Source organism: Kitasatospora sp. NBC_00039 (genome assembly GCF_045160625.1).
Classification (GTDB): Bacteria; Actinomycetota; Actinomycetes; order Streptomycetales; family Streptomycetaceae; genus Kitasatospora.
In genome coordinates this window covers 4395808-4623764 of the sequence record NZ_CP108289.1, presented here as the reverse complement: position 1 = coordinate 4623764, position 227957 = coordinate 4395808, and the positions used below count along the sequence as shown (strand labels likewise).

General features: G+C 72.5%; 213 protein-coding genes, 3 tRNA genes, 1 pseudogene and 1 riboswitch (2 of these 218 only partly in view). Of the genes and pseudogenes, 107 read left to right on the top strand and 110 right to left on the bottom strand.

Translation table 11 applies throughout. The annotated features are described in order from the left end of the window. The 5 genes from OG286_RS20415 to OG286_RS20395 form a co-directional block, all read right to left on the bottom strand. Positions 1-943, bottom strand: partial view of a serine hydrolase domain-containing protein gene (locus tag OG286_RS20415; RefSeq protein ID WP_405360570.1) — the 5' portion only. Its footprint begins 227 nt before the window's first position; 943 of the gene's 1170 nt are visible here — the first part of the coding sequence; the start codon lies at positions 941-943; its stop codon lies beyond the left edge, outside the window. Between the two features lie 343 nt (positions 944-1286). Continuing rightward, entirely contained in the window at positions 1287-1757 is a 471-nt protein-coding gene (locus tag OG286_RS20410; protein WP_405360572.1) for a hypothetical protein, read from the bottom strand. A gap of 143 nt (positions 1758-1900) precedes the next feature. Further along, the gene (locus OG286_RS20405) at positions 1901-2680 is read right to left on the bottom strand and encodes an SDR family NAD(P)-dependent oxidoreductase (RefSeq protein ID WP_405365647.1); all 780 of its coding nucleotides are present in this window, start codon (positions 2678-2680) and stop codon (positions 1901-1903) included. 12 nt (positions 2681-2692) lie between these two features. Beyond that, complete coding sequence (locus OG286_RS20400; protein ID WP_396324329.1) at positions 2693-3265, bottom strand: SgcJ/EcaC family oxidoreductase; 573 nt, start codon at positions 3263-3265, stop codon at positions 2693-2695. Further along, positions 3262-4008 (bottom strand): SgcJ/EcaC family oxidoreductase, encoded by a 747-nt coding sequence (locus tag OG286_RS20395; protein WP_405360575.1) that lies wholly within the window; start codon positions 4006-4008, stop codon positions 3262-3264. The genes OG286_RS20400 and OG286_RS20395 overlap by 4 nt, the downstream gene beginning before the upstream one ends. Positions 4009-4095: 87 nt before the next feature. Between OG286_RS20395 and OG286_RS20390 the strand changes: the two genes are divergently transcribed. Then, on the top strand, positions 4096-4542 hold the full coding sequence (locus OG286_RS20390; protein ID WP_405366070.1) for a MarR family winged helix-turn-helix transcriptional regulator: 447 nt from the start codon (positions 4096-4098) through the stop codon (positions 4540-4542). A 627-nt stretch (positions 4543-5169) separates the two neighbouring features. Here the strand turns inward: OG286_RS20390 and OG286_RS20385 are convergent. The 3 genes from OG286_RS20385 to dnaB form a co-directional block, all read right to left on the bottom strand. Beyond that, entirely contained in the window at positions 5170-6030 is an 861-nt protein-coding gene (locus OG286_RS20385) for an oxidoreductase (protein WP_396324331.1), read from the bottom strand. Then, positions 6017-6874 carry a helix-turn-helix domain-containing protein gene (locus OG286_RS20380; protein ID WP_396324332.1) on the bottom strand — a complete coding sequence of 286 codons (858 nt, stop codon included), beginning with the start codon at positions 6872-6874 and terminating at the stop codon, positions 6017-6019. Before OG286_RS20380 ends, OG286_RS20385 begins: the two co-directional genes overlap by 14 nt. A gap of 399 nt (positions 6875-7273) precedes the next feature. Then, positions 7274-8764, bottom strand: a complete 1491-nt coding sequence (gene dnaB / locus OG286_RS20375; protein WP_396324354.1) for a replicative DNA helicase — start codon at positions 8762-8764, stop codon at positions 7274-7276. A 597-nt stretch (positions 8765-9361) separates the two neighbouring features. Here dnaB and OG286_RS20370 point away from each other — a divergent pair. Continuing rightward, entirely contained in the window at positions 9362-10690 is a 1329-nt protein-coding gene (locus OG286_RS20370) for an MATE family efflux transporter (protein WP_396324333.1), read from the top strand. Positions 10691-10822: 132 nt separating this feature from the next. On the opposite strand, the gene rplI is transcribed toward OG286_RS20370, so the two are convergent. The 4 genes from rplI to rpsF form a co-directional block, all read right to left on the bottom strand. Then, positions 10823-11269, bottom strand: coding sequence for a 50S ribosomal protein L9 (gene rplI, locus OG286_RS20365; protein WP_396324334.1), 447 nt, complete (start codon positions 11267-11269; stop codon positions 10823-10825). A gap of 17 nt (positions 11270-11286) precedes the next feature. Further along, entirely contained in the window at positions 11287-11523 is a 237-nt protein-coding gene (gene rpsR, locus OG286_RS20360) for a 30S ribosomal protein S18 (RefSeq protein ID WP_030304537.1), read from the bottom strand. Between the two features lie 79 nt (positions 11524-11602). After that, positions 11603-12208, bottom strand: a complete 606-nt coding sequence (gene ssb, locus OG286_RS20355) for a single-stranded DNA-binding protein (protein WP_396324335.1) — start codon at positions 12206-12208, stop codon at positions 11603-11605. 96 nt (positions 12209-12304) lie between these two features. Continuing rightward, positions 12305-12595: a 30S ribosomal protein S6 gene (gene rpsF, locus OG286_RS20350; protein WP_148643846.1), complete on the bottom strand. Its 291-nt coding sequence runs from the start codon at positions 12593-12595 to the stop codon at positions 12305-12307. 299 nt (positions 12596-12894) lie between these two features. Between rpsF and OG286_RS20345 the strand changes: the two genes are divergently transcribed. The 3 genes from OG286_RS20345 to OG286_RS20335 all read left to right on the top strand — a co-directional run bounded on the left by OG286_RS20345 (position 12895) and on the right by OG286_RS20335 (position 15608). Next, positions 12895-13191 carry a hypothetical protein gene (locus OG286_RS20345; RefSeq protein ID WP_396324336.1) on the top strand — a complete coding sequence of 99 codons (297 nt, stop codon included), beginning with the start codon at positions 12895-12897 and terminating at the stop codon, positions 13189-13191. A gap of 217 nt (positions 13192-13408) precedes the next feature. Continuing rightward, positions 13409-14527, top strand: coding sequence for a lipid II:glycine glycyltransferase FemX (locus OG286_RS20340; RefSeq protein ID WP_396324337.1), 1119 nt, complete (start codon positions 13409-13411; stop codon positions 14525-14527). 46 nt (positions 14528-14573) lie between these two features. Then, complete coding sequence (locus tag OG286_RS20335) at positions 14574-15608, top strand: alanine racemase (RefSeq protein ID WP_396324338.1); 1035 nt, start codon at positions 14574-14576, stop codon at positions 15606-15608. Positions 15609-15622: 14 nt separating this feature from the next. On the opposite strand, the gene OG286_RS20330 is transcribed toward OG286_RS20335, so the two are convergent. Further along, positions 15623-17218, bottom strand: a complete 1596-nt coding sequence (locus OG286_RS20330) for a glycosyltransferase family 87 protein (RefSeq protein ID WP_396324339.1) — start codon at positions 17216-17218, stop codon at positions 15623-15625. A 176-nt stretch (positions 17219-17394) separates the two neighbouring features. Continuing rightward, positions 17395-20040, bottom strand: a complete 2646-nt coding sequence (locus tag OG286_RS20325; protein WP_396324340.1) for a transglycosylase domain-containing protein — start codon at positions 20038-20040, stop codon at positions 17395-17397. Between the two features lie 352 nt (positions 20041-20392). On the opposite strand from OG286_RS20325, the gene OG286_RS20320 reads away from it, so the two are divergent. From OG286_RS20320 to OG286_RS20300, 5 genes are all read left to right on the top strand, one after another. Next, the gene (locus tag OG286_RS20320; RefSeq protein ID WP_396324341.1) at positions 20393-21091 is read left to right on the top strand and encodes a PadR family transcriptional regulator; all 699 of its coding nucleotides are present in this window, start codon (positions 20393-20395) and stop codon (positions 21089-21091) included. A gap of 128 nt (positions 21092-21219) precedes the next feature. Beyond that, positions 21220-22302, top strand: coding sequence for an inositol-3-phosphate synthase (locus OG286_RS20315; RefSeq protein WP_396324342.1), 1083 nt, complete (start codon positions 21220-21222; stop codon positions 22300-22302). Between the two features lie 420 nt (positions 22303-22722). Beyond that, positions 22723-24060, top strand: coding sequence for an MFS transporter (locus OG286_RS20310; protein WP_396324343.1), 1338 nt, complete (start codon positions 22723-22725; stop codon positions 24058-24060). Between the two features lie 96 nt (positions 24061-24156). Beyond that, complete coding sequence (locus tag OG286_RS20305; RefSeq protein WP_405365646.1) at positions 24157-24834, top strand: hypothetical protein; 678 nt, start codon at positions 24157-24159, stop codon at positions 24832-24834. Between the two features lie 52 nt (positions 24835-24886). Beyond that, positions 24887-25921, top strand: coding sequence for a hypothetical protein (locus OG286_RS20300; RefSeq protein WP_396324345.1), 1035 nt, complete (start codon positions 24887-24889; stop codon positions 25919-25921). Positions 25922-26020: 99 nt separating this feature from the next. On the opposite strand, the gene OG286_RS20295 is transcribed toward OG286_RS20300, so the two are convergent. After that, a complete protein-coding gene (locus OG286_RS20295) occupies positions 26021-27445 on the bottom strand; it encodes a CCA tRNA nucleotidyltransferase (RefSeq protein ID WP_396324355.1) in 1425 nt (474 codons plus the stop codon). A gap of 605 nt (positions 27446-28050) precedes the next feature. Here OG286_RS20295 and OG286_RS20290 point away from each other — a divergent pair. The 7 genes from OG286_RS20290 (at position 28051) to trxA (ending at position 38906) form a co-directional block, all read left to right on the top strand. Further along, entirely contained in the window at positions 28051-30519 is a 2469-nt protein-coding gene (locus OG286_RS20290) for a DUF6049 family protein (protein ID WP_405360589.1), read from the top strand. 58 nt (positions 30520-30577) lie between these two features. Next, a complete protein-coding gene (gene murJ, locus OG286_RS20285) occupies positions 30578-33172 on the top strand; it encodes a murein biosynthesis integral membrane protein MurJ (RefSeq protein ID WP_396324347.1) in 2595 nt (864 codons plus the stop codon). Between the two features lie 307 nt (positions 33173-33479). Beyond that, entirely contained in the window at positions 33480-35474 is a 1995-nt protein-coding gene (locus OG286_RS20280) for a protein kinase family protein (protein ID WP_396324348.1), read from the top strand. Between the two features lie 46 nt (positions 35475-35520). Then, positions 35521-36297: an RNA polymerase sigma factor SigM gene (gene sigM, locus OG286_RS20275; protein ID WP_396324349.1), complete on the top strand. Its 777-nt coding sequence runs from the start codon at positions 35521-35523 to the stop codon at positions 36295-36297. Next, positions 36294-37304 carry a hypothetical protein gene (locus tag OG286_RS20270; protein ID WP_405365645.1) on the top strand — a complete coding sequence of 337 codons (1011 nt, stop codon included), beginning with the start codon at positions 36294-36296 and terminating at the stop codon, positions 37302-37304. The genes sigM and OG286_RS20270 overlap by 4 nt, the downstream gene beginning before the upstream one ends. A gap of 173 nt (positions 37305-37477) precedes the next feature. Then, entirely contained in the window at positions 37478-38443 is a 966-nt protein-coding gene (trxB, locus tag OG286_RS20265) for a thioredoxin-disulfide reductase (RefSeq protein ID WP_405360592.1), read from the top strand. A 136-nt stretch (positions 38444-38579) separates the two neighbouring features. Next, entirely contained in the window at positions 38580-38906 is a 327-nt protein-coding gene (gene trxA / locus OG286_RS20260) for a thioredoxin (protein WP_396322993.1), read from the top strand. Between the two features lie 75 nt (positions 38907-38981). Here trxA and OG286_RS20255 read toward each other — a convergent pair whose 3' ends face one another. From OG286_RS20255 to rpmH, 9 genes are all read right to left on the bottom strand, one after another. Further along, positions 38982-39599 carry a GNAT family N-acetyltransferase gene (locus tag OG286_RS20255; RefSeq protein ID WP_396322992.1) on the bottom strand — a complete coding sequence of 206 codons (618 nt, stop codon included), beginning with the start codon at positions 39597-39599 and terminating at the stop codon, positions 38982-38984. Between the two features lie 122 nt (positions 39600-39721). After that, positions 39722-40834, bottom strand: coding sequence for a ParB/RepB/Spo0J family partition protein (locus OG286_RS20250; protein WP_396322991.1), 1113 nt, complete (start codon positions 40832-40834; stop codon positions 39722-39724). Continuing rightward, on the bottom strand, positions 40831-41784 hold the full coding sequence (locus tag OG286_RS20245) for a ParA family protein (RefSeq protein ID WP_396323004.1): 954 nt from the start codon (positions 41782-41784) through the stop codon (positions 40831-40833). The genes OG286_RS20250 and OG286_RS20245 overlap by 4 nt, the downstream gene beginning before the upstream one ends. Before the next feature lie 361 nt (positions 41785-42145). Beyond that, positions 42146-42997 carry a 16S rRNA (guanine(527)-N(7))-methyltransferase RsmG gene (rsmG, locus tag OG286_RS20240; RefSeq protein ID WP_396322990.1) on the bottom strand — a complete coding sequence of 284 codons (852 nt, stop codon included), beginning with the start codon at positions 42995-42997 and terminating at the stop codon, positions 42146-42148. Between the two features lie 180 nt (positions 42998-43177). Then, positions 43178-43708: a protein jag gene (locus OG286_RS20235; protein ID WP_396322989.1), complete on the bottom strand. Its 531-nt coding sequence runs from the start codon at positions 43706-43708 to the stop codon at positions 43178-43180. Positions 43709-43790: 82 nt separating this feature from the next. Continuing rightward, complete coding sequence (gene yidC, locus OG286_RS20230; RefSeq protein WP_405365644.1) at positions 43791-44963, bottom strand: membrane protein insertase YidC; 1173 nt, start codon at positions 44961-44963, stop codon at positions 43791-43793. After that, positions 44960-45331, bottom strand: a complete 372-nt coding sequence (gene yidD, locus OG286_RS20225) for a membrane protein insertion efficiency factor YidD (protein WP_396322987.1) — start codon at positions 45329-45331, stop codon at positions 44960-44962. Before yidD ends, yidC begins: the two co-directional genes overlap by 4 nt. Then, on the bottom strand, positions 45328-45756 hold the full coding sequence (rnpA, locus tag OG286_RS20220) for a ribonuclease P protein component (protein ID WP_396322986.1): 429 nt from the start codon (positions 45754-45756) through the stop codon (positions 45328-45330). The genes yidD and rnpA overlap by 4 nt, the downstream gene beginning before the upstream one ends. A gap of 19 nt (positions 45757-45775) precedes the next feature. Further along, a complete protein-coding gene (gene rpmH / locus OG286_RS20215; protein ID WP_148643823.1) occupies positions 45776-45913 on the bottom strand; it encodes a 50S ribosomal protein L34 in 138 nt (45 codons plus the stop codon). Between the two features lie 464 nt (positions 45914-46377). Between rpmH and dnaA the strand changes: the two genes are divergently transcribed. The 13 genes from dnaA to OG286_RS20150 all read left to right on the top strand — a co-directional run bounded on the left by dnaA (position 46378) and on the right by OG286_RS20150 (position 62017). Continuing rightward, positions 46378-48264 (top strand): chromosomal replication initiator protein DnaA, encoded by a 1887-nt coding sequence (gene dnaA / locus OG286_RS20210; protein ID WP_396322985.1) that lies wholly within the window; start codon positions 46378-46380, stop codon positions 48262-48264. 930 nt (positions 48265-49194) lie between these two features. Beyond that, positions 49195-50325: a DNA polymerase III subunit beta gene (gene dnaN / locus OG286_RS20205; protein ID WP_396322984.1), complete on the top strand. Its 1131-nt coding sequence runs from the start codon at positions 49195-49197 to the stop codon at positions 50323-50325. A 157-nt stretch (positions 50326-50482) separates the two neighbouring features. Beyond that, positions 50483-51358 carry a phosphogluconate dehydrogenase (NAD(+)-dependent, decarboxylating) gene (gnd, locus tag OG286_RS20200; RefSeq protein ID WP_396322983.1) on the top strand — a complete coding sequence of 292 codons (876 nt, stop codon included), beginning with the start codon at positions 50483-50485 and terminating at the stop codon, positions 51356-51358. A 48-nt stretch (positions 51359-51406) separates the two neighbouring features. Continuing rightward, positions 51407-52540: a DNA replication/repair protein RecF gene (gene recF / locus OG286_RS20195; RefSeq protein WP_396322982.1), complete on the top strand. Its 1134-nt coding sequence runs from the start codon at positions 51407-51409 to the stop codon at positions 52538-52540. A 259-nt stretch (positions 52541-52799) separates the two neighbouring features. After that, positions 52800-53294 (top strand): DUF721 domain-containing protein, encoded by a 495-nt coding sequence (locus OG286_RS20190; protein WP_396323003.1) that lies wholly within the window; start codon positions 52800-52802, stop codon positions 53292-53294. A gap of 257 nt (positions 53295-53551) precedes the next feature. Then, positions 53552-55567: a DNA topoisomerase (ATP-hydrolyzing) subunit B gene (gyrB, locus tag OG286_RS20185; protein WP_396322981.1), complete on the top strand. Its 2016-nt coding sequence runs from the start codon at positions 53552-53554 to the stop codon at positions 55565-55567. A 107-nt stretch (positions 55568-55674) separates the two neighbouring features. Further along, positions 55675-58227, top strand: coding sequence for a DNA gyrase subunit A (gene gyrA, locus OG286_RS20180; protein WP_396323002.1), 2553 nt, complete (start codon positions 55675-55677; stop codon positions 58225-58227). Between the two features lie 151 nt (positions 58228-58378). After that, entirely contained in the window at positions 58379-59131 is a 753-nt protein-coding gene (locus OG286_RS20175) for a DUF3566 domain-containing protein (RefSeq protein WP_396322980.1), read from the top strand. Between the two features lie 241 nt (positions 59132-59372). Beyond that, positions 59373-60758 carry a class I SAM-dependent methyltransferase gene (locus OG286_RS20170; RefSeq protein WP_396322979.1) on the top strand — a complete coding sequence of 462 codons (1386 nt, stop codon included), beginning with the start codon at positions 59373-59375 and terminating at the stop codon, positions 60756-60758. A gap of 16 nt (positions 60759-60774) precedes the next feature. Next, positions 60775-60851 (top strand) — tRNA-Ile (locus OG286_RS20165). A gap of 120 nt (positions 60852-60971) precedes the next feature. Beyond that, entirely contained in the window at positions 60972-61286 is a 315-nt protein-coding gene (locus tag OG286_RS20160) for a DUF6191 domain-containing protein (RefSeq protein WP_396322978.1), read from the top strand. Between the two features lie 338 nt (positions 61287-61624). Continuing rightward, positions 61625-61753, top strand: a complete 129-nt coding sequence (locus OG286_RS20155) for a DLW-39 family protein (protein WP_014137031.1) — start codon at positions 61625-61627, stop codon at positions 61751-61753. Between the two features lie 191 nt (positions 61754-61944). Then, positions 61945-62017: transfer RNA gene (locus OG286_RS20150), tRNA-Ala, on the top strand. Positions 62018-62102: 85 nt separating this feature from the next. Here the strand turns inward: OG286_RS20150 and OG286_RS20145 are convergent. After that, positions 62103-62972 carry a DUF5324 family protein gene (locus tag OG286_RS20145; RefSeq protein ID WP_396322977.1) on the bottom strand — a complete coding sequence of 290 codons (870 nt, stop codon included), beginning with the start codon at positions 62970-62972 and terminating at the stop codon, positions 62103-62105. A 353-nt stretch (positions 62973-63325) separates the two neighbouring features. Between OG286_RS20145 and OG286_RS20140 the strand changes: the two genes are divergently transcribed. Further along, positions 63326-64231 (top strand): rhomboid family intramembrane serine protease, encoded by a 906-nt coding sequence (locus tag OG286_RS20140; protein WP_396322976.1) that lies wholly within the window; start codon positions 63326-63328, stop codon positions 64229-64231. 337 nt (positions 64232-64568) lie between these two features. Here the strand turns inward: OG286_RS20140 and crgA are convergent, their stop codons facing one another. Next, on the bottom strand, positions 64569-64820 hold the full coding sequence (gene crgA / locus OG286_RS20135; protein WP_209415492.1) for a cell division protein CrgA: 252 nt from the start codon (positions 64818-64820) through the stop codon (positions 64569-64571). A 175-nt stretch (positions 64821-64995) separates the two neighbouring features. Here crgA and OG286_RS20130 point away from each other — a divergent pair, with 175 nt between their 5' ends. The 5 genes from OG286_RS20130 (at position 64996) to OG286_RS20110 (ending at position 69014) form a co-directional block, all read left to right on the top strand. Next, complete coding sequence (locus tag OG286_RS20130) at positions 64996-65757, top strand: DUF881 domain-containing protein (RefSeq protein WP_396322975.1); 762 nt, start codon at positions 64996-64998, stop codon at positions 65755-65757. A gap of 186 nt (positions 65758-65943) precedes the next feature. After that, on the top strand, positions 65944-66120 hold the full coding sequence (locus OG286_RS20125) for a hypothetical protein (protein ID WP_396322974.1): 177 nt from the start codon (positions 65944-65946) through the stop codon (positions 66118-66120). Positions 66121-66174: 54 nt separating this feature from the next. Next, positions 66175-66837, top strand: a complete 663-nt coding sequence (locus OG286_RS20120) for an aminodeoxychorismate/anthranilate synthase component II (protein WP_396322973.1) — start codon at positions 66175-66177, stop codon at positions 66835-66837. A gap of 5 nt (positions 66838-66842) precedes the next feature. After that, entirely contained in the window at positions 66843-68120 is a 1278-nt protein-coding gene (locus OG286_RS20115) for a class E sortase (RefSeq protein ID WP_405365643.1), read from the top strand. A 66-nt stretch (positions 68121-68186) separates the two neighbouring features. Continuing rightward, positions 68187-69014 carry a class E sortase gene (locus OG286_RS20110; protein ID WP_396322971.1) on the top strand — a complete coding sequence of 276 codons (828 nt, stop codon included), beginning with the start codon at positions 68187-68189 and terminating at the stop codon, positions 69012-69014. Positions 69015-69108: 94 nt separating this feature from the next. Here OG286_RS20110 and pknB read toward each other — a convergent pair whose 3' ends face one another. From pknB to OG286_RS20080, 6 genes are all read right to left on the bottom strand, one after another. Next, on the bottom strand, positions 69109-71241 hold the full coding sequence (gene pknB / locus OG286_RS20105; protein WP_396322970.1) for a Stk1 family PASTA domain-containing Ser/Thr kinase: 2133 nt from the start codon (positions 71239-71241) through the stop codon (positions 69109-69111). A 261-nt stretch (positions 71242-71502) separates the two neighbouring features. Next, entirely contained in the window at positions 71503-72957 is a 1455-nt protein-coding gene (locus OG286_RS20100; RefSeq protein ID WP_396322969.1) for a peptidoglycan D,D-transpeptidase FtsI family protein, read from the bottom strand. Then, positions 72954-74423 carry an FtsW/RodA/SpoVE family cell cycle protein gene (locus OG286_RS20095; protein ID WP_396322968.1) on the bottom strand — a complete coding sequence of 490 codons (1470 nt, stop codon included), beginning with the start codon at positions 74421-74423 and terminating at the stop codon, positions 72954-72956. Before OG286_RS20095 ends, OG286_RS20100 begins: the two co-directional genes overlap by 4 nt. Before the next feature lie 141 nt (positions 74424-74564). After that, positions 74565-76214 carry a PP2C family protein-serine/threonine phosphatase gene (locus OG286_RS20090; RefSeq protein ID WP_396322967.1) on the bottom strand — a complete coding sequence of 550 codons (1650 nt, stop codon included), beginning with the start codon at positions 76212-76214 and terminating at the stop codon, positions 74565-74567. A gap of 53 nt (positions 76215-76267) precedes the next feature. After that, a complete protein-coding gene (locus OG286_RS20085) occupies positions 76268-76807 on the bottom strand; it encodes an FHA domain-containing protein (RefSeq protein WP_396322966.1) in 540 nt (179 codons plus the stop codon). 46 nt (positions 76808-76853) lie between these two features. Then, positions 76854-77720, bottom strand: a complete 867-nt coding sequence (locus OG286_RS20080; protein ID WP_396322965.1) for an FhaA domain-containing protein — start codon at positions 77718-77720, stop codon at positions 76854-76856. Between the two features lie 419 nt (positions 77721-78139). On the opposite strand from OG286_RS20080, the gene OG286_RS20075 reads away from it, so the two are divergent. Next, positions 78140-78223: transfer RNA gene (locus OG286_RS20075), tRNA-Leu, on the top strand. A gap of 113 nt (positions 78224-78336) precedes the next feature. Here OG286_RS20075 and OG286_RS20070 read toward each other — a convergent pair. Continuing rightward, the gene (locus OG286_RS20070; RefSeq protein ID WP_396322964.1) at positions 78337-79479 is read right to left on the bottom strand and encodes a sensor histidine kinase; all 1143 of its coding nucleotides are present in this window, start codon (positions 79477-79479) and stop codon (positions 78337-78339) included. Further along, positions 79476-80126: a response regulator gene (locus OG286_RS20065; protein WP_396323001.1), complete on the bottom strand. Its 651-nt coding sequence runs from the start codon at positions 80124-80126 to the stop codon at positions 79476-79478. Before OG286_RS20065 ends, OG286_RS20070 begins: the two co-directional genes overlap by 4 nt. Before the next feature lie 338 nt (positions 80127-80464). Here OG286_RS20065 and OG286_RS20060 point away from each other — a divergent pair, with 338 nt between their 5' ends. After that, positions 80465-82285 (top strand): phosphatidylglycerol lysyltransferase domain-containing protein, encoded by a 1821-nt coding sequence (locus tag OG286_RS20060; RefSeq protein WP_396322963.1) that lies wholly within the window; start codon positions 80465-80467, stop codon positions 82283-82285. Positions 82286-82583: 298 nt separating this feature from the next. Further along, positions 82584-83276 carry a hypothetical protein gene (locus OG286_RS20055; RefSeq protein ID WP_396322962.1) on the top strand — a complete coding sequence of 231 codons (693 nt, stop codon included), beginning with the start codon at positions 82584-82586 and terminating at the stop codon, positions 83274-83276. 144 nt (positions 83277-83420) lie between these two features. Here the strand turns inward: OG286_RS20055 and OG286_RS20050 are convergent, their stop codons facing one another. Further along, positions 83421-86198: a SpoIIE family protein phosphatase gene (locus tag OG286_RS20050; RefSeq protein ID WP_405365642.1), complete on the bottom strand. Its 2778-nt coding sequence runs from the start codon at positions 86196-86198 to the stop codon at positions 83421-83423. Positions 86199-86528: 330 nt separating this feature from the next. Between OG286_RS20050 and OG286_RS20045 the strand changes: the two genes are divergently transcribed. The 6 genes from OG286_RS20045 (at position 86529) to OG286_RS20020 (ending at position 93084) form a co-directional block, all read left to right on the top strand. Beyond that, a complete protein-coding gene (locus OG286_RS20045; RefSeq protein WP_396322960.1) occupies positions 86529-87689 on the top strand; it encodes a rhodanese-like domain-containing protein in 1161 nt (386 codons plus the stop codon). A 35-nt stretch (positions 87690-87724) separates the two neighbouring features. Next, a complete protein-coding gene (locus OG286_RS20040) occupies positions 87725-88003 on the top strand; it encodes a hypothetical protein (RefSeq protein WP_405360612.1) in 279 nt (92 codons plus the stop codon). A 102-nt stretch (positions 88004-88105) separates the two neighbouring features. Continuing rightward, positions 88106-88765, top strand: coding sequence for a DUF5819 family protein (locus tag OG286_RS20035; protein WP_396322958.1), 660 nt, complete (start codon positions 88106-88108; stop codon positions 88763-88765). After that, a complete protein-coding gene (locus OG286_RS20030; RefSeq protein WP_396322957.1) occupies positions 88762-90003 on the top strand; it encodes an HTTM domain-containing protein in 1242 nt (413 codons plus the stop codon). Before OG286_RS20035 ends, OG286_RS20030 begins: the two co-directional genes overlap by 4 nt. A 10-nt stretch (positions 90004-90013) precedes the next feature. Next, positions 90014-92185 carry an FUSC family protein gene (locus OG286_RS20025; protein WP_396322956.1) on the top strand — a complete coding sequence of 724 codons (2172 nt, stop codon included), beginning with the start codon at positions 90014-90016 and terminating at the stop codon, positions 92183-92185. Between the two features lie 116 nt (positions 92186-92301). Next, positions 92302-93084 (top strand): TrmH family RNA methyltransferase, encoded by a 783-nt coding sequence (locus OG286_RS20020; protein ID WP_396322955.1) that lies wholly within the window; start codon positions 92302-92304, stop codon positions 93082-93084. Positions 93085-93174: 90 nt separating this feature from the next. On the opposite strand, the gene OG286_RS20015 is transcribed toward OG286_RS20020, so the two are convergent. The 5 genes from OG286_RS20015 to OG286_RS19995 form a co-directional block, all read right to left on the bottom strand. After that, the gene (locus tag OG286_RS20015) at positions 93175-94506 is read right to left on the bottom strand and encodes a peptidoglycan-binding protein (RefSeq protein WP_405360615.1); all 1332 of its coding nucleotides are present in this window, start codon (positions 94504-94506) and stop codon (positions 93175-93177) included. A gap of 229 nt (positions 94507-94735) precedes the next feature. Continuing rightward, complete coding sequence (locus tag OG286_RS20010) at positions 94736-95653, bottom strand: pyridoxamine 5'-phosphate oxidase family protein (RefSeq protein WP_405360617.1); 918 nt, start codon at positions 95651-95653, stop codon at positions 94736-94738. Between the two features lie 125 nt (positions 95654-95778). Beyond that, the gene (locus OG286_RS20005) at positions 95779-96252 is read right to left on the bottom strand and encodes a VOC family protein (protein ID WP_396322952.1); all 474 of its coding nucleotides are present in this window, start codon (positions 96250-96252) and stop codon (positions 95779-95781) included. Positions 96253-96443: 191 nt separating this feature from the next. Beyond that, positions 96444-97505 carry an XRE family transcriptional regulator gene (locus OG286_RS20000; RefSeq protein ID WP_396322951.1) on the bottom strand — a complete coding sequence of 354 codons (1062 nt, stop codon included), beginning with the start codon at positions 97503-97505 and terminating at the stop codon, positions 96444-96446. Between the two features lie 241 nt (positions 97506-97746). Beyond that, entirely contained in the window at positions 97747-99906 is a 2160-nt protein-coding gene (locus OG286_RS19995; protein WP_396322950.1) for a protease pro-enzyme activation domain-containing protein, read from the bottom strand. A gap of 302 nt (positions 99907-100208) precedes the next feature. Between OG286_RS19995 and OG286_RS19990 the strand changes: the two genes are divergently transcribed. Beyond that, entirely contained in the window at positions 100209-100775 is a 567-nt protein-coding gene (locus OG286_RS19990; protein WP_405360620.1) for a CGNR zinc finger domain-containing protein, read from the top strand. Positions 100776-100847: 72 nt separating this feature from the next. Here OG286_RS19990 and OG286_RS19985 read toward each other — a convergent pair whose 3' ends face one another. The 3 genes from OG286_RS19985 to OG286_RS19975 all read right to left on the bottom strand — a co-directional run bounded on the left by OG286_RS19985 (position 100848) and on the right by OG286_RS19975 (position 105667). Beyond that, positions 100848-102377 (bottom strand): FAD-dependent monooxygenase, encoded by a 1530-nt coding sequence (locus tag OG286_RS19985; RefSeq protein ID WP_405365641.1) that lies wholly within the window; start codon positions 102375-102377, stop codon positions 100848-100850. Positions 102378-102511: 134 nt separating this feature from the next. After that, complete coding sequence (paaN, locus tag OG286_RS19980) at positions 102512-104212, bottom strand: phenylacetic acid degradation protein PaaN (protein WP_405365640.1); 1701 nt, start codon at positions 104210-104212, stop codon at positions 102512-102514. Positions 104213-104398: 186 nt separating this feature from the next. Then, positions 104399-105667, bottom strand: a complete 1269-nt coding sequence (locus OG286_RS19975; protein ID WP_396322946.1) for a hypothetical protein — start codon at positions 105665-105667, stop codon at positions 104399-104401. Between the two features lie 406 nt (positions 105668-106073). Here OG286_RS19975 and OG286_RS19970 point away from each other — a divergent pair, with 406 nt between their 5' ends. Next, a complete protein-coding gene (locus tag OG286_RS19970; RefSeq protein WP_396322945.1) occupies positions 106074-106658 on the top strand; it encodes a TetR/AcrR family transcriptional regulator in 585 nt (194 codons plus the stop codon). A 6-nt stretch (positions 106659-106664) separates the two neighbouring features. Here OG286_RS19970 and OG286_RS19965 read toward each other — a convergent pair whose 3' ends face one another. Continuing rightward, positions 106665-107126: an Lrp/AsnC family transcriptional regulator gene (locus OG286_RS19965; RefSeq protein ID WP_396322944.1), complete on the bottom strand. Its 462-nt coding sequence runs from the start codon at positions 107124-107126 to the stop codon at positions 106665-106667. A 147-nt stretch (positions 107127-107273) separates the two neighbouring features. Between OG286_RS19965 and pdhA the strand changes: the two genes are divergently transcribed. From pdhA to OG286_RS19945, 4 genes are all read left to right on the top strand, one after another. Then, positions 107274-108416 (top strand): pyruvate dehydrogenase (acetyl-transferring) E1 component subunit alpha, encoded by a 1143-nt coding sequence (gene pdhA / locus OG286_RS19960; RefSeq protein WP_396322943.1) that lies wholly within the window; start codon positions 107274-107276, stop codon positions 108414-108416. An 83-nt stretch (positions 108417-108499) separates the two neighbouring features. Beyond that, complete coding sequence (locus OG286_RS19955; RefSeq protein WP_396323000.1) at positions 108500-109462, top strand: alpha-ketoacid dehydrogenase subunit beta; 963 nt, start codon at positions 108500-108502, stop codon at positions 109460-109462. Positions 109463-109467: 5 nt separating this feature from the next. Continuing rightward, positions 109468-110793, top strand: coding sequence for a dihydrolipoamide acetyltransferase family protein (locus OG286_RS19950; RefSeq protein ID WP_405366069.1), 1326 nt, complete (start codon positions 109468-109470; stop codon positions 110791-110793). A 288-nt stretch (positions 110794-111081) separates the two neighbouring features. Beyond that, complete coding sequence (locus tag OG286_RS19945; protein WP_405360626.1) at positions 111082-112725, top strand: globin domain-containing protein; 1644 nt, start codon at positions 111082-111084, stop codon at positions 112723-112725. Positions 112726-112784: 59 nt separating this feature from the next. On the opposite strand, the gene OG286_RS19940 is transcribed toward OG286_RS19945, so the two are convergent. Continuing rightward, a complete protein-coding gene (locus OG286_RS19940) occupies positions 112785-113339 on the bottom strand; it encodes an NUDIX domain-containing protein (protein WP_396322941.1) in 555 nt (184 codons plus the stop codon). 328 nt (positions 113340-113667) lie between these two features. Here OG286_RS19940 and OG286_RS19935 point away from each other — a divergent pair, with 328 nt between their 5' ends. Both OG286_RS19935 and OG286_RS19930 read left to right on the top strand, forming a co-directional pair. Beyond that, the gene (locus OG286_RS19935) at positions 113668-113820 is read left to right on the top strand and encodes a hypothetical protein (protein WP_396322940.1); all 153 of its coding nucleotides are present in this window, start codon (positions 113668-113670) and stop codon (positions 113818-113820) included. Positions 113821-114067: 247 nt separating this feature from the next. Next, the gene (locus tag OG286_RS19930) at positions 114068-114487 is read left to right on the top strand and encodes an SsgA family sporulation/cell division regulator (protein ID WP_396322939.1); all 420 of its coding nucleotides are present in this window, start codon (positions 114068-114070) and stop codon (positions 114485-114487) included. Between the two features lie 105 nt (positions 114488-114592). Here OG286_RS19930 and OG286_RS19925 read toward each other — a convergent pair whose 3' ends face one another. Continuing rightward, positions 114593-114970 (bottom strand): phage holin family protein, encoded by a 378-nt coding sequence (locus tag OG286_RS19925; RefSeq protein ID WP_396322938.1) that lies wholly within the window; start codon positions 114968-114970, stop codon positions 114593-114595. Between the two features lie 102 nt (positions 114971-115072). On the opposite strand from OG286_RS19925, the gene OG286_RS19920 reads away from it, so the two are divergent. Then, positions 115073-115390, top strand: a complete 318-nt coding sequence (locus OG286_RS19920; protein WP_396322937.1) for a cupin domain-containing protein — start codon at positions 115073-115075, stop codon at positions 115388-115390. 89 nt (positions 115391-115479) lie between these two features. Further along, a complete protein-coding gene (tenA, locus tag OG286_RS19915) occupies positions 115480-116148 on the top strand; it encodes a thiaminase II (protein WP_396322936.1) in 669 nt (222 codons plus the stop codon). A gap of 46 nt (positions 116149-116194) precedes the next feature. Here tenA and OG286_RS19910 read toward each other — a convergent pair whose 3' ends face one another. Beyond that, positions 116195-117454 carry a hypothetical protein gene (locus OG286_RS19910; protein WP_405365639.1) on the bottom strand — a complete coding sequence of 420 codons (1260 nt, stop codon included), beginning with the start codon at positions 117452-117454 and terminating at the stop codon, positions 116195-116197. A gap of 169 nt (positions 117455-117623) precedes the next feature. Beyond that, positions 117624-117806: an N-acetylmuramoyl-L-alanine amidase gene (locus tag OG286_RS19905; RefSeq protein WP_405360630.1), complete on the bottom strand. Its 183-nt coding sequence runs from the start codon at positions 117804-117806 to the stop codon at positions 117624-117626. A gap of 292 nt (positions 117807-118098) precedes the next feature. Here OG286_RS19905 and OG286_RS19900 point away from each other — a divergent pair, with 292 nt between their 5' ends. Further along, positions 118099-118299 carry a DUF5326 family protein gene (locus tag OG286_RS19900; protein ID WP_396322933.1) on the top strand — a complete coding sequence of 67 codons (201 nt, stop codon included), beginning with the start codon at positions 118099-118101 and terminating at the stop codon, positions 118297-118299. Positions 118300-118346: 47 nt separating this feature from the next. Here the strand turns inward: OG286_RS19900 and OG286_RS19895 are convergent, their stop codons facing one another. From OG286_RS19895 to OG286_RS19860, 8 genes are all read right to left on the bottom strand, one after another. Further along, complete coding sequence (locus OG286_RS19895) at positions 118347-119273, bottom strand: NAD-dependent epimerase/dehydratase family protein (RefSeq protein ID WP_405365638.1); 927 nt, start codon at positions 119271-119273, stop codon at positions 118347-118349. Then, positions 119264-120433: a cytochrome P450 gene (locus tag OG286_RS19890; protein WP_405365637.1), complete on the bottom strand. Its 1170-nt coding sequence runs from the start codon at positions 120431-120433 to the stop codon at positions 119264-119266. Before OG286_RS19890 ends, OG286_RS19895 begins: the two co-directional genes overlap by 10 nt. After that, positions 120430-121908 carry a class I adenylate-forming enzyme family protein gene (locus tag OG286_RS19885; RefSeq protein WP_405365636.1) on the bottom strand — a complete coding sequence of 493 codons (1479 nt, stop codon included), beginning with the start codon at positions 121906-121908 and terminating at the stop codon, positions 120430-120432. Before OG286_RS19885 ends, OG286_RS19890 begins: the two co-directional genes overlap by 4 nt. 92 nt (positions 121909-122000) lie before the next feature. Continuing rightward, entirely contained in the window at positions 122001-122741 is a 741-nt protein-coding gene (locus tag OG286_RS19880; protein WP_396322929.1) for a glycosyltransferase family 2 protein, read from the bottom strand. Then, positions 122738-123751: a 3-oxoacyl-ACP synthase III family protein gene (locus OG286_RS19875; RefSeq protein WP_405360639.1), complete on the bottom strand. Its 1014-nt coding sequence runs from the start codon at positions 123749-123751 to the stop codon at positions 122738-122740. Before OG286_RS19875 ends, OG286_RS19880 begins: the two co-directional genes overlap by 4 nt. 115 nt (positions 123752-123866) lie before the next feature. After that, a complete protein-coding gene (locus OG286_RS19870) occupies positions 123867-126647 on the bottom strand; it encodes a PKD domain-containing protein (protein ID WP_405360641.1) in 2781 nt (926 codons plus the stop codon). A gap of 210 nt (positions 126648-126857) precedes the next feature. After that, a complete protein-coding gene (locus OG286_RS19865; RefSeq protein WP_405360643.1) occupies positions 126858-128345 on the bottom strand; it encodes a flotillin family protein in 1488 nt (495 codons plus the stop codon). Positions 128346-128617: 272 nt separating this feature from the next. Then, on the bottom strand, positions 128618-128824 hold the full coding sequence (locus tag OG286_RS19860) for a hypothetical protein (protein ID WP_405360645.1): 207 nt from the start codon (positions 128822-128824) through the stop codon (positions 128618-128620). A gap of 96 nt (positions 128825-128920) precedes the next feature. Continuing rightward, positions 128921-129055, top strand: a riboswitch (TPP riboswitch). On the opposite strand from OG286_RS19860, the gene thiC reads away from it, so the two are divergent. From thiC to OG286_RS19835, 5 genes are all read left to right on the top strand, one after another. After that, a complete protein-coding gene (gene thiC / locus OG286_RS19855; protein ID WP_396322924.1) occupies positions 129051-130862 on the top strand; it encodes a phosphomethylpyrimidine synthase ThiC in 1812 nt (603 codons plus the stop codon). (Overlaps the previous riboswitch by 5 nt.) Before the next feature lie 152 nt (positions 130863-131014). Beyond that, complete coding sequence (locus tag OG286_RS19850) at positions 131015-131503, top strand: GNAT family N-acetyltransferase (RefSeq protein ID WP_405365635.1); 489 nt, start codon at positions 131015-131017, stop codon at positions 131501-131503. Beyond that, a complete protein-coding gene (locus OG286_RS19845; RefSeq protein ID WP_396322922.1) occupies positions 131500-132246 on the top strand; it encodes a hypothetical protein in 747 nt (248 codons plus the stop codon). Before OG286_RS19850 ends, OG286_RS19845 begins: the two co-directional genes overlap by 4 nt. Positions 132247-132284: 38 nt before the next feature. Further along, positions 132285-132437, top strand: a complete 153-nt coding sequence (locus OG286_RS19840) for a thiamine biosynthesis protein ThiC (protein ID WP_396322921.1) — start codon at positions 132285-132287, stop codon at positions 132435-132437. Between the two features lie 104 nt (positions 132438-132541). Continuing rightward, positions 132542-132973: a hypothetical protein gene (locus OG286_RS19835; protein ID WP_405365634.1), complete on the top strand. Its 432-nt coding sequence runs from the start codon at positions 132542-132544 to the stop codon at positions 132971-132973. Positions 132974-133020: 47 nt separating this feature from the next. On the opposite strand, the gene OG286_RS19830 is transcribed toward OG286_RS19835, so the two are convergent. Next, positions 133021-133314, bottom strand: coding sequence for a hypothetical protein (locus OG286_RS19830; protein WP_396322919.1), 294 nt, complete (start codon positions 133312-133314; stop codon positions 133021-133023). 240 nt (positions 133315-133554) lie between these two features. Here OG286_RS19830 and OG286_RS19825 point away from each other — a divergent pair, with 240 nt between their 5' ends. Beyond that, positions 133555-135231 (top strand): ice-binding family protein, encoded by a 1677-nt coding sequence (locus OG286_RS19825; protein ID WP_405365633.1) that lies wholly within the window; start codon positions 133555-133557, stop codon positions 135229-135231. A 134-nt stretch (positions 135232-135365) separates the two neighbouring features. Here the strand turns inward: OG286_RS19825 and OG286_RS19820 are convergent, their stop codons facing one another. Then, positions 135366-135797, bottom strand: a complete 432-nt coding sequence (locus tag OG286_RS19820; protein ID WP_405365632.1) for a CBS domain-containing protein — start codon at positions 135795-135797, stop codon at positions 135366-135368. 102 nt (positions 135798-135899) lie between these two features. On the opposite strand from OG286_RS19820, the gene OG286_RS19815 reads away from it, so the two are divergent. Next, entirely contained in the window at positions 135900-136505 is a 606-nt protein-coding gene (locus OG286_RS19815; protein ID WP_396322916.1) for a DUF5994 family protein, read from the top strand. Positions 136506-136585: 80 nt separating this feature from the next. On the opposite strand, the gene OG286_RS19810 is transcribed toward OG286_RS19815, so the two are convergent. Next, on the bottom strand, positions 136586-136981 hold the full coding sequence (locus OG286_RS19810; RefSeq protein ID WP_405365631.1) for a VOC family protein: 396 nt from the start codon (positions 136979-136981) through the stop codon (positions 136586-136588). Positions 136982-137107: 126 nt separating this feature from the next. On the opposite strand from OG286_RS19810, the gene OG286_RS19805 reads away from it, so the two are divergent. Further along, the gene (locus OG286_RS19805) at positions 137108-138064 is read left to right on the top strand and encodes a LysR family transcriptional regulator (RefSeq protein ID WP_405365630.1); all 957 of its coding nucleotides are present in this window, start codon (positions 137108-137110) and stop codon (positions 138062-138064) included. Between the two features lie 118 nt (positions 138065-138182). Here OG286_RS19805 and OG286_RS19800 read toward each other — a convergent pair whose 3' ends face one another. From OG286_RS19800 to OG286_RS19790, 3 genes are all read right to left on the bottom strand, one after another. Continuing rightward, positions 138183-139094: a hypothetical protein gene (locus OG286_RS19800; RefSeq protein WP_405365629.1), complete on the bottom strand. Its 912-nt coding sequence runs from the start codon at positions 139092-139094 to the stop codon at positions 138183-138185. Positions 139095-139362: 268 nt separating this feature from the next. After that, on the bottom strand, positions 139363-140643 hold the full coding sequence (locus OG286_RS19795; RefSeq protein ID WP_405360655.1) for a metallophosphoesterase: 1281 nt from the start codon (positions 140641-140643) through the stop codon (positions 139363-139365). Between the two features lie 167 nt (positions 140644-140810). Further along, entirely contained in the window at positions 140811-141968 is a 1158-nt protein-coding gene (locus OG286_RS19790; RefSeq protein WP_396322911.1) for a LacI family DNA-binding transcriptional regulator, read from the bottom strand. Between the two features lie 384 nt (positions 141969-142352). On the opposite strand from OG286_RS19790, the gene hisC reads away from it, so the two are divergent. Then, on the top strand, positions 142353-143429 hold the full coding sequence (gene hisC / locus OG286_RS19785) for a histidinol-phosphate transaminase (RefSeq protein WP_396322910.1): 1077 nt from the start codon (positions 142353-142355) through the stop codon (positions 143427-143429). Positions 143430-143514: 85 nt separating this feature from the next. Here hisC and OG286_RS19780 read toward each other — a convergent pair whose 3' ends face one another. Next, on the bottom strand, positions 143515-144939 hold the full coding sequence (locus OG286_RS19780) for an MFS transporter (protein ID WP_396322909.1): 1425 nt from the start codon (positions 144937-144939) through the stop codon (positions 143515-143517). Between the two features lie 141 nt (positions 144940-145080). Here OG286_RS19780 and OG286_RS19775 point away from each other — a divergent pair, with 141 nt between their 5' ends. Beyond that, positions 145081-146001 carry a helix-turn-helix domain-containing protein gene (locus tag OG286_RS19775; protein WP_396322908.1) on the top strand — a complete coding sequence of 307 codons (921 nt, stop codon included), beginning with the start codon at positions 145081-145083 and terminating at the stop codon, positions 145999-146001. On the opposite strand, the gene OG286_RS19770 is transcribed toward OG286_RS19775, so the two are convergent. The 10 genes from OG286_RS19770 to OG286_RS19725 all read right to left on the bottom strand — a co-directional run bounded on the left by OG286_RS19770 (position 145991) and on the right by OG286_RS19725 (position 151602). Then, the gene (locus OG286_RS19770) at positions 145991-146785 is read right to left on the bottom strand and encodes a DUF2785 domain-containing protein (protein ID WP_405365628.1); all 795 of its coding nucleotides are present in this window, start codon (positions 146783-146785) and stop codon (positions 145991-145993) included. The genes OG286_RS19775 and OG286_RS19770 overlap by 11 nt on opposite strands. 99 nt (positions 146786-146884) lie before the next feature. Next, a complete protein-coding gene (locus tag OG286_RS19765; protein ID WP_396322906.1) occupies positions 146885-147214 on the bottom strand; it encodes a hypothetical protein in 330 nt (109 codons plus the stop codon). Next, positions 147211-147708, bottom strand: a complete 498-nt coding sequence (locus OG286_RS19760; protein ID WP_396322905.1) for a hypothetical protein — start codon at positions 147706-147708, stop codon at positions 147211-147213. The genes OG286_RS19765 and OG286_RS19760 overlap by 4 nt, the downstream gene beginning before the upstream one ends. A gap of 83 nt (positions 147709-147791) precedes the next feature. Further along, complete coding sequence (locus OG286_RS19755) at positions 147792-148325, bottom strand: hypothetical protein (RefSeq protein ID WP_405365627.1); 534 nt, start codon at positions 148323-148325, stop codon at positions 147792-147794. Next, complete coding sequence (locus OG286_RS19750) at positions 148322-149818, bottom strand: hypothetical protein (protein WP_405365626.1); 1497 nt, start codon at positions 149816-149818, stop codon at positions 148322-148324. Before OG286_RS19750 ends, OG286_RS19755 begins: the two co-directional genes overlap by 4 nt. 42 nt (positions 149819-149860) lie before the next feature. Next, complete coding sequence (locus OG286_RS19745) at positions 149861-150190, bottom strand: WXG100 family type VII secretion target (protein WP_396322901.1); 330 nt, start codon at positions 150188-150190, stop codon at positions 149861-149863. A 281-nt stretch (positions 150191-150471) separates the two neighbouring features. Beyond that, positions 150472-150753 (bottom strand): hypothetical protein, encoded by a 282-nt coding sequence (locus OG286_RS19740; protein WP_405366096.1) that lies wholly within the window; start codon positions 150751-150753, stop codon positions 150472-150474. Then, positions 150750-150989 (bottom strand): hypothetical protein, encoded by a 240-nt coding sequence (locus OG286_RS19735; protein ID WP_405365625.1) that lies wholly within the window; start codon positions 150987-150989, stop codon positions 150750-150752. The genes OG286_RS19740 and OG286_RS19735 overlap by 4 nt, the downstream gene beginning before the upstream one ends. Beyond that, positions 150977-151234, bottom strand: a complete 258-nt coding sequence (locus OG286_RS19730; RefSeq protein WP_405360668.1) for a hypothetical protein — start codon at positions 151232-151234, stop codon at positions 150977-150979. The genes OG286_RS19735 and OG286_RS19730 overlap by 13 nt, the downstream gene beginning before the upstream one ends. After that, positions 151231-151602, bottom strand: coding sequence for an ATP-binding protein (locus OG286_RS19725; RefSeq protein ID WP_405365624.1), 372 nt, complete (start codon positions 151600-151602; stop codon positions 151231-151233). Before OG286_RS19725 ends, OG286_RS19730 begins: the two co-directional genes overlap by 4 nt. Positions 151603-151925: 323 nt before the next feature. Between OG286_RS19725 and OG286_RS19720 the strand changes: the two genes are divergently transcribed. Both OG286_RS19720 and OG286_RS19715 read left to right on the top strand, forming a co-directional pair. Further along, positions 151926-152789 carry a helix-turn-helix domain-containing protein gene (locus OG286_RS19720; RefSeq protein WP_396322897.1) on the top strand — a complete coding sequence of 288 codons (864 nt, stop codon included), beginning with the start codon at positions 151926-151928 and terminating at the stop codon, positions 152787-152789. After that, complete coding sequence (locus OG286_RS19715; RefSeq protein WP_396322896.1) at positions 152782-152985, top strand: DUF397 domain-containing protein; 204 nt, start codon at positions 152782-152784, stop codon at positions 152983-152985. The genes OG286_RS19720 and OG286_RS19715 overlap by 8 nt, the downstream gene beginning before the upstream one ends. 57 nt (positions 152986-153042) lie before the next feature. Here the strand turns inward: OG286_RS19715 and tgmC are convergent, their stop codons facing one another. The 8 genes from tgmC to OG286_RS19675 form a co-directional block, all read right to left on the bottom strand. Further along, positions 153043-154185 (bottom strand): ATP-grasp peptide maturase system methyltransferase, encoded by a 1143-nt coding sequence (tgmC, locus tag OG286_RS19710; RefSeq protein ID WP_396322895.1) that lies wholly within the window; start codon positions 154183-154185, stop codon positions 153043-153045. Beyond that, positions 154182-155117, bottom strand: a complete 936-nt coding sequence (gene tgmB / locus OG286_RS19705; RefSeq protein ID WP_405365623.1) for an ATP-grasp ribosomal peptide maturase — start codon at positions 155115-155117, stop codon at positions 154182-154184. Before tgmB ends, tgmC begins: the two co-directional genes overlap by 4 nt. 29 nt (positions 155118-155146) lie before the next feature. After that, positions 155147-155422, bottom strand: a complete 276-nt coding sequence (tgmA, locus tag OG286_RS19700) for a putative ATP-grasp-modified RiPP (RefSeq protein ID WP_405360684.1) — start codon at positions 155420-155422, stop codon at positions 155147-155149. A 136-nt stretch (positions 155423-155558) separates the two neighbouring features. Further along, positions 155559-156392, bottom strand: a complete 834-nt coding sequence (locus OG286_RS19695) for a helix-turn-helix domain-containing protein (protein WP_405360686.1) — start codon at positions 156390-156392, stop codon at positions 155559-155561. Beyond that, on the bottom strand, positions 156389-156904 hold the full coding sequence (locus tag OG286_RS19690; RefSeq protein ID WP_405360688.1) for a DUF6879 family protein: 516 nt from the start codon (positions 156902-156904) through the stop codon (positions 156389-156391). Before OG286_RS19690 ends, OG286_RS19695 begins: the two co-directional genes overlap by 4 nt. Next, positions 156888-157100 carry a hypothetical protein gene (locus OG286_RS19685; protein WP_405360690.1) on the bottom strand — a complete coding sequence of 71 codons (213 nt, stop codon included), beginning with the start codon at positions 157098-157100 and terminating at the stop codon, positions 156888-156890. Before OG286_RS19685 ends, OG286_RS19690 begins: the two co-directional genes overlap by 17 nt. A 465-nt stretch (positions 157101-157565) precedes the next feature. Next, entirely contained in the window at positions 157566-158459 is an 894-nt protein-coding gene (locus OG286_RS19680; RefSeq protein WP_405360692.1) for a DUF2268 domain-containing protein, read from the bottom strand. A gap of 187 nt (positions 158460-158646) precedes the next feature. Then, positions 158647-159009: a hypothetical protein gene (locus tag OG286_RS19675; RefSeq protein ID WP_405360694.1), complete on the bottom strand. Its 363-nt coding sequence runs from the start codon at positions 159007-159009 to the stop codon at positions 158647-158649. Positions 159010-159197: 188 nt separating this feature from the next. On the opposite strand from OG286_RS19675, the gene OG286_RS19670 reads away from it, so the two are divergent. Beyond that, positions 159198-160403, top strand: a complete 1206-nt coding sequence (locus OG286_RS19670; RefSeq protein ID WP_405365622.1) for an erythromycin esterase family protein — start codon at positions 159198-159200, stop codon at positions 160401-160403. Between the two features lie 72 nt (positions 160404-160475). Here OG286_RS19670 and OG286_RS19665 read toward each other — a convergent pair whose 3' ends face one another. Together OG286_RS19665 and OG286_RS19660 are read right to left on the bottom strand one after the other, a co-directional pair. Further along, a complete protein-coding gene (locus OG286_RS19665) occupies positions 160476-160904 on the bottom strand; it encodes a MarR family winged helix-turn-helix transcriptional regulator (protein WP_396322885.1) in 429 nt (142 codons plus the stop codon). Beyond that, entirely contained in the window at positions 160904-161320 is a 417-nt protein-coding gene (locus OG286_RS19660) for a polyketide cyclase (RefSeq protein ID WP_396322884.1), read from the bottom strand. Before OG286_RS19660 ends, OG286_RS19665 begins: the two co-directional genes overlap by 1 nt. Before the next feature lie 261 nt (positions 161321-161581). Between OG286_RS19660 and OG286_RS19655 the strand changes: the two genes are divergently transcribed. The 7 genes from OG286_RS19655 (at position 161582) to OG286_RS19625 (ending at position 169469) form a co-directional block, all read left to right on the top strand. Further along, on the top strand, positions 161582-162985 hold the full coding sequence (locus tag OG286_RS19655; protein ID WP_405360699.1) for an efflux RND transporter periplasmic adaptor subunit: 1404 nt from the start codon (positions 161582-161584) through the stop codon (positions 162983-162985). Continuing rightward, a complete protein-coding gene (locus OG286_RS19650; protein WP_396322882.1) occupies positions 162982-163800 on the top strand; it encodes an ABC transporter ATP-binding protein in 819 nt (272 codons plus the stop codon). The genes OG286_RS19655 and OG286_RS19650 overlap by 4 nt, the downstream gene beginning before the upstream one ends. Beyond that, positions 163797-165008, top strand: a complete 1212-nt coding sequence (locus OG286_RS19645) for an ABC transporter permease (RefSeq protein ID WP_396322881.1) — start codon at positions 163797-163799, stop codon at positions 165006-165008. Before OG286_RS19650 ends, OG286_RS19645 begins: the two co-directional genes overlap by 4 nt. A 21-nt stretch (positions 165009-165029) precedes the next feature. Then, on the top strand, positions 165030-165695 hold the full coding sequence (locus OG286_RS19640; protein WP_405365621.1) for a hypothetical protein: 666 nt from the start codon (positions 165030-165032) through the stop codon (positions 165693-165695). Between the two features lie 339 nt (positions 165696-166034). Then, positions 166035-166811 (top strand): response regulator transcription factor, encoded by a 777-nt coding sequence (locus OG286_RS19635; RefSeq protein WP_396322879.1) that lies wholly within the window; start codon positions 166035-166037, stop codon positions 166809-166811. A gap of 13 nt (positions 166812-166824) precedes the next feature. Next, entirely contained in the window at positions 166825-168324 is a 1500-nt protein-coding gene (locus OG286_RS19630) for a sensor histidine kinase (RefSeq protein ID WP_396322878.1), read from the top strand. 224 nt (positions 168325-168548) lie between these two features. Next, on the top strand, positions 168549-169469 hold the full coding sequence (locus OG286_RS19625; RefSeq protein ID WP_405365620.1) for an LAETG motif-containing sortase-dependent surface protein: 921 nt from the start codon (positions 168549-168551) through the stop codon (positions 169467-169469). Positions 169470-169767: 298 nt separating this feature from the next. Here the strand turns inward: OG286_RS19625 and OG286_RS19620 are convergent, their stop codons facing one another. Continuing rightward, positions 169768-170421 (bottom strand): DNA-binding response regulator, encoded by a 654-nt coding sequence (locus tag OG286_RS19620; protein WP_396322876.1) that lies wholly within the window; start codon positions 170419-170421, stop codon positions 169768-169770. Positions 170422-170478: 57 nt separating this feature from the next. On the opposite strand from OG286_RS19620, the gene OG286_RS19615 reads away from it, so the two are divergent. Continuing rightward, positions 170479-171357: an aldo/keto reductase gene (locus OG286_RS19615; protein ID WP_396322875.1), complete on the top strand. Its 879-nt coding sequence runs from the start codon at positions 170479-170481 to the stop codon at positions 171355-171357. Between the two features lie 106 nt (positions 171358-171463). Then, positions 171464-172840 (top strand): oxygenase MpaB family protein, encoded by a 1377-nt coding sequence (locus OG286_RS19610; protein WP_405365619.1) that lies wholly within the window; start codon positions 171464-171466, stop codon positions 172838-172840. 50 nt (positions 172841-172890) lie between these two features. On the opposite strand, the gene OG286_RS19605 is transcribed toward OG286_RS19610, so the two are convergent. Further along, a complete protein-coding gene (locus OG286_RS19605) occupies positions 172891-173715 on the bottom strand; it encodes a nucleotidyltransferase domain-containing protein (protein WP_405360707.1) in 825 nt (274 codons plus the stop codon). 147 nt (positions 173716-173862) lie between these two features. On the opposite strand from OG286_RS19605, the gene OG286_RS19600 reads away from it, so the two are divergent. The 6 genes from OG286_RS19600 (at position 173863) to OG286_RS19575 (ending at position 182953) form a co-directional block, all read left to right on the top strand. Then, positions 173863-174246 carry a VOC family protein gene (locus OG286_RS19600; RefSeq protein ID WP_396322872.1) on the top strand — a complete coding sequence of 128 codons (384 nt, stop codon included), beginning with the start codon at positions 173863-173865 and terminating at the stop codon, positions 174244-174246. A gap of 290 nt (positions 174247-174536) precedes the next feature. Next, on the top strand, positions 174537-176081 hold the full coding sequence (locus OG286_RS19595) for a cytochrome ubiquinol oxidase subunit I (RefSeq protein WP_405360710.1): 1545 nt from the start codon (positions 174537-174539) through the stop codon (positions 176079-176081). Positions 176082-176143: 62 nt separating this feature from the next. Next, complete coding sequence (gene cydB / locus OG286_RS19590; RefSeq protein ID WP_405365618.1) at positions 176144-177169, top strand: cytochrome d ubiquinol oxidase subunit II; 1026 nt, start codon at positions 176144-176146, stop codon at positions 177167-177169. A gap of 4 nt (positions 177170-177173) precedes the next feature. Beyond that, entirely contained in the window at positions 177174-180701 is a 3528-nt protein-coding gene (gene cydD, locus OG286_RS19585) for a thiol reductant ABC exporter subunit CydD (RefSeq protein WP_396322869.1), read from the top strand. A 58-nt stretch (positions 180702-180759) separates the two neighbouring features. Next, positions 180760-182571: a GAF domain-containing protein gene (locus tag OG286_RS19580; protein WP_396322998.1), complete on the top strand. Its 1812-nt coding sequence runs from the start codon at positions 180760-180762 to the stop codon at positions 182569-182571. A 121-nt stretch (positions 182572-182692) separates the two neighbouring features. Then, positions 182693-182953, top strand: a complete 261-nt coding sequence (locus tag OG286_RS19575; protein ID WP_396322868.1) for a hypothetical protein — start codon at positions 182693-182695, stop codon at positions 182951-182953. 5 nt (positions 182954-182958) lie between these two features. On the opposite strand, the gene OG286_RS19570 is transcribed toward OG286_RS19575, so the two are convergent. The 3 genes from OG286_RS19570 to OG286_RS19560 form a co-directional block, all read right to left on the bottom strand. Next, positions 182959-183783: an HAD family hydrolase gene (locus tag OG286_RS19570; RefSeq protein WP_405365617.1), complete on the bottom strand. Its 825-nt coding sequence runs from the start codon at positions 183781-183783 to the stop codon at positions 182959-182961. 68 nt (positions 183784-183851) lie between these two features. Continuing rightward, positions 183852-184811 (bottom strand): hypothetical protein, encoded by a 960-nt coding sequence (locus OG286_RS19565; RefSeq protein WP_405365616.1) that lies wholly within the window; start codon positions 184809-184811, stop codon positions 183852-183854. 82 nt (positions 184812-184893) lie between these two features. Next, entirely contained in the window at positions 184894-185328 is a 435-nt protein-coding gene (locus tag OG286_RS19560) for a hypothetical protein (RefSeq protein ID WP_396322865.1), read from the bottom strand. A 148-nt stretch (positions 185329-185476) separates the two neighbouring features. On the opposite strand from OG286_RS19560, the gene OG286_RS19555 reads away from it, so the two are divergent. Beyond that, positions 185477-185665 (top strand): hypothetical protein, encoded by a 189-nt coding sequence (locus OG286_RS19555; protein WP_396322864.1) that lies wholly within the window; start codon positions 185477-185479, stop codon positions 185663-185665. Between the two features lie 522 nt (positions 185666-186187). Here the strand turns inward: OG286_RS19555 and OG286_RS19550 are convergent. Beyond that, positions 186188-187075, bottom strand: a complete 888-nt coding sequence (locus OG286_RS19550; RefSeq protein ID WP_405360719.1) for an LLM class flavin-dependent oxidoreductase — start codon at positions 187073-187075, stop codon at positions 186188-186190. A gap of 80 nt (positions 187076-187155) precedes the next feature. Between OG286_RS19550 and OG286_RS19545 the strand changes: the two genes are divergently transcribed. The 4 genes from OG286_RS19545 (at position 187156) to OG286_RS19530 (ending at position 189926) form a co-directional block, all read left to right on the top strand. Next, positions 187156-187470 (top strand): hypothetical protein, encoded by a 315-nt coding sequence (locus tag OG286_RS19545; RefSeq protein WP_328955958.1) that lies wholly within the window; start codon positions 187156-187158, stop codon positions 187468-187470. Then, a complete protein-coding gene (locus OG286_RS19540) occupies positions 187467-188744 on the top strand; it encodes a hypothetical protein (RefSeq protein ID WP_405365615.1) in 1278 nt (425 codons plus the stop codon). Before OG286_RS19545 ends, OG286_RS19540 begins: the two co-directional genes overlap by 4 nt. 76 nt (positions 188745-188820) lie before the next feature. Next, complete coding sequence (locus OG286_RS19535) at positions 188821-189468, top strand: DUF433 domain-containing protein (RefSeq protein WP_035847110.1); 648 nt, start codon at positions 188821-188823, stop codon at positions 189466-189468. Then, entirely contained in the window at positions 189465-189926 is a 462-nt protein-coding gene (locus OG286_RS19530) for a DUF5615 family PIN-like protein (RefSeq protein WP_363581496.1), read from the top strand. Before OG286_RS19535 ends, OG286_RS19530 begins: the two co-directional genes overlap by 4 nt. 33 nt (positions 189927-189959) lie before the next feature. Here the strand turns inward: OG286_RS19530 and OG286_RS19525 are convergent, their stop codons facing one another. Then, entirely contained in the window at positions 189960-190205 is a 246-nt protein-coding gene (locus OG286_RS19525) for an LLM class flavin-dependent oxidoreductase (RefSeq protein ID WP_405360722.1), read from the bottom strand. 62 nt (positions 190206-190267) lie between these two features. On the opposite strand from OG286_RS19525, the gene OG286_RS19520 reads away from it, so the two are divergent. Both OG286_RS19520 and OG286_RS19515 read left to right on the top strand, forming a co-directional pair. Continuing rightward, on the top strand, positions 190268-190516 hold the full coding sequence (locus OG286_RS19520) for a hypothetical protein (protein ID WP_396322848.1): 249 nt from the start codon (positions 190268-190270) through the stop codon (positions 190514-190516). Then, positions 190513-190914: a DNA-binding protein gene (locus OG286_RS19515; RefSeq protein ID WP_405365614.1), complete on the top strand. Its 402-nt coding sequence runs from the start codon at positions 190513-190515 to the stop codon at positions 190912-190914. The genes OG286_RS19520 and OG286_RS19515 overlap by 4 nt, the downstream gene beginning before the upstream one ends. Before the next feature lie 52 nt (positions 190915-190966). Here the strand turns inward: OG286_RS19515 and OG286_RS19510 are convergent. Continuing rightward, positions 190967-191203 (bottom strand): annotated as a pseudogene (locus OG286_RS19510) (LLM class flavin-dependent oxidoreductase); the annotation flags it as partial. A 193-nt stretch (positions 191204-191396) separates the two neighbouring features. Continuing rightward, on the bottom strand, positions 191397-192308 hold the full coding sequence (locus tag OG286_RS19505) for a serine/threonine-protein kinase (RefSeq protein WP_396322846.1): 912 nt from the start codon (positions 192306-192308) through the stop codon (positions 191397-191399). 87 nt (positions 192309-192395) lie between these two features. Here OG286_RS19505 and OG286_RS19500 point away from each other — a divergent pair, with 87 nt between their 5' ends. The 8 genes from OG286_RS19500 to OG286_RS19465 all read left to right on the top strand — a co-directional run bounded on the left by OG286_RS19500 (position 192396) and on the right by OG286_RS19465 (position 199995). Next, entirely contained in the window at positions 192396-192941 is a 546-nt protein-coding gene (locus OG286_RS19500; protein WP_396322845.1) for an RNA polymerase sigma factor, read from the top strand. After that, positions 192938-193792, top strand: coding sequence for a hypothetical protein (locus OG286_RS19495; RefSeq protein ID WP_396322844.1), 855 nt, complete (start codon positions 192938-192940; stop codon positions 193790-193792). Before OG286_RS19500 ends, OG286_RS19495 begins: the two co-directional genes overlap by 4 nt. 94 nt (positions 193793-193886) lie before the next feature. Next, complete coding sequence (locus OG286_RS19490) at positions 193887-194582, top strand: hypothetical protein (protein WP_396322843.1); 696 nt, start codon at positions 193887-193889, stop codon at positions 194580-194582. A gap of 488 nt (positions 194583-195070) precedes the next feature. Next, entirely contained in the window at positions 195071-195703 is a 633-nt protein-coding gene (locus OG286_RS19485) for a hypothetical protein (protein WP_396322842.1), read from the top strand. A 414-nt stretch (positions 195704-196117) separates the two neighbouring features. Continuing rightward, positions 196118-196993, top strand: coding sequence for a hypothetical protein (locus tag OG286_RS19480; RefSeq protein ID WP_405365613.1), 876 nt, complete (start codon positions 196118-196120; stop codon positions 196991-196993). 52 nt (positions 196994-197045) lie between these two features. Beyond that, on the top strand, positions 197046-197918 hold the full coding sequence (locus OG286_RS19475; protein ID WP_405365612.1) for a hypothetical protein: 873 nt from the start codon (positions 197046-197048) through the stop codon (positions 197916-197918). Further along, positions 197915-198817, top strand: a complete 903-nt coding sequence (locus tag OG286_RS19470) for a hypothetical protein (RefSeq protein ID WP_405365611.1) — start codon at positions 197915-197917, stop codon at positions 198815-198817. Before OG286_RS19475 ends, OG286_RS19470 begins: the two co-directional genes overlap by 4 nt. Continuing rightward, positions 198814-199995, top strand: coding sequence for a hypothetical protein (locus OG286_RS19465; protein WP_405365610.1), 1182 nt, complete (start codon positions 198814-198816; stop codon positions 199993-199995). Before OG286_RS19470 ends, OG286_RS19465 begins: the two co-directional genes overlap by 4 nt. A 353-nt stretch (positions 199996-200348) precedes the next feature. On the opposite strand, the gene OG286_RS19460 is transcribed toward OG286_RS19465, so the two are convergent. From OG286_RS19460 to OG286_RS19440, 5 genes are read right to left on the bottom strand one after another with little or no spacing between them, the layout of a single operon-like run. Then, on the bottom strand, positions 200349-200981 hold the full coding sequence (locus OG286_RS19460; RefSeq protein ID WP_405360728.1) for a hypothetical protein: 633 nt from the start codon (positions 200979-200981) through the stop codon (positions 200349-200351). Continuing rightward, positions 200978-201568: a hypothetical protein gene (locus tag OG286_RS19455; RefSeq protein ID WP_405360730.1), complete on the bottom strand. Its 591-nt coding sequence runs from the start codon at positions 201566-201568 to the stop codon at positions 200978-200980. The genes OG286_RS19460 and OG286_RS19455 overlap by 4 nt, the downstream gene beginning before the upstream one ends. Beyond that, complete coding sequence (locus OG286_RS19450; protein WP_405360732.1) at positions 201565-202227, bottom strand: hypothetical protein; 663 nt, start codon at positions 202225-202227, stop codon at positions 201565-201567. Before OG286_RS19450 ends, OG286_RS19455 begins: the two co-directional genes overlap by 4 nt. Next, on the bottom strand, positions 202224-204509 hold the full coding sequence (locus tag OG286_RS19445; protein WP_396322834.1) for a hypothetical protein: 2286 nt from the start codon (positions 204507-204509) through the stop codon (positions 202224-202226). Before OG286_RS19445 ends, OG286_RS19450 begins: the two co-directional genes overlap by 4 nt. 13 nt (positions 204510-204522) lie before the next feature. Further along, a complete protein-coding gene (locus OG286_RS19440; protein ID WP_396322833.1) occupies positions 204523-204954 on the bottom strand; it encodes a WXG100 family type VII secretion target in 432 nt (143 codons plus the stop codon). Between the two features lie 188 nt (positions 204955-205142). Here OG286_RS19440 and OG286_RS19435 point away from each other — a divergent pair, with 188 nt between their 5' ends. The 4 genes from OG286_RS19435 to OG286_RS19420 all read left to right on the top strand — a co-directional run bounded on the left by OG286_RS19435 (position 205143) and on the right by OG286_RS19420 (position 208749). Then, a complete protein-coding gene (locus OG286_RS19435) occupies positions 205143-206114 on the top strand; it encodes an ABC transporter ATP-binding protein (RefSeq protein WP_396322832.1) in 972 nt (323 codons plus the stop codon). After that, the gene (locus tag OG286_RS19430; protein ID WP_396322831.1) at positions 206098-207000 is read left to right on the top strand and encodes an ABC transporter permease; all 903 of its coding nucleotides are present in this window, start codon (positions 206098-206100) and stop codon (positions 206998-207000) included. Before OG286_RS19435 ends, OG286_RS19430 begins: the two co-directional genes overlap by 17 nt. A 25-nt stretch (positions 207001-207025) precedes the next feature. Further along, complete coding sequence (locus OG286_RS19425) at positions 207026-207943, top strand: ABC transporter ATP-binding protein (RefSeq protein WP_396322830.1); 918 nt, start codon at positions 207026-207028, stop codon at positions 207941-207943. 89 nt (positions 207944-208032) lie between these two features. After that, a complete protein-coding gene (locus OG286_RS19420; RefSeq protein ID WP_405360736.1) occupies positions 208033-208749 on the top strand; it encodes an ABC transporter permease in 717 nt (238 codons plus the stop codon). A gap of 28 nt (positions 208750-208777) precedes the next feature. Here OG286_RS19420 and OG286_RS19415 read toward each other — a convergent pair whose 3' ends face one another. Together OG286_RS19415 and OG286_RS19410 are read right to left on the bottom strand one after the other, a co-directional pair. Then, positions 208778-210079, bottom strand: coding sequence for a CynX/NimT family MFS transporter (locus OG286_RS19415; RefSeq protein WP_396322828.1), 1302 nt, complete (start codon positions 210077-210079; stop codon positions 208778-208780). Between the two features lie 73 nt (positions 210080-210152). Beyond that, positions 210153-210893 carry a FadR/GntR family transcriptional regulator gene (locus OG286_RS19410; RefSeq protein ID WP_396322827.1) on the bottom strand — a complete coding sequence of 247 codons (741 nt, stop codon included), beginning with the start codon at positions 210891-210893 and terminating at the stop codon, positions 210153-210155. A gap of 155 nt (positions 210894-211048) precedes the next feature. Here OG286_RS19410 and OG286_RS19405 point away from each other — a divergent pair, with 155 nt between their 5' ends. Next, positions 211049-211816 carry a sporulation protein gene (locus OG286_RS19405; RefSeq protein WP_396322826.1) on the top strand — a complete coding sequence of 256 codons (768 nt, stop codon included), beginning with the start codon at positions 211049-211051 and terminating at the stop codon, positions 211814-211816. Between the two features lie 87 nt (positions 211817-211903). Here the strand turns inward: OG286_RS19405 and OG286_RS19400 are convergent, their stop codons facing one another. The 10 genes from OG286_RS19400 to OG286_RS19355 form a co-directional block, all read right to left on the bottom strand. Beyond that, positions 211904-213778 carry an LCP family protein gene (locus OG286_RS19400; protein WP_396322825.1) on the bottom strand — a complete coding sequence of 625 codons (1875 nt, stop codon included), beginning with the start codon at positions 213776-213778 and terminating at the stop codon, positions 211904-211906. 215 nt (positions 213779-213993) lie between these two features. Beyond that, complete coding sequence (locus OG286_RS19395) at positions 213994-214842, bottom strand: HAD family hydrolase (protein WP_396322824.1); 849 nt, start codon at positions 214840-214842, stop codon at positions 213994-213996. 80 nt (positions 214843-214922) lie between these two features. Continuing rightward, positions 214923-216197 (bottom strand): serine--tRNA ligase, encoded by a 1275-nt coding sequence (gene serS / locus OG286_RS19390; protein ID WP_396322823.1) that lies wholly within the window; start codon positions 216195-216197, stop codon positions 214923-214925. Between the two features lie 536 nt (positions 216198-216733). Next, entirely contained in the window at positions 216734-217669 is a 936-nt protein-coding gene (gene pheA / locus OG286_RS19385) for a prephenate dehydratase (protein WP_396322822.1), read from the bottom strand. A gap of 230 nt (positions 217670-217899) precedes the next feature. Beyond that, a complete protein-coding gene (gene efeB / locus OG286_RS19380; RefSeq protein WP_396322821.1) occupies positions 217900-219204 on the bottom strand; it encodes an iron uptake transporter deferrochelatase/peroxidase subunit in 1305 nt (434 codons plus the stop codon). 5 nt (positions 219205-219209) lie between these two features. Next, on the bottom strand, positions 219210-221225 hold the full coding sequence (locus OG286_RS19375) for a FixH family protein (protein ID WP_396322820.1): 2016 nt from the start codon (positions 221223-221225) through the stop codon (positions 219210-219212). A 13-nt stretch (positions 221226-221238) separates the two neighbouring features. After that, positions 221239-221745: a copper chaperone PCu(A)C gene (locus OG286_RS19370; protein ID WP_396322819.1), complete on the bottom strand. Its 507-nt coding sequence runs from the start codon at positions 221743-221745 to the stop codon at positions 221239-221241. Then, the gene (locus tag OG286_RS19365) at positions 221742-222413 is read right to left on the bottom strand and encodes an SCO family protein (RefSeq protein WP_396322818.1); all 672 of its coding nucleotides are present in this window, start codon (positions 222411-222413) and stop codon (positions 221742-221744) included. Before OG286_RS19365 ends, OG286_RS19370 begins: the two co-directional genes overlap by 4 nt. 88 nt (positions 222414-222501) lie before the next feature. Beyond that, positions 222502-223257: a YcnI family protein gene (locus OG286_RS19360; RefSeq protein ID WP_405365609.1), complete on the bottom strand. Its 756-nt coding sequence runs from the start codon at positions 223255-223257 to the stop codon at positions 222502-222504. Between the two features lie 188 nt (positions 223258-223445). Next, positions 223446-224285, bottom strand: a complete 840-nt coding sequence (locus OG286_RS19355) for a hypothetical protein (RefSeq protein ID WP_396322816.1) — start codon at positions 224283-224285, stop codon at positions 223446-223448. A gap of 230 nt (positions 224286-224515) precedes the next feature. On the opposite strand from OG286_RS19355, the gene OG286_RS19350 reads away from it, so the two are divergent. Next, positions 224516-225205, top strand: a complete 690-nt coding sequence (locus OG286_RS19350; RefSeq protein ID WP_396322815.1) for an ATP-binding protein — start codon at positions 224516-224518, stop codon at positions 225203-225205. A 64-nt stretch (positions 225206-225269) separates the two neighbouring features. On the opposite strand, the gene OG286_RS19345 is transcribed toward OG286_RS19350, so the two are convergent. After that, positions 225270-226259 carry an LAETG motif-containing sortase-dependent surface protein gene (locus OG286_RS19345; protein WP_396322814.1) on the bottom strand — a complete coding sequence of 330 codons (990 nt, stop codon included), beginning with the start codon at positions 226257-226259 and terminating at the stop codon, positions 225270-225272. Between the two features lie 144 nt (positions 226260-226403). Here OG286_RS19345 and OG286_RS19340 point away from each other — a divergent pair, with 144 nt between their 5' ends. Both OG286_RS19340 and alc read left to right on the top strand, forming a co-directional pair. Beyond that, the gene (locus OG286_RS19340) at positions 226404-227312 is read left to right on the top strand and encodes a LysR family transcriptional regulator (RefSeq protein ID WP_405366068.1); all 909 of its coding nucleotides are present in this window, start codon (positions 226404-226406) and stop codon (positions 227310-227312) included. A 59-nt stretch (positions 227313-227371) separates the two neighbouring features. Beyond that, positions 227372-227957, top strand: the 5' portion of a protein-coding gene (gene alc / locus OG286_RS19335; RefSeq protein ID WP_396322813.1) for an allantoicase. Its footprint extends 503 nt past the window's final position; the window shows 586 of its 1089 coding nt (coding positions 1-586); the start codon lies at positions 227372-227374; the stop codon falls past the right edge of the window.

The following is a 227957-nucleotide window of genomic DNA, read 5'->3' as shown; positions in this document are numbered from 1 at the left end:
CGGCGGGGACGGTGGTGCGCATCTGGGCGAGCTGGGCGTCCGCGAGCAGATCGCCGCCCAGGAGCGCGCCGAAGAACCGGTTGAGGTCGGAGTCGGTGGAGATCAGCTGACCTGCCGCCCAGCCCCAGGAGGGGTCCGTCTCCGTGACGTCGCGCAGGCGCGCGCCCGCTGATTCCCGGTCGTAGCCCTTGGGATGGGGTTCGCGGATCGTCGCGTCACCGGGCGCGGGGAAGTAGGTGTGGCGCAGCCCGAGGTGCCTGATGATGCGCCGGTCGATCTCCTCGGCGAGGGGTCGGCTGGTGACCTCCTGGACGATCAGGCCGGCCAGCACGTAGTTCGTGTTGCTGTACTTCCAGCCCTTCCCGGGATCGAAGTCGGCCTTGTGCCGGAGAGCGGTGCCGAGGAGCTCGCGGGGCTCGAAGTACCGGACCTCGTCGCCGAGGTAGTCGCTGTAGTTGGGGAGTCCGCTGGTGTGCTGGAGGAGCTGACGGACGGTGATGCGGCTCCCGTCGATCCCCTCCCCGCGGACGAGGCCGGGCAGATAGGTGTCGACGGTGGCATCGAGGCCGATCCTCCCCTCGCCGACCAGTTGCAGCACGACCACGGCGGTGAACGTCTTGGTGTTGCTCCCGATCCGCACCTGCCCGTCCGTGGGCACCTTCGAGCCGGTGGCCACGTCGCCCACCCCTGCGGTGTAGTTACGGGTACGGCCCTCACGGGTCCTGACGCTCGCCAGGGCGGCGGGCGGACCATCGGGCCGCACCAGCGCGCTCAGGCCCTGCTGGACGGTGTCCGGCCGGGCGGCGGCGGACGCCGCGGGCGGCATCAGGACACCTGTCGTCATGACGCCCACGGCCACCGCGGCCGCAGCCCGGACCGCTCTACGCCGGCCGCCCGGCTGCCGGCGGGCGGAACGAAGCCGTTGCCATGTCTGCTCACGCACGAGCCAACTCCTACGGAATGGTGGGGAAACCAGCGGTATGTGGCGTCCCCAGCATGTCCGGATGCACCGGCCCCGGACGATCCGGCTACCCCCCGGGCGCAGGTGGTGATCCCACCACCCACCCAGCTGTAGGCAGCGCCGGCTCCCCGGCCGCGGCGGCCTCGGCCGGCCCGTCGCCCCGGGCCCGTCGCCCCGGTCAGTCCCTCGGCCGGCCCGTCGCCCTGTAGGATCTCGCGGCTCGTGGCACACGTCACCGCTGTGACCTGGGGCTCCCGGATCTGTCTCACCACCTGTCGGGGTTGATCAGTCTCACCACGGTGGCGGATCCCCAGAGCTGGGCTCGTCACTCGTCTTCGTCATCGAAGTCGTAGGGCGGGATGGCCCATCGCAACACCATCCCGCCCGCCTCGTCGGCTTCGAGCGTGACCGGCTGGACCTGGCCGGAGTCCCGTTCACCGCGGTGTCTGATCGAGTGATCGCCTTGGTCCCATTCGATGCCGAGCACCTGGCAGCCGCCGACCTCGATCGCACCGACGTGGAGCGGATGGTGCCACCCGGCCCGCCGGAGGCGGTGGAAGTCGGTGTGCTTGTCGATCGAGACCATGAGGCCCTTGCCGTGGAGTCGGTCGCGCCAGGCGGTGAGTTCGGCCGCGCGTGCGGCTGCCTCGGCCGGCGGAAGGTCGAGGCAGCCGTGCGGTCCGTCGACGCCGTACTGCGCGATCCGCTTGCCACCGAACTGCGCATGCGCGTCGTCCTCGTACCGGCCGCCCCAGTATGTGACGTCGGCGAGATCGTCGGCCGGCTCGTCGTTCATCCCCGTCCATGCGTCCCTCGAGCAGCGGTAGGGGAGCGCCCCGAGATGGTGCCGTCGCCGCCGCGGCGGTCTGCCGGACTACCGCTCGGCCGGTGTCCTGGGCTGCTCGGAGATCCGGCCTGTTTCGTGTTTGTGCGGGTGGTTCAGGTGCGGGCGAGGGCGGTGAGGGTGCGGTGGCGGGGGAGGGTGCGGGCGGCGGCGAGGAGGAGGCGGTTGGCCGTGCCGGGCACGACCGTGGGGCGGCTGCGGCGGCGCAGGGCGCGTAGGGCGGTGTCGACGACCTGTTCGGGGGTCTGCACCAGGGCGGCCGGTGCGTCGTCGTGCGACTGCGACTCGGTGGCGGTCATGCCCGGGCAGAGCGCGAGGACGTGGATGCCGGATGCCCGGTGCTCGGACCAGAGTGCCTCGGAGAAGGCGGTGACGAACGCCTTGGTGGCGCTGTAGACGGCGAGGGCCGGCAGCGGGGTGTGGGCAAGGGTGGAGGAGACGTTCAGCAGGGCGTCGCCGGGGCGGGCCTGGGCGAGGAAGGCGTGGGAGAGGGTGACGAGGGCCTCGCAGTTGAGGCGCAGCATCTCGTGGGCGTGGGTGAGTGGGGTCGTGGCGAAGGGGCCGGTGGTGGCGGTTCCCACATTGTTGACCAGGAGGTGGACGCGTCGGTCGGCGAGGAGTTGGGCGGCCTTGTGGAGGCCGTCGGGGTCGCCGAGGTCGGCGGCCAGGTGATCGTGGCCGGGGCCGAGTTCGGCCATCAGGGCTTGGAGTCGCTCCTCGTTCCGGGCGACGGCGATCACCCGGTGGCCGCTCGCTGCCAGGCGGCGGGCGAAGGCGCGGCCGATGCCGGCGCTGGCTCCGGTGACCAGGGCGGTGGGGCGGTGGGCGGTGTCGGACGGCCGGGGTGTCGCGGCGGTCGGCTGGGTGGTGGTCATGATGGCTGCGTCTCAGTTCGCGGCGGGTCGGGTGGCCGGCTGGAAGCGGAAGGAGACGGCCTCCATCAGGGGCTTGCGCTGGGTCTTCTGGACGGCGGCGATCCGCCACCGGCCGTCGGCCTCGCGCACCACCGTGTACGTGGCGAGCTTGCCGACCTTGCCCTGCTTGCCGTCCTGCTCCGGGGTGCCGCCCTTGCGGACGTCGCCGCGGGTGACGACCACGGCCGTGTCGGTGCCGTAGAAGCGCAGGTCGGTGATGTCGAGGATCAGCCGGGTGCCCTTGAGGAAGCTGTCGAACAGGGCCTGGTGAGCGCGGCCGATCTCCTCGCCGCCGTGGTAGACGGTGCCGACGTAGGTGACGTCGGTGGCGTCCTCGGTGAAGCAGGCGCCGTACGCAGTGCCGTCGCCGTCAGCCCAGGCTGCGGCGCCGCGCTCCAGCAGGGCGCGGATCGCGGCGGCGTCGGTCGCGCGGGGGGCGGTGGTGCGGTGGTTGGCGGTCATGGTGTCGTCCTCCGGGTTGGGGTGTGCGGTGGTGGTGGCGTGCAGGCGCGGGGTGCCGGTGTGCGGGCGGAGCCGGTCGGTCACTTCTCGGCCTCGGGCACGGTCGCCGAGTCCCAGAGGAAGGAGAGCCGCTCCATCACGTTCTGGCGCTGGGTGTTGTGGAAGGCGGCGATGCGCCAGCTGTGGTCGCTCTGGCGGACCAGCGTGTAGGACTGCGTCTTGGTCAGCTCGGACGGCTTCTTGGGGGTACCGCCCTTGTAGGTGTCGCCGCGGCTGGTGACGACGGCGGTGTCCGGCCCGTAGAAGCGGATGCCGAGGAAGGAGTCGGCGAGCTTGGTGTCCTTGACGAATCCGTCGAACAGGGCGCGGTGGGCGTCGGCGATGTCGCGGCGGCCCTGGTAGTGGGTGCCGACGTAGGTGGTGTAGGTGGCGTCGACGGTGAACTGCTCGCCGTACGCGGTGGCGTCGCCCCGGCCCCAGGCGTCGGTGAGAGCGCGGATGGTGTCGCAGACGGCACGGTGATCGTCGGTGGTGGGCGTGCCGGCCGGGGTGGCGGTGACGGCGGGGGTGACGGCGGTGCAGTCGGTCTGGCCGAGGTTGCGGACGTCGGATGTGGCGTCCAGCCAGAAGTACCCGCCGGCCGCGGCGACGGCGAGGGTGAGGGTGAGGGTGAGGGCGGTGATGCCGAGGGCGCGCTTGACGGTGCGCCGACGGTTGGTGCGCCGGCCGTTCCCGGTCCTCGTCGGGGCGCTCTTCAGGCCGGTCGGCTCGCCCGTCGGGTCGGTCGCCTCGGTGGTGGTGACGGTGCTCATGGTCTCCCCTTCCATGATAACTTCTTTGAAGAAGTTGCTTCGTCGAAGATTTCTCTTCATTGAGGAAGAGATTAGGGAGTGGAGGAGCCTGTGTCAACGCCCGTGCCATCCGATGCGAGTGAGGTCTACCGCCGGTACCTGAGCGCCGTGATGCTGCACGGCCATGCCAGCGCCAAGGCCTGCGAGCTCGGCGCCACCGACCTCTACGCGCTGAACATCCTTCAACTGACCGGCCCGATGACCCCCGGCGAGCTCGGCACCCGCACCGGCCTCACCACCGGGCCGACCACCCGCCTCATCGACCGCCTCGAACAGGCCGGCTACGTGCGCCGGGCCCCGGACCCCGGAGACCGCCGCAAGGTGATCGTCGAACCGATCGGCAAGCCCGCCGACCTCGACCGGGTCATGGCCCCGGCCCGGCAGCGGATCGGCGAGCTCCTCAGGGGCTACTCGCCCGAGCAGCTCGAAGTCCTCTTCGACTACTTCGCCCGCGCCACCGACGCCTACCAGGAAGCCGCCGAGCAGCTGCGCAGCCACAACGCCGACTGAAGCGCCGACGCGGCGCCGTTGCGCTCTGCCAAGAGCGGCGGGCGAGACCGGGCGGTGTTGGTCAGTGGGCGTGACGGCGTGCGGCGTCTCCTTCGGAGGCGGCTCTCAGCCGACCCAGATGCCTCCGGGGCCGACTCGGCGGGCGAGGTGCTGGCCGGCGTCGGTGACGGGGGGGGGCGAGCAGGACCCGGGCGGGGACGCGGTCACCGACATCCGCGGCAGGGACCATCACCGCGAGCAGCAGCGACCTCACCGCCGCCGACCCGGCGTCCGACATGGGACGCCCACGGGATGCGCGAGCGCCGCTGTCCGAGGGACCAGGCAGTCACACATGTCCTGTCGCGTTGAGCGTGTCTGTGGATCTTGTGCTGAGCTGCGGGGCTGCCAGGTCGGGTGAGAACCCTCGGCGCGGGATTCTCGGTGCATCTGGCTTCCGCGGAATCCGGGGGTGGGCTGCGAACCGAGTCGTCGCAGGACCGTCAGGAGGAACCTGGCCCGCGCCGGGAGCAACGTTGAGGATCTGCGAAAGCGAACGGTCAAGGTTGTTCTCCCCCCAGATCGTTGTGAGTTCAACGGTGTGGCAGGGCGGAGAGCGGAGCCGGCACCTGGGATCGGTGATGCACGCCGTCAGCTTGCGGCCTGCTTCGAGGGGAAGTCGGTGCTGAGAGTGACCTCCCGCCAGCCGTCGAAGGTGGTCTTGAGAGAGTCGAGCTTGGCGGTGGCGATGTCGTATGCGGCCTTGCCCAGCAGCAGGCGCAGCGGCGGCTGTTCGGCCGTGATGGCGTCGATGATGGCCTGGGCGGCGCGTGCTGGGTCCCCGGGCTGGTGGCCGTAGGTGGCCAGGGTGCTGGCGCGCCGTGTGCCCGCGGTGGGGGCGTAGTCGGCGATGGTGGTGGCGGACTGGCGCATGGAGGGCCCGGGCCAGTTGGTGCGGAATGCGGCGGGTTCGACGATCGTCACCTTGATGCCCAGAGGGGCGACTTCGGCGGCGAGTGACTCGGAAAGGCCTTCCACGGCGAACTTGGTGGCGTGGTAGTAGCCGGTGGCGCCGAAGCCGAGCAGGCCGCCGAGTGAGGAGATGTTCACGATGTGGCCGGCTCGACGGGCGCGCATGCCCGGCAGGACGGCTTTGGTGGTGTTGGCCAAGCCGAAGACGTTGGTGTCGAACAGGGCGCGGATCTCGTCGTCCTCGCCCTCCTCGACGGCGGCGAGGTAGCCGTAGCCGGCATTGTTGACCAGGACGTCGATCTTTCCGAAGGCGAGCTGTGCCCCGGTGACCGCTGTCGCGATCTGCTGGGAGTCGGTGACATCCAGGGGTAGTGGGAGGGCGCGTTCGTCGTGCCCGCGGATCACGTCGGCGAGCTTTCGGGGGTCTCGGGCGGTGACCACTGCCCGCCATCCGCGCTCCAGCACGGCGGTGGCCAGTGCCCGGCCCAGGCCGGAGGAGCAGCCGGTGATGAACCAGACGGGCAAGTCAGGGGAGGTCATACGGGGTGTGCCCTTCGGTTGGAGTGTCGTGGGAATCGGTGGGGGTGAAGCTGCCGAGCAGAGCCAGTGACTGCTCGGCAGCGGTGCCGGGTTCGGCCCGGTAGACGACGAGGTGCTGGCCGGGGGCGCTGGTGACGGAGAAGGTCTCGAAGCCCAGGGTGAGGTCGCCGACCAGCCGGTGGTGGAAGCGTTTCGTCGAGGCCGTTTTGGCCCGTACCTCGTGGCGCGCCCACATGCGTGCGAAGTCGGGGCTGCGCACGGACAGTTCGCCGACCAGCTCCTGCAGCCGCTGATCGTCCGGAGTGGGATTGGCGGCTCGCAGCGCGGCCACGCACCCCTGTGCGATGACGGCCCAGTCGCGGTAGAAGTCCCGGGCGGTCGGGTTGAGGAACATCGCTGTGATCAGACTGGAATCGCTGCCGAGCCACGAGAAGAGGGCCTCGCCGAGGGAGTTGACGGCCAGCAGATCGAGGTACCGGCCGTAGACCAGAGCCGGTGTGTCCGCCCACATGTCCAGCAGGGCCACCAGTTGCGGGCCCGCGTACTCCCGGCCGGGCCCGGAGCGCCAGGGTTGGGGCGGATCGACCAGCGCGCGCAGGTAGGCGGCTTCCTCGTCCTTCAGGAGCAGGGCGGCCGCCAGGGCCCGCAGGACCTGGGGCGAGGGATTGTGTTCGCGTCCCTGTTCCAACCGCACGTAGTAGTCGGTGCTCACCCCGGCCAGGACCGCGATCTCCTCGCGTCGCAGACCGGGAGTACGGCGCGCCCCCGCAGGCATCTCGTGGTCCTCGGGACGGACCAGTGCGCGCCGGGCCCGCAGGAACTCACTCAGCCGGTTCGTGTGCATGGCCACCAACGTAGGGGTAAGCGGCACAAAGAAGGTGGCCCTGCCACACCCACCCGGTTGGCCCGATCAACAGCTGCCGGAGGCCAAACCAGGTACGACAGCATCGAGGCCCATCGGTACCTCGGATCCTCACGTACACGCCGAGAGTGACAGTGCCAGGTGCCAGGTGCCATGGCAACGAGGTCGACGAACTCGGATCACCCCCTGAACGAGGCAGTGCTCGCCCCCTCGGAGCGCGAAGCGGTGAGAATCCGACAGCTCGGATGAGATCGAGTGAGAATCCGCCGGCTGCGATGCGACAGGACAGTCGCTGACCTGGTCGTTCTCCCGGCCTGACATCCAGATGACACGGCGACTGAGAAAATGACACGGGATTTGAGAACCTACACGTCGCCCCGGTCAGTCCCTCGTCATGTCGACGAACCGCGAGTAGTGGCCCTGGAAGGCCACGGTGATCGTGGCCGTCGGACCGTTTCGGTGCTTGGCGACGATCAGGTCGGCCTCGCCCGCGCGCGGGGACTCCTTCTCGTAGGCGTCCTCACGGTGGAGCAGGATGACCATGTCGGCGTCCTGCTCGATCGAGCCGGACTCACGCAGGTCGGAGACCATCGGCCGCTTGTCGGTTCGCTGTTCGGGACCACGGTTCAGCTGGGAGAGCGCGATCACCGGCACCTCCAGCTCCTTGGCCAGCAGCTTCAGGTTTCGCGACATGTCGGAGACCTCCTGCTGACGGTTCTCGGCCCGGCGGGAGCCGCCGGACTGCATCAGCTGGAGGTAGTCGATGACGATCAGCTTGATGTCGCTGCGCTGCTTGAGGCGGCGGCACTTGGCGCGGATCTCCATCATCGACAGGTTCGGCGAGTCGTCGATGAACAGCGGCGCCTCGCTGACGTCCGGCATCCGGCGGGCGACCCGCGTCCAGTCGTCGTCCGTCATGTTCCCGGAGCGCATGTGGTGCAGCGCCACCCGGGCCTCGGCGGAGAGCAGACGCATGGCGATCTCGTTGCGCCCCATTTCGAGCGAGAAGATCACGCTCGGCAGCTTGTTGTGGATCGAGCAGGCGCGCGCGAAGTCCAGCGCCAGGGTGGACTTGCCCATGGCCGGTCGGGCGGCGATGACGATCATCTGGCCGGGGTGCAGGCCGTTGGTCAGCTGGTCGAAGTCGGCGAAGCCGGTCGGGACGCCGGACATCTGGCCGTTGCGGGAGCCGATCGCCTCGATCTCGTCGAGGGCCCCCTCCATGATGTCGGCGAGCGGTGCGTAGTCCTCGTTGGTGCGCTGCTCGGTGACGGCGTAGATCTCCGCCTGGGCCGCGTTGACGATCTCGTCGACGTCGCCCTCGGCCGCGTAGCCCATGCCGGCGATCCGGGTGCCGGCCTCGACCAGCCGGCGCAGCACCGCGCGCTCGTGGACGATCTCGGCGTAGTACTCGGCGTTGGCGGCGGTCGGGACGGAGTTGACCAGGGTGTGCAGGTAGCCGGGGCCGCCGACGCGGGTGAGCTCGCCGCGCTTGGTCAGCTCGCCGGCGACGGTGATCGGGTCGGCCGGCTCGCCGCGGGCGTACAGGTCGAGGATCGCGCCGTGGATCAGCTCGTGGGCGGGCCGGTAGTAGTCGGCCGGCTTGAGCACCTCGACGACGTCGGCGATGGCGTCCTTGGAGAGCAGCATGCCGCCGAGGACGGACTGCTCGGCGGCGAGGTCCTGCGGGGGGACCCGCTCGAAGCCGTCGACGCCCTCGGAGCGGTCGTCCTCGCCCTGGCGCCACTTGCCGTCGCGCTGGGAGCCTCCGGAGCCCTTGCCGCCTTTCTGGAAGCCCCCGCCCTGGCCGCCCTTCTGGAACCCGCCGCCCGAGCCCTGACCGTTGCCGCCGCGCCCGCGCGAGACCGGCAGCCGGTCGCCCGGGCCCTCCGGGAACGGCGCGTCGGCGAAGGCTCCGGCGGGAAAGGGGTCGTCGGCGGTGGGCCAGTCGTCCTCCGGCGGCGGGGCGTCGTGGTCGTCGTACTGGGGGCCGGTCACGCGTGTTCCCCGATCAGCGAGTGGTGCGAGTTGGAGCGGGCCTTGCCGGTGGCTGGGTGGAGCGGAGCCGCGCTCCTGGTACTGCGCCACCGCATTTCTACGCCACCGCACCGACAAATCGGACGCCGGTGGCGGGTGGGAGTGTCGGACGGAGAGCCCACGCTAAGGCGCCGGGAGGGCTTCAGCCAAGGCGGTTATCCACAGGGGGTGTGGACGAGCGGCCCGAGGCTGTGGAGAAGTGCCGCAAACCTGTGGACGCCCCTGTGGAAAGCCCTGTGGATAACCCGACCATCGATCCACCGTCAACCAGCTGACCTGCAACTACCTCTTCCCGGGGCTGTGCATGAGAAATACTTCACACACAGCCGCGTGGCCGTGGACACATCCCGCGCCGAAGTCGTCGCTCAGGATTTCGAGTAACACCTCAAACCGGCTGGTGCGCATTACCTGTGGATGAGTAGCCTTGACCGCATGACCGCCCCCACCACCGACCGCCGCCGGCATGACCGGGAGATCCTCGCCCTCGCCGTCCCGGCCTTCGGCGCCCTGGTCGCCGAGCCGCTGTTCCTGATGGCCGACTCGGCCATCGTGGGCCACCTCGGCACCTCGCAGCTGGCCGGTGTCGGCGTCGCCTCGGCCGCGCTCACCACCGCCACCGGGGTCTTCGTCTTCCTCGCCTACGCCACCACCGCCGCGGTCGCCCGCCGGATCGGGGCCGGCGACCGCCGGGCCGCCGTCCAGCAGGGCATCGACGGCATCTGGCTCGCCCTGGCGCTCTCGGCCGGCGTGGTCGTGCTCACCCTGCTACTGGCGCCCTGGGTGGCCGACGTCCTGGGCGCCTCGGCCACCGCCGCGCCGTACGCCGTGACGTATCTGCGGATCAGCGCGCTCGGCATCCCGGCGATCCTGATGGTGATGGCCGCCACCGGCGTGCTGCGCGGGCTCCAGGACACCCGGACGCCGCTCCTGGTAGCCATCGCGGGCTTCGCCGCCAACGTCGCCCTGAACGCCGGCCTGGTCTACGGCGCCGGGCTCGGCGTGGCCGGCTCGGCCTGGGGCACGGTGCTGGCCCAGACCGGGATGGCCGCCGCCTACCTCGTCGTGGTGGTGCGCGGGGCCCGCCTCGAGCGTGCCTCGCTGCGGCCGGACACGGCCGGCATCCGCGCCTGTGCCCGGGCCGGCGGGCCGCTGATGGTCCGCACGCTGAGCCTGCGCGCCATCCTGATGATCGCCACCGCGGTGGCCGCGGGCCTCGGTGACGACGAGATCGCGGCGCACCAGATCGCCATGACGGTGTTCCTCTTCATCGCCTTCGCACTGGACGCCATCGCCATCGCCGGCCAGGCCATCATCGGCCGGTACCTGGGCGCCGAGGACGCCCCCGGGGCCAAGGCGGCCACCCGTCGGATGATCGAGTGGGGCGTCGGCTCCGGCCTGGTGCTCGGCCTGCTGGTGGTGGCTGCCCGGCCGCTGTACGTCCCGCTGTTCACCCCGGACCCGGCGGTGCAGGCGCAGCTGAACACCGTCCTGCTGCTGCTCGCGCTCTGCCAGCCGGTCGCCGGCCTGGTCTTCGTGCTGGACGGGGTGCTGATGGGCGCCGGGGACGGCACCTATCTGGCCTGGGCGATGCTGGCCACGCTGGCCGTCTTCGCCCCGGTGGCCTTCGCCGTCCCGGCCAGCGGCGCGGGGCTGGCCGGGCTCTGGTGGGCGATGAACCTGTTCATGCTGGTCCGCGGCGGCTTCCTGGCCTGGCGGGCCCGCGGCGGCAAGTGGCTGGTCACCGGCGCGGTGCGGGCCTGACACCGGGAGCGGGCCCGAGCCCCGGGAGCTCGGGAGCTGGGGAGCGCCCGGAGCCCCGCCGCGCGGCGGGAACGACCGAGGGCCGGCCTCCCCCGGAAGGGGAGACCGGCCCTCAGACCACTGCTACGGAGCTCAGGCAGCGACGACGGCGACGTCGAGGTTGGCCTGAACGTCGGCGTGCAGCTTGACCGAGACCTTGTGGGTGCCCACGGTCTTGATCGGCGAGGCGATCGCGACGGCGCGCTTGTCCACAGCCGGACCGCCGGCGGCCTTGATGGCCTCGACGACGTCGGCCTGGGTGACCGAGCCGAACAGACGGCCGGCCTCACCCGAACGGACGGCCAGCTTGACCTGGACGCCCTCCAGCTTGCCCTTGACGTCGTTGGCGGCGTCGAGGGTCTGGATCTCGTGGATCTTGCGGGCGCGACGGATGGCGTCGACGTCCTTCTGGCCGCCCTTGGTCCAGCGGATGGCGAAGCCACGCGGGACCAGGAAGTTGCGGGCGTAGCCGTCCTTGACCTCGACGACCTCGCCGGCGGAGCCGAGACCCGGCACCTCGTGCGTGAGGATGATCTTCATTACTTGGTCACCCTCTCTTAGCGCGCGGTGCTGGTGTAGGGCAGCAGCGCCATCTCACGGCTGTTCTTCACGGCCGTGGCGACGTCACGCTGGTGCTGGGTGCAGTTGCCGGTGACCCGGCGGGCACGGATCTTGCCACGGTCGGAGATGAACTTCCGCAGCAGGTTCGTGTCCTTGTAGTCAACGTAGTTGACCTTGTCCTTGCAGAAGACGCAAACCTTCTTCTTCGGCTTGCGAGCAGGCGGCTTCGCCATTGTGTGCTCCATTTGGGGTTCACGGCCCGGCAGGCGTCTCACGACGCCGGCCGCCGGGCCGCACGAAATCTGTCAGCTCTTAGAACGGGGGCTCTTCCGAGAAGCCGCCACCGGACGGGGCACCCCAGCTGCCGCCACCCTGGTTGCCACCAGAGGGAGCGCTGGACGCCCACGGGTCGTCGGACGGGCCGGACTGGCCGCCGCCGGAGTTTCCACCCCAGCCGCCGCCCTGCTGGCCGCCACCGCCGCCCCAGTTACCGCCGCCCTGGCCGCCGCCCTGCTGGCCGCCGCCGAAGCCGCCGCCACCGGGAGCGCCGGACCGGTTGGCCCGGGTGACCTTCGCGGTCGCCGAACGCAGGCTCGGGCCCACCTCGTCGACCTCGACCTCGAAGACCGTCCGCTTCTCGCCTTCCTTGGTCTCGTAAGACCGCTGGCGCAGTCGGCCCTGCACGATGACGCGCATGCCGCGCTGCAGCGACTCGGCCACGTTCTCCGCCGGCTGCCGCCAGACGTTGCACGTGAGGAAGAGGCTCTCGCCGTCCTTCCACTCGTTCGTCTGACGGTCGAAGGTGCGGGGGGTGGACGCGATGCGGAACTTCGCGACCGCCGCACCCGACGGGGTGAAGCGCAGCTCGGGGTCGTCGACGAGATTGCCGACGAGGGTGATGACGGTCTCGCCTGCCATGGTGGTGATGACCTCTCCGGAAGAGTTCCGTTCACCGCTGTTTCACGTGAAACAGCGGACGCGAGCTACCCGAGGCCCGAGGGCCTCAGAGGTGGCTCAGTGGGTGTCCGGGCGCAGGACCTTGGTCCGCAGAACCGACTCGCTCAGGCCCAGCTGGCGGTCGAGCTCCTTGACGACCTCAGGCGTGGCCTTGAGGTCGATGACCGAGTAGATGCCCTCGGACTGCTTGTTGATCTCGTAAGCCAGACGGCGACGGCCCCAGGTGTCGACCTTCTCCACCTTGCCGCCGCCGTTGCGGACGACGGTGAGGAAGTTCTCGATCAGGGGGGCGACAGCGCGCTCCTCAACCGAGGGGTCGAGGATGACCATCAGCTCGTAGTGACGCATGAGTAACCCACCTCCTTTGGACTCAGCGGCCACGGTCTCTCCGTGGCAGGAGGGTTGTGCAGCGTCGGCACCGGAGTAGTGACGACACCGGCCACCGTAGCGGCCGGGTCCGACAGTCGAGCCCCGCCGACCCGGAAGAGGGCGCAAGGGGGCACAACTACACCAGTGCAGACGGCACAGCCTACCTGCACTCGGACGGACGAACAAAACGCATAGGGGTTGTGATCCCCACCCAACCGCCGCAATCTGGACGGAACGGGTTTCCTGCTCGTTCGTCTCCTCGCCAGGAGGTAGGACTCATGGCCCTGACCATCCACGGGCTCCCGCTCACCCTGAACACCGACGGCCACCGGCACCCCCGCGAGAACACCCTGGTCGGCATCACGGCCCTGCTGGGCGTGCTGGCCTTCACGACCTCGTTCTTCCACGGCCTCCACGCAGTGAGCTCGTGGACCGGGCTCTTCGGCGTCGTCACCGGCCTCTGGGGGCAGTTCGTCTCCGTCACCACGGCCGAGCGCTTCGTCCTCATGATCACCATCGTCGCCTCCGCGTGGGGCCTCTACCTGGGTATCGCCCGCGGCGGATTCCTGGGCTGACCCTCCCACCGGCCGGTTCCCCGGCCCGACCCGCCCGACAGAAACGGCCCCGTCCGCCCCACAAGGAACCCTCGGCGCCCCCGTCGCGTACCTACCTGATGGAGACAGGTACCCGACGGGGGCGCCGCCGCGCCCGCAGCCGAGCGGGCCCCGGGCGATAAAGTCACCCCGAGAACCTGGGGCCCCCACCGAGCCCGACCGACGAGGAGCACCGAGCATGAGCCTGCGCCTGAGGACGATCACCCGCGAGGAGCACCTCGCCTTCATCAGGAGCCGCGCCTCGGCGAGCCACATGCAGGTGCCGTCCTGGGGGGATGTGAAGGCCGAATGGCGCTCGGAGTCGATCGGCTGGATCGACGACTCCAACCAGATCGTCGGCGCCGGCCTGGTGCTCTACCGCCAGCTGCCGAAGGTCAAGCGCTACCTGGCGTACCTGCCCGAGGGACCAGTCATCGACTGGTTCGACCGCGACCTCGACCGCTGGCTCTCCCCGATGCTGGCGCACCTGAAGTCGCAGGGCGCGTTCTCCGTGAAGATGGGCCCGCCGGTGGTCATCCGCCGCTGGAACGCGCCGACCATCAAGGAGGCCATCGCTGGCAAGCAGGCCAAGCGCCTGCGCGACATCGAGGCCGACTGGTACGAGCCGCGCGCCTTCGAGGTGGCCGACCGGCTGCGCAAGGCCGGCTGGCTGCAGGGCGAGGACGGCGGCGCCGGCTTCGGCGACGTCCAGCCGCGCTACGTCTTCCAGGTGCCGCTGGCCAACCGCTCGCTGGACGACATCCAGAAGGGCTTCAACCAGCTCTGGCGCCGCAACATCAAGAAGGCCGAGAAGAGCGGCGTCGAGGTGGTCCAGGGCGGCTACGACGAGCTGCCGATCTTCCACCAGCTGTACCTGGTGACCGCCGAGCGCGACCGCTTCACCCCGCGTCCGCTGGCCTACTTCCAGCGGATGTGGAAGGCGCTCACCGCCGAGGACCCGAACCGCATGCGGCTCTACATCGCCTACCACGAGGGCGAGCCGCTGGCCGCGACCACGATGCTGGTGGTCGGCGAGCACGTCTGGTACTCCTACGGCGCCTCGGCCAACCACAAGCGCGAGGTCAAGCCCTCCAACGCGATCCAGTGGCGGATGATGCGCGACTCGTACGCGCTCGGCGGCGGTGTGTACGACCTGCGCGGCATCAGCGACACCCTGGACGAGGACGACCACCTGTTCGGCCTGATCCAGTTCAAGGTCGGCACCGGCGGCCAGGCCGCCGAGTACCTCGGCGAGTGGGACTTCCCGCTCAACAAGCTGCTGCACAAGGCGCTCGACCTCTACATGTCGCGACGCTGAGCAGCCTGCGCCCCGCCGTGCCCAACACCCCCTGGGAGATGACCCGATGACGCTGTCGCTCTACCTCGACACCGAACGCTGGCGCACCCACCAGCGCTCCGTCCTGGCCGAGTTCCCCGGCCTGGTGCCGGTGGCGAAGGGCAACGGCTACGGCCTGGGCAACCACCGGCTGGCCGAGGAGGCGACCCTCCTCGGCACCGGTGTGCTGGCCGTCGGCACCGCGTACGAGGCGGCCGACGCGGCCGACTGGTACGGCGGCGAGCTGCTGGTCCTCACCCCGTACCGGGTCGGCGAGGAGGTGCTGCCGCTGCCGCACGCCCGGGTGATCCGGACGGTGGCGAGCCTGGACGGGCTGCGTGCGCTGCGCGGCTCCCGGGTGGTGCTGGAGTGCATGACCACCATGCGCCGGCACGGCGTGAGCGCGGCCGACCTGCCGGCGGTCGCCGCCGAGCTGGACGGCGTCTCCTTCGAGGGCCTGGCGCTGCACCTGCCGATGGACCGGCCGGACGGCTCCTCCCCCGTGGACGAGGTCGCCTACTGGGTGGACACCGCCCGGGCCGCCGGGGTGCCGGTGCACACCGTCTTCGTCAGCCACCTCGGCGCGGCGGGAATTGAGGAGCTGGGCCGGCGCTACCCGGACACCGTCTTCCGGGCCCGGATCGGCACCCGGCTCTGGCTCGGCGACCACGGCGCGCTGGAGGTCCGGGCGACGGTGCTGGACGTCACCCCGGTGGCGAAGGGCGACCGCTACGGCTACCGCCAGCACCCGGCGCCGACCGACGGCCACCTGCTGGTGGTCGCCGGCGGCACCGCGCACGGCATCGGGCTGGAGGCGCCCAAGTACGTGCAGGGCATGTCCTCGCGGGCCAAGGGGATCGCCCGGGCCGGCCTGGCGACGGTCAACAAGACCAAATCGCCGTTCAACTGGGCCGGCAAGCAGCTCTGGTTCGCCGAGCCGCCGCACATGCAGGTCTCGCTGCTCCTGCTGGACAACGAGACCAAGCCGCCGGCGGTCGGCGACGAGCTGACCCTGCAGGTCCGGCACACCACCACGCACTTCGACCGCGTGGTGGACCGCTAGGACCCGCCCGGCCGCTACGGCCTGGTCTCGGCCGGCTCCGGGGTGTACGGCTCTTCGAGCCACTGCTCCGGGCCGGCCGGCGCGTATCCGGCGTAGCTCGCCTCCTCGTGGAGCTGCCGGGCGGTGCCGAGCACGAAGACGTCCGGGGCCTGGTCGAGCACCCCGCCGGACGGGTCGTCGCTGCCGTCCCAGCGCACCGGGTCGCGGTCCGGCAGCAGCACGTCGCGGATCACCATCCCGACCAGGTAGAGCGTGCCGACCAGGTGCAGCGCGATCGCGAAGTGGTACCAGGACTCGCCGATCCCGTGCTGCTTGGGCCCGGTGACGAAGCCCAGGTGGGACCAGATGCCCAGGGTGTAGAGCACCTCGCAGGCCTGCCAGATCAGGAAGTCCCGCCAGCGCGGCCGGGCCAGCACCGCGAGCGGGATCAGCCAGAGCACGTACTGCGGCGAGTACACCTTGTTGACCAGGACGAACGCGGCCACCACCAGGAAGGCCAGCTGTGCAACGCGCGGGCGGCGGGGCGCCGAGAGGGCGAGCCACCCTATCCCCAGGCAGCAGAGCACCATCAGCACCCCGATGTAGAGGTCGAGGTCCTCCAGCCCCACGCCCCGGCTCTGCATCAGGATCAGCCAGAAGGAGCCGTAGTCCTCCTTGCGGTGCTTGCTGAAGACGTAGAAGGTCGACCAGCCCTGCCAGTTGGCCAGCATGATCGGCAGGTTCACCAGCAGCCAGGCGCCGACCGCCCCGCCCAGCAGGGCCCGGAACTCGCGCCACTTCCCCGCCCGCCAGCAGAGCATCAGCAGCGGCCCGAGCAGCAGCAGCGGATAGAGCTTGGCCGCGGTGGCCAGGCCGATGAAGACCCCGGCCCAGACCGGGCGCGAGCCGGCCCACCAGGCCAGTGCGACGGCGGCCAGCGCGACCGCCAGGAGGTCCCAGTTGACGGTGGAGTTGAGCAGCAGGCCGGGCGCGAGCGCGAACAGCAGGGCGTCCCAGGGGCGGCGCCGGTGGGTCCGGGAGACGGCGACCACGGCGACCACCGCGCAGGCCATCAGCAGGCCCGCGTTGATCGCCCAGAACCACTGCTCCTGGGCCTGCTGGGTGCCGCCGCCGGGCGTCAGCCAGGCCGCGACCTGCATGAACAGACCGGTCAGCACCGGGTATTCGAGGAACTGCAGATCGCCGGAGGTGCCCGGGATCCGGTCCACGTACGGGTGCAGCCCGGCCGCGAAGCCGCGCCCGCCGAACAGGTGCGGGATGTCGCTGTAGCAGGCGTGGATGTACTGCGGCGACCCCGGCTGGAACCAGGCGCCGTTGTAACAGGGCAGCTTCTGCACCATGCCCAGCACCGAGACCACGATCACCACCAGCGCCAGGAAGCGCGCCGGGATCCACCAGGAGACGCCGAGCAGGGCGCGCCGGCCGGGCGGGCCGCCGATCACCTCGCTGCCGGCCGCGGCGACCGGATCCTCGTCCGCCGGGACGACCACGGTGTTGGCCGGGGGCGCGGCCGCGGCGGCGGAGACCGGGCCGGGCGCTGCCGGAGCCGCCCCGGCGGCCTCGATGGGCCCGATCTGGCCGACGGATTCGTCAGGATCGCTCGACGTCATGCCGGACATCCTGCCGCACCTCCCCCGGCTGGACGAGGAGGCCCCCTGAGCGGCTTCGGCCCGATCGGGCCAATCGTGACGAAACGGCGGTGGCGGCCCTCCGGAGAGGACCGCCACCGCCGTTCAGCGCTGCTCGGCGCCGTTCGGAACGTCCCGGCCGAGCACTTCCCGCCGCGTCAGGGCGCCGCCCCCTGCGGGCCACCGCCGGGCGGCGGGGTGGACGACTGGCTCGGCTTGTTCGTCTTGGAACTGGAGGGGCTGGCCGAGGACGAGGACGGTGCCGGCTGGCTCGAGCCGCACAGCCCCGGGATGAGGCAGGTGGGCGAAGAGCCGCCACCGCCGCCACCACCGCCACCACCGGGCGGGTTCGTCTTGGTCGCGGGCGGCGGCGTGGGCACCGTACCCGGGCAGTCGACGCCGGGAACGCAGGACGGGCCCTGGGTCATGGTCGGTACCGGCGGCTGCGGGGCACCCGTCTCCGGAGCGTTGGTCGCCATGGTCTCGGTCGCCGAGGGCGAGGTCGTCGGCGAGGCCGTGCTCGGGGCACCGGAGGAGTCGACCTGGCTGCCGACCGGCTGCGGCGCCGGGAAGTCCATCTTCTTCTCGTTGGCCAGCGCCACCTTCATGTACCGGGTGAAGATGTCGGTCGGGATGTCACCACCGTGGATGGACTCCTTGCCGCCGGTGCCGTTGAGCGAGAGCCGGTTGTGCGCCGACGGGTCCTCGCGCCACATCGCGACGCTGGTGGCCAGCTGCGGGGTGTAGCCGACCCACCAGGCCGACTTGTTCTCGTCGGTGGTACCGGTCTTGCCGGCCACCGGACGGCCCAGCGTGCTGGCCTTCTGACCGGTACCGTTCTTCGCCACGTTCACCAGCACGTCGGTGACGTTGTCCGCGACGACCGGCTCCAGCGCCTGCTTCGCCTCCGGCTTGTTGAAGCCGGGGCGGGCGGCGCCCTGCCACTCGACCTTGGTCACCGAGTAGGGGTCGGTCTGCTTGCCGCTGGCCGCGAGGGTGGCGTAGGCGTCGGCCATCCGGATCGGGCTGATGCCGGAGGTGCCGAGCGGGAAGGTCGCGGTCTTCGTGTCGACGAAGCTCTCCTTGCGCACGCCCATCGCCTCGGCGATGTTGGCCACGTTCGGGCCGCCGACGTCCTGGTTGAGCTGGACGAACGGCACGTTGTACGACCACTGCATGGCCTGTCGCAGCGAGACGTAGCCGGGCTTGCGCTTGTCCTCGTTCTTCTGCCGGTACGGCTTGCCGTCGTCGCCCATCACCAGCGAGCCGTCCGGCTTGCGGATCTCCGACAGGTCGTCGGCCAGGTAGCGGCTGTCGGCGTTGATCCGCTTCGGCTTGCCGTTCTCGGTCGCGGTCTGCACGCCGACCTGCATCGCCGCGGCCAGCACGAAGGGCTTGAAGGTCGAGCCGACCTGGACGCCCTGGGCGTCGGCGTTGTTGTCGAAGTGCTGGTTCTCCACGCCGTCGCCGCCGTAGATCGCGACGAGCGCGCCGTCACCGGGGCGGATGCTGGCCGCACCGAACTGGACGAAGTTGTCGTTGTCCGGGCGCTTCTGCACGTTGAGCGTCTCGCCCTTGACGTCGTCCACGGCCTTCTTGAGGGCGTCGACCTTGTCCTTCTCGAAGGTGGTGTAGATCTTGTAGCCGCCCTTTTCGAGCGCCTGCGCGTTGATGTTCGCGTCCTTCGACATGATGTACCGGTTGGCGACGTCGACCAGGTAGCTGATCTCGCCGTTCATGTTGGTCGGCGGGACCTTCTTGATCGGCTCGGGGAAGGTCGTGCACTTGGCACGCTCCTCGGGGGTGGTGTTCTTCGTCTCCACCATCCGCTTCAGGATCCAGTTCCACCGGTCCACCGCGCGGTCGTGGTTGCCCTTGATGCTCGGGTCGTACAGGTTGGCGCCCTTGAGCAGGCCGGCCAGCATCGCGCTCTGGCAGAGGTCCAGGTCCTTGGCGTTGACGCCGTAGTACGCCTGGGCGGCGGCCTGCGCGCCGGTTCCCCGGCCGAACCAGCTGGTGTTCAGGTACCCCTTCAGGATCTCCGGCTTCTCGTACTCCTGATTGACCTTCAGGGTGATGAAGAACTCCTTCACCTTGCGGTCGAGGGTCTGCTCCTGGCTGAGGTACGCGTTCTTCACGTACTGCTGGGTGATGGTCGAGGCGCCCTGCGTCTGGCCGCCCTTGGCCATGTTGTAGACCGCGCGCGCCATGCCCATCGGGTCGACGCCGCTGTCGGTCCGGAAGGTCGAGTTCTCCGCCGCGATGACAGCGTTCTGCAGGTTGGGGCTGATGTCGGCGAGTTCGACGATCTGACGGTTGGTCTCACCCTTGCGGGTCATCTCCGTGCCGTCGGCCCAGTAGTAGATGTTGTTCTGGTCCTTCACCAGATCCTTCAACGGCGGGATCGTCGTGCTCTGGTAGATGAAGAAGACCGTGCCGACGCAGGCCGCGAAGACGAGCAGGAACGCGGTGAGCCACTGCCGCCAGGACGGCAGCCAGCGACGGAAGCCCTGCTTGCCGAAGCGCGGGTAGTCGATGAACCGCTTCTTGCCGGGCTTGCCGCCCCGGTCACCGCCCGCACCGGCGCCCGCGCTCTCGGCGCCGCCGCGCTTGCCGCCCTTCTGGGCCGCCTTGCGCATCTCGGCGCGGGTCATCCGGGGCTGCTGAGCGGTCTCGCGGACGCCCGGGGGGCGCCGCCGGCCGAGACCTTCCGAGCCCAGCTCGTCCTGTCCGGCACCCATCGGCCGACCGCTGTCGCCCGGAGGCTGCCCGCCGTTGGGCGACCTGCGCCGTCGTTCGCTCATGTTCCAGCTACTCCTCGCCAGGCGGTCGAGCCTGAAGGCAGGGTTCACGTCCGATGCCCGTAACCGCCCTAACCCCGGAGGTGGTCCTCGTGCACACGCGACAGCGTACGCAGCCGAGAAATACAACTAATCGGGCATCAGGTGCCAATGCCCGCAAAACGGCAACAGATCATTACACGCCCGTTGCCAAGCACACCCGCGCGTCGCCTTGTGATCACATTCACGCGTGCCCCCCTTGCCCCGCCGGGGACCCAGGTTTACTGTTCTCGATATATCGAGCCGATACATCGGAGCGGCATACCGCCGGAGACGGCGGGTCACGGACCGGCCGAGGGGAAGGAGGACGACGGCATTGGGCAGGCGCTCAGGAGTGCTGGAGTTCGCCGTTCTCGGCCTGCTCCACGACGCCCCGATGCACGGATACGAGCTGCGCAAGCGGCTCAACGTCCTACTCGGAACGTTGCGCGCGTTCTCCTACGGAACGCTCTACCCCTGTCTGAAGAGCCTGGTGGCCCAGGGTTTCCTGGTCGAGGACAACCCGGACGTCGAGTACGTCCCGGCCACCGCGCTCAACGGCAAGCGGTCCAAGATCGTCTACCGGCTCTCACCCGAGGGCAAGCAGCGATTCGAGGAACTGCTCGCCGACTCCGGCCCCGACGCCTGGGAGGACGAGCACTTCGGCGTCCACTTCGCGTTCTTCGGCCAGACCGACCGGGCCGTGCGGATGCGCGTCCTGGAGGGGCGCCGCAGCCGGCTGGAGGAGCGACTGGAGCGGATGCGCAACTCGCTCGCCAGGGCGCGCGAGCGGTTCGACGACTACACCGTCGAACTGCAGCGGCACGGCCTGGAGTCGGTCGAGCGCGAGGTCCGGTGGCTCAACGAGCTGATCGAGACCGAGCGGGCCAACCGCACCGGCCGGACCGGACCGTCCACCGACGGGACCGGCCCCGCAGTACCCAAGACTTCGGACGGCCGTGGCCAGGAGGACGGATCCCCGGATCCGCCCGGGCCACCGTACGACCGCCCGGGGCGCTCCGCCCAGGAGCGCTGACACCGCGTCAGCCCTGTGCCACGCGGCAGGAGTGGGCGCCTCGCGCGCCCGTCAAAGAGTCATCGAAGAAGCAGGACGAGTGCCGCCGAGCCCCGGCGGCCCTCATGAGATCACAGGGAGCAACCGGAATGGGTTCGGTTCGCGTAGCCATCGTGGGCGTGGGCAACTGCGCCGCGTCGCTGGTGCAGGGTGTCGAGTACTACAAGGACGCCGACCCGGCCGGCAAGGTCCCCGGGCTGATGCACGTCCAGTTCGGTGACTACCACGTCCGTGACGTGGAGTTCGTCGCCGCCTTCGACGTCGATGCCAAGAAGGTCGGCTTCGACCTGGCCGACGCCATCGGCAGCAGCGAGAACAACACCATCAAGATCTGCGACGTGCCGCCGACCGGTGTGACCGTCCAGCGCGGCCACACCCTCGACGGCCTGGGCAAGTACTACCGGGAGACCATCGAGGAGTCCGACGAGGCCCCGGTCGACGTCGTCCAGATCCTCAAGGACAAGCAGGTCGACGTTCTGGTCTGCTACCTGCCCGTGGGTTCCGAGGCCGCGGCCAAGTTCTACGCCCAGTGCGCCATCGACGCCAAGGTCGCCTTCGTGAACGCCCTGCCGGTGTTCATCGCGGGCACCAAGGAGTGGGCGGACAAGTTCACCGAGGCCGGCGTGCCGATCGTCGGTGACGACATCAAGTCCCAGGTCGGCGCCACCATCACGCACCGCGTGATGGCCAAGCTGTTCGAGGACCGCGGTGTCATCCTCGAGCGCACCATGCAGCTGAACGTCGGCGGCAACATGGACTTCAAGAACATGCTCGAGCGCGAGCGCCTGGAGTCCAAGAAGATCTCCAAGACGCAGGCCGTCACCTCGCAGATCCGCGACCGCGAGCTGGGCGCCAACAACGTCCACATCGGTCCGTCGGACTACGTGGCGTGGCTGGACGACCGCAAGTGGGCGTACGTCCGCCTCGAGGGCCGCGCCTTCGGCAACGTCCCGCTGAACCTGGAGTACAAGCTCGAGGTCTGGGACTCCCCGAACTCGGCCGGTGTCATCATCGACGCCGTGCGCGCCGCGAAGATCGCCAAGGACCGCGGCATCGGCGGCCCGATCCTGTCGGCGTCCTCGTACTTCATGAAGTCCCCGCCGGTCCAGTACTTCGACGACGAGGCCAAGGAGAACGTCGAGAAGTTCATCCGCGGCGAGGTCGAGCGCTGAGCGCAGCGAAGTTCGCGATTGTCCGAGTCGAGCGCTGAGCGCAGCGAAGTTCGCGATTGTCCGAGCCGAGCGCTGAGCGCAGCGAAGTTCGCGATTGTCCGAGTCGAGCGCTGAGCGCAGCGAAGTTCGCGATTGTCCGAGCCGAGCGCTGAGCGCAGCGAAGTTCGCGATTGTCCGAGCCGAGCGCTGAGCGCAGCGAAGTTCGCGATTGTCCGAGCCGAGCGCTGAGCGCAGCGAAGTTCGCGATTGTCCGAGCCGAGCGCTGAGCGCAGCGAAGTTCGCGATTGTCCGAGCCGAGCGCTGAGCCTGCGGCTCCTAGGCGCCTGAACGGGCCCACGGTCACCGACCGTGGGCCCGTTCACCTTTTCACGGCGAATGTTTCACGTGAAACACAGGCCGGTTCCATGGCACTCTGGGCGGGTGGCGATCACGGAGAACGGCAACACCCACCAGACCGCGCACCGCGCCACGCTCCTCGACCTGCTCCGCGGACGCGACTTCCGCCGTCTGCTGACCGCCCGAGTGCTCTCCCAGCTCTCCGACGGCGTCTTCCAGGTCTCGCTCGCCGCCTACGTCGTCTTCTCCCCGGAGAAGCAGTCCTCCCCCGCCGACATCGCCTCGGTGCTGGCGGTGATGCTGCTGCCGTTCTCCGTGATCGGCCCGTTCGCCGGGGTGCTGCTGGACCGCTGGCGCCGCCGGCAGGTGCTGTTCTACGGCAACCTGGCCCGGTTCGGGCTCGGCCTGGTCACCGGGGCGCTGCTCCTCATCGAGGCCCCGACCTGGCTCTTCTTCGCCTCGGCGCTGCTGGTCACGGCGCTCAACCGGTTCATCCTGGCCGGTCTCTCCGCCGCCCTGCCACGGGTGGTGCAACAGCGGCAGCTGGTCACCGCCAACGCGCTCTCCCCCACCCTGGGGACGGTCGCGGCAGCCGTCGGCGGCGGCCTGGGCTTCCTGCTGCACCAGGTGATGGCGCCCGGGCCCAGGGCCGACGCGGCGCTGGTCACGGTCGCCGCCGTGCTCTACCTCACGGCGGCGCTGGCCGCCCTCCGGATGCACCGGGACCTCCTCGGCCCCGAGCACCACGCGGACCGCCCCGCGCTCGGCCAGGCACTGGCCCGGGCCGCCCGTGACCTGGGCGCGGCCGTCACCCACCTGGTGCGGGACTGCCGGCCCGCCGTCCACGCGCTGGCCGCCGTGACCGCCGCCCGGTTCTGCTACGGCGTGCTGATCGTCATGGTGGTGATGCTCGCCCGCTACACCTTCAACGACCCCGCCGACAGCGCGGCCGGGCTGGCCACGCTGGGCCAGGCGGTCGCCCTCTCCGCGGCCGGCTTCTTCGTCGCCGCGGTGATCAGCCCCTGGTGCACCCGCCGGCTCGGGCTGGCCGGCTGGATGACGCTCTGCCTGGCGGCGCCGGTCGTCTTCGTGCCCGCGCTCGGCCTGGGCTTCTCGCTGGTGCCGTGCCTGATCGCGGCCCTGCTGCTCGGTGTGGTTACCCAGGGCACCAAGATCTGCGCCGACACGGTGGTCCAGGAGTCGGTCGAGGACGACTACCGCGGGCGCGTCTTCGCCATCTACGACGTGCTGTTCAACGTCGCCTTCGTGGCCGCCGCCCTGGTGACGGCGCTGGTGCTGCCGCTCTCCGGCCGCTCCGTCGCGGTCGTCGCCGGCGTCGCCCTGGTGTACGCGCTGGCCGCCGTCCTCTATCTGCGGGCGGCCCGGCGGACCGGCCCGCTCCCCGGTGACCAGGCGGTCTGAGAGCCTGTACCCCCTCAAACCGGCGGCGTCGGCACGAGTCGCTAAGGTACGTCAGATCTGTCGGAGCGACAGCACACTGTCTCGGGGGACAACCTGATGAGCACACCGCCCGGTCCGTACGGGCCGCCACCCCAGTACGGTTACCCGCAGGCACCCCCGGGACACCCCGGCCCGCCGCCGGCCCCCCAGGCGTACGGTGCTCCACCTCCGCAGTACGGCCAGCCGCAGCCGGGCCCCACCGGCTACGGGCAGCCACCGGCGTACGGCCACCCGGCCGCGCCCCCGCCCGGCCAACCCGCGCCCTCGTACGGGCAGCAGCCCCCGTACGGTCCGCCGCCCGGGGGCCAGGCGCCGTACGGACAGCCGCCGTACGGCCAGCAGCCGCCGTACGGGCAGCAGCCGATGGCGCCGATGCCCGCGGCGAAGAAGACCAGCGCCAAGACCAAGCTGAAGCTCGTCGGCGGTGTGCTCGGCGCGATCGCCCTGGTCGTCGGCTACTTCGTCAGCGGCCCGAGCGTCAGCAGCGCCAAGGCGGGCGACTGCGTCAAGGCGAGCGGCTCGCGCGACGTCGAGATCGTCAAGTGCACCGATGCCAAGGCGAACTACAAGGTGCTGTCCACGTACTCCGGCACCACCGACACCAACCGCTGCAAGCAGACCGTCGGAACCACCAGCACGGTCTCGGGCAAGAGCGGCCGCCGCTGGAACAAGAAGCGCTACGTCCTCTGCCTCGGCCCGCTCTCGCCCGGCGTGCCGCCGGCCAAGAAGTCCTGACCCGTTCGCCCAACCTTCCCCGGGGGACCCTTTGTCCGTTCCACCGCCCCAGATGCCGTACGGCGCGCCACCGCCCGCCGACAACAACAACCCGTACGCCGGCGGTAGCCCGTACGGCGCCCAGCCGCCCGGCTACGGCTACCCCGCCGCCCCGCAGCAGGGCGCGCCCGGGTACGGCGTGCCGCCGCAGGCCCCGCCGCCGCAGGCCGCCCCACCCGGCTACGGCTACCCGGCCGCCCCGCAGCAGGCCGGTTACGCCCAGCAGAATCCGCCGGGCGGGCCGGTCTGCCGGTTCTGCGGCGGCTTCCCGGCCGTGAACACCACCGTTCGCGGGCACCAGGGAATCGTCATCATCATGCGGTTCCTGAAGCAGCCGGGGCCGTTCTGCCGCACCTGCGGGACGGCGGTCGTGCGCGACATGTCCGCCCGCACGATGGTGCAGGGCTGGTGGAGCTACCTGGGCTCGATCTTCACGGTGGCCACCCTGCTGCGGAACCTCGCGGCGCACAACAAGATCAAGGACCTGCCGCCGCCCGCCCCCGGCACCCACGGCCCGCAGCTCGACCCGGGCGTCCCGCTGACCAAGCGCCCGCACATGCTGATGCTGCTGCTGCCGGTCTTCTCGATCATCACGACGATCATCCTGATCGCGACCGGCGCTCTGCTCAACGACAACATCCGCAACGACAGGCCGTACCACCCGCTGGTGATGCCCTCGCCGACCGCGGTGAGCATCCCCCCGATGCCGTCGTTCTCGCTGCCGCCGATCCCGGAGATCACCACCCCGGCCGTGCCGAAGCCCTCGTCGGCCGCGGCGAGCACGGTGCCCGACGACATCGACCGCGCCAAGGCCGGCGACTGCCTGCGCAACGAGAACGGCACCAGCGCCACCCACGACCCCAACCCGCGGATCACCATGCTGCCCTGCAGCGACAAGCGCGCCCAGTACAAGGTGCTCCGCAAGATGCTCGCCACCAGCGACGACAAGGTCTGCGACAGCGTGCCGGACTCGGACAGCAGCTACACCCGGACGTCGTCCTCCGCCGCCCTGAGCTACGTGCTCTGCCTGCAGGGGATCAACGACTGACGGTCCGCCGCCGCGTACGCGAAAGGGGTGGTCCCGGGATTCCGGGGCCACCCCTTTCGGTGCTTTCGGTGCTTTCGGTGCCGTTGGCGCCGTTGGCGCTCAGCCCTGCTGGGCGGCCCACCAGGCACGGAGCGCGGTGACGGCCTCGTCGTGCTCCATCGGGCCGTGCTCCAGACGCAGCTCCAGCATGTGCTTGTACGCCTTGCCGACCTGCGGGCCCGGCTTGAGCTCCAGCAGCTCCATGATCTGGTTGCCGTCCAGCGCCGGACGGACGGCGTCCAGCTCCTCCCGCGCCTTCAGCTCGGTGATCCGCTCCTCCAGCCCGTCGTAGGTGCGGGAGAGCGCCGCGGCCTTCTTCCGGTTGCGGGTGGTGCAGTCGGAGCGGGTGAGCTTGTGCAGGCGCTCCAGCAGCGGCCCGGCGTCGGTGACGTAGCGGCGCACCGCCGAGTCGGTCCACTCGCCGCCGCCGTAACCGTGGAAGCGCAGGTGCAGCTCGACCAGGCGCGAGACGTCCTCGGTCAGCTCCTTCGAGTACTTCAGCTCGCGCATCCGCTTGCGGGTCATCTTGGCGCCGACCACCTCGTGGTGGTGGAAGGAGACCCGGCCGTCCGACTCGAAGCGGCGGGTGCGCGGCTTGCCGATGTCGTGCAGCAGCGCGGCCAGCCGCAGGGTGAGGTCCGGGCCGTCCTGCTCCAGGTCGATGGCCTGCTCCAGGACGGTCAGCGAGTGCTCGTAGACGTCCTTGTGCCGGTGGTGCTCGTCCCGCTCCAGCTGGAGCGCCGGCAGCTCGGGCAGCACGTGGCCGGCCAGCCCGGTGTCGACCAGCAGCCGCAGGCCCTTCACCGGGTGAGCGGCCAGCAGCAGCTTGTTCAGCTCGGCCTGGACCCGCTCGGCCGAGACGATGGTGATCCGCTCGGCCATCGCGGTCATCGCGGCGACGACCTCGGGGGCCGGGTCGAAGTCCAGCTGGGCGGCGAAGCGGGCGGCCCGCATCATCCGCAGCGGGTCGTCGGAGAAGGACTCCTCGGGGGTGGCGGGGGTGCGCAGCACCCGGGCCTCCAGGTCCTCCAGCCCGCGGTGCGGGTCGACGAAGCCACGGCCGGGCAGGTCGACGGCCATCGCGTTGACGGTGAAGTCGCGGCGGACGAGGTCCTGCTCGATGGTGTCGCCGTAGGTGACCTCGGGCTTGCGCGAGCTGCGGTCGTACGCCTCGGAGCGGTACGTGGTGATCTCGATCAGGAAGGACCCCTCGGGGGTGTCCTTGCGCGCGCCGACGGTGCCGAAGGCGATGCCGACGTCCCAGACGGCGTCCGCCCAGCCCTTGACCAGCTTCAGGATCTCCTGCGGGCGGGCGTCGGTGGTGAAGTCCAGGTCGTTGCCGAGGCGCCCCAGCAGCGCGTCCCGGACCGAGCCGCCGACCAGTGCGAGCCGGTGACCGGCCGCCTGGAAGCGGCGGGCGATCTCGTCGGCGACCGGGGACACCCGCAGCAGCTCCTGCAGACCGAGGGTCTGCACCTCGCTCAGGCCTGGGACGACCTGGGTGGCGGTGCTGGGATGATGGACGCCGGACTCGTGGGGCTCATTGGCAGTGGACACGGCTCACAAGGGTACGTGCCCCGGCGGCCCCGCCGCCCGCGCGTTTTCCGGTGCTCACCACAAGGCCCGCAACACTGCACCCCCGGCTGCATCGTTACCATGCCGGTGGAGCGAGTCGCGGCACCGACGAGGGGCCGCGGTGCCGCGTGCCAGTACGGCCGACCGGAGCATGCCCGGTCGCATTTCTTCACCGCTGATCCCACGGCCGGCCTCCCCGGCGGGCGGGGAACCGGCGGCATCACAGCATCAAGCAGCGAGCGATCGAGAACGGCGAGGGCGAAGCGCGTGAGCGAGGTGGGCGCATGAGCGAGCGAAGCGAGCGAGCCGACAACAGGTGCGCGTCTCGCGAAGCGACCGCCGAGGGCAGCGAGGTGGGCGCATGAGCGAGCGAAGCGAGCGAGCCGACAACAGGTGCGCGTCTCGCGAAGCGACCGCCGAGGGCAGCGAGGTGGGCGCATGAGCGAGCGAAGCGAGCGAGCCGACAACAGGTGCGCGTCTCGCGAAGCGACCGCCGAGGGCAGCGAGGTGGGCGCATGAGCGAGCCGGCACGGCACTCGGGCCTGGAGGCGTACGGACCGACCCACGAACGCGGCCCCGCGCGCCGCACGGCGCGGACCGTGCGGCGGTTCGCGGCCGTGCTGGGCGCCGTGCTGGCGCTGCTGCCGGCGCTGCCGGCCGCCGCGCTGCCCGCCGGGGGCCCGCGCCCCGCCGCCGATTCGGGCGTCTCCGCCGAGTACCCGGTGGTGATGACCATCGAGGCGGTGAACAAACCGGTGGCCGTCCAGAACGGCACCGTGACGATCTCCGGGCACATCACCAACGGCGGCAAGTCGGTGCTCAAGTCCGCCCACGCGGCGGTCCGCAAGCCGTGGCTGGGCAAGCCGCTGACCACCCGCAGCGAGCTGGCCTCGGTCACCACCCGGACCAGCCCGGCCGGCGCGGACGGCGTCGACCTGGAGAGCCCCCAGTACGCGCTCAACGAGCTGGGCCCGGGCCAGACCCAGCCCTACACGCTGAGCGTCGCGGTGAGCGACCTCGAGCTCTCCGGCGAGGGCGTCTACGAGCTGGCGGTGGACGTCTGGGGCTCGACCGCGGACAACCAGCACGACCGCCCGCTGGGCATCGCCCGGACCTTCCTGCCGTACGACCCGACGCCGACGGACGCGCAGCCGTCCAAGGTCGCCACCCTCTGGCCGCTGGTGCACGCGCCGGTGCTGGTCGCGCAGACCATGTCCGACAACGACCAGACCATCCCGGTGCTGCGCGACGACAGCCTGGCGGCCGACTTCGCGCCGGGCGGCCGGCTGTACGAGCTGGTCGAGACCGGCTCGTCGATGACCGGCCTGACCTGGGTGATCGACCCTGACCTGCTGGACACCGCGTTCGCGATGTCCAAGACGTACCGGGTGCAGAAGCCCGGCATCGAGAAGAGCGACAAGAAGGCGGCGAAGGAGGAGAACACCTTCGTGGGCACCGGCTCGGCCGCCGCGACGGCCTGGCTGGAGAAGCTGCGGGCCGCGGTGGCCAAGAACGGCAGCCAGGTGGTCGCGCTCCCCTACGCCGACCCGGACCTCGCCTCGATCGCCCACAACGCCGCCGAGCTCCAGGGCGTGGACACCGCGCTCGGCAAGGCGACCACGGCGGGCCGGCTGACCGTGGAGGGCCGGCTCGCGGTGGACACCCGCTCGGACGTGGCCTGGCCCTACCAGGGCTACCTGGACCAGCAGATCTCGGCCATGACGCAGCGCACCGGCAGCGGGCTGGTGCTGGTCAACGGCGCGAGCCTGCCCGAGCCCGACTCGCTGAAGTACACCCCGACCGCGGTCCGGCCGATCGGCAACGGACTGAACGCGGCGGTGGCCGACGAAACGGTCTCGGCCCTGTTCGAGACGGACCTCAACACCCCGCAGGCGCAGACCCTGGCGGTGCAGCGGTTCCTCGCCGAGACGTTCGTGATCTCCCGGCAGGAGCCGCAGAACCCGCGCGGCCTGCTGGTGATGCCGCCGCGCGAGCCGACCGCGGACACCGCCAAGGTGCTGGCCACCGCCGTGCAGGCGGCGCAGGCCGGCAAGTGGGTGGAGCCGGTCAAGCTGGACGTGATCGCGCAGGGCCCGGCCGATCCGAAGGCCAACACCAACGTCCCGCCCGCCACCGACTACCCGGCGCAGGCCCGGGCCTCGGAGCTGCCGTCCTCGGTGATGACGGACACCGTCGAGATCCAGAGCAAGCTGGATCTTCTGATGCGCGTCCTCACCCTGCCGCAGCGGGTCCGCGGTCCGTTCAGCGCAGCGATGGTGCGGTCGATGTCGACCGAGTGGCGCCACGAGGCCCCGGCCGGCTCCGTCTACCGCGACGGGGTGAAGCGCTACCTCAAAGAGCTGACCGACGCGGTGAACGTCCCGGAGAAGACCTCCATCACCTTCGCCGGGGACACCGGGGTGCTGCAGGTCAGCGTCCGCAACAACCTCACCCAGCCGGTCACCAACCTCAAGCTGGTGCTCCGTCCGACCCAGGCCAACCGGCTCAAGATCCACCCGGCCGAGGAGCTGGTGCTGCCCGCCTCGCAGGGCGTCACCCTGCGGTTCCCCGCCGAGGCGCAGAACAACGGCCCGGTGACCGTGACCGCCGAGCTCTGGACCACCGGCCCGAACCCGCAGCAGTACGGCGAGGCACGGCAGTTCACCGTGGAGGTCACCTCGGTGACCAACGGCGTGCTCTACGTCTTCGGCGGCGGCCTGGTGCTGCTCCTGCTGGCGGCACTGCGGTTCTTCCGCCAGCGCAAGCGTCGCGCGGAGAACGGCGACGAGGGTGACGAGCCGATCGGCGACGCGCCGCTCGTGGACGGCCCGGCGGCCGGCGAGGAGGCCGACACCCCGGAGGAGGACGACGAGGGAGCGGCCCCCGCCGGGGGTGCCGGACCCGGCGACGCCGGGCGGACACCGCGCGGCAGCAGCACAGATGGCCGGGATCGGGCCACCAGCAATGAGAAGGTTGGTCCTTGATACCGCCGACACCCGCCCGATGCCGGGTCGGCCTCCCCCACGACAGCGAAGAGGTGACATGACCGGGCGCAGCGAGGAGCGGCCGCCGGGCCGCGGTGAGAGCCGGCCGGGCGCCGAGTCGCCGTCCGGCGACTGGTACGTGGCCGACACCTACGCCCAGGACCCGTACGCGGCCGACGCGTACCAGGGCCCCGGGGACGGTCAGGATCCGTACGGCCTGCGGGCCACCCGGCCCGCGGCGCCGCAGCCGCCGGCCGCCGCGTACGACGTGCCGCCGCAGCTGCCGCCGCAGGGCGGCGGCTACCCGACGCCGGTGCCGCCGGCGTCGTTCGCCCCGCCCGTCCCGCCGGTGCAGCCCGGCTGGGACACCCCGCCGCAGCAGGCCGCGGCCCAGCAGCAGGTGGCAGCGCAGCAGCAGGCCCCGGCCCCGGCGCAGCAGCAGGAGCCGGCGGCGGACTGGCAGGAGCCCCGCACTCCGTGGGCGCGGCCGGCGCCGGTCGGCAGCCAGTGGGCCGGACCGCAGCAGGGACAGCCGGACCAGCAGTGGCAGCCGGGCCCGGCGCACTCCGCCTGGGACTCCGAGTCCACCGAGTACGTGGGCGTGGACGCGCTGTTCGGCGGCACCCAGGCCGCCCCCGGCGGCCCCGCCGCCCCGGCCGCCGAGGGCCGTCCGCCCGCCCAGCAGCCCCCGGTCCAGCCGGTCCAGCCGCTGCTCGCCCAGCAGCCCGTCGCGCCGGCGCCGTTCCCCTCGTCCGCGCCGTTCCCCCCGGCCGGCGCGTACCAGGGCGGACCGGGCCAGCACGGCCACCACGGCGGGCCGAACGGTCCGAACGGCCCGGACGGGCAGCGCCCGTTCGTGCCCCCGATCGAGTTCGACCCGCCGCTCTCCGAGGAGGAGGCCACCATGCAGGTGGCGGCGGTGCAGATTCCGCCCGCGGTGGAGCCCCTGGAGGAGCTGGCCGCCGAGGAGCACGCCCCCGCGGCACCCGCTCCGGCGGCCGGTGGCGGCGGCAAGGTCGCCAGCCTGCTCAACTCCAGCGCGATCATGGCGGCCGGCACCCTGGTCTCCCGCGGTACCGGGTTCCTGCGGACGATGGTGATCGCCGCGGCGATCGGCCTCGGCGTGATGGGCGACTCGTACAACGCCGCGAACACGCTGCCCACCCTGCTCTACATCCTGATCGGCGGCGGCGCCCTGAACGCCGTCTTCGTGCCGCAGCTGGTCCGCAGCATGAAGAACGACGCCGACGGCGGCACCGCCTACGCCAACCGGCTGCTCACCCTGGTGATGGTGGGTCTGGCCGGCGTGACCTTCGCGGCCGTGCTCGGCGCGCCCCTGCTGGTCCAGTTGATCGCGCACCCGCTGATGAGGAACCCCGCCAGCGCCGACACCACCGTGGCGCTGGCCCGGTACTGCCTGCCCACCATCTTCTTCATGGGCATCCACGTGGTGATGGGCCAGATCCTCAACGCCCGCGGCCGGTTCGGCGCGATGATGTGGACCCCGGTCCTCAACAACATCGTGGTGATCTTCACCTTCTCCGCGTACCTCTGGGTCTTCGGCAGCTTCGGCGGCACCAAGGTCACCCCGGAGACGATCTCCCCCGAGGGCGTGCGGCTGCTCGGCATCGGCACGCTGGTCGGCCTCGCCGTCCAGGCGCTGGCGATGGTGCCCTACCTGCGGGCGGCCGGCTTCCACTTCCGCCCGCGGTTCGACTGGCGCGGCCACGGCCTGGGCAAGGCGGCCCGGCTGGCCAAGTGGACGTTCTTCTTCGTCCTCGCCAACCAGGCCGGCTACCTGGTCATCACCCAGCTGGCCACCGCGGCCGGGAACGCCGCCGAGAAGGGCGGCCACGGCGGCGTCGGTCTCTCCGCGTTCTCCAACGCGTTGCTGATCTGGCAGCTGCCGCAGGCGGTGATCGTCGTCTCGATCATGAGTGCGGTCCTCCCCCGGCTCTCCCGGGCCGCCGCCGACGAGGACGCCGGCGCCGTCCGCGACGACCTCTCGTACGGGCTGCGCACCACCGCGGTGGCGGTCGTCCCGGGCGCGTTCCTGTTCCTCTCGCTGGGCCCGGCGATCGGCCGTGCGATCTACGCGGTGGGCGGCAACGACGTCGCCCTGGACAACGCCACCAACGTCGGTCTGATGCTCTCCGCGTTCGCGCTGGGCCTGATCCCGTACTCGGCGCAGTACGTGATGCTCCGCGGCTTCTACGCCTACGAGGACACCCGGACGCCGTTCTCCAACACCGTCTGGGTGGCGGCCTGCCAGGCCGCCTTCTCGCTGGCCTGCTGGTTCGTCCTGCCCGCCGAGTGGGTCGTCACGGGCATGGCGTTCGGGTACGGTCTCGCCTACGCCATCGGGGTGACGGTGGCGGTGCCCAAGCTGAAGAAGAAGATCGGCGGGCTGGACACCAAGCGGATCGGCAAGACCTACACCCGGCTGATCACCGCCTGCGTCCCGGCCGCGCTGGTCGGCGTGGGCGTCAGCCTGGCGGTCCAGCAGGTCATCGACGGCTGGCTGGGCAGCGTGCTCACCATCGTCGTGGCCGGCGGCCTCCAGCTCGCCGTCTTCGTGCTGATCGCGAAGAAGCTCCGGATCGAGGAGCTCAACGCCATGCTGGGGATGGTCCGCGGCCGACTGGGCCGCTGACCTCCGCACCAACCGGTCGTACCGGCCACCGCCCTGACCGGGCGTCAACCGGACGGCCGGGCTTCTCCGCCCCGATGGGGCGGGTACTGGGCCGCCCTCCGCGCCCGGGGTCCTCCCGGGCCCGGAATGGCGGCCCAGTGCCGGATCTGCACCACATCTCTCCACCATCGCGCAACCACGTGGACCTTTCAGCGGTCGTACCCGGTGGAGAAGAGTGGGCACAATTGACCTGGAGCACGGGGCCTCGGCCCGATCGGCTCCAGCGACTCTCTCAGGCCGGGGCGACACAAGGGGAGGCAGGACCACGGTGGCTGATGGCACCAAGGCGGTCGTCGACACGTCAGCAGCTGACGGGGCGGCGGACGAGGCCGCACTGGCCGCGGCGATCGACGAGCTCGCCGGCGAGACGGGCCGGGCCACCGCGGCCGGCAAGGCCACCGAAGCCGACCAGGCCGACGCGCCCGAAGCCGACGGCGAGGCCGGCACCGGGAGCGGTGACGACCGCGGCGGCGACGACGCGCCGTCCCCCACGGCCTCCGCCGGCGAGGAGACCTCCGAGATCACCGCGCCGCTCTCGACCGACGAGATCCGCGCCGAACTGGCCGCGGGCGACCGCGCCCGCCGGGCGGGCACCGCCGACGGCGCCACCGCACGCCCCGCCGGCCGCCCGCCGCAGGACCCGCAGCCCACCCACGACCCGCGCGAGACCGGCACCCTCCCGAAGACCCTGCCGGCCCCGCTGCGGCACAGCGGCGACAAGATCGGCAACCGGTACCGGCTGGAGGAGTGCATCTCCCACACCGAGACCTTCAGCAGCTGGCGTGCGGTCGACGAGAAGCTGCGCCGGGCCGTCGGCGTCCACCTGATGGCCTCGGGCCACCAGCGCGCCCGCAAGGTGCTGGCCGCCGCCAAGTCCGCCGCGCTGCTCGGCGACCCGCGCTTCGTCCAGGTGCTGGACGCCGTCCAGGAGGGCGAGCTGGTCTACGTCGTGCGGGAGTGGCTGCCGCACGCCTCCGACCTCGCCAAGCTGCTCGCCACCGGCCCGATGGAGCCGCACGAGGCGTACCAGATGGTCCGCCAGGTCACCGACGCGGTCGCCGCCGCCCACCGCCGCGGCCAGGCCCATCTGCGGCTCACCCCGCGCTGCGTGCTGCGCACCGACAGCGGCCAGTACCGGATCAACGGCATCGCGGTCGACGCCGCCCTGCGCGGCCTGCCCGACGAGGTCGCCGGCGAGGGCACCGACGACGCCGAGCGCACCGACACCCGTGCCATCGGCGCCCTGCTGTTCGCCGCGCTCACCCACCGCTGGCCGTTCCCCGAGGACCGCTACGACCTCAAGGGCCTCCCGAGGAACCTCCGCGACGTACCGCCGGACCAGGTCCGGGCCGGGGTCCACAAGGGCCTCTCCGAGCTGGCCGCTCGCGCCCTGCTGGACCAGCCGCCGCACCACGCCGAGCCGATCACCACCCCCGAGCAGCTGGCGAAGGCGGTCGCGCTGATGCCGCGCATCCGCCAGCCCGAGCCGGAGCTGCCCGCCTTCACCGCCCCGCCGCGGCACAACACCCACGCGCTGCCCACCGCGCCCAACCCGACCCGGGTGATCGCCGCCCCCAACACCGGTCCCGCCACGGCGTCCCTCGCCGCCCGGCAGGCCCCGGTCCGGCGCACCCGGCGGCGGCTGCGCCGGGTGGTCAAGGTGACGGCCTGGACGGTCGCCCTCGGTGCGATCGGCGTGGCCTCCTGGCAACTGGTCGACACCCTGCGCAACCCCGGGACGACCGTCGCGGCCTCGACGCCCACCCCGACCAGCTCCCCGACCGTGCACGCCGTGGCGCACACCCCGGTGCCGATCCCGGTGAAGGCCGCCCTGTCGTACAACCCGAAGGGCGACTCGCCGGAGTCCGCCCACATTCTCGACAAGGCCTTCGACGGCGATCCCACCTCGGCCTGGACGACCTTCGGCTACAACGAGCAGTTCGCCCCCGGCGGGTACAAGGAGGGCACCGGCCTGCTGATCGACCTCGGCTCCCCCCAGGCCGTCAACGCGGTGAACGTCCAGTTCATCGGCAGCACCATGGCGGAGCTGCGGGTGCCGAAGTCGCAGGCGCAGTCCGACCCGGCCGGCGCCCAGCCCGGTTCCTTCACGGTGGTCGGCAAGGGCAGCGGCACCTCGGTCGACTTCGCTCTGGACTCCCCGACCACCACCCGCTATCTCTTGATCTGGCTGACCAACATTCCGAAGGACAGCAAGGACGGCAAGTTCCGCGGCCAGATCGCCGAGGTCAAGGTCTTCGGCTGACCCATCGGTCGCGGGACGAACACGACAGGCACGACGAGGGGTGGCAGTGGCGGACGGCACCGACCCGGCGGACGACGACGCGGCGCTGCTCGCCCGGCACGTCGCCGGCGACCGGGACGCCTTCGGCCTGCTGGTCGACCGTCACCGCGACCGGCTCTGGGCGGTCGCCCTGCGCACGCTCGGCGACCGCGAGGAGGCCGCCGACGCCCTCCAGGACGCCCTGGTCTCCGCGTTCCGCTCCGCCCACACCTTCCAGGGCCGCTCGGCCGTCACCACCTGGCTGCACCGGATCGTGGTCAACGCCTGCCTGGACCGGGCCCGGCGCGCCGCCACCCGCCGCACCAAGGCGCTGGACGACGACCCGCAGCGGCTGGACGCGCTGGTCGGCTCCGCCGAACCGGCCGACTCCCCGGTGGTCCGGGCCGAGCTGCACCGGGAGCTGACGGCGGCGCTCGCCGAGCTGCCCCCCGAGCAGCGGGCCGCGCTGGTCCTGGTCGACATGCAGGGCTACCCCGTCGCCGAGGCGGCCGGGCTGCTCGGCGTCCCGGTCGGCACCGTGAAGAGCCGCTGCGCCCGCGGCCGCGCCCGGCTGCTGCCGCTGGTCCGCCACCTGCGCGAGGACGGCACCGCGCCGGCCGCGGGCACCGGGCCACGCGACGAGGGTGTTCCACGTGAGGCTGTTCCACGTGAAACGGAGAGACCGGCCCGCTCCCCGCGGGCCGCCGCCTCGCCGCCCGGGAACCCGTCCGGGGCGCGCACCGTCACAAGGACAGGCCCGGACACCGGCCGGCCGATTCTGGAAGGAGATGCGAGCACGCGATGACGGCCCCCCTCTCCTCCCCCGACCCCGGCGACCCCGTGGAACCGCACGCCGCCGGACCGCACCCCTCCGTCGACGAGCTGGCCGACCTCGCCGAGGGGCTCGTCGAGTCCGCCGACGAAGCCGCGGCGCTCCGGAGCCACCTGGCCGGCTGCGCCGACTGCCGCGAGACCGCCGAAGCGCTCACCCAAGTGCAGGCCCTGCTGGGCTCCGCCGAGCCGCCGGCCATGCCCTCCGACGTCGTCGCTCGGCTGGACGCCGCCCTGGCCGCCGCGGCCGCCGAGCACGACGCACCCGCCGAGGGCCCCGGAACCCCCCGGAAGGCCCCCGCGTCGCCCGGGCAGACCGCCGCCCCGGCCGGCGCGTCCCGGCCCTCCGCTACCCCCTCCCAGGCCCCCCTCGGGCCACCGGGAAGGCCCGCAGGCTCCGCGGCCACCGGACCGGGCCGCCCACGCTCCCGGCGCCGCCGGATCGGCCTGCTGCTCGGCGCGGCCGCCGTCCTGCTCGGGGCGGGCCTCGGTGGCTCCCTGCTGTTCTCCCCGGCCGACCGGACGGCCTCGGACACCACGGCCGCTTCCGCCGCCGGGGCCGTGCCCAGCGGCGCCCCCGACACCTCCGGGGCCGTGCCCGGCGGCGCCCCCGACACCCCCAGGACCGAGCACGGAGGCACCGTCTACCGGGACGACCAGCTGGCCGCCCAGGTCCGGCAGCTGCTCGCCCGGACGGGCGTCACCCCCGACGGCGCCGCCCAGTCGTCCCGGCCGTCCACGGGTACGTCCGACGTACCGCCCGCCGACGGGCAGCAGGGGATCGCCGGCGGGCACAGCGCCACGGCCTGCCCGGCGCCGGGCGCCGGGCGGCTGCTCGCCGCCGACTCCGGCAGCTACGACGGCGCCCCGGCCGAGGCCCTGGTGTACGCCGTCCCGGACCAGCCGGAGAAGCTGGACGTCTACCTCCGCGCCCCCGACTGCGGCCCCGTCCTGCTGCACCGCACCGTCCCGGCCCGCTGACCGGTGGTGCCCCCACGATCCACGCTCCGGGCCGTCCGGCGCTCCCACACTGCGGGCACCTGGTACGGATCCGCCTGGGAATGCGAGAGACTGGTCAGTCGTTGTCCCGGGCGGCGGAGCAGGACCGCCCTCCCCGCACCTAACGCGGGTCGCGATGCGAACCAGGAGATGCAGTGAGCGACGTCCGTAACGTGATCATCATCGGTTCCGGCCCGGCCGGCTACACGGCCGCGCTCTACACCGCCCGTGCCTCCCTCAAGCCGCTGGTCTTCGAGGGCGCCGTCACCGCCGGCGGCGCGCTGATGAACACCACCGAGGTGGAGAACTTCCCCGGCTTCCGGGACGGCATCATGGGCCCCGAGCTGATGGACAACATGCGGGCCCAGGCCGAGCGGTTCGGCGCCGAGCTGATCCCGGACGACATCGTCGCGGTCGACCTCACGGGTGACATCAAGACCGTCACCGACTCCGAGGGCAACGTCCACAAGGCCCGCGCCGTGATCGTCACCACCGGCTCGCAGCACCGCAAGCTCGGTCTGCCGAACGAGGACAAGCTCTCCGGGCGCGGCGTCTCCTGGTGCGCCACCTGCGACGGCTTCTTCTTCCGCGACCAGGACATCGCGGTGGTCGGCGGCGGTGACACCGCACTGGAGGAGGCGACCTTCCTCTCCCGCTTCGCCCGCAGCGTCACGATCATCCACCGCCGGGACACCCTGCGCGCCTCCAAGGCGATGCAGGAGCGCGCCTTCGCCGACGAGAAGATCCGCTTCGAGTGGGACAGCGCGGTGGAGGCGATCCACGGCGACCCGAAGCTGACCGGCGTCACCCTGCGCGACACCACCACCGGCGAGACCCGCGAGCTGGCCGTCACCGGCCTGTTCATCGCCATCGGCCACGACCCGCGCACCGAGCTGTTCAAGGGCCAGCTGGACCTCGACGCCGAGGGTTACCTGAAGGTCGAGGCCCCCTCGACCCGGACCAACGTCCCGGGCGTCTTCGGCGCCGGCGACGTCGTGGACCACACCTACCGCCAGGCCATCACCGCCGCCGGCACCGGTTGCTCCTCGGCGCTGGACGCCGAGCGCTACCTGGCCTCGCTGGCCGACCTGGAGGCCCAGGCCGCAACCGTCGCGGTCTGAGCCACCGCACGACCCGATCGACCCCGCGGGGGTGTTCCACGTGGAACACCCCCGTTCCGGCCAGGCAAGAAACAGAACGGGCCCGCCCGTTGTTCTCCTGGCAGCAGCCCTCTCCGTTTGACCCCGAGGAGTCCCCGTGGCCGGCGCCACCACCACCGTCACCGACGCGACGTTCAAGGCCGATGTCCTGGACAGCGAGAAGCCCGTTCTGGTCGACTTCTGGGCCACCTGGTGCGGCCCGTGCCGCCAGGTCGCCCCGATCCTGGACGAGATCGCGGCCGAGCACGCTGACAAGCTGACCATCGCCAAGCTCGACGTCGACGCCAACCAGCAGACCGCTGCGGCGTACAACGTGATCTCCATCCCGACCCTGATCGTCTACAAGGGCGGCGAGCCGGTGAAGTCGATCACCGGCGCCCGTCCGAAGGCCGCGCTGCTGCGCGAGCTGGCCGAGTTCATCTAGGTCCGGCCCACCGCGACGCCACGAGGGCGGGGCTCCCCACCGGGAGCCCCGCCCTCGTCGTCTCCGCCCCGCCCTCTAGAACGGCCGCAGCGCCGGCTCCTTGCGCGCCCCGCCCAGCAGCCGCTCCAGCGCCACCTCCACGTCCCCGCGCCAGGAGAGCGTGGTCCTGGCCTCCAACCGCAGCCGCGGGTAGCGCTGGTGCGGGCGGACGGTCTTGAAGCCGACCGCGAGCAGGTGGTCGGCCGGCAGGACGCAGCTGGGCGGCTGCCGCCCGACCGCGCCGAACGCCTCGATGGCCTTCACCCCGCGCCCCACCAGGTCCTTGGCCACCGTCTGCACCAGCACCCGGCCGAGCCCCTGCCGCTGGTAGCCCGGCAGCACCCGGCTGATCATCAGCTGAACCGCATCCGGCGAGACCGGGCTGGTCGGGAAGGACTGCGACCGCGGGACGTACGCGGGCGGGGCGTAGAGCACGAAGCCGGCGGGGTTGTCGTCCACATAGACGATCCGGCCGCAGGAGCCCCACTCCAGGAGCACCGCGGAGATCCACCCCTCCTTCTCCAGCTCCGGCTTCCCGGACTCCACCGCCGCGCGGCCGCTCACCGGGTCCAGCTCCCAGAAGACGCAGGAGCGGCAGGTGGTCGGCAGATCCGCGAGGTTGTCCAGTGTCAGCGGAGCGATCCGGCGTCCCATACCCCGCACCTCCTCGTCCACTCCACAGTCGAGCATTCCCCCCGAACGGCGATGGGTGCATGTTTCACGTGAAACGCCGCTCACGTGGAACATGCACCCATCGGGTCACGCCCTAAGCCCGCTCAGCCCTGCGACAGCCGGAGCCCGTCCTCGCCCGGGGCCAGGCTGTCCAGGATCCGGTTGAGGTCCTCCACCGAGCCGAACTCCAGCACGACCTTGCCCTTGCCCAGCTTGCCGCCGCGCTGCGAGACCTCGACCTTGACCCGGGTGTCGAAGCGGTCCGAGAGCCGGCTCGCCAGGTCGTTGAAGGCCGGGGAGAGCAGCTTGCCGGCCTGGGGCCCGGCCGGGCGCTTCGGCTTCTGCTCCGGGTCCATCAGCTTGACGATCTCCTCGGTGGTCCGCACCGAGAGGCCCTCCGCGATGATCCGCTTCGCCAGCTCCTCCTGACGCTCCGCGTCCGGCACACCGACCAGTGCCTTGGCGTGCCCCGCGGTCAGCGTGCCGGCGGCCACCCGGCGCTGCACGGAGGGCGAGAGCTTCAGCAGCCGCAGGGTGTTGGACACGTGCGGACGCGAGCGGCCGATCCGGTCCGCCAGCTCGTCGTGGGTGCAGGAGAAGTCCCGCAGCAGCTGGTCGTAGGCGGCGGCCTCCTCCAGCGCGTTCAGCTCCGCCCGGTGCAGGTTCTCCAGCAGGGCGTCCAGCAGCAGCTTGTCGTCCTCGGTGGCCCGGACGATCGCCGGGATCTGCTCCAGCCCGGCCTCCCGGGAGGCCCGCCAGCGGCGCTCGCCCATGATGAGCTCGAAGCGCTCGGGCGCGACCTGGCGCACCACGACCGGCTGGAGGAGGCCCACCTCCTTGATCGAGGCGACCAGCTCGGCCAGCTTGTCCTCGTCGAAGACCTCGCGCGGCTGGCGCGGGTTGGGCGTGATCGAGTCCAGCGGCAGCTCGGCGAAACGCGCGCCGGCCACCTGGGCGAGCTCCGGTCCGGTGGGCTCCGCCGTCGCCCGCTCCCGGTCGGCCTGCTCCCGCAGGCTCTCCGCGGCGGCCTTCGCCGCCACCGTGCCGCGGCCGGTCGGCAGCACCGGCACCGCGACCGGCGACACCGTCCCGGTGGAGACCACCGGAGCCGGTGCGGCCGTGGCCGCCGCGGGCTCCGCCGCTGCCCCGCCGACTGCCGGTGTGGCAGCCGGGATCAGCGCCCCGAGCCCTCGTCCCAGACCCCTGCGACCACTCACCGATTGCCCTCCGTCGTACCGTGCTGTGCCGTCGGGGCGCCCTGCCCCGCACCGCTGCCGTCCCGCTGCTGCCCCACCAACGAGCCGTTGCCGCCTGCGGGCACCGCCCGCATCGCCAGCTCCCGGGCGGCCTCCAGGTAGGAGAGCGCGCCGGTCGAGCCCGGGTCGTAGGTGAGCACCGTCTGACCGTAGCTGGGTGCCTCGGAGATCCGGACCGAGCGCGGGATCGCGGTGCTCAGCACCTCCTGCTGGAAGTGTGTCCGGACCTCCTCGGCGACCTGGGCGGCCAGCCTGGTCCGGGCGTCGTACATGGTGAGCAGGATGGTGGAGACGTGGAGCGTCGGGTTGAGGTGCGCCCGGACCAGCTCGACGTTGCGCAGCAGCTGGCCGAGGCCCTCCAGCGCGTAGTACTCGCACTGGATCGGGATCAGCACCTCCTGGCCGGCGACCAGCGCGTTGACGGTCAGCAGGCCGAGCGAGGGCGGGCAGTCGATCAGGATGTAGTCCAGCGGCTGCTCGTACGCGGCGATGGCGCGCTGGAGCCGGCTCTCCCGGGCGACCAGCGAGACCAGCTCGATCTCCGCTCCGGCCAGGTCGATGGTGGCGGGGACGCAGAACAGGCCCTCGACATCCACCACCGGCTGCACCACGTCGGCCAGCGGCTTGCCCTCCACCAGGACGTCGTAGATCGACGGCACCTCGGCGTGGTGGTCGATGCCGAGCGCGGTGGAGGCGTTGCCCTGCGGGTCGAGGTCGACCACCAGGACGCGCAGTCCGTGCATGGCGAGCGAGGCGGCCATGTTGACGGTGCTGGTGGTCTTGCCCACCCCGCCCTTCTGGTTGGCCACCACGATCACCCGGGTGTCGGCGGGCCGGGGCAGGCCTTCGCCCGCTCGGCCGATCGCCTGGACCGCAGCCTGGGCAGCACGCGCGATGGGCGTGTCATCGATCTGGTCGATGGTCTCCGAGTCCTGCATGGAGGTCAGTGTTTCACGTGGAACCGGAGCGGCAACAGTCGCCGCCCGGAAGAGGCCGAGCCCGCGGCGGAGCCGAAGATCGATACCGTCGGAGAGGAGAGAGCGACGTTTCACGTGAAACACCATGCCCGCTATGTCGGAAATCTGACGGTGCGACACTCCGATGGTTTCGCGTCACCCCTCCGTCCCCCCACCCGACACCGCCGCGCCACGCCTCACCGCGCCACTTCACCGCGACGCGGCCTCACCCCCATGCGAACGGGCGGGCAGTCCGAGGACCACCCGCCCGTGTCGAGCGTCGTGCACCGCCCGGGCCATCGCCCGGACCCGAACGTCAGCGGCTGCGCCGCCGCCCGGTCCGGCCGCGCTCGCCGCCGCGCACCGCACCGGCGGCACGTCCGGCCCGGGCCGCCTTGGCCCGCCGGGTGGCCGCCTTCACCCCGCCGGGGCTCTCCCCCGCCTTCACCTGGATCACCCGGGTCGACGTCTCCAGGGTGCCCTCGCCGACCGAGATCACCGTCCACTCGACGGCGCCCAGCTTGGCCAGCCCGGCCCGCGACTCCGCCAGCTCCTGCTCAGCGCTGTCGCCCTTGAGCGCCAGCATCTGGCCGTGCGGGCGGAGCAGCGGCAGGCCCCAGCCGGCCAGCCGGTCGAGCGGAGCGACCGCCCGAGCCGTCACCACGTCCACCGCGAGCTTGCCGACCATCTCCTCCGCCCGGCCGCGGAGCACGGTGACGTTCTCCAGCCCGAGCTCCCGGACCACCTCCTCCAGGAAGGTGGTCCGGCGCAGCAGCGGCTCCAGCAGCGTCACCGAGACGTCCGGGCGGGCCAGCGCGACCGGGATGCCGGGCAGGCCGGCCCCGGAGCCGACGTCGCACAGGGTGGAGCCGGGCGGCAGCAGCTCGGCCAGCACCGCGCAGTTCAGCACATGGCGGTCCCAGAGCCGCGGCACCTCGCGGGGGCCGATCAGCCCGCGCTGGACACCCGCGGTGGCCAGCAGCTCGGTGTACCGGACCGCGGCGTCGAAGCGCTCGCCGAAGACCTCCCGGGCCACGGCCGGGGCCTCGGCCAGCCCCTCGGCGGCCGGGTCGGCCGCGCCCTCGGTGACCGGCTCCGCCGGACCCTCGGCCTCGGAACCACCGGCACCCGCCACCGGCCCACCGGCAGCCGCGCTCTCCGTGTCCATCTCGACCTCTCTGCTCCCCGGATCCACCGACCCGTTCTCGCACCGTTTCACGTGAAACATCTCTCGCCGGGCAGCAACACCCTGCGAAGGGACAACGACCCCGCCCGCACGTGGCGGACGGGGTCGAGTCCTCTGACGGTCACCGGTCGCCGGAGCGGCCGGTCATCGACTTCCCCGGGCTCAGGCCGGCAGCACGACCACGCACCGCTGGGGCTCCTCGCCCTCCGACTCGCTGCGCAGCCCGGCCGCGGCCACCGCGTCGTGGACGACCTTGCGCTCGAACGGCGTCATCGGCCGCAGCTTGACCTGCTCCCCCGTGCTCTTCGCCTGGTCGGCGGCCTTGGCCCCGAGCGCGGCCAGCTCGGACCGCTTGCGGGCCCGGAAGCCGGCAATGTCCAGCATGAGACGGCTGCGCTCGCCGGTCTCCCGGTGGACAGCCAACCGGGTCAGCTCCTGCAGGGCCTCCAGCACCTCGCCGTCCTGGCCGACCAGGCGGTGCAGCGCGCGGTCGTTGCCGTCGCTGACGATGGACACCAGGGCTCGGTCGCCCTCCACGTCCATGTCGATGTCACCGTCGAGGTCGGCAATGTCGAGCAGACCCTCCAGGTAGTCCGCCGCGATGTCGCCCTCCTGCTCCAGACGGGAGATGAGGCTCTCGTCGGCGCTGGCAGCGTCCTCGACCTCGACGGCGGAGGTGGTGCCTTCCGTCACTGATGGACTCCTTCAGGGATGGGCCCGGGTGGTGGGCCGGGAACGAGGTTCGGGGGCCGCTGGGCGGGGCCGGCCGGTCGGGTCAGGACTTCTTCTTCGGCCGCTGGCCGCCCTGCCCGCCGCGCTTCGGCTGCTGCCGGCCGCCCGGCTGCCGGGCCGGGCCCGACTTGGCACCACCGGGCCGGCTCGCGGCCGGCTTGGCGCTGCCGGACTCGGCCGGGACGGCCTGCTCTGCCTTGGCGGGCTCCTCGGCCGGGGCCGTGTCGTCCTTGGTCAGGCTGGCGGTCTGGGCGCCACCGCCGTGCTGGCGCTGTGCCTTGGTCTGCTTGCGCGGCTGCTGGCGGCGCACCTGCACCGCGTCCTCGACCACGGCCTCGGCGGAGGTGGCGGCCGTCTTCTTCGGAGGCAGGAGGCCCCAGAGCGCGCCCTTGATGACCGAGCCGTCCGGGTTGAGCCGGCCCTGCTTCTTCAGGCGGTCCTGGCGCTCGTCCCAGGCCTTGCTGCCCGGAGTCGGGTTGTTGCGGATGACGATCAGCTGCTGGCCCATCGACCAGACGTTGGTGGTCAGCCAGTAGACCAGCACACCGACGGGGAAGTTGATGCCCATCACGGCGAACATGATCGGGAAGACGTACATCAGCATCTTCTGCTGCTGCATGAACGGCGTCTTGACCGTGAGGTCGACGTTCTTGGTCATCAGCTGGCGCTGCGTGATGAACTGCGACGCCGACATCATGATGATCATGATGGCGACGACGATCTTGACGCTGGTCTCGCTGCTGCCGACGAAGGTCGCCGAGAGCGGGGCACCGAAGATGTGCGCCTTGCCGGCGCTGGTCAGCAGGTCACCGTTGATGACGCCGATGGACTTGCCCTTGGCGACCGACGCCAGCACGCCGTAGAGGGCGGTGAAGAACGGCGCCTGCACGATGATGGGAAGGCAGCTGGAGAACGGGTTGGTACCCGCCTCCTTGTACAGCTTCATCATCTCTTCGGACTGGCGCTGCTTGTCGTTCTTGTAGCGCTCCTGGATGGCCTTCATCTTCGGCTGGATCGCCTGCATGGCCCGGGTCGCCTTGATCTGCTTCACGAAGAGCGGGATCAGGCAGATCCGGATCACGACCACCATGGAGGCGATGGCCAGACCCCAGGCCCAGCCACCGTCCGGGTCGAAGATGTGGCTGTACAGCGAGTGGAACTGGACGATGATCCAGGACACCGCTGTGTACAGGGGGTTCAGGAAGGAGAAGGTCACCGGTCAGGCTCCTTGGACATTGGGATCGGCCCCAAGGGACCAATGGTCGCCGGGCCCTCGGGGTCCGGACCGGCGGGGGGCGTGGTCACCGGCTGCTCTGCGGCGGACCGGCTGTTCAGCAGGTCGCGCAGTCGTCGGTGCCACACCGGGTGCTTACGCGGCGGGACATGATCGACCCCGCCCGGCGTCCACGGATTGCAGCGCAGAATGCGCCACACGGTCAGGCCACCGCCCTTGACCGCCCCGTGCACCTTCACGGCCTCGAAGCCGTAGTGCGAGCAGGAGGGGTAGTAACGGCAGACCGGACCGAGCAGTGGGCTGATGGTCCACTGGTAGACCCTGATCAGACCCATCAGCAGGTACTTCATCGCCCTGCTCCCGTCGGCGCCGTCGCGGCGGGCTCCACCTTCAGCAGCCGCTTGAGCGCCGCGTCCAGGTCGCGTTCGAGGTCCTGGTACGAGGCGGACGCGGCCTGGGGCAGCGCACGCACCACTATCAGGCTACCGGCGGGCAGCCTGGACAGACGATCACGGACGAGATGGCGAAGCCGGCGCTTGACCAGGTTGCGGACGACGGCCGGGCCGACGGCCTTGCTCACGACGAAACCCGCACGCGCCGAAGGAGTCCCCTCGGCGACGTGCGGGCGGGAGTCGCTGGTCCGGTCGGCCGGTCCCTTCGGGTCACCGTCTCTGCTGAGATGGACGACCAGTAGGGGCCGGCCGGCCCGGCGACCGCGTTTCACTGCGGTCGCGAAGTCCTGGCGCCGCCGCAGCCGGTTTTCGGAGGGCAGCACAACAGACTCTTGGCGCGGATCAGGCGGAGATGGCGCTGCGGCCCTTGCCACGGCGGGCGGCCAGGATGGCGCGGCCGGCGCGGGTACGCATACGCAGCCGGAAGCCGTGGGTCTTCGCGCGGCGACGGTTGTTCGGCTGGAAGGTGCGCTTGCTCACTCGGGGGCTCCTGAGGTGAATCGTAGGATGACGGGGTGTCGCTTGGCCGTCACCGTGCGTCCGCGTGATCTCCCCTGTACGGAAATCCGGCCCATCGCCCCAGTTCGGCTGGGGTTGAAGGCAATCCACGGCGCCCGTGCTGCGCGCCTTATGGAGCGGGTGGACCCGCGGACATGCGGCAGCGGCCATCGACAACTCGACCTGGTTACGGTACGCGGGACGGGGCACGAGGGTCAAACCAGCCGTTCGAGCCGGCCGGCCCGGAACCACCCGGGGGCCCGCTCGGCGTCCCACCCACCGACCCCGTCGCCCACAGCCTGTGGACAACGACTTGATCCGGCTCTGTTCGCTGACTACCGTTGCAGGACTTGTCTGGTTTGTTCTTCGTCAACGGACCGAAGATCCACAGTCTCTTGATCCACCACCCCTGCTGGAGCCGCGGGGAACCGAGAAAGCGTGCACCAGTGGCTGATGTCAACAGCGACCTCGTCCCGGTCTGGGCGAGAGTCGTCGAGCGGCTGGTCAGCGACCCGGATGTCGGGGAGATGGACAAGCAGTGGGTGCAGCGCACCCAGCCGATGTGGATGATGCACGACACCGCCCTGCTGGCGACCCCCAACGAGCGGGCCAAGCAGGTGCTGGAGGGCCGGCTGCTGCCGCAGCTGACCGAGGCCCTCAGCCGCGAGCTCAGCCGCCCGGTCCGGATCGCCGTGATGGTCGACGCGAACGCGGTGCCCACCGCCCCCGCGCCGGGCCCGGCCGAACCGCAGACCACCGAGCCGCAGGCCGCCGAGCCGTGGGAGCGCTCCGAGGGCGGTGGCGAGTACGGCCACCAGGCCCACGGTCCGCGCCAGCCCCACCCGGGCCACCAGCAGTACGAGCGGCCCTACGAGTCCGAGTACGAGCGCGACCAGTACGGGACGGGCGGCTACGAGGAGCACCAGGCCCCGGCGTACGGCGGCGGCCAGCCCTCGCCGTACGGCGGGCCGGCCCAGCAGCCGCCCTGGGAGAGCCACCAGGGCTACCCCGAGCAGTCCTCCGGCTACCCCGAGCCGGAGCCGCCGACCTCGCGCCCGGCTCCCCGGCCGCTCCCCGGACCGTCCGCGACCACCCAGGGCGACCTGTTCGGCGGCGCCTACGGCCCCGGTCCCGGCGAGCACCCCCGGACCGCCGCCGGCCGCCGCTCCCCCGCGGCCCGACCGGCCCCCGGCCGTCCCTCGGACAAGGGCCACGAGCGCGCCACCGACCGCCCGGCCGTGCCCGGCGTCCCCGCCCCGCCCGGCGCTCCCCCGGCCGGCGGCTCCCGCAAGGACGAGCCCGCCGCCCGGCTGAACCCCAAGTACCTGTTCGACACCTTCGTCATCGGCGCGAGCAACCGCTTCGCGCACGCGGCGGCGGTGGCGGTCGCCGAAGCCCCGGCCAAGGCGTACAACCCGCTCTTCATCTACGGCGAGTCCGGGCTGGGCAAGACCCACCTGCTGCACGCCATCGGGCACTACTCGCGCAGTCTCTTCCCGGGGACCAGGGTGCGCTACGTGTCCTCGGAGGAGTTCACCAACGAGTTCATCAACTCGATCCGGGACGGCAAGGCGGACGCGTTCCGCAAGCGCTACCGGGACATGGACATCCTGCTCGTGGACGACGTGCAGTTCCTGGCGAGCAAGGAGTCCACGCAGGAGGAGTTCTTCCACACCTTCAACACCCTGCACAACGCCAACAAGCAGATCGTCCTCTCCTCGGACCGGCCGCCCAAGCAGCTGATCACGCTGGAGGACCGGCTCCGCAACCGCTTCGAGTGGGGGCTGATCACCGACGTCACCCCGCCCGAGCTGGAGACCCGGATCGCGATCCTGCGCAAGAAGGCGATCCAGGAGCAACTGAACGCCCCGGCGGACGTGTTGGAGTTCATCGCCTCCCGGATCACCCGCAACATCCGGGAGTTGGAGGGCGCCCTGATCCGGGTCACCGCCTTCGCCAACCTCAACCGGGCGCCGGTGGACCTGGAGTTGGCCGGCATCGTCCTCAAGGACCTGATCCCGGGCGGGGACGAGGACGCCGGCCCGGAGATCACCGCGCAGGTCATCATGCAGCAGACCGCCGCGTACTTCGGGCTGGGTGTGGACGACCTCTGCGGCTCCTCGCGCAGCCGGGTGCTGGTGACGGCCCGCCAGATCGCCATGTACCTCTGCCGCGAGCTGACCGACCTCTCGCTGCCGAAGATCGGCGCCCAGTTCGGCGGCCGCGACCACACCACGGTGATGCACGCCGACCGCAAGATCCGGTCCCTGATGGCCGAGCGCCGCTCGATCTACAACCAGGTGACAGAGCTGACCAACCGCATCAAGAGCTAGGCCGTCCACGGCCGTTGAAGGGCGTCAGGAGCCATCCTGACGCCCTTTCGGCATATCCACAGGTGTGTGCCGCCGATCCGCTGGGCAGGGATACCGGTGATGGACGCTCCGCCGGCCCGCGGGCCGCACCCGAACATCTGACCGGGGATTCGAACCCGCCGGGCGCGCAAGGCCGTTGTCCACAGCCGGAGCCCCCTCTCCACCGTCCACAGGCCGGGGAGTCCCGAGTTATCCAGAATTCCTCCACAGGCCGGCCGCCGCTACGCTCTTCGGCGCAGGTCAGATGCCTGTGGACTTGTGCACAACGGTTATCCACAGGGTGTGGACAATTGGCGCGCCGTCAGAGGGCCGTCCGGGTTATCCACCGGTTGTCCCCAGGGCCGTCCGGGTTATCCCCAGGTTGTCCACAGCTGGGTCCACAGTTCGACAACCGTGAGGTAGCGTTCATGCCCTGGTGTGAAAGGCGTCACGTAATGTTGACCGGCGCCCGTGGATAACCGGGCCCGGATCTGGGGACAGCGCTGGGGATAACCTGTGGATACCGACCGTGGCCTGTGGGTAACGCTCCGCTGTCCACAGCGGCCCGTGTCCGTCCACAGCCGCCGTCCACACCTCCTGTGGACAAAAAACGTGGCTTGACCTGCGCAAACGGGGTTATCCACGGTTTCCACAGGCCCTACTACTACTGCTACACCTATAGACCAGTCGACTCGTTCAAAAGCGGGTGGGCCTGAAATCTGTGGACAACCGGACCCCGACATCTGTTCGGCTTGCTTCCGCCCGTCTGCCCCGTCTGTCGGTGGAGTACGTCAGACTGTCCTCGGCGACTGGAAGCGGAGTGGCAGAGCTCGGCGGACAGGCGCACCGAAGACCAAGATCAGAAGAACCAGACGTGCGAGCGGGAGCGCTCGATCCAGGAGGCGGTTACCGGTGAAGTTCCGGGTGGAGCGTGACGTCCTCGCGGAGGCGGTGGCCTGGGCTGCCCGCAGCCTCCCGGCACGGCCGCCGGTGCCGGTGCTGGCCGGCCTGCTGCTGACGGCACAGGACGGCAGCCTGGCGCTGTCCGGCTTCGACTACGAGGTTTCGGCCCGGGTCGAGCTGGAGGCCGACATCGAGGAGGCCGGCACCGTCCTGGTCTCCGGCCGGCTGCTGAACGACATCTCGCGCAACCTTCCCAACAGGCCTGTGGAGATCTCCACCGACGGCCAGCGGGTCAGCGTGGTCTGCGGCAGCTCCCGGTTCACCCTCCCCACCCTCCCCGTGGACGAGTACCCGGCCCTGCCCCAGATGCCGACCGCCACCGGCACCGTCCCCGGCGACGTCTTCGCCTCGGCCGTCAGCCAGGCCGCCGTGGCCGCCGGCCGCGACGACACCCTGCCGGTGCTCACCGGTGTCCGGGTCGAGATCGAGGGCGACCGGATCACCCTGGCCGCCACCGACCGCTACCGCTTCGCCGTCCGCGAGCTGCTCTGGAAGCCCGAGCAGCCGGACATCTCCGCGGTGGCCCTGGTGCCCGCCAAGACCCTTCAGGACATCGCCAAGTCCCTGGGCAGCGGCGACAACGTCTCGATCGCCCTCTCCTCGGGCGGCGCGGGCGAGGGCCTGATCGGCTTCGAGGGCGCCGGCCGCCGGACGACCACGCGGCTGCTGGAGGGCGAGTTCCCCAAGTTCCGCAGCCTCTTCCCGACCGAGTTCAACGCGATCGCGGCGATCCAGACGCAGCCCTTCCTGGAGGCGCTCAAGCGCGTCTCGCTGGTCGCCGAGCGCAACACCCCGGTCCGGCTGAACTTCGAGGAGGGCGTCTTGACGCTGGAGGCCGGCTCGGGCGACGACGCCCAGGCCACCGAGCGGATCGACGCCTCCCTGGAGGGCGACGCCATCTCGATCGCCTTCAACCCGGGCTACCTGGAGGAGGGCCTCAAGGCCATCGACTCCGCCTACGCCCAGCTGAGCTTCACCACGCCGACCAAGCCGGCCCTGCTCAGCGGCAAGGCCTCGGTCGACACCGAGGCGGACGAGGCCTACCAGTACCTGATCATGCCGGTGCGCCTCTCCGGCTGACCTCACCGCTGACATCCACAGGCTGTGCACAGCCGGTGGACGGCCTCCCCCGGTCGGGCCCCGACCGGGGGAGGCCCTGTCACTTCAGCGCGTAGGCTCAGGACAGCGCGGCAACGGCGCCGCCGGCAGGCATGTCACCACAGGTAAGGACTTGGTCATGGAGCTCGGCCTCATCGGTCTCGGCAAGATGGGCGGCAACATGCGCGAGCGGATCCGCCGCGCCGGCCACACCGTCATCGGCTACGACCGCAACCCGGACGTCTCGGACGTCGAGAGCCTCCAGGAGCTCGTCACCAAGCTCCAGGGCCCGCGCGTGGTCTGGGTCATGGTCCCGGCCGGCGCCGCCACCCAGGCGACCGTGGACGAGCTCGCCGAGCTGCTCTCCCCCGGCGACGTGGTGGTCGACGGCGGCAACTCCCGCTGGACGGACGACATCAAGCACGCCGAGGCGCTGGCCGCCAAGGGCATCGGCTTCGTCGACTGCGGCGTCTCCGGCGGTGTCTGGGGCCTGGAGAACGGCTACGCGCTGATGTACGGCGGCAACGCCGAGTACGTCGCCAAGGTCCAGCCGGTCTTCGACGCGCTCAAGCCCGAGGGCGACTTCGGCTCGGTGCACGCGGGCGCGGTCGGCGCCGGCCACTTCGCCAAGATGGTCCACAACGGCATCGAGTACGCGATGATGCAGGCCTTCGCCGAGGGCTGGGAGCTGCTGGAGGCCGCCCCCGAGGTCACCGACGTCCGCGAGGTCTTCCGCAGCTGGCAGGAGGGCACCGTCATCCGCTCCTGGCTGCTCGACCTGGCCGTCCGCGCCCTGGACGACGACGAGCACCTGGCCAAGCTCAAGGGCTGGGCCGCCGACTCCGGCGAGGGCCGCTGGACCGTCGAGGCCGCGATCGACCACGCCGTCCCGCTGCCGGCGATCACCGCCTCGCTCTTCGCCCGCTTCGCGTCCCGCCAGGAGGACTCGCCGCAGATGAAGATGATCGCCGCGCTGCGCAACCAGTTCGGCGGCCACGCGGTCGAGTCGAAGTAGTCCCGCACCCGCAGAGTCATCCCCAGAAGGCGAGCGCAGTCCACAGCCATGCACGTCGCGCATCTGTCGCTCGCCGACTTCCGGTCGTACGCCCGGGCCGAGGTGCCCCTCGACCCGGGCGTGACGGCCTTCGTCGGCCCGAACGGCCAGGGCAAGACCAACCTGGTCGAGGCGATCGGCTACGTCGCCACCCTGGGCAGCCACCGGGTCGCCACCGACGCGCCGCTGATCCGGCTGGGCGCCGAGCGGGCGGTGATCCGCACCTCCGTGGTGGACCGTGGCCGTTCCACCCTGGTGGAGCTGGAGATCGCCCCGGGCAAGGCCAACCGCGCCCGGATCAACCGCTCGGACAACGTCCGCCCGCGCGACGTGCTGGGCCTGCTGCGCACCGTGCTGTTCGCCCCCGAGGACCTCTCCCTGGTCAAGGGCGACCCGGGCGAGCGCCGACGCTTCCTGGACGAGCTGCTGACCGCCCGCGCCCCCCGGCTGGCCGGGGTCCGGCAGGACTACGAACGGGTGCTCAAGCAGCGCAACGCGCTGCTGAAGACCGCCGCGATGGCCCGCCGGGCCGGTGGCGGCAAGGGTGCCGACCTCTCCACCCTGGAGGTCTGGGACGGCCATCTGGCGCGCGCCGGAGCCGAGTTGACCGCGTTCCGGATCCAGCTGGTGGCCGCCCTGCAACCGCTGGTGGCGGCCGCGTACGGGCAGCTCGCGCCCGCCGGGGGCGAGACCGCGCTGGAGTACCGCAGCTCCTTCGAGGGTGAGCTGCCGTCCAGTCGCGAGCAGGCCGAGGAGCAGCTCCTCCAGGCTCTCCAGGCCGTCCGCAAGCAGGAGGTCGAGCGCGGGATCACCCTGGTCGGCCCGCACCGCGACGAGCTGGTGCTCAGACTCGGCCCGCTGCCCGCCAAGGGCTACGCCAGCCACGGCGAGTCCTGGTCGTTCGCGCTGGCCCTGCGGCTGGCCTCGTACGAGCTGCTGCGCGCCGACGGCGGGGAGCCGGTGCTGATCCTCGACGACGTCTTCGCCGAGCTGGACGCCACCCGCCGGGACCGGCTGGCCGAGCTGGTGGCCGGCGGCGAGCAGGTGCTGGTCACCGCGGCGGTCGCGGAGGACGTGCCGAAGGCCCTGGCCGGGGCCCGGTACGCGGTGGCCGACGGCGCTGTGCGCCGGGTCGACGCCTGAAGCCCGCCCCCGAAGCCCGCCCCTGCTGCCGGCCCGGGCATCCGCCCCGGCCGCCGCGGGTCTCCCCCGGCCTCCGCAACCGCGGCCCCGTCACATCGTCACGATTTCCGCCCGTGCACAGCCTGTGCACCCGCCGCCCGCCGGCTCCCGTACGCTGGACGGCTCACCGTTGTCCACAGCCTGGGGATAGGAGATCGCCGTGAGCGAGCCGGCCGAGAACCTCCCGCAGCCGGCCGGCGCCGATCCGGCCGCCGCCGGGCTGACCGGCGCCGACCTGGCCCGCTCGGCGCTGCGCGCGGCCCGGGCGCAGGCGCGCCAGCGCGGCGAGCAGGTCCGGGAGAAGCGCGAGGCCAAGCGGCACGGACTGCGCAGCGGCGCGCGCTCGGACGGGCGCGACCCGGTGCCGCTGGGTGCGGCGCTGAACCGGCTGCTGACCGAGCGGGGCTGGGAGTCCTCCGCCGCGGTCGGCGGGGTGATGGGCCGCTGGCCGCAGATCGTCGGCCCGGACATCGCCGCGCACTGCGCACCCACTTCCTACGACGACGAGGCCGCAGTGCTCACCGTGCAGTGCGACTCCACCGCCTGGGCCACCCAACTCCGCTGGCTGGCGCGGCAGTTGGTGGCCCGTCTGAATCACGAGCTGGGCCACGGCACGGTGAAGACCATCAAGGTGCTGGGCCCGGCCGCGCCGGTCCGCGGCTACGGCCGGCTGCGTGCGCCGGGCAGCAAGGGGCCGGGCGACACCTGGGGCTGACCGCGGCCGGCGCGGCGTCGAGCGGACCGGGATCTTCCGGAACCCCTGACGGCCCTTCCAGGCGCTCTGAGCCCCCGGGGCGAGTATCGGGACATGTGCAGAGGGGATTCAGGGCGGCGTATCTGCCCTCAGAGGCTGCCAAACGCCCATCTATGTCAGTCGTACCGGTAGACTGAGAGCCAAACACTGTTGCTAGTGGCAACCGAGTCGAAACGCCGTGGTCGCACGCCCGCCCACACGGGGCGGGGATGCGGCCCGTGCTGTGCCAGAGAGGGCGCTTCGTGGCCGATTCCGGCAACCCCAGCCAGACCCCAGACCAGACCGACCAGGCCTCCTACACCGGCAGCAACATCCAGGTGCTGGAAGGCCTCGACGCCGTCCGCAAGCGCCCCGGCATGTACATCGGCTCGACCGGTGAGCGTGGCCTGCACCACCTGGTGCAGGAGGTCGTGGACAACTCCGTCGACGAGGCGATGGCGGGGTACGCCGACACCATCGACGTCACGATCATGGCCGACGGCGCGATCCGCGTCGTGGACAACGGCCGCGGCATCCCGGTGGACATCGTCCCCGGCCAGGACAAGCCGGCCGTCGAGGTCGTGCTCACCGTCCTGCACGCCGGCGGCAAGTTCGGCGGCGGCGGCTACGCCGTTTCCGGCGGTCTGCACGGCGTCGGCGTGTCCGTGGTGAACGCGCTGTCCACCAGGCTCTCCGTGGAGATCCACAAGGACGGCAACATCTGGACCCAGGACTACAAGATGGGCGCCCCGGCCGCCCCCCTGGCCAAGGGCGAGGCGACGGACCGGACCGGCACCACGGTCACCTTCTGGGCCGACGGCGACATCTTCGAGACCACGGTCTACTCGTTCGAGACGCTCTCCCGGCGCTTCCAGGAGATGGCGTTCCTCAACAAGGGCCTGAGCATCTCGCTGACCGACGAGCGCCCCGAGCACCTGGACGAGGACGGCAATCCGCTCTCGGTCACGTACAAGTACGACGGCGGCATCGCGGACTTCGTCACCCACCTCAACTCCCGCAAGGGCGAGGTGATCCACCCCTCGGTGATCGACTTCGAGGCGGAGGACAAGGACAAGTCGATCTCGGTCGAGGTCGCGATGCAGTGGAACTCCTCCTACACCGAGGGTGTCTACTCCTTCGCCAACACCATCCACACGCACGGCGGCGGTACCCACGAAGAGGGCTTCCGCGCCGCGCTGACCGGCCTGGTGAACCGCTACGCGCGCGACAAGAAGCTGCTCCGCGAGAAGGACGACAACCTCTCCGGCGAGGACATCCGCGAGGGTCTGACCGCGATCATCTCGGTCAAGCTCGGCGAGCCGCAGTTCGAGGGCCAGACCAAGGACAAGCTGGGCAACACCGAGGCGAAGACCTTCGTCCAGCGGGTCGTCCACGAGCAGCTGAACGACTGGCTCGACCGCAACCCCAACGAAGCCGCGGACATCATCCGCAAGTCCATCCAGGCCGCCACCGCGCGCGTCGCCGCCCGCAAGGCGCGCGACCTGACCCGCCGCAAGGGCCTGCTGGAATCCGCCTCGCTGCCGGGCAAGCTGAGTGACTGCCAGTCCAAGGACCCGTCCGAGTGCGAGATCTTCATCGTCGAGGGTGACTCCGCCGGCGGCTCCGCCAAGCAGGGCCGTGACCCGCGTATCCAGGCCATCCTGCCGATCCGCGGCAAGATCCTGAACGTCGAGAAGGCCCGGATCGACAAGGTGCTGCAGAACACCGAGGTCCAGGCGCTGATCTCGGCCTTCGGCTGCGGCATCCAGGAGGACTACGACGAGTCCAAGCTCCGCTATCACAAGATCGTCCTGATGGCGGACGCCGACGTCGACGGGCAGCACATCCGCACCCTGCTGCTCACCCTGCTGTTCCGCTTCATGCGGCCGCTGGTGGAGTCCGGGTACGTGTACCTGGCGATGCCGCCGCTGTACAAGATCAAGTGGGGCAAGGACGACTTCGACTACGTCTACTCCGACCGCGAGCGCGACGCCACCATCGCCGCGGGCGTGGCGGCCGGGCGCCGGCTGCCCAAGGACGACGCGATCCAGCGGTTCAAGGGTCTCGGCGAGATGAACGCCGAGGAGCTGCGCGTCACCACCATGGACCAGGCCCACCGTCTGCTCATGCAGGTCACCCTGGAGGACGCGGCCCGCGCCGACGACCTCTTCTCCGTCCTGATGGGCGAGGACGTCGAGGCCCGCCGCTCCTTCATCCAGCGCAACGCCAAGGACGTCCGCTTCCTGGACGTGTGACGGGGCCCGCCCCTGCCAGCACAGTCCAGTCACGCGTGAAAGGAAACTGACCACCAGTGGTCGACGACAACCGTCCCGACGGCGAGCAGCCGGACGCCAGCACCGCCATCGACACCTTCGTGTCCCGGGTCGAGCCGATCGAGCTCGAGACCGAGATGCAGCGCTCCTACCTCGACTACGCGATGAGCGTGATCGTGAGCCGCGCGCTGCCCGAGGTCCGCGACGGCCTCAAGCCGGTGCACCGGCGCGTGCTCTACGCGATGTACGACGGCGGGTACCGCCCCGAGAAGGGCTACTACAAGTGCGCCCGCGTCGTCGGCGACGTCATGGGCAACTACCACCCGCACGGCGACACCTCGATCTACGACACCGTGGTCCGCCTGGCCCAGCCGTGGTCGCTGCGGATGCCGCTGGTGGACGGCAACGGCAACTTCGGCTCGCCGGGCAACGACCCGGCCGCGGCCATGCGCTACACCGAGTGCAAGATGATGCCGCTGGCCATGGAGATGATGCGCGACATCGACGAGGAGACCGTCGACTTCGCCGCCAACTACGACGGCCGCTCGCAGGAGCCCACCGTCCTGCCCGCGCGCATCCCCAACCTGCTGATCAACGGTGCCACCGGCATCGCCGTCGGCATGGCCACCAACATCCCGCCGCACAACCTCCGCGAGGTCGCCTCCGGCGCGCTCTGGGCGCTGGAGCACCCGGACGCCTCCAACGAGGAGCTGCTGGAGGCCCTGATCGAGCGGATCAAGGGCCCGGACTTCCCGACCGGCGCCCTGATCGTCGGCCGCCGCGGGATCGAGGAGGCGTACCGGACCGGGCGCGGCTCGATCACCATGCGTGCGGTGGTCGAGGTCGAGGAGATCCAGGGCCGCCAGTGCCTGGTGATCACCGAGCTGCCGTACCAGGTCAACCCGGACAACCTCGCACTGAAGATCGCCGACCTGGTCAAGGACGGCAAGGTCGCCGGCATCGCCGACGTCCGCGACGAGTCCTCCTCGCGCACCGGTCAGCGACTGGTGATCGTGCTCAAGCGCGACGCCGTCGCCAAGGTCGTGCTGAACAACCTCTACAAGCACACCGACCTGCAGACCAACTTCGGCGCCAACATGCTGGCCCTGGTCGACGGCGTGCCGCGCACGCTCTCGTTGGACGCCTTCATCCGGCACTGGGTCAACCACCAGGTCGACGTCATCGTCCGGCGCACCCGGTTCCGGCTGCGCAAGGCCGAGGAGCGCGCGCACATCCTGCGCGCCCTGCTCAAGGCGCTGGACATGATCGACGAGGTCATCGCGCTGATCCGGGCCTCCGAGTCGGCCGACGCGGCCCGCAGCGGCCTGATGAACCTGCTCACCATCGACGAGCTCCAGGCCAACGCGATCCTGGAGATGCAGCTGCGTCGGCTGGCCGCCCTGGAACGCCAGCGGATCATGGACGAGCACGACGAGCTGCAGCGCAAGATCGACGAGTACAACGCGATCCTGGCCTCCCCGGTCCGCCAGCGGGAGATCATCTCCGAGGAGCTCACCGCGATCGTCGAGAAGTACGGCGACGAGCGGCGCTCGACCCTCATCCCCTCGGACGGCGACCTCTCCATCGAGGACCTCATCGCCGAGGAGGACATCGTCGTCACGATCACCCGTGGCGGCTACGTCAAGCGGACCCGCTCCGACCTCTACCGTTCGCAGAAGCGCGGCGGCAAGGGCGTGCGCGGTGCCCAGCTGAAGCAGGACGACATCGTCGACCACTTCTTCGTGACGACGACGCACAACTGGATCCTGTTCTTCACCAACAAGGGCCGGGTCTACCGCGCCAAGGGCTACGAGCTGCCCGACGCCGGGCGCGACGCCCGCGGCCAGCACGTGGCCAACCTGCTGGCCTTCCAGCCGGAGGAGCACATCACCCAGGTGATGGCCGTGCGCACCTACGAGGACAAGCCCTACCTCGTCCTCGCCACCCGGGCCGGTCTGGTGAAGAAGTCCGCGCTGAAGGACTACGACTCCCCGCGCTCCGGCGGCCTGATCGCGATCAACCTGCGCCAGGACGAGCAGGGCCGGGACGACGAGCTGATCGGCGCCGAGCTGGTCTCCGCCGAGGACGACCTGCTGCTGGTCTCCAAGAAGGCCCAGTCGATCCGGTTCACCGCCACCGACGACGCCCTGCGGCCCACCGGCCGCGCCACCTCCGGCGTCAAGGGCATGGCCTTCCGCGAGGACGACGAGCTGCTCTCGATGAACGTCGTCCGCCCGGGCACGTACGTCTTCACCGCCACCGACGGCGGCTACGCCAAGCGCACCGGGGTGGACGAGTACCGTGTCCAGGGACGCGGTGGCTACGGCACCAAGGCGGCGAAGATCGTCGAGGGCCGGGGTTCGCTGGTCGGCGCCCTGGTGGTCGACGACACCGACGAGATCATGGCGATCACCCTGTCGGGTGGGGTGATCCGCACGAGGGTTTCCGAGGTTCGTGAAACCGGACGTGACACCATGGGCGTCCAACTGATCAACCTCGGAAAGCGCGATGCGGTCGTGGGCATGGCCCGCAACGCGGAGGCCGAGGACGAGGAGTCGATGGAGGACGAGGTCGAAGGCGCCGAGTCCCCCGAGGTGGCCGAGGGTACGGTGACGGCGGTCGGCGACGACGCCCAGGCCTGATCCGAACCGCAGGCCGGTGCCGCCGCGTCCAGATGAAGAGGGCGCGGCGGCATCGGCCGCCGACCAGTTCCGGGCAATCCCGCCGGGCGCTGGATGACGAGTGACGACGCAGGGCGGTGCCGCCGTCCTGGTGGGAAGTGCGGGAGGACCAGTGAGTGGAGCCACGGGTGCTGCGGGAGGAGCCACCGGCGGCCGTCCGGGCGCAGCACAGGGCGGCGGGGGCTACGGGGTGCCGCAGCCGCCGGCCGAGCACCCGGCCTCGTCCACCTCGCTGATGCCACCGGTCGGTGCGGCGGGCCAGGGCGGCGGGGCGACGTACGGCGGCCAGTCGGCCACGCCTCCGCCGCCGAGCGCCCCGGCGCCCGGTGGGGGCGGGTTCTCGCAGCCGACCACGTACGCCAAGGGGCAGCCGACGCCGCCCCGGGGCACCCGGGTGAGCGGTAACACCCCGCCCGGCGGCACGCCGGTCGCGGGCGGTGCACCGCGCCGTCCGGCCGCCGCGCCGGCCGCCGCAGGCTCCGGCCTGGGCCGGACCCGCAAGGCCCGGCTGCGGGTGACCAAGGCCGACCCGTGGTCGGTCATGAAGGTCAGCTTCCTGCTGTCGGTGGCGGTCGGGATCATCATCATCGTGGCGGCCGCCGTGCTGTGGATGACGCTGGACTCGCTCGGCGTCTTCGACTCGCTGACGAAGACCCTCAAGGAGGTCACCGCCGGCGAGGCCCCGAACAGCGGCATCAACCTGATGGACTACGTCGGGTTCGGCAAGGTGATGACCTTCACCTCGCTGATCGCGCTGGTCGACGTGGTGCTGCTGACCGCGCTCTCCACGCTGTCGGCGTTCATCTACAACGCCGCGGCCGGTTTCACCGGTGGCATCGAGCTGACCCTGGCCGAAGAGGACTGACTCTCGGTCAGAATTCCCTCCGCGGACGGAATGAGCGGGCCCCGCAGGCTGTTCCAGCCTGCGGGGCCCGTCGGCATTCGGGTGACAGCCGGCCCCCGCGGCGTGCCGCCCGGTTCGGCGCCCGCCGCGGTGGGATTAGCTGGGTGCGCTCGTTCCGAGCTTCCGAGTGCCGCTGGCCGCCCCCGGCCCGACCGGCCGGGGCTGGTACGGCTGTGCAGGTACGGCTGGACGGAGGCGCGCGATGGCTCAGCTCGCAAGGCAACTGGTCGAGGCCCTGGAGGGGCTCCTGGGGCTCCCGGTGCCGCTGCGGGTGCAGATCTGGGACGGCAGCACGGCCGGGCCGCCGGGGGCACCCACCGTCGTGCTGCGCAACCGGCGGGCACTGCGCCGCCTGCTCTGGCAGCCGGGCGAGCTGGGCCTGGCCCGGGCCTATGTCGCGGGGGACCTCGAAGTCGCCCCCGGTACCGACCTCTACGAGGTGCTGACGGCCGTCGCGCACTTCTCCGAGCGCCCCGAGATCCGGCGGCTGCGGCTGCGCCCGGACGACGTCCTCGGCCCCAAGGGCCGCCGGGCGCTGGGGGTCCTGCTGCGGGCCGGTGCGCTGGGCCCGCAGCCCGCACCGCCGCCGGAGGAGGCCAGGACGGTCCAGGGGCGGCTGCACAGCCGCAACCGGGACCGCGCGGCCATCAGCCACCACTACGACGTCGGCAACGACTTCTACGGCCTCGTGCTGGGCTCGTCGATGGTGTACTCCTGCGCCTACTGGGCGCCCGCCGCCAAGAGCCTGGAGGCGGCCCAGGAGGCCAAGCTCGACCTCATCTGCCGCAAGCTCGGCCTGCGGCCCGGGATGCGGCTGCTGGACGTCGGCTGCGGCTGGGGCTCGCTGGTGCTGCACGCGGCCCGGCACTACGGCGTCACGGCGGTCGGCGTCTCCATCTCCGCCGAGCAGGTCGCGCTGGCCCGCCACCGGGTCGAGGAGGCCGGCCTGGCAGGCCGGGTGGAGATCCGCCTGCAGGACTACCGCGAGATCCAGGACGACCCGTTCGACGCGATCTCCAGCGTCGGCATGGCCGAGCACGTCGGCGCCGCGCAGTACCGCGTCTACGCCGAGGGGCTCTACCGGCTCGTGGTGCCCGGCGGCCGGCTGCTCAACCACCAGATCGCCCGACGCCCGGACCACCCCGGCGAGCCGTACCGCCCCAGCCCGTTCATCGACCGCTACGTCTTCCCGGACGGCGAGCTCTCCCCCGTCGGTTCCACCGTGGCCCGGCTGGAGGAGGCCGGCTTCGAGGTGCGCGACGTCGAGTCACTGCGCGAGCACTACGGGCTGACCCTGCGCGAGTGGGTGGCCAACCTGGAGGCGCGCTGGACGGAGGCGGTCCGCCTGGCCGGCCGCGGGCGGGCCAGGGTCTGGCGGCTCTACATGGCGGCCTCGGCGCTCGCCTTCGAGGAGAACCGGATCGGTGTGAACCAGATCCTCGCCGTCCGCACCGGTCCAGAGGGCGCCGCCCACCTCCCGGCCACCCGCGAGGAGTGGCTGCTCCGCCCCGCTACCGCCCCCCACCAGCAGAGCCCTGCCGCAAGCCCTGCCGGACCGGATTTTGGAGATCGGCCGTCGGTCCGCTAATCTTTCAGTGCGGCAAGGGCCTATAGCTCAGACGGTTAGAGCGCTTCCCTGATAAGGAAGAGGCCACAGGTTCAAGTCCTGTTAGGCCCACCACCGCGAAGGGCCCGGAGCGATCTCGCTCCGGGCCCTTCGGCGTTCCCGCGGCCGTCTGCCGGAACCGCGTGCCCGGCCCGGGGGTTGTACGGGTAGGGCGGGTGTGGAGGCGGTGGCGATATGGCGTTGTTCTGGGCGATGAGCATTCCCGGGCTGGTCTGTGCGCTGGTCGCGCTGGCCGTCGTCGACCAGCTGGCGCTCTGGGCACGGAAGTCGCGCTGGATCCCCTGGCGGGGGACGGGCCGGGAGGGGCAGGTCTCGGCGACCGGGTTCGAGCAGCTGCACGCGCAGTTCGCGGCGGGCAAGCAGCACGAGCTCGACGAGCGGCGCAGCACGCTGATGCTGCGCGACGAGGAGGGCGAGGTGGTGCCGCCGCGGACCAGGGTGGACCTCGCGGCCGGTACCGCAGTGGTGGTCCCGCCGGCGCGGGGCTAGGTCCTGGACCGCTACGGGGCAGGTCAAGGGTGGTGTCCGGCGGAGCCCGGGTCGGGGTCCGGCCGGGTTCGGGCCGCGCCCGGGCCGGCTTCCGGGCTCCCCCGGGCCGGGCCGACCGTACGACAGAAGGTGCGGCGTCAATCCTCCGGCCGGACCGGTCGGTTGGAGGCAGCGGTGGCTGGTCACGATTGGGACACCGGTGTGTATCATCGGCCGCAAGGGCAGTCTGGCACCCGGCCGCCCGTTCGTGCTCGTAACAATTCATGGACTCGTCGACCCGGCCATCCGGTCGGGGCACGGCTGTTGAGTCCGCTACGCAAGAAGGACGAGGTCCCGCGGTGAAGAAGCTTCTCCTGGTCGCCCTGGTCGCCCTCGGCGGCTTCTTTGTCTACCGTCAGGTCCAGGCGGACCGCGCCGAGCAGGACCTGTGGACCGAGGCCACCGACCCGGTCCCGGCCGGTCGCTGAGGACCCGGACGATCTGACGATCGACGATCTTCGGAGGCGCCGCACCGGCGTCTCCCGGGCCGGTCGGCCCGGTCTGGTGACCGGGCGGGCCGGCTTCCTGGCACCGTTCGGGCATGAGGTGCCGGGGAGGGCGTGGGATTCGCGCCGGAACCCGGTACGCTAGTGCCCGGCGGTGCGCACAGTGCCGTCGAGGGGCTTTAGCTCAGTTGGTAGAGCGCTGCCTTTGCAAGGCAGATGTCAGGAGTTCGAGTCTCCTAAGCTCCACAGTGGTAAAGCCGATCGGCCGCTGACCTGAATCCGGGTCAGCGGCCGATCGGCGTTTGCGGGGGCGGGCGGTCACGGCCGCCGGTCAGTGCGGCTTGCGCGGGTCGTGCGGCTTCGGGTGGTCGTCGCCGGGGCCGGGCTTGCCGGGCGTCGGGCCGGGCTTGGGGGCGCCGGTGCCGGCCTCGGCCTCGTCAGGGGCCGTGGCGGCGTCGGAGGTGCCGCCGGAGGCCGGCCCGGCCGTGGAGCCGTTCACCAGGGTGTCGGCCCCGCCGGCGGCATTGCTGCCGGCACTGCCGGCGGCGTGGGCGCCGCCGGAGTGCTGGGGCGCGGCGGCGGAGCCGGTGGCCGGTGGCTCGACCAGCCACTCGGGGTTGCTGTGGTGGCGCCACCACTGCCAGGCCACGATGCCGCTGCCGATCGCGACGGCGCCGGCCACCGCCAGGCCGGTGGCCCAGCCGTTGCGGTGCTCCTTCTTGAGGTTCCGGGCGGCCAGGTCGCTGATCTCGGCGGACGTGACGTGGCCGTGCAGGGCGGTCAGCGCGGCGGCGCCGCGGGTGTGGGCCTCCTGCGCGACCGGGACGACGGTGGCGCGGGCCCCGTCGACCACGTGGGCGACCCTCGGGCCGACGGTGGTCCGGGCGTGGGCCGCGGAGAGCCGGGCGGCCAGCGCGGCCTCCTGGGCGCGGTGCAGGGCCTTGAGCGCGTTCTGCTGGGCCTCGGGCGGCAGGCTGGCGAAGGCGTGGCCGAGCTGCGAGGCGATGCGCTTGTCGTACTGGACGCGGGCATGGTGGGCGGCGTGGGCGGCCTTCGGCCCGATCGAGTCCAGGGCGGGCCCCAGGCGCTGCTTGGCGCCGTCCGCGAGGTTCACCGCGGTTTCCTTGGCGGTGGCGGCGTAGGGCGCGAGGGTGTCCCGGGTCTTGCCGGCCGTCTCACGAGCTGAGTCCAAACGGGTCACGAGTCTCTCCTCCTGGGTGGCGTCCTTTATGCACATATCCACCTGAATGCTGATCATGCATGTTGATTTGTCCCTCAGCATTCCGGGATGGGCCGTACGCGGGGCGGGCGGAGCGGAGGAGGCCGGGGAGGCGGGGGAGACGGGGTGGAGGTGGCGGGCACCGGAGCGGACCGTACGAGGGCCGTGGACGGTGCGGGGAGACGGCGAGCGGGGAGGCGGGGAGCGGACGAGGGGGGAGGCGCGGACCGCCCGCGGCCGGGCGCGCCGCAGTACGCTGGCGATCCCGGTGGTACCCCGTTCGGCGGGGCGTCGCCGGGATCGTGTAGCAGGCGTGCGAGAAGGGGAAACCGCTGATGCTCCCGGACGAGCCCAGGCCGCCGACGGACCGGACCCCGGGGCCCGAGGGCTGGACCGGCCCGGCGCGCTGCTACCGGCACCCCGAGCAGGAGACCGGGATCGGCTGTTCCCGGTGCGGCCGGCCGATCTGCCCGCAGTGCATGGTGAACGCCTCGGTGGGCTTCCACTGCCCGGAGTGCGTCCACGGCGCCAACCGGGAGGTGCGGCAGGCGACGACCCGGTTCGGCGGGCAGCTGACCGCGGACGGTGCGCTGGTCACCAAGGCCCTGGTCGGGATCAACCTGGTGGTCTTCGTCCTCGCGGCCTACGTGCTCAAGCCGTGGCTGTCCGAGGACCTCTCGCTGTTCAGCGTGGGCCCGCAGATCACCGGCTTCCCGTACGGCGTCGCGGCCGGGCCGGACCAGTGGTACCGGCTGCTGACCGCGACCTTCCTCCACATCGAGCCCTGGCACATCGCCACCAACATGGTGATGCTGTGGGTGATCGGCCCGACGCTGGAGATGGCGCTCGGCCGGCTCCGCTTCCTGGCCGTCTACCTGCTCTCGGGTCTGGCCGGCAGCGCCTTCGCCTTCCTGCTGGCCGGCGGCTTCATGAACTCGCTGGGGGCCTCCGGCGCCATCTTCGGCCTGCTCGGCGCCACCGTGGTGATGTACAAGCGGGTCAGGGCGCCGCTCGGCCCCGTGGTCGCGCTGCTGGTCTTCAACCTGATCGTCACCTTCTCGGTGACCGGCATCGACTGGCGCGCGCACATCGGCGGGCTGGTCGCCGGGACGCTGACCGCGATCGGGCTGATGTACGCCCCCCGGGACCGCCGGGTGCCGGTCCAGACGCTGACGGTGGTCGCGGTGGCGGGCCTGGTGCTGCTGATGGTCCTGGTCGGGATGGCCCGCTACGGCGGGTGACGCATCCGGACGTTTGTCCACAGCGGGTGGGGAGTAGTGCACAGCCAGTTGGGCTACTGCCCTGTGGACCACTGTTCTACGCGTGTCCTGCTGCGGCTGTTCGGCATTCGGCGGATGGCGTGCGGGGGTGTGGCAAGCGCACCCGGCGTGAGTTATCCACAGGCGGTGGGGACTTTTCCCCAGTGTGGATAACCATGTGGATAAGCGCGATAAGCGGGATAACCGACGGCGAACTCCACGGAGCCGATCCGCACCACCGCGTCCGGGCGCACCACAGCGCCGTCCCGGGCGGACTCGCCCGGGACGGCGGAATGCGCTCAGGGCTGGAGCCCCGGCGTCACTTCCACTGGGTGGAGACGCCGAACCCCGCCGCGATGAAGCCGAAGCCCACCAGGATGTTCCAGTTGTGCCAGCTCTCGACCGGCCAGCTGCCACTGGTCACGTAGTAGGTGACGATCCACACCAGTCCGACCAGGAACAGGGCCAGCATCAGGGGGGCTACCCAGCTGCGGCCCGTGCTGATCTTCACCGCGGCGGCCGTGGTCGGCGGCGTGTAATCGGACTTCTTGCGGAGTCGAGACTTCGGCACGAGGAGCTCTCCTGTCGATGCGCTGTGAGACCGCGCAGGGGTTCACCGGGGGGGTCGGGCGGCCGGCAGTGGCGGTTGTGGAGAACGCTATGGGGACCGCCCCCGCACGTGCCACCGGCGTCCGTTAGCGTAGTGGTTCGGCGGGTCCGAAGGAGATAAGGGTACGGTGACTAATTTGTCGATTCCCCCTCGGCCGGCCCGTACCCGCGCCTCCGGCACCCGAATTGTCGGCCGTGCCCTGACCTGCGCGGTTTTCGCGCTCGCCGGGCTGCTCTTCTACATCAGCGCGCAGACCGCCCGCGGGACCGACCTGCGCACCGACAACTCGCTGCTCAGCCTCAGCGACGTGATACGCCAGCGCAGCGCGCAGAACCAGCAGTCGCAGGCGCAGCTCGCCGACCTCCAGGCCCGCTCGCAGGAGCTCACCGAGCAGCAGGGCGGGAGTCCGGCCGAGGCCTCCCGGCAGGACGCGCTCCGGCAGGGCGCCGCGCTGGAACCGTTGCAGGGGCCCGGCCTGACCGTCACCCTCAACGACGCCCCGCCGAACGCCACCGCGCGCATCCCCGGGGTGCCCGAGCCCGGCGTCAACGACCTGGTCATCCACCAGCAGGACATCCAGGCGGTGGTCAACGCGCTCTGGCACGGCGGCGCGGAGGGCGTGCAGGTGATGGACCAGCGGCTGATCTCCACCAGCGCCGTCCGCTGCGTCGGCAACACCCTGCTGCTGCAAGGACGGGTCTACTCGCCGCCCTACGTGGTCAAGGCGGTCGGGAAGACCGACGGGCTGCGGACGGCGGTGGAGACGGACCCGACCATCCGCAACTACCTGCAGTACGTGCAGGCTTACGGGCTGGGCTGGAAGGTCCAGGAGAGCGGCGACCTCACCGTGCCCGGCTACTCCGGCACCGCCGACCTGCGCTCGGCGACCGGCCAGTAGCGGGGCGGGCCCGCGGCGGGCCACCGGGAGCGGGCGGCCGGCGGTGGGCGCGCCGTCGCGGGCGGGGCCGGCGGCGGGCGGCAACGGCCGGGCGGCGACGGGCCGGTGCCACTGTGGGAAGCCCGCCCCGCGGCCGCGGATCACGGGTCTACTCTTGTCCCCAGTCTGTTACGTCGAGGGAGCACCATGTACGGCTGGATCTGGCGTCACCTCCCGGGGAACTCCCTGGTCCGGGCCTTCATCTCGCTGCTCCTCGTCGTGGGGGTGGTCTACCTCCTCTTCACGTACGTCTTCCCGTGGGCGGAACCGCTGCTCCCCTTCGGTGACGTCACAGTGGACGGCGGCGACGGCGCCGCCGGCTGACCGGCGGCCCTGCTCCTCCTCCCAGCCCCCGCATCCCACGGAGATAGCGCGCGAATGACCACCCAGCCGACCCCGCCCCGCATCCTGGTCGTCGACAACTACGACAGCTTCGTCTTCAACCTGGTCCAGTACCTCTACCAGCTCGGCGCCACCTGCGAGGTGGTGCGCAACGACGAGGTGACGGTCGAGCACGCGGTGCGCCGTGACGGGGCGACGGGCTTCGACGGGGTGCTGCTCTCCCCCGGGCCCGGTGCGCCGGAGGAGGCCGGGGTCTGCATCGAGATGGTCCACCACTGCGCGGCGATCGGGCTGCCGGTCTTCGGCGTCTGCCTCGGTCTGCAGTCGATCGCGGTCGCGTACGGCGCGGTGGTCGGCCGGGCGCCCGAGCTGCTGCACGGCAAGACCTCGCTGGTCGAGCACGAGGACGGCGGGGTCTTCGAGGGCCTGGCCTCGCCGCTCACCGCGACCCGCTACCACTCGCTGGCGGTCGAGCCCGCCACCGTGCCGGACGAGCTGGTGGTCACCGCCCGGACCGAGAGCGGCGTGATCATGGGGCTGCGCCACCGCGGGCTGCCGGTCGAGGGCGTGCAGTTCCACCCGGAGTCGGTGCTCACCGAGGGCGGGCACCGGATGCTCGCCAACTGGCTGGCCGAGTGCGGCGATCCGCTGGCCGTCGGCCGTTCGGCCGGGCTCGCCCCGGTGATCGGCCGGGGCTGAGCCGCGTGACCGCGGTGCGTCCGGAGGGGCGTTACCAGTCGGGGTCCGGCCCGCACGAGGGCGACCGGTACGGCTACGGCCAGGGCCCGCAGAACGGCCAGAATGGCCAGAACGGCCAGAACGGCCAGAATGGCCAGAACGGCCAGACCGAGCAGTACGGCAGGAGTGGCCAGAGCGGCCAGTACGACCCGTACCAGGCGCAGCAGTTCCCGCAGGGCGGGGCCGTCCCCGGCCGGCCGGGCCACCCGGCGCAGGGCGGGGCCGAGGACGCCTGGGGCGTCTACGAGCAGGCCGAACCTCCCCGGCAGCCCCACGGGCCCCGGCAGGGCGGCTCAGGCGCCCCTGACGGCCCTGGCGGCGCCGGGGGCCCCGGTGTCCCGGACCAGCCCGAGTACCCCTGGCTGGCCGACCAGACCCTTCAGCTGCGTCTCCTGCCGGCCGCCGTCGGTGCGGACGCGCCGCCGGTCGGCGGCCGGGCGGAACGGCGCCGGGCCGCGCAGGGCCGGATGTCGGTGCGCTCGGGCGGCGGGCGCCGCCGGGCGAGCGGCCGGGCCGCGGCCGGAGGGCCCGCGCGCCCCAAGGAGTCGGTGGCCGTGGTGGCCGCCCGTTTCGTCGGTGAGCTCTGCATCACGCTCGGCCTGGTGATGCTGCTGTTCGTCTCCTACCAGCTCTGGTGGACCAACGTGCAGGCGGACGCGGCCGCCGACGGCGCCCGCAACCAGCTGGAGCAGCAGTTCGGCGCCGCCCAGCCGGCGCCCGGTGCGGCCGGGCCGCCGGCACCGGATCCGGCCAAGCCCGAGACCTTCGAGCCCGGCAAGGGCTTCGCGATCATCCACCTGCCGAAGCTGGGCCTGAAGTTCCCGATCGCCGAGGGCACCTCCAAGCCGGCGGTGCTCGACAAGGGCCTGGTCGGCCACTACACGGGCACCGGGATGCCGGCCGACAAGACCGGCAACTTCGCGCTGGCCGCGCACCGCAACACCCACGGTGAGCCGTTCCGGCACATCAACCAGCTCACCAAGGGCGACAAGATCGTGGTGGAGACCGCGACTGCGTACTACACGTACGAGGTCACCGGCGGCATCCCGGAGACGCCGCCGTCCAACGTGAGCGTGATCAAGCCGGTGCCCAACGGCTCCGGGTACGGCCAGGCCGGTCGGTACATCACCCTGACCACCTGCACCCCGGAGTTCAGTTCCAAGGCCCGCCTGATCGTCTTTGGCAAGATGATCGAGGAACGGCCGCGGAGCCAGGGCAAGCCGCCAGGACTCACGGTCGGCTAGGGCCCGAGGCAGCAGGGGTGCGGCGGACTGCCGCCGCACCCGTGGACAGGTACGAGGGGGAGCACAGTGACCCAGGACGCGACGGCGCAACCGGCGGCCGAGGAGGCCTTCCCGCCACCCCCGCCCCCGCCGGCAGGCAGGGGGCGCAGCCGTGCGCTGGCCGCCCTCGGCGTCTTCGGCGAGCTGCTGATCACCCTGGGCCTCGTGCTCGGCCTCTTCGTCGCGTACTCGCTCTGGTGGACCAACGTGCAGGCCGACGCCTCGGCGGACCGGGCCTCCGACAAGCTGCGCAGCTCCTGGGCGGCCGGCCCGGCCACCGCTCGCCCGGCCGCCCCCGGCGCGACGGCCACCCCCGGTGCTCCCGCCGCGAGCGGTGCTCCCGCCGCGCCCGGCCCGGCCTACGGCGCGGGTGACGGGGTCGGCTTCCTGCACGTCCCGGCGATGGGCAAGGACTTCCAGGTGCTGATCCGGATGGGCACCGACACCACCACCCTGGCCGAGGGCGTCGCCGGGGTGTACGAGCAGCCGTACCGGGCGGCGATGCCCTGGGACGAGACCGGCAACTTCGCGCTGGCCGCGCACCGGGACGGCCACGGGGCGAAGTTCCACGACCTCGACGCCGTCCACAAGGGCGACGCGATCGTGGTCGAGACCAAGGACAAGTGGTACGTCTACAAGGTCGACAACACCCTGCCGGAGACCTCCAAGTACGACACCGGCATCGTGGCGCCCGTCCCCAAGGGCTCCGGCTACCAGGGCCCGGGCCGCTACATCACGCTGACCACCTGCACCCCGGTCTACACCTCGCGCTACCGGATGGCGGTCTGGGGCAGCCTGGTCCGGGTGGACGACATGGACGCCAAGCGCACTCCGCCGCCGGAGCTGCGCCACTGACCGCGCCGCAGGGCCGGAGACGCCCGAGGGCCCGTCGCAGAGGTTGCGACGGGCCCTCGGGCGGTTCCGGCCTCAGAACCAGGGGAACGGGCGGCTAGGGGGTGCCCCCTTTGGTGTTGGAGGGTGAGGGGTTGGGGGAGTCGCCCCCTTTGGTCGGCTCCGGCGCCTTCACCACCAGGGTGATCGACGTGTTCGGATCCACCTGGGTGCCCGCGGCCGGCATGGAACCCGTGACCATGCCGTTCGGGTCCTGCGAGCCGAGCAGCGTGTAGCCCAGCCCGGCCTGCTGCAGCTGCTTGATGGCGTCCTTGACCAGGACGTTCTGCAGCGGCGGGACGGTGGCCTTGTCCGGTGCCTTGAAGACGGTCAGGACGATCTTCGCGTTGGCCGGGGCCTTGCTGTTGGCCGGGACCGACTGCGAGGCGACGGTGTTGACCTTGGTCGGGTCGTTGGTCGCCGTGGTCTTCGAGGCGTCGACCTGGAAGCCGGCGCTCTCCAGCGCGGCCTGCGCGGCCTCCTTCTGCTGGCCGAGCACGTTGGGCACGGTGACCTTGGTCTTGCCCTGCGAGACGGTGAGCTTGACCGGGGCGGCCGGGTCACCGGGCGCGCTGGCCGCCGGGTCCTGGGCGGTGACCGTCTCCTGGGGAGCGGTGTCGTCGTCCTTGTACTCGGTGGTGACGTTGGTGAAGCCGGCGTCGGCGAGCGCCTTGGTGGCCTGGTCCTTCGTCTTGCCGACCACGCTCGGCACGTTCGCCTTGGCCGGGCCGGAGGAGAGCTGCACCGTGATCGTGGCGGTCTCGGCGACCTGGGTGGGGGCCGCGGGGGTCTGGGTGCAGACCTGGTCCTTCTTGATGGTGGAGTCCGGGCAGGCGATCTTCTCGCCCTCGGTCACCACCAGCTTGGGACCGGCCTGCTGGGCCACGGTCCTGGCCTCGGCCAGGCTCTTGCCCACCAGGTTCGGCGCCGCGATCTTGGGCGCCTCCTTGGCGGTGTCCTTCTTGTTGTTGAACATCGCCTGGGCGACGAAGAAGGTGCCGACCAGCACCAGTACGGCGGCGACCGCCAGCACGATCCAGGAGGTGCTGCTCTTCTTCGGGGGCTCCTCGCCGCGACGGCCGCCGCGGTGGCCGTCGTCGTAGCCGTCGTTGCCGCCGCCCGGGCCGCCCGCGTAGGTCTGGCCGTAGCCGTCGTCCGGGTAACCGGGCTGCTGGCCGTAACCGGGCTGGCCGCCGGCCTGCGGCAGCACCGTGGTGGGCCCGCCGGGCTGCTGCGGCAGCACGTTGGTCTGGCCGTACGGGTCGTGTTGCTGCGGGTAGCCGTTCTGGTCGTAGCCGTACCCGCCGGCGCCCATGCCGTACGCGGCGGCCTGCTGGGCGGCGGCCACCGGCAGGCCGTCGAGGAAGCGCTCGATGTCGTCGCGCATCTCGTCGGCGCTCTGGTACCGGTAGTCGCGGTCCTTGGCGAGCGCCTTCAGCACGATCGCGTCGATCTCGGGGCGCACCTCGGGGTCGAAGACGGACGGCGGCTGCGCCTCCTCCCGGACGTGCTGGTACGCCACCGCGACCGGCGAGTCGCCGACGAACGGCGGGCGCACGGTCAGCAGCTCGTACAGCAGGCAGCCGGTGGAGTAGAGGTCGGAGCGGGCGTCGACCTGCTCGCCCTTGGCCTGCTCGGGGGAGAGGTACTGGGCGGTGCCGATGACGGCGGAGGTCTGCGTCATCGTCATCCCGGCGTCGCCCATCGCCCGCGCGATGCCGAAGTCCATGACCTTGACGTTGCCCTGCCGGGTCAGCATGACGTTGGCGGGCTTGATGTCGCGGTGCACGATGCCGGCCCGGTGCGAGTACTCCAGGGCCTGGAGGATGCCGATGGTCATCTCCAGCGCACGCTCCGGCAGCAGCCGGCGGCCGGAGTGCAGCAGCTCGCGCAGGGTGGACCCCTCGACGTACTCCATCACGATGTACGGGATGGAGATGCCGTCGATGTAGTCCTCGCCGGTGTCGTACACGGCGACGATGGCGGGGTGGTTCAGCGACGCCGCGGACTGTGCCTCACGACGGAAGCGGGCCTGGAAGGACGGATCGCGGGCCATGTCGGCCCGGAGCGTCTTCACTGCGACGGAACGGCCGAGCCGGGAGTCATGGGCGAGGTACACCTCGGCCATGCCGCCGCGTCCGAGGACGCCGCCGAGCTCGTACCTGCCGCCTAGGCGACGAGGCTCTTCCATAGTTCCGACCCTCTCCCTCACCCGCCGGTGAGGTTGTGACGTAGGTGTCCCCGCACGCTCTGAGTGACGCCGGCCCGGCCCCGGGTGGTTCTGCGATCAGGACCCTGTGACGCCTCGCGGGCGGCAACGGGCACACCCGCTGCTTGCGGATACGCTACCGGTCGCACGGCGCCGGACCGGAGCCGCCCGTCGGCCGATACCAGACCGGTATCCGGACGGGGGTGCCGATCGTGACATTCCACTCACCCGTGACGCCGCCCCCTACTTGCCGAGAGCGGCCTGCATGACCGCCTTGGCGATGGGCGCGGCCAGCCGGCCGCCGCTGATGCCGTCACGGTTGTTGGAGCCGTCCTCGACCACGACCGCCACCGCGACGGACTGGCCGTCGGCGGTCTTGGCGTACGAGGTGAACCAGGCGAACGGCAGGCCGGCGTTGTCCTCGCCGTGCTGCGCGGTACCGGTCTTGCCGCCCACGGTCAGGCCCGGGATCCTGGCGTTCTTGCCGGTGCCGTTCTCGACCACCGAGACCATCATGTCCTGCAGCTTCTGCGCGGTGGCGGGGCTCATCGCCTGGGAGAACTGCTTCTCGGTGTGCTTGGAGATGGTGGTCAGCGAGGCCGAGCGCTCCTGGTCGATCAGGTACGGCTGCATCAGCGAGCCGTTGTTGGCGATCGCGGCGGAGACCATGGCCATCTGCAGCGGGGTGGCCCGGGTGTCGTGCTGGCCGATCGAGTCCAGCGCGACCCCGTCCGGGGTGGAGTCGGTCGGGAAGACGCTCTTCTCGGAGCGGACCGGGGTGTCCACCGTGCTGTTGAAGCCGAACTTCTCGGCCTGGGCCCGCATCTTCTCCTTGCCGAGCTCGGCGCCGATCTTCCCGTAGACGGTGTTGCAGGACCAGTCCATGGCGACCTTGAGCGTGGCGTTCTCGCAGGGCTCGTTGTCGCTCTCGTTCTTGAGCTCGGTCTTGGTGCCCGGCAGGACGTACGGCTTCGGGGTCTGGGTCTGGTCGTCGATGCCCTGGAACACGCCGTTCTCGAACGCCGCCGCCGCGGTGACCAGCTTGAACGTCGAACCGGGCGGGTACGTCTCGCGCAGCGCGCGGTTGAGCAGCGGCTTGTTCGGGTCGTTGAGCAGGTCGTTGTAGGCCTTGGAGTCGGACGACTCGAAGCCGGCGAAGGTGCTGGGGTCGTAGGACGGGGTGGAGACCAGCGCCAGGATCGCCCCGGTGCGCGGGTCGATAGCCGCCACCGCGCCCTTCTTGCCGGTGAGGCCGTCGAAAGCGGCCTTCTGGGCCTTGGCGTTGATCGTCGTGAGGACGTCGCCGCCCTTCTTCTGCTCCCCGGTCAGCATGTCCAGGGTGTTGCGGAAGAACAGCCGGTCGTCGGTGCCGGAGAGGAAGTCGTCCTCCAGGCCCTCGAGACCGGTGTTCTGGAACGCCGAGGTGTAACCGGTGACCGGGGCGTAGAGCTGCCCGTCCGTGTAGGAGCGCTTGTACTTGAAGCGCAGGCCGTTCACGAAGTCGGACTGGGTGACCGGCTGCCCGCCGACGACGATGTTGCCGCGCGGGTGGGCGTACCGGTCGTAGACCTGGCGCTTGTTGTTCTTGTTGGTGGCCCAGGCGTCGGCCTGGACCCCCTGCACCCAGTTGGTGCGCACCATCAGGGCCAGGATCAGGACGAGGCAGAAGATCGAGACCCGGCGGATCGGCTTGTTCACGAGGCGGTTCCCCCCTGGGTCTCGGTGGCCGGGGCCGGTTCCGCCCCGGGGCGGCGGGCGCTGTCGCTGATCTTCAGCAGGATCGCGACCAGGGCCCAGTTGGCGACCACCGAGGACCCGCCCTGGGCGAGGAACGGCATGGTCATACCGGTGAGCGGGATCAGGCCGGTGACGCCGCCGGCCACCACGAAGACCTGGAGCGCCATGGCCGAGGAGAGGCCGACGGCAAACAGCTTGCCGAACGGGTCGCGGGCGGCGACCGCGGTGCGCAGGCCGCGCTGGACCAGCAGGGCGTAGAGCATGAAGATCGCCATCAGGCCGGTGAGCCCGAGCTCCTCGCCGAACGAGCCGAGGATGAAGTCGCTCTTGGCGGCGAAGTCGATCAGCCAGGAGCGACCCTGACCGAGGCCGGAGCCGGTGACCCCGCCGGAGCCCAGCGCCATCAGCGACTGGCCGATCTGTTCGGTCGAGCCCGGTGGCGGTTTGGGCCCGAAGGCGGCCATCGGGTCGAGCCAGGCGTCGATGCGGACCTTGACGTGGCTCGCGGTGGAGGCCACCGCGACGGCGCCGCCGACGGACATCAGCAGGCCGAAGACGATCCAGCTGGTGCGCTCCGTGGCGACGTAGAGCATCACCACGAAGAGGCCGAAGTACAGGAAGGACGAGCCGAGGTCGTTCTCGAAGATCAGGATCAGCAGGCTGAGCAGCCAGATCACGATGATCGGTCCGAGGTCGCGGCCGCGCGGCAGGTAGAGGCCCATGAACCGGCGGCTGGCCAGCGCCAGGGCGTCCCGCTTCACCATCAGGTAGCCGGCGAAGAAGACGGTCAGGATGATCTTGGCGAACTCACCGGGCTGGATCGAGAAGGCGCCCATCCGGATCCAGATCTTGGCGCCGAAGTCCTCCTTGCGGGCCGGGAAGAAGGCCGGCGCCGCGAGCAGCACGAGGGCCGCCGCCATCGAGATGTAGGTGTAGCGCTGGAGGACCCGGTGGTCCTTCAGGAAGATCATCACGAAGATGAAGAACGCGACCCCGAGGCCCGACCACATCAGCTGGTTGGCGGCCGCGGGGTAGTTGTTGTGCAGCAGCTTCCCGGCCTTGTCGAGCCGCCAGATCATCACCACGCCGAGCCCGTTGAGCAGGGTGGCGATCGGCAGCATCAGCGGGTCCGCGTACGGCGCGAAGCGGCGCATCAGCAGGTGCGCGATCAGCGCGAGCGCGCCCATGCCGAGGCCGTAGCCGAGCATGCCGGCGGGCAGCGAGTCGTCCATGGCCAGGCCCACGTTGGCGTACGCCAGGACCGGCAGCACCACCGCGAAGGCCAGCATCGCCAGCTCGGTGTTGCGCCGGTTGGGCGTGCCCTGGGGGGAGATGGTGGTGTTGCCCCGGCGCCGGGAGGAGGCGCGGTCGGCCGGCACGTTCCCGGCCCGGCTGTTCGCGCCGTTGCTCACATCAGACGTACTCATGCTCCCACCTCGCTCCGCTCGGCAGGGGCAGTCGCCCGCACAGGCCCTTCGACGGTTCGCTCGCTTCGCTGTCTCACTTCGTGGCCGCTCCCTGACGGCCGGTAGGCCCGCTCCGGGCGGGCCTATGTCGGGTCGCGGCCGTCACGGCTTCGGGCAGGAGTCGGCCTTCTGCCGCTCCTCGTCGCTGAAGCCGGGCAGGTCGTTCTGCGGCCCGGTGGCCGGGGCGGCGGCGCTCTGGCTGGGAGCCGCCGTACTCGGGGTCTGGGTCGGGGTCGGGGTGGTGGGGGCGGCGCTGGGCGCGACCGCCGCCGGGCCCCGGTTGGTCGCCGCCGGGCTGGGCGAGGTGGCCGTCACGAACCCGACGTGCGACACCGCCGCGGCGGGCGCGGTGCCCGGCTGCCCGGCGGCGGGGGTGCCGGCCGTCTGGTTGGCGGCGTTGGCCCGGGTGTCCGCGACCCTGTGGCAGAACGCGGCCTGCTCGCGCAGCTTCCTCACCTTGTCGTCGGCGTCGCCGAGGCTGCTGGCCGTGATGGTGTTGGCGACGAGGGTGCGCTGGTCCTGCGGCAGGTACTTGAGTTCGATGTCCTTGTGCGAGGTGTGCACCGAGGACAGGCTCAGGCCGGCCAGGCTCTGGTTGAGGCCCTGGTAGACGGCGACGTGGTCGCCGTCCGCGCCGACGTAGTACTGGTCCTGGGTCCACTGGTAGCCGAAGAAGCCGGCGCCGCCGAGCAGGCCGAGGGTGACCAGCCCGACCAGCGAGAGCTTGAGCGCCTTGCCCTTGCGCTTCGGCCGCTCCTCGTCGTCGAACTCCTCGGTGCCGTAGACCGGCGGCTCGCCCGCGTCGTAGCCCTCGGCCGGGCCGAAGCCGGCCGGGGCGGCGCCGTAGCCGGCGTCGTAGCCCTCGGCGGGGCCGAAGGCGCCCTGCGGGGAGCGCCCGAGGCCGGCCGCCCGGCCGGCCGGGGTGTCCCGGATCGACTGGTCGGCGGCGGCCGAGGACGGCGGGGTCTCGGCGACCGCGCCCACGACCACCGGGACGTCGTTGAACTGGCCGCTCAGGGTGTCCGTGGCGCCGACGTCGATGACGTCCGCCACGATGCAGGTGATGTTGTCCGGACCGCCGCCGCGCAGCGCGAGCTGGATCAGCTCCTGCACGGTCTGCTCGGGGGAGTAGAAGCTCCCGAGCGTGTCCTGGAGGGTCTGGTGGCTGACCGGGCCCGAGAGGCCGTCGGAGCAGATCAGGTAGCGGTCGCCGGCCCGGACCTCGCGGATCGACAGGTCGGGCTCGACCTGGCCGCGGCCGTCCAGCGCCCGCATCAGCAGCGAGCGCTGCGGGTGGGTCTCGGCCTCCTCGGGCGTGATCCGGCCCTCGTCGACCAGCCGCTGCACCCAGGTGTGGTCCTGGGTGATCTGCACCAGCGAGCCGTCCCGCAGCAGGTAGGCGCGGGAGTCGCCGACGTGCACCAGGCCCATCCGCTGCCCGGTCCAGAGCATCGCGGTGAGGGTGCAGCCCATGCCCTCCAGCTGCGGGTCCTCCTCGACCATCTGCCGGAGGCGGTCGTTGGCACCCTGGACGGCTTCGCCGAGCAGGGTCAGCAGGTCGGCGCCGGGCACGTCCTCGTCCAACCGGACGATGGAGCCGAGCACCTCGGAGGACGCGACCTCGCCGGCCGCGGCGCCGCCCATGCCGTCGGCCACGGCCAGCAGCCGTGGCCCGGCGTAGCCGGAGTCCTCGTTACCCTCCCGGATCAGCCCCTTGTGGGAGCCGGCGGCGAAGCGCAGCACCAGGGTCATGCGACCTGAGCCCCCCTCTGGGTCATGGACGGGATGCTGTCCCTCATGCGCTACTACTTCCGCAGTTCGATGACGGTCCTGCCGATACGGATCGGCATGCCCGGCTGGAGCGGCGTCGGCGCCGTCAGGCGCTGCCGGTCCAGATAGGTGCCGTTGGTGGAGCCTAGATCCTCGACCGTCCACTGCCCAGTCTGATCCGGATAGATCCTGGCATGCCGGGAGGACGCGTAGTCGTCGTCCAGCACGATGGTGGAGTCGTGCGCGCGGCCCAGCGTGATGGTCTGGCCCTGTAGCGCAACGGTCGTGCCGGCCAGCGAGCCCGCCACCACGACCAGCTGGGTCGGGGCACCGCGGCGGCGCCCGCCGCCCTGGGTCTGCTGGACAGCGGGGGCGCCGGACGGGCCCTGTGGGGCGCGCCCGGGCGCGGGGGCCGGCGCAGCGGCCGCCGCGGCGGCGCCGCCACGGCGGGAGGAACGGGGGTTCACCCGCGTCCCGAACAGGTCACTGCGGATCACCTGGACCGCGACGATGACGAACAGCCACAGTACGGCGAGGAAGCCCAGCCGCATGACCGTGAGGGTCAGTTCTGACATGGCCGGCCCGCCCGTGAGTGAGCGAAGCGAGCGAACAAATCGGACACTACCCTTCGACCTGTCGGTAGACGATGGTGGTGGAGCCCACGACGATTCGAGAGCCGTCGCGGAGCGTAGCGCGCTGGGTGTGCTGTCCGTCCACCACGATGCCGTTGGTGGACCCCAGGTCGAGCACCATCGAGGGCGTTCCGGGACGGATCTCGGCGTGCTTGCGGGAGACCCCGGGGTCGTCGATCCGCACGTCGGCCTCGGTGGAGCGGCCGAGCACGCAGGCGTTCCCGGTGATCTGGTGGCGGGCGCCGTTCACCTCGATCCAGCGGCGGACCGAGGTGCCGTGGCCGGCGCCGGGGAACGGGCGGACGTTGCCGCCGGCGGGAGCGGGCTGGCCCGGGGGCATGGCGGGGGGCGCGGCCGGCGGCGGGGGCGCACTGTACTGGGCGGCGCCCTGCTGCTGCCACGGTGCGCCGGGGGCCGGGGCGGCCGGCGGGCGGCCGTAGCCGCCCGGGGCGGGCTGCGCCGGGGCCTGCTGCTGCGGCTCCTCGGAGGCCAGCGTGCGGCTGCGCACCCGGTACAGGCCGGTGTCCAGGTCGTCGGCCTTCTCCAGGTTCACCTGGAGCGGGCCCATGAAGGAGTAACGCTGGGCCTCCGCGTACTCGCGGACCATTCCGGCGAGCTCGGTGCCCAGCTGGCCGGAGTAGGGGCTCAGACGCTCGAAGTCGTGCGGGCTCAGCTCGACGATGAAGTCGTTGGGCACGACCGTGCGGTCGCGGTTCCAGATGCTCGCGTTGTTGTCGCACTCGCGCTGCAGAGCGCCGGCGATCTCCACGGGCTGGACCTCGGACTTGAACACCTTGGCGAAGGTGCCGTTGACGAGACCCTCAAGTCGCTGCTCGAACTTCTTCAGCACTCCCATGGGGCACCCCCTTCCAGGGTTCGTTCGCCTGCCTGCCGACCGGATCCCGGGGGAGAGCCGGTGACGCCTACTTGCGGTACTTCCGTACTGATCGTATCCACGCCGGGGCCATCCGTACGGTTCCCCGACCGAGTGGTGACCGCAGGTGGGCTCGGACACACAGGGTGACGCATCCCGGCGGCAGCATGCCAGGGCTACCCGCCTGAGGGGGCTGCCATCCCTCGCCCGCCTGTTCGCCGGGCATCCGTTCGGATGCGCTCGGCCTCCCCGGGAAACGGATTCGGAGGTGACCCGCAGGTCGTGCTACTGTTTTCCACGTCGGAAGGGGCGCCCGCAAGGGAGCCGGATCGAAGAACCGCGAAGGCCATATGGTACCGAGCGGGTCGGCTGATCGGCTGGCAACCACGACAAACACCCATGCGCGGGTGGCGGAATAGGCAGACGCGCTGGATTCAGGTTCCAGTGCCCGAAAGGGCGTGGGGGTTCAACTCCCCCCTCGCGCACAGCGAAGCCCCGCAGATCTTCGGATCTGCGGGGCTTTCTCGTTCCCCGGAGAGTCCCACCCGGGCGGCTCCGACCGGGCCGCCACCGGGCGGCCCCCCGGTGGCCGGTGGCTTCAGCCGCGGGAGGCGGGGAGGTCGGCGCGGACCTCGAAGCCGCCGTCGGCGGTCGGGCCGGCCGACAGGGTGCCGCCGAGCAGCTGGGCGCGCTCGCGCAGGCCGACCAGGCCGTGGCCGCCGCCGGGCAGGGTCTCGGCGGGCCGGACCGGCGGGGCGTCGTTGCGGACCTCCACCCGCAGCCGGTGGCCGCGGGCCCGGACCTTCACGTGCACGGCGGCGGCCGGGGCGTACTTGGTGATGTTGGTGAGCGCCTCCTGCACGGTGCGGTAGGCGGCCCGTTCGACCGCCTCCGGCCACGGCCGGTCACCGGGGGACAGCTCGGCCTCGGCGGCCAGGCCGCTCTCCTCGATCAGCCGGGTCAGATCGGCCAGCCGGGGCTGCGGGGCCAGCGGGGCGTCCCCGCGCGTGCCGGCGGCGCGCAGCACCCCGACCATCTGCCGCAGCTCGTCGAGGGTGCGCACGGAGAGCTCCCGGATGGTCCGGGCGGTGGCCGCGGCGGCAGGGTCGGCGGTGCTGACCTGGAGTGCGCCGGCCTGGATGCTGATCAGGCTGACCTGGTGGGAGACCACGTCGTGCATCTCCCGGGCGAGCCGGCCGCGCTCGCTGATCAGCACCCGCTCGGCGAGCAGCCGGCTCTCCCGCTCCTGGCCCCGGGTCAGCTCGTCCAGCCGGGCCGCCAGCTCCCGCCTGGTCCGCGCGAGCATGCCGGTGGCGGCCGGGCCGGCGGCCAGCATCACGGACTGGATGGCGTACAGCGCGGTGTCCCGGCTGAGGGCGAAGCTCTGTTCGGAGATCGGCCAGTGGAAGAACTCGACCAGGGCGAAGAGGGTCGCGCACGGCACCACCACGCGCGGGCTGGAGCGCTCGGCGGCCACCGTGTAGACGGCGGTGATCGGGGCGAGCCAGATGTCGTCGATGTAGCTGCCGGGCATGGTCAGCAGCAGCACGGTGACCGGGAAGCGCCGGCGCCAGAGGAGGACGACGGCGGCGAGCGTGGAGAGCGTCACCTGCCACCAAGGCGCGTCCCGGGCCACCAGCGCGGCGTCCACCAGGGAGTAGAGGGTGGGCAGCAGCAGCATCAGCCAGGGTGCGGTGAACCAGGCCGGGGTGCGTCTGGCGGGGGCCGGCTCGGCGGTCATGCCCCGTCGCCGGGCTTGGGCCGGACCAGACCGGCCCGGTGGGCGATGACGGCGGCCTGGACCCGGTTGGCGGCGCCGAGCTTGCCGAGGATCGCGCTTATGTGGTCCTTCACGGTGCCGGTGCCGAGGAAGAGGCGGTCGGCGATCTCGGCGTTGGACAGGCCCTCGCCGAGCAGCGCCAGTACGTCGAGCTCGCGGCCGGTGAGGGTGCGGGCCAGCGTGGCGGCCTCGGCGTCCGGGCCGCCGCCGTCCACGTAGCCGCCGATCACGGTGCGGGTCACGGTCGGGGAGAGGATGTTGCCGCCGGCCGCGAGCACCCGGACGGCGTGGACGAGCTGGTCCGGGGCGGTGTCCTTGAGAAGGAACCCGGCCGCGCCGGCGCGCAGCGCGGTACCGATGTACTCGTCGCTGTCGAAGGTGGTGAGCATCGCCACGGCCGGCGGCTCGGGCAGGGCGCGCAGCCGGCGCAGCACCGAGATGCCGTCCAGGTCGGGCATCCGGATGTCGAGCAGCACCACGTGCGGTCGCAGGCGCTGGACGCACTGCTCGGCCTGGCCGCCGGAGCAGTCGCCGACCACCTCCAGATCGGGCGCGGAACCGACGATGAGGCCGAGGCCGGAGCGGACCAGGATCTCGTCGTCCACGATCAGCACGCGGGTGGTGGTGATGGTCCCTCCTCGGTTCGGGCGGCCGGGCGGGCCGGTCCGTTCGGTGCAGTCTCCCTGAGCAGTCCGAGACTAGGGCGTGACGGCCCGGGGTGCCGAAACGCGCGGCGGGCGGACCCCCGCCGTTCGGCGGGGGTCGGAATCGGCAACCGGGTTCACGCAATTCTCACCTCGGGTGGGGAACCATGGAGTTGGCTGCCCCTTTGCGGTTCCACGGCCGCGGTTCCCGGGCCGCCGGTCAGTCCGTCGGGCCCGTGCGGGCGCCCGGCGCCGGGCCGTGTGCGGATGCGCCCCACCATCTGATCGTTTGGAATTGAGCTGTGTCGTCCACTGTGAAGCCGGAGCCGTCCGCAGAGCCCAGGTCCGCCGCCCTGAGTGAGCGCTGGCGGCCGCGGGCCGCCGCGGCCACCGTCTGGTACCTGCGGCTGCTGGCTCTGCTGAACCTGGTGACGGTGCTGCTGGTGCCGTTCAAGGACCAGGTGACCGAGCACAACGAGGGCGAGTACTTCACTCCCTACCTGCTGACGGCCGGCCTGAGCAGCGCGGTGCTGTCGGCGTTCCTGGCGGTCGCGATGCGGCGGCGCAAGCGGGCCGCGTGGATCTTCAACATGGCGCTGGCCGGGCTCTTCTCGGTGCTCTACCTGGTCGCCATGGTGCTCCCGGGCGAGCGGTTCAACCACCACGCGCTGAACTACATCTCCACCGTGCTGACCTGCCTGTTCGTGGTGGCGCTGCTGGTCGGGCGGAAGGAGTTCACCTCCAAGGGCGACCGTTCCAACCCGAAGACGGCGGCCGCGACCTTCGTCGGCGGCCTGGTCTTCGGCGGCCTGGTCGGGGCGCTGCTGGTCTGGCTGAACAACGGCCTCACGGGCGCCGGCTTCTGGGACCTCTTCCGTTACTCGGTCGGCCGGATGATCACCATCACGCCGACCCAGCACCTGCGTTCGGTGATCGACTCGCCGACCTGGGTGGACGCCGTCATCAACTTCATGGGCGGGGCGCTGTTCCTGCTGGTGCTCTACGTGGCGTTCCGCAGCCCCAGGGACAAGGAGCTCCTGACCGAGGAGGACGAGGCGAAGCTGCGCGCGCTGCTGGACAAGCAGGGCGAGCGGGACTCGCTGGGCTACTTCGCGCTGCGCCGGGACAAGGCCGTGGTCTTCTCCCCCAGCGGCAAGGCGGCCGTGACGTACCGGGTGGTCGGCGGTGTCTCGCTCGCCTCTGGCGACCCGATCGGGGACCCGGAGGCCTGGCCCGGCGCGATCGACGCGTGGCTGGCCGAGGCCCGCGAGCACGCCTGGGCGCCGGCCGTGATGGGCGCCTCCGAGGAGGCCGGGGTGATCTACGCCCGGCACGGGCTGGACGCGCTGGAGCTGGGCGACGAGGCGATCGTCGAGCTGGACGAGTTCTCGCTGGACGGCCGGGCGATGCGGGTGGTGCGCCAGGCCTACAACCGGGTCAAGCGGGCCGGCTACACCGTGCGGATCCGCCGCCACGAGTCCATTCCCGAGTCGGAGATGGCCGACCTGGTGGCCAAGGCCGACCAGTGGCGCGACGGGGCGACCGAGCGCGGCTTCTCGATGGCGCTCGGCCGGCTCGGCGACCCGGGCGACGGGCGCTGCGTGATGCTGGAGTGCCACGACGGGGACGGCGAGCTGAAGGCGCTGCTGAGCTTCGTGCCGTGGGGGGCGGACGGACTGTCGCTGGATCTGATGCGCCGGGCCCGGGACACCGAGAACGGCCTGATGGAGTTCATGGTGATCGAACTTCTCCAGCGGGCGGACGAGGTCGGACTGGCCCGGGTGTCGTTGAACTTCGCGATGTTCCGTTCCGTTTTCGAGCGTGGTTCACGGCTCGGTGCGGGGCCGGTCCTCCGGCTCTGGCGCTCGGTCCTGGGCTTCTTCTCGCGCTGGTGGCAGATCGAATCGCTGTACCGGGCCAACGCCAAGTACCGGCCGATCTGGGAGCCGCGCTACCTGCTGTTCGAGAAGAGCAGCGAGATTCCGCGGATCGGTATCGCCAGCGCGCGGGCCGAGGGCTTCATCACCGCACCGAGCCTGCCCGCCCTGTTCCGTCGTCGACACTCCGGAGCCGTGACCGCGGCTCCCCGGGTGCCGGTGGCGGCGCGGGATGGGAAGGGGTAGTCCCTCCGCCGGGGGGCGGAGGGGACCGTCGTCCGAATGGGGGTGCTTCGGGGTTATGTCTCCCCCCAGAGGATGACGGCGATCAACATTTATGCCGATGTGGATTCATTAATCGGCTTCTAATGTTGGAGTGGTCGGGAAGGCGGTCCGGCTTCGGGGATGGCTTCGGGGATTTGGAGAGACGGCTGTGATTCACAGGACCCACGCGGGGGGCGTGCGGAAGGGGCCGCTGGCTATTGCCGGTGCGGCCGCTGTCGCCGAGTGGGGAACGTTGTTCGGGGTGGTCCGTGAGCGGCTGATGGCGAAGAAACTCGCCGCTGTTCCGCTCGCCACCTCGGCGACCGCCCTGATCCTGCTGTTCAGCGTCGTGCAGCACCTGCCGGGCGGCGAGCGGTTCGTCACCCACATCGGGGTGGTGAAGGCGGCACTGCCGCTGGACGTCTCGCTGCTGCGCACGCCGCTCTCGCTGTACGTGCCGGCTCTGGACCTCCCGGTCTGGGGAGCGCTGGCCCAGGTCTTCGTGGTCTTCGGCATCGCCGAGATCGTGCTCGGGCGGCGGCTGACCCTGGTGGTGGCCTACGCGTGCACCCTGGCCGGGACGCTGTTCGCCCGGGTGGGCGTGGCGATCGGGCCGCACCACATGTTCGGCTTCCCGAAGTGGGTGGCGTACGTCCGCGACACCGGCCCCTCGGCGGCCGTGGTGGCTCTGGCGATCTGCATCGCGTTCCGCTGCCGGGCGTGGTTCACGGCCGGGCTGGTGACGGCGCTGATGGTCGGCGAGGCGGTCATCCTGCCGAACCTGGCGGGCCTGGAGCACGTCGTCGCAGTGATCACCGCGCTGCTGATCGCCGTCTCGGTGGAGGTCTTCGGGGACTTCTGGCCGCGGGTCCTGGCCGGGGTGGGGGCGGCGACCTCCGTGGCGGCGGCGGCCTCGATCGAGGTGGCGGCGGAGGCCCGGCGGCGGACGCCCGCGGGCGCGGCCCTGCCGTAACCCGCCCGCACGCCTCGGGTGCGCCCGGATCCGGTGGTGAGAGCCGGCCCGACCCTCGGGCCCACCCTCCGGCCCGGAGCGGTGGCTCGTGACGGCGCGCGGTACCCCTGGGTGCGGGCCGGAGCCCGCACCCGGTGACGGCGATCAGCCGCCCGGCGGTGCCGGCGGCAGCGGCAGCTCGAACCAGACCACCTTGCCGACCGCCTTGCGGGCCGTACCCCAGCACTCGGCCAGCTTGGTGACCAGGGTCAGACCGCGGCCGGTCTCGCCGAGCTGCTCGGCCGGCTCCAGCGACGGCAGGTTGTGGTTGTCGTCGCTGACCTCGACCAGCAGCTTGTCCACCCGGATCAGCTGGAGCTGGACGCGGTCCCGGGCGACCCGGACGGCGTTCGTCACCAGCTCGCTGACCAGCAGCTCGGTGGTGTCGGCGAGCGCCTCCAGGTGCCAGCCGGCCAACTGCTCGCGCACGAGCGCGCGGGCCCGGCGGACCTCGCGGTGGTCCACGGTGAGGTCCCAGGTGGCCACCTCGGTCGGCGCGACCCCGTCGAAGCGGGCCACCAGCAGGGCGACGTCGTCCTTGCGGTCGTCCGAGTGCAGCCGCTCCAGCACCACGTCGCAGGCCTGCTCGGGGCTCTGCTGAGGGTCGATCAGGTTGCCGCAGAGCGCGGCCAGCCCGGCTCCTATGTCCCCGCCCCGGACCTCGACCAGGCCGTCGGTGCAGAGCACCAGCATCGAGCCGTCGGTGACCTCGATGGTCTTGGCGACGAACGGCACCCCGCCGACGCCGATCGGCGCGCCGGCCGGGATCTCCAGCAGCTCGCCGCGGCCGTCCGGGTGCACCAGCACCGGGGGGACGTGGCCGGCGCTGGCCAGCTCGCACGTCCGGTTGATCGGGTCGTAGACCGCGTACAGGCAGGTCGCGAGATGGTCGTCGCCGAGCTTGTGGGCCAGGTTGTCCAGATGGCGCAGCAGCTGGCCGGGCGGCAGGTCGAGGGCGGCGAGGGTCTGCATGGCGGTGCGGAAGCGGCCCATCGCGGCGGCGGAGTGCAGGCCGTGGCCCATCACGTCGCCGACGACCAGGGCGACCCGGCTGCCGGGGAGCTGGATCGCGTCGAACCAGTCCCCGCCGACCTCGGCCTTGGAGTCGCCCGGCAGGTAGCGGTGGGCGATCTGCACGCCGGGGATCTGCGGCGGGCGGGTCGGGATCATCGACCGTTGCAGGGTGGTGGCGACCTTGGACTCGGCGCGGTGCAGCCGGGCGTTGTCCAGCGAGAGCGCGGCGCGGGCGGCCAGCTCCTTGAGGGTGGCGGCGTCGCCCTCGTCGAAGGGGGCGCGGTCGGGCAGCCGGAGCAGCTTGAGGATGCCGAGCACGGTGCCCCGGGCGGAGAGCGGCACCACCAGCATCGAGCGGCCGGAGACCACCGAGGCGAGCCGGGCGCCGCCGAGCGCGACGGCGTAGTCGACCGCGACGTCCTGGCTGACCACCGGGACCAGGACCGGCTGGTTCAGCTGGAGGGCCATGCCGGGCGGGGTGTGGCGGGGCATCGCGACCAGCGAGCCCTCGGTGAGGACGTGGTCCCACTGGCCGGCGGACTCGTTGAAGACCAGGGCGACCCGGCGCAGCATCGTGTCGTCGTCCGGCCGGGCCTCGGGCAGCTCGGAGTCGGAGATCAGGCCGTCCACCAGGTCGACGCAGGCGAAGTCGGCGACCCGGGGGACGAGCACCTGGCAGAGCTCGTGCGCGGTGAAGCCGAGGTCCAGGGTGGTGCCGACCTTGCCGCCGACCTCGTTCAGCAGCGCCAGCTGCTCACCGGCCTGGCCGTTGGTGAGGAACGGGCCGAGCCGTCCGCCGGGCGGAGCGCCGCCGTCCGCACCGGAGGGGGCGGGGACGGTCGCGGGTGGGGCCTGGTCGCCCCGACGGGCCTGGTGGCCGTTGGCGGACGACTCGACGGCGGCCTGCTCGATGGTGGCGCCTCCTCTGGGCGGGGCCGGGACGGACGGGGCCGCGGCGGGCGCGCCGCCGCCGCCGACGACGCCGGCGGGTCGGGCGGGCCGGTCGGGCCGGTCGGCGATCTCGCGCTGGGCGGGCAGCGGGCCGGGCGGGCGCCGACCGGGAGCGCCCTGTTCGGGCGGCGGCGGTGGGCCGAGCCGGGCGGCGCGCTGCTGGGCGGTCGGGTAGCGGCGGCCGATTCCGGCGGCCGCGTGCGCGGTGCCGGCCGGCGGGTCGGCGGGCAGCACGGGCAGCACGGTGACCGGGTCGAGCCGCAGGGCGGGGAGCCCGGCCCGGCCCAGCCCGTCGAGCAGCTGCTCCCGGTGGTCGGCGGGGCCGGCCGGCAGCATCCGGGCGAGCGGTTCGGGCACCGGGCGGCCGGGCGGGGCGAGCGCGGCGGAGAGGCGGTGGAAGCCGCCGCGGGCGGCGGGCGCGGCGGCGAACGGCAGCAGGCGCTCGCCGAGGGCCAGCCGCGGGCCGGCCGAGCGCAGCGGGCGGGCGTCGGCGGCCAGGGTCAGCAGGCCGCTGCCCGGGCCGGCCGGCCGGTAGGCCCACCAGAGCACGTCGCGCAGGTGCTCCTCGCGGTCGACGACCGGCATCTGCCCGGCCCACGGTCGGCCGTCGGCGGTCAGCGCGGCGAGGGTGTCCAGTGCGTCGCAGCGGCGGCGGGCGGTGCCGGCGGGCCTGGGGACGCCGCGCGGTTCGACGGCGGGCAGCAGCCCGGTGGCCGGGCGGTCGCGGACGACCTCGGCGCGGTGCCCGAAGAGCTCCTCGGCGGCTCGGCTCCACTGGGCGATCCGGCCCGACCGGTCGACCAGCACGAGGGCGAGCCGTACCAGGGTGACCACGCCTGACGGCTGGTCACCCGGAGCGGCCGCGGGCTCGGCGGCGGTGACCGCCGGGCGCGGTGTGGAGTTGGGCTCGTCCACCATGGATTCGGTCTGCTCCCGCCTGGCCGCCACGCCTGGAGGCGGCCGTCTCTCTGGAGGAAGGCACGCTGTGCGGGTACCAGCGAAGCACGGACAGGGCCGGGCTCGATAGCGAAACGGGGAGATTCATCAGTTTCAGTTGCGTGCCACTCGGTGTGTGCCGCTCCGCACTCCTTGTCCACCCGGCCGGAGCAGCGCGTGCGAGGGTAGTGTGGGCGGCCGGGCCGCCCGGGGCGCGGGTACGCCGTACCGGGAGGGTCGCCCGCAGGGCCGGGCCGGGCCGGACCGGACCAGGCCGGTCCAGGCCGCGACAGGACGAGACAGAGGCGAGAAGTGACCGCGCAGATCCCCGTCCGCTGGACGGACCCGGAGCAGCAGGAGCTGGAGGAGCGGGTCGCCGCCGCCGAACTCGCCTGGCTCACCATGGACGTCGACATGCAGACGCTGCGGGTCGAGATCGACAACTTCGCCCTGATCCACCACCAGCTGCTCGGCCCGCTCTACGCCCGGCTGGACGAGCTGGACGCGCTGGTGGCCGAGACGGTGGCCGCCCGGACCGGGCGCCCGGAGGACCTCCGGCTGGCCGCCGAGGCGCGCCGGCGGGTGGACGAACTCCCCGACCTGGACGCGCTGTTCGACAGCGTGCAGGAGCAGGACGCGGCCCCGCCGCCGGCCGCTCCGGCCCGGGTGCGGCCCGGCCGGGAGGCCCAGCGGATCTACCGTGACCTCGTCCGCCGCGCCCACCCCGACCTCACCACCGACCCGGCCGAGCAGGAGCGCCGGGCCGCCTTCATCGCCCGGGTCAACGAGGCCTACGCGTACGGCGACAGCGCCGCACTGGAGGGCCTGGCCGCCGAGTGGTCCACCGCCCCCGAGGCGGCGCCCGCGCTCGACTCGCCCGACCGGCTCGGCTGGCTGCGCCGCCGGCTGGAGTGGCTCAACGCCAAGATCGCCGCGACCGCCACCGAGCAGGTCCGGCTGGAGAACACCGCGATGGGCCAGCTGCTCGCCCTCGCCCCGCAGGACCCGGACGGGCTGCTGGAGGAGCTGGCCGAGCAGCTGCTCGCCAAGGCCGCCGCCCAGCAGGCCGAGCTGGAGCGGCTCCTCGGAGCCCGGCCGGTGGGGGACAATGGCGGTGACCGGACCGAGCCCCAGGAGAGTCAGACGATGTTCGCCCAGATCCCCACCGCCGACGCCGCCTCCGTGCCCGCCGACGCCGCTCTGCTGGACGTCCGTGAGCAGGACGAATGGGACGCCGGGCACGTGGACGGCGCGCTGCACATCCCGATGGGACAGCTGGTCGCGCGGATCGGCGAGCTGCCGGACGAGAAGCTGTACGTGCTCTGCCGGGTCGGCGGGCGCTCCGCGCAGGTCGTCCAGTACCTGGTGCAGAACGGCCGGGAGGCGGTCAACGTGGACGGCGGCATGTACGCCTGGGAGGGCGCCGGCCGTCCGATGGTGGGCAGCAACGGCCAGGACGCGTACGTCCTGTAGCGATCAATCGGGGAAGCCTGCGGGGGGAGCCGGAGATGCCACCGGAGCCGGTTGCGCCGGCGGAGGGCGGGTGGTGGCTCCGGCACGTGCCGGTGCTGGTGGTCGTGTTCGGGTTGATCATCGAGATGGTCGCTCAGGTCACCGTCGCGACGGGCCGACCGTTGGTCGCCGTCGGGGTCGCCGCACTCGGTTGGATCGTCGCGATGACCGCCATGCGGGCGGTCCGGAGGCGCCGGTCGGCGATCGCCGACGCGTCCGGGGCGCACCGCGGCGACGCCGGCTCCCCGCCGCCCGCGCCGGACACGCTCCGCTGAGCCCACGGGAGTAGGGCAGGATGGGCGCGCGACCGAGCCGGGACGGACCGGCGGCGCCCGTCCGGGTGGGGTACCTCCCGGCCGAAGGCTGGGGGAAAGTGCATGACCGAGAGCGCGGAGGACCCGCCCGGCGCGAGGGCCTGGTCGACGTCGGCGCTGGCCGTGCTCGCCGTGGCCGCCGTGGTGCTGGTCACGGTCACCGGTCTCTTCCTCGGCGCGGTGTTCCTGCACGTGGCCCCGGCCAACTCGCTCTCCCGGGAGTACCGGGAGCAGGTCGACGGCGTTGTGTACCCGGAGTTCGAGCAGAACTGGAAGCTGTTCGCTCCCAACCCGCTCCAGCAGAACGTCAGCCTGGACGCCCGGGTCCGTACGGTCGTGGCCGGCGGCGCCACCCGGACCCACGACTGGGTCGGGCTGACCGCCCGCGACATCGCCGCGATCCGCGGCAACCCGGCGCCCAGCCACGCCGACCAGAACCTGCTGCGCCGGGCCTGGGACTTCTACGACGGCTCGCACAGTGCCCAGGACGACTCGCTGACCAACCCGCGTGGCAAGCTCGCCGAGCAGTACCTCAAGCGGATCGCGTTGCAGCGGATCGGCCGCGCTGCCGACGGCGAGCGGATCATGGAGATCGAGTTCCGGGTGACGACCGCCACCGTGCCGCCTCCGGGCTGGAGCGGGGAGGCCGCGCCGCCGGCACCGAAGGTCCGGGAACTGCCGTGGTGGCCGGTGAACGACGAGGACTACCGGGGGCTCGGGTGAACGAGACGGCGCCGGACCGGCTGCTGCCGGCGGTCCCCCAGCAGCCCGTGCCCGCCCCGGCACCGGCCCCGCGGCGGCCTGGCCCCGGCGTCGGCGAGCTGTGCGCGCGGGCCTTCGGCGCGTTCACCGGGCAGGTGCTCGGCCGCCACCAGGCGGCGGCGGTGCGGATCGGCTTCGGCCTGGTCTGGCTGGCCCACCTGCTCCGTGAGTGGCCCAACCGGCGGCTGCTGTACGGCGACACCTCACCCTGGTCGCTCGACCTCGCCGAGCGGCTGCTCGCCGACAACGGGGCGCTGACCGTGCTGCCCTGGTTCGGCGGGAGGCTCTGGTTCGAGCTGGTCTACCACCTGGCGGTGCTGGCCGCCGTCGCGGTCACGCTCGGCTGGCGGACCAGGGCGAGCAGCGTGCTGTTCCTCGTCACCGTGCTGTCGCTGCAGAACCGCAACGTCTTTCTCGGGGACGGCGGCGACAACGTCGTCCACCTGATGGCGGTCTACCTGGTCTTCACCCGCTGCGCCGAGGTCTGGTCGCTGGACGCCCGGCGCCGCGCGCCCGGCCCGGGCGGGGTGGTGCTCTGGGCGGTGCTCGGCGCGGTGCTGCTGGTCTGCCAGCTCGGCGGCTTCTCCGGGGAGAGCCTGACCTGGACGACCGCGGCCTTCCCGTACCTGGGCTGGTCCCCGGTGTTCTGGGGCCTCTGGGCGGTGGCCGGGCTCTGGTGGGCGCTCGGACGGCTGCGGCCGGACGGCGAACCGCGGGCGGTACTGGACGCGCTGGCGACCATGGTGCACAACTGCGCGATGCTGGTGATCGCCGCCGAGGTGGTGCTGATCTACGCGACGGCCGGCTGGTACAAGGTGCAGGGCTCGCGCTGGCAGGACGGCACCGCGCTCTACTACCCGCTGCACCTGGACTACTTCACGCCCTGGCCGTGGCTCTCCGGGCTGGTCGCCTCGGCCCTGCTGCCGGTCTTCCTGATCTCCTACGGCACGGTGATCCTCCAGGTGGCGTTCCCGTTCACGCTGGTCAGCCGGCGGGTCAAGAACGCGCTGCTGGTGGTGATGATGGCCGAGCACCTGGGGATCGCGGTGCTGCTCGGGCTGCCGGTGTTCTCGCTGGCGATGGTCGCGGCGGACGCGGTCTTCCTGCCGACGGCCGCGCTGCTCTGGGCGGCCGCGCGGATCGGGGGCGTGGGGGCGCGCGTCCGGGGGAACCGGCTCCCGGAGGAGCCCCTCCCCTAAGCTGACCGGTATGTCCTGGTTCGCCGCACTCCGAGACACCGCGCGGACCGGACTGACGCTCGACCGGGCGCTCACCGACCCCAAACGGGCGGTCCGCGGCGCCGGTGCGGTCGCGCTGGTGCTCTTCCCGACACTGGCACTGGGCGGGCCGCGGCTCGCCACCTCGGCCGCGATGGGCGCCTTCATCGCCGGGACGGCCACCTTCCAGCGCAGCTTCCGGCCCCGGGCCTCGCTCGCCGTCGCGGCCGGGATCGGGCTCGGCACCAGTACCTTCCTCGGCTATCTGGCCGCCGGCGTGCCCGGCGCCTTCCCCGTGCTGCTCGCCGTCTGGGCCTTCGGCGCGGGGCTGGCCTGGGCGATCGGGCCCACCGCCGGGGTGGTCGCGGCCAACACCCTGGCGGTGATGCTGGTCGTGGTCCAGCTGCCGGTCAGCGTGCCGGCCGCGCTCGGCCACGGGCTGGTCTGCGCGCTCGGCGGCCTCGTCCAGGCGGTCGTCATCACGATCTGGCCGATCGGCAGCTGGACCGCCCAGCGCGAGGCGCTCGCCGACACCTACGCCGAACTCGCCGACTACGCCCGCCGGCTGCGCCAGGACCCGACCGCGCACGTCGACCCGGCACCCTTCATGACGGCCCGGCACGCGGCCGCGCTGACCCCCTGGCAGGACCGCCACCGGCCGCCCGAGATGCGCGGCCTGCGCGGCCTCGCCGAACGGATCCGCCCCACCCTCGCCGCGCTCGCCGACCCCAAGGTCGGCGCCCCGGCGGAAGGCCCGGAACGCGACCGGGCGCGGGCCGTCCTGGCCGCCGCCGCCGAGGCCATGGACGCCCTCGCCAAGGCGATCCGCACCGGGGACCCGCTGCAGCTCTCCCCCAGCCTCCGGCCGGACGTGCCCACACCGCTCCGCGCCGCGCTCACCCTGGCCGTCCCGGTCGAGGGACCGGAGTTGCGGGGCGCCGCCCGGCGGGCCGCCCGCCGGCTGGCCGGGCTGCTGCGCAAGGCCGCCGACTCCCTGGAACGCGGCGACGAGGACACCATCAGCACCCCCGTGGTCGGGGCCGGAGGGGCGCTGCGCAAACCGCCGCTCTCCCGGATGCTGCCGGTCGCCGTCCGCGCGGTGCGCCGCCAGCTCCAGCCGCACTCGGCCGTCTTCCAGCACGCCGTCCGGCTCACCGCGGTGGTCACCCTCGCCTACCTGCTCGCCCGGCTGGCCGGTTTCGAGCACGGCTACTGGGCGCCGATGACCGCCGCCATGGTGATGCGGCCCGACTTCGCGCAGACCTACAGCCGGGGCGTGGCCCGGCTGGCCGGGACGATGGTCGGCGTCGCCGTCTCCACCCTGGTGGTGCAGCTGGCCCACCCCGGTGGGAGGGTGCTGGCCGCGCTCGCGGTGCTCTGCATCGGCGTCGCGTACCTGACGCTGCGCACCGGCTATGCGCTGATGACGGTCGGAGTCTCCTCGTACGTGGTCTTCCTGCTCGGGCTGCAGGCCGGGAACCCGCTGGTCACCGCGGTGGAGCGGGTCGGGCTGACGCTGCTCGGCGGTTCGGTCGCGCTGCTCGTCTACGCGCTCTTCCCGACCTGGCAGACCGCCCGGCTCGGCGAACGGCTGGCCGAGTGGCTGGCCGCCGCCGGGCGGTACGCGGCCGCCGTGGTCGCCGTCTACGAGCACCCGGCGGCGCCGCGCGGGCGGGAGGTGCGGTCGGCCCTGCTGGACTCCCGGGAGGCCCGCTCCGAGCTGCTCCAGGCGATGGAGCGGGCCGACGCCGAACCCGGCCGGCACGCCTCCGGGCTGCCCGGGGTGAGCCGCCGTCAGCTCGACCGGGCCCGGGCCGCGGTCGGTCACCTGGGGCGGGTCGCCGTGCTGTTGGAGGCCCACCTGCCGGCCGCCGACGCCGAACCGGTGCCCGGGACGGCCGAGTTCGCGGAGGAGCTGCGGCTGGCCACCGCGCTGGCGGCGGGCGCGCTGCTCACCGGCCGGCCGGTGGAGTTCGGCGCGGTCCGGGAGGCGCACGCCCAGCTGGAGGAGCGCCTGGCCGGGGCGCCGGCCGGCGTGCAGCGGGACGTCGTCCGGTCCAGTACCCGGCTGCTGCTCCAGGCCTTGAAGGACCTGGAACGGGCACTGCGCGGGGGCGGCACGGCCACCCCGGCGCAGCGCGCGCAGGAGTCGACGGCCCGGTAGGGCGTGCCGGACGGTCACGGCGACGGTCACGGCGACGGCCACGGCGACGGTCACGGCCAGGGCGGCGGAGTCGGGCGGCTGCGGCCGCCGGCCGGCGGGGTGGCAGAGTGAGCGGCATGAACGACGAGCTGGTGCGGGCCTGGCGGGCGGGTGCCCGGGCGCCCGGGACGGTGCTGCTGGACGGCTTCCACGCGCTGAAGCACGCGCTGCGCTTCGGCGGGGACGTCCGGCAGGTGCTGACCGCCGACCGGGCGGCGCTGCTGGCGCTCGCCGCCGAGCTGGCCGAGGACGTGGTGCCCGCGCTGGACGGCCTGGCGGCCGAGGTGCCGGAGGCGGAGCTGCGGGAGCTCGCGCCGCGGCTGCACCCGACCGGCGTGATCGCGCTGGCCGCCCGGCCCACCGCCGGGGCCAACCTGGCCGCACTCGCCCGGCGGCCCCGGACGGCTCCGGTCGTGCTGCTGGAGAACCCGCGCAACCTGGGCAACGTCGGCGCGGTGATCCGCCTGGCGGCGGGCTTCGGCGCCACCGGTGTGGTGACCACCGGCGACCTGGACCCGTGGCACCCCACCGTCGTCCGGGGCAGCGCCGGCCTGCACTTCGCCACCGCCGTCGAGCGGCTGGCGCTGCCGGAGCTGCCGGCCGGCCCGCTCTACGTCCTGGACCCGGAGGGGGCCGACGTGCGGACGGTGTCCTTCCCGGACGACGCGCTGCTCGCCTTCGGCACCGAGCGGCACGGCGTCTCGGAGGAGCTGAAGGCGCGCGCCGACCGGCTGGTGGCGGTGCCGATGCAGCCCGGGGTCTCCAGCTTCAACCTGGCGACCAGCGTCGCGATGGGGCTCTTCCACTGGATGTCGGGGCGCCCGCCCGGTGCTCCCCTGCCGGGCGGACGCGTGGGCTAGCGGGCGGGCGGTTGGCCGGGGGCTGGTCGGCGGTCGGCGGCTGACGGGTGTGCGCCGGCGGGCGGGTGCCGGCGGGCGGTTGGCCGGCGGCTAGGAGAAGAGCCGCTTCCAGGTGTCCGGGCCCGGGTAGCCGTCGGCCTCCGTGCCGCGCCAGCCCATGGCCTCCTGGAAGGCCTGGACGTTGCGGCGGTCGCTCTCGCTCCAGCGGGGGCCCGGGCCGTCGGTGTAGAAGCGGCCGAATCCCCTGCGGACCAGTTGCTCGCCGAGCTGCCGGACGAAGTCGTCGGCGGCGCCGGGGGCGAACCGGTCGGCTCCGGGGAAGGCGGGCACCCCGGGGGTCGCCGCCGGGGGCGGGAGCGGGGTGGCGCCGTCGATGTCGCGGCCCTTGCCGTTGACCAGGTGGTCCCAGGTGTCCTTGCCCGGCAGGCCGTCGGCCTCGGCGCCGCGCCAGCCCTGGGCGAGCTGGAACGCCTCGGTGGCCTTGCGGTCGCTCTCGCTCCAGCGCGGGCCGGGGCCCTCGGTGTAGAACCTTCCGCCGCCGCGCTGCACCAGCATCTGGCCGAGCTTGGTGACGTACGCGTTGTTCGCGCCCGGACCGAACGTGTCGGCTCCGGGGAAGGCGGTCGACGAGGAGCCGTCGTTGCTGCTGCCGCCGGAGAGCTCCCTGGAGCGGTACGGGACGTACGAGGCGGAGTTGGACCAGTACGCGTACGGGGTGTCCCGCTGGGTGGTGCCGGGGGAGGTCTGCTCGTAGGCCAGGTAACGGGTACGGGTGGAGTCCGTCCAGCCGCCGAAGACGGCGACGTGCGAGCCGGCCTGCGGGCTGGCCGGGTTGTTGAAGAGCAGGATGTCGCCGGGCTGGAGGTCGGCCTTGGTGATCCGGTCGGCGAAGTCGGGCAGGGTCCAGGTGGTCTGGCTGCTGCCCAGGCCCCAGGCCATCGAGACGAAGCCGGAGCAGTCCTGGCGGTAGCCGTCCGACCAGTAGCTGCTCATGCTGTACGGGACCTTCTGGTCGACCCAGCTCTGTGCCCGCTGGATGATCTGCGCCCGGGTGACCGGCACCGCGGTGGCGCGCGGGGCGGCGAACCCGCGGCCGTCGTCGCCGTAGAGGTCGCCGACCTCGCCCTGCGGGGTCCTGGGCGGCTGGGTGGCGCTGTTGCCGCCCGGGCTCGGGGCGGGGGTGGGGGCTGCAGCGGCACCGGCGGCTCCGGCCGCACCGCCGCCGAGCGCGGTGCCGACGGCGGCCATCAGCACGGCGGCGCGGCGGCGGACGCTGCGGGACGCGGCATGGCCGCCCTCGTGGACCGGGGCGGCGTGCAGCCGGGCCCGGCGACGGGCGCTGCAGCCCCCGCATATGCAGTCGTCGTCCGGTTCGACCTCGTCGAACTGCAGCAACGGGGTCAGCTGGTCGGTACGGGTCATTCTCCGCCTCTTTCCCGGTCCGGCCCTGACAGCTCGACAGGACCGACCTTTCCAGGCCGATGGCATGTGTCATCGGGACCAAACTCCCAAACCGGACGGGTGTGCGGCGCGGTGGGCTGGGCTGGGAGGGTGACGGCCGTTCGGCGGCCCCGGCGTGGCGCGGGCGGAGGAGGGACGGTAGTGCCGGGATGGACCTGGCGGGCGGTCAGACCGGTCGTGCGACGCGCGGTCAGGCGGCGGTCGGCGGGTTGGCGGGTGAGTACTCGGGATCGGTCCAGGTCAGCGGGGTGGCATCGGCCAGTTCGAGGACGCCGGTGACGGTGAGGTCGACCACCCGCTCGGCGCCGGGCAGGCCGGCCGCGGCCTGCTCGGACCAGTCGGTCCGGGCCTCGCCGGTGATCAGCAGTGCCCCGCCGGTCTCGAAGTCCGGCAGCAGTACGCCGGCGCGCGGGTCGAGTTCCAGGTTGCCGAGGGTCATGAACATGCTGTTGCCGGCGTACTCGGGCCAGCGCAGCCGGTCCGGTCCGAGCACCCTGAGGAAGCCGGGGTTGCCGCCCCGGTGCGAGGCGTCCACCCGGCCGTCCGGGCCGGCGGTGGCGACGAAGAAGGTGTCGGCGGTGGCCACGGCCAGCTGCTGGACGGTGGAGAGGACCGGCCCGGCGGCCACCGCGTGCGGGGTCCCGGCGGCCGGCTGCGCCAGCGGGCTGCGTCGCTGGATGTACTTCGGGCAGTTGGCGTAGACCTGGTCGGCGGTGACCACCAGGCCGCCCCGGCCGTCCGGCACGGAGCGGCCGTTGAGCCGCATCCGGCGCCGGCCGGCCGGATCCAGCGCGATGGTGCCGACCTCGGCCGGCCCGGCCAGTGCGGCGGCCAGCGGGTCGTCGGCGGCGGGACGGGCCGCCACCGTGAGGGTCCGGTCGTCGCGGGCCCGCAGGAAGCCGGGCCCGCCGGTGAGCTGGGTGGCCCAGAGCCGGCCGTCGGCGTCGGCGGCGCCGACCACCAGGAGCTGCCGCTCGGCCAGGAAGCGGGCGGCCACGGCCGGGATGGTGCTGCCGATCGCGCGGCCCGAGTGGTCGGCCCGGTCGCTGCGGCCGGCCCGGGCCTGCACCGCGCGCTCGCCCGGGTGGTAGGGCGTACTGCCGGTCATGGCGTGCCTCCTGTCCTGGCGGGGTGGTAGGTCCGTCCGGACCCGGGAGAAGCCGCTGGCCCGGACGGGTCCGGACGGAGCCGCAGGTACGGACGGGTCCGGGAGAAGCCGCCGGTCCGCGCGATCTAGAAGAAGCCGCAGGTCGGGGCGGAGCCGGCGGGGGCGGCGGCCCCGGTCTCGTCCACGCCCTTCGGGGTGTAGATCTCCAGCCGGATGCCGTCCGGGTCGGTGAAGAAGATCCCGCCGGAGGCCGCGCCCTCGCCGTGCGGGACGACGCCCTCGTGGGCGAACTCGGCGCCCAGCTCGCGCAGCACCTGCTCGGCGGCGCGGACCTCGTCCAGCGAGTCGACCTGGAACGAGAGGTGGTGGAGGCCGGGAGCGGCGGTGGCGAAGGTGCCGGTGCTCTGCTGCCAGAGCGTGATCAGCAGCCGGCCGTCGCGGCCCAGGAAGGCGAAGCGGCGGTCCGGGTCGGTGCCCTCGTTGATCAGCTCCAGGCCGAGGGTGCGCCGGTAGAAGGCGATCGAGCGGTCCAGGTCGGTGACGTTCAGGCCCACGTGACCGGTCTGCAGGGTGGTGCTGCTGAGGGTGGTGCTGGACATGGCTGGTCACTCCCGTGGCTGGGACGTCCGCGGACGCCAATGTCTAACTGTTGCCATAGACGTTAGTGGTTAGGCAGTGGGGCGTCAACCAGTACTCGCGCGCGAGGGGGTTAGGTGGGCAAGGGGGTGGCGGTGTCATGACAAATGAGTAAGATGGCGGAGCGGAGGCCGGTCGCGCGGTGCGCGGTGGGCTACTCCCACTCCCAGCGGATGCCGACGTGGCCCGGCTGCTGGTCGGGGGCGAGCACGTGGGCGCTGGCGGAGGCGCCGATCCAGAGCTGCTCGCGGCGGCGGTCGACGTCCTCGCCCGGGGCGCGGTCGTAGCGCTCGCAGTGGACCGGGACGGCCGCCGGGTCGAAGTGCACCTGGAGCACGTACTCGCGGACCGGGATGGCGAAGCGGCGGCTGTACTCCAGTGTCGGGCCGCCGGGCGGGATCTCCACCTCGTACTCGAAGACCGTGCTGTCACCCAGCGCGAGCGGCCGGTCGAGCATCAGCTCGCCGACCACCAGGCCGACCTCCGGGCGGCGGCGGACCCTGCCCAGCCGGCCGTGCCGGACCGAGGTGATCTCGGGGCAGCCGGTGGCCTCCTCGTCGGCCTTGTGCACGACCAGGCAGCGGGCCACCCCGCCGACGGTGGCGCGGACGACCTGGCGCATCCGCAGCAGGTTGCCGCGGCGCTCGGAGTCGACGTAGTACGAGTCGTGGATGGAGAGCCGCTCCAGTTCGCCGACCGGCGGGGCGTTCAGCTCGGTGAAGACGTCGGCGATCTCCTGCTCGCCCGGCCAGACGTCCTCCAGCCGCAGGTGCGCCGTGTTCGCGGCGGCGGCCCAGCGCCCGCGCGGACGGGGCGGGCCGAGCAGCGCGGAGAGGGTGGAGTGCGGCAGGCCGAGCAGCTCCTCCAGCAGGTGGACGGCGCGCAGTGAGCTGGCCCGCTCGGGCTGGCTGCGGCCGCGCCGCCAGTAACTCAGCGTGGTGACGCTGACCCTGACACCGCGTTGGGCGAGGGCGGCGCGGATCCGGTCCAGGCTCAGGCCGCTGGCCTCGATCGCCAGGTTCAGGGCGTCGGCGAAGCCCCCGGCGGGCGCGGGGCGGCCGGGGGCCGGCGCTGCGGTCGGGGGCGCCGGGGTCGCGGGCGCTGCGGTCGTGGGTGCTGCGGCGGAGGGCGGGATCGGCGTGGCGGCGGGTGCGGGCGCGCCGGGGCGCGGGCCGACCAGCCGGAGCCGGGCGTCCTGGGGGTGTTGTGAGCCCATACGGTTACCTTCCCCAGCAGGCGGGTTCGGCGCGGCCGGTCCGGCGCCTAGGCGCGCCGTCAGCGGCTTCACCGAGCTGTGGGGAACCCTATGCACGGTCGAGAGGCTACGTCATCAGTCGTGCGTATGACAGTAGTCACGGGTGTTCGACAGCAAGGTTAGCGATCTCGAAACAGTGCGGAAACACACCGCCGGGGCGGTCCAGGTGCGGACCGCCCCGACGGGGTGGGGGCGAGACTGGTCAGGAGACGCTGAGGGCGGCGTCGTCCAGGACGAAGCTGGTCTTCAGCGAGGTGTCCTCGGTGCCGGTGAACTTGACCGTCACCGTCTGGCCGGCGAAGGCCGAGAGGTCGAAGGACTTCTGGACGAAGCCCGCGGCCGCGTTGGCGTTCGACAGGGTGGTCAGCGTGGTCGAGCCGGCCTGGACGGTCAGCTTGTCGTACGCGGTGGTGCCGGTCTCGGCGGTGTCGATGTGCACCCAGAACGAGAGGGTGGCCTTGCAGCCGGCCGGGATCGAGACGGTCTGCGACAGGGTGTCGGTGTGGGAGCTGCCGTAGCCGTCCAGCCAGGCCTTCCAGGAACCGGAGTGAGCGGCCTCACCGGTGCTGCTGTCGACCACGCCGCTGGACGCCGTCCACGGCGCGGCGGTGCCGGTCTCGAAGCCGCCGTTGCCGATCAGCTGGGTCGCGGTGCAGCCGCCGGACGGGGGCGGGGTGGTGCCGAGCAGCGCGGTGTTCAGGGCGTCCGCGATCGGGCTGCCCCAGCCGGTGACCTGGTCGTACCCGGCCTTGGTGGAGAAGTCCTGGTTCTTGCCGGTGGTCACGTCGTGGAACGTCGTGCCGTAGCTGCTGCTGTTGGCGACCGCGTACAGCTTCGGGCTCGCCTCGCCGAGGACGGGCTGACCGGCGGCCTTGGCCTTCTGGTTGAACTGGGCGGCGTAGCCGGACCAGAGCGGCGCGGCCGCGCTGGTGCCGCCGTACACCTGCCAGCCGCCGGCGGTGTAGATCGCGAACCCGCTGGCCGGGTCGGCGTTGGAGGAGACGTCCGGGACGGTGCGCATGGTGCCGGTCACGCCCGTGCCGGTCTGCCAGCTCGGCTTGGGGAAGACGGTGGAGACGCCGCCGCCGGCCGTGCTCCAGGCGCTCTCGGAGGAGTAGGCGCTGCCGGAGACCTTGAGGTTGGTGCCGCCGACACCGGTCTGGTGCGGGCTGGATGCCGGGAAGTCGACCGCCTTGACGGAGGAGCCGCTGGTGGAGCGGGTGCAGTCGCGGGAGCCGTCGTCGCCGGAGGCCGAGAAGATCGAGATGCCCTGGGCGGCGGCCTGCTTGAACGAGTTGTCGACCGCCGTCATCGAGGAGGCGGTGGTGTCCGGCTCGCAGGAGCCCCACGAGATGGAGATGACCGAGACCCGGTTGTCCGCGACGATCTTGGCGGCCATGTCGATCTCGCCCTGGTCGCTGTTGGGCGCCTCGTAGACGAGCTGGGTCGCCTTGGGGGCGACACCGCGGACGATCTCGCTGTCCAGCTCGACCTCGCCCTGGCCCTCGCCGGGCTTGCTGTCGTAGTTGGCGCCGTCCACCGAGACCGTGGAGACGGCCGGGCCGGTCAGACCGTACTGGGAGTCGTACGTCTTCAGGTTGTTGGCGCTGTAGCCGTCGAACTCCCAGAGGGCGACGGTCACTCCGGTGCCGTCGGCGCCGGTCTTGTCGAGGTTGTAGGCGCCGTCGTACTGGCCCGGGCCGAAGCCGCTCGGGGCGGCGGTGGTCGCGTTGGGGGCGGCCGGCGTGCTGGAGGGCTTGACGTTGCGGGTCGTCCGGACGGTGTGGTTGTTCAGGCCGGATATGCCCTGCACCACGTCGGCCAGGTCCGCCGGGACGGACGCGGCCGCGTCGTTGGCGAAGAAGGTGCGCTGCTGCTGCGGGTCCAGGTAGGCGCTCTCGTGCGTGCCGAACGCCTTGGCGATCTGCTCGGCGGTGCCGTGCGCGTTGACCACCTGGCGGTTGTCGCTGACTCCCGAGACGGTCAGGCCCTGGGCGGCCAGGTACGACTTGACCTGCTCGACGCCGGCCTGGGTCGGGCCGAAGCGCTCGGTGAACTGCTGCGGCGTCAGGAACCGGCCGTACTCGGGCGTGCCCGGGGTGGCCACCGCGGTGAGGAAGCGGTCCAGCTCGGCGGTGTTGCGCAGCTTGAGGCTGATCGCGACGGTGAGCTGCTGGTCGGCGGGGACGTCGCCCTTCTTCTCCGAACGGGCCACCGCGGGGGTCACGGTGTTCGGCAGCGAGACGCGGGGCGCGGAGGCGTTGGGGTTGGGGGCAGCCTGCGCGGCGGTGACGCCGAGCGAGACGGCGGTCAGCGGCAGAACGGCAAGGGCCGCGGCGAGGGCAAGGGAGCGGGGGCGCACGGAATCCTCCTCTGGCCGGCGTGTGGGGGCCGGCAGGGGCCAGGGCGTCGCTGGGGTGAGACGCTGGCTAGAACATGTCAGAAGGGGTCCGGCAATTGGCTTATGGTCAAGCAATCCGTTGCTAAAAAACAGTCAACTGTGGAGAACCGAATGGAGACGGCTCCATACAGTTAATGGCGGGAATTCCGGTTCGACCCCCGATCGGATCCCTGATTCCGACCGGACCGATTCCGGCCGGACGAATTCGGGACAGACCGGGCCGGACGTAGAATCGGGTATCGGGCGCGACCGAGGGAGAACCGATGACGGACCGGAAGGCAGACCCGCGGGACCCGCGCCCGCTGATCGGCGAGCCGCTCTCGCTGGACCTGCTGAACACCCGCTGGACGGGCACGCCGGTCAACGACCTGCTGGCCGGACCGGAGGGCCTCGGGATCTGGCTCGCCTCCGCCGGCCTCGCCGCGCGCTGCCCGGCCGGGGACGCGGGGCTCGCCGCCCTGCGGGAGGCGCGGGAGGCGCTGGCGGCGGTCGTCCGCGACCTCGACGAACACGGTGCGCCGGGGGCGGAGGCGGTGGCCGGGCTGAACGAGGTGCTGCGGCACGGGCGGCTGCGGCGGGAGCTCGGGCCGCAGGGGCCGGCCGAGAGCGCCGAGGCGGACCGCCCGGAGTGGCTGGCGGCCTGGCTGGCGGCGGACGACCTGCTCGGCCTGCTCGGCCAGGGGGCGCACCGGATCAAGAAGTGCGCGCACGAGGCCTGCATCCTGCACTTCTTCGACACGTCGCAGAACGGGCGGCGGCGGTGGTGCTCGATGGCGGTGTGCGGGAACCGGGCGAAGGCGGCGCGGCACTACGAGAAGGTGAAGGCCTGAGAAGGCCGGGAGGACGCGTGGCCCGGGTGCGGGCGTAGGGGCGGGGGCGCCCTTACGCCCGCGGGGCGGGGGTCAGGCGTCGGCGGGGGCGCCGAGCCACTGGGCGAGGGCGGTGCGGAGCTCGCCGCGGCCCGGGTCGACGGCGGCCCAGGCGGCGTAGCCGTCGGGGCGGATCAGCAGGACGGTGTCCCGCAGCTTGCCGTGCGGGTCGGCCGGGGCGGCGGTGACCACGCGGTCCGCCCACGGGGCAGCGGCGGACAGTTCGTCATTGCTGACCAGCACGAACTTCCCCGCGCGGAGCGCCTCGTAGAGCCGTTCGGGCGCGGTCGGCCCGCCCTCCTGGGGCTGCTCCAGGCCGGTGAGCCGAAGGTCCGGGACGCGCCGGCCGACCAACGGGTGGGCGTCCTTGGGAGCGGCGTACTTGATGCCGATGCCGGAGACCATCTTCGCGCCGCGCTCGGCCACCAGGTCGAGGTGCTCGGCGACGGTGGTGAGGGCGCCGCGCAGGGCGCGGGTGGGCGCGGAGTGGGCGAGGGCGAGCCTGACCAGTGCGCCGGAGCTGCGCAGCACCATCTTGCCGACCGGGTGCCGCTCGGTCTGGTAGGTGTCGAGCAGGGCGTCGGTGGCCCAGCCCCGGACGGCGGCGGTGAGCTTCCAGGAGAGGTTGGCGGCGTCCTGGAGGCCGGTGTTCATGCCCTGGCCGCCGGCCGGGGAGTGGCAGTGGGCGGCGTCGCCGGCCAGGAAGACCCGGCCGGAGCGGTAGTTGGGGGCCTGACGCTCGTCGCTGTGGAAGGTGGACGACCACCGGGCGTCGTGCAGGCCGTAGTCCTCGCCGAGGGTGCCGCGGGTGATCTCGGCGATCCGGTCGAGCGAGGGCGGGGTGCCGTCGGGGTGCTGGTCGTGCCGGTCCCAGGCGATCACCCGGTACCAGCCGTCACCGAACGGGGCCAGGAAGGCGAAGCCGTCCTCGGTGGCGCCGACGGTGATCACCTCGTCGGGGGCGCGCTCCAGCCGGACGTCGGCCAGCACCACGGAGTTGACCACGGACTCGCCGGGGAAGGGGATGCCGAGCAGGTCGCGGACGGTGGAGTGGACGCCGTCGGTGCCGACGGCGTAGCGGGCCCGGTGGGTGACGGTGGCGCCGTCCATGGGGGTCTCCCCGCCCGGAGGGTGGGGGAGCGTTTCGATCGTGACGCCCTCGGCGTCCTGGCGCAGCCCGGTGACCTCGGCGCCGCGCAGGATGGTCGCGCCGGCCTTCAGCGCGCGCTCCTGGAGCAGCCGTTCGGTGTTCGACTGCGGGGTGATCAGGACGAACGGGAACCGGGTCGGCAGGCTGCCGAGGTCGACCCGGAGCCGGTCGAAGAGCCGCAGCGAGCCGAGCGGGACGCCGGTGGCGATCAGCTCGTCGGCCAGGCCGCGGGCGTCCAGCATTTCGAGGGTGCGGGCGTGCACGGCGAAGGCCCGGGTGAGGTTCGATTCGCTGCCGCGCTTCTCCAGGACGGTGACCCGGACGCCGGCGGTGGCCAGGTCCCCGGCCAGCAGCAGCCCGGTCGGTCCGGCGCCGACGATCAGGACGTCGGTGACGGTCTGCTTGGCTGTCATGTGTCAGCTCCCCGTGATCGGACGATGGTCGGCCGCGGTCGGCGGCGTTCTCCCGGCTCCATCATCGCTGCCCGGGGTGGGGCTGTGAATCTCCGGGCCCCGGCGTCGTGCCGCCGGGGCCCGGAGGAGGTGACTCAGCTGTGGCGCCGGACCTCCACGGTGCGGAACCGGTTGGCGACGAACGCGCCGTCGCAGTAGGCGGAGTTGGCGGCCGGGTTGGCGCCGGTGCCGTGCAGGTCGGAGAAGGCGGCGGTCTGGTTGGCGTACACGCCGCCGGTGAGGTTGAGCGAGAGCGAGACGCCGGAGTCGAGCGCGGCCTCGACCAGGGCAGACTCCACCTCGGGCGAGGTGGTGTAGCCGGAGGCGGTCATCGCCCCCTGGGTGCGGACCGTGTCGCGCATCAACTCCACCGCGGCGGAGGTGGATTCGACCGCGACGGCGAAGGAGACCGGGCCGAAGCACTCGCTCCGGAAGACCGCCCGGTCGTCCGGCTTGTCGGCGTCCAGCTTGATCAGCGCCGGGGTGCGGACGGTCGCGGCCGGGAACTCGGGCGAGGTCACCACCCGCGGGGCGAGGGCGAGTTCGCCGTACTCGCCGCCGGCCGCGGCGACCGTGCGCTGGAGCACACCGGGGTTGACCACGGCGCCGAGGAGGGCGGCGGCGCGGGCGTCGTCGGAGAGCAGGCCCTCGATGGCGGCGGCGAGGTCGGTCACCACCTCGTCGTAGGACTTGGCGCCCTGGTCGGTGTCGATGCCGGTGCGCGGGATCAGCAGGTTCTGCGGGGTGGTGCACATCTGGCCGCTGTAGAGCGAGAGCGAGAAGGCCAGGTTGTTCAGCATGCCCCGGTAGTCGTCGGTGGAGTCGACGACGACGGTGTTGACGCCGGCCTTCTCGGTGTAGACCTCGGCCTGCCGGGCGTTCTCCTCCAGCCAGTCGCCGAAGGCGGTGGAGCCGGTGTAGTCGATCAGCCTGATCTCGGGGCGGACGGCGAGCGTCTGGGCGACGGTGCCGCCCTCGTGCTCGGCGGCCAGGCAGACCAGGTTGGGGTCGAACCCGGCCTCGGCGAGCACCTCGCGGGCGATCTTCACGGTCAGGGCGAGCGGCAGCATGGCGCGCGGGTGCGGCTTGACCAGCACCGGGTTGCCGGTGGCCAGCGAGGCGAACAGGCCGGGGAAGCCGTTCCAGGTGGGGAAGGTGTTGCAGCCGATCAGCAGCGCGAGACCGCGCGGGACGACGGTGAACTCCTTGGTCATGACCAGCGGGTCGCGCTTGCCCTGCGGCTTGGACCAGCCGGCCTGCCGCGGCAGCCGGGTCTGCTCGGCGTACGCGTAGGCGACCGCCTCCAGGCCGCGGTCCTGGGCGTGCGGGCCGCCGGCCTGGAAGGCCATGCCGTACGCCTGGCCCGTGGTGTGCATCACCGCGTGTGCGAACTCGTGCGAGCGGGCGTTGATCCGGGCCAGGATCTCCAGGCAGACGACGGCGCGGTCGAGCGGGGTGGCGGCGGCCCAGCCGGGCCGGGCGGCGGTCAGCGCGGCGATCAGCGCGTCCGGCTCGGCGTGCGGGTAGCCGATACCCAGCTCGACGCCGTACGGGGAGGCCTCGCCGCCGACCAGGTCGCCGTCGGCGGGGTGCTGATCGAGGGCGAACGGGTTGTTCAGCAGGGCCTCGAAGGCGGCCTTGCCGTCCGCTGCCCCGCTCTCGCCGTAGGCCTTCGGGAACTCGGGGTAGGGCGACCAGTAGTCGCGCTTCGCGGCGGCGGCGAGCGCGGCGTCCAGGGTGGCCTGGTGGCGTTCGGCGAGCTCGGCGACGAGGGGGTGGGTGACCGCTGCGGACATGGTGTGCGCTCCTCAGAGGGGAGGACGGGACACGTCACAGAGTAACCGAACGATCGGTCGGCTCAAGAGGGTCCGTCTGACCGGAGTTCGCAGGCGCGGCCCGATCTCGGCGCGGACCGGCTGCCGGACGCAGACGGGGGCGCGTCCGGAGTGGACGCGCCCCCGCAGGAGTCTTCGGCCCGCGGCCTACGGAATGCCCAGCTCGAAGATCACATACCCGCCGTACCAGCCGGAGGCGAGCGCGCCGGTGCCGAGCACCGCGGCCAGCACCGGCCAGCTGAGCTTGCGCATCGCCACCGCCAGCGCGATGAGCAGCGGGAACGCCGGCAGCAGGTACCGCGAGGTGTTGCCGAAGATGCCCAGGCTGCCGAGCACCGAGACGATCGTGGCCAGGGTGTACGCGGTCAGCACCAGCGGCGGGCGGAGCCGGACCAGCAGCACGATCAGCACCGGCAGCGTCACCACGATCAGGGTGGCCAGCAGGTCGGTCACCGGCCAGGCGAACGGGTAGTCCGACCGGCCCAGCAGCACGCCGCGGATCGCCTCGAAGGTGCCGTGGCCGAAGTCGAAGTAGTGCAGCCAGGCATCGTGCTGGAGCTTGAAGTAGCCGCCCCAGTCGTCCGTCCGCCAGCCGACCCAGCCGACGTAGCCGAGCAGGCCGATCGGGGCCAGCAGCATCGCGGTCAGCGGGCGGGCGACGCCGCTCTCCCGCCGGTACAGCTCGACCAGCGCGGCCAGGCCGACGGCGCCGATCAGCGCCGCGGACGTCGGCCGGTTGAGTCCGGCGACCAGGGTGATCACGCCGGCGGCGATCCACTGCTTGGTCATCACGCAGTAGCAGGCCCACGCGGCCAGCGCGACGAACAGGGAGTCGGAGTAGAGCGCCCACTCGGCGCCGGAGCCCGGGGCGATCGCCCAGAGCCCGGCCGCGATCACGCCGGCCCGCGGACCGGCCAGCTTGTCCACCACCGCGTAGATGCCGGCGGCGGCGAACAGCGAGGCCACCACCGAGACCAGCATCCCGGCGCCGTACAGCCCGAGCCCGGTGCCGTCCGAGACCAGCCGCATCAGCCCCGGGTAGAGCGGGAAGAAGGCCGCCGAGTTCTGCTCGATGGTGAAGCCGGGGAGGCCGCCGGGGACCGGGACCAGGGCCGGGTGGTAGCCGAACTGGGCGATCTGCTGGTACCACCAGCCGTCCCAGCTGGCCAGGACGTCCCAGGGGTTGGCGCCGCCGCCGAACCGGGGGTGCTTCTTGAGGTAGTCGCCGGAGAACGACAACAGCTTCATGAAGACGGTGAAGCCGAGCAGCTTGAGCACGGCGTAACACCAGACGGCCGGGCCGAACCGGAGGGCCAGGGCACGGGCGCGCTCGCGCAGGCCTGACTCCGGTGCGGATCCCGGTTCGTCGCTGCGCTGCTCGGGAACGTCGGAGGCGACTGCCGGTATTGCGCTCATGCCCCTACCTCGCTGCGCTCGCTCATGCGTCCCACGTCGCTGCGCTCGGCGGTCGCTTCGCGAAACGCGCACCTCTCGACGGTTCGCTCGCTGCGCTCGCTCATGCGTCCCACCTCGCGCGCTCGGCGGTCGCTTCGCGAAACGCGCACCCCTCGATGGTTCGCTCGCTGCGCTCGCTCATGCGTCCCACCTCGCGCGCTCGGCGGTCGCTTCGCGAAACGCGCACCCCTCGATGGTTCGCTCGCTGCGCTCGCTCATCAGACTGGACCCCACCCTGCTGGCCTTGGACGATCGTCCGCCGAGTCTAGAACGTGCGGCCGCGGAGTTGGTGCGGACCAACCGGGAGCCGGTGCGGACCACCCGACCCGATCACGTCCGGCGCAGCGGAGGCGGGGATACTCGGAGGATGGCCGATCACACCACGCGCACCGCCTACACCGTGGAGTCGCTGCTCGCGGTGACCGTCGACGTCTTCAACGAGCGTGGATACGACGGCACCTCGATGGAGGACCTGTCCCGGGCGGCGGGCATCTCCAAGTCCTCGATCTACCACCACGTGCGCGGCAAGGAGGAGCTGCTCCGGCTCGCCGTCGGGCGGGCGCTGGACGGGTTGTTCGGCATCCTCGCCGAGCCGGGTGCGGTCGGCGGCCCGGCGGTGGAGCGGCTGGAGCACGTGGTGCGGCGGACCGCGGAGGTGCTGCTGGCGGAGCTGCCGTACGTCACCCTGCTGCTGCGGGTGCGCGGCAACACGGCCGCCGAGCAGTGGGCGCTGGAGCGGCGCCGGGAGTTCGACCACCAAGTCGCCGAGCTGCTACGGGCGGCCGTCGCGGACGGTGCGCTGCGGGCGGACGTCGAGCCGCGGCTGGCCACCCGGCTGCTCTTCGGCATGATCAACTCGATCGTGGAGTGGTACCGGCCGGGCCTCAGGGCGGCCGACGGCGTCGCGGACGCGGTGGTGCACCTGGCCTTCGACGGGCTGCGGGCCCGGTAGGGCGGTTCAGTCCGGGGGGACCTGGTCCGTCTCCTCGAAGACCAGCATCGTGCGGGTGCCGAGCACCTGCGGGATGGACTGGATGCTGCCCAGCACCAGCTCCCGCAGCGCGTGGTTGTCGGCGGTGTGCACCAGCAGGAGCACGTCGAAGTCCCCGCCGACCAGGGCGATGTGCGCGACCCCGGGCAGCGCCAGCAGCTGCTCGCGGACCGTCCGCCAGGAGTTCTGCACGATCTTCAGGGTGACGTACGCGGATGCGCCCTGACCTGCCTTTTCGTGGTCGACGCGGGCGGTGAAGCCGCGGATGACGCCGTCCTCGACCATCCTGGATATCCGGGCGTACGCATTCGCCCGGGACACGTGCACCCGCTCGGCCACCGAGCGGATCGAGGCGCGACCGTCCTGTTGCAGCAGCCTCAGGATCGCCCGGTCGACACGGTCGAGCCTGGACGTCTGTTCAGTCGACATGACCCCCACCCCTGCTGATTGGACACAATGCCACCAGTCGACCGCCACCCGGGCCGATTGTCCAGCACCTTGTCACGCTTCTGGTCAAGATGAACAGACGACCGAACAATCGGTAGGGAGCCCCCGCCACCCCTGGAGGTGCCCGAGATGACCGTTCTCGACCACAGACACCACACGGCGGTGCCCGGCTGGCTGCCCGGGGCGACCGCCCCGCGCACCGACCCGGCGCCCCTGCTCCCGGACGCCTCGCCGGTCCGCGTGCTCGGCACTCCCGAGCTGGAGAAGTACGACCCCGCGCTGCTGCGCGAGCTCTACCGCCGCCTGGTGGTCGGCCGCCGCTACAACCAGCAGGCCACCACCCTGACCAAGCAGGGCCGGCTCGCCGTCTACCCGGCCTCCACCGGCCAGGAGGCCTGCCAGGTCGCCGCCGCGCTGGCGCTCGGCGAGCGCGACTGGCTCTTCCCCAGCTACCGCGACACCCTCGCGGTGGTCTCCCGCGGGGTCGACCCGCTGGAGGCGCTCACCCTGCTGCGCGGCAACGCCCACACCGGCTACGACCCGCGCGCCACCCGCACCGCCCCGCTCTGCACGCCGCTGGCCACCCAGGCCCCGCACGCCGTCGGGCTGGCGCACGCCGCGAGGCTCGCCGGCGAGCCGGTGGTCGCGCTGGCGCTGCTCGGCGACGGCGGCACCAGCGAGGGCGACTTCCACGAGGCGCTGAACTTCGCCGCGGTGCTCCGGGCGCCCGTCGTCTTCCTGGTGCAGAACAACGGGTACGCGATCTCCGTCCCGCTCACCGCGCAGTCGGCCGCGCCGAGCCTGGCCCACAAGGCCGTCGGCTACGGCATGCCGGGCCGGCTGGTGGACGGCAACGACGCGCCCGCGGTGCACAGCGTGCTCGCCGAGGCGGTCGAGCGGGCCCGGACCGGCGGCGGCCCGACCCTGGTCGAGGCGCTCACCTACCGGATCGAGGCGCACACCAACGCCGACGACGCCACCCGCTACCGGGACGACACCGAGGTGACCGCCTGGCGGGAGCACGACCCGATCCTGCTGATGGAACGCCACCTACGCGGACTCGGCGTCCTGGACGACTCCCTGGTGCAGGAGGCGGCTGACGAGGCGGAGGCACTGGCGGCCCGGATGCGGGCCGAGTTCCACACCGACGCCGAGCTGGACCCGATGGCCCTGTTCTCCCACGTCTACGCCGAGCCCACCCCGCAACTGCGGGAGCAGGCCGCCCAGTTGTCCGCCGAGCTGGCCGCCGAGGCCGAGGTGCACGACCGATGAACCAGACCGCCCACCCGACGCCCGCCCCCACCCTCGGCGGGGCCGCCGCACGGCACTCCTCCGACGCCCCGCGCACGGCCACCATGGCGCAGGCGCTCAACGCGGCGCTGCGCGACTCCCTGCGCGAGGACCCGTCCGTGCACGTGCTCGGCGAAGACGTCGGCGCGCTCGGCGGCGTCTTCCGGATCACCGACGGGCTGACCGCCGAGTTCGGACCGGACCGCTGTCTGGACACCCCGCTGGCCGAGGCGGGCATCCTCGGCACCGCGATCGGCATGGCGATGTACGGGCTGCGCCCGGTGGTGGAGATGCAGTTCGACGCCTTCGCCTACCCGGCGCTGGAGCAGCTCTTCTCGCACGTCGCCAAGATGCGCAACCGTACGGCCGGCAAGCTCCCGCTGCCGATCACCGTCCGGATCCCGTACGGCGGCGGGATCGGCGGCGTCGAGCACCACAGCGACGCCTCCGAGGCGTACTACACCGCCACCCCCGGCCTGCACGTGGTCACCCCGGCCACGGTGGCCGACGCGTACGGCCTGCTGCGGGCGTCGATCGCCTCCGACGACCCGGTGGTCTTCCTGGAGCCCAAGCGGCTCTACTGGGGCAAGACCGGGTTCGACCCGTCGGCGCCGGTCGAGCCGATCGGCCGGGCGGTGCTGCGGCGGACCGGGACGTCCGCGGTGCTGATCACCTACGGGCCCTCGCTGCCGGTCTGCCTGGAGGCGGCCGAGGCGGCGAAGGCCGAGGGCTGGGACCTCGCGGTGCTGGACCTGCGGACCCTGGTGCCGTTCGACGACGAGACGGTCTGCCGGGTGGTCCGCTCGCTCGGCCGCGCCGTCGTGGTGCACGAGGCGAGCGGCTTCGGCGGCACCGGCGCGGAGATCGCCGCCCGGGTCACCGAGCGCTGCTTCCACCACCTGGCCGCACCGGTGCTGCGGGTCACCGGCTTCGACATCCCGTACCCGCCGCCGATGCTGGAGCACCACCACCTGCCCGGGGTGGACCGGATCCTGGACGCGGTCGCCCGGCTGCAGTGGGAGGACTGAGGATGATGCCCGTCGTGCGCGAGTTCACCCTGCCCGACCTCGGTGAGGGACTCACCGGGGCGGAGGTGGTCCGCTGGATGGTCGAGGTCGGCGACGTCATCGCGGTCGACCAGCCGGTCGTGGAGGTGGAGACCGCCAAGGCCGTGGTCGAGGTGCCCTGCCCGTACGGCGGGGTGGTCACCGCCCGGTACGGAGAGCCGGGCGAGGAGGTGGCGGTCGGCGCGCCGCTGGTGACGGTCGCGGTGGCGCCTGCGGAGGGGCCCGCGGAGGGCCTCGGGGCGGCCGGACGGCCGGTCACGGCGGAGGTGGAGCGGCCGCTGGTCGGGTACGGCGTCGCCGAGCCGGACCGGGGCGGCCGCAGGCGGCGGGTGGGGGTGCCGACGGCTCCTGCTCCCGTTGCCGTGGCGGTGGCCGCTCCGGCGGCTCCCGTGGCCCCGGCGGCTCCCCGGGCTCCGGTGGTCGTGCCGGTGATCTCGCCGCTGGTGCGGCGGGCGGCGCGGGAGCACGGGATCGACCTGGCGGCGCTCACCGGCAGCGGCCCGGACGGGCTGATCATGCGTGCGGACGTCGAACGGGCGGCCGCGGCGAAGTCACTGCCCGCTCCGGCCGCCGCGCCGGGCTCCACGGCCCCGGCGGCGGCCGCGGACGGTGTCGTCCCGCTGCGCGGACTGCGCCGGGCGGTGGCCGAGAAGCTCACCCGCAGCCACCGCGAGATCCCCGCGGCCACCTGCTGGGTCGACGCGGACGCCACCGAACTGATAGCGCTGCGGCGGCAGTTGAACGCCACCCCGGGGCCGAAGGTGAGCGTGCTGGCGCTGCTGGCCCGGATCTGCACGGTCGCGCTGGCGCGCTTCCCTGAGCTCAACTCCAGTGTGACGGAGGATGGTTCGGGCATCCTGAGGCACTCGGCGGTGCACCTGGGCTTCGCCGCGCAGGGCGAGCGCGGCCTGGTCGTCCCCGTGGTGCGGGGCGCCCAGCAGCTCTCCACCGAGCAACTCGGCTCCGAGCTCGGCCGGTTGACCGAGGCGGCCCGCGTCGGCTCGCTGACGCCGGCCGAACTCACCGGCGGGACGTTCACGTTGAACAACTACGGGGTGTTCGGTGTGGACGGTTCGACCCCGATCCTCAACCACCCCGAGGCGGCGATGCTCGGCGTCGGCCGGATCGTCGCCAAACCCTGGGTCCACCAGGGCGAGTTGGCGGTGCGCGAGGTGACGCAGCTGTCGTTCACCTTCGACCACCGGGTCTGCGACGGCGGCACGGCGGGCGGCTTCCTGCGGTTCGTGGCGGACTGCGTGGAGCAGCCGGGGATGCTGCTGCGACAGCTGTGACCTGCGGGTGATCGCCTTGCGTGGCCGCGCCGCCACGCAAGGCGACCGCAGATCGAGTGAGAGTAGCGCGTGCGGAGGGCGGGTGTCCGGGCTTCGCGCGATTTGTCGGATGAGCACTTCGGGCGTGCCACGCTGCCTGGGCGTCAGCAGAGACAAGCCAGGTGGTGGCGCAGGCCGGCCGGAGGCGAAACGATTCTCTTGGGTACTCGAAACGCTGCGGTGAAGTCCCGCAGAACATTTCTGGTCCGTAGCGGGCACGGTTCGGCGGGCGTCGCGGCCGTACCCGGGATGCCGGGGCTCGCACCCGGCGCCACGCCGGGCGCCCTGCCCGACGCCACGCCGGACAGCGTGCCGGAGCCCGTGGCGGACCTCGCGTCGCTCGGCGTTCCGGCCGTCGCGGCTCCGGCCGTCACGCCGGTGGCCGCTCCCGGCGTCGGGGCGGACGCCACGATGGTGCTCCCGCCGATGCCGCTGGACCCGCCGGACCTGCCGCCGGTGGCGGCGCCGGCCGCCGTCCTCGCACCAGTGGCCGCCGCCCTGCCGATCCCCGACCCGCCGGCCCGGCCGCCCGCCGTTCCGGCGCCGTCCACGCCCGCCGGGCCGCCCGTCCCCGTGGTCGAGCCGCTGTTCGCCCACGCGCCCGGCCTCAACTGGGCCGGTCCGGGCGACCTCCCCCAGCCTCCGGCCGGGGGGACCCCGATGAGCCGGGCCTGGGCACTGCAGGCCCTCGGTGACGCCCGCCCGGCGCAGGTCGCCGCGCCCGCGCCCGACCTCCGCAACGCCGCCGGACAGCCGCCCACCGCCCGGGACATCGAGCTGATCCGGACCAGCCTGGCGGTGGTCGAGCCGGTCGCCGACCGGGCCACCGCGCACTTCTACGCGCTGATCTTCCTGCACCACCCCGAGATCCGCGCGCTCTTCCCGGCCGCCATGGACGTCCAGCGGGACCGCCTCTTCCGTGCCCTGCTGATGGCCGCCCGCAGCGCCGGTGACCCGGAGGGCCTGCGCACCTATCTGAGCGCGCTCGGCCGCGGCCACCGCCGGTACGGGACGCTGACCGGCCACTACGGCCCGGTGGGCGAGTGCCTGGTGCAGGCGCTGGCCCGGTACGCGGGCAGCCGCTGGGACGCCGAGACCGAGCTGGCCTGGCGCCGGGTGTACCGGCTGGTCTCCTCGATCATGATCGACGCCGCCGAGGAGGCCGCCCGCACCTCGCCGCCGTGGTGGCAGGGCGAGGTGGTCGCCCACGAGCTCCGCACCCGGGACGTCGCGGTGCTCACCGTCCGCCCCGACCAGCCCTATCCGTACCGCGCCGGGCAGTACGCCGGCCTGGAGACGCCCTGGTGGCCGAGGGTCTGGCGACACTTCTCGTTCGCCTCCGCGCCCCGGCCGGACGGCCTGCTGACCTTCCACGTGAAGGCCGTCCAGGCGGGCTGGGTGAGCAACGCGCTCGTCCACCGGGCCGCGCCCGGGGACGTCCTGCGGCTGGGTCCGGCGGCCGGCGCGATGACCGTCGACCACGCGGCCGGCGCGGACCTGCTCTGTCTGGGCGGCGGCACCGGTATCGCGCCGATCCGGGCGCTGGTGGAGGAGGTGGCCGCGCACGGCGCGGCCGGCCGTTCGGTGGAGGTCTTCTACGGCGCCCGGCAGGCCGGGGAGTTGTACGAGCTGGAGGCGCTGCGCGAGCTGGCCGGGCACCACCCGTGGCTCTCGGTGCGCCCGGTGCTGTCCGGACCCGGCGCCTCGGGCAGCGGGGCGCTGGCCGGTGAACTGCCCGAGGTGGTCGGCCGGTTCGGACCGTGGGCCGGCCGCGAGGCGTACCTCAGCGGGCCGGCTGCGATGGTCCGGCGCGGGGTCGGCGTGCTGCTGCGGGCCGGGGTGACGGCGGACCGGATCCGGCACGACCTGGTGGGGGACCTCGCAGCGGGCTGACCGGTGGGCTCGGCCCGGGCCGGGGGCCGGCCGGGCCTGCCCCGGGCCTCGCGCCGGGCTCAGCCCAGGTCGGGCGCGAGCAGCGCGCGGACGCCCTCGATGTTGGCCGCCAGGTAGGCGCGCAGGCTGGGCGGGACGACGTTGACCGAGGTGACGCCCTCCCGGGTGAAGGGCAGCCGGACCACCTCGTACTCCCCGTTGGGCTCCTCCACCTCGGGGCCGTGCCGCCGGGTGAGGTCCATCGAGGCCAGCCGGCAGACGAAGAAGTGCTGCACCTTGACCCCGTGCGGGTGGAGCACGGTGCCGTCGTCGACGGGGGTCCCCCCGCCCGGAGGGTGGGGGTGGGTGTGGCTGACGGTGTCGACGAAGGCGGGGACGACGCCCACCACCTTGCCGCCGAGCTCCTCGTCCACCTCGCGGTGCAGGGCGTCGACCACGGTGCGGTCGCCATCCTCGACGCCGCCGCCCGGGGTGATCCAGTACGGGTGCGGGGAGCCGGGCCGGGTCCGTTTGATCAGCACGATCGAGGCCGGGCCGTGCGGGTCGTCCGGGTCGATTTCCAGCAGGATCGCCCGCGCGGTGCGTTTGACGACGGGGCGGGGCGGGGTGCCCATGGCGACCTCCGGGGCTGGAGCGTTGTGCGGGAGTCTCCCGCAGGCCGCGGGGGCCGAAACACCGGGGCATGCGGGTGCGTCCGTCAGGGGAGTGCTCACGGCGGCGATGGATCTGGGATAGTGAAGATGAGCGTTATGCAGATCATGCAATTATCGGCAAAGTCTGAACTTTTGCCTTTGATTCCAAGGAATTTACCGATGGAACGGTGCGAGAGTGATTGCAGCCGCGCGCTCCCTGTGCTGCAATGAGCCGCTATCGGGCGAATCGGAGCACCTCACTCCGCATGCCCTGCTGTGCAATGACTCGGGCTGGGGGCTGGGTGTGGCCATGGATCAGATCGCAGACCGCACGACACCGTCGCGCACGGGCCGGCAGCCCAGGGCCGTCTCCCCACCCGTCGCCCAGGCCGGCCGGTTGGCCGCCGTCGCCGGGCAACTGCCCCGCAGTGTCGGCGCGATGAACCCGTCCTCCGTCCTCTGACCCTCCTCGTGCCCCATGGGCCGCCCACCCCGATCCCCCTCGTGCACCATCGGAAAAAGCACACCTTGTCCACTGCGTCCCCGGGCATGGACGATGAGGACGGAACGGGGAGAGGTAGCGCAGAACCGTCAAATCGGCCGCACGGCCCGCACAGCCGCACTCCCTCCCATGTCAGCGAACTGCACATGCCGGGCCACCCGCGGACCCACGGCCCGCACTTCCCGGCAGAACGAGAGGTACTGGCGCCATGCAGCACAGCACGATCCAGGGCCACCTGCTGATGAACCTGGTGGTCTCCCCCGAGCTCTCCTTCCGCATCGTGGTCGACCTCGGCTACGACCCCGTCGACCCGTACGCGCTCCGGTGCACCTTCCACCTGCCCGGCGACGAGCCGGTCACCTGGGTCTTCGCCCGCGAGTTGCTGCTCGACGGGATCAGCGGGCCGGCGGGCGAGGGCGACGTGCACATCCACCCGGTCGGCGAGGAGCTCTCCGAGGTCTGCATCGTGCTGCACTCCCCCGGCGGGGACGCCGTGCTGCGCGCCTCCGCGCCCCCGTTGATCGCCTTCCTGGCCCGCACCGACCGGCTGGTGCCGATGGGGCAGGAGCTCACCGGCGGCGAACTCGACGCCCAGCTCGCGGACATCCTCAGAGGGTGTGAGCGGTGACCGGTCGCCCGGCCGGAACGGCGGAAGGGGCCCGTACCCGGTGAGAACCGGGTGCGGGCCCCTTCGCACGGGGCGCTGCTCGTACGGGCCGCCACGGGCGGCGGCTCAGTCGTCGTCGCCGAGCGCGAGGTTGAGGCCCCAGGAGACCAGGCTGATGATCAGCGCGCCGAACAGCGCGGCCCAGAAGCCGTCGACGTGGAAGTCCAGGTTGAGCTTGTCCGAGGCCCAGGAGGTCAGCCAGAGCATCAGGGCGTTGATGACGAAGGTGATCAGCCCCAGGGTGAGGATGAACAGGGGCAGCGAGAACAGCTTCACCACCGGCTTGATGAGCCAGTTCACCACGCCGAAGACCAGTGCCACGGCGATCACCGTCAGGGTCTTGTGCTGCCAGTCGTCGCCGGTCAGCGTGATGCCGGTGACGATCCAGGCGGCCACCCAGATGGCGGCCGCGTTGATAAGTGTCTTGATGACGAAACCCTTCATGGGGCCAGCGTCGCAGGCCGGTCGGGCGGGGGGAAGGTCTGGACCGGCATGTTTGGTGTTGAATGCCCCAGGACCCGGGCCAGGACGAGGAAGGCGCCCCCGATGAAGCTGTTCCGGCTGGACGAACTGGACGCCGAGCGCGCCGCCAACGACGGCGCCTATCTGCGCTTCCTGCGCGAGCCGCGGATGTCCGCCGGCCTCTACGCGCTCTCCCCCGGCGACACCGATCCGCAGACCGCGCACGCCCAGGACGAGATCTACCAGGTGATCAGCGGCCGGGCGGAGTTGACCGTCGGCGACGAGACCACCACGGTGGCCCGCGGGACGGTGGTCTACGTCCCGGCGGGCGTGCCGCACCGGTTCCACCACATCACCGAGGAGCTGCGGGTGCTGGTGGTGTTCTCCCCGCCCGAGGACTGAACGGATCCGCGCCCGAGGACTGAACGGGTCCCCGCCCGAGGACTGAACGGCTCCGCGGCCGGGGGCGGCGGCCCGGTTAGGGTCGGGGTATGAGCCTGAGCCTGACGGAAGAACTCTGGGCGGCGATCGAGCCGGTCTACGCCAAGATCCTCGACCACCCCTTCATCGGCGGTCTCACCGACGGCACCCTGCCGCGCGAGGCGTTCCGCCACTTCGTCGTCCAGGACTCGCACTACCTGCGCGACTACGCCCGCGCGCTCGCCGTCTGCGCAGCCAAGGCGCCCGGCGAGGAGGACGTGCGGGCCTTCGCCGACGACGCGGTCGGCGCACTGGCGGCCGAGCAGGGCATGCACGCCGACTTCATGACCGCCTTCGGCGGCAGCGCCGAGGCGGCCGCCGCCGAGCCGGTGCTGCCCACCACCCGCGCGTACACCAGCTACCTGCTGGCCACCGTCTACGGCGGCTCCTTCGCGGAGGCCGTCGGCGCGGTGCTGCCCTGCTACTGGATCTACGCCAGGGTCGGCGGTGAACTGCTCGCCAAGGGCTCCCCCGACCCGCTGTACGCCAAGTGGATCGCCACCTACGGCGACGAGGCGTTCCAGTCCGTGGTGCGCCGGGTCCTCGCGCTCACCGACCGGCTCGGCGAGGAGATCTCCCCGGCCGAACGCCGCCGGGTGGTGGAGCACTTCACCACCACCTCGAGGTACGAGTGGATGTTCTGGGACGCCGCCTGGCGCGGCGAGACCTGGCCGGTCTGACCTCGTTCCCTCCCCGCGGCCGCGGGGAGGGAACGCACAGGTGCGGTCAGCCCGCGACGAAGACGCCGGTGAGGTCGGCGATCACGTGGGTGTAGCCGTCGTTGTTGTAGACCTTGACGAGTCCGCCGTCGGTTCTGGTGGTGACGGAGTTGGCCACGGTCTGGCCGGCGGTGAAGTTGAGGGTGGACGTGTCCGGCCTGGACACCGCGGCGGCGGGGTACACCGTGAGGTGGCCGTCGGTGGTCGGCTCGGTGGCGGTCACGTTGAGGGCCGCGCCCATGAGGTGGTTCTGGACCACGGGGACGGTGCGGGTGCCGCCGGGTTCCAGGGGCGTCGAGCTTCGCGTGTCGTACGCCCGGACCGGGGTGGTGAGCGCGCTGAACAGCCCGGCGCCGGAAGGGCCGTAGAAGCCGACGAGGTCGACGACGACGTCCACCGAGCCGACGTGGTTGAAGATGTCGATACTCCCGTCGGCGCCGACCGGGACCACGACCTGGTTCGCAACGGTCCGTCCCGAGGCGAAGTTGACGTTCGAGCCCACGTACGGCCGCTCCCTGCCGGTCGGGTAGACCGTCAGGTAGCTGTCGGCCGACCCCTCGGTGGCGGTGACGTTGAGGATCACCGCGTGGGCGTCGGCCGTGCCGAGCTCCGGCTTGGCGACCTGGACCGAACGGACGCCGCCCCAGCCGAGCCGGCCGCCGTCGGTACGGCTGTCGACCAGCCGCGAGGGCGTCAGGGGTGCGTACTTGTCGGCCGCACCGGGCTGGTAGTAGCCGACCACGTCCAGGACGACGTCGGTGGTGCCGACGTGGTTGTAGACGGTGATCGCCGGATTGGTGCCGGGGGTGACCGCGACGGTGACCAGGTTCGACACCGTCGTGCCGGCCGTGAAGTTGAGGCTTGAGGTGGCCGGGACGGTACCGGGGTGGCCGGCCGCGCTGAGCGAGAGGTAGCCGTCGGCGGTCGGGTCGGTGGCGGTCACGTTGACCACCACCGCCGTCGTGTCGGCGGGCACGACCGGGTAGGTGGCCGGCGGCATGTGCGAGCTGAACGCGACGAGCGGGGTCGTGTAGTACTCGTCGGGGTTGAGCGGCCGCTGCTGGCCGTTCGGGACGAACAGGGCGTCCCGGGTGTCCAGTACCCGGGTCGGGCTCATCCCGGTGAAGCCGGCCGGGGTGGTGAGGTCGTCCGCCGGGGCGGCGACGACGGCCGGGGCGGCGAGGGCGGCCGGGGCCGCGAGGACGGCGGGCCCGGTGAGGACCAGTGCGGTGAGGACGGCGAGGGCGGTGGCGTGTCTTGCGCGCATGCGGACTCCCCCTGCGACGGCAGCCTCCGGCTTCGACCCGGAGGTCTCTGCCTAGGTAGACCGACGGGCGGGGAAAAGGTTGTGGGGCTCGGGCGAACATTTACCCGGGCCGCGCTGGGCGGCCCGCCCCCACCGGGTGAACGGGCCGCCGGGCCGGTGCCGCAACCGGTCAGCCGGTGGTGAAGTAGCCGGTGGCGTCGACGAGCAGGTGCGTGAAGCCCGCGTTGTTGCGGAACCACACGGCGCCGTCGGAGCCCTGCACCACGGTGGTCTCGGTGGTGACGCCGTTGGCGACCGTCCGTCCCGCCGTGTAGTCGAGGTAGCACGGCCGCGGAGAGCGAGGGTCGAACACGCATGACGGGAATCCCCTCGGACAGCGACCTCCGAACTCCCCCCGGAGGTCCGTGTACTGAGAGACGTGTGACCCGCCGGTGGGTTGCTGCCGGTTTCGAAGATCTTTCCGGGGTGTTCCCGCGCACATTCCGAGGGTTTCCCCCCGGGGCGGGGTCAGGGGCGATCTCCGGGTTCTCTCCGGGCCGTTGGCTCTCGTTCCGGCACTTGCGTCCCCGTACGATCGAAGTATCGAAAGCAAGCGGGATGCGGCACCGGACGGCAGCCGGCCCGAGGGGAGAGAAGGAACGGACATGGCTGAGTTCTGGAAGTCGCTGCCCTCGTGGGTGCGCAACATCGTGGTCCCGGTGCTGGTGCTGATCCTGGCCTGGAACGTCATCGGATTCGTCTTCGGCGTGGTGGGCGCGCTGCTGAGCCTGGCCTTCAAGCTGCTGGTGGTGGTCGGGATCGCCGCCGCCGTCGTGATCCTCGTGAAGAAGGCCGCCAAGAGCTAGCCACCGGCCCTTCGGACGCCCGTACCCCCTCGGCGGGGGTGCGGGCGTCAGTCGTTCGCGGGCACGCCGGTGCGGGCGGCCCGGTCGAGCAGCAGCACCGTGTCGAGGTCCCAGAACGGCTGCCAGCGCTGGGCGCGGGCGCGGGAGAGGTCGAGGGTGACGCTGTGGGCGAGCTGGTCGACCGCGTACGGGGTCAGACCGGGGAGACGCCCGGTCCGGGCGGCCAGCCGGGCCAGCGGTGCGGGCACGTGGCCGATCCGCGCCCGGACGCCGTACGCGGCGAGCACCCTGCGGACGGCGTCGTCGCGCCGGTAGTGCCGGCCGTCGGCGATGTTGTACGCCCCCGGCGTCCAGGCGGTGCGACCGGTCAGGCCCAGTGCGGCCAGGCAGGCGTCGGCGAGGTTCTGCACGGCGGTGAGGCTGATCCGGACGTCGCCGCCCGGGAGCAGCAGCAGACCGCGGCGGGCGCGGGCCAGCAGCTGCGGGGCGAGGTGCGGGTCTCCCGGCCCGTAGACGGCGCGCGGGCGCAGCACGACGGCGCCCGCCGCCAGTGCGATCCGTTCACCGGCCGCCTTGGTGCGCCCGTACGCGTTGAGGTGGCCGCCGTCGGTGGGGTGGTGCTCCGTGACGGACTCGCGGCCGATCCGGGGGTCGTAGACGCTGGCGCTGCTCACCCAGACGACCGGGCGGCCGGCGGCGGCGCGCATCAGGCGTTCGGTGCCGGTGACGTTGACGGCGTACTGGCCGGCCTCGTCGGGGGAGCCCGGGGGCAGGTCGGCGACGGCTGCCGCGCAGTGCACCACCACGTCGACGCCGGTCAGGTCCGGCTCCTCGACGGTGGCGTCCCAGCGGACGTGCCGGCCGACCGGGCCGGGGGAGCGGCCGTAGCAGTGCACGTCGAGGCCGAGCGCGGCGGCGGCGAGGGCGACGTGCGAGCCGCAGAAGCCGCCGGCGCCGGTGACGGCTACCCGCATCGGCCGGCTCCCGCGCGGACGGTGAGCTCCGCGTAGCCGGGCAGGGCGGAGCGGCGGTCGACGCGGGCGCGGGCGACCACCGGGCGGTGGGGGGCGAGGGCGAGCAGGAGGTCGGTGAGCTGGGCGCGGGCCAGGCCGGCGCCGGGGCAGGCGTGCGGGCCCGCGCCGAAGACGGCCTGGGTGGCGGACGCGGTGGTGGCGGGGGCGGTCCGGTGGGCCTGGGCGGCGTGCCGGGCGACCAGGACCAGCCGGTCGCCGGCCCGGACCGGGCAGCCGGCCACGATGGCGTCGGCGGCGGCCACCCGGGGGAGCAGCGGTGAGGGGGCGGTCAGCCGGAGGAGTTCGGCGGCCAGCCGGGGTGCGGTCGCGGCGTCCACGGCAGGCCAGAGGCCGGCGTCGGCGCACCAGGCGGCGGCCCGGGGGAGGGCAGCCACGGTGGTGTTGACGGCGGCGACGGTGAGCATGGCGTGGAGCGGGTCGGGGAGCAGGGCCGTGAGTTCGGCCGCGGCTGCGGTGGCTGCGGTGGCGGCGGTGCCGGCGGCGGCGCGGCGGCCGGGGAGGCGCGGGCCGGGCAGGTGATCGCCGGCGGCGGCCGCGGCGGCCTCGGCGGCGGCCCGGGCGAGAGTGCGCGGGCCGGCGTCGGAGCCGGTCAGTGCGGCGGCCGTCACGCCGGCCAGCTCCCGTGCGAGGTCGACGAGTTCGAGTGAGCCGGCGGCGAGGTCCGGGACGCGCTCGGCGAGCACGGCCTGCCAGCGGGGGCGGATCCGGTCCAGCGCTCCCCCGGCCAGGTCGGCGGCCAACTCGCGGCGGGCGGAGCGGTGTTCGCCACCCTCCTGGTCGAAAAGCAGCCCGCCGTCGGTGAGTTCGGCGGCGGCTCCGCCGGTGGTGCCGGGCGCGGTGCGGTCGAGCGGGACGCGGGTGAGTGCCTCCCGGTAGGCATCGGTGCCGTGCACCAGGACGGTCCGGCCGAGCCGGACGACCGGGCGGCGGCGGGTGCCGCAGAGCAGCGCGAACAGGACGGGATGGCTGCGCAGGTAGACCCGGCGGTCGCGCCGGCGGGCGGCCCGGGAGGAGGCGGCGGTCAGGAGGGAGGCGACGGTCGCGGCGGAGGCCGTGGCCACGGCGGAGGCGGTGGTGGTCGTGGTGGAGGCGGTCCTCATGCGGTCAACTCCCGTGCGCAGTAGGCCGAGGCGGCCGTCCGGTCGGGCTTGCGGGAGCGGCCGGCCAGCGGCACCTCGCCGAACAGCACCGCGTCCGGGCGGGCGGATCCCATCCGGTCCAGCGGGCCCTGCAGCGCGGTGCGCAGCCCGTGCGGGTCGGTGCCGGGGCGGGGCTGGACCAGGGCGACCAGCCGTTCGTCACCCGGTGCGCCAGCGCGCGGGACGCCGACCAGGACGGCGAGTTCGACGCCGGGCAGGTGCAGTGCCGGCTCGTACAGGCCGGGGTAGATGTTCTCGGCGCCCCGCAGCACCATGTCCTTGAGGCGCCCGGCGAGCACGATCCGGCCGTCCGGGGCGAGGGCGGCGCGGTCGCCGGTGCGGACCCACGGGTCGGGCTCCTCGCCGAGGTAGCGGTGGCGGGCGCCGGGGCCGGCGAGCAGCAGTTCGCCGTCCGGGCCGAGGTCGGTGCGGACACCCGGCAGGGGTGCGCCGACGAGGTCTCCGGGGCCGGTGAAGGCGCTCTTCTCGGCCTCCTCGACGGCGGCGGCCGGGAACAGCTCGGTGAGCGCGTACACGCCCCAGGCCTCGTCGGCGCCGGCCTCCTTGACCCGGCGCAGCAGGGCGGCGTCGGCGGGCGCGGAGCCGGTCCAGACGCGGCCGTGGAAGCGCGCCCCGGAGCGGAGGGCGGCGCGCAGCTGGGGTGGGGTGAGGTAGGTCTGGGCCGGAGCCGACCGGGTGAGCTGGCGGGCCAGTGCGGCGGGCGTCCGGGAGGGGAGGGCGACGGTGGCGCCGGCGGCGAGGGAGGGGACGAGGACGAAGAAGGTGCCGCCGAGCACGGTCGTGCCGGGGCGGGGGCCGACCAGTTCGGTGACCGTCCGCAGGCCGGCCGCCAGCCCCTCCCGGGTGTGGACGACGGCGCGCGGGCGGGCGGTGGTGCCGGAGGTGAAGACGATCACGGCGTCGGTGTCGCGGCCGCCGGTGCGGGGTGCGGGAGTGGTGGTGGCACCGGTCCGCAGCCGGGGCGCGCAGCCGGGCAGCCGGCGGCCGAGGGTGGCGACCGGGCCGAGTGAGGTCAGCCGGGGCAGGGCGAGATCGGCACGGCGTGCGAGCGGACCGGCCCAGCCGGCCACCGCCTGGGCGGCGGCGTCGGCGAGCACCAGGTCGGGCCGGGCGAGGGCGAGGCGGGCGGCGAGGACGTCCGGCCCGGCGGCCGGGTCGAGGACGGCGATCCGCAGGCCGAGCCGGTGCGCGGCCAGCATCACGGCGAGTGCCCTGGGGCCGGGGCGGACGGCGACGCCGAGGGTGGCGCCGTCGGTGAGGCCGCGGGCGTGCAGGGCGGCGGCGTAGACCTCGGCGAGGTCGGCGAGTTCGCCGCGGCGGATCCGGACCCTGGCCGCGCCGGTGCGGGTGTGGTGCAGCACGGCGGGCCGGTCGGGGTGGACGGTGCGCAGGGCGTGGGCGAGCCGGTCGAGCACGGTGTGTCCTCAGCGGAGCGGGATCGGTGGGCGGGCGGTGGCCGGGCGCTCGGTGGGCGTTCGGCGGGCGGCCGGCGGCGCCCGGCGGCGGTTCAGCGGACGTCGGCGGAACGCGGGCCGGCGCCGCGCTCCAGGTACCAGCGGGCGGTGCCGACCACGCCGTACGCGCGGATCCGGCGGGTGGAGTTCTGCACCACCATGTCGCGGCGGCGGACGATCGCGGTGGTGTGCCGGCGCACCCGGTTGATGAACATCCGGTCGGTGGGCGAGGGCCGGCGCGGCATCCCGCCGACCGCCTCGTACAGCTCGGCGGTGATCGCCATGTTGTTGCCCGCGTGCATCCGGTACGGGGTGAGGTAGCCGTGCCGGCGGCGGTGCGCGGGCCGGATCCGGCCGAAGAGCGCGCCGGCCGCGACCAGTGCCAGGAAGACCGCGCGCCCGGCCGGCCCGTGCTCGTCCCGGCGGGCGGTGACCCGGCCGCAGACCAGGCCGCGGGCTTCGAGCATCCCGGCCCGGGCGGCGGCCGTCCAGCCGGGTTCGGGCAGGCAGTCGGCGTCGGTGCGAGCGAGCAGGGTGGCACCGTGCGCGATGGCGTGCCGGAAGCCGGTGTCGATCGCCGAGCCGACCCCCTTCTCCAGCTCGACCAGCACCTCGACCGGGAACGGCGCCCGACCGGCGAAGGCCCGGACCTTCGCCACGGTGGCGTCGGTGGAGCCGTTGTCGGCCACCAGCAGGGTGAACTCCCGGTCCAGCTGGGCGGCGAGGGCGTTCAGCGTGCCCTCGATCCGGGCCTCCTCCTGGTAGGCGGGGACGACCACCCACAGGTCGGTCATGACGCCTCCCAGACCATCGTCATCAGGCTGACGCCACCGCCGAGGCCGATCAGCAGCACCTTGTCTCCCTGCTCCAGCTCCGGTCGTATTCGGTCGAGTTGGACACCGATGGTGGCGCTGGCGATGTTGCCCAGCTCCGGCACGGTGAGGACCAGCTTCTCCGCGGGCACCCCGGTCAGCTCGACGAAGCGCTCCAGGTACGGGACGGTGACCTGGTGCACCAGCACCCGGGCGTAGTCGTCCCAGCCGAGGCCGGTGCGGGCCGCCACCCGGGTCAGGATGGCGCCGCCGATCTTCTCGAAGACGCCGCGCAACTCCTTGCCACCGCCCCGGAAGTAGCTGTACTCGTCGCCGCGCGGGTGGCGCGAGCCGCCGCCGGGGATGCCGCCGGCCTCCCAGTGCTCGGAGGCGGTCTCGGTCTCGACGTCGAGGATGCCGCCGCGCTCGACGGCCTCGACGACGACGGCCGCGCCGGCGTCCCCGAAGGTGTAGCCCGCGAAGCCGTCGCGGAAGTCGGCGAGCCCGCCCGGGTCTCGGCGCATCGCCCGGCTGGGCGTCTCGCCGGTGACCACCAGGGCGCGCCGGGCCCGGCCGGCCAGGATCATCGCGCGGGCCAGGTCGATCCCGTTGAGGAAGCTGTTGCAGGCGTTGCTGACGTCCAGCGCGTGGGCGTGCGAGCCGAGTTCGGCCTGGACGAGGTGGGCGGTGGCCGGCTCGCAGATGTCCCGGGTGGCGGAGGCGTAGAGCAGCAGGTCGATGTCGTACGGGTCCAGGCCGCGGGCGTCGAGGGCGCGCCGGGCGGCGCCGACCGCCAGCGTGGAGGCGTACTCGCCGTCGGCGGCGAAGTGCCGGGTGACGATGCCGGTCGCCTTCTCGAACATCCGCTCCGGCAGGCGGAGCCGGCCGCCGGCCGTGACCTCGTCCTGGAGCTGCTGGGAGGTCAGGCGGAGGGTGGGCAGGTGGGATCCGACGGCGGTGATGCCGATCCGCGCGGTGGCTGCTGGGTGCATGCCTCCATGCTCCGGCGGGCAGCGCAGCGCCCACCTGAGTACGGGTACTCAGGTGGGCGCGGGCGGGCTACTCGATCGGGCGGGCCGTCCGGTCGGACGGCCCGCCCGCGGGGCGCTACATGTTCTTGTAGTACCCGAAGAGGTCGGCGATCACGTGGGTGGAGCCGGCGTTGTTGTAGAGGTCGAAGCGGCCCTGGCCGTCCACCGGGACGGTGGAGTGGTTGGGCACGTCCAGGCCCGGGGAGGCGTTGAGGTTGCTGGTGTCGGGGCGGGCCGAGCCGGTGGCCCAGGCGATGAGGTGGGTGTTCGTGTCGGTCTCGGTGGCGGTCAGGTTGACCGCGGCCGCGACGGCGCCGGCCGGCACGCCGGTCACGGTGCGGGTGCCCCCGGGGCCGAACTTGGCACCGCCGCCGTCACGGGAGTCCAGCAGCCGGCTCGGGACGACCGGGGTGAACCGGCCCCGGGCGTTGGGGCTGTAGTAGCCGAAGACGTCCACGATGGCGTGGGCGCTGCCGGCGTGGTTGTAGATGTCGACGGAGCCGTCACCGCCCACCGGGACGACCACCTGGTTGGGGATGTCCCGGCCCGGAACGGTGTTGAGGTTGGAGCCGTTCACGGGGAGCGGGGAGCCCGCCGGGTGGACGGTGAAGTAGCTGTTGGCGGTGGACTCGGTGGAGGTGACGTTGAGGACCACCGAGGTCGCGTCGGCGGGGACGCCGCCGACTCCGGCCACCTTCAGCCGGCGGGAGGAGTCCGGGCCGAGGGGGGCGTTGGTGCTGCGGGTGTCCATCAGCCGGGCGGGCGTGACCGGCTGGTACCACTGGTTGCTGGTCGGGTCGAAGTAGCCGAGGACGTCCCCGACGACGTGCACCGATCCGGCGTTGTTGCGGATGGTGACCCGGCCGTCGGGGCCGACCGGGACGGTCACCAGGTTGGCGACGTCCTGGCTGGGGCCGAAGTTGACGTTCGAGGTGATCGGCCGCGTCCCGCCGGTCGGGTAGGCGCTCAGGAAGCTGTCCGCGGTGCCCTCGGTCGCGGTCAGGTTGAGGACGACCGCCGTGGCGCCGTACGGCACCAGGGTCGCGCCGCCGTTGGCGACGGGGTGGCGGACGTCCAGGTCGAGCGTCTCTCCGGCGCCGAGCTTGTGGTTCTGGGCGCCGGCCCAGCGGGTGTCGAGCACCCGCGTCGGGGAGAGCGCCTTGAAGCCGGCGGGGTCGTAGTCGACGGTGACGGGGAGGTTGCCGCTGCGGCTCTGGCCCGAGTCGTCGGTCACCGTCACCTTGATCGTGTGCCCGCCGGGCTGGGCGAAGGCGTGGTACGCCTTGCCGGTGGTGTTGGTGACGGGCGTGGTGCCGTCGCCGAAGTCGAAGGTGTAGCCGGTGATCGCCCAGGGCGAGGTGGTGCCGGTGGCGTCGGCCTCGAAGCCGAGCGAGTCCTGGATGTTGTTGACGCGACCGGTCAGCAGCAGGTTCATCTGACCGTCCTGGGTCACGCTGACCGGCGAGTCGACGGCGTCGGTCTTCCGTCCGCCGCGGCCGTCGATGACGGTGACCTTGGGGGTGTAGCCGCCGGCCTTGGTGTAGGTGTGCCGGACGGTCTTCTCCGGGGTGGTCACCGGCGCGCTGCCGTCCCCGAAGTCGAACGTGTACGTGAGCGCGCTGTGCCACTTGTCGTCGGCCACGGCGGTGAGGTCGACCGTCAGCGGGCCGGGGCCGGTGGGCTCCGGGTGGACGGTGCCGGCGGCCTTCAGTTCGACGCCGAGCAGGCCCTGCACCTCGTACGCGCCGCGGTCGCGGAAGCCGCCGTTCGGGCCGCTGTTGGCGACGAGCGGGTGGTCGGTGGCGTAGTTGCCCGCCAGGTCGACGTTGCCGCGGGGCGGCACCGGGTCGCCGGAGTCGATCACGGAGCTGCTGTTGTCCAGGGTCGGGACGGCGAGCGGCAGGAAGGCGTTCTCGAAGGTGACCGCGGCGTTGTTGTCGTGGGCGCCCTGACCGGTCGCGGCGAGCAGTTCGGCGGCCGACTGGTAGCCGGTGCCGGCCCAGCTGTAGGCGGGCAGGCCCTGGACGGGGTGGACGACGTTGTAGTCGACCTTGGCGTCGGCGGCGGCGCCCGCCGAGAGCGACACGCTCGACCCGTTCACGATGTTGTTGACGACCGCCGAGCCCGTGGAGGCGCCGTTCAGCGAGAGGCCCATCGTGATGCCGTTGGTCAGCGTGTTGTTGGTGACGGCCGTGCCGGTCGCGTCGGTGACGTCGATCGCGGTGGCGGTCGACTGGCTGAACTGGTTGGCGGAGACGGTGGTGAACCGCGCACCGGCGCCGACCGAGAGCCCGCGGGTGTGGTAGAAGACCGACCGGGTGACCGTCACCGCCTCGCTCTGGCCCTTGACGGCGACCGCGGGCGCCGGCGGCCCGGCGGTCTCGACGGTGTCCTCGAACCAGTTCTCGGACAGCTCCACGCGGGCCGAGCCGGCGATCTCCGTGTGCGCCAGGCCGATACCGGTGATGACCACGTCGTGGACGTTGGTGAGCCGGATCGGGGTGCCCGAGGACGGCGTGATCGACGGCTGCTGGTAGGCGCTCAGCGGAGCCAGCGTGCTGCCTCGGAAGGTGATCGGCTTGCCGATCTCGCCGGAGCGGGTGATGACGAGGTCCCCGAGCTGCTCGCTGTTCGGGGCGAGTTGGACGGTCTGTCCGGGCAGGGCCGCATCGGCGGCCGCCTGGACGCTGCAGTACGGCTTGGCCGAGGTGCCGGTGCCGTGGTCGTCGCAGCCGGCGGACCGGCCGTTGTCGACGTAGAGGACGGTGGCGGGCTCGGCCGCGACCGCCGGGAGCGGCAGTCCGACGACTGCGGAGACCACGGCGGCGCTGACGCCGACGGCATGACGAAGGCGCACTTTGTGCTTCCCCCTGGCTTGTGAATGTCTGTTGCTGCTCGACGCGTTCGTCACCTGCACCCGTGGGGCGGTGGAGAAGTATCTGCGGAGCAGTTGTGAGCATTATGGTGCCAGAGGTGATCGTTTCAGTCATCGGGTTGGCTGATAACGATCGACGGCGCACGCGTGCCCGCCCGCCGGTACGGCGGACGGACACGTGAGGAGCCCCGGTCAGTCCGTGACGGGGATCTGCTGGACGGGCACCACCGCGCTCGCCGGGGTGGCCGGCTCCGGCTGCGCAGGGCGTCCGGTCTGCTCCGGCCGCTCCGGGCCGTTCATGCCGGCGAGCAGCTGGCGGGCCAGGCCGAGGCCGGTGCCGCCCATGGTGAGGGCCTTGGCGAACATCTCCCCCATGCCCTCGGCGCCGTTCAGCAGCACCATGTGCTCGACGTTGCCGAAGGCCTCCGCGCCGGCGCGGACGATCTCGGGCCACTTCTCGGCGAGCTGCTGGGCGACGACGGCTTCCTGGTTCTCGGCCAGGGCGGCGGCCCGAGCCTTGATCGCCTCGGCCTCCGCCAGGCCGAGGGCCCGGGTGGCCTCGGCCGTGGCCAGACCCTTGGCCTCGGCCGCGGCCGCCTCGGCCTGGCCGGTCGCCCGGGTGGCCTCGGCGGAGGCCAGGCCGCGGGCCTTGGTGGCCTCCGCCTCGGCTCCCGCGGCCACCTTCACCCGGTTCGCCTCGGCGGCCGCCTTGAGCTCCGTCTCCTTGGCCTGCGCCTGCGCGGCCGAGATCCGGGCGTCGCGGTCGGCCTCGGCCTTGGTCCGGGTCTCGTACGCGCGGGCGTCGGCCGGCTTGCGGACGTCCGCCTGGAGCTGCTGCTCCTTGCGGTGCGCCTCCAGCTCGGCGACCTTGGTCTCCTGGACCACGACCTCCTGCCGGGCGGCGGCCTGGGCCAGCGGTCCCGCCTGCTGGGCGCGGGCCGTGGCCGTCTCCAGCTCGGCCTGGTAACCGGCCTGCTGGATACCGCTGTTACGGGTCGCCTCGGCCTTGCGGGCGAAGGCCTCCTGCTCGGCCTCGGTGGCCTGCCGGTCCGCCTCCGCCTGGGCGATGCGGGCGTCGCGCATGACGGCGGCGGCGTGCGGGGCCGCGAGGTTCTGGATGTACCCGGTCGGGTCGAGGATCTCCTGGATCTGGAGCGAGTCGATGATCAGGCCGAGCTTCTCCATCTCGGTGCCCGACGCGGCGCGGGTCTCCCCGGTCAGCCGCTCGCGGTCGCGGATCATGTCCTCGACCGTCAACCCGCCGACGATGGAGCGGAGATGACCCGCGAAGACGTTGTGGACCCGGTGGCCCATCATCTGCTGCTGGTCGAGGAAGCGGCGGGCGGCGTTGGCGATCGACACCGTGTCGTCGCCGACCTTGAAGATGACCACGCCCTTGACGTGCACCGGGATCCCCTGCGACGTCACACACTCGACGTCCAGGTCCGCCTCGTTGAGGTCGAGGGAGAGCTTGCGCACCACCTGCACGCCCGGGGTGACGAGCGTGCCGCGGCCGGTGACGATCCTGAAACCCATCCCCTCGCCGACCCCCTCGGCGCGGTGCCTGGAACCGGAGATGATCAGGGCCTCATTGGGCTCGGCGACCCGCCACATGAGTTTGAAGAGAACGACCAGGATGACGATGGAGGCGACGACCGCCCCCGAAATGCCGATCAGCATCGGCGAATTCCCCCTTCAGGGCACACCGGCTCCGTGGCTGCGCTCTGTTGCAGGATGGCGCGGAACGCGGTGGCAGCAGGAGATTCTGCGCCTCCCGTGGATCAGTTGGAAGGACATTTCGTCCCGAGTTCGCACCAGGACCGTCAAGACCGCGTCAAGGGGGCGTCAGAACGGCGCCGGAAAGGACGTCGGAAGCACGTCGGGAGGCCGCCGGAAGCACGTCGGAAGGGCGCCGGCGGGACGCCGTGGACGGCCCCGGAGGGTGGGGCGCGTCAGCCCAGCGCGTGAGCGACGTAGACCGTGCGCGGCGGCTGGTACTCCACCACGACCACCGGTGTGCCGACCGCCAGCACCTCGCCGGGCACGGCCGGGTGGGCGAGGAACGCCTCGGTGCTCCGCCGCTCGCGGACGTGGACCAGCACCTCGCCGACCAGTCCTGGTCCGATCTTCCCGGTCACCCGGCCGGTAGCCCCCACCATGCCGCCAGTGTGCCACCCCTGACCACTGGCTGGAACCCGTCTGGACCAGCGGCGATCCGCTCGCTACGGTGTTGGACGTCATGCGCAGGCAACACCGCCTGCGGACACGGGAGCTCGGAGCACCGGGCTGAGAGGACGCTGACCGGTACGTCGCTGGACGTGCCGACCGCTGCGTCGACCGCAGGAACCTGACCGGGTAATGCCGGCGTAGGGAGTAGAGGGTCTGATGACCACGTTCGACGCACAGCCGCAGTCTGCCCAGAACACCGCCGTCAGCAGCGCGGGCACCGGCTACCCGACCCCGGCCTGGCGCAAGGCCTACCGCGACGGGTCCCGTCCCGACCTGCGCGTTCCGTACCGCGAGGTCGTGCTCACCAACGGCAGGACCGTTCCGCTGTACGACACCTCCGGCCCGTACACCGATCCGTCCTACGAACCCGACGTCCGGCGCGGCCTGCCCGCGCTGCGCGACCCCTGGATCCGCCAGCGCGGCGACGTCGAGGAGTACGACGGCCGCGAGGCCCGCCCCGAGGACGACGGGATCAAGCACACCTCGCCGCGCGGCGGGAACCTGCGCAACCTCGACGCCGTCTTCCCCGGCCGCCCGCGCCGCCCCCTGCGCGGCCGCGGCGGCGCCGCCGTCACCCAACTCGCCTACGCCAAGCGCGGCATCGTGACCCCGGAGATGGAGTTCGTGGCCCTGCGCGAGGGCCTGGCGCCGGAGTACGTCCGCGCCGAGGTGGCCCGCGGCCGCGCCGTCATCCCGGTGAACGTGAACCACCCGGAGGTGGAGCCGGCCATCATCGGCACCAACTTCCTGGTGAAGATCAACGCCAACATCGGCAACTCCGCCGTCACCTCCTCGATCGAGGAGGAGGTGGAGAAGATGACCTGGGCCACCCGCTGGGGCGCCGACACCGTCATGGACCTCTCCACCGGCCGCAACATCCACACCACCCGCGAGTGGATCCTGCGCAACTCTCCCGTGCCGATCGGCACCGTGCCGCTCTACCAGGCCCTGGAGAAGGTCGACGGCAAGGCCGAGGAACTCAGCTGGGACGTCTACCGCGACACCGTCATCGAGCAGTGCGAGCAGGGCGTCGACTACATGACCGTCCACGCCGGCGTGCTGCTCCGGTACGTGCCGCTCACCGCCCGCCGCAAGACCGGCATCGTCTCCCGCGGCGGCTCGATCATGGCCGCCTGGTGCCTGGCGCACCACCAGGAGAACTTCCTCTACAGCAACTTCGAGGAGCTCTGCGACATCCTCGCGGCCTACGACGTCACCTTCTCGCTCGGCGACGGCCTGCGCCCCGGCTCCACCGCCGACGCCAACGACGAGGCGCAGTTCGCCGAGCTGCAGACGCTGGGCGAGCTGGGCCGGATCGCCCGCGAGCGCGACGTCCAGGTGATGATCGAGGGCCCCGGCCACGTCGCGATGAACAAGATCAAGGAGAACATGGATCTCCAGAAGGAGATCTGCGACGAGGCCCCCTTCTACACCCTGGGCCCGCTCACCACCGACGTCGCGCCCGGCTACGACCACATCACCTCCGGCATCGGCGCCGCGATGATCGCCTGGTGGGGCACCGCGATGCTCTGCTACGTCACGCCCAAGGAGCACCTGGGCCTGCCCAACCGCGACGACGTGAAGACCGGCGTCATCACCTACAAGATCGCCGCCCACGCCGCCGACCTCGCCAAGGGCCACCCCGGCGCCAGCGAGTGGGACGACGCCCTCTCCGACGCCCGCTTCGAGTTCCGCTGGGAGGACCAGTTCAACCTGGCCCTCGACCCGGAGACGGCCCGTGCCTTCCACGACGAGACCCTCCCGGCCGAACCCGCCAAGACCGCCCACTTCTGCTCCATGTGCGGTCCGAAGTTCTGTTCGATGAAGATCAGCAAAAGCATCAATGAGCAGTTCGGCCAGGGTCAGGCCTCGCCTGAGTACGACGAGGAGGCTGTCGAGGGCATGAAGGCCATGTCCGACGAGTTCAAGGCCCATGGCAGCAAGGTCTACCTGCCGATGGCGGACTGACCCAGGACACCTGAGCGCCGTCCCGAGAGCTTTCGCCTCTCGGGGCGGCGCTTCGTCGTTCCCGGCCTGCCGGGCATCCGAAATCCCGTGGACGGGGCGGGCGGTCGGGTGCTGGCATGGAGGGAGGATTTCCTCACGGAGCGGTGGTCGCGATGGCTGAGATCAGGATTGTCCTGTCGGTGCGCGACCTGGCCCAGGCGGACCTGCCGTCGTGCGGGTGGGCGGGCGACGCGCTGCACGTGCGGCAACTCGCGGACCAGCTGCGGCGGGCGGAGGCCGGCGAGATCGACTACTTGGCGGTGTGCACGCCGGTGGGGCTTCCCGTGGCGCTCGGCGGCGTCGACTACACAGTGAAGGAGAGCGCCGGAATGCTCTGGCAGCTCGGCGTCCACCCGGCTCTCCAGTCCTGCGGAATCGGCACACTGCTGATCCGCTCTGCGGAGCAGCGGATCACGGCCAGGAGTTTGGCGCGGGCGGAACTGGGCGTGGAGGAGGACAACCCCCGAGCGCGGGCCCTCTACGAGCGCTTGGGCTACCGGGCGTACGGCCGTGAGCCGGACTCCTGGGACGTGGAGGCGGAGAACGGTTCGATCCGGAGGTACGAGACGATGTGCACGTTGATGCGCAAGGACTTGGTGTGAACCCCGGGCATCCGTTGACCTACGAGGCGTTTGTCGCCCTGGCCGCAACCGATCCGGCCGTCGTCGGACTTGTCCTCAAAGGCTCCCACGCTCACGATGGCATGGTCACCGAGCACTCCGACCACGATGTGTACGTCGTCCTCGCCGACGATGAGGAGAGCGACCTCTCCGGTCTCGACGGTTACCGCTCCGCAGAGCTCGACATTGTCGTCACCACGGTCGAGCAGTTCCGACGGCTCGGCGACTGGGAGCGGTACGCCATCGCTCGGGCCCGCGTCCTGCTTGACCGACTCGACGGTGGGATCCTGGAGATCGTCGCCGCCAAGGGGCGGCTCGGCATGGATGAGGCTTCCCGGGACGCTGCCGGCTGGCTGGATGCCTATGCCAATTCGCTCTATCGGTCGGTCAAGAACACCCGTGACGGCCACCTGCTCGCGGGCCGTCTCGACGCGGCCGACAGTGTCGGCTTCTTGCTGGAACTGCTGTTCGCCATGGACCGTCGTCCGCGCCCCTACAACAAGTACCTGGAGTGGGAGCTGGAGAGGTTTCCCCTGCCGGCGTGGGAGACGCGATCGCTGCTGGACACGATCGGAAGCATCGCGGCGACGGGTGAGGTGAGCATGCAGCGACAGCTCTTCGCCAAGGTCGAGGCCGTGGCACGCGAGGCCGGCCACGGGCCCGTTCTGGATGCCTGGGACGAGGACCTGGTGTTGATGCGGCCCAGCCTGGGTGATCCGGCCTGAACTCCGAATGTGCTGCCTTCGGGCTGAAGTTGCCCTCGATGAAGATCAGCCGGAAGATCCGCGACGAGCACGGCGACGGCTCCAGCGCGGTCCCGAGCGACTTCGACGCCGCGGCGCTGGCCGGCGTGCAGGCCAAGTCCGAGGAGTTCGCCGCCCAGGGCAACCGGGTCTACCTCCCGCTCGCGGACTGACCATTCCGGACGACACCGGCCCGTGCTTCGGAGGGGAGGGCGCTGGCCGGTGCCGTGCCGCGGGATCGCGACCGTCGACCCGGGTCGAGGCGCACCATGGACGTATGAGCCAGATGCTCCGACCGGGCCTCGCCGAGCTCACCGTCGTCGGTCAGGGCGGCGATGCGCCGATGCGGGTGATCGCGGCTGTGGTCGACTGCCTCACCCCGATCAGCGGGCTGCACGGCGGGCTGTGGACCAAGGGGGTCTACCGGCGTCTGGTGGTCGATGTCGCTCCCGTGGCTGCGACGGGGAGGAGCCTCCCCGATCCCGGCCCGTCCGGGGACCCCCGGGCGGGGGCGAGTCCGATCCCGCAGGATCTGGTGCATGTGGAGGTCCGCTCCGTCGAGCTGACCGACGCCGAGCGGGTGCGTGCAGTGATCGTCGCGGCGTACCCGCCGGTCCGCCATCCGGAGCCGGTGACCAGCCTGAGCAGTGCTGTTCTCCACACCTATCTGCTGAGCTTCGCCGTCGATACGGCCCAGGTGAGGAGCTGACGGGTCGGTCCGGCCGGTGTCCGGCGAGCGGGATGCCCGGGGTGGGGTCAGAGCCCGAGGATCTCGCGGATGAGGCCGAGTTTGTGCTCGGGGGAGAGGTCCTGTGGGCGGTCGGCGAGCAGCCCGTTGAGAATGCCGGGAACGTCGGACCCGTCGGGCGCCTGGATGGCGTCGATGACCTGGCACCGCAGGCCGCCGTCCCGGACGAACACCCACACGTCGTGTTCCTTGCGCGGCTCGCCGTTCTCCCGGGTGCCGCCGGCGCGGCCGTATCCGAGAGGGTCGATTGAAGCCGAGCCGGCGGCCGTATACGAGCCGTTGAGTGCGTAGGCCAACGACACGCCGGAGCGTGGGGAAAATGCCCCACTGGCGGCAGTGCGTCACCCTTTTGCATCTTTATCATTCTTTCCTTTTCATGTTGCTGTTGCACGGTGTACTGAGTTTGTGACGGTGCATCACCACCCTGACGGGCTGCCGCTCTGCGGAGCTCCCGGGGGCCGCCCGTGGCGCCCGAGGCGCGTGTACGAGGGCTTGTGGTCCGACCAGAACTCACCATCGGCGCTCCGAATTCCTCTTTTCGGGTGACGGAGCTCAACGGCGAAAAGAAAGGGTCCTGTCCTATGGCAGTCGATGCCATTCCGTCCGCCCCACCTGAGAGAGGGCGCAGACGCGCCCGACTCACGGGGGCGCTCGCACTGCTGTCCGGCGTCACGTTGCTTGCGACGGCAGGTCTGGTCGCGAGCCCCGCACACGCCGCCCAGGCGCCGGTGACGCTGGGGACCGACACCAGCTACGCGGTCCTGGGCGCCACAACGGTCACCAACACCGGTCCCAGCGTGATCAACGGGGACCTGGGACTCAGCCCGGGTACCAGTGTGACGGGCTTTCCGCCCGGGATCCTGAACGGAGTCCAGCACGTCAACGACGCCCAGGCCGCCCAGGCCCAGTCCGACCTGGTCATCGCCTACAACGACGCCGCAGGCCGGGCCCCCACGGCCAGCCTGACGTCTCCGGGCGACATCGGCGGACTGACACTGACGCCCGGCGTCTACAAGGCGACGTCGTCGCTGAACCTCACCGGGACCGTCACTCTCGACGCCTTGGGCGATCCCAGTGCCGTCTTCATCTTCCAGATCGCCTCCACCCTGATCACGGCCCCGTCGAGCGTCGTCAGCCTGGTCAACGGGGCGCAGGCCTGCAACGTGTTCTGGCAGGTGGGAAGCTCCGCGACGATCGACGTCAACTCCTTCTTCAAGGGCAACATCATGGCCCTCGCGTCCATCACGGTGAATCACGCCTCGGTGATCGAAGGCCGTGCCCTGGCGCGCACGGGGGCCGTCACGCTGGACGACAACACCATCACGAGGGCGGCCTGCACCGTCGGCCCGCCCGGACCGAGCGGCCCGCCCGGACCGAGTGGGCCGGCGGGTCCGAGCGGTCCTGCCGGCCCTCCTGGCGCGGCCGGTTCTCCCGGTGCGCCCGGCCCCAACGGTGCGCCCGGTGTGCCCGGCGCACCTGGCTCTCCGGGTGCCGCAGGACCTAACGGTGCCCCCGGTGTGCCTGGTGCGCCCGGTGCTCCCGGTGCTCCCGGGCCTGACGGCGCGCCCGGTGCGCCCGGCGTTCCCGGTGCGCCCGGCCCCAACGGTGCGCCCGGCGTGCCCGGCGCGCCCGGCTCTCCGGGTGCCGCCGGCCCCAATGGTGCCCCCGGTGCCCCCGGTGCCCCCGGCGCTCCCGGTGCCCCCGGTGCGAACGGTTCGCCGGGTGCGAACGGTTCGCCGGGTGCGAACGGTTCGCCGGGTGCCAATGGCCTGCCGGGTGCGAATGGCTCGCCCGGTGCGAACGGTTCGCCCGGTGCGAACGGTTCGCCCGGTGCGAACGGTTCGCCCGGTGCTCCCGGCCCGGCGGGTCCGGCGGGTCCGGCAGGGCCGGCGGGTCCGGCAGGGCCGCCCCAGTCTCCTGGTCACGGCGACCAGGGGCACGGTGGTCATGAGCACGGTGATCACGGGAACGGCCCGGGCAACCACAGCAATGCGCCGGTCGGTCACGGCAATGAGCAGGGCAACCCCAACAACGCCCCGGTCGGTCACGAGCAGGGCGCTCCCGTTCAGCACCAGGGGTCGGAGCAGGCACTCGCCGCCACCGGCTCGGACGGATCCGTCGGCATCGCGGTGGGTTCGGCGATCGCCGTCGTCCTGGGAGGCGCTCTGGTCGTCCTCGTGAGGCGAAGCGGACGAGCCACCGCCCGCCGGCGGCATTAGCCCTCGCAGGGGTGAACACCCGGCGTCCCCGGTGCGGTTGTCTCCTGCTCGTCGACTGACGCCGCGTCGCTCGCCGGTGCCGGCCCGGAGTGGGGCCGGCACCGGCGTGCTCCGGTGCCCGGTCGCTTGCGCCGTCACGCGGCGGCGCGGGCGGCCGTCATGGCGGTGACGCGGTCGGCGGTGAGGATGCCGAGGAGGTAGCCGTCGTCGTCGATGACGGGCCAGACCGCGAGTCGCTTGATCCGCATCGCCAGGGCGGCACTGTCCAGGGCCATGGTGGACCAGGCGAACGGGCCGCGCTGGTGCATGGTGTCGCGGACCGGGATGTGCTCGGTGTACCAGGACCGGGCGAGGAACGGGCGGAGCCCGATCCGGGTCACCAGGCCCGCGCAGAGCCCGTCGTGGTCGCGGACGATCAGGTAGGCGACGTGCGCGCTGTGGAAGATGTCGTTGGCCTGGTCGACGGTGCTGTCGTCGGCGATCTGGTACTCGTACGGCTCCATGGCGTCGGCGACCGTGAGGGCGGTGCCGGCCGGCCGTGCGGGAGGGGTGCTTCTGATGGTCACGGTCATGATGTCGCCCGAGCCCGCCTCCGGGCGGCCCGTCTGTCGGCTGCCCGGTGCCGTCGTGCACCCAGAACGAGGCCGGATCGGGGACCGGGATGCGAGATGCCCTGGATACCGTCCAGGCTACTCCCGGCGGGGCCTCCCCGGGGGCCGGCCGGAGTAGCCTGGGAGGCAACCGAGGACATGTGGAATGCCGGTACTCGCACCGGTGTCGCCCTGGGTCATGATGCGGTCCTTCCCGAAGGGCCTGACGGGCGGCTCGTGATGATGCCGATTCCTCTTCCCATCTCCGCCGCGGGGCCGTGGTCGACCCCTGGGGTCCCGCTGCTGCCGCGTCTCGTGCTGGAGCCGACGATGTCGCGCGCGGGCGTGTTCGACGGGGCGTGGTGGCCCCGGTCCAACGACATCCGGGCCGAGCTTCCGGATCTGATCACCGCACTCGGCGTCCACCTGGGCCGGATCGTCCGGGTCGGCCTGGACTCCGCGGCCTGGACCGACATTCCCCGGTCGGTCCTGGTGGACGGGCTCGTGGTCCGGATCGGCTGGTTCGCCGGCAGTGACGAGACCATCAGCCTCACCCGGGGCTTCCAGGACCACTTCCTCCTGCTGGTGGTCCCGCCCGGCACCGACCCGGGGATCGCGGCGTTCGCGATGGCTGGCGCCGCGGCGGCCGGCAACCACACGCCGGCGGCCGAGCTGCTCGCCTGAACGGGGCGCGAAGGAGGCCGTGAAGGAGGCCGTGACCTGGACGGGCCGCGAAGGAGGCCACGAAGGAGGCGCGGGGCCGGCTACTGCGGCGCGTCCTCCGGGTACCAGCGGAGCTCGACGGTGTTGCCGTCCGGGTCCTGGACGTAGACGGAGGTCGCGTTGCCGCGTGCGCCGTAGCGGGAGACGGGGCCTTCGAGGACGGTGAAGACGCCGGAGTCGATGACCTCCTGCCAGTCCAGCGGGTCCACCGTCAGGCAGAGGTGGTCGACGTTGGACTCGCCGCGGTCGCGGTGGCTCAGGTCGATGATGGTCTCCGGGGTGATCCGCACCGAGGGGAACGAGACGCGCCCGGCCCGCCACTCGTCGACCCGGACGGGCTCCAGGCCGAGCAGGCCGACGTAGAACTCCAGCGAGCGCTCGACGTCCTGGACGTTGAGGACGAGGTGGTCGAAGGCCTTGATGCGGACGGCGGCCATGGTGGGCTCCCGGGGGGTGGGCGGTGGTCCTCGTGACGTGTTCCATGATCTGCCGTTCGGGGGGCGTCATCAACGCACGTCTGCACTAGGATCGTTGAGTCGGACTCAACGATCGGATGTCGGGGTATGTGGGAGCGGCACGAGGTCGAGGCTTTCCTGACGCTCGCCGAGGAGCTGCACTTCGGCCGGACCGCCGAGCGGCTGGGCGTGACCACCGGGCGGATCAGCCAGGTCATCGGGAAGCTTGAGCGCCGGACGGGCGCCCGGCTCTTCGAGCGGACCAGCCGTACCGTCCGGCCGACCGCGATCGGGCAGCGGCTGGCGAACGACCTGGCGCCGCTGGTCGTGGGGTTCGAGGAGGCGGTGCGGCGGGCGGTGGACGCCGGGCGCGGGGTGACCGGGGAGCTGCGGGTCGCGTTCCTCGGGGAGTGGACGGCGCCGGTGCTGCTCAGGGCCGTCCGGCTGTTCGGCGAGCGCCACCCCGGCTGCCGGGTCGACGTGCGCGAGGTGCAGCTCTTCAACTCCCGTCCGAGCCTGCTGGACGGCTCCGTCGACCTGCTCATCGCCGCCTATCCCTTCGACGGCGACGGCCTGGTCTGCGGGCCGGTGCTGCTCTCGGAGCGGCGGGTGCTGGCGGTGGCCGCCGGGCATCCGCTGGCGCGGGAGGCCCGGGTGTCGGTCGAAGTCCTCGGCGACCATCCGGTGGTGCAGTACCCGGCGGCCACCTCGGCCGGGTTCAAGCGGGACCGGACGCCCGACCGCACCCCGTCCGGCCGGCCGGTGCCGAAGGGGCCGGTGGGCAACACCTTCTCGGAGATGCTCACCCTCGTCGCACTGGGCCAGGGCGTGCTGCCCGTCGGCGAGCACTCCCGGCAGTACTACCCCCGCCCCGACATCGCCTACGTGCCGGTCCACGACGCGCCGCCGATCGAACGGGGGCTGGTGTGGAGGGAGAGCAACACCACCGAGCGGGTCCGCGCATTCGTCCGCGCCGCGACGGATGCCGCCACTGCGGATGCCACCGCCAGGGAGGCCGCTGCGACGGAGGCCGCCGCTACGGATGCCGCCGCGATCGACGAGTGATCGATCCGGCGGCCCGTCCGCCGGCCGCGGCGCAGTGACCGAACGGCCCGGCCCTGCTGCGGACGCCCGCCCCGGCCCGCCCCGCCCGCCCCGGTGCGGCCGGGGCGGGTCCTCGGCCTCAGACGTCGTCGGGGCTGGTGAAGGCCGGCGGCGTGTAGCCGGGGCCGGTGAAGTCCGGGGTGGTGAAGGTGGCGGTGCGCGGCTCCCGGCCCTCCTGGTCGGTGAGCCCCTCGGCGCCGGGGCTGCTGAAGCCCGGTCCGGTGTAGCCGGGGCTGCTGAAGTCGGGGCTGCTGAAATCGGGCCGGGAGGGGTCGGGCCGAGCCGCCTCCCCCGCCTGCGCCGGTATGACGGCGGCCGTCGGCGGTACCGGGTCGGCGCGCAGGGCGGTGTGCAGGTACGGCAGCAGCGCCCGGTCGCGCAGTGCGCGCTGCCACTCGCGCCGGGCGTCGGCCAGTTCGGCGGCGAGGTCAGGGTCGGCCCCGGCCGGGGCGGGCACGGTGGAGCCGTCCCGCAGGGCGGTGAGGATCAGCCCGACGATGCCGACCGCCATCGCGGCGACCCCGGCGGCCAGGGCGAGCCAGCCGGCGGTCAGTACCGAGCGGGCGAGCGCCATCCCGGGGTCGGCGGCACGCAGCCCGTACCCGAGGAGCAGCAGGACCAGTGCGGCGGTCCAGGCGAGGATCGGGGTGAGGACGGTGAGCACCGGGAAGAGCCCGGCGCCGCCGTCGGCGGAGCGCAGCTGGGTGAGCAGCCCGGGGGCGGTAGGTTCACCGTCCTGGGCGGGCGGAGGTGTGCTGCGCAGGCTCTCCCGCAGCCGGAGGTAGTGCTGGTACTCGGTGGCCGCCGCTGCCGCGACGCCGTCGGCGGCGCGCAGGGTCTGGATGCGCAGCTGGTCGCCGGTGAGGGCGCCGGGCGTGCGCAGGGCGGTCAGGATGGTGCCGTCGCGCAGTGCTTCGTCGAGGAGGCGCTCGAAGTCCGGGCGGTCCTCGGCGAGCAGGTGCGGGGCGTTGTTCATGGGGACCCCGTTCATGCGAACCCATCCCCCGGCCTCCGGCCGGGGGGACTCCCGTGCCCAGGCCCGCGGGCGGGCAGGGACGGGCACGGAGACGGCCGCCACACGGGCGGCCGGGTGTGGTGTGCCTCGATGGTAGGGGCGGGTGCGGTCGCGCTGACAGTAACTTTCCGGAATTTCGCGCCCCGGGCCGCGCGTGCGGTCCGGCCCGGGCGCCGGGAACGGGCGTTCGGTGCGGCGCCCGGGCGGACTTCAGGCCCAGCGGGCCGGTAGGACTGTCTGACCGTCAGATCGGCAGCCGCGCGACCAGCAGGCGTCCCTCCATGGTGACGCCGCCGTCCATCGCCACGGCGAGGTCGTCCGCGTAGATGTACGGGCCGGGGATGTGCAGCGGCGCGCCGTCGTCGGCGTGCACCGCGCCGGTGAGGTACGGGATCGGGCTGTGCCCGTGCACGATGCGCGAGCCGCCGTAGGTGTCGAGCAGCTCGTGGACGGCCTGCGGCCCGGCGTCGCCGCGGAAGGCGAAGCGCTTGGTGAACCGGCGGAAGCAGTCCCACCACTCGTCCACGCCCTCGTCGGCGAGCAGGTCGTGGACGGCGTCGTTGACCTCGGCGATGGACTCGCCGTACTCCAGGTAGGCGGTGGTGTCGGAGTGCAGCAGCAGGTGGCCGTCCTCCAGCGCCATGGCGGGGAGCCGGGAGAGCCAGCTGACGTGGTGCGCCTCCAGCCGGTCCAGGTCGTGCTGCTGGCCGCCGTTGAGCCGCCAGGCGGCGAGGAACGAGGCGGTGCCGGCGGTGGACTGGACGGGCTCGTCGCCGTACCGGGAGGCGCCGAGGAAGAGCAGTTCGTGATTGCCCATCAGGGCCCGGCAGTAGCCGCCGGCGGCGGCGGCCTCGGCGGCGAGCTGCATGACCAGGTCGATGACGCCGATGCCGTCCGGGCCGCGGTCGGTGAAGTCACCGAGGAACCAGATCCGGGAGCGGCCGGCCGACCAGTGGCCGTCGGCGTCGATCAGGCCCTGGTGGCGCAGCTCGGCGATCAGTTCGTCGAGGTAGCCGTGCACGTCGCCGACGACGTAGAGCGGGCCGGGCGGCTCGTTCGGGGCGGGCGCGGGGTAGGGGTGGTACGGCAGGCCGGGCTCGGCGAACGGGGGGCCGAGCTCGATGGTCGGCGGGTCGTCGCTCTGGTGCGCGGGCGAGGGCCGGTCGGGGAGCGTCGGCTCGTACCCGGCGTGCGCGGCCTGCGGGCCGTGGTCCTGGAGGCCGTGGTTCTGCGGGTGGTGGTGCTCCTGCAAGCCGTGGTCCTGCGGGTGGTGGTGCTCCGGCCGGCCGTGGCCGTCCCGCTGTGGATCGTGGCCGTTCTCCGGGTGCCCGGTGCCCGGCCAGTGCTGTTCGAGGTAGCGGGCGCCGCCGTAGCCGCTGTACGTCTCCGACTCGTACGCCGCCTCGGCGTACCCGGCCGGCTCCGGTTCGTAGTAGGTGCCGTAGGGCAGCACGTCGAGGTCCGGCTGGTGGCGGGGGCCTGAGTCCGGGTGTTCAGGCCCGGGGAAGCGGTCCTCGGGTGTCATTCGCCCATCATAGGAAGACCACTCTCCCGGCGTCGTCACCTGGTGGGTATCCAATCCTCCGGAGCGTCAGCCGGGTGGTCCGTCAGGTCCGTTTTGTCCCGGCTAGGTATGGTCTAGACCGCCTCTGGGCTCGTCGCACGAGTGCGGGCGGCGAGCCCAGGGCGCTCCTACACCTCACCCGGCGGGCGCGGCGGGCTGACCGTGGTGCGCGGGCTCCGGCGCTGGGAGGACGCGCGGACGATCAGCTCGGTGGGCATCAGGGTGCCGGGCGGCGGGCCGTTGCCGGCGGTGCGGAACCGGGGCGGGAAGAGCCGGGCGATGTCGACGCCCGTCCCGGAGTCCACTCCTTCGATGGCGTCGATGAGCAGGTTGACGACGGTGGTGCCGATCCGCCGGGGCTTGAGCGAGAGCGTGGTGATCGGCGGCTCGGTGGCCGCGTAGACGTCGCTCTCGCTGCAGCAGACGAGCAGCAGGTCGTCCGGCACCCGCAGGCCGTACCGGCGGGCGGCGGCGAGCAGGTCGGTGCCGTTGGGGTCGAAGAGGCCGTAGACGGCGTCGGGCCGGTCGGGGCGGGCGAGCAGCCGGTCGGCGGCGACGGCGCCGGCGGCCGGGTCGTGCGCGGGGTAGGCCTCGTAGACCGGCTCCTGGCCGACCTTGGCGCACCAGGCGAGGTAGGCCTCGGTGGAGAGCCGGGTGTAGGTGTCGGTGCTGGTGCCGGTGAGCAGGCCGATCCGGCGGGCGCCGGCCTCGGAGAGGTGGTCGAGGATGCCGAGCACGGCGGCCTCGTGGTCGTTGTCGACCCAGGCGGTGACCGGGCAGTTGCCGGGCTTTCCGTCGCTGACCACCGGGACGCCGGACCGGTACAGCTCGCTGACCAGCGGGTCCTGGTCGGGCGGGTCGATCACCACGGTGCCGTCGAGGGCGATGTTGCCCCAGACGTCGTGCCGGGAGGAGGCGGGCAGCACCACCAGCGCGTAGCCCCGGCCGAGCGCGGCGCTGGTCGCGGCGCGGGCCATCTCGGCGAAGTAGGCGAACTCGGTGAAGGTGAAGGGTTCCTCGCCGTACGTGGTGACGGTCAGTCCGATCAGGCCCGAGCGCCCGGTGCGCAGGGTGCGGGCGGCGGCGGAGGGGCGGTAGCCGAGGCGTTCGGCGACCTCGCGCACCCGGCTTCTGGTCTCGTCGGGCAGGCGGCCCTTACCGTTCAACGCGTCGGAGACGGTGGTGATCGACACTCCTGCGGCTGCTGCCACATCCCGGATGCCGGCCCGCTCCAGACGCCGTGAGGTGGTGGGTCGCCGACCGCTCTGGTTGGCTGCTGCTGTCATGGCGGACCGATCGTATGGCTCCTGACAAGGGTCTGTGACCGGCGCATCGGGGGCCCTTGGAGATACGTTTCTCCAAGAGTGAGCCTCTGCGCGCCCCTTCAATACCCGCACGAAACCAGCCGTCTTACCTCTGACATGTGCCAATGGAACCCGCCAGAATGGCTGATCTGCGCCCATAACCCGACCGGGCATCTCACTCCTACGGGTGAGTGCGGTCGGTATCGTTCAGGGCACCCGACCGGGTGGTCCGGGTGCGTTGCGAGTTCCCGGGCCGGGCGGCGATCCCGTCCGAGACGGGCGTGGGCGCACCGGAAGCAGCTCGAAGCGGTGAGAACGCCGCGAGCTCGACCGAGCTCGACCGAGTGGAAGAGAAGGAGCAGGACCGTGAGTGGAACGGCACCGCAGGGGCCCCGGCTGAGGCCGACCCTGGACGGCATCCCCACCTACAAGCCCGGCAAGCCGGCCGGCGCCGACGCCTACAAGCTGTCCTCCAACGAGAACCCGTACGAGCCGCTGCCCGGCGTGCTCGACGCGGCGGTCAAGGCGGCCGGCTCGTTCAACCGGTACCCGGACATGGCGGTCACCGAGCTGACCGCCGAGCTGGCGGCGCACTTCGGCGTCCCGGCCGAGCACATCGCCACCGGCACCGGCTCGGTCGGCGTCGCCCAGTCCCTGATCCTCTCCACCGCCGGCCCGGGCGACGAGGTGATCTTCGCCTGGCGCTCCTTCGAGGCCTACCCGATCATCACCCAGGTCGCCGGCGCGACCCCCGTCCCGGTGCCGCTCACCGCGGGCGGGGACCACGACCTGGACGCGATGCTGGCCGCCGTCACCGAGCGGACCCGGCTGATCTTCGTCTGCAACCCGAACAACCCCACCGGCAACGTGATCCACCGCGCCGAGCTGGAGCGCTTCCTGGACGCCGTGCCCGCCGACATCCTGGTGGTCGTCGACGAGGCGTACATCGAGTTCATCCGTGACCCCGAGGTCCCCAACGGCATCGAGCTCTACCGCGACCGCCCCAACGTCTGCGTGCTGCGCACCTTCTCCAAGGCGTACGGCCTGGCGGGCCTGCGGGTCGGCTTCGCGATCGCGCACGAGCCGGTGGCCACCGCGCTGCGCAAGACCGCGGTGCCGTTCGGCGTCACCCAGCTCGCCCAGGACGCCGCCGTCGCCTCGCTGCGGGCCGAGGAGGCCCTGATGGTCCGGGTCGAGGCGCTGGTCGAGGAGCGCACCCGGGTCGTCGCCGGGCTGCGCGCCCAGGGCTGGGAGATCCCGGACTCGCAGGCCAACTTCGTCTGGCTGCCGCTCGGCGAGCGCTCGCAGGAGTTCGCGGCCGCCTGCGCCGCGGCCGGCGTGATCGTCCGCCCCTTCCCGGAGGGCGTCCGGATCTCGATCGGCGAGGTCGAGGGCAACTCGATCTTCCTCGCGGTGGCCGAGGCCTTCCGCAAGGAGCTGTAGGACGCGCGAGGGGCTCTGCCACGCACCACGACGGAGTGGGAAGTCGGTCGGTCCGACTTCCCACTCCGTCGTTCTGCGGGCGGCCTCACCCGCGCCGTAGGAAGAGCGCCGCGGCGGCGGCGGCCAGCAGCACCAGGGCGGCGTTCACGGCGATCGCCCAGCCGACGCCGGTGAGCACGGTGGTGCCGGCGGCGGCCGCGGTCGCGACCGCGCTCATCACCGGGGTGCCCAGGGTGATGCCGACCTGCTGGGTCATCGTGGCGACGCCGGTGGCCAGCCCCTGCTCCTCGTCCGGCAGGCCCGAGGTGGCCGTCACCATGAAGCCGACGATCGCCAGCATGTTGCCCACCCCGCCGACGAAGGTCGCCGCCAGCAGCAGGCCCAGCCAGGCCCGGTCCGCGCCGAGCAGGACCAGCGAGGCGGTCGCCACCGCCTGGACGAGGAAGCCCGCGATCAGCGCGCCCCGGCTGCCGAGCCGGCCGATCAGCCGCGGTGCCGCCACCCCGCCGACCACGGTGCCCGCGCCCAGTACGCCGAAGGCCAGGCCGGTGGCCAGCGGGGAGAAACCGAGCACCCGCTGCAGGTAGAGGGTCAGCAGGAAGACCAGCGAGGTCTCGGTGGCGAAGGCCAGCAGCCCGGCCGCGTTGCCCCAGACCACCGTGCGCCGCCGCAGCACCCGGACCGGCACCAGCGGGGCGGCGGCGGACCGCTCGACGAACCAGAACGCCGTCAGCAGCACCGCGGCCAGAGCGAGCGCCCCGAGTGCCAGCGGGTCGCCCCAGCCGTGCTCGCCGGCCGTCGTCAGCCCGTAGATCAGGGCGAGCAGGCCGCCGGTGACGGTGACCGCACCGGGCAGGTCCATCCGGGTCCGACGTTCCGGCCTGCTCTCGGCGATCAGCCGCGGCGCCACCAGCAGCACGGCCAGGGCGACCGGCACGTTGACGAAGAACGCCCAGCGCCAGCTGAGCAGGTCGGTGAGCAGCCCGCCGAGCACCGCGCCCGAGGTGAAGCCGGCCGACATCAGCGCACCGTTCAGGCCCAGCGCCCGGGCGCGCAGCGGCCCCTCGGGGAAGGCCGTGGTGAGCAGCGCCAGCCCGGCCGGGGTGACGGCGGCGGTGGCCAGGCCCTGGGCGACCCGGGCGGCCAGCAGCATTCCGGGGCTGGTGGCCAGGCCGCCGACCAGGGACGAGACGCCGAGCACGGCCAGGCCGAGCAGGAAGACCCGGCGCCGTCCGACGAGGTCGGCCACCCGCCCGAAGAGCAGGGTGAAGCCGGCGGCGGCGAGGGCGAACGAGGTGGCGATCCACTGCAGACTGCCGAGCCCGAGGCCGAGGCCCTGGCCGATCACCGGCAGGGCGACGTTCAGGATCGAGAAGTCCACGGCCAGCATGAACTGGGCTGCCAGCAGCACGACCAGGACGAGCCGCTGCCGGCCGGTCATGCCGGCCTTCGTTCCGGGGAGGGTTGGTGCTTCGGGTGCTTCGGGTACTTCGGACAGGGTGGCGGTCATCGGTCCGCTGCCTTTCCACTCGACGAGGTCTCGGGGTACGGCAACAGCCTGTGCGGCGGCGCCCGGGGTACCCAGACCCCCGCGAAGGGTGGCACTGACAGTGACAGGCTCCGTGGCGCCCGGCGGTGTTGACTGGAGCCCATGACCGCAGCCACCGCACCCGAGACACCGACCGAGCTGGGCGAGTTCCTGCGCACCCGCCGCGCCCGGCTGCAACCCGAGGACGTCGGCCTGACCACGTACGGGACGAGGCGGCGGGTGCCGGGCCTGCGGCGCGAGGAGCTGGCCCAGCTGGCGGGCGTCAGCATCACCTACTACACGCGGCTGGAGCAGGGGCAGAGCCGCAACGTCTCCGACGAGGTGCTGGACGCCATCGCGCGGGCGCTTCGGCTGGACGCGGACGAGCGGGCCCACCTGCGCAACCTGGCCCGCCCGGGCCGTTCGGCGAAGGGGCGGGCGGCCGCCGAGCGGTTCGAGCGGGCGAGGCCGGCGGTGCGGCAGCTGATCGCGGCGATGGTCGACGTCCCGGCGGTGGTGGTCGGCCGCCGCAACGAGGTGCTGACCTGGAACCCGCTCGGCCACGCCCTGCTGGCCGGGCACGTCGACCTGGCGGCCCCCGAGCGGCCGGCGGACCGGCCGAACCTGAGCCGGCTGCTCTTCCTCGACCCGCGCACCCGGGAGTTGTACCCGCACTGGGAGACCGAGGCGCGGGCCCAGGTGGCGTTCCTGCGGCTGGCCGCAGGGCGTTACCAGGAGGATCGGCAACTGGCCGAGGTCATCGGAGAGTTGTCGATGAAGAGCGCGGAGTTCGCGGCGCTCTGGTCACGCCACCCGGTGCACGACTGCCTGTTCGGGACGAAGGAGTTCCGGCACCCGGTGGTGGGGGAGCTGGAGTTGGACTTCGAGGCGCTGCCCCTGCCGGAGGCGTCCGGCCACCGGATGCTGCTCTTCAGCACGGCGCCCGGTTCGTCGTCGGAGGCGGGCCTGCGCCTGCTGGCGGCCAGCGCCGCTGCGGCGCCGACCGCCGCCCTGGGCCTCCCGAGCTCCGCGCCTACCGCTTGACGATCCGGTCGAGGACGGCGGCGACGCGTTCCTTGACCGCCGCCGCGTGGTGGAGGGCCTCCGGCGCCGCGTCGGTGCCCGGCGGTCGGACGCCCCGGTCCGCGAGGACGTAGAGCAGGCGCAGCGTGCGCAGGCAGTTGGTGACATGGGCGGGGACCGGGGTGCTGAGGCGGTCGGCTCCGAAGCGGGCGCCGATCGGGTCCAGCCAGGCGGTCGCGTCGTGCTCGCTCATGTCGGTCCGGGTGAGCACCCGGGCGACCGCCCGGGCCAGCCGGTCGTCCTCCAGCTGGTCGAGCACGTGATCGGTGGGCGCCGTCAGCCGGGCGGCGGCGAGGTGCAGCATACGTACCGGATCCACGTCGGGGTGGCGGCCGAACCGGTCCAGCAGGTCCGCGCCGTGGGCGACGGCATGCAGCCAGCCGAGCTTCTCGTCATGGCCGCGCAGGTCCTGCTCCGCCGGGTACCACTGCTCGAACGCGGCCACCCAGGCGGAGTTGAAGTCCCCCTTCTCCACCAGCATGTCGAGCACGAGGGGGGCGAACGTGCGGGCCTGGATCTCCGGATCGAGGAAGCGGGCGGCCATCTCGTCCCCCAGCGCCAGCCGGCGGGGCGTGGGGATCACCCCGCGCTCGATCCAGGTCGAGAGGACGGCGTAGGGTGCTCCGTCCCGGACTGACGGATCGGGATCCGCCAAGGCGGCGGAGAGTTCGCGGACCAGCTCCTCCAGGGAGCGGTCGGCGGGTACGGCACAGTCGTCGGCTTCGATCCTGCTCCAGTCGGTCACGGCAGGCAGGATAGGCCCGCACTGCCGTACGGCACCGGGAATTTTTTCCGTGCGGCGAGGCCCTCGCCCAGGAGCGGACGAGGGCCTTCGAGTGCGTGCTCAGCTGGGTTTGCGGTGGCGGCCGCCGGGGGCGTGGCCGGAGTTCCGCTCCCGTGTCTTCCGCTGCATCTCCTGGAGGATGGCCAGGGTCTCGGGGTGAACCGTGGCCTCTTCCTCGTCGTCGTCCTCGTCATACGCGTTCTGCTGCGGATTCCGCCGTGCCTGCGCGAGCAGCTCGTCGTAGCGGGGATCCCCGGGCACGACCTTGTGCCACCCGTCGTAGAAGTACCCTTCCGGGGCCCTTCCGCCGTACTTCTGCCAGATGGTGACGCCGTCGGCGTCGAGCGTCGGATGCGCGGTGACCTCGTAGCTCTCGGAATGCTCGCTCAAAGTACTCCTCCAGGATCTGCGCCACTTTGCGGTCGCCGGACTTGATGGGTGTCAGGTCTTCTTCCGGAGCGCTTTGCGAATTCTCGGGTCTGCAGATCTCGGCCCCGCGTCGGAGTGTCAGCCGGTCGGAGCCAGTCGTCCAGCTTGCCCTTGCTCATGCTCGCGTCCGCGTCGATGTCGATCATCCCCGTCCCGTCGAGGGCGAAGCCGCCGCCGTTTTCGAAGAGGGAGACGAGCGGTTCGAAGGGGTTCGGGAGCTGGAACGGGACTCGGCCGGCCTCTTCGAGAGCGGCGAAATGCAGCGCCCATTCACAGCTCCGCTGAACGGCCGACTGCTGCTGGACGCAGCTCCGTGAGATGCGCTCGACCACATCGGAATCCGCGCGTACGGACGGATCGATCAGGGCGGCCACGTCGAAGAACGGCCATGCGTCCGAACCGAGCTGTTGCGCCCAGAGCGCCGAGCGCCGCAGGAACTCCCGCATCAGCGACATGCGCAGGCGAGTGTCCCAATCCTCGGGGGACCATTCGACGTCGAGCAGTCGACCGGCCAGGCCTGCGGGTGTCCTGAGGCCGTTCAGCGGGCTGTGTCGACGGCATCGAGGGCGTCGAGGGTGGTGAGGTCGAGCGTGACGGCGGGGGCGGAGGAGAGGTAGTCGGACAGTCGGCGCAGGGGGATGGCGATGCCGTCCAGCTCGATCATTTCCTCGACGTAGAAGCCGCCTCCCCGCTCGAACATGAGCAGCAGCGGTTCGTAGGGGTCGGGCAGATTGGGAACGTCGACGGTCGTCTCGCGGCAGAAGGCGGGCCAGTGCACAGCGCCGCGGCAGGTCTCCTCAAGCGTGCGCCTGCCAATGGTGCTGTCGACGAACTCGTCGAGTTCGGCCATGACGTCGGGAGCGGCGCGGACGGTCGGGTCGATGTGTTGGCCGATGTCGAAGAATGGCCAAAGCTTCTCGGCGCCGAAGGCGTTCGCCCAGCAGGCGGACCGGCGCAGGTACTCGCTCATCAGATGCGCCCGGGACCGGGCGTGGCTGTACGCGAGGTCCCAGTCACCCCAAGGGGCGGCCTGCAGACGGTCCAGCACGACGCGCGACGGATCCTCTGTCACTTGAGCTTCACTCCGTTCTTGCGCAGCTCCTGCTTGATCTCGGAAACCACGCTATCAATGTTCGAAAGGTCGCCAGCAAGGGTGGAAGGTGGCTCCAATCCGAGCTTCGGCCAGTGTCTGAAGTGGCCCTCGTCGGAGTGCGGAGCCAGGTCGTGGGCGCCGGCGTTGTCCAAATCCCTCGGGAACTGCTTCCAACCCGTCTCGTCCCAGACATCCGGATGTTTCGACACGTAGGGCAGACCGGCCTTCATCAACTCGCTTTCGATGTACTCGTGGGCCAGCAGTGCCTTGAACTGCTCGAGCTTTTTGGGCTTAATCGTGCCCGCCTGGGCGTCCAGCCAGTTCTGGGCGATGTCGTCGCGGGGGGTGAAGAGCCCCTTCTTCGTGGTGAGTGGGCCGGTTGCGACCTCGTGCTGCGATCGGAAGAGATGGGCCTTGATCTGGCGGAGCACGGTCTCGTCGACGCCCGTGGTCTTGGCGATCTTCGGCAGGTCGACCTTGTTGTCGGTCGCGCGGATCTGCTCGTACGCCTTGCCGGCGAACTCCGAGGGCTCGGCGACCCATCCCGCGCCGGCCCAGCCCTCGGTGTCGGTGTGCGGCGTCTTCGCGCGACCGGGCGCCGCCGCGCCGCCGACGGCGCCGAGGACGAGGTCGAGGGGCATGACGGGGCCGGTCTGGAACACCTCGCCGGCGCCGGCGGTGAGGGCGGCGCCGGTGACCATGCGGCCGGGGATGGTGTCGGCGGCGGCGGCGAGTTTGCCGGCGGCGGCGAGGGCGACGGAGGCGCTGTCGGCGCTCTCGGCGGCGGTGGCGACTACGCGGCCGCCGGCGCCGAGGCCGCTGCCGGCGCCGCCCATGACGCCGCCGGTCTCGGCGGCGGAGAGGGCTTCGGTGAGGCTGTAGCCGCCGTCGCCGAAGGAGACGCGGATGGGCTGGGCGACGGCGAGGTCGACGGTGACGGCTTCGACGGCGCCGAAGACGACGCCGGTCAGGACGGTTCCGGCGATCGCGGCGATGGTTTCGGAGACGGCGACGCCGAGGGCCTCGGCGGCGGCGATAACGCCTGCGGTGGCGACGCCTGCGGCGGCTTCGGAGAGTCCGGCGGTGAAGAAGGCGAGGGCGGTGCCGGCGACCAGGGAGGCGCCGACGATGGCGGCCTCCTCCTCCAGCTTCTTGACAGCCTTGTCGACCTCGTCGGCGAACTTCCGCAGCGCTTCGGCGAGGTTGCGGCAGGCCTTGGCGCTGTCGGGGAGCCAGCCCTTGCCGCCCTCGTAGTAGCGGTGCCAGAAGGTGGCGAAGGCGTCCATGGCGGGGCCGTGGTTGTTCTCGATGAGGGCGGCCGCGGCCTGGCTGGTGGGGGCGGTGACGTTGTCGATCGCCGTGGCCATCGCATCCCATGCGGCGGCGGCCTTGCGGAGCTTGCCGGGGTCCGCGTCGGGCCACCACATGCCGGTGGTCTTGCGGACGATCTTCGCGGCTGCGGATTCACCCATGGTCCGGCTCCCCCTGCGACGGCCGGCCGCCTGTCGGCGCGGTCATGCGGAGAGGTCCTTGTGGACACGGCGGTCGGCGTCGAGGTGGTTGTCCGCGTGGGCGACCAGGCCGTCGTGGATGCTGGCCAGGCCCTTCACGAGGACGTCGAGCGCGGAGAGCACGTGGTCGTGCGGGCCCTGGTAGGCCTGGGCGAACTCCTTGCCCTGCTTGTCGTCGCCCCAGGGGCTGCCGGCATCGGCGAGGCTGTGCTTCAGCTTGTCGAGCGCGGTCTTGAGGTCCTGACTCTGTTTCGCGAAGGCCGGCGCGGCCGTCTTCAGGTCCTGCGGCCGGACGTTGAACCCGGGACCTCCTGCTGCTGGCCCATCCGCCATCTTCTCCCCCTGATATGGCCCTGACGATCCGATCGGTCAGGGGATCTGATGGGTGGACAGGTCGGCGCGGTTTCCATCCGGAGGCGTGGCGTCTATCACACGGCTTCCCTTGCCCGGTGGTCAGAAAAATGATGATCAATTGATGGCAAAGGGAAGACAAGAGCGCAAAGCGTCCCGAAGTGCCTTCTGGGGCAGACACGGTGGAGCGTCTGGAGAACCCTGCCATCGCGAGCGGCGAGGCCCCCGCCCGCCCGGGCGGGCGGGGGCCTTCGTGGTCGCGCTCAGCCGGGTATGCGGTGGCGGCCGGGTCTGGTGGACGGTTGGCGGATCTCGGGGCCGTAGTGGCCGGCCTGGCGGGCGATCCAGGCGTATTCGTGGGTGCCGTCGGGTAGTTGGCGCAGTTCCCAGCGGCCGTGTCGGGTGATGGGGGGTGGGGATTGCCGGTCGTCCTCGTCGTTGACTCTGAGGGCGGTGACGACGCCGAGGGCGACGGTGGCGAGGGCGAGGGCGAGGAGGGTGAGGAGGGCGGCGGCGACGAGGAAGTTCGCGGTGCCGGTTCTCATCGGTGGATGCCGATGACGCGGTGGCCGAGGTGGGCGGCGAGGGTGTGGAGGAGTTCGTGGGCCTGGTCGTGGGTGAGGGGGAGGGCGAGGTGTTCGCCGGGGGCGGCGTGGATGTCGAGGTCGACGGCGGCGCGGAGCTGGAGGGCCGCGTCGGGGACGCGCTCGACGGTGATGTGGGCGAGGGTGGTGCGTTCGGTGTGGACGGCCTGGCCGGCCATCGGGATCAGGACTCCCACGGCTGGTCCCTTTCGGTGGCGCGGAGGAGGTGGAGGAGGTTGAGGAGGGTTGCGACCGGGGCGTGGCCGAAGTTGACGAGGATGCGGCCGTCGACGGTGCTGTGGTGGGTGGTGGCGGAGCCCCACTGGATGCCGAACCAGGCTCCGCGGTCGTGGAGTTCGCGCAGGAGGGCGGTGACGTGGGCGTCGGTGTAGTCGTGCATGCGGGGGTCGTCGGGGGAGAGCGGGATGCGGGGGCCGGTCACGCGGCGGCCTCCAGCTCGAACCAGACCACCTTGCCGCCGTGCTTGCGCGGGTCGGTGCCGAAGCGGTGGGTGAGCGAGCGGACGAGGTGCAGGCCTCGGCCGGACAGCTCGTAGGGGTCGGCGCAGGTGCGGGGTTCGGGGAGGGTGGGGCTGTCGTCGGCGACGGAGACGCGCAGGGTGCGGTCGGGGTTGAGGACGACGACCACGGTGGGGGCGGGGCTGCCGCCGTGGCGCCAGGCGTTGACGTACAGCTCACAGAGAGCGAGTTCGGCGTCGTGGATGAGGGCGTCGGGCCAGGAGGCGGTGGCGAGGGCGTCGCGCAGCTCCTCGCGGGCGGCGGACCAGTCGGGCGGGTTGAAGGCACGCATGAGGAACCTCCGGATGAGGTCGTGTGGAGTGGGGTGTCGGCGAACCGGCGGATACGTCGCCGTGAGCCAGGCCAGGGCGGAGCTGGTTGATGCCACGCGTGGCTGCTCTGCGGTGCGCGGGCAGGAGGCGCCTACTGCCCTGAGAACAGGCATTACTGACGATCCGTCGGATCGATCGTGGTGACGACGATAGCCCACGCAGCTTGAAGTTTTAGGTGAGTGCTGGAAAATTCACCCTTCGGTGGCAGGTGCGCGTAGCGCCCGGATGGACCCACATGCCGCCAGCGCGGCACACTGGCCCCACTGCCCGCGGAGAGGACAACATGGCTGTTCGCACCAACCCGACCCTTCGTCAACGTCGACTGGGCGTCGAGCTGCGGCGGATGCGAGAGCAGGCTGGTTTTGGTGGCAGTCAGCTCGCCAAGATGCTAGGAATCAGCCCTGGTCAGATGACTCAGATGGAGACCGCGAAGATCGGGGTCAGCCCGGAGCGCCTGCGCACGGTTGCCGCAGCATGCAGTTGTGCCAACCAGCCGCTGGTCGATGCTCTCGCCGAGATGGCCTCAGATCGGCGAAAGGGCTGGTGGGAGGAGTATCGCGGGGTTCTGTTCACGGACTTCCTTGAGGTGGCGGAACTTGAAGGCCGAGCCGCACGGCTGGCTGTCAGTACCACCACGTACATTCCTGGCCTGTTCCAGACCAGCGCCTACGCATCTGCGGTATTTGGCCGGGTGGTTCCGCCGCTGCCGCCACAAGAGATTGAGGTCCGGACGGCCTTTCGCATCAAGAGGCAGCAGCTCGTCCGCTCTGGCAGGACTCCCCTGCAGGCGTTCATCCACGAGGCCGCGCTACGGATGCAATTCGGCGGCCCAAAGGTGCTCGCCGAACAGCATGACGCCCTCCTCGAAGACTCCGAGCGGCCCGGCATCTCTGTCCGGGTTGTGCCGTTCTCCGTCGAGACCTTCCCAGGTGCCGGTGAGAACCTCACCTTCGCCGAAGGCCCTGTCGCTGAGCTGGACACCATCCAGATGGACGTATCCCAGGGTGCACTCTTCTTTGACTCACCGGCTGACTTGGCCAAGCATCGAGTCATCTTCGCGCGTCTGGACTCCACTGCGCTCTCCGAAGACGGATCGCGGGAGTTCATCCGATCCATCATGAAAGAAGTGAAAGCCGCGAATGCCTAACTCGGATTGGCAGAAATCCAGCTTCAGCGCCTCCAACAACGAATGCGTCGAGGTGCGTACTCTCCACGGACTGGTCGAACTCCGCGAATCCGATGACGGCGACGTCGTCCTCCGCGCCTCCGCAGCCAAGTTCGCAACGTTCCTCCGGGGCATCAAGGCGGGCGACTTCGACCGCTACGCCCAGCCCACTCCCTGAAACCCATCGGCCCCTCGCTCACCCGAGCGAGGGGCCGACTCCTTTGGTTCATCCTGCTCAGATCGGTAGGTCCCAGCCCGGGCCGTTCTCCGTGCCGATCCAGACGCGCTGGCCCGCTCCCGACACAGTGATCCCGAACCCTTCCTGATGCGGCGCGCCGGCCTCCTGCCACTCCTCGACCGCCCGCTCGACCTGGTCCCAGAGCCGCAGCGGCCCGCGCTGGCTCACGGTCCAGCCGCCGCCCGGGTCGGGCATCGTCCGGGCATGCGAACCCGTGGCCACGTCCACGAGAACCTGCGCTCCGCCCGCCCCCATCCGTTCCGCCGAGGGTGCGGCCAGCTGGGCGACCCAACTGCCCGTCCACGTGCCGATGATCGCGGGATCGATCCGGCTCGGCCGTTCCTGGCCGGGCAGCAGGGCGAGGGCCGGCCGGGGCGGGCGGTCGTGCGAGCGGGCGATCATGAAGCTGGTGTAGCCGGACAGGAACCGGCCGGTCGCGCTCCCCGGCCCGGTGACCGCCAGCAGCGCGAGCCCGGACGCGTAGCTCCAACCGGACAGCGTGACCAGGATCCGGCCGCCCGGCTTCACCTGGTGCAGCCACGGCATCGGGATGCCCCGGACCGAACAGGTGGCAATCAGCCGGTCGTACCCGCCACCGTGTGGATCCCCGCGCAGGCCGTCCCCGGTGATCAGTCGAGGCGCGTAGCCCGCCTCCTTGAGCGCCACCGCTGCGGCCGCGGCCACCATCGGGTCGTACTCGATGCTCGTCAGATTGGCATCGCCGAGCCGGTGCGCGCCAAGGGCCGTCGAGTACCCCGTCCCGGTGCCGACCTCCAGCACCCGGTGCCCGTCTGCGGCACCGAGCTGCTGCCACATCCCTAGCACCAGCGACGGCAGGGTGGACGAGGAGGACGGGGAGCCGCCGACCGGCTCCCCGTCCACATCCCCCGGACGGATCGCGCCGTCGAGCTGCGTGATCAGCGTCCGGTCGTCGTAGACCCCCTCCAGCCAGCCGGGTTCGCTCCGCCGCACCGGGCGGTAGACGGTCGGCGAACTCTCCGGCACCGGCTCGAAGTACGAATCGACGAACACCTCACGTGGTACGGCTTCCGCCGCTCTGCGCCACGTGGGATCGGTCAGCGTGCCGTCCTCGGCCAGCCCGTCGACCAGGGCGGCACGGAGTTCTGCGGATGGGCTCATGTGTCGGGGCCTCTCTGCAACTGGTCAGCGATGGCCTGGGCGATCGCGTCGGTGGTCTCGGGCAGCTGCCATGCCCATTGCCCGTTGGGGTTGCACTCAAGGAAGTACCACTCACCGGCTCCGGTCACGGCGAAGTCGAACGCGCCGTACACGAGCCGGAGTTCACCGAGGTAGCCCGCGACAGCGCGCGACACCTCCCCGGGCACCACAACCGGTGCACACTCCATGAGGCCCTGCCGGTGACGCCAGTCGAGATCGGGGCTGTCGATTCGGATGGCGAAGAGCCGGTCACCGACTGCCGTCACCCGCACGTCGAAGGCCTTGTCCACCTTGGCCTGGAACAGGTGCGGGCAGACCTCCACCCCGGCGGTCAGCTCGTTCCCGCGCACCTCCCGTACCCACACCTGGCGCGGTAGACCGTCCACCTCGTACGCGGTGTTCCACAACGGCTTGTAGACCACCCCGCCGGCCTGGCCCGCCACGAACTCCTGTGCAGCACTCAGCTCGTTGGTGATCAGCGTGTCCGGCACCGGGAACCCGTGCCGCCGCGCGACCGCGAGCTGTGCCGGTTTGTACTCGGCCCCCCGGTTGGCCCACGGATGGTTGACGTAGTGCGCCCCCGGAAGCGAGGCAAGGATCCCTCCGGCACCCCACAGTGCCTGGGCGGCCGCGAACCGCCGGTCCTGCTCCTCCAGTTGGGCGGGACCCCCGTACGGAGAGGCCCGGCGCACCCAAACGGACCGGACCCGCGTGAGATCCAGCTCCCGACTCCGGGTGCGTAGGCTGCCTCGCTGACCGCCCATGCCGTACATGGCGGTCAGCGAGGCACCGGCGTGGAGGTCTGCACCGGGATCGAGCCGGACCACTGGAACGCCACGCTCGGCCAGGACGCGCAGCACCACATCCGCGGTGACATCACGGGAGTTGGTCATCACCAACACCGACCCGCATCGGTCGGCCATCAGCCGGAACTCTGGTCCTGGTCGTACGACTCCGTGGAATCCGCATCGGTCGCCCCGCCCGGCCCCGACCCGTCGCCGGGGCTCGTCATGGTGGGCGTCAGGCCGCTCGTACTGGTGCCGTGGCTCCCCAACTCGACCACGCGGCCGTCGTCGTCCACGATCACGGCAACCTGGGTCCCGGGATCGATCACCGGCGTGAACGCCGGAATCGCGACGGCCTCCGCGAACGGCTGCATCCTGGTCGTGCCCCACGGGGGTACGAGCGATTGCTTCATCGGCCTGCCTCCTTGTGTCCGTCGGCGCAGAACTTCGACGCCTACCGGCCTCTCTGTGCAGATATCAACTTAAGTAGCCAAGGTCGATCCATCAACGGAATTCCCGACCTCGAATAAAGATCCCACCGGCGGCAGTTCACGCCCGATATGTGGCCGACCATGCGGCCAGCAGGCTTCTCGCTTCCTCGCCGAATATTGCACGCTCCTCGAACATTGCGAAGATGTCGAGGTGCCGAGCAACATCTCTGGGGTCGCGGAAAACCATTCGGCCGGTGAAGGTCTCCACCGTTGCCAGTCGATCGTCATAGACCGTGAACGTGTTCATCGGGCCACGCGTCAGCGATCTGCCCAGCGGCAGCACACCGATCCGGACGGACGGCAGTTGGGCCACCGAGGCGAGCCGATCGATCTGCAGGGCCATGGCGAGGGGCGGCAGCAGAGCCCACCTGGCCGCCTGCTCGGTCAGGATGAAGGTGAAGGACTTGGAGTCGTTGTAGAGCACAGGCTGCCTTCCGAGCTTTCGGTTGACGACCGCTGACCTGTCGCCCGTCGAGTGCCCGAGGCTGGCGTGCATGTACTCCGGCGTGGCAAGCAGACCGGTGATCATCGCGGGGAGGAAGTAACGCATCTCGGTGGCGCCGGCCTCCAGGGCCGACAGCTCGGCCTGTCGCTTCTCGATTCCGCGACGCCACGAGGACCGCTTGTCCTGCCACTCGGTGTTCGCCATTCTTGCAAGTGAGGTTATCTCCTGGACCAGATCCTTCGGAGCATTTAGCGCTCGCAGAATGCGTTCCACATCGACCAGGCTAGGCGTGGTTCTACCGGTCTCGATCTTGCTGATCTTGCTCTGACTTATGCCACAACGCACTGCAAGCCGGTCTCCGGTGAGACCGGCTTGCAGCCGCAGCTTCCTCAGGCTCCCGGCCAGATCCTGCTTCGACCGGCCGAGCTGATCGGGATCGAGCGTCACCCGTGGTCTTTCACGTAGTCGGAGAAGGGCACCGAACGCGCGATTGCCAGCCTCTTCAACTCCTGGCACTCGATCGCCCGTTCGTCAACCAACTCGCGGTTGATCTGCGTGCCGTCCGGGCGGAAGTTGAGATGCACGACCGACTTCTCGTCGAACATCCACCAGTCCTGGTCAGGGATGCCGTAGTCCTCTTCGGTGGCATCCAGAATCCGGATGTCCTCACCGGCCGCAATGTTGCCCGGGATCCCCCAGGCGAACTGATATCGCTGGTAGTCCGTCAGTGGTTGGCGCACCACCCGGACGCGGCCGATCGTCCTGCCGGACGACACGAACCCCTGAACCCGCTGATGCCAGGCCGCATTGTGGCTCTCAGGCTTCGGCTCGCCACGCAGGAACCTCGCGAGATTCTCGGTCTCGCGCGGCATTGTGTACGCGGGCTGGGCCTCAAGCCGGAACGCGTCGCGCCGGTACCCGTCGAAGTGTCGGCGCCACTGGTCACCATCCAAGAGCACGGACAGCCTCCTCCAGAACGTGCCGAGGGATCTCCACCGCGGACTCGCCCTTCGGAACCGTGAGTGCCGCGAAGTGGTCGCCCTGGACCACGAACGTATCGCGGTCGGTGGCGTAGACGTTCGGGCAGTCGTCGTCATCGCAGTTCGGACCGTTGTACGTACCGGTCAGCCGCGTCAGGCTCGGGCTGTCGGTCATTGTGATCGCCCCCTTCGCACCGGCCCGAACGGGCCGTCAGGTCTTGACGCTAGGGAGAGCTCGAAGACGTGTCTACGCCGACCCGGCAACTTTCCCGTGTTGGACTAAAGATCAAGCTCAGTGGGCGCCCGGCGCACGTCGGCTGACGATGTTGACGACGCCGCGGACAGCGGAACATCCAAGCCGGCAGTCAGATAATGGACCACAGGTCGACAAGGACGGGAGCGCCGCAGCGTGTCGTGAGCGCTGCGGCCAGAGCATCCAGGTAGGCCCGCATGTCAGCCTCGGCCTCGTGCCAGGCCCGGCCGTCCTCGTCATCGCAGAAGTCCCGACTGGTCCGCAGGATGCGCACGCGAGATATTCCGGGTCGCCGCACCCGGTGGCGTCATCGACTCCCAGGCGCCGCTCCGGGCCGGGGTTGTGCAGTGTCCGGCCCCGAGGCCGATCGGGTTTGCCACGGGGCGGTTACGTGCCGGTCGGCACACCCGCGTTGACGAGGATCTCGCGCGCCGGCAGGGCGACGCTCTGGGCGGCGGTCAGACCGGAGGCCGCCAGGTGTGCGTCCACGATCCGCAGTCCAGTCGAGTACCCGGCGAAGTCCGGCAACCCCACGGGCTGGTGCCCCATGAGCTGTGCGGTGGCGTCGCCGAAGACGTACGCGGGCAGGTTCTGCATCCCGGCCACGTCGATCCCGGCAGTGACCTTTTCGTAGGCGCTGTCGAGCTCGGTGCCGGTCAGCCCCTTCGTCCACGGGCCCATGGCCTCCTCGCCGGCCAGCTCCCGTACGAACGCCTCCGCCAGCCCCTCGGCGACCACCTGCTCGCCGACCGTGACGGTCGCCGGGTTCCAGACCACGTTCGCGTAGCGCACGTTGTGATGGAGCTCGTGTGCGGCGGCGGGGCCGATCTTCTTCAGGCTGGTGTCGGTGGGCCAGATCGTCAGCTGGATCGCGCCCGGGAATCCGCCCGAGCCGAAGAAGCCGGCACTGCGGACCGTCAGGTGGTGATCGTCGGGGTTGCCGAGCACCACCACGACGTGCACAGTCTCGGCGTGTTTCACGCCGGGCACCGAGTGGCTGATCCGCTCCCACGCGGCGGCGAGGGAGTCCTCGATCCGGTTCCACACCCCGGCGTCCTGCATCTGACGCACGGCCGGCAGGTACCGTGCGTCCTCACGGTCGATCCGGAAACCACTGCCCAGCTGCTGGTGCATCTGAACGAGATCCACATCGCCCATCACCCTGGACATCACGCTCCGGAGCGGGCTGTAGATCTCCCGTAGGGCGTCGGGCCGTTCCTCCACCGGGCGTTGCAGGAGGTCGGTCATGGCGGACGCCGTGTCGTGAACAACGATCTTCATGACTCGGGACCGTAAGGTCTTCCGTTGCGTGAGGGTCAAGAGCCGGGTTGACCGTGCCGGCGATGGCGGAGCGTGGCGAGAGCACCGGTCGTTGGCAGATCCCTGCGGCCACCTGTGCCGAGTCTGGTGATGGCCGTTGCCGCGCTGGGGGGCGACCTGAGCACCGGCAAGGACGGCGCCTCGCGGCTCAGGCGACCTGGTGGGCGGGGGTGACGGCGAGTTCGCGCACCGCGTCGGCGACGGCTCGGAAGTCGTTGCGCAGGATCTTGGAGTGGTTGCTCGCGACCTTCGCGCTGACCCGGATGTTCGGGTGGCGGGCGAGCACCGGGTCGAGGTTGGCGCGGATCTGTTCCATCAGCTTCGGGTCGCCGCCCAGGTTGCCGCCGGTGGCGAGCACGTACCGGGTGGGTACGGTCAGACGGTCGAAGACCGGGTCGAGGGCGGCGGGCGCGCAGAGCTCGTTGGCCTCGATGTTGATCTCGGCGTGTTGCGCGGCGCTCATCCGCGCGGCCAGGCCGAGCGGGCGGGCGATCGGGAACAGCGGGCTCATCCGGCGGAACAGCTTGCGGATCTGCTCCCGGGCGGCGTCGTCGAGCCACTCGTGCGGCAGGGCGAATGGGAGTGAACGCTCTGCGAGAGGCGTTGAGGAGGTGCTGCCACGCCATGTTCGGATCGCGGATGGGAGTGGTCGTCGACGCTCCTTGACTTGAAGTCAACTTCACGTACAAGACTGGGCGCATGCCGAACGACACCGTTGCCCCCCGTCGCCCCGCCCCTGCGAACCCGGGTGCTACCGACCCTCGGCCCGCCGACGCCCTCCCGCTGTCGGACGCCGCGTTCGACGAGATCGCCAGGCAACTCGCGGGCGCGGCAACGGTGGTCGGGATCGGGGAGGCCACTCGCTTCTCCCGGGAGACGTTCGGTGTGCGGGACCAGTTGTTCCGCCGGCTGGTGCGGGACCACGGGTTCCGTGCGCTGGCCGTTCAGGACAGTGCGGGTGCCGCCGCCGACCTCGATGCGTATGTGCGCGGTGACGAGGGTTCGGTCGCTGCCGCGCTGGGGAGGGCCTGGGGGCCGTGGCGTACCGGCGAGATGGCCGCCGCCCTGGAGTGGATCCGGGCGTTCAACCGGGACCACGCGGACGACCCCGTCCGGATTTTCGGTGTGAAGCCCGTCCAGGCGCAGCCCGCCGACTACGACGCCGTGCTGGACGGCGTCCGCGCGTCGGCATCGGAGCTGCTCGCGCAGATGGCGGCCCACCTGGAGCCCATCCGCACCGCCCACCGGATTGAGGAGCACGTGCAGCGCGCGCGGGGGATCCACCCGGGCCGCCCGTTCGCCGAACACGCCCGTGACGCGCTCGCGTTGGTCGCATCGCTGCCCGGCACCGACGAGGTGGTGGCGAGGATGCGGCTGATCGTGGAGTTCCACGAGCGCAGCGTCGCCGGGCGGGGCGAGTACGCGGGTGAGGCCGAGGTGTGGGCGGAGGTGATCGCCGACTCCGGGCGTCGGACCGGCCTTCGTACCGTCTACTGGGACGGCATCGCGCACACGTCGGCGGCCGAGACCGTCCTGGGCCTGGCTCCCGAGCGTGGTCCGCAGGCCACCGTCGGCAGCGTGCTGCGCAGGCGCTTCGGCGCGCAGTACGTCTCCGTGGCGATCGGCTTCCGTCACGGGGACCTCGGGGTCGCCGTCCTCCCGGAGCCGGCCGCCGATCTGGTCGACGCGAGGCTCGGCGAGGTGGACCGCCCCGCACACTGGCTGGACCTGCGCCACGCGGACGTGCGCCGGGAGTGGGACGGGCCGGCGAAGGTCCGCGTCATCAGCGGCGTCTACACCCCGGCCCGGGACGCCGCCGAGCACCTGGCCGTCGCCTCCCTGGCCGACGCCTTCGACGTCCTCGTCCACATCCGCGAGGTCTCCCCGGTGCGACGGCTGCCGTGACCGCGACGGCGCGGCCGGCCGTTCAGCCGGGCCACCGCGCAGCCGGACAGCCGGCCTGCCGCTGCGGGCGCCTCAGGGCTGGGGGTGGGCCAGGCGGCCGAGCAGGGAGACCGCGTCGGCGAGGGGTACCGGCTGGAAGAAGTCCGCGTCGGCGAGCTCGACGGCGGCGATCGCGCGGGGGGCCAGCTCGGCGCCGGTGTCGGTGACGCGCAGGCGCTTGGCACGGGTGTCGGCCGGGTCGACCTCGCGCTCGATGAGGCCCTTGCCTTCCAGGGTGCGCAGGACCTGGGAGGTCATCTTGACGTCGGTGCCGGCCTGGCGGGCGACGGCCAGCTGGTTGGGGTGCTCGCCCTGGGTGTTGAGCCACCAGGTGCAGGCGAGCAGCACGAACTGCACGTGGGTGAGGCCGAGGGGGGCCAGGGCCGCGGCGATCTCGCGCTGCCAGCGAAGGGTGGCGTGCCAGAGCAGGAATCCGGGGCTCTCGCCGGGGCTGAGGGGCATCAGCGCAGCGCCAGCTCGGCCAGCGAGGCCATGGTGTCGGGCCAGTCGGCGGTGATGGCCGGGCCGATCCGGGGGCCGGTCTCGTCGGCGCCGGCGCCGGTGATCTCCATCCGGTACACCACGCGGATCCGGTCGCCGTCGATCCGGTCGATCCGGTGGGTGGTGCGCAGCAGCAGGTCGCCGAAGACGGCCTCGTCGACGAAGAGCTCGTTCTCGACCGCCTCGGCGATGCGCAGCAGGACGGGGTCGTCACCGGGGGGCGTCATCGTGATCCGGCTGTCCGCCGCGAACGGGCCGCTGATCTCGATCTTCTCGATCTCGGCGTTCCAGGCGCCCCAGTTCTCGACGTCGGCCCAGAGCCGCCAGATCGCCGAAGGGGTGGCGCTGGTCTCGATGGCGTGCTCGTACTCCCACATGGGGGCCTCCTTCGACCGGATGATGTATCCATAGATTATCTGCGCGACGACTATCTGTCGAGTGGTGAGCGGTGCGCGCCCTCCCGGATACCTGGGGACGGCTGGGAGTCTGCTGGGAGTCCGGTCAACGGCCGGCCACGCGGTGGCCAAAGCGACGGCCCGGGCAGGGTGGCCTGCCCCGCAATGCCCGGATTCGGACGGTCAGCGTTCTCCCAGCTCGCGCCCAGGGCTCCGCAAGAGCGCCCCGCGAAGCTGTGCGGCATGAAGGTGTTCCCGCGACGGCGTGGTGCCGTCCTCGTCAACTCCGCGCTCGGCGTGGCCCTGGTGGGCGCCGCGGCCCTGGCGTACACCACACTGGACAGCGGTACCAGCACGCCGGCCGGAAAGGCGCAGGTCCGGACGGCGACCGTGGCCAAGGGCACGGTCCTGGCCACCGTGTCCGGAACCGGCACCCTGACCTCGCCCACCGACGCGGCCCAGGACTTCACCACCGGTGGCAAGCTGACCGCCGTCAAGGTCGCGGTCGGCGACGCCGTCAAGAAGGGCCAGGTGCTGGCCACCGTCGACACGACGGCCGCCCAGCAGCAGGTGGACGCGGCCCAGGCGGCGCTGACCACGGCGAACGCCAACCTCACCAAGGCCCAGGCCGGGGTCACCACCACGACCACCCAGCAGATCCCGGGCACCGCGCAGCCGTCCAGCGGTGGCGGCAGCGGCGGCAGCGGCAACGCCGGCAGCGGCGGCGCCGCGGGTGGTGGGGAGCGCGGAGCGGGCGTGAGCAGTACGCCCGCTCCGCAGACCACCACGATCACCACCACCAAGGTGGACGAGGCGGCGGTCGCCCAGGCGCAGCAGCAGGTCGCGACCGCGCAGACCAACCTCGCCAACGCCCGGGCGGCGCTGGCCGGGACGACGCTCACCGCCTCGGTGGACGGCACGGTCGCGTCGATCACGGGCAAGGTGGGCGACACCCTCGGCGGGGGCACCGCGAGCGGCTCCTCCACGGGCAAGTCCAGCGGGACGGCGGCGACATCCGCCACCCCGAGCGGCTTCATCGTGCTGACCAACCCGACCGGGATGCAGGTCAGCGCCAACTTCTCCGAGCTGGACTCGCTCAAGCTGAAGAAGGGCGAGGCGGCCACCGTCACCCTGAACGCGCAGTCCGACACCAAGCTCAACGCCACCGTCCTGTCGGTCAGTTCGCTGCCCGCGAGCAGCGGCGGCACCGGCGGCGCGACCGCCGTGCAGTACGCGGCGACCCTGCAGATCACCGGGGACACCAGCAAGCTGCGGACGGGCCTCAGCGCGACCGTCGCGGTGGTCACCGGAGAGGCCGACAACGCGCTCTCGCTGCCCACCGCGGCCCTGGCCGGCACCGGCGCGGAGCGGACGGCGACCGTCGTCCACCCGGACGGGGCCACCGAGCGCGTCACCGTCGGTGTGGGCGTCGAGGGCGACACCACCGTGCAGGTGGTCTCGGGGCTGCAGGAGGGCGACAAGGTCGAACTCGCCACCACCAGCGGCAGCAACGGCTTCCCGAACGGCTCCTTCCCGGGCGCGAACGGCGGCCAGGGCGGCCGCAACGGCGCCGGCGCTGGAGTGGCCGGGGTCGGCGGTACCACCGGCGGCAGCGGCGGCGCGGGCCGAGGCGGTAACCGCGGATGATGCGTCACGTCATCGACAAGCGGGAGCCCGCCGAACCGCCACCGGTCATCCAGATCCGCCGGCTCACCAAGGCCTACGGCCACGGCGACGCCACCGTGCACGCGCTGCGCGGCCCCTCCGACCCGGCCACCGGCGAGCCGCAGGGCGTCAGCCTGGACATCGAACAGGGCGACTTCGTCGCGGTGATGGGCAGTTCGGGCTCCGGCAAGTCCACCCTGATGAACATCCTCGGCTGCCTGGACGTGCCCACCGCCGGCCGCTACCTGCTGGACGGCATCGACGTCGGTCACCTGGACGAGCAGCAGCTCTCGCTGGTCCGCAACCGCAAGATCGGCTTCATCTTCCAGTCCTTCAACCTCGTCCCCCGCACCACCGCGCTCGCCCAGGTCGAACTGCCGCTCGCCTACGCGGGTGTGCGGGCCGCCGAGCGGCGCCGCCGGGCGCTGGCCGCGCTGTCGCTGGTCGGCCTCGCCGAACGCTCCGGGCACAAGCCCAACGAGCTCTCCGGCGGCCAGCAGCAGCGCGTCGCGGTGGCCCGGGCGCTGGTCACCGCCCCGGCGATGCTGCTCGCCGACGAGCCCACCGGCAACCTGGACAGCCGCTCCACCGACGAGGTGCTGGCCATCATCGACGGCCTCAACGCGACCGGCCGCACGGTCGTCCTGATCACCCACGAGGACGAGGTCGCGCTGCACGCCAAGCGGGTGATCCGGCTGGTCGACGGCGCGATCATCAGTGACGTCCGGCAGGCGGCGGTGGACGGTCCGCCGCCCGCGCTGCGCCCGGCCGCAGGAGTCCAGGGGGTGCTCACGTGATCCTCTGGCAGATGCTCCGGTTCGCCGTCGGCGGCCTGGCCGCCAACAAGGTGCGCTCCGTCCTCACCATGCTCGGCGTGCTGATCGGCGTCGCCTCGGTGATCCTGCTGCTCGCCGTCGGCAACGGCTCCTCCGTGGCGGTCAAGGAGTCGATCACCTCGCTCGGCACCAACTCACTGACGGTCAGCGCCGGCTCGTCCTTCGGCGGCTCGCGCACCGCGTCCACCGCGAAGAAGCTCACGGTCGCCGACGCCAAGGCGCTGGCGAGCGACACGGAGTCGACCGCGATCAAGTCCGTCGCGCCGGTGGTCACCACCAGCGGCACCGCGCTGTACGGGGACATCTCGTACAGCCCCGGCTCGATCGTCGGCACCTACCCCGCGTACTTCGAGACCGCCAACCAGAAGATCGGCCACGGCGAGTACTTCACCGCCGACGACGTGCTCGGCTCCCGCAAGGTCGCGGTGCTCGGCGCCACCACCGCCAAGCAGCTGTTCGCCGCCGCCGACCCGGTCGGCAAGCAGATCACCGTCGGCGGCACGCCGTTCACCGTGGTCGGCGTGCTCCAGGCCAAGGGCGGCACCGGCTTCACCGACCCGGACGACGTGGTGATCGCGCCGCTGCCGACCGTGCAGAACGCCTTCACCGGCTTCGGCCCGGTCAGCCAGATCATGGTGCAGGCCACCTCGGCCGACACCACCACCGCCGCCCAGGCCGAGATCACCCGGGTGCTGCTCGGCACCCACGCGATCGCCGACCCCAGCAAGGCGGACTTCCGGATCAGCAACCAGGCCTCGCTGCTCACCGCCCGGGAGTCCACCACCAAGACCTTCACCGTGCTGCTCGGCGCGGTGGCCGCGATCTCGCTGCTGGTCGGCGGGATCGGCATCACCAACATCATGCTGGTCACCGTCACCGAGCGGACCAGGGAGATCGGCATCCGCAAGGCGCTCGGCGCGCCGCGCGGGGTGATCCTCGGGCAGTTCCTCACCGAGTCCACCCTGCTCTCGGTGATCGGCGCCGGGCTCGGCGTGCTGGCCGGGATCGCCGGCTCGCACTTCAGCATCGTCGGCATCAAGCCGGTGGTGATCCCCGAGTCGGTGCTCGGCGCGTTCGGCATCGCCGTCGCCATCGGGCTGTTCTTCGGCAGCTACCCCGCCAACCGGGCCGCCTCGCTGCGCCCGATCGACGCCCTCCGCCACGAGTAGTACGAGTAGGACGTGACACCCATGAGCAACGAGATCGCCCCGGTGACCCCGGGCACCCCCGCCGAGCAGGTCGTCCTGCTCGCCACCCCGCCGGACGCCCGGGACGTCACCGCCGAGCTGGCCGCGCCGCCGCGCCGGAAGCTGCCATGGCCGACCCTCATGCTGGCGGGCGCGGTGATCGCCACGGCGGCGTTCGCCGGCGGCGTCTGGTACCAGCAGGGCCACGGGTCCGGCGGCTCCGGCAAGGCCGTGGCCGCGGGCGGGCAGCAGCGTCCGGCGGCATCCGGGGGCACGGCGGGCACCGGGCAGAACGGCGGCCGCCGCAACGGCGGCCAGGGCCAGGGCGGCCAGGGCGGAGGGCAGGGCGCCGGCCAGGGCGGCTTCACCCGCGGCACGGTCAAGGCCGTCGACGGCACCACCGTCTACCTGACCGACGCCAACGGCAAGACCGTCAAGGTGACCACCGGCGACACCACCAAGGTCCAGCTCAACAAGGAGGGCAAGGTCACCGACCTGCAGCCCGGCCAGAGCGTCACCGTGGTCGGCACCCCGGACGCCGACGGCGGCTACAACGCCACCCAGCTCGTCGAGGGCGCGACCGGCTTCGGCGGGGCGGGCGGCTTCGGCGGCGGCGCTGGTGGGGGCTTCGGCGGCGGAGGTGGCACCCGAGGATCGTCCGGCGGCTGACCCCGCAGCCTCCGGACGTCCGCGCGGCCCGGCCGAACACCTCCGGCGGCCGGGCCGCGCGGTTTTCCCTCTCCGGGCGCGCCCTCCGGCCCGCCTCCGGGCCCGCCAAGGCCCGTGCGGTCTCCGGCCCCCGGGCCCGTCGATGCCTGTGCGGGCCCCGCGCCGGGGCCTGTCGAGCCTGTGCGCACACCACCCAGCCCGGCCCTGCGGGCCCGTTGGCCCAAATCCGCCCGATAAGGTGTTAATCCAACATTCATCGATGGCGCATAGCCTCCCCGGGCTAGCCTCAAGCTGAACGCCATCGTCCGACCGGGAGGCGGAACCCCCGTGCAAGGCACTGTGTCCACACCAGGAACCTCCGCGGTGGCCGGCGGCCCGGGCGAGGCGTTCCTCCTCGTCGTCGACGACGAACCCAACATCCGCGAGCTGCTCTCCGCCTCGCTGCGGTTCTCCGGCTTCCGGGTCGCATCCGCCGCCAGCGGCACCGAGGCGCTCGAACTGATCGCCGTCGAGCGCCCGGACCTGGTCGTCCTCGACGTCATGCTCCCCGACCTCGACGGCTTCACCGTGGTCGAGCGGCTGCGCGAGCAGACCAGCCGCGGCCAGATCGCCGGCCCCGCCCACGGCCACCCCGGCGACCACCTGCCGGTGCTCTTCCTCACGGCCAAGGACGGTGTCGGCGACAAGGTCCAGGGCCTGGCGGCCGGCGCCGACGACTACGTCACCAAGCCGTTCAGCCTGGAGGAGCTGATCGCCCGGATCCGGGCCATCCTGCGCCGGGCCGGCGGCCCCGCCGAGGACGGCCGGCTGGTCGTCGCCGACCTCACCCTCGACCCGGTGGCCCACGAGGTCACCCGCGGCGGCACCCCGGTCGCGCTCTCGCCCACCGAGTTCAAGCTGCTGCACTACCTGATGGCCAACGTCGGCCGGGTGGTCTCCAAGGCGCAGATCCTCGACCACGTCTGGGCGTACGACTTCGGCGGCGACCTCTCCATCGTCGAGTCCTACATCTCCTACCTGCGCCGCAAGCTCGACTCCGGCCCCGCGCACGGCCCCAAGCTCATCCACACCGTGCGCGGCATCGGCTACGCGATGCGCCGACCCCCGCAGAACTGACGGCCCCGCCCCGATGCCGATGCTCACCCGGCTGTCCCTGCGCGCCCGGCTGCTCGTCCTGGTGCTCGCCCTGGTCACCACCGGGCTCGCCGTCAGTGACACCGTCGTGCTCGGCACCGTCCGGGTGCAGCTGGTGCAGCGGCTCGACGAACAGCTCCAGCGCTTCGCCGAGCCGCTGTCGAAGCGCGCCCCCGGCCGGGTCACCTGGCCCGAGAACAGGCAGCCGGCGGTCGCCGGCAAGCGGGCCGCCCCCAACTACCTGGCGGCACTGCCCAGCCAGTACTTCGTCCAGTACCTCTCGGCCGACGGCAAGGTGCAGCAGGTCGTCCGCCAACCCGTCTCCGAGAACGACCCCGCGCCCCAGCTGGCCGGCCTCGACCCGGCCGCCACCGCCGCCGACACCCCCTTCGACCTGCCCGACCAGCGCGGCAACCGCACCTGGCGGGCGCTGGTCCTGCCGCTCCAGCGGCCCCCCGCCCCTGCCAGCGCCTTCGCCGCGCCGACCCCCACCGCCTCGTACCTGATGGTCGCCGTCTCCCGCGAGGACATCGACGCCACCGTCGGGCGGCTGCGCGCCGCGTTCCTGGCGATCGGCGGCGCGGTGCTGGTCCTGATCGGGGCGCTCGGCTTCTTCGCCGTCAGGGCCGGGCTGCGGCCGCTGCGCCGGATCGAGGAGGGCGCCGAGCTGATCGCCTCCGGCGAGCTCTCCCACCGCATGCCCGCGCTCCCGCCGCGCACCGAGGTGGGCCGGCTCTCCATCGCGCTCAACGGCATGCTCACCCAGATCGAGGCCGCGTTCGCCGCCCGCGCCGAGTCCGAGGCCCGGATGCGGCGGTTCGTCGCCGACGCCTCGCACGAGCTGCGTACCCCGCTCGCCGGCATCCGCGGCTTCGCCGAGCTGTACCGGATGGGCGCGCTGCCCACCGACGCCGACGTCAAGCGGACGATGTTCCGGATCGAGAACGAGGCCGTCCGGATGGGCACCCTGGTCGAGGACCTGCTGGTGCTCGCCCGGCTCGACGAGGAACGCCCGCTCGACCTCGCCCCGATGGACCTGCGCACCCTCGCCGCGGACGCCCTGCACGACCTCACCGCCCTCGACCCGTCCCGCCCGGTCGCGCTCACCGGCCCGGCCGGCACCGGCGCCCCCGGCCCGGCTCCCGTGCTCGGCGACGAGGCCCGGCTGCGGCAGGTGGTCACCAACCTGGTCGGCAACGCCGTCAAGCACACCCCGCCCGGCACTCCGGTGCGGATCGGCGTCGGCACCGCGGGCGGGCTCTGCCTCCTGGAGGTCGCCGACTCCGGCCCCGGCCTCACCGCCGACCAGGCCGCCCTGGTCTTCCACCGCTTCTACCGCGTCGACGCCTCCCGCAGCCGCCACGACGGCGGCGGCGCCGGCCTCGGCCTCGCCATCGCCACCGCCCTCACCCACGCCCACGGCGGCACCCTCACCCTCCACACCGCCCCCGGCACGGGCGCGACCTTCCGCGTGGAGCTTCCGCACCAGCGCTGAGGGGCCGCGCCGAGGGTCCGGGCTGCGGTCCTGCGCGGAGGGGCCGGGCATGCCCGGCAGGCAGGTCGGCGGTCCCGTCACGGATCGGGAAGTCGGGGGGCCGTTCTCATTGCCGGAAGTCGGCATGGAGCGTACGGAATCCGTCTGCATATGATCAAGCCGCTGAGCGGTAACCACCGTACTCACAACGGCTTTTGCTGTTCCACGATCCGAAAGGGATCCCCGTGAACCTCCGCCGTACCCTGGTCTCGGCTGCCATGGTCGCCGCAGTGATCTCGCCCGCCGCTGTGTTCTCCGCGGCACCCGCCTTCGCGGTGTCGGCCCAGGCCCAGGACGACGTGTCCATCGCCGCCCTGGAGCAGGCCGCCGCCGACGCCGCCAAGGCGTACGACACGGCCGTCGCCGCCGAGGCCGCGCAGCAGGCCAAGGTCGAGGCCTTCCTGAACGACTCGCAGCCCTACCTGGGCAAGCTCGAAGCGGCCCGCGCCACCGCCAAGGAGACCGCCGCCGCGAAGGCCGCCGCCGACAAGGAGCTCGCCGCCGCCACGGCCGCCACCTCCAAGCTCGACGACCCGGCCACCTCGGAGGACGAGGCGGTCGCCATCCTGACCCGCCTGCACAAGGCCACCGAGGCGGCCAAGGCCGCCGACACCGCCAACACCGCCGCGGAGAAGGCCAGGACGGCCGCCGGCAACGCCCTCGACGACGCCAGGGTCGCCGAGGTCCGGAAGCTGCACACGCTGGGCGAGGCCAAGAAGGCCGCCGCAGCCGCCAAGGCCACCGCCGACAAGGCCCTCGCCGACGCCAAGGCCGCCGCCGCGCAGCAGCCCGCCAAGGTCGCCGACCCGGCCCCCGCCGCCCAGCAGCCCGCCGCCGTCACCCAGGTCGCCGACACCACGGCCGTCACCACGGCCGGGACCGCAGGCACCACGTCGCCGACCACGACGACCGCCGCGAAGACCGGCGCCAAGACCACCACCTCGGCCACGTCCTCGACCACCGCGTCGACCGCGACGGGTGCCGAGCTCGCCGAGACCGGCTCCGACCCGGCCACCCCGTACCTCGCCCTGGGTGCCGGGCTCGCCGTCAGCCTGGGTGCCGCGGCCGTCTACGTCTCCCGCCGCAAGGCCGGCCAGCCCGCCTGACCGTCCTTCGCGTCCGATCGGGAGGCGGACGCGAACCCGACTCCGCGGGGGAGGCCGGATCACCGGCCTCCCCCGCGGCGTTTCATGCGGAGCTGTGGCAGCGGTAAACCACCTGATCGGGAGAACTGAGGTTGTTCATCCCCCGGGTTCCCCGGCCGGGTGCGACCGTACGGCTGCGGCTTGTTGGCGCGGGGCCCGCTCCGCCGGACGCCGTACGGCGAGGAGGCCGTGATCCCGGAGGGGCCGGCGAAGGGGTTCGCGATCGGTCCCGGGATCACCGGCGGGCGGAGGGACTGACTCACTCCTCCCGCAGGCCCTGGGCCAGCAGGCCCAGCTGGAAGCGGGAGGTGGCGCCGAGGGCGGTCATGACCTCGGCGACGCGGCGGCGGTAGGTACGCAGCGAGAGGCCGAGCAGCCGGGCGCCGGTCTCGTCGGTGTGGCCGGCGGCGAGGGTGCGGAGGATGTGCCGGGCCTGCTCGGTGAGGTGCGGCGGGCGGGCGCAGTCGGCGAGGTCCGTGGCGGCCTCCCAGGTGGCACGGAACAGCGAGCGCACGCCGTCGACGACCTCCGGCGAGCTCACCACGGTGTACGTCCGGACCCCGCGTACCGGGGCGCCGGCCAGGATCGCGGTGCGCCGGTCGATGATGATCGCCTCGCGGGCCAGCGGCCCGTCGCAGATCCGGATCTCGACGCCTGAGGCGGCGATCCGCAGCAGCCGCCGCTCCGACTCCGGGTCGGCCAGGGCCCGCCGGGTGTACATCTTGCGCATGGTGAGACCTGGGACGACGTGCGGCCGCTTGCCCTCGCGGAAGGCGGCGTTGACGCCGGTGGACCAGGTCATCAGGTCCGCGGCCGCGACCAGGAACTCCTCGCGGGAGCCGACGAAGAGGTGGCCGGCGCGCCGGATGAGCTCCTGCTCGCCGTGCAGCGTGATGATCCGATCGGTACTCATGGCAGCAAGCTGCCAGATCGGATGGCCGGTTGGCGAGCGGGCCGGAGGCTTGATGCCATGACGACCTCACCTCACCTCACCGCGTCCGGCTCCCTGCTCCTCGGTGGCGACCTGCCGGTGGCCCGGATGGGCTTCGGCGCGATGAAGCTGCCGATGCGGGACTGGCAGGGCCCGGCCTGCGACCCCGAGCAGAGCCGCGCGGTGCTGCGCCGGGCGGTCGAGCTCGGTGTCGACCACATCGACACCGCCTGGTTCTACTTCTACAAGGACCTCTTCGCCAACACGCTGATCCGCGAGGCCCTGCACCCGTACCCCGAGAACCTGGTGATCGCCACCAAGGTCGGCCCGGGCCGCTACCCCGACGGCACCTGGATGAACCCGGCCGGCCCGGCCGAGCTGCGCGAGGCCGTCCACCGCAACCTCCGCGAGCTGGGGGTGGACCGGCTCGACCTGGTCTACCTGCGGCGGATGCCCAGCCAGTCGTCGATCTCCGAGCCCTTCGCCGCGCTCGCCGAGATGCGCGAGGAGGGGCTGATCCGGCACCTCGGCGTCAGCAACGTCAACGCGGCCCAGCTCGCCGAGGCGGAGGCGATCGCGCCGGTGGTCGCGGTGCAGAACAAGTTCAGCGTCCTGGACACCGAGCACGGCGACGGGGTGCTGGCGGCGTGCGAGGCCAAGGGCATCGGCTTCGTGCCCTTCTTTCCGCTCGGCGGCACGGGTGTGCCCGAGCACCCGGCGCTCCAGCGCGTCGCCGACCGGCACGGCGCCACTCGCGCCCAGGTGATGCTGGCCTGGCTGCTCTCCGTCTCGCCGACGATCCTGGCCATCCCGGGCACCTCCTCCCCGGCCCATCTGGAGGAGAACGTGGCCGCGGCCTCGCTGCGGCTGGCGCCGGAGGATCTGGTGGAGCTGGCGGGGCTGGCCCAGGGTCAGTAGCCGCAGTCAGTAGGTAAATCCGTCTAATTCTGTCGGAGTTTCGCCGTCGAACCAGCGGGAAGGCCGCCGCCGACGCGGAAACTCACAGAATCACGGGGGCTTTTCCATGCCACTGTCGCCGTCCGGGCCGAGCGCTTCCTTCCGCCGGGATCTCAGCGAATGGCGGATCGCGCTCGTCGCCTGGCGGCTGCTGGTCCTCCAGGCCTCCCACCCGGTGGTCTCGGCCGGGATGACCGAGCACTCCACCTACCGCGGCCACCCGTGGCGGCGGGTCGAACACACCATGGGCAGCGGTCAACGGCTGTTCCAGGCGGACGAGGAGGCGCTCCACCGCGAGGTCGGGCGCCTCGACCGGGCCCATCGGCGCATCCGCGGCACCGCGCCGGGCGGCCGGCCGTACGACGCCGAAGACCCGGCCACCCGGGCCTGGGTGCTGCTCACCCTCTTCGAATCCGTCTTCACCATGCGGGAGTTGAGCGGCGACCCGTATGCGGCGGACGAACTGGAGGCGGTGTACGGGGAGTTCACGGCGACCATCGCCGCGTTCCGGCTGCCGGAGGGCTCGCTGCCGCGCACGGCGGCCGAACTGCCCGGCTACTTCCGCACGATGCTGCGCGAGCAGTTGGAGTTCACCGACCAGGCCCGCCACCTGCTGTACGAGATGCTGAACGAGGCGCCCTGCCCGCGGCGGCTGCACTGGCTCGGGCCGGTCGGCTGGCGGCTGCTGCGGGCGGTCGCGGCCCGGGTCGTCACCACCCTTACCCTCGCCGACCTCCCGGCCGTCTACCGCGAGCGCTTCGGCCTCGTCCGCACCCGCCGAGCGGCCCTGCTCTCCCGGCTGCTGCACCACGGCGGGCGGGCGATTATGACCAGGCTGCCCGAGCGGCGCCGCTACCGCTTCCAGCGGCCGCCGGTTCCGGCGCAGCGGCGACGGCCGCCCCGGCGGGACACCCGGCCGCCCCGGCTGGACCGCTTCTTCGACCAGGTCCTCGACCAGACCGGCGACGGCTATCTCACCGCACCCGACCTCCAGGCCATGGCGCACAACGTCTGCTGGCAGCTGGAGCTCACGGAGGGGGCGGAGGGCCGCGTCCGCGCCGCCTTCGACGGCTGGTGGGAGCAGCTCCGCTCGACCATGGACGCCGACGGCGACGGGCGGATCGGCCGGGGCGAGTTCGTCGCCGCCACCCTGGCCGGCTGCGACCGCGACCCCGACTACCTCGAACGCGGCCTGCTGCCCGCGCTTCGCGCCGTCTTCACCGCCGCCGACACCGACGGCGACGGCACCCTCGACGCCGACGAGTACCGCGCCGTGTTCGGCGGCCCCCGCGTCCACCCCGCGGATCTCTCGCACGGCTTCCGGCAGTTGGACGTGGACGGGGACGGCACCATCACCGAGGCGGAGTTCCTCCGCGGCTTCACCGACTACTTCACCGCCCGCAGCCCCTCCGCCGCCGGCACCCAGCTGCTGGGGCGGCCGTAGGGCGCGTCCGGGCGTCGCCGGGAGGCCGGACGTCGAAGGGCCGCCCGGGGCTACGCCTCCGGGCAGGCCCGGAGCGCGGCGACGGTGTCGGCGACCAGGGTGCGGGCGTCGGCGACGGTGGCCGTCAGCTCCTCCCGGGTGCCGCCCGGGGCGGCGAGCAGGCGGCGGGCGCGCGGCCCGAAGCCGGCCGGGGCGGCGGGCAGGCCCGCGGCGACGTCGAAGGCCCCCTTCTCGTTGAGGCACCAGCGGCGCGCGTCCGCGTGCAGGGCCTGGACCAGGATGCCGACGGCGCGCGAGAGGCAGAGCGCGACGTACAGCGTGTCCGCCCGGGCCGCGCCCTTGGCCGCTCCGGCGAGCAGGAACTCCGCCTCCCAGGTGCTCGCGGTCAGCGCGGCCCGCAGCGGCTCGGGGTACTCGGTCAACTCTGCCTGCAGTGCTGCCAGTTCGCCGCTACGGTCGGCCAGGATGCGGCCGAGCGCGAGCTCGCCCGGGTAGCACGGCGACCAGAAGCCGAGCGGGTGCCCGGCCTGGATGCCGACCTCGTAGCGGCCGGCGCGGCAGTCCGTCCAGACCCGGCCGACCCGGTCGAGGTCGCGCAGGATCCAGTCCACCGCCGTCCCGTCGACCTCCAGCCAGGCCCCGCCGTCGACCCACGGCCCCCACGAGCCGGGGCCGGCCACTTCGACGCCGGGGCCGGCGAGCTCGCGCAGCGCGTCGAGGTCCGGCGCGCCGCGGTAGTAGACGCCGAGGTCCCAGTCCGACTCCGGCCGGTGCTCCCCGCGGGCCCGGCTGCCGCCGAGCGCCACGCCCACCACGCCCGGCACTCCGGCCAGTTGCCCGGCCATCGACTCGATGACCGTCTGCATCGTCCGCATGGGAAGGAGTCTGGCACGGGCCGGAACAGGCCCTTGCGGGGGAGCCCGGGGTCCGTTCTAGGATCGGTGGTACGGCATCGCGTGTCGGTCACCGTCCGGGTGAGGCATGGAGGTAGCCCGTGAGTGCCTTACGGAGGCATTCGAAGCATGGCAGTCCAGTTCGATCACACGATCGTCCACGCCCGGGACAACCGGGAGTCCGCCGAGTTCCTGGCGGGAATCCTCGGCCTTGAGGTCGGGGCGGAGTGGGGGCCGTTCGTCCCCGTGGCCACGGACAACGGCGTCACCCTCGATTTCGCGACGGTGCCGGCGGAGTCGATCGTCCTGCAGCACTACGCGTTCCTCGTCTCGGACGAGGAGTTCGACGCGGCCTTCGCCCGGATCGAGGCGGACGGCATCGCCTACTACGCCGACCCGCAGCTGAAGCTGCCCGGCGAGATCAACCACCACCACGGCGGTCGGGGGCTGTACTTCCTCGACCCGGCCGGTCACGGTCTGGAGATCATCACCCGACCGTACGGCAGCCACTAGTACCAACAGGACGGTCCGGCGCCTGTCAAGCGCCGGATCGTCCAAGCTCGCCGCGACACTCGCCCGGCCGCTCGTTGTGGCGCCCCCGGGCGGCTCCGCAGACTGTGCGCACGGCACCGCCGGTCAATCCCACCCCGCCTGCAAACCACTCGTAAGCATGATGGATACTGACCTTGTGAACGTGTTCACGTTCACAAGCGGACAAGCTTGCGCTGTTGTGCAGCGGTCTACGGATATAGATGAAGTTTGTCCGGAACATGCCCTTATGGGCCGGTTGGAGAGAGGGCGACGTGGAACTGGCAATCGCTCACGAGACCATCGCGCGATGGCAATTCGGCATCACCACCGTCTACCACTTCCTCTTCGTCCCGCTCACCATCAGCCTGGCCGCCATCGTGGCCGGGCTGGAGACCGCCTGGGTGCGGACGAACAAGGAGAAGTACTTCCACGCCACGAAGTTCTGGGGGAAGCTCTTCCTGATCAACATCGCGATGGGCGTGGTCACCGGCATCGTCCAGGAGTTCCAGTTCGGCATGAACTGGTCGGACTACTCCCGGTTCGTCGGTGACGTCTTCGGCGCCCCGCTCGCGATGGAGGCGCTGATCGCCTTCTTCTTCGAGTCGACCTTCATCGGGCTCTGGATCTTCGGCTGGGACAAGCTGCCGAGGAAGCTCCACTGCGCCTGCATGTGGATGGTCTCGCTCGGCACCGTGCTCTCCGCCTACTTCATCCTGGCCGCCAACTCGTGGATGCAGCACCCGACCGGCTACACGATCGACCCGGCCACCGGCAAGGCGCAGCTGACCGACATCACGCGCGTGCTGTTCCAGGACACCACCGTCACCGTCGTGCTGCACACCCTGACCGCGGCCTTCCTCACCGGTGCGGCCTTCATGGTCGGCATCGCCTCCTTCCACCTCTGGAAGGCCAAGCGCCGGCCGGACACCGCCGACCCCAGGAAGACCGCCGTGATGCGGACCTCGCTCCGCCTCGGCCTCGTCCTCGCCGTCGTCTTCGGCCTCGGCACCGCGCTCAGCGGCGACTCGCTCGCCAAGGTGATGTTCCGCCAGCAGCCGATGAAGATGGCCGCCGCCGAGGCCCTCTGGGACACCCGGGCGCCGGCGCCGTTCTCGGTCTTCGCGGTCGGCGACGTCGGCAAGGGCCACAACTCGGTGGAGCTGGAGATCCCCGGGATACTGTCCTTCCTCGCCAACAGCGACTTCAGCTCGTCGGTGCCCGGCATCAACGACACCGCCAACGCGGAGGCCGCCAAGTACGGCGGCGACCCGAAGGACTACATCCCGAGCATCTTCGTCACCTACTGGGGCTTCCGCCTCATGATCGGTTTCGGGATGACCTCCTTCGTGGCCGGCGTGATCGGGCTCTGGACCACCAGGAAGCGGCGCTTCCTCGCGCCGGAGTTCCGCACCGGCGACACCGAGGTGCCCAGGCTGATGCTCACCCCCAAGCGGGAGCTGGGCCCCCTCCTCACCAAGTGGAGCTGGCGGATCGGCATCCTCACCATGGGGTTCCCGCTGATCGCCAACAGCTTCGGCTGGATCTTCACCGAGATGGGCCGCCAGCCGTGGGCCGTCTTCGGCCTGATGACCACCGCGAGCGCCGTCTCGCCGAACGTCGGCATCGGCATGCAGATCGGCGCGCTGACCACCTTCACCGCGCTGTACGCGGTCCTCGCCGTCATCGAGGTCCGGCTGCTCGTCAAGTACGCCAAGGCAGGCCCGGTCACCTCCGAGCAGCCGCCCGCCGAGGACCCGTCGCTGCGCGGCCCCTCCTCGGACGACGACGCCGACAAGCCGCTCGCCTTCGCGTACTGAGAACCGCTGCGGACCACCGAGAACCACTGAGGACCACCGAGGATCGATAGGACCGATTGACCATGCAACTCCACGACGTCTGGTTCGTCCTGATCGCCGTCCTCTGGATCGGCTACTTCTTCCTTGAGGGCTTCGACTTCGGCATCGGCATCCTGACCAAGCCGCTGGCCCGCAACACCGCCGAGCGGCGCGTCCTGATCAACACCATCGGCCCGGTCTGGGACGGCAACGAGGTCTGGCTGCTGACCGCCGGCGGCGCCACCTTCGCCGCCTTCCCGGACTGGTACGCGACGCTGTTCAGCGGCTTCTACATCCCGCTGCTGGTGATCCTGGTCTGCCTCATCGTCCGGGGAGTCGCCTTCGAGTACCGGGCCAAGCGCTCGGAGGCGCGCTGGCAGCGGAACTGGGAGGAGGCCATCTTCTGGACCTCGCTGATCCCGGCCTTCCTCTGGGGCGTGGCCTTCGCCAACATCGTCCGCGGCGTCGACATCGACGCGCAGAAGAACTACGTCGGCACCTTCTGGGACCTGCTCAACCCGTACGCGCTCCTCGGCGGCCTGGTGACGCTGAGCCTGTTCACCTTCCACGGCGCGCTGTTCGCCGCGCTCAAGACGGTCGGCGGGATCCGGGAGCGCGCGCGGGCGACGGCGCTGCGGCTCGGCCTGGTGACGGCGGTGCTGGCACTGGCCTTCCTGCTCTGGACCCAGGCCGACCACGGCAACGGCTGGAGCCTGGCGGCGCTGGTGACCGCGGTCGTCGCGCTGGCCGGCGCGCTGGCCGCCAACCAGCTGGGCCGCGAGGGCTGGGCGTTCCTCCTCTCCGGAACGACCGTCGTGGCCGCGGTGGCGATGCTCTTCCTGTCGCTCTTCCCGGACGTGATGCCCTCCACCCTGAACGCCGAGTGGAGCCTGACCGTCGGCAACGCGGCCTCCTCGGCGTACACGCTGAAGCTGATGACCATCGTGGCCGCGGTCTTCACCCCGCTCGTGCTGCTCTACCAGGGCTGGACGTACTGGGTGTTCCGCAAGCGGATCGGTGTCCAGCACATCCCCGGGCACGACCCGGCCGCCGCGCTCGACCAGGCCTGACACCGTGAAACCGGTCGACCCCCGCCTCCTCGGCCACGCCCGCACCACCCGTGCCTTCCTCGCCGGATCGGTGATCCTCGGCGGGGCGGGCGCGGCCCTGGTGGTCGCCCAGGCGAGCCTGATCGCCGAGATCGTGGTCCGCGCCTTCCAGCAGCGGGCCACGCTCGGCGAGCTGACCACCCCGCTGCTGCTGCTGGCGCTCACCGCGGCCGGGCGGGGGCTGGTCGGCTGGCTCACCGAACTCACCGCGCACCGGTCCGTCGCCCGGGTGAAGTCCACCCTGCGGCGCCGGCTGCTCGACCACGCCACCGCGCTCGGCCCGGCCTACCTGGCGGGCCGGCGCACCGGCGAACTCACCACCCTCGCCACCCGCGGCATCGACGCGCTCGACGACTACTTCGCCCGCTACCTGCCGCAGCTGGCGCTCGCCGTGGTCGTCCCGGTGATCGTGCTGCTGCGGATCGTCGGCGCCGACCTCACCTCGGCCGCGATCATCGCCGGGACCCTGCCGCTGATCCCGCTCTTCATGGTGCTGATCGGCATGGCCACCCAGGCCCGGATGGACCGGCAGTGGGCCACCCTCTCCCGGCTCTCGCACCACTTCCTGGACGTGGTCGCCGGGCTGCCCACCCTCAAGGTGTTCAACCGGGCCCGTGCCCAGGCCGCCGGCATCGCCCGGATCACCGCCGACTACCGCCGGGCCACCCTGCGCACCCTGCGGATCGCCTTCATCTCCTCCTTCGCGCTGGAGCTCCTCTCCACCCTCTCGGTGGCGCTGGTCGCGGTCTCCATCGGCTTCCGGCTGGTGGACGGCACGCTCGACCTGGAGACCGGGCTGCTGATCCTGATCCTGGCGCCCGAGGTGTACTTCCCGATCCGCCAGGTCGGTGCGCTCTACCACTCCAGCGTCGAGGGGCTGACCGCGGCCGACGAGCTCTTCCAGGTGCTGGAGACGCCGCTGCCGGAGGCCGGCACCGTCACCGCGCCCGCCCTCGGCGGCGCCGTCGTCGAGGCCGCCGGCCTCACCGTGCTGCTCCCCGGCCGGACCGCGCCCGCGCTGGACGGCGCCGCGCTGACGCTGCGCCCGGGGGAGACCACCGCGCTCACCGGCCCGAGCGGGGCCGGCAAGTCCACCCTGCTCGCCGTCCTGCTCGGCCTCACCGTGCCGGACGCCGGCAGCGTCACCGTCACCGCCGCCGACGGGCGCGCGTACGACCTGGCCGAGCTGGAGCCGGCGAGCTGGCGGCGGCAGATCGCCTGGGTGCCGCAGCACCCGCACCTGTTCGCCGGCACCGTCGCCGACAACCTGCGGCTCTACCGGCCGGACGCCGCCGAGGACGAGCTGCGGACGGCGCTGCGGGCCGCGCACGCGCTCGACTTCGTGCAACGGCTGCCGCAGGGGCTCGCCACCGTGCTCGGGGAGGACGGCGCCGGGCTGTCGGCCGGCCAACGGCAGCGGCTGGCGCTCGCCCGGGTGCTGCTCGCCGACGACCGTCCGCTGGTGCTGCTCGACGAGCCGACCGCCCACCTGGACGGCGAGTCGGAGGCGGCCGTCGTGGAGGCCGTCCGGGCACTGGCCGCCGACCCGGCGCGCACCGTGCTGCTGGTCGCCCACCGGCCGGCGCTGCTGGCGGCCGTCGACCGGCGGGTCCGGCTGGCCGGGCCTCCGCTGCCGGCGGCCGCCCGCCCGCCCGTGCTCGCGCACAGCGGCCGGCCGGTGCCGGCCGCGGAGGACGGCGCGGAGGCCGGCGATGAGACCGGCGCCGAGGGGACCGGCACCGAGCCGGTGAAGCCCCGGCTGGCGCTCTCCGTGCTGCTCGGCGCGCTCGCCCTCGGCTGCGCCGTCGCGCTGATGGCCACCTCCGGCTACCTCATCTCCCGCGCCTCCCAGATGCCGCCCGTCCTCTACCTGATGATGGCCGTCACCTCCGTCCGCGCCTTCGGCATCGGCCGCAGCGTCTTCCGCTACGCCGAGCGGCTGGTCTCGCACGACGCCGTGCTGCGCACCCTCGGCACGCTCCGGGCCGCCGTCCACCGCCGGCTGACCGTGCTCGCCCCGGCCGGGCTGCCCGCCTTCCGCCGCGGCGACCTGCTCTCCCGGCTGGTCTCCGACGTCGACGCCATCCAGGACCACTACCTGCGCTGGCGGCTGCCGGCCGCCGTCGCCGCCGTGGTGTCGCTGGCCGCCGTCGCCGCGATGGCCGCCTTCCTGCCCGCCGCCGGCCTGGTGCTCGGCCTCGGGCTGCTGCTGGCCGGGGCGGTGGTGCCCGCACTCGCCGCCCGCTGGTCGGCCGGCGCCGAGCAGCGGCAGGCCCCGGCCCGCGGCCGGCTGGCCACCGCCGTGGTCGACGCCTTCACCGGGACGGCCGAGCTGACCGTCGCCGGTGCGCTGCCCGGCCGGCTGGCCGCCGTCCGCTCCGCCGACGCCGCGCTGACCGGGCTGGCCGCCCGCTCGGCCGCCACCACCGCGCTCGGCACCGGGCTGATCGCGCTGCTCACCGGGCTGACCGTGGCCGGCGCGGCGGCCGTCGGCATCCAGGGCGTGCAGGCCGGCGCGCTGGCTCCGGTCTGCCTGGCGGTGGTCGTGCTGACCCCGCTGGCCGCCTTCGAAGCCGTCACCGGGATGCCGCTCGCGGTGCAGGCCCGGCGGCGCAGCAGGGCCGCCGCGGCGCGGCTGGCCGAGGTGCTGGAGGCGCCGGCCGTCGTCGCCGAACCCGCCGCCCCGGCGGCGCTGCCCGGGCGGCCGCTGCCGATCGCGGTGCGCGGCCTGACCGTCCGGCACCCCGGGCAGGCGGTGGACGCGCTGGCCGGCGTCGACCTCGACCTCACCTCCGGCCGCCGGATCGCCGTGGTCGGCGCGTCCGGCTCCGGCAAGACCACGCTGGCCCAGGCACTGCTGCGGTTCCTGGACCAGACGGCGGGCAGCGTCACCCTCGCCGCCGGCCGTCCACAGGCTGTGGACAGCCGGGAGCTGGCCGGGGACGACGTCCGCCGGGTGATCGGGCTCTGCGCCCAGGACGCCCACGTCTTCGACAGCTCGCTCCGGGAGAACCTGCGCCTCGCCCGGCCCGCCGCCACCGAGGACGAGCTGCGCGCGGCGCTCGCCGCCGCCCGGCTGCTCGACTGGACCGACACCCTGCCCGCCGGGCTGGACACCATGGTCGGCGAGCACGGCGCCCGGCTCTCCGGAGGCCAGCGCCAGCGGCTCGCGCTCGCCCGCGCGCTGCTGGCCGACTTCCCCGTGCTCGTCCTGGACGAGCCCGCCGAGCACCTCGACCTGCCCACCGCCGACGCGCTCACCGCCGACCTGCTGGCCGCCACGGCCGGCCGGACCACCGTGCTGATCACCCACCGGCTGGCCGGCCTGGACGACACCACCGTCGACGAGGTGCTGGTGCTGGACGGCGGCCGGGTGGCCGAGCGCGGCACCTGGTCGGCGCTGCTGGCCGAGCCCGGCAGCCGGCTGCGGGCGATGCGGGAGCGCGAGCGGGAGGCGGACGGGCTGCTGGAGGAGAGCCTGGCCGGGCGCTGACGGTCGCGCCGTCCTTCGGCAGAAAACCGTACAAACTACGCTCGTCCCCATGGACCCCATGCCCGACCTGCCCGACGCCGCCGCACCCCACCCGGCACCGGACCCGACGCCCCACCGGGTACCCGAGATCTCCTCGCTCGGGCTGGACACGCTGGTCACCGAGGTGGCGGAGCGCCTCCAGTCGGCGGCCGCCGTCACCGACCGGATGCAGCGGCTGCTGGAGGCCGTGGTCTCGGTCGGCGCCGGGCTCGACCTGCACGCCACGCTGCACCGGATCGCCACCGGCGCCGCCGAACTGGTCGACGCCCGCTACGCGGCGCTCGGAGTGATCGCGCCCGGCGGGCACGGCCTGGCGGACTTCATCCACGTCGGGATCGACGACGCGACCGCCGCCGCCATCGGTGAACTCCCGGCCGGCCGCGGCATCCTCGGCGCACTGATCGACCGGCCCGAGCCGCTGCGCCTCCCCGAACTCGGCGCCGACCCCCGCTCCTCCGGGTTCCCGCCGCACCACCCCGGGATGCGGACCTTCCTCGGCGAGCCGATCCGGATCCGCGACGAGGTGTTCGGCAACCTCTACCTCACCGAGAAGAAGGGCGGCGGCGCCTTCACCCCCGAGGACGAGCAGGTGGTGCACGCGCTCGCCGCGGCGGCCGGCGTCGCGATCGAGAACTCCCGGCTCTACGAGGAGGGCCGGCGCCGCGAGCGCTGGATCGCCGGTGCGTCCGCCGTCACCACCGCCCTGCTCTCCGCCGACGAGGCGGAGGTCGCGCTGACCGTCGCGGCCGAGCAGGTCCGGGAGCTGGCCGATGCCGCCCTCGGCATGATCCTGCTGCCGACCGCGGACGGGGGCGAGGACGGGCAGATGCGGGTCGCCCACGCCTCCGGCGAGGCCGCCGAGTTCGTCCGCGGCGAGCTGCTGCCGCAGGACAGCTTCGCCGCCCGGCTCCTGCGGGGCGAGAGCGTCTACCTGGACGACATGTCCAGCGACCCGACCGTGACGATCCGGCTGGCGCGCAGCTTCGGCCCGTCGATGGCGGTGCCGATGGTCGCCGCCGGCCGGGTGCTGGGCGGCCTCTGCGTCTGGCGCCCGCGCGGCGCGCTGCCGTTCACCGACGCGGAGAAGCAGCTCGCCGAGACCTTCGCCTCGCAGGCCGCGCTCGCCCTGCGGCTCGCCGAGGGCCAGCGGGACCAACAGCGGCTCGCCGTCTTCCAGGACCGCGACCGGATCGCCCGTGACCTCCACGACCTGGTGATCCAGCGGCTGTTCGCCACCGGGATGATGCTGGAGAGCGCCGCCCGGCGGTCCGTCGTGCCCGAGGTGAAGGTCGGCATCGGCAATGCGGTGGACGAGCTGGACGCCACCATCCAGGAGGTCCGCACCACCATCTACGCGCTCCAGCACGACAACCACGGCGACGCGCCGGACACCCTGCGGACCAGGGTGCTGCGGGAGGGCAGCCAGGCCGCGGCGGCGCTCGGCTTCAAGCCCTCGGTGACGTTCACGGGCCCGGTGGAGAGCCTGGTCGGTGAGAAGACCAGCCGTCAACTGCTGGCCGCACTGAGGGAGATGCTCTCCAACACGGCCCGCCACGCCCGGGCCTCGCGGGTCGGCGTGGAGGTCGACGCGACCGTGCACCTGGACGACGAGGGCCACCCGGTGAGCGGCGACCCGGAGTCGCTGGACCGCGCCGGGCGCCCCGGAGTGCTGCTCACCGTCACCGACGACGGCGTCGGCATCCCGCCCGGCGGTCGGCGCAGTGGCCTGCGCAACCTCACCCGGCGGGCCGAGGTGCTCGGCGGGGATGCCTGGCACGAGCCGGGGCCGTACGGGAAGGGGACGATGGTGCGTTGGACGGCCCGCCTCTAGGGCGGGTCATCGACGACTCGTCTTCGAACTGCCTGTAAGGGAGGGCCCAGACGGGCAGTCGGTGTGCAGTCGGTGAAAGTTCAACGAGGGGGAACTGGCGGTCTCGCCGGACGTCCTGCTGATGGACGAGCCGTGCTCGGCCCTCGACCCGACCTCCACCCGGCGGGTCGAGGAGGCCATCGCCGAGCTGCGCGGGCGGCTCACCATCGTGATCGTCACCCGCAACATGCAGCAGGCGCAGCGGGTTTCGAAGTCCTGCGCGTTCTTCCTGGCCACCCACGACACCCCGGGCCGGATCGTCGAGGCCGGCCCGACCGGGCAGCTGTTCGGCAGCCCGCGCGACCAGCGGACCTCCGACCACGTCAACAGCCGTTTCGGGTAACCGGATCACCGGCCGATCAGCTGCTCCAGCACCGCCGCGACGCCGTCCTGCTCGTTGCTCACGGTGTGCAGCGGCACCGCCGCCAGCACCTGCGGGTGCGCGTTGGCGACGGCGTAGGCGGTGCCGGCCCAGGCCAGCATCTCCAGGTCGTTCGGCATGTCGCCGAAGGCCACCACCTCGCTCCGGTCGATCCCGCGCCCGGCGCACCAGCGGGCCAGCGTGCTGGCCTTGGTGACGCCGGGCGCGCTGATCTCCAGCAGCGGTATCGGCGCGGAGCGGGTGATCTCGGCGAGGTGGCCGGCCGCCTCGCGGGCCTCGGAGAGCAGCTTGTCCGGGTCGAGGTCCGGGTGCTTGGCCAGCAGCTTGAACAGGCCGTGCACCGGGCCGCCGGCCCCCAGCAGCTCCTCCGCCGGGCCGATCGGGTGGTCCTCGTTCTGGCCCCACATCGGCACCTCGTACCGGGGCTCGCGGGCGAACCCGGCCGGGTACTCGAAGGCGAACGCGGTGCCGGGCAGCTTGGCCCGCAGCGCCGCCACCACGTCGAGCGCCGTCCCGGCGTCGAGCGGGAACGACTCCAGCAGCTCGCCGCGCCGCACGTCCACCACCGCGCCGCCGTTCGAGCAGATCGCCACCCCGTGGCCGCCGATGTGCGAGCTGACCTGCTGCATCCAGCGCGGCGGCCGGCCGGTGACGAACACCACCTGCACGCCGGCCGCCTCGGCCGCGGCGAGGGCGGCGGCGGTCCGCCCGCTGACGGTGCCGCCGGAGCAGAGCAGGGTGCCGTCCAGGTCGGTGGCGATCAGGCGGGGGGCGGTGCGGGGTGTGGTCACCGGTCCATCTTCGCCTACCGCCGCCGGGAGGTCACCGCTGCTGCGGCGACCTCCCGGCGCGGACGGGTTCAGCCGGCCCTGAGGGTCAGACCGACGGTGTGCAGCTGCCCGCCCGTCTGGAACTGCAGGAACAGCCGCCAGTCCCCGGCCGCCGGCAGCTCGGCGTGGAACGCCAGGGTCGGTCCGCCGGCGCCGCCCGCCTCGGCCTTCGCCTCCGGGTGGAGGTGGGCGAACGCCTGGTCGCCGGCGTGGAAGGCGGTGAGGTGGGCGAAGGTCTCCAGGTAGGGCTGGAGGTCGGTGGCCGGCTTGCCGTCCTTGCTGACGGTGACCTCCAGCTCGCCCGCCTTCCCGGCGACCGGGGTGCCCGCGACCGTCACGGTGTACCCGTCCACGGTCGCGGTGCCGGTCGGGGCGGGCAGCTCGGCGGCGGCCGCCGCTCCCTCGCCGGGGACGGTCACCGTCCGGCTGAGCACCAGGCCGGTGCCCCGGCCGGCGCCGCTGTCCGGGACGAACGAGGCGTAGAGGCGCCAGGTGCCGGCGGTGAGCGCGGCCAGCGGGGCGGTCCAGGTGCCGTCGGCGGCCATCTCGGGGTGCAGGTGCTGGAAGCCGGTCAGGTCGGAGCGGATCGCGTAGAAGTGCATCCGCTTGGTCTGGTCGGTCAGGAACGCGGTGACCGGCTTGCCGTCCGGGCCGGTGACGGCGAACCGGTACTCGGCGGGGGCGCCGGCGGTGAGCGTCCCGGTGGCGCCGGTGAGCCGGTAGCCGTTCCGCTCGGCGGAGAGCCCGGGGGCGGTGCCGGCGGGCGTGCCGGCGGCAGGGGCGTCGGAGGCAGGGGTGCCGGCGGCGTCGGCACCGGGCATCCGGTGGCCCTGGTGGCCGCCGGGGGCGGTGCCGGCGGGCGACGTGGCCGCCGCCGGGCTCGCGCCGTGGTCCATCCCGCTCATCGCGTCGGAACCGCAGGCGGCCAGGGTGAGGGAGAGGGCGGCGAGCGCCAGGGCGCGGTGGCGGGTACGGGTGGGGAGGGACATCTGGTGGGTTCGCTTCCGGTGTGTGCGGGCAGGACGCGGCGCGCCCGGACTCCCTTCGCGGGGAGCTCCGGCGCGGGCCCGGTCACGTCCGTGCGACGCACACCCGGAGCAGCAGGTGCCGCCCGGCGGCGGGCGGTGCCCGCGGGCCGCCGGCCGGCCGGCGGTGCGGTCCGGCGAGGGCGGCGAGCGGGAGGGCGGCCGGCGCGAGGGCCTGCGGGCCGGGCGCGGGCAGCTGGGCACCGTCCCGGTCCCGGGCCGACACGCAGGAGACGGCCGGCCGGTCGCCGCCGTGCGTCCGCGGTCCGGCCAGGCTCGGGCCGGTGTCCGGCCCGCCGTGGTGCTGCACCAGGACGGGCGCCGCGACCGCCGCGGAGGGCTCCGGCTCGTGGCAGCCGCCGGCCGAGGTCGGCGAGCCGTGCATCAGGAACAGTCCGGCCAGCAGCGCGCAGAGCAGCAGCAGCCGGGCGGTCGCCCGCCCGCCGTTCTGCCGCACACCCCGCCGCCCGCCGGCCGTCACCCGGCCGACAATACCCCCAACCCGTATGGGATCGCGTACGTTTCGGCCCCCGGGCCGAGGTTTCCGGCCGATTCGGCCCCGCCCGGGGTGTCCCTGCCGGCGCGGATGGGCATGACCGCTTACGGCCACCCCGTCGGCAGGAAGAGCCATGCCACCTCGCCACCTCGAAGACGAGCGCCCACCGACCACCGCCCCGGACCGGCCGTGGACGCCGGACACCCGGCGCGATCCCGTCCTGATCGGCGACATCATCGTCGACACCCTCGCCGAGATCGCCCGCCGCCGCGCCACCGCGCCCCCGCCCTTCCCCACCCAGCGCACCCGCCCCCACCCGTAACGGCGGCCGTCCGGCGGGCTGCCGCCGGCGGCCGCTGTGGTGCGCGCGTCCACGGGCGGCCGCCCGTTGCCGTAGCCCGTCCGGTGCGTTCCGTCGTGCGCCGGCGCGCCGGCGTGGACGGTCCCGGCCCCGGGCGGCCGGGGATTCACCTCCCGGGCGACTCGATGATCTCGGGTCGTCCTCTTCCGTCCATCCGGTCCTGACCTGCGCGGACATCGCCTGTGTTCGAACCGATGGGGCCAGTCCGAGGGCAATTTGTCGTACTGATTCCGGGGTAGACGGTTTATGCCATGGCATAAACCGTCTACGCCGACCGGCCCGAGTGCCGAATTCCGGCGGTGCGGCGGCCAGTTGCTCCAGGTGCTCGGTCAGCCCCGCGGCCACGATCTGGCCGGGGCCATCGCACCCGCCCCATCTCCGCACAGGTCGGCGGCAGGATCGGCGGCCGCGCCGGCGGCCCTGCGGGCGGACACGCGGAAGGAGCGCCCACCCGGCGGGTGAGCGCTCCTTCCGCGCGGTCGGTCAGGACAGCTGGACCAGGCCCTCGGTGGCGATCCTCTCGAAGACGGCGAGGTCGTTCTCGAAGATCGAGCCCGGCACGGGCCAGTGGATCACCAGCTCGGTGATGCCGAGCTCCTGGTAGGTGCCCGCCCAGTCCACGAAGGCGTCCAGCGACTGCAGCGGCTTCTCCGCCGTCGAACCCTGGAGCAGCACCTTCTCCAGCTCGCCGACGTCCCGGCCGGTGGCCTCACAGGCCGTCGCCAGCTTCGCCAGCTGCGCCGCGATCACCGCGGGCGCCTGCTCGACCGGGACGTCAGCCGGCCCGCGCGGGTCGCCGTAGGTGACCCAGCCCTGCCCGTACTCCGCCGCCAGCCGCAGCCCGCGCGGCCCGGTCGCGGCGACGTAGAACGGCACCCGCGGCTGCTGGACGCAGCCCGGGATGTTCCGCGCCTCGACCGCCGAGTAGTACGTCCCCTCGCGCGTCGTGGCGTCGTTGCGCAGCAGCTCGTCCAGCAGCGGCAGGAACTCCCCGAACCGGTCCGCCCGCTTCTTGGGCGACCACGCCTCCTGCCCCATCGCCGTCGCGTCGAACCCCGTCCCGCCGGCCCCGATCCCCAGCGTCACCCGCCCGCCCGAGACGTCGTCCAGCGTGACCAGCTCCTTCGCCAACGTCACCGGGTGGCGGAAGTTCGGCGAGGTGACGAGGGTGCCGAGGCGGATCCGCTCGGTCGCCGTGGCGGCGGCGGTGAGGGTCGGAACCGCCCCGAACCACGGCTCGTCCCGGAACGACCGCCAGGAGAGGTGGTCGTAGGTGTACGCGGCGTGGAAGCCGAGGTCCTCGGCCCGCCGCCAGATCTTCTGCCCCTCGCTCCACCGGTGGATGGGGAGGATAACGGTACTCAAGCGCATGCAGCGACGATACGCGCGCAAATCGGCGGTGCTTCGAACCGTCCGTGAGACGGCACGGGCAGGTCGGCTAGCGTGGCGCCATGGGCACGTTGAGCAGGCGAGAACTGGCCGCGTTGGTCGATGAGGCGACGGTCGACACCTACGACGAGCACGAGCAGGTGTCGGCTCTGTTCACCGCCGTCCAGGAGAACCTGGCGGTGCCGTTCGGCACTTTGGTGCTGGGCGTCGAGGTGACCGTGCGCGGCGTCGACCTGTCGCGGGACGGAAGGATCGTCGCCCTGTGCACCCGTGACGGATTCCGGCAGACGATCGGGCTGCTGGACCTTCCACTGCCGGACCCGGCTCCGGCCGGAGCGGAGTGGGTCGAGGCATATCGCTACTACTGGGCGCAGTGAGCGTCGGCACCTTCAAGACCGAGAGGGCTCGCATGACTGCTGTTGTACGGAGCCAGGACGAGGCGTCGTTGCGAGGCCTGATCGAGCGATGTTCCGAACTGAAGGGCGAACTCGTCGCCTTCGCGCAGAGCGCGCGCTTCGACCGGTGGTTGACTCCCCTCCTGCTGGAGGGCGCGGGCCCTGAGCGGCTGCTGGATGAGGGTGAGGCAATCCGGATCACCGACCATTTCATCCTGCGGTACCGCTTGCCGGACGGTTCGACCGTGGTGGACCGGTTCGTCGCCGGGCGGCGGGACCTGACCGAAGCCGATCGGGCGATGCTGCTCGGCTGGCGTGCCCCCATCGAAGGCATCTTCGAGATCCAACGCAAGGACGGGGACGCCGTCGTCCTGCTGAACTTGGTCGACGACCTGGAGTACCGAACGTACTCGAACGTCGGGCGGGCGGCCTTTCGCGGAGTGTCCGCCGGGGGATTTCTCCTCGCCTGCCTGGTGCCCGTCCACTCGGCCGAGGGGGCGTGGCTGATCTCAGGTGCGATGTCGTCCTACCCGAAATCCAGCGCCGGCGAGATCGCCCGGGCCGCACTCCAGCTGGCCACCAGCCACCCTGAACTGGTCTTCCGTAACCCCGAGAAGATCGTGCAGGGATGGGAGTCGATGCGGGAGGACCGGGCCGCATTCATCCAGTTTTGCGGCAGCGACGAACTGGTCCTCCACCCTGCCGAAGCCGAGGACCGGCTCAACGCCTACTACCGGCACCGGCAGGAGGCCGCCGCCGCCGAGCGGCCCGATCGGGCCCGGGGCAGGCAGCTGCCCGGCCTGGCTTTCCCGGCCTTCGAACTGCCGCAGGCCCTCGCGGACTCGGACACCATCGGCGTCATCTACGACGAGGTCGACGGACTCAACTTCTACGCTGACTACGGGATGCTGCGGGATCTCTTCGCAGACCCGACCCTCGCTGGCCGCAGGCATTACCAGGACGCGCTGCGCGCATACCTGCGCGAGGAGTCGATCGCGCCGCTGCCGATCCGCCGCCTGGCCGCCGCCTACCCGGAGACGGTCGACGCGGTGTTCCGGAAGCTGCTGCGGAAGCCCGGATTCACCTGGGCCGAGCACGGTGAGGAGCTGCTGCGCCGGCGCAAGCCCTGGTCCTACGCGCAGGAGCCCCGACCGGGCGTATCCGTGATCGGCGAGCGACTGAGCGAGCTCACGGCCGGCAACCAACGGCGAAAGCTCACGAGAGCGCGGCGCGTCTCGGCGGCCTCATCCGGGTGAAATGCTGGCGAGCCTGATGCCCGTACGGGACGATGAAGTAGCGTCGGATCGTCGTCTGGAGCCGAGGAGGTGCCGCATGTCGTACGAGCCCAAACTGGCTGCCGCGTTGTCCGGTGCAACTCTGCGGCAGCTGTCGCACTGGCGGCGGGCCACCGGCGAGCGCGGCGCTGTCCTTGTGCCGGAGATCTCGGCGTCCCGTCCGATCCTCTACTCCTTTCGCGACGTGGTCGCTCTCCGAGCCTGTGTCCGTCTTCGCGAGGAGGCGTCCCTCCAGAAGATCAGGCGGGCACTGAGCACGCTACGCGAGGGCCTCGACGAACGGGAACACCTCTCGGCCTACCGGCTGGTCGCGGGCGGTGACACGATCTACCTGGCAGACCCGGACCACGCAGTGGACCTCGTGCGGAGCAAGGGCAATGTCGTCATCCACGACATGGTGGACGTGCTCGCACCCTTCTATCGTGGGGGTCGACGCATCCCGGACCTTCTTGAACCCCGGCCGCACGTGTCTATCGACCCTGCCGTGCGAGGCGGCGAGCCCGTCGTCGAAGGGACACGCATCCCGGCGACAGAGGTCGCCGCTCTCCTACGGGACGGCGTGCCACCTGAGCAGATCGGCGACTACTACCCGGGCGTCACAGCAGAGGCAGCACGCGACGCTGCGGACTTCGCCGACTATGTCGACAGTTACGAGGATGCGGAAATCCGGCAGGCGGCGTCTTGAAGCTGCTGCTCGACGAGAATGTGCCGCTTCCCATGGCGCGGATCGTGCGGCTCCTCCTGAAGCACCACGTCGTCGAGCACGTAGCCGAACTCAGCGGCTGGGCGGGAACCAGGGACGTCGACCTCTATGCGCGTGCGGCAGCGGACGGCTTTCAGATCGTTGTCACGAACGACACGAAGCAACTGAGCCGCCCGCTCGAAGTAGTCGCCATCGCAGAGTCGGGCCTGCATCGCATCGAGTACCGCCAGAATCACAAGCACGGCGGGTTGGTGGGTCTCGGTGCAGCTATCGCCACTGTGTGCGCCGGCCTGCCCCATGCCTTGGCCGAACTCGACCAGGCGGACAGCCAGCGCCTGATCTCGCTGAATGCGGTCGACCCATCCCAACAGAGCCGCTTGCGGATCGTCGATCCTGCCAGCGCCCCGCCCAAGTTCTGGCCCGCCGACTCACAGGGGTAGTGGCATCAGGGTGAACCGGCGGAACATCGCAGGTCAGGATGCGGTAGGTGAAAAAGGATTGACCGAGGTGACGAGGGTGCCGAGGCGGATCCGCTCGGTCGCCGTGGCGGCGGCGGTGAGGGTCGGCACGGCCCCGAACCACGGCTCGTCCCGGAAGGACCGCCAGGACAGGTGGTCGTAGGTGTAGGCGGCGTGGAAGCCGAGGTCCTCGGCCCGCCGCCAGATCTTCTGCCCCTCGCTCCACCGGTGGATGGGGAGGATCACCGTGCTCAGTCGCATGAACTCGACCCTATGTCCCGAACAGCCTGCCACTATGGTGCATACCGGAGTATGCTCTTTTCATGGCAGCGACCACGCGCATCACCGTCACTCTCCCGACGGAACAGGTGGACGAGCTCAGAAAGCTCACCGACAACGTCTCCGGGTATGTCGCGGAGGCAGTGGCCCGCCAGATTCGGCACCAACTGCTCGCGGACGATCTTCGCCGCCACCAGGATGAGCAGGGTGCGTTCACCGATGAGGAACTGTCTGAGGCGCACGCCAGGATCTTCGGCTCCGCCGGGTCGGCGGGTTCGGCGAGCGCCGCGTGACCGAACGCTTCGAGACGGTCGTGTTGGACTCCGAGGGACTGTCCTCGTGGATCAGACAGGACCGCGGCGTGTTGGCGATGCTTCAGGTCTTCCACGCCATGGGAGCCGACTTCGTGGTCGGCGCGAACACGATCGTGGAAGTCGCGCACGCCCGTGTGAACGAAGCCCGGTTGGACTGGACACTCTCCCGAGTCAAGGTCGAGGCGGTCACCGATCAGGCCGCAAGGGCCTCGGCCGGGCTGCTGAAGCAGGCCGGACTGCACGGGCACAAGTACGCGATCGACGCGACTGTGGCAGAGATGGCGCTGCGGCAGCCGGGGCCGGTGGCCGTGATCACCTCGGACGTCGACGACCTGGCCAAGCTCTGCGGCACCCGCGTACAGCTCATCGCAATCTGAGCCCGGGCGGGACTCGAACTCTCCCGATTGGTGTTCCCGCAGGTCAGCATGCGATGGGTGAAAGAGGATTGACCGAGGTCACCAGCGTCCCGAGCCGGATCCGCTCGGACGCCGTCGCCGCCGCGGTGAGCGTCGGCACCGCCCCGAACCACGGCTCGTCCCGGAACGACCGCCACGACAGGTGGTCGTAGGTGTAGGCGGCGTGGAGCCCGAGGTCCTCGGCCCGCCGCCAGATCTTCTGCCCCTCGGCCCACCGGTGGATGGGGAGGATCACCGTACTCAGTCGCATGCTCTCGACCCCACGGTAGCCGTCGGCGGTCAGCGCCCTCTGACTTGACGACCGCTCTGTCCGAGCACGTTCTGTGAAGGGCGCTTCGGTCCGCCCGTCCGGTGACGAAGAGGGCCGGGATGATCCTTCCCGGGTTGCGGCCGGATTCCTCTCTGGGACACGACCGCCGGTGCGGACCGGCTCCCCGTCGGATTCAACGCTGCAGCCAGCTCAGCAGGGTCGTCGCCGTGAACACCGTGCCCGACGCCAGACAGACCGCGCGCGGGGTCAGCCACCCGGGGCCTTCCAGGGGCTGGGACTGCGGGGCCGGAGCCAGCAGCGCGTCTGCGAAGGCCTGGGCGGTCGGCGGTCGGTCCGCGGGCTCGACGGACATCGCGGCCCGTAGCAGCACGGCGACGTGCGGTGGGAGCTCCGCTCCGGCTGGGAGCGCCGGCAGCGTCGAGGCGGTCGGCTGGTCGGTCATCAGGGCTGCGGCGCGTCCGCCCGGGCCGAACGGCTTCTGCCCGGTCAGCAGCTCGTAGGCCACGACGGCCAGCGCGTACACGTCGGCCCTTCCGTCGAACCCGCCGGTCTGGAAGGCCTGTTCCGGTGCCATGTACGCGGGCGTGCCCGTGGTCACCGTCAGCCCGGATGCGTCGGCCAGTTGCTTCGCGCTGCCCAGATCGGCCACCAGCACCGCGGCGGGCGCAGGTCCGGTGGCGAGCAGCAGGTTGGACGGCTTGACGTCGCGGTGCACCACGCCCGCCTCGTGCAGGACCTGGACCGCGTAGCCCGCCTCCGCGGCCAGCCGCAGCGCCTCCTGCGGGTCGCACTGCCCGACCCGGTCCGCCAGGGTGCCGCCGCGTACGTAGTCCATGACGAAGAAGGGCCGGTCCTCCTGCACCCCGACGTCGTGCACCCGGACCACCCGCGGGCTGGCGATCCGGCGCAGCAGCCTCGCCTCTGCCAGGAACCGCTCGCGCACATCGGCGTTGGCGGCCCAGTTCTCGGCCAGCACCTTCACCGCGACCTCGGTGTCGAGCTCCGGATCGTAGGCCTTCCAGACCGTCGCGAAGGAGCCGGCTCCGAGCCGCTCCAGGAGGAGGTAACGGCCGAGCTTGCGCATGTGGCAGCATTCTGCCGGAGTCGGGGGGAGTGCGGAACTCCCGTTCGGCGGGTGGGATGCCAGGCGGGACGAAACGGGGGGAACCGGGTGTTCGAGGAAGGCGAGCTGGAACGGCTCGTGGCGGCTGCTCAGGCGGGGGAGCCGGGGTCGATGGAGCACCTGCTGGCCAAGCTGCGGCCGGTGGTGCTGCGCCGCTGCTCGCGCTTCCTGCCCCACCACGCCGACGCGGAGGAGGCCGCGCAGGACGCGCTACTGTCCATCAGCACGCACCTGGGCGAGTACGGCGGCCGCGGCTCCTTCCTGGGCTGGGTGACGGTGATCGCCTCGAACGCCGCCCGGTCCGCCTACCGCTCGATGCGCCGGCGCGCCGAGGACAGCCACGCCGACCTCCCCGAGTCCGTCGACCCGCGCACCACCAGCGTCATCGCCGGGACCAGGCTCGACCTGATGGAGGCGCTGGCCGCGCTGGAGCGGCAGCACCCCACCCTGGTGGAGTCCTTCGTGCTGCGCGACCTGGGCGACCTGACCTACGTCCAGGTGGCCGAGGAGCTGGACGCCCCGTTGGGCACGGTCAAGGACCGCATCCACCAGGCCCGCCGCTTCATGCGCGAGCGCCTGGTCACCGGTCTGTGAACGGCGGTCCCGCGGCGGGCGGCGGCCACGCCGTCGTCCGGCGCCGGTCCGCCTTCGCCGCCCTGGTGGCAGCCGCCGCGCTCGGGCTGGCGACCGGCCGGTTCGTCCTGCCACCGCCCCCCGGCGCCACCGCGCACCCGGCAGCGCGGTCGGGTGCCGTGGTCGGCGGGGCGTCCCAGGGCGCGTCCGCTCTCGCGACGCCCGGCGGGTCCGTCCCGACGCCCGCGTCCTCGGCCTCCGGCTCCGGCTCCGCCGCGCCGACCGGTGCGACCGGGCCGGTGACGACCGCGAACCTTCTGGAACCCGCGGCTTTCAGCCCGGAGTTCGGCATCGGGCGGATCCACGTCACCGACCGGTACGGCGACGGGGCTTACGCCAACGCGGCCTGCACCGGCGAGAAGACCCTCAGTCAGACCCTGGGCGGGCGCGGTGCCCACTTCCGCGGGCTGATGACCAGCCCCCGTACCAGCCCGGGCGACCCCACGGTGGCCGCCGACCGCGACGGACAGGTCGCCCGCGAGGTCGCCGCCGAGGCCCCGAGCCCTTCCCTGGCGCAGAACTTCACCGAACGCCTGCTGCTGGAGGAGGTGCCCTGCCAGGAGGAACCGCCAGGGCGCTGGGTCTACGGAAGGACCACGACGCTGCAGCTCGCCCCCGACCTCACCGCGAGCTGGATGGGCTACTACCAGGGATCGCTCAATATCACCGGCAGAGCGCCCGAGGGCAAGGAGCCCTGCGGCGGCATCGCCGTGCTGCGCAGCGGCAACCACTACGGGGTGCTGGAGGTCGATGCCTGCCTGGGGACGGCCGCGATGGACCGTGTCGTCAGGACCGCTCTGTCACAGCTGTGAAACAGCCGGTCAGGGCTCCAACTTTCCCTCCTCCGGCGGCATCTCCCCGGTTGTACGAGGACGCAGCAGGCGTCCCGACCAGCAGGGGGATCAGATGACCGAGAACCAGACCGTCCAGCAGAAGTCCGTTCGCCGCAACCGGGTCGCCGCCGCGGCCTGCTTCGCCGCCGCACTGATCACGGCCAGCGTCGTCGGCACCCAGTCGGCCACCGCCGACGGGGCCGCGCACTACGCCGCCCACCCGGTCACCGCCGCCCACCCGGCTGCGGTCGCCGCGCCCGGACTCGGCTCCGCCGACCTCGTCCAGAGCGAGGACTTCCAGAAGGGCATGAACCCGGTCGGCGCGACCGTTGCGCTGACCGGACGCCAGGCGCTGTCCGCGTGCTCCGGCGAGGAGACGATGCGCGACCTGACCAAGGGCGCGGCCACCGCATACGCGTCCGTGAACTGGACCTTCGACACCCACGGCATGCTGATCGAGTCGGCCGCGAGCGCCCCCACCGGGACCGCGGCGGACACCTGGGAGAAGCAGCTCGTCGCGCTCGTTCAGGACTGCCAGGACGAGCCCGCCGGTCACTGGCACTACGGCGCGGCCCACACCCTGACCGTCACCGGCGGCACCGCCCGCTGGTACCCGGCCTACAACGGCGACGGCACCGTCAGCGGCGGGGTCGCGGTCCTGCGCAGCGGCACCAGGGTCGCCATGGTCGAGCTCACCGGCCAGCCCACCGACGCCCCGAGCTACGTCGAAGGCATTGCCACCGCAGCACTGAACCGCCTCTCCTCCTGAACGGCAGCCCCGCTCCGCCCGCGCCGCCGGGCCGAGCGGGCCCCGAACATCGAAGAGGCTCGCAGGTCAGGATGCGATAGGTGAACGAGGCTCGACCGAGGACGGGGCAGAGCGGTACATCAACGACGTGAACGCGGCTCGGGCCGCCTACGAGCACCGGGCGTCGGACCGCGGGCACTGATCACGGAGCGGTGCAGCCCCCCGGAGGCCCACGCCCGGGCCCTGACCGGGCGGCCTGGTTCCGTCCGGCCAGACGCAGGGAGAGACGAAGCGACACGATCGCCCGTCCGTTGCCCTTGCTCTGAGGCCAGGTCAGGGGCTGGGCGTGCGTTCCCCTGGAACGTGGCCCGTGGGCGGGACCCCAGCCCCGGCTGGGGGCGCGCCCGCCGACCGTTGTGCGAAGGGGGGCGGAGCGGTGGCGGGGGAGGCGCTAGTCTTTCCGCCGCACCACACAATCTGATCATGCGTTAAACGGGGGTTCCTTCAGCATGTCTTCTTTCCAGGGAATGACCACCGCCCAGCGGCTCCTCGGCGCCGGGCTGGTCGCCACGGCCGCGCTCGGGCTCACCGCCTGCGGGCCGGACAACTCCTCCGACCAGGCGGGTGGCAGCGCGCCGGCCGCCACGGCCGCGGCGACGACCGCGCCGGCCGCCACCGGTACCGCGGCGCCCACCGGTGGCGCGACCGGCAAGCCCAGCGGGACGGCCAAGCCCAGCGGGACGGCCAAGCCCTCCGGCGGGGCGAGCGACGGGCCGGAGGGGTTCTGTGACGCCACGCCGCTGCCGGCGGGCCAGAAGTGGGTCTACCCGGCGAAGGGGACGACGGCGACCACGCTGGTCTACAAGGACACCAAGACGGCGTGCGGCGTCAACGACGTCGTCTTCGAGCCGACCGGCGCCGACAAGAGCGCGCCGTTCGCGCCCACCGCCAAGGGGCACCTGAACTCGGTCCTGGCGGCGCCCAAGGACGTCAACGTCGCCGACCTCGTGAAGCACATCAGCGAGTGCCTCGCCGACCCGACCGGCACCAAGGGCTTCTACCCCTGCTCGGGCGGGGACTACAAGATCGCGATCGACTCCTCCGGCAAGGTCGTCGAGGCCACCGAGCGCGCCCACTCCTGAGCGGGGACGGGGGAGTCCACAGCCGGACCGGGAACACGGCCCGGCACGGCACGGCGCGACGCGGTGCGAGCTGTGTGACCCGGTGCGGCGCGGGGCGGGTCGGCGGGGGAGCCGGCCCGCCCATTGCGGTTCGATCACGGCGTGTCCGATTAGTCGATCATGCGGGGGAGTGCGGTGATTAACTTTGTTGGCACTGGTGTGGACCGGCTCTCATAATTCCTGCTGAGACGCGTGACGGTCGGCCTGGGAGCCACGGGGGGTGGCCTGAAAGGGGCCCGTACGCGACATTCCACATGTCCCGGGGGGAGTTCCTTGTCCGCGCCCGAAAACGTGCCGCCTGCCGCTGATCCGGCAAAGGGGCCGTCATTCGAGAAAACTGATGTCGCACCCGATTCCGGTGCGGTTTCCGCAACGGTGGCCGAGGGCGGTCCGTACGCCCCGGCGCCCGCGCCCGTCGGGCCCGAAGCCGTGCCGGCGCCCGCGCCCGACGGGGGCGCCGCGCCCGCGCGGAAGCTGCCGCGCGCGGTCGGCGTCGCTCTGGCCACCGCGGGCCTGCTCGCCGTGACGGCGACCAGTGCCGCCGTCACCGTGGCCGTCGGCAAGCCGGACGCCCGGCCCGCCGTCGTCGCCGGAGCGGCCGGCGCCTCGCCCGGTGTCAGCCCCAGTGCGAGCCCGAGCGCATCGGCCTCCGCCTCCGCCACCGCCGCCGCCGCCGCCGCCTCGGCCACGCCCACCGTCGCGCCGACCACCGCCCCGCCCGCGCCCAAGCCGGCCAGCACCGTCAAGGGCAGCGTCAGCGGCGGAAAGCACGACGGTGACCTGCGCTACTTCCTGCTCCCGATCCCCGACGGCGGCGAGTCCTACGGGCCGGCCGACGGCATGACGATGACCGACGACGAGGTGGCCGCGAACTTCGGCAACCAGGACGGCATCATGCGCATCCTCGGCTCCTACGGGTACAAGGACGCCGCCAGCCGGACGTACCGCACGGCCGACGGCAAGGCCGAGGTCACGGTCACCCTGCTGCACTTCGGATCGACCGGGCAGGCGGGCGACTTCGCCCGCAACTACACGATGAAGCTGGACCCGATCGCCATCGACGGGGACCCCAACGCCCACGGCTACGTGCACAAGCCCAAGCAGCAGGCCTACACCGGCTCGATGACCGGAATCTCCAGCCAGGGCGACGTGCAGTACACGATCGACGTCGATGTGAAGGGCACTCCGGACAAGGCACTGCTGAGCGAGCTGATGAAGCGCCAGCGCGAGTGGCTGTCCTCCGGCGGCTGAGTCCCGCCGCCGCTCACGCCCGACGTCACCTTTCCCTTTCTGGAGCCACTCCGTGACCACCGAATCCGTGGAGCCGTCGCCCGCCGACGCGCCTCCGCCGGCCGCGCCCGCCGCGCCGGCGATCCCGCCGCCCGCGCCCGCCGCCGTACCGTCCCCTGAGCCGTCCGCTGCCGAGACCCCCACTGTCGTCCCGGCCGAGGCCTCTGCCTTCCCGCCCGCCGAGGCCCCCGCCCCCGTGCGCCGCCCCCGCCGTCCGAGGCCGGTGCTGCTGGCGGTGTCCGGGCTGGTGCTCGGCACCGTGGTCGGCGGCGCCGTCGGATACGCGATCCAGGCGAGCCGCCCGCCGACGCCGCTGCCGCCGATCCAGGTCGCGCTGCCGTCCTACCCGGCCGGACCGGTGGACGCGGCGGCCGCCGCCGCGGCCGCGCCGAAGCCGCTCGCCATCGACGGCGACCTGCGGAAGCTGCTGATGACCGCCCCGACCGGCAGCACCGCCTGGGGCGACTACCCGGACTCGCCGAGCTGGATCTCCGTCGGCGAACTCTCCGAGCACAGCGGCCGGTCGGCGGAGGTCTTCAAGAGCCTGAACTCCAAGGAGTTCCGCCGCGCCGCCGAGATCGACTGGCAGAAGGACGGCCTGAAGGTACGGGTCTCGCTCATCCAGTACTCGGTCGACCGTGCCGCCGAGGCCAAGTCCCGGGCGTCCGGCTACCGGCTCAAGCCGTTCGCCGACGACGCCAACGGCGGCTACCAGGTCGACAGCCAGGCCTCGTACTGGGCCGACACCACCGAGCAGTACTACCTCGGCACCGCCCTCGCGCAGCGCGGCACGGTGGTGATGGAGATCAAGGTCTTCGGCACCCAGTCGGTGGACCCCGAGGTCGTGAAGGGCATTGCCAAGCAGCAGTGGGAGCGGCTGGTATGAGCGACAGCACCGTGACCGGGGCCACGCCCCCCGAGCAGACACCCGCCGTCGAGGCGCCCGTACTGACGTCCGCCGCCGAGACCCCCGAGCAGGCGCCCGCCGACGCGGCCCCGGTGGCGACGCCCGCCGTCGAGGCACCCGTGCCGCCGGCGGCCCCCGCCCCGTCCTCCCGCCGCGTCCTCCGCGCCACCGGCGCGACCGTGGCGGCCGCCCTGGTCGGCGTGGTCATCGGCGTCGGCATCATCAAGACCCAGTACGACGACCCGGCGCCCGTCATCGCCACCGGGCCGGCGGCCGCGCCCGCCCCGTCCGCCACCCCCACGCCCTTCGGCGCCAAGTCCAACGGCAACCACTTCGGTTCCCTGCGTGACCTGCTGCTGCCCGTCCCGGCCGACTACGCGCTCGGCCCGGACGAGGGCGGCTACGGCAACGACGTCGAGCTGAGCGCGGACCAGCTCTCCGCCGAGCTGGACAGCGGCCTCCAGCAGATCCCCAAGGACAAGCAGGAGAAGCTCCGTCAGTACTGGGACGGCCTGCACGTCAAGGCCACCGGGGTGCGCACCTACAAGACCAAGGCGGACGACCTGGTCATCGGCATGAAGCTGCGCCAGTTCAACCAGCAGGAGGTGCAGAAGCTGAACGAGTACACCGCCGTCTTCACGGGCGACACCGGGATCTTCCGCATCGGCCCCGCGATCCCGAACCACCCCGAGGCGCACTGCTACCTGATGCCCGCCCCGCCGTCCGCGCCGATCGACTACCTGGAGTGCTCGGCCGCCGAGGGCGACCTCCTGGTGGTCATGGAGGCGGAGGGGGTGGCGCCGCTGCCCAAGGACAGGATCGTCGCCCTCTTCACCCAGCAGCTCGACCGCCTCGCCACCCCGGGAGCGTCCGCATGACCGACCACGCCACCCCGCACGACAACGCGGCCACTCCCGCCGACGAGTCGGCGGGCCCGCCCGTCACACCGCCCGTCACACCGCCCGTCACGCCGCCGGCCGCACCCCCGGCCGCGTTCGCGCCACCCGCGCCACCCGCGCCACCCGCGCCACCCGCGCCACCCGCGCCCGAGGCCGCCACCGCGGCCGGCGGGACCGACCCCGCCGACCCGTGGGGCGCCCCCGACCCGCAGGCGTTCCCCGTGCCGCAGGCGTTCGCGGTGCCGTTGAGCCCCGAGGAGCTCGCGGCCCGCCGCACCCGCCGGCGCCGGGCGGCCGTGCGCTGGGGCGTCGCCGCCCTGGTCTGCGCGCTGGCCGGTACCGGGGCCGCGGTGGCCGTGACGACGCCCGACCGCACGGACATCCCCGGGCTGGCCACCGAGAACGACGGCCGCTACACCTTCCCTGCGCTGGCGCTGCCGCCGCTGCCCTCCGGCAAGGCCGCGCCCAGGGAGAGCAAGAGCCGCCACGCCGCCGACCTGCGGTACCTGCTCCTGCCCGCACCCAAGGAGGCCGGCGGTTCGACCGGGCCGGTGGTCTTCCCGACCCCGACCATGCCCGCGACCGCGACCGCGACGGCGAGTGCGACGGCGTCGCCGGGCGCGTCGGGCTCCACCGCCGCGAGCCCGGGGGCCACCTCGTCCGCGACGCCCGCCGGGTCCGCCTCCGCCGGCTCCGCGTCCGCCGCTCCCACCGCCGACTGGGTGCCCTGCGACGCCCTCGCCGCCGAGCAGAAGGAACCGGCCAAGCTGCGCGCCCTGCTGCTGCAGAACGCCTGCCGCGCCGCCACCGTCCGGGAGTGGACCGCCACCGACGGCACCCGCACACAGGTCCGCCTGCTCGCCTTCGGCGCATCCGCCGAGGCCTGGGACGTCTTCGCCGATCTCCGTGCCAACGGCGACCCGAAGGACATCCCCGGCCTCAGGACCGGTCCCACCCAGGGCTGGGACTCGGTCTCCGGCGTCGACCTCGCCACCCGCGAGACCCCGGCCACCGGTGCCGGTGCCGGCCCCACCGGCCGGGTGGCCTACCTGTCGGCCGGTGACCTCGTCGGCGTCGTCACCATGGCCAACCCCAAGGGCGTCCCCACCGCCGCCTTCCGCCAGGTCGTCACCCTCCAGTCCGACCTCCTGGTCTGACGTCCGGTCCGACCTCCCGGTCCGACCGCTCCCGGGTGGGCGGCGCAGTACGCGCCGCCCACCCGAGGGCGTCACCCGAAAGTGCCGCTCACCCGAGGGCGTCACCCGAAAGTGCCGCTCACCCGAGGGCGTCACCCGAAAGTGCCGCTCACCCGAGGGCGTCACCCGAAAGCGCCGCCCATCCGAGAGCGTCACCCGAAAGCGCCGCCCATCCGAGAGCGTCACCCGAAAGCGCCGCCCACCCGAGAGCGTCACCCGAAAGCGCCGCCCACCCGAGAGCGTCACCCGAAAGTGCCGCTCACCCCAAGGTGTTGCTCATCCGGAAGAGCCGCCCACCCGGAAGCGCCGGTCCGCTACGCGAACTGCACCGGAGTGGCCGGCCAGTCGACCGGGCCGGTGCAGCCCAGGACCTGCTCCGCCGCCTGCCGGCTGAGCACGACGGCCAGTTCGGCCATCGTCTCCGCACCGGGCCCGGTGGCCGGCGGCTTGTTCCGCGGGCCGGCCTTCACCGTGGCCAGGTAGTAGGCGGTGCGCTCCTCCCCGGTCCCCGGCGTCTTGACCACGCAGTCGAACCGGAGCACGCCCGTGCGGTGGTCGGCCCCGCCGTTGTCGAACCTGCGGGCCCCGTTCGGGAGCGCCCGCGCGGCGGCGTCGGCGCGGTCGTCGGCCGACCGCGCCGCCTCGACCTCGAAGGAGAGCGCGTGCTCGCCCCGGCCGGCGGCGAAGCAGCGGAGCCGCGGCGGCCGGCCGTCCTGCGCCGGCCAGTAGTCGCTCTCCACCCGCACCGTGCGGGCCGGGCCGAGCAGCCGGCCGACCTGCTCGTCCGCGAGGGCTCCCCGGCACTCGCCGTGGGTCAGCGACACCGCGGGCGGGTGGTCCGTCGCGGCGTCGAGGTAGGCGTGCCAGCCGGCCAGGCCGCTCCCGAGCAGGACCAGGACGCCGGCGGCGGCCCCGGCCTGCCGTGCGCCGGTACGGGTCGTCCTCACGCGCACACCGCCTTCTGGTAGGCGCCGAGCAGGTCCCGGGCGACGGCCTCGAAGTCCGCCCTGTCGCTGTCCGGCTGCCCGGTCCGCGCCGCCTCGCCCGGGGCGACCTCCACCACCACGTGCCGGATCGGCAGTTGCTTCCCGGGGCAGTAGTCGGCCACGGCCGCGCCGGAGGGCCAGGAGGCGGAGCGGGAGCCGGCGTCGAAGCTCTTCACCTCGTCCGGCCGGGCGCTCCCGACCGGAAGCTGCTCCACGGTGCCGTCGTGCACCGCGGCACGGACGGTCAGCGCCACCCGGCCGTCCACCCGGACCGAGCAGCCCTTCGGCTCGGTGGAGAGCACCCAGCGGAACGCGCGTTCCTCGGTCTCCTGGCCGCCGTCCGGCAGCAGCCGCCCGAGCGGTGTCCCGGCCCCGGTGGGCAGGTCGCACAGCGTCGCGGCCCGCCCGGCCGGTTCGGCCGGCCGGTGCCGGCTCCAGTCCAGGTAGCCGACCGCCCCGGCGCCCACGACGGCCACGCCGAGGGCGCCGAGCAGCAGACGGCGCCGCAGCCGCGGGTCGGCGGCGGCGCCGGGGGGTCTCCCGGTCACCCGGAGGGCCCGGACGGGTCCGGCGCGGTGGTGGCCGGCGAGAGCACCGGCTCCCCGCTCGGCCAGGCGACCGGCGCCGAGCAGCCGAGCAGACCGCCGGCCGCCCGCTGCGCGCTGTCGGTGGCGAGCCTGGCCCAGGCCTCGGCGGTCCACTGTGCCGCGGGCGACTGCGGTGCCGGGCCCGAGGCCTGGTACGGGGCGGCCTGGACGGTGAAGTAGAGCGACTTGCCCGACTTCGCGTACATGCCGTCGCACCGGAACGTCAGCCGGGCGCCCCAGCGGGTGACCGTGCTGTGGTCGCCGAAGCCGAGCGAGTACACCGGCTCGCCGGCCGGCGGGGCGGGCGGCTTGAGGCCGCCCCCGGGCGTCTCGCTGCCGGTCAGCCGGACGCTGAGTCCGATGCCCTGCTTGGCCTCGGCCGTGCAGTCCAGCAGCTGCAGCCCGGGCTGCTGGGCGGCGTCGAGCTGCTTGTCGAGCTTGAACGCCGGGGCGGCGCCCTCGTCGAGCAGCGCGCCGGCGCGGTCGGTGCGGACCACGCCGTCGCACGCCGTGCTCTCGGCGGAGGCCTTTGCGGAGCCGTCGCTGCCGCACCCGGCCAGGCCGAGGACGGCGGACAGCGCGATCGCGGCTCCCGCCGTCCGGCGTGCTGCCCTCATCATCCGGATACCTTCGCGTTGGAGCTCTGGCTGCCGCCGGAGCCGTCGGTGTATCCGTCGAGGGCCCGGTCGCCGGCGCTGTCGGCCAGCCGGCGGACGTCCTCGGGGCTGAGCTTGGTGCCGTTGGCGGCATCGAGGACGGCCTGCTTGGCGCCGAGTGCCGTGCCCTCCCGGCCTTCGGCGACGAAGTCGCGCCCCTCCTGGTTGCCGTCCTCGGTGGTGTCCCGCTGGTTGGCCTCGACCACGCTGTCGGTGATCTGCTCGACCAGGAAGTTGGCGGCCTCGCCCGCGATCGGCACCTTCTCGGTGACGGCGCCGATGGTGGTGGTGAAGGCCGTCTGGGCGTAGCCGGCGTTCTTCTCCAGGGCCTCGTTGTACTCCTTGTCGGAGGTGGCGTGCTCCTGGTGGACCTCGTTGATCCGGGCCTCGTTGAGGATGCCGCTGATGACGCCGCCGGCCCGTGAGGTGGAGTCGATGTCGGATTCGAGCCGGGCGAAGTCGGCCCCGTTCTCGATGTGGCCGCGGACCAGTGCCGTGGAGTAGGCCTGGTTGGCGTTGGCCACCGCGCCGTAGGCGTCCGGGTCGCGGCCGAGCGCGTCCAGCAGGCCGCGGACCGGGGCCTCCTTGAGGTTGGCCGCGGCGCCGTTCACCGGCAGGTCGTCCTTGTGCGGGGAGAGCGCCCGCTGGACGTCGCCGATGTAGTCGGCGGACATGTGCCCGAGGCTGTCCCGCAGCGGGGCGAACTTGCCGTCCTCGCCCTTGACCTCGTCGAGGACGCCGCCGTTGCCGTGGGTGCCGAAGGTCTGGACGACCTTGTTCATGACGTCGGCCTGGTCGGCGGTGTGCTTGACCGGCGTGCCGGAGTGGTCGTCGTAGGGCCGGCCGGTGGTGGCCGCCTCCAGCGCGTGGCCGAGCGCGTCCGGGCCGCTCTTCATGCCGGCCTGGCGCAGGTCGTTCTTCTGCGAGACGGTGTCCGGCGTGTACTCCTTGTCGTGCGTGAAGTAGTTGAGGTAGTCCGCCGGCTTGACCTTGCCGTTCGGGTTGACGGTGCCGTCGGTGTTGTAGGCGGTCGGCGCGTCGTGGAAGAACTTGGTGGCCGCCTCCGGGCTGTGGCCCAGGGCCTCCAGGATCGCCGTGGTCGGCTCGAAGCCCGAACCGCCGTCCTGGCCCAGCAGGTTGTAGCCGCGCCGGTCGCTGCGCGGGCCGTAGACCGGTGCCGGCCAGTACTTCTCGTCGGTGTCGAGCTGGGTGACGTGCTCGGCGATGGGGTTGAGGAAGTGCGGGTCGTAGTCGCCGGTGCGCAGGATGCCGGACAGCACCTGGTAGCCGTAGGGGGCGTAGTCCAGGCCGCTCTGCCGGTAGGGCTTGTCCCAGAGCGGCTCCGCACCGGCCTTGCGCAGGTCGGCGGCCCACTGGTCGGACAGGTGGGGCACGTTGGTGGTGCGGGTGGCGGTGGCCAGGTTGAGCCCGAGGTTCTTCTGCAGCTCCTGGTACTGCTTCCAGCGGGCGTCGCTGGCGCCGTTGAACTGCGACTCGTCGCCGACCATGTTGTTCCAGGCCTGGAGCGTCCCCTTGGGGCCGAGGTCCTGGTAGAACCGGGTGGAGAAGATCGGATCGTTCTGGTTGGCCGCCAACAGCGAGTTGAGCTCGGTGAGTTCGGCGTCCGAGATCTTGCCGCCCTTGGCCGCGAGCTGGGCGGCGCGGATCCCGTCCGCGTCCGGGCCGGCGCCGACGGCCTTGGCGTTGAAGGACTTCAGCTCGTCGGTGGTGCTGTCGGAGCGCAGTGCCCAGGCGGCCCGCTCGTCGGCCTCGGTGGCCTCCTGGACGGCCGAGTCGATGGCCTTGCGCGACACCTCGGCCTTGGTGTGGTACTCGTCGTTGTAGGCCCGGCTGGCCTCCGGGTCGTGCCGGGTGGCGTTGTCGGCCGGCGGCCAGCTGACGGTGCCGTCGGCGGTGACGGTCAGTCCGGCGCCCTTGGCGTCGGCGACGGCCTTGTCCAGCTTGGCCTTGGCGGCCCGGAAGTCGTTGCCGGCGTCCTTGAAGACCGTGGCGATGGCGGTGGCCTGGGTGACGGCGGCGGTGATCTGCTCGTTGACGCGCTGGATCTTGGGCCGGGCCTGGTCGGCCGAGGGGCCGCTCCAGTTGGCGGAGTTGACCTTGCCGACCACCGCGCTGTCCCAGTCACGGTCCATGGCCTGGAGTTTCTTGACCACGTCCTCCCAGGCGGTGGCGGCCTCGCCGAGGGAGTCCAGCTTTGCGGTGCTCAGTTCGTGGAAGTCGACCATCTGTCCGTACCCCTCAGGCGCCCATGTCGTGCTTGACGGCCGTGTCGTTGTTCCGGTAGTTCGTGGCGCTCTGCCGCAGCGCCTGGGTGATCTCGCCGATGGTGGAGTTGAGCGCGGCGATCTGCTGGTCCCAGGTGGACGCGGTCTGCGCGGCGGCCTTGCCGGTGCTCCAGTTGGCCAGCGAGGTGGACACCTTGGAGGTCTCGTCGTCGGCGGCCCGGCCGTCGCCGTTCACCCGTCCGTGGATCTCGTCGGACGAGCCGGCGGCGGCGTCCAGCGCGGCCGGGTCGACGCCGACCGTGCCGCCGCCGTCCCCCGGGGCGTTGCTCGAGTTGAGCCGCGTGCGGGCGGTCTCCTGGTGCTGGGCCTTTGCCGTCAGATTGCCGTTGGCGTCGTACGCCCAGGGATTCATCATCCGGTCGAACTCGGTCGCGCGATCCGTCATCAGTCCACTTCCGTCCGGTCGGGCAGTTTGGCCCGAACGCCCCCGTAAAGATTCCGACAAGAGTACAAGCGGAGATCGTCACTGCCGACCCCTAGGGGCCAGGTGGGGAAAGGTCATACCGCAGCAGCAGGGAGCGTCGTCATTCCAGCTCATGACCTGCACGCGGTGAGCACACTACGGTGTGGAACGTGTCCACTGTCATCAAGACGGACGGCCTCACCAAGAGGTTCCCCCGGGTCACCGCCCTCGATCGGCTCACCGTTGAGGTGGAGCCCGGGGTGGTCGGCCTGGTCGGGGCGAACGGCGCGGGCAAGTCCACACTCATCAAGATCCTGCTCGGGCTGGCCCCGGCAACGTCGGGTACGGGGCAGGTCCTCGGACTGGACATCGCCACGCAGGGGTCGGAGATCCGCGAGCGCGTCGGCTACATGCCGGAGCACGACTGCCTGCCACCGGACGTCTCGGCCACCGAGTTCGTGGTGCACATGGCGCGGATGGCCGGGCTGCCGGCGGCGTCCGCGCGGGAACGCACGGCCGACACGCTGCGGCACGTCGGGCTCTACGAGGAGCGGTACCGGCCGATGGGCGGGTACTCGACCGGCATGAAGCAGCGGGTGAAGCTGGCGCAGGCCCTGGTGCACGACCCGAAGCTGGTGCTGCTGGACGAGCCCACCAACGGTCTCGACCCGGTCGGCCGGGACGACATGCTGGCGCTGATCCGCCGGGTGCACACCGACTTCGGCATCTCGGTGCTGGTCACCACCCACCTGCTCGGCGAGCTGGAACGGACCTGCGACCACCTGGTGGTGATCGACGGCGGCAAACTGCTGCGGTCCTCGTCCACCGCCTCCTTCACCGGCGCCACGGCGACCCTCGCCGTCGAGGTGACGGACCTCCCGTCCGACCACACCCTCGACGCGAGCGCGGCCGTCCGCGAGCGGCTGGCCGCCGCCGGGCACGCGGCGGAGACGGACGGTCCCCGGATCCTGCTGGTCCGGCTCACGGGTGACGAGACGTACGACGCCATCCGCGACGCCGTCGCCGACCTCGGCCTGGGGCTGGTCCGGCTGGAGCAGCGCCGCCACCGGGTCGCCGAGCTGTTCACCGACACCGACACCGCCGCAGCAGAGGGAGGTACCGCAGATGTCGCTGCCTCCTGAGACCAGGCCCGCCGACACCGGCGTCATCCACGACATCGGCTACCGCGGCTACACCGGCCCCCGGCTGGGCCGGGCGTACGCCACCCGCTCGCTGTTCACCCAGAGCCTGCGCGCCGCGTACGGGCTCGGGCGCTCCGGCAAGTCCAAGGTGCTGCCGATGGTCGTGCTCGGCGCGATCACCGTGCCCGCCGTGTTCATGGTGGCCTTCGCGCTGATGCAGGACCAGAGCGACCTGCCGGTCGACTACCCCGAGTACCTGGGGATGTTCGGCCTGGTCGTCTCGATCTTCCTCGCCTCGCAGGCGCCCGTCCTGCTCTCCCGGGACCTCCGCCACCAGACCGTCCCGCTCTACTTCTCCCGCCCGATCACCCGGGCCGACTACGTCCGGGCCAAGTTCGCCGCGATGGCCACGGCCCAGCTGCTGCTGATGGCCGCCCCGCTGCTGGTCCTCTACGGCGGCGCGCTGCTCGCGGGGATGAGCTTCGGTCACCAGAGCGCGCACTTCCTGTACGGCCTGGTCGCGGCGGTGCTCTACGCGGTGGTGCCGACCTCGGTGGCGCTGGTGATCGCCGCCGCCACGCCGCGCCGCGGTTTCGGGGTGGCCGCGATCATGGGGTACCTGGCGGTCTCCACCGCGGTGGTCGGGATCGTCGTGGGCATCAGCAGCGGCCCCTCCCTCATCGTGCCGGACTCCGCGCAGTGGGTGGCGCTGCTCTCTCCCGGCGGCCTGGTGGAGAGCCTGGTCAACCAGCTCTTCGACCTCGGGAAGGACCCGGGCCGGATGCACGCCCCCGGCGCCCTGGGCGTGGTCGTCTTCGCCGCCGCCGCCGTCGCGATGGTGGCCGGCTCGTACGCGCTGCTGCTGCGCCGCTACCACCGCATCTGACAACCGCAGGATCTGGGAGGGCGTCATGGCCACCATCACCATCGACAAGGTCTCGCGCTGGTTCGGCAACGTGGTCGCCGTCAACGACGTCAGCATGGCGATCGGCCCCGGCATCACCGGTCTGCTCGGGCCGAACGGCGCGGGGAAGTCCACCCTCATCCACATGATGAGCGGCTTCCTCGCCCCCTCCGCCGGGGCGGTCACGCTGGACGGCGCGCCGATCTGGCGCAACCAGGAGGTGTACCGGCAGATCGGGCTGGTCCCCGAACGCGAGTCCATGTACGACTACCTGACCGGCTGGGAGTTCGTCCTCGCCAACGCCGAACTGCACGGCCTCGCCGACCCGGGCGCCGCCGCCGGGCGCGCGCTGGCCCTGGTCGAGATGGAGTACGCCCAGGAGCGGCGGACCGGCACCTACTCCAAGGGCATGAAGCAGCGCGTCAAGATGGCGTCCGCGCTGGTCCACGACCCGTCCGTGCTGCTGCTCGACGAGCCGTTCAACGGCATGGACCCGCGCCAGCGGCTCCAGCTGATGGAGCTGCTGCGCCGCTTCGGCGCCGACGGCCGGACGGTGCTCTTCTCCTCGCACATCCTGGAGGAGGTCGAGCAGCTGGCCCGGCACATCGAGGTCGTGGTGGCCGGCCGGCACGCCGCCTCCGGGGACTTCCGGAAGATCCGCCGGCTGATGACCGACCGCCCGCACCGCTACCTGGTCCGCTCCAGCGACGACCGGCGGCTCGCGGCTGCCCTGATCGCCGACCCGTCGACGGCCGGGATCGAGCTGGACCGGCAGGAGAAGGCACTGCGCGTCCAGGCGGTCAACTTCCAGGGCTTCACCACCCTGCTGCCGAAGGTCGCCCAGCAGGCCGGCATCCGGCTGTACACCGTCGCACCGGCGGACGAGTCGCTGGAGAGCGTCTTCTCGTACCTCGTCTCCGCCTAGGGGCCGTCCGACGGACGATCCCTGGGCGCCCGAGGGCGCGGACGCGTAGCACCCACCCGGAACCGGACCCCAGGAAGGCCGACCACACCATGAACCCGACCGTCGCCAGGCTGACGCTGCGCGGCCTGCTGGGCCGCCGCCGCGGCGTCCTGCTGCTGGTGGTCCCCGCCCTGCTGCTGCTCGTCTCGGCGATCGCCAGCGGATCCAGCGGGGACAAGCACGACCTGACCGTCACGATCCTCGGCCGGCTGGGCCTCGGCACGCTGCTGCCGATCCTCGGCCTGGTCGTCGGCACCGGCGCCATCGCCACCGAGATCGACGACGGCTCGATCGTCTACCTGCTCGCCAAGCCGCTGCCCCGGTGGAAGATCATCACGACCAAGCTGGTGGTCGCGGTCGGTACCACCTGGGCGTTCGCGGCGATCCCGACGCTGCTCGCCGGCCTGCTGATGTACGGCACCGACGACGGGCTGGCGCTCGGCTACACCGTCGCCACGCTGGTGGCCGGGGCCGCGTACAGCGCGCTGTTCCTGCTGCTCGGCGTGGTCACCCGGCACGCGGTGGTGGCCGGGCTGGCCTACGCGCTGATCTGGGAGTCCCTGATCGGCAACTTCGTCGAGGGCGCCCGGACGCTGAGCGTCCAGCAGTGGGGGCTGTCGCTGGCCAAGGCGGTGGCCGCGGACGGCGCCGTCACCGCACCGGTCGGGCTCGGCGTGGCGGTGCCGATGCTGCTGGTGCTCACGGTGGCGGCGACGGTGCTGGCCTCGGTGAAGCTGGCCGGGCTGACCCTGGCCGCCGAGGAGTAGCCCGCGGCGGCAGGGCGCGGCCGGGGCCTCAGAGCGTCCGGTTGCGCCCGGCGCCCCAGCCGGCCACGCCGACGACGGCGGCCAGCACCAGCATCAGTGCCAGCGGGGTGGTCCAGTCGCCGGTCAGCTGGTGCAGTGCCCCGGCGCCGACCGGCCCGGCCGCCGCCACCAGGTAGCCGACCGCCTGCGACATGCCGCCCAGCCGGGCGGCGCCGGCGGCGCTGTCGGTGCGCAGCACGATGAAGGCGAGGCCGAGGCCCAGCGAACCGCCCTGGGCGACGCCCAGGATGGTGGCCGACACCCAGGCGCCGGGCACCGGTGCGATCAGCAGGATGGCGATGCCGAGCGCGTTCAGCGCGGCCATCGCCACCGCCAGCCCCCGCTGCCGGGTCATCCGGCCGGCCAGCAGCGGCACCAGGAAGGCACCGGCCACCTGGACCAGGTTGGAGAAGGCGAAGACCAGGCCGGCCTCGCCGCGGTCCATCCCGTGGTCGGCCAGGATGGTCGGCATCCACGCCACCAGGGTGTAGACGAGCAGCGACGAGATGCCCATGAAGAGGCTGATCTGCCAGGCCATCGGGGTGCGCCAGATGCTGCCTGCGGCTGCCCGGGCCGCCGCCGGGCGCTCCTGCTCCGAGGCCTTCGCCTTCGCCGTCGCGGACGCCGATGCCGAGGCCGGCGCCGGCGCCGGCGCCGTGCCCCTGCGCCCGTTCGCGGTGCGCAGCACCTGCGGCAGCCAGGCCACAGCGGCGACCAGCGCCGGCAGCGACCAGGCGCCCAGCGAGGCCTGCCAGCCGCCGCCGAGGGCGTGCTCCAGCGGCACCGACGTGCCGGCCGCCAGCGTCGCGCCGACCAGCATGGTGGTCGAGTAGACGCCGGTCATGGCCGCCGCCCGGCCCGGGAACTCGCGCTTCACCAGGCCCGGCATCGAGACGTTCAGCACCGCGATCGCCACGCCGATCACCACGCACCCCGCGTACAGCGCCGCCACCGAGGGCAGCACCCGCACCAGCACGCCCGCGCCGAGCACCAGCACCGCGCCGAGTACCACCCGCTCGGTGCCGAACCGCCTGGTCAGCCGGGGGGTGAGCGGGGCGCCGACGCCCTGGAAGAGCACCGGCACAGTGGTGATCAGACCGCTCGCGGTGGCGGAGAGGCCGAAGGTCCGCTGGATCTCGGCGACCATCGGCGAGATCGCCGCGAGGCAGGCGCGCATGTTGAGGGCGACCAGCAGGATGCCGGTCAGCAGCAGCGCGGGGTGGGCCAGCCGGCTGCGGACGGGGAGCGGGGAGGTGGTGACAACCGGCTGCGGGGCACGGGTGACTGCCATGGGGCGTGCTGCTCTTTCGTGAAACGTGAAACGTGGAACCGGGGAGGCGGACGGCGGAAGGGGCGGTTGCCGCTTACTTCCGGGCCGCGATGGCCGCGAGGAGCTGCTCGACGGCCGCGGTCGGCTCGGCGAGCAGCGCGCGACACGCGCTCTCGGCGCGGTCCGGGTCCCCGCTCTCGATCGCGTCCACCAGCGCCTCGTGGGTGGCCACGACCACCTCGGGCATCTCGTGGTCGCCGAAGGCCGTGCGCATCGACTCGCGCACGGAGGCGCCGAAGTAGCGGTACACCTCGGCCAGCGCCGGGTTGTGCGCGGCCTCGACGACGGCGGTGTGGAACTCCAGGTCGTGCTCGACGGTCGCCTCGCGGCCGGCCCGCTCGGGGTGCGACGCGATCACCTCGGCCTCGCGGGCCAGCGCGGCCCGCATCCGGACGATGTCCTCGGGGGTGTGCCGCAGCGCGGCCAGCCGGGCCGCCTCGGCCTCCAGGGCTGCCCGGACCTCCAGCACGTCCCGTACGCCGGAACGCTGCACGCCCCGCAGGACGGAGGCCGGGTCGCTGGTGCTGCGAACGAAGGTGCCCTCGCCCTGCCGGGAGACCAGCATGCCGGCGTGCACCAGCACCCGGATCGCCTCCCGCACCGTGTTCCGCCCGACCCGCAGCCGCTCGGCCAGTTCGTGCTCGGTCGGAATCCGCGAGCCGACCGGCCAGGCCCCCGCCGCGAGCTGCTCGCGCAGCTGGTCGATGGCGGTGTCCACCAGGGAGCGCCGCCCGGCGGCCTGCAACGTGTCCTGGCTGTGGCCGGCTGCGGTCATGGCGGAGCTCCCTTCAGGTCCTGGTCGTCGGTCATCCTACAACCGATTGCCCGGTCATCCTACAACTGCCCCGCGACCTGCCCGGGAACCGTCCGGGCCGTCCCGGCGTTGCTCCCGACGACTTCGGTCCACCCCTATACGAGGAGAGCGCCCGCATGGTGTTCAAGAAGCTGCTCGGTGCCCTGGGCGTCGGCGGTCCCGGCGTCGACACCGTTCTGACCACGCCGGTGGTGCAGCCCGGCGGCACGCTGCACGGGACGGTCGAGCTGACCGGCGGGACGGTCGAGGCGGACATCCGGGGGATCACGCTGACGCTGGTCGCGCGGGTGGAGATCGAGCACGAGGAGGGCGAGAGCACCGGGCTCTACCCGTTCGCGAAGTTCTCGGTGACGGCCCCGCTGGTGCTGGCGCCCGGGGAGAACCGGTCGATCCCGTTCGCCGTCCAGGTGCCGTGGGAGACGCCGGTGACCACCGTCGCCGGGCAGCGCCTGCACGGCATGCAGCTCGGCGTTCGGACCGAGGTGGACATCGCGGGCGCGCTCGACAAGGGCGACTCCGACCCGCTGGAGGTCGAGCCGCTGCCGGTGCAGCGCCGGATCCTGGACACCCTGCTCCAGCTCGGCTTCGGGTTCCGCTCGGCCGACCTGGAGGCCGGCCACATCCGCGGGACCGGGCAGACGCTGCCGTTCTACCAGGAGATCGAGTTCTCCCCGGCGCCGCAGTACGCGCACTCCTGCAACTCGCTGGAGGTCAGCTTCGTCACCACCCCGCACAAGGTCGAGGTGGTGCTGGAGGCGGACAAGCGCGGCGGCCTCTTCGGGCACGGCGGCGGCGACGTGATCCGCACCCACGTGGTCGAGCACGGCCAGGCCGGCGAGGACCTCACCGGCCTGGTCGACGGCTGGATCCGCGCGGCGCTCTGAGCCGCCCGAGTCGGAGCGGGCCGGCGGCGGTGAGGGTGTGCCCCGCGGACCGGGCCGGGTCAGCCGACCTGGTCCGCGGGGTACGTCCTATCCGTAGGAGACGTTGCTGCAGATGTCGTCGTCGGCCGAGCGGGCCTCGTTGACCACCTCGCTGGGCAGCGGGGCCGGGGCGCTGGGGGCGGCGCCGGCGGCGGGGGCCGTGGTGGCGTTGGCCGCCGCGTAGTCCTTGCCGAGGACGAGGCTGATCCCGGCCGCCGAGGTGGGGGTCAGGGCGGCGCCCGGGAACATCGCCGCGACCTTCTCCGCGTTGGCCTTCTGTCCGCTGCCGTACTCGACCGTGGTGGTCGCCTTGTTGGTGTTCTTGGCGGTGGTGACGCCGGTGACGGTGACCTTGGCGGCCTTGAGCGTGTCGGCGGCCTTGGCGGCCAGCCCGTTCGCGGTGGTGCCGTTGTAGACCGCGACCTTGACCGGGGTCTCCACGGCGGGGGGCGCGGGCGGCGCGGCCGGGGTGGTCTCGGGCGCGGCGGCCGGGGTCTGCGGGGCGTCCTCCTGCTTGCCGGTGGCGTCCTGGCCGTCGATGGTCCGGTCGGCCAGCAGGGTCTTCCAGAGGTTGTCGACGGCCGGGTGGACCAGGTCGATCCGGGGGCCGTTGTAGCGCCACGGCGTGGTGAGGAACTTGACGTCGTGCAGGTCGATGTTCTTCATCGACAGCGCGAAGTCCATGAGCTTCTTGGCCGAGTCCAGGCCGGGGTCGACCGTCATCGACTTGGTGGCCGCGTCGGCCAGCGGCAGCAGCGTGGTGGGGCTGAGACCCTCGCCCTTGACCTTGGCCATCATCGAGGCGAGGAAGGCCTGCTGGCGCTTCATCCGGCCGACGTCCGAGTCGTCACCGATGCCGTGCCGGAGCCGGACGTAGTCCAGCGCCTTCTGGCCGGAGACCTTCTGCTTGCCCTTGGGCAGGACGAGCTTGCCCTTCTTGCCCAGATTGGGGTTGATGTTCCCCTCGTAGATGTCGTTGGGCAGGCAGACGTCGACACCGTCCACGGCCTGGGTCATCGCCGCGAAGCCCTCGAAGTTCACTTCGATGGTGTGGTCGACCCGGATGCCGGTGAGCTTCTCGATGGTGTTCTGGGTGCAGGCCGGGTTGCCGGTCTCGGTATTGCCCACCGAGAAGGCGGAGTTGAACATCTGCCCGGGCTGCTCCTTGGTCCACTTCCCGTTCGGCAGCTTGCACGGGGGGATGGTGACCAGGGCGTCGCGGGGGATCGAGATGCCCACCGCGTGCTTGTGGTCCGCGTAGACGTGCAACAGGATCGTGGTGTCCGAGCGGGCGCCGTCCTCGTTGCCGCCGCCGAGGTCGCTGTTGTTCCCGGCGCGCGAGTCGGAGCCGATCAGCAGGACGTTGACCGGCTTGTTGCCGTTGGCGTCGGCGACCGCCTCCGGCGGGCGGTCGGTGGCGATGGCGTCCGCGTCGAAGGACTTGATGTTGCCGTTCAGCTTGTAGTAGATCGCGCCGCCGGTGCCCGCCAGCACCACCAGGGCGCCGGCCACCGACCAGGCCACGATCTTCTTGACGTTCCGCTTCGGCTTTCGGCTGTTGCGGGCGGCCGCGCGGCCGCCCGCCGGGGCGCCGTCCGCCCGCCCGCCGTCACCCCGGCCGCCGTCACCCCGGCCGCCGTTGGAACGCCCGCCGCCCTGGCCGCCGTCGGGCCTGCCGCGGCCGCCGCCCTTGCCCTGGGCCGCCCGTCGGGCCTCGGCCCGGCCGCCGGGCCGGGGTGCGGGGACGCGCCCGCCCGTCTCGGCCGGCCGCTCGGTGCGCACGCCGCCACGCGACGTGCCGGCGCCCTGGGAGCCGCCGCCGCGCGGCCCGGCGCTGCGCGGGGAACCGCCGCCGCGCGAGCCGTTCTCGGCGCGCCGCCGCCCGTCCGCCCCCGACGTGCTCTCGTCCCACTGGCCTGACATGCGCGTACCTCTCAGCGGCGGAAGCAGCAATCCTGTACGTGTCCGGGGGCACGGCCCGGGTCCGCCGGGAGCACCGCACAGGAGCACCGCACCGGGAGACGCGGAGCTTCAGCGGAGCATACAAACTCTTTCTGTGACGGTCAGCATCCGGGTGCCGCCGGAACAATTCGTGACCGGATCCGCCCCCGCCCCGGCCCCCGCCGGACCCCCGTGGTTCACCCCGCCGGGTAGAGCCGCTCCAGGACGGCCGCGACGCCGTCCTCGTCGTTGCTGACGGTGACCTCGTCGGCGACCGCCAGCAGCTCCTCGTGCGCGTTGGCCATGGCGACGCCGTGCGCGGCCCAGCCGAACATCGGCACGTCGTTGGGCATGTCCCCGAAGGCGATGGTGTCGGCGGCCTTCACGCCGAGGCGGCGGGCGGCGACGGCCAGCCCGGTGGCCTTGGAGAGTCCGAGCGGCAGCAGCTCGACGATGCCGGCGCCCGCCATGACGACGCCGACCAGGTCGCCGGCCACCCTGCGGGCGACCTCGGCGAGGCCGTCGTCGGTCAGTCCGCGGTGCTGGACGTACAGCTTGCCGAGCGGGGCGGTGAACAGCTCGTCCTTGTCCACCCGGACCACCGGCAGGTCGGAGCCGATCAGCAGCTCGTAGCCGGGGCCGGCCAGCACCTTGCCGTCCAGGCCGTCCTGGTTGGCGGCGACGGCCAGCGGCCCGGTCTCCGCCTCGATCCTGGCGATCGCCACCGCGGCCAGCCGGCGGTCCAGGGTGAGCGAGGTGAGCAGTTTGTGCGCGCCCGCGTCGTAGACCTGGGCGCCCTGGCCGCAGACCGCTATACCGCGGTAGCCGATCTCGTCGAAGACCGGCCGGGCCCAGGCGGCGGAGCGGCCGGTGACGATGATGTGCAGCGCCCCGGCGCCGGTGGCGGTGGCCAGCGCGGCGCGGGTCCGTGCGGAGACGGTCTCGTCGCTGGTCAGCAGGGTGCCGTCGAGGTCGGTGGCGACCAGCCGGAAGGGCAGGCCGCCACCGTCGGCGAGGGAGACGGGGCTGGGGCTGATGCTGCTCATGGGCCGTGCGTCTCCCGGGAGTTGCTTCGGGCGGTGGTGCAGGTGGTGCGGGTGCTGCGGCGGTGCCGGTCCTGCCGGGGCTACTTGACCGGCGGCAGGACGGAGCGACCGCCGAGGAAGGGACGCAGCGCCTCCGGCACGACGACCGAGCCGTCGGCCTGCTGGTGGTTCTCCAGGATCGCCACGATGGTGCGCGGGACGGCGACCAGGGTGCCGTTCAGCGTGGCCAGCGGGCGGACCTTGCCCTCCTCGCGCATCCGGATGGAGAGCCGGCGGGACTGGTACTCGGTGGTGTTGGAGGTCGAGGTGACCTCGCGGTACTTGCCCTGGGTCGGGATCCACGCCTCGATGTCGAACTTGCGCGCGGCCGAGGAGCCGAGGTCGCCGGAGGCGACGTCGATCACCCGGTAGGGCAGCTCCAGGGCGTTGAGGAAGTCCTTCTCCCACTGGAGCAGGCGGCGGTGCTCGTTCTCGGCGTCCTCGGGCGAGGTGAAGACGAACATCTCCACCTTCTCGAACTGGTGGACGCGGATGATGCCGCGGGTGTCCTTGCCGTAGGTGCCGGCCTCGCGGCGGAAGCAGGACGAGTAGCCGGCGTACCGCAGCGGCAGCTTCTCGGCGTCGATGATCTCGTCCATGTGGTACGCCGCGAGCGGGACCTCGCTGGTGCCGACGAGGTAGCGCTCCTCCTCCGGGAGGAAGTACACGTTCTCGGCGGCCTGGCCGAGGAAGCCGGTGCCGTCCATGGCGGCCGGGCGGACCAGGGCCGGGGTGATCATCGGGGTGAAGCCGGCCGCGGTGGCCTGGGTGATCGCCATGTTGACCAGGGCGAGCTCCAGCAGCGCGCCGACACCGGTCAGGTAGTAGGACCGCGCGCCGGCGACCTTGGCACCGCGCTCGGTGTCGATCGCGCCGAGGATCTGCCCCAGCTCGACGTGGTCACGGGGCTCGAATCCCTCGGCGGCGAAGTCGCGCGGGGTGCCGATCTCCTCCAGCGTGACGAAGTCCTCCTCGCCGCCGACCGGGGCGGCCGGGTCGATGAGGTTCGCCAGCGAGCGGAGCAGGCGCTCGGCCTCCTCCTTGGCCGCGCCCTGCTCGGCGTCGGCGGCCTTGACCTCGGCGGCCAGCTCCTTGGTGCGCTGGAGCAGGGCGGTCTTCTCCTCGCCCTGCGCCTTGGCCACCTGCTTGCCGAGCGTCTTCTGCTCGTTGCGCAGTTCGTCGAAGCGACTGCCCGAGGACCGGCGCCGTTCGTCGGCGGAGAGGAGGGCGTCGACCAGGTCGACGTCCTCGCCACGGACGCGCTGCGAGGCGCGCACTCGGTCAGGGTCCTCACGGAGCAGGCGAAGGTCAATCACGGGCCCAAGCCTACCGGGCGGGGGCCCTTCCACCGGTACGGGTTTTCCCCTGGGGATAACTCACCGGAGCCTGTGGATAACTTCTGTGGGGAACTCCGCCTCCGGGGGTTATCCACAGGCGGGCCCGGCGGGCTGTGGACGGTCGGGCCTCGGGGGTGGCCGGCGCACGCAACCAAGGAATTGAGGTGTCAAACCTCATTTGACCTTCCCGGGTGAGGGAATTGAAGCACTCGGACGGGTGATTTGCTGGCACACGGGTGACTCTGGTCCGATTAGTCATCTCTGCGACGCTAACCGCTGATCCGACCGAAACGGGCAGTGGCTATACCGGTTTGTCGACTCGTCCCCAGGGCTGTGGATAACTTTGGGCTGTGGACAGCGGGCGGCCCTGTGGACAGCCGGTTCCGGCGGTGAGGGCCCCTGTGGACGACGGGCGGACGGCGGGTGCGGTCACCCCTCCCGCCGTCCGGGCGGGGTCGAAAACGGTCGGAAAAGGTCAGGAAGACAAAAGCCGACGGTCAGATGTCGCCGGGGCCTCAAATGTCGCCGCGGCCGTCGAGGCAGCGGGAGAGCCAGTCGGCCGCCTCGGTGAAATCGGTGTCCGAGGTCCCCGGCCGTTGGTGCTCGGAGACCTGCTGGTCGGCCCGCGGATAGGAGCCGAGGAAACGCACCTGCGGGCAGATCCGCTTGAGGCCCATCAGCGCCTCGCTCACCCGCCGGTCGGCGAGGTGCCCCTCACAGTCGATGAGGAAGCAGTAGTTGCCGAGCCCCTCCCCGGTCGGCCGGGACTCGATCCGCATCAGGTTGACCCCTCGCACCGCGAACTCCTGGAGCAGCTCCAGCAGCGCACCCGGGTGGTCGTCCGGCAGCCAGACGACCATCGAGGTCTTGTCGGCGCCGGTCGGCGAGGAGACCCGGCCGGGCCGGCCGACCAGGATGAACCGGGTGGTCGCGTTGGCCGCGTCGGCGATGTCCTTGACCAGCGGGTCCAGGCCGTAGATCGGCGCCGCGAACTCACCCGCGAACGCGCCGTCGAACCGTCCCTCGGCGACCTGCCGGGCGCCGTCGGCGTTGGAGGCGGAGGACTCCCACTGCGCGTCGGGCAGGTTGGCGGCCAGCCAGCGGCGCACCTGCGGCTGGGCCACCGGGTGGCTGGTGACGGTCTTGATCCCGGCCAGCTCCGTCCCGGGCCGGACCAGCAGGGCGAAGGAGATCGGCAGCAGCACCTCGCGGTAGATCATCAGCGGGGTGCCGGAGGCCAGTTCGTCGTTGGTCGCGGTGACGGCGCCCTCGACGGAGTTCTCGATCGGCACGAACCCGCCCGAGGCCTCGCCGCCGCGCACCGCGTCCAGCACCAGCGGCACCGAGGCCAGCGGGACCAGCTCCCGCGTCGCCGCCTCGGGCAGGGTGCGCAGCGCGGCCTCGGTGAAGGTGCCCTCCGGGCCGAGGTAGGTGTAGCGGGTCGCCGACATGCCGCGCCTCCATGCGAAAGGGTTACCGGAGCACGCCACCTTAACCATTTCGCCGGCTCCCCACGGGGGTGTTCCGGTCCGTGGGAAGTTGACGGGCGGGGCGGGGTGCCACGGGGCGTGCACGCCGACTCCCGGCCGCTCGGCGGGGCGTCGGGAGTCGGACGGCGGAGTCGGCGGGCGGGGGTTTCGCGGGCACGCCCCCGGGTGGCTCGTCCCGGCGTGGACGGGCGCTACTCCAGCAGTGTCTGCCCCACGTACCCGTTCTCCGGCGCGCCCGGCGGGACGGCGTACAGGCCGCTCGCCTCGTGTCGCAGGAAGCGGGAGAGGCCGTCGCCCCGGGAGAGCTTGCGCTGCACCGGGGTGAAGCCCTTGCGCGGGTCGGCCTGGAAGGCGAGGAAGAGCAGCCCGGCGTCCGGCGAACCGTCGGCCAGCAGGCCGTCGTGGTACGAGAAGCCGCGCCGCAGCATCGCCGCGCCGCCGTTGGCGGCCGGCGCCGCGACCCGGATGTGCGCGTCGGACGGGATCGCCAGCGAGCCGTCGGAGGCCTGCGCGGCCAGGTCGGCGGGGGTGAACTCGCTGCTGCCGGGGGCCGCCGAGAGCGGGGCGCCGTCCGACTTGCGCCGCCCGATCACCCGCTCCTGGCGGTCCAGCGGCAGCGCCTCCCAGTTGTCCAGCAGCATCCGGATCCGCCGGAACACCAGGTAGGAGCCGCCAGCCAGCCAGGCCGGCTGGTCGCCGCCGGCGGCGCAGAACACCTTGGCGGCGAAGTCGCCCTGGCTCGGCTTGGGGTTGTTGGTGCCGTCGATCTGGCCCATCAGGTTGCGCCCGGTGATCCGGTGCGTGGCGGCGCCGGGGGTGCGGGCGAAACCGGCCGCCTGCCAGCGCAGCGCCGCCGTACCGGTCGCCTGACGCTGGAGCACCCGCAGCGCGTGGACGGCGACCAGCGCGTCGTCGGCGCAGATCTGGACGAGGAGGTCGCCGTCGCCGCGGGCCGGGTCGAGGGCGTCCGCGGGGAAGGCGGGCAGCGGCTCCAGCGCGGCCGGGCGGCGGTCGGCCAGCCCGGCCTTGTCGAACAGGGTGGCGCCGAAGCCGAAGGTGAGGGTGAGCGAACAGGGGCCGGCGTCCAGCGCGACCTGGTTCTCGCACTCGTCGGCAGGCTCGCCGACGGCCAGCCGGGCGGCCGTCCGGGACCAGCGCTGGAGCAGCGCCCGCAGGGCGTCCCGGCCGGCCCCGCCGGCGAGGTCGAAGGCGGCCAGCTGGACTCGGGCCTGCTGCGGCTCGACGATGCCGGCCTGATGTTCCCCGTGGAACGGCAGCCGCCCCGCGCCGAGGGTGGGGCCGGCCGCGGCGGGCGCGGCCGTCGGGGCCCGGTCCAGGGCGGCCGCGCCCGCCGCCCCGGCGCTTGCCCCGGCCACCAGCCCGGCCCCGGCGGTGCCCAGCAGGGCCCGGCGGGTGACGCCGCCGCGCGGCCTCCGGCCGGCCTCTCCCGCGCTCGCGGCGCTCTCCGTGCTCTCCGTACCCGTCGTGCCGTCCATCGCGCTCACCCGATCTTCAGCGGTTTGATCTCGGTGGTCTGGTCGATGTCCGAGGAGCGGACCTGCACCGACACCACCCAGTTGCCGGCCAGCGGCAGCTGCGCGGTGCCGCTCCAGCGGCCGGTGCCCTCGGCGGTCAGGGTGACCGGCAGCGGGCCGAGGTCGCGGTCCGGCAGGGTGAAGGCGAGCTGCACCTCGGGGACGTCGACCGGCTGTCCGTCCGCGCCGTCCAGCCCGAGGTGCACCTCGTTGGCTCCGGTCCGGGCCGGGTTGAGGGTGACGGTGGCGGTGCCCTTGGCGTTCGGCGTGCGGCCCTTGGTGTCGTAGGGGAGCTTCAGCTCCAGGGTCCGGCCGGGCACGGTCTGCGGGGCGGGCGTGCCGCCCGGGGCGGGTGCGGTGGCGGGGGCACCGGCCGCGACCTCGCCCGCCACCCGGCCGGGCGGCGAGTTGGTGAGCATCGTGGTGACCACCAGCACGGCCACCGCGACCAGCGCCTCGACCAGGACGGAGCGGCGCAGCCCGGCCCGGGTCGGGGTGAGCCCGCGGTCGCGCCCGGCGCTCTCCCGGGCGGCCTGCTGGCGGGCCAGCTGGGCCTGCCGGACCGGGTCGTCGGAGTGCGCGGCCACGGCGACCGGCTCCGGCGCCTCGGCCGGCGCGACCGCCACCGCCTCCTCGGGGGCGGCCCGCAGCCGGGCCAGCCACGAACGGGAGGTCCAGGCGACGCCGAGCATCGCGACCACGCAGCCGGTCTTCACCAGCAGCAGCCGCCCGTACTCGGTGCCGGTCAGCGCGCCCCAGCTGCCCAGGCCGCGCCAGGACTGGTAGATCCCGGTGGCGGTGAGCACGGCGACCGCGGCGAAGGCGAGCCTGGAGAAGCGGTCGGCGACGTCCGCGCCGATCCCGTGGCGCAGGCCGACCAGCAGGGCGGCCAGGCCGCCCAGCCAGAGCGCCATCGCGATCAGGTGCAGCACGCCGAGCGGCAGGGCCAGCCAGACCTGGATGCCCACCGCGGCGTGGTCGGCGCCGACCCAGGTCGCCGAGAGGGCGACCGCCAGCACCAGCCCGGCCACTCCGAGGCCCAGCCGGGCCTCGCGCAGCGGCCGCTCGGCGGCGCGCTGCTCCAGTTCGCGCAGCTCCGTCTCCTCGGCGTCCTCCGTGCCGGTGCCGGTGCCGGTACCCGTGCTCGCGGCCGAGGGACCGGTGGTCCGCTGCGGCTGCCCGAGCTGGCCGACCAGCAGCGACAGGAACACCCCGCTCGCCGCGAGCAGCAGCAGCCGGGCGGCCAGCGCGGTGCCGATCCGCTCGTCCAGCGTGGCGCGCACCAGCGACAGGTCGAGGGCCTGCCCGACCCCGGAGCCCCGCTCGTACGGGCCGCGCAGCATCAGCACCGCGACGGTGGAGACCAGCAGCGCCACCCAGCCGGACATCAGCAGCCGCTGGACCGCGCGCTGCGCCGCCCCGGCGGGCCAGCAGACCAGCACGAACGCGGCCGCGCCGGCCAGCAGCGCGAACGCCCCGTACGCGACGGTCCGGCCGGCGCCGTAGAGGGCGGCGACCACGCCGTCGGCCTCGGCGCCGCTCAGCGCGGTGGCGGAGACGGAGGTGTCCGAGGGCGCGCCGACGGAGAAGGTGAACGCGCCGCCGATCGGGTGCGAGTCCTCGGAGACGGCCCGCCAGGCCACCGTGTAGGTGCCGTTGGCCAGCCCGCTGTTCAGCCCGACGCGCGCGGTGTTGCCCTTGCCGTCGGCGTGCGCCGGGCTGCCGGTGTCGACCGCCTTGCCGGCCGGGTCGAGCACCCGTACCGAGTCGCCGGAGAGCGACACCGACTCGCTGAAGGTCAGCGTGACGGTCTGCGGCGCGGTGGCGACGACCGAGTTCTGGTGCGGGTCGGTGGACTCCAGGGTGGCGTGCGCCGAGGCCGGTCCGGCGCCGGCGAGCATCAGCGCGAGGACGGCGCCGAGGGCGCCGAGCAGCCCGGCGAGTCTGCGGCGGGTGGTCTGCGGCAACGCGGCCTTCAGCATCTCGCGGGTCCCTTTACTGCTGGCCGGGGCGGTAGGTGAGCTCCTTGACCGGCACCTTGACCGAGATGGTGCCGGTCCGGGCGAAGGTCAGGTCGAGCTCGAGTTCGTCACCGAGGACGGGGGCCTTCTGCCATCCCATGATCATGAGGTGGCTGCCGCCGCGGGAGAGCTGCAACGCGCCGTGCGCGGGGACGTCCAGACGCTCGACCTGCTCCATGGTGGAGGCGGTGGAGCGGTGCATGGTGACCGAGCTGGCGGCCGGGCTGGAGACCTTCACCAACTGGTCCCCGCCGCCGTCGTTGCGCACGGTCAGATAGCCGGCCGCCATCCCGCCCGCCGGGGGCAGCGGGATGTAGGAGTCGGCGACGCTCAGCCTGGCCGGCCCGTCGGCAGCTGCGGCGGCGCCGTCCTGGCCGCCCGCACCGCAGGCGACCAGGATGGCGCCGCCGCCCAGTGCCGTCGCCAGCACCGCGCCCGCGAGCGCCGTCCGCCGGAAGCCGAGCACGCCGGTGCCCTTCACGCCGGGACCCCCTTGGCGAGCAGCGGGAGGTCGTGCTCGTACGTCTTCTCCTCGGTGCCGCTGAGGTAGAGGACGTGCGCCTTGTCGTCCGAGGGCAGGAAGGCCAGCACCTGCGCGCCGTGGGTGGAGGTGACCGTGCCGTCGGCGTTGACCACCGGGTCCTCGATCATGATGCCGAGCGACTTGGCGGCCGTCTTCACCTTGGCGAGGTCCCCGGTGAGGCCTATGAAGTCGGTGCCCATCGAGTCCAGCCAGGTGCGCAGCACCTGCGGGGTGTCGCGCTGCGGGTCGGTGGAGACGAAGACGACGTTGACCTTCTGCCGCTCCTCGGCGGAGAGCTTCTTCATCGCCACGCCGATGTCGCCCATGGTGGTCGGGCAGACGTCCGGGCAGCTGGTGTAGCCGAAGAAGAGCAGCGTGGTCCTGCCGTTGGTCTTCTGCCGCAGGTCGTACGGCTGGCCGGCGGTGTCGGTCAGCCGGAGGTCGGGCTTCTCGAAGTTCTTGCCGAGCACGGTGCCCTCGTAGGGCGAGTCGGCCTTCTGCTGGGTGACCTTGGCGGGGCTGGTGCCGCTGCCGCCGTCGGAGCCGCAGGCGGTCAGGGTGAGGGCGGCGGCGAGGGCCACGGCGGCGGCGCCGGCCAGGCGGGTGGTGCGGGGGGTGCGGGCCATGGGGGATCCGATCGTGCGCGGTGGATCACCGGCGGGGCCGCCCCCGGGTACGGGTGCGGCGCGGGGACGGCCCCGCCGGTGCGAGGGGTCAGGAGGCCGAGCCGCCGCTCCTGCGGCGCAGGCCGAGGATGCCGAACGCGGTGCCGATGACGCCGACCACGATGCCGACCACGCCGAGGACCCGGGCGGTGGAGTCACTGGACCTGGTGGAGCCGGCGGCCTCGTCCTTGGCGCCGTCGTGGCCGTGGCCGTCGGCGGCCGGGGCGGCGGAGGCGGTGACGCCGTGGCCGTCCTCGGAGGTGGCCTTGGTGAGGGCGAGTACGGGCGCGGGCTTGGCCGGCTCGGGCTGGCCGTCCTTGGCCTCGTCGATCCAGCGGACGACGTCGCCGTTGTCGTAGCTCTGCAGCGCCTTGAAGGTCAGCTTGTCGGTGTCGGTCGGCAGCGGGCCGAGCGAGACGCGGAACTCCTGGAACTGGCCGGGGGCGATCTTGGTGCCCGCGTCGGCGGTCCAGGTGATCTTGGAGACGGCCTCGTTGACGTCGTTGCCGTGCACCTTGATCGGCTTGTCGAGCTTGGCCTTCTCGACGGTCGCCGTCCAGCCCGGCATCGGGAGGGTCCGGACGGAGGCCAGCGGGTGGTCCAGCGGGAGGTTGACCTCCAGCTTCACCGTCGAGGCGGTGTCGTTCTCGTTCGGCACCCGGAAGTCGACGGCGGTGTAGCCGCCCTGCGGGGCGCTGCCCGGGTTCACGGTGACGTGCGCGAAGGCCGGGCCGGCCAGGGCCACGACGGACGCGGCGGCGGTGATGGCGACGGCGGCGATACGACGGGCGGGAAGGGAACGCATGATGGCGGGGTCTCCGTTCGGAGGCTCGGCGGCAGGCCCGTTGCGGGCACGGTGATCCGTGCGCCGGCAGGGCCGCGCGGCGTGGGGACGAGAGGGGGGAGGCCGCTGACCGCGCGAGGGTGCGGGTACGGCTCTGCTGGCGCGTACACCCGGGGCCCGGAGCGAGTGGGCGCTCCGAGGACGGCGGGTCAGTACGCGAGCGCCCCGAACGGAGGGCCGCGCCGCACCACGCTGTGCCGCAGCGCGGCACCGGCCGGCAGCGGGCGCTCCCCGCCGCGCGCGTCGAACCGGCGGGCCGGGCCACCGGGCGTGCCGAGCAGGCCGCGCAGCAGGACGGCGGCCAGTGCGAACGCCGTCCGCAACGGCGTCGCCCAGTGCTCCCGGGCGGCCGCGGCGGTGATCCGGACCAGCCGCCAGAGCGCGGCCTCGCCGCGGCGCAGCCACCAGCCGGCCACCAGGGCGGCGGCCAGGTGGCCCGCGAGCATCGACGGTGTCATGCCGAAGAGGCCGCCCTGCCACCAGGGCGCGACGGCGTACGCCTGCGGGTCCAGGCCCGCGCTGGAGACCAGCTGCTCGGCGGACGGGTTGCCGGGCAGACCGGCCAGCGTGCCGGGGCGGGCCTCGTTGCAGATCAGCCGGCCGGCCACCTGCGGCAGAGTCAGCGGCCCGGAGCCGCCGTGGTGCATGCCGGCCATGGCGCCGGCCGCCGCGGTGGCGTGCCCGCCGAACGCGTGGAAGAGACAGTGCAGGCCGAGCTGGCCCGCGCCGAGCGCACCCGCGATGGCGGCCAGCGCGCGCTCCCGCCCGCCGAAGGCCACCGCGAGGACGAGGACGGCCGCGAAGCCGGTCGCGAGCGCGGCCGGGGCCACGTTCCCGCCGCCGGCCAGGGCGTGCCCGGCGGCCGCGATCAGCGTGCAGACCAGGGCGAACGGCACCGCCCGCGCAAGCCGCAGATCCCAGGCGGCGTCCCCCACCGGCGCGTCCGGTGCGAGGGCGCCCGGGTGCGGGGCGGCGGCGAGGGCAGTCATGGCGGGGCCCATCATCTCATCGCCCACAGGGGGGACACGGGCAGGGTGGGAAATCCCTACGAATGCCCCGTTCGGCCCCGGCGTGCGACCCCCGGTGTGCGCCGCTCGGCACAGTCCGGGGCCCCAGTCCATCCGCCGATCGGGCGGTGGCGGACCTTCGGTACGGTTCGCCGCCGGATCGCCCGGAGATACCTAGTTGTATGTGGAGCCGCAGCCAGGAGGGACCTCCCGTGGACATCTGGTGGACTCTGCACCTCAAGCGCGACCCGGCCAGCGTTCCGCTGGCCCGGCGCATCCTGCTCGGTGCGATGGCGACGGCGGGCGTCGACCCGCAGGTCGCCCACGACCTCGGTGTCGCCCTCAGCGAGGCCTGTGCCAACGCCGTCGAGCACGGCGCCGGCGGCCGTCCGGACGAGGGCTTCCAGGTCACCGCGTCGATCAACGGCGACCTGCTGCGGATCGAGGTGACCGACTCCGGGCCCGGCGTCTCCGCCCCTGCCACCGGCCCCGCCGCGCCTGCCGCGCCTGCCGCCTCCGCCGCGCCTGCCGCTGCCGGACCGTTTCCGCTGCGGCGGCCGGCCGCCCCGCCGGCCCGCCCCGCGGTGGCCGGCCGAGGGCCCCGCCGCAGCCGGCGCGGCCGGGCCAGCGTCCCCGGGCCGGTCCTCACCGCCCACCGCCCCCGCCGCGAGGGCCGTCCCTACGACACCCACGTACTGCCCTGCCGGCCCCCGGCCCCCACGCTGCGCCCGGTGGACCTCGACACCCTCCCCGACCTCACCGCCGAGTCCGGCCGCGGCCTCTTCCTGATCCACGCCCTCACCGACCACGTCCAGCTGCGCAACCACCCGCTGCGCGGCGCGATCGTCAGCTTCGACAAGATCCTCAAGTGGCAGGACGACGCCCTCCTCCGGGCCTGCTGATCCCCGGTACGCCGAAGGGGTACGGGCGGCGCGCCCGTACCCCTTCTCCTGTTGCCGACCGGGGTCAGCTGTGCGCGCCGGCCTTGCGGCGGCGCAGGACGAGCAGGGTGCCGGCACCCGCGGCGAGCACGGCGGCGCCGCCGAGGGCGATCGGGAGGGTGTTGGAGCTGGAACCGGTCTGGGCCAGCTGCGGACCGGCGGCCGGGCTGGTGGCGACCTTGGCGGCACTGGTGGCCGGGGCGGGGGTGGTCGCGGCACCGGCCTCGGCGACCTTGAACTCACCCTCGTAGTAGCCGTAGAACTGGGTGCAGGCGTTCGGCTTGTTGTTGGCCGGGGTGGGCACCTTGTCGTTGTCGAACGCGTCCGAGCCGGAGTCGTAGTTGGCTCCGTACTTCCCGGCCGGGGCCTTGGCGGTGGCGGCTATCCGGACCTGGACGGTGTGCTTCTCGCCCTTGGCCAGCTTGAAGTCGGGCACCAGCATCGCGCGGTCGTCGAGCTTCGCGGGCTTCCAACCGGATCCGCTGTTCAGCTGGACGTCGAAGAACTCGGTGCTCCACTGGACCGGGCGGTCCCCGTCGAATTCGTCGGTGACATAGAGGGAGTTGTGGACGGCGGGCAGGTCGACGCCGCTGTTGTTCTCCCAGGTCACGGTGATCTCGGCGGCCGGGCCGCCCTTGACCAGGGTGGTGCCGTACAGGCCGGTGCCGGTGACCTTGAGGAGCGAGCTCTGGTACACCCCACCGTGGCAGCGGTCGTTGAACGTGGGCGTCGGCGCAGGGCTGGTCGGCCGGACGGTGGGCTTCGCCGTGGCGGTGGCCGACGGGGTGCCCGTCGGGGAGGCGCTCGGGGAGCCGGTCCCCGTCGCGGTGGCCGGCTTCGTGCCCGTCGGGGTCGGGGTCCCGGTCGGGGTGGGCGTGGCCGAGGTGGTCGCGCTCGGGCTCGGCGAGATGGCGGCAGCGCCGGCGGTGGCCGTGCCGACGGTCGCGCCGAGGGAGAGCGCGAGCAGCGTGGACGTGGCCAGTAGGCGGGAAGAGCGCACGATCTTTGCCCCCATTGAGGTGAATGATGTCTCTTTATGCGCGACTTGACGCCTGGTTGTGATCACCGGCGGTGCGCAGGAGCGGCACCCTATCGAGGGGTGGGCGCCGGGCTTCGGCTGGGGTGGCCGGAAGGGATCTACGGTGGCGCGATGGGTGCGGTGGGCGAGTGGGATCTGCGACGGCTGCGGGTGCTGCGGGCGGTCGGTGAGTGCGGCACGGTGACGGCGGCGGCCGAGCGCCTCTGCCTGTCGCCGTCGGCGGTCTCGCAGCAGGTGTCGGCGCTCGCGAAGCAGCTGGGCGCGCCGATGCTGGAGCCGTACGGCCGGCGGGTCCGGCTGACCAGTGCGGCGCGGCTGGTGCTGCACCACGCCGAGCTGGTGTTCGGGCAGTTGGAGCGGGCCGAGGCGGAGCTCGCCGGGTATCTGCACGGCGAGGCGGGCGAGGTGCGGGTCGGCGCGTTCGCCACCGCGATCGGCGGGCTGCTCGTGCCGGCGATCGCCCGGCTGCGCGAGGCGGCACCCCGGCTGGGCGTGCGGGTGGTCGAGGCGGAGGCGGCCGGGGCGTACGGGCTGCTGGCGGCGGGCGACGTCGACCTGGCGCTGTCGCTCGCGGTGCAGCCGGCCGGCGGCGACCCGCGGTTCGTGGAGTCGGTGCTGCTGAGCGACCCGCTGGACGTGGCGCTGCCGCCCGGCCACCCGCTGGCCGGCGCGCCGGGGCTGCGGCTGGCGGATCTCGCGGGCGAGCCCTGGATCTACGGCGCCGCCGGGCCCTGGCGGGAGATCACGCTGGCGGCCTGCGCGGACGCCGGGTTCAGGCCCGAGCGGGCGCACACCGCGGCGGACTGGACGGCGATCCTGGCGATGGTCGCGGCCGGCCTCGGGGTGGCGCTGGTGCCGCGGCTGGCGTCGGCGGGGCGCGGGGGCGGGGCGGTGGTCCGGGCGCTGCCCGCCGACCTGCCGACCCGCCGGGTGGTCGCGGCGGTCCGGGCCGGGACGGAGGCGACGCCGCCGCTGCGCCGGGTGCTGGCCGCGTTGGTCGAGGTCGCGGCGGCCGTTCAGTCGGAGTGAACGGTTTGCTCAGTTCTTTGTGATGGACCTGACGAGTGGGCCGGGGCCAAGGTGGATTCATGGCCACCGACAACGCTCCCAGGACCCTTCCCGACGCCGACGCGCTGCCCTACGCGGGTGGCAACCCCTACGCCGACTACCGCACCGGCGACTTCGCCTTCACCACGCTGACCGACCTGGCCGACCGCCGGCTCGGCGGCGCCGTGATCGCCGCCAACGACGAGCTGTTCGCCGAGCGCGAGAACCTGCTGCTGCCCGAGCCCGCCGAGTTCCGCCCGCACACCTTCGGCAACAAGGGCCAGATCATGGACGGTTGGGAGACCCGCCGCCGCCGCGGCGCCGGCACCGACCGCCCGCACCCGGCCGCCGACGACCACGACTGGGCGCTGATCCGCCTGGGCGTGCCGGGAGTCGTGCAGGGCGTGATCGTGGACACCGCGCACTTCCGCGGCAACCACCCGCTGCAGATCAGCCTCGAAGGCGCCGAACTCCCGGGCACCCCGGGCCCGGAGGAGCTGCTCGCCGGCTCCACCGTCTGGCACCCGCTGGTGCCCCGCTCGCCGGTGCGCGGCCACGCCGCCAACGGTTTCGCGGTCGAGGGCGGCCGCCGCTTCACCCACCTGCGGCTCAGCCAGTACCCCGACG

Coding starts and splice junctions, on each gene's coding strand:
- OG286_RS20410 (WP_405360572.1), bottom strand. CDS start 1,757: ATGAACGACGAGCCGGCCGACGATCTCGCCGACGTCACATACTGGGGC.
- OG286_RS20405 (WP_405365647.1), bottom strand. CDS start 2,680: ATGACCACCACCCAGCCGACCGCCGCGACACCCCGGCCGTCCGACACC.
- OG286_RS20395 (WP_405360575.1), bottom strand. CDS start 4,008: ATGGAAGGGGAGACCATGAGCACCGTCACCACCACCGAGGCGACCGAC.
- OG286_RS20385 (WP_396324331.1), bottom strand. CDS start 6,030: ATGACCTCCCCTGACTTGCCCGTCTGGTTCATCACCGGCTGCTCCTCC.
- OG286_RS20380 (WP_396324332.1), bottom strand. CDS start 6,874: ATGCACACGAACCGGCTGAGTGAGTTCCTGCGGGCCCGGCGCGCACTG.
- OG286_RS20370 (WP_396324333.1), top strand. CDS start 9,362: ATGACCGCCCCCACCACCGACCGCCGCCGGCATGACCGGGAGATCCTC.
- rplI (WP_396324334.1), bottom strand. CDS start 11,269: ATGAAGATCATCCTCACGCACGAGGTGCCGGGTCTCGGCTCCGCCGGC.
- rpsR (WP_030304537.1), bottom strand. CDS start 11,523: ATGGCGAAGCCGCCTGCTCGCAAGCCGAAGAAGAAGGTTTGCGTCTTC.
- ssb (WP_396324335.1), bottom strand. CDS start 12,208: ATGGCAGGCGAGACCGTCATCACCCTCGTCGGCAATCTCGTCGACGAC.
- rpsF (WP_148643846.1), bottom strand. CDS start 12,595: ATGCGTCACTACGAGCTGATGGTCATCCTCGACCCCTCGGTTGAGGAG.
- OG286_RS20345 (WP_396324336.1), top strand. CDS start 12,895: ATGGCCCTGACCATCCACGGGCTCCCGCTCACCCTGAACACCGACGGC.
- OG286_RS20340 (WP_396324337.1), top strand. CDS start 13,409: ATGAGCCTGCGCCTGAGGACGATCACCCGCGAGGAGCACCTCGCCTTC.
- OG286_RS20335 (WP_396324338.1), top strand. CDS start 14,574: ATGACGCTGTCGCTCTACCTCGACACCGAACGCTGGCGCACCCACCAG.
- OG286_RS20330 (WP_396324339.1), bottom strand. CDS start 17,218: ATGACGTCGAGCGATCCTGACGAATCCGTCGGCCAGATCGGGCCCATC.
- OG286_RS20325 (WP_396324340.1), bottom strand. CDS start 20,040: ATGAGCGAACGACGGCGCAGGTCGCCCAACGGCGGGCAGCCTCCGGGC.
- OG286_RS20315 (WP_396324342.1), top strand. CDS start 21,220: ATGGGTTCGGTTCGCGTAGCCATCGTGGGCGTGGGCAACTGCGCCGCG.
- OG286_RS20305 (WP_405365646.1), top strand. CDS start 24,157: ATGAGCACACCGCCCGGTCCGTACGGGCCGCCACCCCAGTACGGTTAC.
- OG286_RS20300 (WP_396324345.1), top strand. CDS start 24,887: ATGCCGTACGGCGCGCCACCGCCCGCCGACAACAACAACCCGTACGCC.
- OG286_RS20290 (WP_405360589.1), top strand. CDS start 28,051: ATGAGCGAGCCGGCACGGCACTCGGGCCTGGAGGCGTACGGACCGACC.
- murJ (WP_396324347.1), top strand. CDS start 30,578: ATGACCGGGCGCAGCGAGGAGCGGCCGCCGGGCCGCGGTGAGAGCCGG.
- OG286_RS20270 (WP_405365645.1), top strand. CDS start 36,294: ATGACGGCCCCCCTCTCCTCCCCCGACCCCGGCGACCCCGTGGAACCG.
- OG286_RS20255 (WP_396322992.1), bottom strand. CDS start 39,599: ATGGGACGCCGGATCGCTCCGCTGACACTGGACAACCTCGCGGATCTG.
- rsmG (WP_396322990.1), bottom strand. CDS start 42,997: ATGGACACGGAGAGCGCGGCTGCCGGTGGGCCGGTGGCGGGTGCCGGT.
- yidD (WP_396322987.1), bottom strand. CDS start 45,331: ATGAAGTACCTGCTGATGGGTCTGATCAGGGTCTACCAGTGGACCATC.
- gnd (WP_396322983.1), top strand. CDS start 50,483: ATGGAGCTCGGCCTCATCGGTCTCGGCAAGATGGGCGGCAACATGCGC.
- recF (WP_396322982.1), top strand. CDS start 51,407: ATGCACGTCGCGCATCTGTCGCTCGCCGACTTCCGGTCGTACGCCCGG.
- OG286_RS20170 (WP_396322979.1), top strand. CDS start 59,373: ATGGCTCAGCTCGCAAGGCAACTGGTCGAGGCCCTGGAGGGGCTCCTG.
- OG286_RS20160 (WP_396322978.1), top strand. CDS start 60,972: ATGGCGTTGTTCTGGGCGATGAGCATTCCCGGGCTGGTCTGTGCGCTG.
- OG286_RS20140 (WP_396322976.1), top strand. CDS start 63,326: ATGCTCCCGGACGAGCCCAGGCCGCCGACGGACCGGACCCCGGGGCCC.
- OG286_RS20125 (WP_396322974.1), top strand. CDS start 65,944: ATGTACGGCTGGATCTGGCGTCACCTCCCGGGGAACTCCCTGGTCCGG.
- OG286_RS20120 (WP_396322973.1), top strand. CDS start 66,175: ATGACCACCCAGCCGACCCCGCCCCGCATCCTGGTCGTCGACAACTAC.
- pknB (WP_396322970.1), bottom strand. CDS start 71,241: ATGGAAGAGCCTCGTCGCCTAGGCGGCAGGTACGAGCTCGGCGGCGTC.
- OG286_RS20095 (WP_396322968.1), bottom strand. CDS start 74,423: ATGAGTACGTCTGATGTGAGCAACGGCGCGAACAGCCGGGCCGGGAAC.
- OG286_RS20090 (WP_396322967.1), bottom strand. CDS start 76,214: ATGACCCTGGTGCTGCGCTTCGCCGCCGGCTCCCACAAGGGGCTGATC.
- OG286_RS20085 (WP_396322966.1), bottom strand. CDS start 76,807: ATGTCAGAACTGACCCTCACGGTCATGCGGCTGGGCTTCCTCGCCGTA.
- OG286_RS20080 (WP_396322965.1), bottom strand. CDS start 77,720: ATGGGAGTGCTGAAGAAGTTCGAGCAGCGACTTGAGGGTCTCGTCAAC.
- OG286_RS20070 (WP_396322964.1), bottom strand. CDS start 79,479: ATGACCGCCGAGCCGGCCCCCGCCAGACGCACCCCGGCCTGGTTCACC.
- OG286_RS20055 (WP_396322962.1), top strand. CDS start 82,584: ATGGCGAAGAAACTCGCCGCTGTTCCGCTCGCCACCTCGGCGACCGCC.
- OG286_RS20050 (WP_405365642.1), bottom strand. CDS start 86,198: ATGGTGGACGAGCCCAACTCCACACCGCGCCCGGCGGTCACCGCCGCC.
- OG286_RS20040 (WP_405360612.1), top strand. CDS start 87,725: ATGCCACCGGAGCCGGTTGCGCCGGCGGAGGGCGGGTGGTGGCTCCGG.
- OG286_RS20035 (WP_396322958.1), top strand. CDS start 88,106: ATGACCGAGAGCGCGGAGGACCCGCCCGGCGCGAGGGCCTGGTCGACG.
- OG286_RS20025 (WP_396322956.1), top strand. CDS start 90,014: ATGTCCTGGTTCGCCGCACTCCGAGACACCGCGCGGACCGGACTGACG.
- OG286_RS20020 (WP_396322955.1), top strand. CDS start 92,302: ATGAACGACGAGCTGGTGCGGGCCTGGCGGGCGGGTGCCCGGGCGCCC.
- OG286_RS20015 (WP_405360615.1), bottom strand. CDS start 94,506: ATGACCCGTACCGACCAGCTGACCCCGTTGCTGCAGTTCGACGAGGTC.
- OG286_RS20010 (WP_405360617.1), bottom strand. CDS start 95,653: ATGACCGGCAGTACGCCCTACCACCCGGGCGAGCGCGCGGTGCAGGCC.
- OG286_RS20005 (WP_396322952.1), bottom strand. CDS start 96,252: ATGTCCAGCACCACCCTCAGCAGCACCACCCTGCAGACCGGTCACGTG.
- OG286_RS20000 (WP_396322951.1), bottom strand. CDS start 97,505: ATGGGCTCACAACACCCCCAGGACGCCCGGCTCCGGCTGGTCGGCCCG.
- OG286_RS19990 (WP_405360620.1), top strand. CDS start 100,209: ATGACGGACCGGAAGGCAGACCCGCGGGACCCGCGCCCGCTGATCGGC.
- OG286_RS19985 (WP_405365641.1), bottom strand. CDS start 102,377: ATGACAGCCAAGCAGACCGTCACCGACGTCCTGATCGTCGGCGCCGGA.
- paaN (WP_405365640.1), bottom strand. CDS start 104,212: ATGTCCGCAGCGGTCACCCACCCCCTCGTCGCCGAGCTCGCCGAACGC.
- OG286_RS19975 (WP_396322946.1), bottom strand. CDS start 105,667: ATGAGCGCAATACCGGCAGTCGCCTCCGACGTTCCCGAGCAGCGCAGC.
- OG286_RS19970 (WP_396322945.1), top strand. CDS start 106,074: ATGGCCGATCACACCACGCGCACCGCCTACACCGTGGAGTCGCTGCTC.
- OG286_RS19965 (WP_396322944.1), bottom strand. CDS start 107,126: ATGTCGACTGAACAGACGTCCAGGCTCGACCGTGTCGACCGGGCGATC.
- pdhA (WP_396322943.1), top strand. CDS start 107,274: ATGACCGTTCTCGACCACAGACACCACACGGCGGTGCCCGGCTGGCTG.
- OG286_RS19955 (WP_396323000.1), top strand. CDS start 108,500: ATGGCGCAGGCGCTCAACGCGGCGCTGCGCGACTCCCTGCGCGAGGAC.
- OG286_RS19950 (WP_405366069.1), top strand. CDS start 109,468: ATGCCCGTCGTGCGCGAGTTCACCCTGCCCGACCTCGGTGAGGGACTC.
- OG286_RS19945 (WP_405360626.1), top strand. CDS start 111,082: ATGCCGGGGCTCGCACCCGGCGCCACGCCGGGCGCCCTGCCCGACGCC.
- OG286_RS19940 (WP_396322941.1), bottom strand. CDS start 113,339: ATGGGCACCCCGCCCCGCCCCGTCGTCAAACGCACCGCGCGGGCGATC.
- OG286_RS19935 (WP_396322940.1), top strand. CDS start 113,668: ATGGATCAGATCGCAGACCGCACGACACCGTCGCGCACGGGCCGGCAG.
- OG286_RS19930 (WP_396322939.1), top strand. CDS start 114,068: ATGCAGCACAGCACGATCCAGGGCCACCTGCTGATGAACCTGGTGGTC.
- OG286_RS19925 (WP_396322938.1), bottom strand. CDS start 114,970: ATGAAGGGTTTCGTCATCAAGACACTTATCAACGCGGCCGCCATCTGG.
- OG286_RS19920 (WP_396322937.1), top strand. CDS start 115,073: ATGAAGCTGTTCCGGCTGGACGAACTGGACGCCGAGCGCGCCGCCAAC.
- tenA (WP_396322936.1), top strand. CDS start 115,480: ATGAGCCTGAGCCTGACGGAAGAACTCTGGGCGGCGATCGAGCCGGTC.
- OG286_RS19910 (WP_405365639.1), bottom strand. CDS start 117,454: ATGCGCGCAAGACACGCCACCGCCCTCGCCGTCCTCACCGCACTGGTC.
- OG286_RS19900 (WP_396322933.1), top strand. CDS start 118,099: ATGGCTGAGTTCTGGAAGTCGCTGCCCTCGTGGGTGCGCAACATCGTG.
- OG286_RS19895 (WP_405365638.1), bottom strand. CDS start 119,273: ATGCGGGTAGCCGTCACCGGCGCCGGCGGCTTCTGCGGCTCGCACGTC.
- OG286_RS19890 (WP_405365637.1), bottom strand. CDS start 120,433: ATGAGGACCGCCTCCACCACGACCACCACCGCCTCCGCCGTGGCCACG.
- OG286_RS19880 (WP_396322929.1), bottom strand. CDS start 122,741: ATGACCGACCTGTGGGTGGTCGTCCCCGCCTACCAGGAGGAGGCCCGG.
- OG286_RS19875 (WP_405360639.1), bottom strand. CDS start 123,751: ATGCACCCAGCAGCCACCGCGCGGATCGGCATCACCGCCGTCGGATCC.
- OG286_RS19865 (WP_405360643.1), bottom strand. CDS start 128,345: ATGCTGATCGGCATTTCGGGGGCGGTCGTCGCCTCCATCGTCATCCTG.
- OG286_RS19860 (WP_405360645.1), bottom strand. CDS start 128,824: ATGGTGGGGGCTACCGGCCGGGTGACCGGGAAGATCGGACCAGGACTG.
- thiC (WP_396322924.1), top strand. CDS start 129,051: ATGACCACGTTCGACGCACAGCCGCAGTCTGCCCAGAACACCGCCGTC.
- OG286_RS19850 (WP_405365635.1), top strand. CDS start 131,015: ATGGCTGAGATCAGGATTGTCCTGTCGGTGCGCGACCTGGCCCAGGCG.
- OG286_RS19840 (WP_396322921.1), top strand. CDS start 132,285: ATGAAGATCAGCCGGAAGATCCGCGACGAGCACGGCGACGGCTCCAGC.
- OG286_RS19835 (WP_405365634.1), top strand. CDS start 132,542: ATGAGCCAGATGCTCCGACCGGGCCTCGCCGAGCTCACCGTCGTCGGT.
- OG286_RS19815 (WP_396322916.1), top strand. CDS start 135,900: ATGCCCTGGATACCGTCCAGGCTACTCCCGGCGGGGCCTCCCCGGGGG.
- OG286_RS19810 (WP_405365631.1), bottom strand. CDS start 136,981: ATGGCCGCCGTCCGCATCAAGGCCTTCGACCACCTCGTCCTCAACGTC.
- OG286_RS19805 (WP_405365630.1), top strand. CDS start 137,108: ATGTGGGAGCGGCACGAGGTCGAGGCTTTCCTGACGCTCGCCGAGGAG.
- OG286_RS19800 (WP_405365629.1), bottom strand. CDS start 139,094: ATGAACGGGGTCCCCATGAACAACGCCCCGCACCTGCTCGCCGAGGAC.
- OG286_RS19795 (WP_405360655.1), bottom strand. CDS start 140,643: ATGACACCCGAGGACCGCTTCCCCGGGCCTGAACACCCGGACTCAGGC.
- OG286_RS19790 (WP_396322911.1), bottom strand. CDS start 141,968: ATGACAGCAGCAGCCAACCAGAGCGGTCGGCGACCCACCACCTCACGG.
- OG286_RS19780 (WP_396322909.1), bottom strand. CDS start 144,939: ATGACCGCCACCCTGTCCGAAGTACCCGAAGCACCCGAAGCACCAACC.
- OG286_RS19775 (WP_396322908.1), top strand. CDS start 145,081: ATGACCGCAGCCACCGCACCCGAGACACCGACCGAGCTGGGCGAGTTC.
- OG286_RS19760 (WP_396322905.1), bottom strand. CDS start 147,708: ATGTCGCTGATGCGGGAGTTCCTGCGGCGCTCGGCGCTCTGGGCGCAA.
- OG286_RS19750 (WP_405365626.1), bottom strand. CDS start 149,818: ATGGGTGAATCCGCAGCCGCGAAGATCGTCCGCAAGACCACCGGCATG.
- OG286_RS19745 (WP_396322901.1), bottom strand. CDS start 150,190: ATGGCGGATGGGCCAGCAGCAGGAGGTCCCGGGTTCAACGTCCGGCCG.
- OG286_RS19740 (WP_405366096.1), bottom strand. CDS start 150,753: ATGAGAACCGGCACCGCGAACTTCCTCGTCGCCGCCGCCCTCCTCACC.
- OG286_RS19725 (WP_405365624.1), bottom strand. CDS start 151,602: ATGCGTGCCTTCAACCCGCCCGACTGGTCCGCCGCCCGCGAGGAGCTG.
- OG286_RS19720 (WP_396322897.1), top strand. CDS start 151,926: ATGGCTGTTCGCACCAACCCGACCCTTCGTCAACGTCGACTGGGCGTC.
- OG286_RS19715 (WP_396322896.1), top strand. CDS start 152,782: ATGCCTAACTCGGATTGGCAGAAATCCAGCTTCAGCGCCTCCAACAAC.
- tgmC (WP_396322895.1), bottom strand. CDS start 154,185: ATGAGCCCATCCGCAGAACTCCGTGCCGCCCTGGTCGACGGGCTGGCC.
- tgmB (WP_405365623.1), bottom strand. CDS start 155,117: ATGACCAACTCCCGTGATGTCACCGCGGATGTGGTGCTGCGCGTCCTG.
- tgmA (WP_405360684.1), bottom strand. CDS start 155,422: ATGAAGCAATCGCTCGTACCCCCGTGGGGCACGACCAGGATGCAGCCG.
- OG286_RS19685 (WP_405360690.1), bottom strand. CDS start 157,100: ATGACCGACAGCCCGAGCCTGACGCGGCTGACCGGTACGTACAACGGT.
- OG286_RS19680 (WP_405360692.1), bottom strand. CDS start 158,459: ATGAAGATCGTTGTTCACGACACGGCGTCCGCCATGACCGACCTCCTG.
- OG286_RS19675 (WP_405360694.1), bottom strand. CDS start 159,009: ATGAGCCCGCTGTTCCCGATCGCCCGCCCGCTCGGCCTGGCCGCGCGG.
- OG286_RS19670 (WP_405365622.1), top strand. CDS start 159,198: ATGCCGAACGACACCGTTGCCCCCCGTCGCCCCGCCCCTGCGAACCCG.
- OG286_RS19665 (WP_396322885.1), bottom strand. CDS start 160,904: ATGCCCCTCAGCCCCGGCGAGAGCCCCGGATTCCTGCTCTGGCACGCC.
- OG286_RS19660 (WP_396322884.1), bottom strand. CDS start 161,320: ATGTGGGAGTACGAGCACGCCATCGAGACCAGCGCCACCCCTTCGGCG.
- OG286_RS19655 (WP_405360699.1), top strand. CDS start 161,582: ATGAAGGTGTTCCCGCGACGGCGTGGTGCCGTCCTCGTCAACTCCGCG.
- OG286_RS19650 (WP_396322882.1), top strand. CDS start 162,982: ATGATGCGTCACGTCATCGACAAGCGGGAGCCCGCCGAACCGCCACCG.
- OG286_RS19640 (WP_405365621.1), top strand. CDS start 165,030: ATGAGCAACGAGATCGCCCCGGTGACCCCGGGCACCCCCGCCGAGCAG.
- OG286_RS19630 (WP_396322878.1), top strand. CDS start 166,825: ATGCCGATGCTCACCCGGCTGTCCCTGCGCGCCCGGCTGCTCGTCCTG.
- OG286_RS19620 (WP_396322876.1), bottom strand. CDS start 170,421: ATGAGTACCGATCGGATCATCACGCTGCACGGCGAGCAGGAGCTCATC.
- OG286_RS19615 (WP_396322875.1), top strand. CDS start 170,479: ATGACGACCTCACCTCACCTCACCGCGTCCGGCTCCCTGCTCCTCGGT.
- OG286_RS19610 (WP_405365619.1), top strand. CDS start 171,464: ATGCCACTGTCGCCGTCCGGGCCGAGCGCTTCCTTCCGCCGGGATCTC.
- OG286_RS19605 (WP_405360707.1), bottom strand. CDS start 173,715: ATGCGGACGATGCAGACGGTCATCGAGTCGATGGCCGGGCAACTGGCC.
- OG286_RS19600 (WP_396322872.1), top strand. CDS start 173,863: ATGGCAGTCCAGTTCGATCACACGATCGTCCACGCCCGGGACAACCGG.
- cydB (WP_405365618.1), top strand. CDS start 176,144: ATGCAACTCCACGACGTCTGGTTCGTCCTGATCGCCGTCCTCTGGATC.
- OG286_RS19580 (WP_396322998.1), top strand. CDS start 180,760: ATGCCCGACCTGCCCGACGCCGCCGCACCCCACCCGGCACCGGACCCG.
- OG286_RS19575 (WP_396322868.1), top strand. CDS start 182,693: ATGGACGAGCCGTGCTCGGCCCTCGACCCGACCTCCACCCGGCGGGTC.
- OG286_RS19565 (WP_405365616.1), bottom strand. CDS start 184,811: ATGTCCCTCCCCACCCGTACCCGCCACCGCGCCCTGGCGCTCGCCGCC.
- OG286_RS19555 (WP_396322864.1), top strand. CDS start 185,477: ATGCCACCTCGCCACCTCGAAGACGAGCGCCCACCGACCACCGCCCCG.
- OG286_RS19550 (WP_405360719.1), bottom strand. CDS start 187,075: ATGCGCTTGAGTACCGTTATCCTCCCCATCCACCGGTGGAGCGAGGGG.
- OG286_RS19545 (WP_328955958.1), top strand. CDS start 187,156: ATGGGCACGTTGAGCAGGCGAGAACTGGCCGCGTTGGTCGATGAGGCG.
- OG286_RS19535 (WP_035847110.1), top strand. CDS start 188,821: ATGTCGTACGAGCCCAAACTGGCTGCCGCGTTGTCCGGTGCAACTCTG.
- OG286_RS19525 (WP_405360722.1), bottom strand. CDS start 190,205: ATGCGACTGAGCACGGTGATCCTCCCCATCCACCGGTGGAGCGAGGGG.
- OG286_RS19520 (WP_396322848.1), top strand. CDS start 190,268: ATGGCAGCGACCACGCGCATCACCGTCACTCTCCCGACGGAACAGGTG.
- OG286_RS19505 (WP_396322846.1), bottom strand. CDS start 192,308: ATGCGCAAGCTCGGCCGTTACCTCCTCCTGGAGCGGCTCGGAGCCGGC.
- OG286_RS19490 (WP_396322843.1), top strand. CDS start 193,887: ATGACCGAGAACCAGACCGTCCAGCAGAAGTCCGTTCGCCGCAACCGG.
- OG286_RS19485 (WP_396322842.1), top strand. CDS start 195,071: ATGTCTTCTTTCCAGGGAATGACCACCGCCCAGCGGCTCCTCGGCGCC.
- OG286_RS19470 (WP_405365611.1), top strand. CDS start 197,915: ATGAGCGACAGCACCGTGACCGGGGCCACGCCCCCCGAGCAGACACCC.
- OG286_RS19465 (WP_405365610.1), top strand. CDS start 198,814: ATGACCGACCACGCCACCCCGCACGACAACGCGGCCACTCCCGCCGAC.
- OG286_RS19450 (WP_405360732.1), bottom strand. CDS start 202,227: ATGATGAGGGCAGCACGCCGGACGGCGGGAGCCGCGATCGCGCTGTCC.
- OG286_RS19445 (WP_396322834.1), bottom strand. CDS start 204,509: ATGGTCGACTTCCACGAACTGAGCACCGCAAAGCTGGACTCCCTCGGC.
- OG286_RS19440 (WP_396322833.1), bottom strand. CDS start 204,954: ATGACGGATCGCGCGACCGAGTTCGACCGGATGATGAATCCCTGGGCG.
- OG286_RS19430 (WP_396322831.1), top strand. CDS start 206,098: ATGTCGCTGCCTCCTGAGACCAGGCCCGCCGACACCGGCGTCATCCAC.
- OG286_RS19425 (WP_396322830.1), top strand. CDS start 207,026: ATGGCCACCATCACCATCGACAAGGTCTCGCGCTGGTTCGGCAACGTG.
- OG286_RS19420 (WP_405360736.1), top strand. CDS start 208,033: ATGAACCCGACCGTCGCCAGGCTGACGCTGCGCGGCCTGCTGGGCCGC.
- OG286_RS19415 (WP_396322828.1), bottom strand. CDS start 210,079: ATGGCAGTCACCCGTGCCCCGCAGCCGGTTGTCACCACCTCCCCGCTC.
- OG286_RS19410 (WP_396322827.1), bottom strand. CDS start 210,893: ATGACCGCAGCCGGCCACAGCCAGGACACGTTGCAGGCCGCCGGGCGG.
- OG286_RS19405 (WP_396322826.1), top strand. CDS start 211,049: ATGGTGTTCAAGAAGCTGCTCGGTGCCCTGGGCGTCGGCGGTCCCGGC.
- OG286_RS19400 (WP_396322825.1), bottom strand. CDS start 213,778: ATGTCAGGCCAGTGGGACGAGAGCACGTCGGGGGCGGACGGGCGGCGG.
- OG286_RS19395 (WP_396322824.1), bottom strand. CDS start 214,842: ATGAGCAGCATCAGCCCCAGCCCCGTCTCCCTCGCCGACGGTGGCGGC.
- pheA (WP_396322822.1), bottom strand. CDS start 217,669: ATGTCGGCGACCCGCTACACCTACCTCGGCCCGGAGGGCACCTTCACC.
- efeB (WP_396322821.1), bottom strand. CDS start 219,204: ATGGACGGCACGACGGGTACGGAGAGCACGGAGAGCGCCGCGAGCGCG.
- OG286_RS19375 (WP_396322820.1), bottom strand. CDS start 221,225: ATGCTGAAGGCCGCGTTGCCGCAGACCACCCGCCGCAGACTCGCCGGG.
- OG286_RS19365 (WP_396322818.1), bottom strand. CDS start 222,413: ATGGCCCGCACCCCCCGCACCACCCGCCTGGCCGGCGCCGCCGCCGTG.
- OG286_RS19360 (WP_405365609.1), bottom strand. CDS start 223,257: ATGCGTTCCCTTCCCGCCCGTCGTATCGCCGCCGTCGCCATCACCGCC.
- OG286_RS19355 (WP_396322816.1), bottom strand. CDS start 224,285: ATGACTGCCCTCGCCGCCGCCCCGCACCCGGGCGCCCTCGCACCGGAC.
- OG286_RS19345 (WP_396322814.1), bottom strand. CDS start 226,259: ATGGGGGCAAAGATCGTGCGCTCTTCCCGCCTACTGGCCACGTCCACG.